The 230,686-nt window shown below is 39.1% G+C and carries 215 protein-coding genes, 6 tRNA genes, 2 other RNA genes and 1 pseudogene (2 of these 224 cut by a window edge); 122 read left to right on the top strand and 102 right to left on the bottom strand.

Going from position 1 to position 230,686, the window contains the following annotated elements; all coding sequences use genetic code 11:
* Window positions 1-56: the 5' portion of a zinc dependent phospholipase C family protein gene (locus AAHM81_RS02275; RefSeq protein WP_342265737.1), read on the bottom strand. The gene continues 919 nt to the left of window position 1, outside the view; the window shows 56 of its 975 coding nt (coding positions 1-56); it begins with the start codon at window positions 54-56; the stop codon falls past the left edge of the window.
* Between the two features lie 105 nt (window positions 57-161).
* Between AAHM81_RS02275 and AAHM81_RS02270 the strand changes: the two genes are divergently transcribed.
* The 4 genes from AAHM81_RS02270 to typA all read left to right on the top strand — a co-directional run bounded on the left by AAHM81_RS02270 (window position 162) and on the right by typA (window position 4,509).
* Complete coding sequence (locus tag AAHM81_RS02270) at window positions 162-1,424, top strand: hypothetical protein (RefSeq protein WP_342265736.1); 1,263 nt, start codon at window positions 162-164, stop codon at window positions 1,422-1,424.
* A 231-nt stretch (window positions 1,425-1,655) separates the two neighbouring features.
* Window positions 1,656-1,922, top strand: coding sequence for a 30S ribosomal protein S20 (gene rpsT / locus AAHM81_RS02265; protein ID WP_342265735.1), 267 nt, complete (start codon window positions 1,656-1,658; stop codon window positions 1,920-1,922).
* Between the two features lie 16 nt (window positions 1,923-1,938).
* Complete coding sequence (gene radC / locus AAHM81_RS02260) at window positions 1,939-2,646, top strand: RadC family protein (protein ID WP_342265734.1); 708 nt, start codon at window positions 1,939-1,941, stop codon at window positions 2,644-2,646.
* 45 nt (window positions 2,647-2,691) lie between these two features.
* Window positions 2,692-4,509, top strand: coding sequence for a translational GTPase TypA (typA, locus tag AAHM81_RS02255; protein ID WP_342265733.1), 1,818 nt, complete (start codon window positions 2,692-2,694; stop codon window positions 4,507-4,509).
* Window positions 4,510-4,511: 2 nt separating this feature from the next.
* On the opposite strand, the gene AAHM81_RS02250 is transcribed toward typA, so the two are convergent.
* From AAHM81_RS02250 to lipB, 11 genes are all read right to left on the bottom strand, one after another.
* Window positions 4,512-5,108, bottom strand: coding sequence for a CvpA family protein (locus tag AAHM81_RS02250; protein WP_342265732.1), 597 nt, complete (start codon window positions 5,106-5,108; stop codon window positions 4,512-4,514).
* Window positions 5,109-5,289: 181 nt separating this feature from the next.
* Window positions 5,290-5,982: an SIMPL domain-containing protein gene (locus AAHM81_RS02245; RefSeq protein ID WP_342265731.1), complete on the bottom strand. Its 693-nt coding sequence runs from the start codon at window positions 5,980-5,982 to the stop codon at window positions 5,290-5,292.
* Between the two features lie 163 nt (window positions 5,983-6,145).
* Window positions 6,146-7,420 (bottom strand): hypothetical protein, encoded by a 1,275-nt coding sequence (locus AAHM81_RS02240; RefSeq protein WP_342265730.1) that lies wholly within the window; start codon window positions 7,418-7,420, stop codon window positions 6,146-6,148.
* 189 nt (window positions 7,421-7,609) lie between these two features.
* A complete protein-coding gene (locus AAHM81_RS02235) occupies window positions 7,610-9,142 on the bottom strand; it encodes a hypothetical protein (RefSeq protein ID WP_342265729.1) in 1,533 nt (510 codons plus the stop codon).
* A 439-nt stretch (window positions 9,143-9,581) separates the two neighbouring features.
* Window positions 9,582-11,135, bottom strand: a complete 1,554-nt coding sequence (locus AAHM81_RS02230; protein ID WP_342265728.1) for an Rne/Rng family ribonuclease — start codon at window positions 11,133-11,135, stop codon at window positions 9,582-9,584.
* Window positions 11,136-11,715: 580 nt separating this feature from the next.
* Entirely contained in the window at window positions 11,716-12,351 is a 636-nt protein-coding gene (locus AAHM81_RS02225) for a nicotinamide mononucleotide transporter family protein (RefSeq protein ID WP_342265727.1), read from the bottom strand.
* 39 nt (window positions 12,352-12,390) lie between these two features.
* Window positions 12,391-12,594 (bottom strand): hypothetical protein, encoded by a 204-nt coding sequence (locus AAHM81_RS02220; protein ID WP_342265726.1) that lies wholly within the window; start codon window positions 12,592-12,594, stop codon window positions 12,391-12,393.
* A 167-nt stretch (window positions 12,595-12,761) separates the two neighbouring features.
* Window positions 12,762-14,261 (bottom strand): sodium:solute symporter family protein, encoded by a 1,500-nt coding sequence (locus tag AAHM81_RS02215; protein WP_342265725.1) that lies wholly within the window; start codon window positions 14,259-14,261, stop codon window positions 12,762-12,764.
* A 239-nt stretch (window positions 14,262-14,500) separates the two neighbouring features.
* The gene (gene rsmA / locus AAHM81_RS02210) at window positions 14,501-15,289 is read right to left on the bottom strand and encodes a 16S rRNA (adenine(1518)-N(6)/adenine(1519)-N(6))-dimethyltransferase RsmA (RefSeq protein WP_342265724.1); all 789 of its coding nucleotides are present in this window, start codon (window positions 15,287-15,289) and stop codon (window positions 14,501-14,503) included.
* A 13-nt stretch (window positions 15,290-15,302) separates the two neighbouring features.
* Complete coding sequence (locus AAHM81_RS02205) at window positions 15,303-15,680, bottom strand: helix-turn-helix domain-containing protein (protein WP_342265723.1); 378 nt, start codon at window positions 15,678-15,680, stop codon at window positions 15,303-15,305.
* Window positions 15,681-15,993: 313 nt separating this feature from the next.
* Window positions 15,994-16,701 carry a lipoyl(octanoyl) transferase LipB gene (gene lipB, locus AAHM81_RS02200; protein ID WP_342265722.1) on the bottom strand — a complete coding sequence of 236 codons (708 nt, stop codon included), beginning with the start codon at window positions 16,699-16,701 and terminating at the stop codon, window positions 15,994-15,996.
* Window positions 16,702-17,329: 628 nt separating this feature from the next.
* Here lipB and ndk point away from each other — a divergent pair.
* The 7 genes from ndk (at window position 17,330) to ffs (ending at window position 25,446) form a co-directional block, all read left to right on the top strand.
* Window positions 17,330-17,785 carry a nucleoside-diphosphate kinase gene (ndk, locus tag AAHM81_RS02195; RefSeq protein WP_342265721.1) on the top strand — a complete coding sequence of 152 codons (456 nt, stop codon included), beginning with the start codon at window positions 17,330-17,332 and terminating at the stop codon, window positions 17,783-17,785.
* Between the two features lie 393 nt (window positions 17,786-18,178).
* Window positions 18,179-20,041 carry a tRNA uridine-5-carboxymethylaminomethyl(34) synthesis enzyme MnmG gene (gene mnmG / locus AAHM81_RS02190; protein ID WP_342265720.1) on the top strand — a complete coding sequence of 621 codons (1,863 nt, stop codon included), beginning with the start codon at window positions 18,179-18,181 and terminating at the stop codon, window positions 20,039-20,041.
* A gap of 531 nt (window positions 20,042-20,572) precedes the next feature.
* A complete protein-coding gene (locus tag AAHM81_RS02185; protein ID WP_342265719.1) occupies window positions 20,573-21,340 on the top strand; it encodes an AAA family ATPase in 768 nt (255 codons plus the stop codon).
* Between the two features lie 49 nt (window positions 21,341-21,389).
* Window positions 21,390-22,286, top strand: a complete 897-nt coding sequence (locus AAHM81_RS02180; protein ID WP_342265718.1) for a ParB/RepB/Spo0J family partition protein — start codon at window positions 21,390-21,392, stop codon at window positions 22,284-22,286.
* 3 nt (window positions 22,287-22,289) lie between these two features.
* Complete coding sequence (locus tag AAHM81_RS02175) at window positions 22,290-22,886, top strand: DUF5683 domain-containing protein (RefSeq protein ID WP_342265717.1); 597 nt, start codon at window positions 22,290-22,292, stop codon at window positions 22,884-22,886.
* Window positions 22,887-23,476: 590 nt separating this feature from the next.
* Complete coding sequence (gene htpG, locus AAHM81_RS02170; protein ID WP_342265716.1) at window positions 23,477-25,288, top strand: molecular chaperone HtpG; 1,812 nt, start codon at window positions 23,477-23,479, stop codon at window positions 25,286-25,288.
* A 62-nt stretch (window positions 25,289-25,350) separates the two neighbouring features.
* An RNA gene (gene ffs / locus AAHM81_RS02165) (signal recognition particle sRNA small type) lies at window positions 25,351-25,446 on the top strand.
* An 8-nt stretch (window positions 25,447-25,454) separates the two neighbouring features.
* Here ffs and AAHM81_RS02160 read toward each other — a convergent pair.
* Together AAHM81_RS02160 and AAHM81_RS02155 are read right to left on the bottom strand one after the other, a co-directional pair.
* Window positions 25,455-25,916, bottom strand: coding sequence for a type I restriction enzyme HsdR N-terminal domain-containing protein (locus AAHM81_RS02160; RefSeq protein WP_342265715.1), 462 nt, complete (start codon window positions 25,914-25,916; stop codon window positions 25,455-25,457).
* Window positions 25,917-25,931: 15 nt separating this feature from the next.
* The gene (locus AAHM81_RS02155) at window positions 25,932-26,798 is read right to left on the bottom strand and encodes a metal ABC transporter permease (protein ID WP_342265714.1); all 867 of its coding nucleotides are present in this window, start codon (window positions 26,796-26,798) and stop codon (window positions 25,932-25,934) included.
* 166 nt (window positions 26,799-26,964) lie between these two features.
* On the opposite strand from AAHM81_RS02155, the gene tmk reads away from it, so the two are divergent.
* The 3 genes from tmk to AAHM81_RS02140 all read left to right on the top strand — a co-directional run bounded on the left by tmk (window position 26,965) and on the right by AAHM81_RS02140 (window position 29,114).
* The gene (gene tmk, locus AAHM81_RS02150) at window positions 26,965-27,621 is read left to right on the top strand and encodes a dTMP kinase (RefSeq protein ID WP_342265713.1); all 657 of its coding nucleotides are present in this window, start codon (window positions 26,965-26,967) and stop codon (window positions 27,619-27,621) included.
* Window positions 27,622-27,804: 183 nt separating this feature from the next.
* On the top strand, window positions 27,805-28,740 hold the full coding sequence (uppS, locus tag AAHM81_RS02145) for a polyprenyl diphosphate synthase (protein WP_342265712.1): 936 nt from the start codon (window positions 27,805-27,807) through the stop codon (window positions 28,738-28,740).
* Between the two features lie 131 nt (window positions 28,741-28,871).
* Complete coding sequence (locus AAHM81_RS02140) at window positions 28,872-29,114, top strand: hypothetical protein (protein WP_342265711.1); 243 nt, start codon at window positions 28,872-28,874, stop codon at window positions 29,112-29,114.
* Window positions 29,115-29,424: 310 nt separating this feature from the next.
* Here AAHM81_RS02140 and trmD read toward each other — a convergent pair whose 3' ends face one another.
* Both trmD and AAHM81_RS02130 read right to left on the bottom strand, forming a co-directional pair.
* Complete coding sequence (trmD, locus tag AAHM81_RS02135) at window positions 29,425-30,102, bottom strand: tRNA (guanosine(37)-N1)-methyltransferase TrmD (protein WP_342265710.1); 678 nt, start codon at window positions 30,100-30,102, stop codon at window positions 29,425-29,427.
* A 40-nt stretch (window positions 30,103-30,142) separates the two neighbouring features.
* Window positions 30,143-30,217 (bottom strand) — tRNA-Met (locus AAHM81_RS02130).
* 86 nt (window positions 30,218-30,303) lie between these two features.
* On the opposite strand from AAHM81_RS02130, the gene AAHM81_RS02125 reads away from it, so the two are divergent.
* The 3 genes from AAHM81_RS02125 to AAHM81_RS02115 all read left to right on the top strand — a co-directional run bounded on the left by AAHM81_RS02125 (window position 30,304) and on the right by AAHM81_RS02115 (window position 33,024).
* Entirely contained in the window at window positions 30,304-31,875 is a 1,572-nt protein-coding gene (locus AAHM81_RS02125; RefSeq protein WP_342265709.1) for an LptF/LptG family permease, read from the top strand.
* A gap of 363 nt (window positions 31,876-32,238) precedes the next feature.
* The gene (locus AAHM81_RS02120; RefSeq protein WP_342265708.1) at window positions 32,239-32,514 is read left to right on the top strand and encodes a hypothetical protein; all 276 of its coding nucleotides are present in this window, start codon (window positions 32,239-32,241) and stop codon (window positions 32,512-32,514) included.
* Between the two features lie 45 nt (window positions 32,515-32,559).
* Window positions 32,560-33,024, top strand: a complete 465-nt coding sequence (locus AAHM81_RS02115) for a helix-turn-helix domain-containing protein (RefSeq protein WP_342265707.1) — start codon at window positions 32,560-32,562, stop codon at window positions 33,022-33,024.
* Between the two features lie 505 nt (window positions 33,025-33,529).
* Here the strand turns inward: AAHM81_RS02115 and AAHM81_RS02110 are convergent.
* Entirely contained in the window at window positions 33,530-36,283 is a 2,754-nt protein-coding gene (locus tag AAHM81_RS02110) for a putative LPS assembly protein LptD (RefSeq protein ID WP_342265706.1), read from the bottom strand.
* Window positions 36,284-36,561: 278 nt separating this feature from the next.
* Between AAHM81_RS02110 and AAHM81_RS02105 the strand changes: the two genes are divergently transcribed.
* Entirely contained in the window at window positions 36,562-37,827 is a 1,266-nt protein-coding gene (locus tag AAHM81_RS02105; RefSeq protein ID WP_342265705.1) for an ankyrin repeat domain-containing protein, read from the top strand.
* A 304-nt stretch (window positions 37,828-38,131) separates the two neighbouring features.
* Window positions 38,132-39,250: an ankyrin repeat domain-containing protein gene (locus AAHM81_RS02100; RefSeq protein ID WP_342265704.1), complete on the top strand. Its 1,119-nt coding sequence runs from the start codon at window positions 38,132-38,134 to the stop codon at window positions 39,248-39,250.
* A gap of 142 nt (window positions 39,251-39,392) precedes the next feature.
* Here the strand turns inward: AAHM81_RS02100 and AAHM81_RS02095 are convergent, their stop codons facing one another.
* The 8 genes from AAHM81_RS02095 to AAHM81_RS02060 all read right to left on the bottom strand — a co-directional run bounded on the left by AAHM81_RS02095 (window position 39,393) and on the right by AAHM81_RS02060 (window position 45,075).
* Window positions 39,393-39,560 (bottom strand): hypothetical protein, encoded by a 168-nt coding sequence (locus AAHM81_RS02095; protein WP_342265703.1) that lies wholly within the window; start codon window positions 39,558-39,560, stop codon window positions 39,393-39,395.
* A 162-nt stretch (window positions 39,561-39,722) separates the two neighbouring features.
* On the bottom strand, window positions 39,723-40,364 hold the full coding sequence (locus tag AAHM81_RS02090) for a DapH/DapD/GlmU-related protein (protein ID WP_342265702.1): 642 nt from the start codon (window positions 40,362-40,364) through the stop codon (window positions 39,723-39,725).
* Window positions 40,365-40,396: 32 nt separating this feature from the next.
* Window positions 40,397-40,618: a hypothetical protein gene (locus AAHM81_RS02085; protein ID WP_342265701.1), complete on the bottom strand. Its 222-nt coding sequence runs from the start codon at window positions 40,616-40,618 to the stop codon at window positions 40,397-40,399.
* 184 nt (window positions 40,619-40,802) lie between these two features.
* On the bottom strand, window positions 40,803-41,069 hold the full coding sequence (locus AAHM81_RS02080; protein WP_342265700.1) for a hypothetical protein: 267 nt from the start codon (window positions 41,067-41,069) through the stop codon (window positions 40,803-40,805).
* Window positions 41,070-41,179: 110 nt separating this feature from the next.
* Window positions 41,180-42,466 carry a DNA polymerase III subunit gamma/tau gene (gene dnaX, locus AAHM81_RS02075; RefSeq protein WP_342265699.1) on the bottom strand — a complete coding sequence of 429 codons (1,287 nt, stop codon included), beginning with the start codon at window positions 42,464-42,466 and terminating at the stop codon, window positions 41,180-41,182.
* A 24-nt stretch (window positions 42,467-42,490) separates the two neighbouring features.
* On the bottom strand, window positions 42,491-43,624 hold the full coding sequence (gene dnaJ, locus AAHM81_RS02070; protein WP_342265698.1) for a molecular chaperone DnaJ: 1,134 nt from the start codon (window positions 43,622-43,624) through the stop codon (window positions 42,491-42,493).
* Window positions 43,625-44,353, bottom strand: coding sequence for a nucleotide exchange factor GrpE (locus AAHM81_RS02065; RefSeq protein WP_342265697.1), 729 nt, complete (start codon window positions 44,351-44,353; stop codon window positions 43,625-43,627).
* A gap of 119 nt (window positions 44,354-44,472) precedes the next feature.
* A complete protein-coding gene (locus AAHM81_RS02060) occupies window positions 44,473-45,075 on the bottom strand; it encodes a 1-acyl-sn-glycerol-3-phosphate acyltransferase (protein ID WP_342265696.1) in 603 nt (200 codons plus the stop codon).
* Between the two features lie 492 nt (window positions 45,076-45,567).
* Here AAHM81_RS02060 and AAHM81_RS02055 point away from each other — a divergent pair.
* From AAHM81_RS02055 to AAHM81_RS02035, 5 genes are all read left to right on the top strand, one after another.
* Window positions 45,568-45,641 (top strand) — tRNA-Asn (locus AAHM81_RS02055).
* A gap of 44 nt (window positions 45,642-45,685) precedes the next feature.
* The gene (locus AAHM81_RS02050; protein ID WP_342265695.1) at window positions 45,686-46,609 is read left to right on the top strand and encodes a site-specific tyrosine recombinase; all 924 of its coding nucleotides are present in this window, start codon (window positions 45,686-45,688) and stop codon (window positions 46,607-46,609) included.
* A 61-nt stretch (window positions 46,610-46,670) separates the two neighbouring features.
* Window positions 46,671-46,744, top strand: a tRNA-Val gene (locus AAHM81_RS02045).
* A 189-nt stretch (window positions 46,745-46,933) separates the two neighbouring features.
* Entirely contained in the window at window positions 46,934-47,089 is a 156-nt protein-coding gene (locus AAHM81_RS02040) for a hypothetical protein (protein ID WP_342265694.1), read from the top strand.
* A 45-nt stretch (window positions 47,090-47,134) separates the two neighbouring features.
* Window positions 47,135-47,776 carry a 4'-phosphopantetheinyl transferase family protein gene (locus AAHM81_RS02035; RefSeq protein WP_342265693.1) on the top strand — a complete coding sequence of 214 codons (642 nt, stop codon included), beginning with the start codon at window positions 47,135-47,137 and terminating at the stop codon, window positions 47,774-47,776.
* Between the two features lie 336 nt (window positions 47,777-48,112).
* Here the strand turns inward: AAHM81_RS02035 and AAHM81_RS02030 are convergent, their stop codons facing one another.
* From AAHM81_RS02030 to AAHM81_RS02010, 5 genes are all read right to left on the bottom strand, one after another.
* Window positions 48,113-49,024, bottom strand: a complete 912-nt coding sequence (locus AAHM81_RS02030) for an ankyrin repeat domain-containing protein (protein WP_342265692.1) — start codon at window positions 49,022-49,024, stop codon at window positions 48,113-48,115.
* Between the two features lie 162 nt (window positions 49,025-49,186).
* On the bottom strand, window positions 49,187-49,630 hold the full coding sequence (gene rplI, locus AAHM81_RS02025) for a 50S ribosomal protein L9 (RefSeq protein ID WP_342265691.1): 444 nt from the start codon (window positions 49,628-49,630) through the stop codon (window positions 49,187-49,189).
* 7 nt (window positions 49,631-49,637) lie between these two features.
* Window positions 49,638-49,889, bottom strand: coding sequence for a 30S ribosomal protein S18 (gene rpsR / locus AAHM81_RS02020; protein WP_144086916.1), 252 nt, complete (start codon window positions 49,887-49,889; stop codon window positions 49,638-49,640).
* The gene (gene rpsF / locus AAHM81_RS02015) at window positions 49,886-50,239 is read right to left on the bottom strand and encodes a 30S ribosomal protein S6 (protein WP_342265690.1); all 354 of its coding nucleotides are present in this window, start codon (window positions 50,237-50,239) and stop codon (window positions 49,886-49,888) included. The genes rpsR and rpsF overlap by 4 nt, the downstream gene beginning before the upstream one ends.
* A 149-nt stretch (window positions 50,240-50,388) precedes the next feature.
* The gene (locus AAHM81_RS02010) at window positions 50,389-50,568 is read right to left on the bottom strand and encodes a hypothetical protein (protein WP_342265689.1); all 180 of its coding nucleotides are present in this window, start codon (window positions 50,566-50,568) and stop codon (window positions 50,389-50,391) included.
* A 157-nt stretch (window positions 50,569-50,725) separates the two neighbouring features.
* Between AAHM81_RS02010 and ung the strand changes: the two genes are divergently transcribed.
* On the top strand, window positions 50,726-51,388 hold the full coding sequence (ung, locus tag AAHM81_RS02005; protein ID WP_342265688.1) for a uracil-DNA glycosylase: 663 nt from the start codon (window positions 50,726-50,728) through the stop codon (window positions 51,386-51,388).
* 391 nt (window positions 51,389-51,779) lie between these two features.
* Here ung and argS read toward each other — a convergent pair whose 3' ends face one another.
* From argS to AAHM81_RS01970, 7 genes and pseudogenes are all read right to left on the bottom strand, one after another.
* Window positions 51,780-53,564, bottom strand: a complete 1,785-nt coding sequence (gene argS / locus AAHM81_RS02000; protein ID WP_342265687.1) for an arginine--tRNA ligase — start codon at window positions 53,562-53,564, stop codon at window positions 51,780-51,782.
* A gap of 185 nt (window positions 53,565-53,749) precedes the next feature.
* Window positions 53,750-54,115 carry an integrase core domain-containing protein gene (locus AAHM81_RS01995; RefSeq protein WP_342265686.1) on the bottom strand — a complete coding sequence of 122 codons (366 nt, stop codon included), beginning with the start codon at window positions 54,113-54,115 and terminating at the stop codon, window positions 53,750-53,752.
* 34 nt (window positions 54,116-54,149) lie between these two features.
* On the bottom strand, window positions 54,150-54,743 hold the full coding sequence (locus tag AAHM81_RS01990) for an IS3 family transposase (RefSeq protein WP_342265685.1): 594 nt from the start codon (window positions 54,741-54,743) through the stop codon (window positions 54,150-54,152).
* 156 nt (window positions 54,744-54,899) lie between these two features.
* Window positions 54,900-55,988: an IS481 family transposase gene (locus AAHM81_RS01985; protein ID WP_342265051.1), complete on the bottom strand. Its 1,089-nt coding sequence runs from the start codon at window positions 55,986-55,988 to the stop codon at window positions 54,900-54,902.
* Window positions 55,989-56,566: 578 nt separating this feature from the next.
* Window positions 56,567-57,835 (bottom strand): annotated as a pseudogene (locus AAHM81_RS01980) (IS5 family transposase); the annotation flags it as partial.
* Window positions 57,836-58,015: 180 nt separating this feature from the next.
* A complete protein-coding gene (locus AAHM81_RS01975; RefSeq protein WP_342265684.1) occupies window positions 58,016-58,723 on the bottom strand; it encodes an RING finger domain-containing protein in 708 nt (235 codons plus the stop codon).
* 537 nt (window positions 58,724-59,260) lie between these two features.
* Window positions 59,261-59,590 carry a hypothetical protein gene (locus AAHM81_RS01970; protein ID WP_342265683.1) on the bottom strand — a complete coding sequence of 110 codons (330 nt, stop codon included), beginning with the start codon at window positions 59,588-59,590 and terminating at the stop codon, window positions 59,261-59,263.
* Between the two features lie 198 nt (window positions 59,591-59,788).
* Here AAHM81_RS01970 and AAHM81_RS01965 point away from each other — a divergent pair, with 198 nt between their 5' ends.
* Window positions 59,789-60,817 (top strand): IS5 family transposase, encoded by a 1,029-nt coding sequence (locus AAHM81_RS01965; protein WP_342264943.1) that lies wholly within the window; start codon window positions 59,789-59,791, stop codon window positions 60,815-60,817.
* Between the two features lie 351 nt (window positions 60,818-61,168).
* Here the strand turns inward: AAHM81_RS01965 and AAHM81_RS01960 are convergent, their stop codons facing one another.
* From AAHM81_RS01960 to AAHM81_RS01950, 3 genes are all read right to left on the bottom strand, one after another.
* On the bottom strand, window positions 61,169-62,938 hold the full coding sequence (locus AAHM81_RS01960; protein WP_342265682.1) for an AAA family ATPase: 1,770 nt from the start codon (window positions 62,936-62,938) through the stop codon (window positions 61,169-61,171).
* 39 nt (window positions 62,939-62,977) lie between these two features.
* The gene (locus tag AAHM81_RS01955) at window positions 62,978-64,072 is read right to left on the bottom strand and encodes a hypothetical protein (protein ID WP_342265681.1); all 1,095 of its coding nucleotides are present in this window, start codon (window positions 64,070-64,072) and stop codon (window positions 62,978-62,980) included.
* Between the two features lie 341 nt (window positions 64,073-64,413).
* On the bottom strand, window positions 64,414-65,598 hold the full coding sequence (locus tag AAHM81_RS01950) for an IS3 family transposase (RefSeq protein WP_342265680.1): 1,185 nt from the start codon (window positions 65,596-65,598) through the stop codon (window positions 64,414-64,416).
* A gap of 60 nt (window positions 65,599-65,658) precedes the next feature.
* Here AAHM81_RS01950 and AAHM81_RS01945 point away from each other — a divergent pair, with 60 nt between their 5' ends.
* On the top strand, window positions 65,659-66,183 hold the full coding sequence (locus AAHM81_RS01945) for a PD-(D/E)XK nuclease domain-containing protein (protein ID WP_342265679.1): 525 nt from the start codon (window positions 65,659-65,661) through the stop codon (window positions 66,181-66,183).
* Between the two features lie 172 nt (window positions 66,184-66,355).
* On the opposite strand, the gene AAHM81_RS01940 is transcribed toward AAHM81_RS01945, so the two are convergent.
* From AAHM81_RS01940 to lptB, 3 genes are all read right to left on the bottom strand, one after another.
* Entirely contained in the window at window positions 66,356-68,110 is a 1,755-nt protein-coding gene (locus AAHM81_RS01940; RefSeq protein WP_342265678.1) for a hypothetical protein, read from the bottom strand.
* Window positions 68,111-68,635: 525 nt separating this feature from the next.
* Window positions 68,636-70,102 carry an Asp-tRNA(Asn)/Glu-tRNA(Gln) amidotransferase subunit GatB gene (gene gatB, locus AAHM81_RS01935; protein WP_342265677.1) on the bottom strand — a complete coding sequence of 489 codons (1,467 nt, stop codon included), beginning with the start codon at window positions 70,100-70,102 and terminating at the stop codon, window positions 68,636-68,638.
* Complete coding sequence (lptB, locus tag AAHM81_RS01930) at window positions 70,095-70,826, bottom strand: LPS export ABC transporter ATP-binding protein (protein ID WP_342265676.1); 732 nt, start codon at window positions 70,824-70,826, stop codon at window positions 70,095-70,097. Before lptB ends, gatB begins: the two co-directional genes overlap by 8 nt.
* A 447-nt stretch (window positions 70,827-71,273) precedes the next feature.
* On the opposite strand from lptB, the gene tgt reads away from it, so the two are divergent.
* The 3 genes from tgt (at window position 71,274) to AAHM81_RS01915 (ending at window position 74,194) form a co-directional block, all read left to right on the top strand.
* Window positions 71,274-72,398 carry a tRNA guanosine(34) transglycosylase Tgt gene (gene tgt / locus AAHM81_RS01925; protein WP_342265757.1) on the top strand — a complete coding sequence of 375 codons (1,125 nt, stop codon included), beginning with the start codon at window positions 71,274-71,276 and terminating at the stop codon, window positions 72,396-72,398.
* A 5-nt stretch (window positions 72,399-72,403) separates the two neighbouring features.
* Window positions 72,404-73,477 (top strand): LptF/LptG family permease, encoded by a 1,074-nt coding sequence (locus tag AAHM81_RS01920; protein ID WP_342265675.1) that lies wholly within the window; start codon window positions 72,404-72,406, stop codon window positions 73,475-73,477.
* A gap of 186 nt (window positions 73,478-73,663) precedes the next feature.
* Window positions 73,664-74,194: a hypothetical protein gene (locus AAHM81_RS01915; RefSeq protein WP_342265674.1), complete on the top strand. Its 531-nt coding sequence runs from the start codon at window positions 73,664-73,666 to the stop codon at window positions 74,192-74,194.
* 380 nt (window positions 74,195-74,574) lie between these two features.
* Here the strand turns inward: AAHM81_RS01915 and AAHM81_RS01910 are convergent, their stop codons facing one another.
* Together AAHM81_RS01910 and dprA are read right to left on the bottom strand one after the other, a co-directional pair.
* A complete protein-coding gene (locus tag AAHM81_RS01910) occupies window positions 74,575-75,381 on the bottom strand; it encodes a rhodanese-related sulfurtransferase (protein WP_342265673.1) in 807 nt (268 codons plus the stop codon).
* A gap of 131 nt (window positions 75,382-75,512) precedes the next feature.
* Window positions 75,513-76,625, bottom strand: coding sequence for a DNA-processing protein DprA (gene dprA, locus AAHM81_RS01905; protein WP_342265672.1), 1,113 nt, complete (start codon window positions 76,623-76,625; stop codon window positions 75,513-75,515).
* Between the two features lie 144 nt (window positions 76,626-76,769).
* Here dprA and AAHM81_RS01900 point away from each other — a divergent pair, with 144 nt between their 5' ends.
* Complete coding sequence (locus AAHM81_RS01900) at window positions 76,770-78,314, top strand: ankyrin repeat domain-containing protein (RefSeq protein ID WP_342265671.1); 1,545 nt, start codon at window positions 76,770-76,772, stop codon at window positions 78,312-78,314.
* A gap of 49 nt (window positions 78,315-78,363) precedes the next feature.
* Window positions 78,364-79,800, top strand: coding sequence for a sodium:solute symporter family protein (locus tag AAHM81_RS01895; protein WP_342265670.1), 1,437 nt, complete (start codon window positions 78,364-78,366; stop codon window positions 79,798-79,800).
* Here AAHM81_RS01895 and AAHM81_RS01890 read toward each other — a convergent pair.
* The 10 genes from AAHM81_RS01890 to AAHM81_RS01845 all read right to left on the bottom strand — a co-directional run bounded on the left by AAHM81_RS01890 (window position 79,743) and on the right by AAHM81_RS01845 (window position 87,658).
* Window positions 79,743-79,910: a hypothetical protein gene (locus AAHM81_RS01890; protein ID WP_342265669.1), complete on the bottom strand. Its 168-nt coding sequence runs from the start codon at window positions 79,908-79,910 to the stop codon at window positions 79,743-79,745. The two genes, AAHM81_RS01895 and AAHM81_RS01890, sit on opposite strands and share 58 nt — an antisense overlap.
* Window positions 79,911-80,095: 185 nt before the next feature.
* Window positions 80,096-81,541 (bottom strand): Fe-S cluster assembly protein SufB, encoded by a 1,446-nt coding sequence (gene sufB / locus AAHM81_RS01885; protein WP_425286266.1) that lies wholly within the window; start codon window positions 81,539-81,541, stop codon window positions 80,096-80,098.
* Window positions 81,542-81,617: 76 nt separating this feature from the next.
* Window positions 81,618-82,343, bottom strand: a complete 726-nt coding sequence (gene rnc, locus AAHM81_RS01880) for a ribonuclease III (protein ID WP_342265668.1) — start codon at window positions 82,341-82,343, stop codon at window positions 81,618-81,620.
* On the bottom strand, window positions 82,328-83,578 hold the full coding sequence (gene fabF, locus AAHM81_RS01875; protein WP_342265667.1) for a beta-ketoacyl-ACP synthase II: 1,251 nt from the start codon (window positions 83,576-83,578) through the stop codon (window positions 82,328-82,330). The genes rnc and fabF overlap by 16 nt, the downstream gene beginning before the upstream one ends.
* 10 nt (window positions 83,579-83,588) lie before the next feature.
* Complete coding sequence (acpP, locus tag AAHM81_RS01870; protein WP_342265666.1) at window positions 83,589-83,843, bottom strand: acyl carrier protein; 255 nt, start codon at window positions 83,841-83,843, stop codon at window positions 83,589-83,591.
* Between the two features lie 9 nt (window positions 83,844-83,852).
* A complete protein-coding gene (gene rpsP / locus AAHM81_RS01865; RefSeq protein ID WP_342265665.1) occupies window positions 83,853-84,203 on the bottom strand; it encodes a 30S ribosomal protein S16 in 351 nt (116 codons plus the stop codon).
* Window positions 84,204-84,267: 64 nt separating this feature from the next.
* On the bottom strand, window positions 84,268-84,522 hold the full coding sequence (gene rpmA / locus AAHM81_RS01860) for a 50S ribosomal protein L27 (RefSeq protein ID WP_342265664.1): 255 nt from the start codon (window positions 84,520-84,522) through the stop codon (window positions 84,268-84,270).
* Window positions 84,523-84,526: 4 nt separating this feature from the next.
* Window positions 84,527-84,841: a 50S ribosomal protein L21 gene (gene rplU, locus AAHM81_RS01855; protein ID WP_342265663.1), complete on the bottom strand. Its 315-nt coding sequence runs from the start codon at window positions 84,839-84,841 to the stop codon at window positions 84,527-84,529.
* A 101-nt stretch (window positions 84,842-84,942) separates the two neighbouring features.
* Window positions 84,943-86,427 carry a sodium:solute symporter family protein gene (locus tag AAHM81_RS01850; protein ID WP_342265662.1) on the bottom strand — a complete coding sequence of 495 codons (1,485 nt, stop codon included), beginning with the start codon at window positions 86,425-86,427 and terminating at the stop codon, window positions 84,943-84,945.
* A 58-nt stretch (window positions 86,428-86,485) separates the two neighbouring features.
* On the bottom strand, window positions 86,486-87,658 hold the full coding sequence (locus AAHM81_RS01845; RefSeq protein WP_342265661.1) for a hypothetical protein: 1,173 nt from the start codon (window positions 87,656-87,658) through the stop codon (window positions 86,486-86,488).
* An 896-nt stretch (window positions 87,659-88,554) separates the two neighbouring features.
* Here AAHM81_RS01845 and AAHM81_RS01840 point away from each other — a divergent pair.
* From AAHM81_RS01840 to AAHM81_RS01825, 4 genes are read left to right on the top strand one after another with little or no spacing between them, the layout of a single operon-like run.
* The gene (locus AAHM81_RS01840; protein ID WP_342265660.1) at window positions 88,555-94,038 is read left to right on the top strand and encodes an ankyrin repeat domain-containing protein; all 5,484 of its coding nucleotides are present in this window, start codon (window positions 88,555-88,557) and stop codon (window positions 94,036-94,038) included.
* Window positions 94,004-96,091 carry a type I secretion system permease/ATPase gene (locus tag AAHM81_RS01835; protein ID WP_342265659.1) on the top strand — a complete coding sequence of 696 codons (2,088 nt, stop codon included), beginning with the start codon at window positions 94,004-94,006 and terminating at the stop codon, window positions 96,089-96,091. The genes AAHM81_RS01840 and AAHM81_RS01835 overlap by 35 nt, the downstream gene beginning before the upstream one ends.
* Window positions 96,092-96,107: 16 nt before the next feature.
* Window positions 96,108-97,457, top strand: a complete 1,350-nt coding sequence (locus AAHM81_RS01830; protein WP_342265658.1) for an HlyD family type I secretion periplasmic adaptor subunit — start codon at window positions 96,108-96,110, stop codon at window positions 97,455-97,457.
* The gene (locus AAHM81_RS01825; protein ID WP_342265657.1) at window positions 97,454-99,556 is read left to right on the top strand and encodes a type I secretion system permease/ATPase; all 2,103 of its coding nucleotides are present in this window, start codon (window positions 97,454-97,456) and stop codon (window positions 99,554-99,556) included. The genes AAHM81_RS01830 and AAHM81_RS01825 overlap by 4 nt, the downstream gene beginning before the upstream one ends.
* On the opposite strand, the gene AAHM81_RS01820 is transcribed toward AAHM81_RS01825, so the two are convergent.
* Window positions 99,557-100,795 carry a TolC family protein gene (locus AAHM81_RS01820; RefSeq protein ID WP_342265656.1) on the bottom strand — a complete coding sequence of 413 codons (1,239 nt, stop codon included), beginning with the start codon at window positions 100,793-100,795 and terminating at the stop codon, window positions 99,557-99,559.
* Window positions 100,796-101,342: 547 nt separating this feature from the next.
* On the opposite strand from AAHM81_RS01820, the gene AAHM81_RS01815 reads away from it, so the two are divergent.
* Window positions 101,343-102,686 (top strand): IS110 family transposase, encoded by a 1,344-nt coding sequence (locus AAHM81_RS01815; protein WP_342265438.1) that lies wholly within the window; start codon window positions 101,343-101,345, stop codon window positions 102,684-102,686.
* Between the two features lie 591 nt (window positions 102,687-103,277).
* On the opposite strand, the gene accC is transcribed toward AAHM81_RS01815, so the two are convergent.
* The 6 genes from accC to AAHM81_RS01785 form a co-directional block, all read right to left on the bottom strand.
* Window positions 103,278-104,633: an acetyl-CoA carboxylase biotin carboxylase subunit gene (accC, locus tag AAHM81_RS01810; RefSeq protein WP_342265655.1), complete on the bottom strand. Its 1,356-nt coding sequence runs from the start codon at window positions 104,631-104,633 to the stop codon at window positions 103,278-103,280.
* Window positions 104,634-104,665: 32 nt separating this feature from the next.
* Window positions 104,666-105,109: an acetyl-CoA carboxylase biotin carboxyl carrier protein gene (gene accB, locus AAHM81_RS01805; protein ID WP_342265654.1), complete on the bottom strand. Its 444-nt coding sequence runs from the start codon at window positions 105,107-105,109 to the stop codon at window positions 104,666-104,668.
* A gap of 2 nt (window positions 105,110-105,111) precedes the next feature.
* Window positions 105,112-105,687 (bottom strand): elongation factor P, encoded by a 576-nt coding sequence (gene efp, locus AAHM81_RS01800; protein ID WP_342265653.1) that lies wholly within the window; start codon window positions 105,685-105,687, stop codon window positions 105,112-105,114.
* A gap of 56 nt (window positions 105,688-105,743) precedes the next feature.
* Window positions 105,744-106,748: a beta-ketoacyl-ACP synthase III gene (locus AAHM81_RS01795; RefSeq protein ID WP_342265652.1), complete on the bottom strand. Its 1,005-nt coding sequence runs from the start codon at window positions 106,746-106,748 to the stop codon at window positions 105,744-105,746.
* Complete coding sequence (gene rpmF, locus AAHM81_RS01790; protein WP_342265651.1) at window positions 106,749-106,943, bottom strand: 50S ribosomal protein L32; 195 nt, start codon at window positions 106,941-106,943, stop codon at window positions 106,749-106,751.
* A gap of 147 nt (window positions 106,944-107,090) precedes the next feature.
* The gene (locus AAHM81_RS01785; protein ID WP_342265650.1) at window positions 107,091-107,684 is read right to left on the bottom strand and encodes a hypothetical protein; all 594 of its coding nucleotides are present in this window, start codon (window positions 107,682-107,684) and stop codon (window positions 107,091-107,093) included.
* Between the two features lie 450 nt (window positions 107,685-108,134).
* On the opposite strand from AAHM81_RS01785, the gene lnt reads away from it, so the two are divergent.
* The 11 genes from lnt to AAHM81_RS01730 all read left to right on the top strand — a co-directional run bounded on the left by lnt (window position 108,135) and on the right by AAHM81_RS01730 (window position 118,426).
* The gene (gene lnt / locus AAHM81_RS01780; RefSeq protein WP_342265649.1) at window positions 108,135-109,832 is read left to right on the top strand and encodes an apolipoprotein N-acyltransferase; all 1,698 of its coding nucleotides are present in this window, start codon (window positions 108,135-108,137) and stop codon (window positions 109,830-109,832) included.
* 102 nt (window positions 109,833-109,934) lie between these two features.
* On the top strand, window positions 109,935-110,129 hold the full coding sequence (gene rpsU / locus AAHM81_RS01775; RefSeq protein ID WP_342265648.1) for a 30S ribosomal protein S21: 195 nt from the start codon (window positions 109,935-109,937) through the stop codon (window positions 110,127-110,129).
* A 55-nt stretch (window positions 110,130-110,184) separates the two neighbouring features.
* The gene (locus AAHM81_RS01770; RefSeq protein ID WP_342265647.1) at window positions 110,185-111,087 is read left to right on the top strand and encodes a tyrosine-type recombinase/integrase; all 903 of its coding nucleotides are present in this window, start codon (window positions 110,185-110,187) and stop codon (window positions 111,085-111,087) included.
* 93 nt (window positions 111,088-111,180) lie between these two features.
* Window positions 111,181-112,395 carry an ABC transporter permease gene (locus AAHM81_RS01765; protein ID WP_342265646.1) on the top strand — a complete coding sequence of 405 codons (1,215 nt, stop codon included), beginning with the start codon at window positions 111,181-111,183 and terminating at the stop codon, window positions 112,393-112,395.
* Between the two features lie 9 nt (window positions 112,396-112,404).
* Entirely contained in the window at window positions 112,405-113,604 is a 1,200-nt protein-coding gene (locus tag AAHM81_RS01760; protein WP_342265645.1) for an ABC transporter permease, read from the top strand.
* Between the two features lies 1 nt (window position 113,605).
* Window positions 113,606-114,727: an efflux RND transporter periplasmic adaptor subunit gene (locus AAHM81_RS01755; protein WP_342265644.1), complete on the top strand. Its 1,122-nt coding sequence runs from the start codon at window positions 113,606-113,608 to the stop codon at window positions 114,725-114,727.
* Window position 114,728: 1 nt separating this feature from the next.
* On the top strand, window positions 114,729-115,388 hold the full coding sequence (locus AAHM81_RS01750; protein WP_342265643.1) for an ABC transporter ATP-binding protein: 660 nt from the start codon (window positions 114,729-114,731) through the stop codon (window positions 115,386-115,388).
* A gap of 18 nt (window positions 115,389-115,406) precedes the next feature.
* Entirely contained in the window at window positions 115,407-116,756 is a 1,350-nt protein-coding gene (locus AAHM81_RS01745) for a TolC family protein (protein ID WP_342265642.1), read from the top strand.
* Window positions 116,757-116,774: 18 nt separating this feature from the next.
* Window positions 116,775-117,551 (top strand): RNA methyltransferase, encoded by a 777-nt coding sequence (locus tag AAHM81_RS01740; protein WP_342265641.1) that lies wholly within the window; start codon window positions 116,775-116,777, stop codon window positions 117,549-117,551.
* Window positions 117,552-117,794: 243 nt separating this feature from the next.
* Window positions 117,795-118,031: a hypothetical protein gene (locus AAHM81_RS01735; protein WP_342265640.1), complete on the top strand. Its 237-nt coding sequence runs from the start codon at window positions 117,795-117,797 to the stop codon at window positions 118,029-118,031.
* The gene (locus AAHM81_RS01730; protein WP_342265639.1) at window positions 118,022-118,426 is read left to right on the top strand and encodes a type II toxin-antitoxin system VapC family toxin; all 405 of its coding nucleotides are present in this window, start codon (window positions 118,022-118,024) and stop codon (window positions 118,424-118,426) included. Before AAHM81_RS01735 ends, AAHM81_RS01730 begins: the two co-directional genes overlap by 10 nt.
* Window positions 118,427-118,965: 539 nt before the next feature.
* Here the strand turns inward: AAHM81_RS01730 and AAHM81_RS01725 are convergent.
* The gene (locus AAHM81_RS01725; RefSeq protein WP_342265638.1) at window positions 118,966-119,412 is read right to left on the bottom strand and encodes an NUDIX hydrolase; all 447 of its coding nucleotides are present in this window, start codon (window positions 119,410-119,412) and stop codon (window positions 118,966-118,968) included.
* A 247-nt stretch (window positions 119,413-119,659) separates the two neighbouring features.
* Here AAHM81_RS01725 and AAHM81_RS01720 point away from each other — a divergent pair, with 247 nt between their 5' ends.
* The gene (locus AAHM81_RS01720) at window positions 119,660-123,085 is read left to right on the top strand and encodes an HD domain-containing protein (RefSeq protein ID WP_342265637.1); all 3,426 of its coding nucleotides are present in this window, start codon (window positions 119,660-119,662) and stop codon (window positions 123,083-123,085) included.
* 745 nt (window positions 123,086-123,830) lie between these two features.
* On the opposite strand, the gene AAHM81_RS01715 is transcribed toward AAHM81_RS01720, so the two are convergent.
* Window positions 123,831-125,036 (bottom strand): ubiquitin carboxyl-terminal hydrolase family protein, encoded by a 1,206-nt coding sequence (locus AAHM81_RS01715; RefSeq protein ID WP_342265636.1) that lies wholly within the window; start codon window positions 125,034-125,036, stop codon window positions 123,831-123,833.
* A gap of 486 nt (window positions 125,037-125,522) precedes the next feature.
* Between AAHM81_RS01715 and AAHM81_RS01710 the strand changes: the two genes are divergently transcribed.
* The 6 genes from AAHM81_RS01710 (at window position 125,523) to AAHM81_RS01685 (ending at window position 131,185) form a co-directional block, all read left to right on the top strand.
* The gene (locus AAHM81_RS01710) at window positions 125,523-126,308 is read left to right on the top strand and encodes a DNA integrity scanning protein DisA nucleotide-binding domain protein (protein ID WP_342265635.1); all 786 of its coding nucleotides are present in this window, start codon (window positions 125,523-125,525) and stop codon (window positions 126,306-126,308) included.
* Between the two features lie 54 nt (window positions 126,309-126,362).
* Window positions 126,363-127,343 (top strand): pyruvate dehydrogenase complex E1 component subunit beta, encoded by a 981-nt coding sequence (locus AAHM81_RS01705; protein WP_342265634.1) that lies wholly within the window; start codon window positions 126,363-126,365, stop codon window positions 127,341-127,343.
* Window positions 127,344-127,354: 11 nt separating this feature from the next.
* Window positions 127,355-128,128 (top strand): triose-phosphate isomerase, encoded by a 774-nt coding sequence (gene tpiA, locus AAHM81_RS01700; protein ID WP_342265633.1) that lies wholly within the window; start codon window positions 127,355-127,357, stop codon window positions 128,126-128,128.
* Window positions 128,129-128,153: 25 nt separating this feature from the next.
* Complete coding sequence (locus AAHM81_RS01695; protein ID WP_342265632.1) at window positions 128,154-128,558, top strand: ribosome-binding factor A; 405 nt, start codon at window positions 128,154-128,156, stop codon at window positions 128,556-128,558.
* A 65-nt stretch (window positions 128,559-128,623) separates the two neighbouring features.
* Window positions 128,624-130,408, top strand: coding sequence for an excinuclease ABC subunit UvrC (gene uvrC / locus AAHM81_RS01690; RefSeq protein WP_342265631.1), 1,785 nt, complete (start codon window positions 128,624-128,626; stop codon window positions 130,406-130,408).
* Window positions 130,409-130,417: 9 nt separating this feature from the next.
* Window positions 130,418-131,185, top strand: coding sequence for a polyprenol monophosphomannose synthase (locus AAHM81_RS01685; RefSeq protein ID WP_342265630.1), 768 nt, complete (start codon window positions 130,418-130,420; stop codon window positions 131,183-131,185).
* Here AAHM81_RS01685 and AAHM81_RS01680 read toward each other — a convergent pair.
* The 14 genes from AAHM81_RS01680 to AAHM81_RS01615 all read right to left on the bottom strand — a co-directional run bounded on the left by AAHM81_RS01680 (window position 131,160) and on the right by AAHM81_RS01615 (window position 143,276).
* Window positions 131,160-132,218 carry a hypothetical protein gene (locus AAHM81_RS01680; RefSeq protein ID WP_342265629.1) on the bottom strand — a complete coding sequence of 353 codons (1,059 nt, stop codon included), beginning with the start codon at window positions 132,216-132,218 and terminating at the stop codon, window positions 131,160-131,162. The two genes, AAHM81_RS01685 and AAHM81_RS01680, sit on opposite strands and share 26 nt — an antisense overlap.
* 260 nt (window positions 132,219-132,478) lie before the next feature.
* The gene (locus tag AAHM81_RS01675; RefSeq protein ID WP_342264990.1) at window positions 132,479-132,751 is read right to left on the bottom strand and encodes a hypothetical protein; all 273 of its coding nucleotides are present in this window, start codon (window positions 132,749-132,751) and stop codon (window positions 132,479-132,481) included.
* 345 nt (window positions 132,752-133,096) lie between these two features.
* Window positions 133,097-134,269: a hypothetical protein gene (locus AAHM81_RS01670; RefSeq protein ID WP_342265628.1), complete on the bottom strand. Its 1,173-nt coding sequence runs from the start codon at window positions 134,267-134,269 to the stop codon at window positions 133,097-133,099.
* Between the two features lie 187 nt (window positions 134,270-134,456).
* Window positions 134,457-134,846 carry a hypothetical protein gene (locus tag AAHM81_RS01665; RefSeq protein ID WP_342265627.1) on the bottom strand — a complete coding sequence of 130 codons (390 nt, stop codon included), beginning with the start codon at window positions 134,844-134,846 and terminating at the stop codon, window positions 134,457-134,459.
* Window positions 134,847-135,005: 159 nt separating this feature from the next.
* Window positions 135,006-136,034: an IS5 family transposase gene (locus AAHM81_RS01660; protein ID WP_342264943.1), complete on the bottom strand. Its 1,029-nt coding sequence runs from the start codon at window positions 136,032-136,034 to the stop codon at window positions 135,006-135,008.
* A gap of 116 nt (window positions 136,035-136,150) precedes the next feature.
* Window positions 136,151-136,393 carry a palindromic element RPE1 domain-containing protein gene (locus AAHM81_RS01655; RefSeq protein ID WP_342265626.1) on the bottom strand — a complete coding sequence of 81 codons (243 nt, stop codon included), beginning with the start codon at window positions 136,391-136,393 and terminating at the stop codon, window positions 136,151-136,153.
* Between the two features lie 106 nt (window positions 136,394-136,499).
* Window positions 136,500-137,282 carry a gliding motility protein GldN gene (gldN, locus tag AAHM81_RS01650; protein WP_342265625.1) on the bottom strand — a complete coding sequence of 261 codons (783 nt, stop codon included), beginning with the start codon at window positions 137,280-137,282 and terminating at the stop codon, window positions 136,500-136,502.
* A gap of 14 nt (window positions 137,283-137,296) precedes the next feature.
* A complete protein-coding gene (gene gldM / locus AAHM81_RS01645; RefSeq protein WP_342265624.1) occupies window positions 137,297-138,877 on the bottom strand; it encodes a gliding motility protein GldM in 1,581 nt (526 codons plus the stop codon).
* Window positions 138,878-138,928: 51 nt separating this feature from the next.
* A complete protein-coding gene (gene gldL, locus AAHM81_RS01640) occupies window positions 138,929-139,645 on the bottom strand; it encodes a gliding motility protein GldL (protein WP_342265623.1) in 717 nt (238 codons plus the stop codon).
* A gap of 47 nt (window positions 139,646-139,692) precedes the next feature.
* Window positions 139,693-140,727, bottom strand: coding sequence for a formylglycine-generating enzyme family protein (locus AAHM81_RS01635; RefSeq protein ID WP_342265622.1), 1,035 nt, complete (start codon window positions 140,725-140,727; stop codon window positions 139,693-139,695).
* 95 nt (window positions 140,728-140,822) lie between these two features.
* The gene (locus AAHM81_RS01630) at window positions 140,823-141,503 is read right to left on the bottom strand and encodes a hypothetical protein (RefSeq protein WP_342265621.1); all 681 of its coding nucleotides are present in this window, start codon (window positions 141,501-141,503) and stop codon (window positions 140,823-140,825) included.
* A complete protein-coding gene (locus AAHM81_RS01625; RefSeq protein ID WP_342265620.1) occupies window positions 141,500-141,898 on the bottom strand; it encodes an ExbD/TolR family protein in 399 nt (132 codons plus the stop codon). The genes AAHM81_RS01630 and AAHM81_RS01625 overlap by 4 nt, the downstream gene beginning before the upstream one ends.
* Before the next feature lie 33 nt (window positions 141,899-141,931).
* Window positions 141,932-142,543 (bottom strand): MotA/TolQ/ExbB proton channel family protein, encoded by a 612-nt coding sequence (locus AAHM81_RS01620; protein ID WP_342265619.1) that lies wholly within the window; start codon window positions 142,541-142,543, stop codon window positions 141,932-141,934.
* Window positions 142,544-142,592: 49 nt separating this feature from the next.
* Window positions 142,593-143,276: an SPOR domain-containing protein gene (locus AAHM81_RS01615; protein WP_342265618.1), complete on the bottom strand. Its 684-nt coding sequence runs from the start codon at window positions 143,274-143,276 to the stop codon at window positions 142,593-142,595.
* A gap of 215 nt (window positions 143,277-143,491) precedes the next feature.
* On the opposite strand from AAHM81_RS01615, the gene AAHM81_RS01610 reads away from it, so the two are divergent.
* Together AAHM81_RS01610 and fabD are read left to right on the top strand one after the other, a co-directional pair.
* On the top strand, window positions 143,492-143,965 hold the full coding sequence (locus tag AAHM81_RS01610) for a hypothetical protein (protein WP_342265617.1): 474 nt from the start codon (window positions 143,492-143,494) through the stop codon (window positions 143,963-143,965).
* Between the two features lie 18 nt (window positions 143,966-143,983).
* Window positions 143,984-144,859: an ACP S-malonyltransferase gene (gene fabD, locus AAHM81_RS01605; RefSeq protein WP_342265616.1), complete on the top strand. Its 876-nt coding sequence runs from the start codon at window positions 143,984-143,986 to the stop codon at window positions 144,857-144,859.
* Here the strand turns inward: fabD and fabG are convergent.
* The 4 genes from fabG to rpmH form a co-directional block, all read right to left on the bottom strand.
* Entirely contained in the window at window positions 144,852-145,598 is a 747-nt protein-coding gene (fabG, locus tag AAHM81_RS01600) for a 3-oxoacyl-[acyl-carrier-protein] reductase (protein WP_342265615.1), read from the bottom strand. The genes fabD and fabG overlap by 8 nt on opposite strands.
* Before the next feature lie 448 nt (window positions 145,599-146,046).
* Window positions 146,047-149,430, bottom strand: coding sequence for an HD domain-containing protein (locus AAHM81_RS01595; protein WP_342265614.1), 3,384 nt, complete (start codon window positions 149,428-149,430; stop codon window positions 146,047-146,049).
* Window positions 149,431-149,535: 105 nt separating this feature from the next.
* The gene (locus AAHM81_RS01590; RefSeq protein WP_342265613.1) at window positions 149,536-149,940 is read right to left on the bottom strand and encodes a ribonuclease P protein component; all 405 of its coding nucleotides are present in this window, start codon (window positions 149,938-149,940) and stop codon (window positions 149,536-149,538) included.
* Between the two features lie 63 nt (window positions 149,941-150,003).
* Window positions 150,004-150,162 carry a 50S ribosomal protein L34 gene (gene rpmH / locus AAHM81_RS01585; RefSeq protein ID WP_342265612.1) on the bottom strand — a complete coding sequence of 53 codons (159 nt, stop codon included), beginning with the start codon at window positions 150,160-150,162 and terminating at the stop codon, window positions 150,004-150,006.
* Window positions 150,163-150,460: 298 nt separating this feature from the next.
* Here rpmH and ssrA point away from each other — a divergent pair.
* The 34 genes from ssrA to AAHM81_RS01415 all read left to right on the top strand — a co-directional run bounded on the left by ssrA (window position 150,461) and on the right by AAHM81_RS01415 (window position 170,588).
* Window positions 150,461-150,920, top strand: a transfer-messenger RNA (tmRNA) gene (gene ssrA, locus AAHM81_RS01580).
* Between the two features lie 729 nt (window positions 150,921-151,649).
* On the top strand, window positions 151,650-152,780 hold the full coding sequence (locus tag AAHM81_RS01575; protein WP_342265611.1) for a protein phosphatase 2C domain-containing protein: 1,131 nt from the start codon (window positions 151,650-151,652) through the stop codon (window positions 152,778-152,780).
* 233 nt (window positions 152,781-153,013) lie between these two features.
* Window positions 153,014-153,571, top strand: a complete 558-nt coding sequence (locus AAHM81_RS01570; protein WP_342265610.1) for a hypothetical protein — start codon at window positions 153,014-153,016, stop codon at window positions 153,569-153,571.
* Window positions 153,572-154,340: 769 nt separating this feature from the next.
* Complete coding sequence (locus AAHM81_RS01565) at window positions 154,341-154,793, top strand: hypothetical protein (RefSeq protein ID WP_342265609.1); 453 nt, start codon at window positions 154,341-154,343, stop codon at window positions 154,791-154,793.
* Between the two features lie 297 nt (window positions 154,794-155,090).
* Window positions 155,091-155,723 carry a 50S ribosomal protein L3 gene (rplC, locus tag AAHM81_RS01560; protein ID WP_342265608.1) on the top strand — a complete coding sequence of 211 codons (633 nt, stop codon included), beginning with the start codon at window positions 155,091-155,093 and terminating at the stop codon, window positions 155,721-155,723.
* A gap of 1 nt (window position 155,724) precedes the next feature.
* Window positions 155,725-156,354 (top strand): 50S ribosomal protein L4, encoded by a 630-nt coding sequence (rplD, locus tag AAHM81_RS01555; RefSeq protein ID WP_342265607.1) that lies wholly within the window; start codon window positions 155,725-155,727, stop codon window positions 156,352-156,354.
* A gap of 3 nt (window positions 156,355-156,357) precedes the next feature.
* Window positions 156,358-156,645, top strand: coding sequence for a 50S ribosomal protein L23 (rplW, locus tag AAHM81_RS01550; RefSeq protein ID WP_342265606.1), 288 nt, complete (start codon window positions 156,358-156,360; stop codon window positions 156,643-156,645).
* 184 nt (window positions 156,646-156,829) lie between these two features.
* Window positions 156,830-157,657 carry a 50S ribosomal protein L2 gene (gene rplB, locus AAHM81_RS01545; RefSeq protein ID WP_342265605.1) on the top strand — a complete coding sequence of 276 codons (828 nt, stop codon included), beginning with the start codon at window positions 156,830-156,832 and terminating at the stop codon, window positions 157,655-157,657.
* Window positions 157,657-157,923 (top strand): 30S ribosomal protein S19, encoded by a 267-nt coding sequence (gene rpsS, locus AAHM81_RS01540; protein WP_342265604.1) that lies wholly within the window; start codon window positions 157,657-157,659, stop codon window positions 157,921-157,923. Before rplB ends, rpsS begins: the two co-directional genes overlap by 1 nt.
* 9 nt (window positions 157,924-157,932) lie before the next feature.
* The gene (gene rplV, locus AAHM81_RS01535) at window positions 157,933-158,319 is read left to right on the top strand and encodes a 50S ribosomal protein L22 (RefSeq protein ID WP_342265603.1); all 387 of its coding nucleotides are present in this window, start codon (window positions 157,933-157,935) and stop codon (window positions 158,317-158,319) included.
* A gap of 27 nt (window positions 158,320-158,346) precedes the next feature.
* Window positions 158,347-159,051, top strand: coding sequence for a 30S ribosomal protein S3 (gene rpsC, locus AAHM81_RS01530; RefSeq protein ID WP_342265602.1), 705 nt, complete (start codon window positions 158,347-158,349; stop codon window positions 159,049-159,051).
* 39 nt (window positions 159,052-159,090) lie between these two features.
* Window positions 159,091-159,516: a 50S ribosomal protein L16 gene (rplP, locus tag AAHM81_RS01525; protein WP_342265601.1), complete on the top strand. Its 426-nt coding sequence runs from the start codon at window positions 159,091-159,093 to the stop codon at window positions 159,514-159,516.
* Window positions 159,517-159,533: 17 nt separating this feature from the next.
* Window positions 159,534-159,737 carry a 50S ribosomal protein L29 gene (rpmC, locus tag AAHM81_RS01520; protein ID WP_342265600.1) on the top strand — a complete coding sequence of 68 codons (204 nt, stop codon included), beginning with the start codon at window positions 159,534-159,536 and terminating at the stop codon, window positions 159,735-159,737.
* 5 nt (window positions 159,738-159,742) lie between these two features.
* Complete coding sequence (gene rpsQ, locus AAHM81_RS01515) at window positions 159,743-159,997, top strand: 30S ribosomal protein S17 (RefSeq protein ID WP_342265599.1); 255 nt, start codon at window positions 159,743-159,745, stop codon at window positions 159,995-159,997.
* A gap of 2 nt (window positions 159,998-159,999) precedes the next feature.
* Window positions 160,000-160,368 (top strand): 50S ribosomal protein L14, encoded by a 369-nt coding sequence (gene rplN, locus AAHM81_RS01510; protein WP_342265598.1) that lies wholly within the window; start codon window positions 160,000-160,002, stop codon window positions 160,366-160,368.
* 3 nt (window positions 160,369-160,371) lie between these two features.
* Window positions 160,372-160,719, top strand: coding sequence for a 50S ribosomal protein L24 (rplX, locus tag AAHM81_RS01505; RefSeq protein ID WP_342265597.1), 348 nt, complete (start codon window positions 160,372-160,374; stop codon window positions 160,717-160,719).
* Complete coding sequence (gene rplE, locus AAHM81_RS01500; protein WP_342265596.1) at window positions 160,712-161,266, top strand: 50S ribosomal protein L5; 555 nt, start codon at window positions 160,712-160,714, stop codon at window positions 161,264-161,266. The genes rplX and rplE overlap by 8 nt, the downstream gene beginning before the upstream one ends.
* Before the next feature lie 11 nt (window positions 161,267-161,277).
* A complete protein-coding gene (gene rpsN, locus AAHM81_RS01495) occupies window positions 161,278-161,547 on the top strand; it encodes a 30S ribosomal protein S14 (RefSeq protein ID WP_342265595.1) in 270 nt (89 codons plus the stop codon).
* A 196-nt stretch (window positions 161,548-161,743) separates the two neighbouring features.
* Window positions 161,744-162,148 carry a 30S ribosomal protein S8 gene (gene rpsH, locus AAHM81_RS01490; protein WP_342265594.1) on the top strand — a complete coding sequence of 135 codons (405 nt, stop codon included), beginning with the start codon at window positions 161,744-161,746 and terminating at the stop codon, window positions 162,146-162,148.
* Window positions 162,149-162,159: 11 nt separating this feature from the next.
* Entirely contained in the window at window positions 162,160-162,711 is a 552-nt protein-coding gene (gene rplF, locus AAHM81_RS01485) for a 50S ribosomal protein L6 (RefSeq protein ID WP_342265593.1), read from the top strand.
* 54 nt (window positions 162,712-162,765) lie between these two features.
* A complete protein-coding gene (gene rplR, locus AAHM81_RS01480; protein ID WP_342265592.1) occupies window positions 162,766-163,119 on the top strand; it encodes a 50S ribosomal protein L18 in 354 nt (117 codons plus the stop codon).
* A gap of 5 nt (window positions 163,120-163,124) precedes the next feature.
* Window positions 163,125-163,640 (top strand): 30S ribosomal protein S5, encoded by a 516-nt coding sequence (gene rpsE, locus AAHM81_RS01475; protein WP_342265591.1) that lies wholly within the window; start codon window positions 163,125-163,127, stop codon window positions 163,638-163,640.
* A 7-nt stretch (window positions 163,641-163,647) separates the two neighbouring features.
* A complete protein-coding gene (gene rpmD / locus AAHM81_RS01470) occupies window positions 163,648-163,827 on the top strand; it encodes a 50S ribosomal protein L30 (RefSeq protein WP_342265590.1) in 180 nt (59 codons plus the stop codon).
* Window positions 163,828-163,833: 6 nt separating this feature from the next.
* Entirely contained in the window at window positions 163,834-164,292 is a 459-nt protein-coding gene (rplO, locus tag AAHM81_RS01465) for a 50S ribosomal protein L15 (RefSeq protein ID WP_342265589.1), read from the top strand.
* Window positions 164,285-165,577: a preprotein translocase subunit SecY gene (secY, locus tag AAHM81_RS01460; protein ID WP_342265588.1), complete on the top strand. Its 1,293-nt coding sequence runs from the start codon at window positions 164,285-164,287 to the stop codon at window positions 165,575-165,577. Before rplO ends, secY begins: the two co-directional genes overlap by 8 nt.
* A gap of 157 nt (window positions 165,578-165,734) precedes the next feature.
* Window positions 165,735-165,962: a translation initiation factor IF-1 gene (infA, locus tag AAHM81_RS01455; protein ID WP_114910315.1), complete on the top strand. Its 228-nt coding sequence runs from the start codon at window positions 165,735-165,737 to the stop codon at window positions 165,960-165,962.
* 11 nt (window positions 165,963-165,973) lie between these two features.
* A complete protein-coding gene (gene rpmJ / locus AAHM81_RS01450; protein WP_342265587.1) occupies window positions 165,974-166,090 on the top strand; it encodes a 50S ribosomal protein L36 in 117 nt (38 codons plus the stop codon).
* A 3-nt stretch (window positions 166,091-166,093) separates the two neighbouring features.
* Window positions 166,094-166,471, top strand: coding sequence for a 30S ribosomal protein S13 (gene rpsM / locus AAHM81_RS01445; protein WP_342265586.1), 378 nt, complete (start codon window positions 166,094-166,096; stop codon window positions 166,469-166,471).
* A 74-nt stretch (window positions 166,472-166,545) separates the two neighbouring features.
* On the top strand, window positions 166,546-166,938 hold the full coding sequence (gene rpsK / locus AAHM81_RS01440) for a 30S ribosomal protein S11 (protein ID WP_342265585.1): 393 nt from the start codon (window positions 166,546-166,548) through the stop codon (window positions 166,936-166,938).
* Between the two features lie 32 nt (window positions 166,939-166,970).
* Window positions 166,971-167,579 carry a 30S ribosomal protein S4 gene (rpsD, locus tag AAHM81_RS01435; RefSeq protein WP_342265584.1) on the top strand — a complete coding sequence of 203 codons (609 nt, stop codon included), beginning with the start codon at window positions 166,971-166,973 and terminating at the stop codon, window positions 167,577-167,579.
* Between the two features lie 48 nt (window positions 167,580-167,627).
* Complete coding sequence (locus tag AAHM81_RS01430) at window positions 167,628-168,611, top strand: DNA-directed RNA polymerase subunit alpha (RefSeq protein WP_342265583.1); 984 nt, start codon at window positions 167,628-167,630, stop codon at window positions 168,609-168,611.
* 246 nt (window positions 168,612-168,857) lie between these two features.
* Window positions 168,858-169,286 carry a 50S ribosomal protein L17 gene (gene rplQ, locus AAHM81_RS01425; RefSeq protein WP_342265582.1) on the top strand — a complete coding sequence of 143 codons (429 nt, stop codon included), beginning with the start codon at window positions 168,858-168,860 and terminating at the stop codon, window positions 169,284-169,286.
* Between the two features lie 276 nt (window positions 169,287-169,562).
* A complete protein-coding gene (locus tag AAHM81_RS01420; RefSeq protein WP_342265581.1) occupies window positions 169,563-170,240 on the top strand; it encodes a hypothetical protein in 678 nt (225 codons plus the stop codon).
* Window positions 170,241-170,300: 60 nt separating this feature from the next.
* Window positions 170,301-170,588 (top strand): septum formation initiator family protein, encoded by a 288-nt coding sequence (locus AAHM81_RS01415; RefSeq protein ID WP_342265580.1) that lies wholly within the window; start codon window positions 170,301-170,303, stop codon window positions 170,586-170,588.
* Window positions 170,589-170,606: 18 nt separating this feature from the next.
* Here AAHM81_RS01415 and AAHM81_RS01410 read toward each other — a convergent pair whose 3' ends face one another.
* Complete coding sequence (locus tag AAHM81_RS01410) at window positions 170,607-171,635, bottom strand: gliding motility lipoprotein GldB (protein ID WP_342265579.1); 1,029 nt, start codon at window positions 171,633-171,635, stop codon at window positions 170,607-170,609.
* A 395-nt stretch (window positions 171,636-172,030) separates the two neighbouring features.
* Here AAHM81_RS01410 and AAHM81_RS01405 point away from each other — a divergent pair, with 395 nt between their 5' ends.
* The 7 genes from AAHM81_RS01405 to AAHM81_RS01375 all read left to right on the top strand — a co-directional run bounded on the left by AAHM81_RS01405 (window position 172,031) and on the right by AAHM81_RS01375 (window position 179,200).
* Window positions 172,031-172,897, top strand: a complete 867-nt coding sequence (locus AAHM81_RS01405) for an NAD(+)/NADH kinase (protein WP_342265578.1) — start codon at window positions 172,031-172,033, stop codon at window positions 172,895-172,897.
* Window positions 172,898-173,071: 174 nt separating this feature from the next.
* On the top strand, window positions 173,072-173,230 hold the full coding sequence (locus tag AAHM81_RS01400; protein WP_342265577.1) for a hypothetical protein: 159 nt from the start codon (window positions 173,072-173,074) through the stop codon (window positions 173,228-173,230).
* Between the two features lie 98 nt (window positions 173,231-173,328).
* Window positions 173,329-174,936 (top strand): hypothetical protein, encoded by a 1,608-nt coding sequence (locus tag AAHM81_RS01395; RefSeq protein WP_342265576.1) that lies wholly within the window; start codon window positions 173,329-173,331, stop codon window positions 174,934-174,936.
* Between the two features lie 414 nt (window positions 174,937-175,350).
* The gene (locus AAHM81_RS01390) at window positions 175,351-175,524 is read left to right on the top strand and encodes a hypothetical protein (protein WP_342265575.1); all 174 of its coding nucleotides are present in this window, start codon (window positions 175,351-175,353) and stop codon (window positions 175,522-175,524) included.
* A 227-nt stretch (window positions 175,525-175,751) separates the two neighbouring features.
* Window positions 175,752-176,996 (top strand): ankyrin repeat domain-containing protein, encoded by a 1,245-nt coding sequence (locus tag AAHM81_RS01385; protein ID WP_342265574.1) that lies wholly within the window; start codon window positions 175,752-175,754, stop codon window positions 176,994-176,996.
* 507 nt (window positions 176,997-177,503) lie between these two features.
* Entirely contained in the window at window positions 177,504-178,532 is a 1,029-nt protein-coding gene (locus AAHM81_RS01380; RefSeq protein ID WP_342264943.1) for an IS5 family transposase, read from the top strand.
* Window positions 178,533-178,711: 179 nt separating this feature from the next.
* Window positions 178,712-179,200, top strand: a complete 489-nt coding sequence (locus AAHM81_RS01375; RefSeq protein ID WP_342265573.1) for a hypothetical protein — start codon at window positions 178,712-178,714, stop codon at window positions 179,198-179,200.
* Window positions 179,201-179,376: 176 nt separating this feature from the next.
* On the opposite strand, the gene AAHM81_RS01370 is transcribed toward AAHM81_RS01375, so the two are convergent.
* The 4 genes from AAHM81_RS01370 to mutL form a co-directional block, all read right to left on the bottom strand.
* Complete coding sequence (locus AAHM81_RS01370) at window positions 179,377-179,649, bottom strand: hypothetical protein (protein ID WP_342265572.1); 273 nt, start codon at window positions 179,647-179,649, stop codon at window positions 179,377-179,379.
* A gap of 138 nt (window positions 179,650-179,787) precedes the next feature.
* Window positions 179,788-181,074 carry an aminopeptidase P family protein gene (locus AAHM81_RS01365; RefSeq protein WP_342265571.1) on the bottom strand — a complete coding sequence of 429 codons (1,287 nt, stop codon included), beginning with the start codon at window positions 181,072-181,074 and terminating at the stop codon, window positions 179,788-179,790.
* A gap of 58 nt (window positions 181,075-181,132) precedes the next feature.
* Entirely contained in the window at window positions 181,133-181,672 is a 540-nt protein-coding gene (locus AAHM81_RS01360) for a hypothetical protein (protein ID WP_342265570.1), read from the bottom strand.
* Window positions 181,673-181,781: 109 nt separating this feature from the next.
* Window positions 181,782-183,566, bottom strand: coding sequence for a DNA mismatch repair endonuclease MutL (gene mutL / locus AAHM81_RS01355; RefSeq protein ID WP_342265569.1), 1,785 nt, complete (start codon window positions 183,564-183,566; stop codon window positions 181,782-181,784).
* 478 nt (window positions 183,567-184,044) lie between these two features.
* Here mutL and AAHM81_RS01350 point away from each other — a divergent pair, with 478 nt between their 5' ends.
* The 3 genes from AAHM81_RS01350 (at window position 184,045) to AAHM81_RS01340 (ending at window position 192,724) form a co-directional block, all read left to right on the top strand.
* Window positions 184,045-185,493 carry a hypothetical protein gene (locus AAHM81_RS01350; protein WP_342265568.1) on the top strand — a complete coding sequence of 483 codons (1,449 nt, stop codon included), beginning with the start codon at window positions 184,045-184,047 and terminating at the stop codon, window positions 185,491-185,493.
* Between the two features lie 400 nt (window positions 185,494-185,893).
* A complete protein-coding gene (locus AAHM81_RS01345) occupies window positions 185,894-188,899 on the top strand; it encodes a hypothetical protein (RefSeq protein ID WP_342265567.1) in 3,006 nt (1,001 codons plus the stop codon).
* 273 nt (window positions 188,900-189,172) lie between these two features.
* Entirely contained in the window at window positions 189,173-192,724 is a 3,552-nt protein-coding gene (locus AAHM81_RS01340; RefSeq protein WP_342265566.1) for a sodium:solute symporter family transporter, read from the top strand.
* Window positions 192,725-192,739: 15 nt separating this feature from the next.
* Here AAHM81_RS01340 and mltG read toward each other — a convergent pair whose 3' ends face one another.
* The gene (mltG, locus tag AAHM81_RS01335; RefSeq protein WP_342265565.1) at window positions 192,740-193,792 is read right to left on the bottom strand and encodes an endolytic transglycosylase MltG; all 1,053 of its coding nucleotides are present in this window, start codon (window positions 193,790-193,792) and stop codon (window positions 192,740-192,742) included.
* A 3-nt stretch (window positions 193,793-193,795) separates the two neighbouring features.
* Window positions 193,796-194,911, bottom strand: a complete 1,116-nt coding sequence (locus AAHM81_RS01330) for a bifunctional (p)ppGpp synthetase/guanosine-3',5'-bis(diphosphate) 3'-pyrophosphohydrolase (protein WP_342265564.1) — start codon at window positions 194,909-194,911, stop codon at window positions 193,796-193,798.
* A gap of 254 nt (window positions 194,912-195,165) precedes the next feature.
* Here AAHM81_RS01330 and rsmH point away from each other — a divergent pair, with 254 nt between their 5' ends.
* The 6 genes from rsmH (at window position 195,166) to AAHM81_RS01300 (ending at window position 202,286) form a co-directional block, all read left to right on the top strand.
* Window positions 195,166-196,089: a 16S rRNA (cytosine(1402)-N(4))-methyltransferase RsmH gene (rsmH, locus tag AAHM81_RS01325; protein ID WP_342265563.1), complete on the top strand. Its 924-nt coding sequence runs from the start codon at window positions 195,166-195,168 to the stop codon at window positions 196,087-196,089.
* A 60-nt stretch (window positions 196,090-196,149) separates the two neighbouring features.
* Window positions 196,150-196,878: a ZIP family metal transporter gene (locus tag AAHM81_RS01320; protein ID WP_342265562.1), complete on the top strand. Its 729-nt coding sequence runs from the start codon at window positions 196,150-196,152 to the stop codon at window positions 196,876-196,878.
* Between the two features lie 53 nt (window positions 196,879-196,931).
* On the top strand, window positions 196,932-198,932 hold the full coding sequence (gene ligA / locus AAHM81_RS01315) for an NAD-dependent DNA ligase LigA (RefSeq protein ID WP_342265561.1): 2,001 nt from the start codon (window positions 196,932-196,934) through the stop codon (window positions 198,930-198,932).
* Complete coding sequence (locus AAHM81_RS01310; RefSeq protein WP_342265560.1) at window positions 198,929-199,483, top strand: DUF6913 domain-containing protein; 555 nt, start codon at window positions 198,929-198,931, stop codon at window positions 199,481-199,483. Before ligA ends, AAHM81_RS01310 begins: the two co-directional genes overlap by 4 nt.
* A 137-nt stretch (window positions 199,484-199,620) precedes the next feature.
* Complete coding sequence (locus AAHM81_RS01305) at window positions 199,621-200,928, top strand: ankyrin repeat domain-containing protein (RefSeq protein WP_342265559.1); 1,308 nt, start codon at window positions 199,621-199,623, stop codon at window positions 200,926-200,928.
* 233 nt (window positions 200,929-201,161) lie between these two features.
* On the top strand, window positions 201,162-202,286 hold the full coding sequence (locus AAHM81_RS01300) for a cysteine desulfurase family protein (protein ID WP_342265558.1): 1,125 nt from the start codon (window positions 201,162-201,164) through the stop codon (window positions 202,284-202,286).
* A 457-nt stretch (window positions 202,287-202,743) separates the two neighbouring features.
* Here the strand turns inward: AAHM81_RS01300 and AAHM81_RS01295 are convergent, their stop codons facing one another.
* Both AAHM81_RS01295 and AAHM81_RS01290 read right to left on the bottom strand, forming a co-directional pair.
* Window positions 202,744-203,772: an IS5 family transposase gene (locus AAHM81_RS01295; protein WP_342264943.1), complete on the bottom strand. Its 1,029-nt coding sequence runs from the start codon at window positions 203,770-203,772 to the stop codon at window positions 202,744-202,746.
* Between the two features lie 570 nt (window positions 203,773-204,342).
* Window positions 204,343-204,819, bottom strand: coding sequence for a dCMP deaminase family protein (locus AAHM81_RS01290; RefSeq protein ID WP_342265557.1), 477 nt, complete (start codon window positions 204,817-204,819; stop codon window positions 204,343-204,345).
* A 226-nt stretch (window positions 204,820-205,045) separates the two neighbouring features.
* Here AAHM81_RS01290 and atpD point away from each other — a divergent pair, with 226 nt between their 5' ends.
* The 4 genes from atpD to AAHM81_RS01270 all read left to right on the top strand — a co-directional run bounded on the left by atpD (window position 205,046) and on the right by AAHM81_RS01270 (window position 209,797).
* The gene (atpD, locus tag AAHM81_RS01285) at window positions 205,046-206,548 is read left to right on the top strand and encodes a F0F1 ATP synthase subunit beta (protein ID WP_342265556.1); all 1,503 of its coding nucleotides are present in this window, start codon (window positions 205,046-205,048) and stop codon (window positions 206,546-206,548) included.
* Window positions 206,549-206,807: 259 nt separating this feature from the next.
* Complete coding sequence (locus tag AAHM81_RS01280) at window positions 206,808-207,455, top strand: OmpH family outer membrane protein (RefSeq protein ID WP_342265555.1); 648 nt, start codon at window positions 206,808-206,810, stop codon at window positions 207,453-207,455.
* A gap of 109 nt (window positions 207,456-207,564) precedes the next feature.
* Window positions 207,565-208,455, top strand: coding sequence for a hypothetical protein (locus AAHM81_RS01275; RefSeq protein ID WP_342265554.1), 891 nt, complete (start codon window positions 207,565-207,567; stop codon window positions 208,453-208,455).
* Window positions 208,415-209,797, top strand: a complete 1,383-nt coding sequence (locus AAHM81_RS01270) for a peptidylprolyl isomerase (protein WP_342265553.1) — start codon at window positions 208,415-208,417, stop codon at window positions 209,795-209,797. The genes AAHM81_RS01275 and AAHM81_RS01270 overlap by 41 nt, the downstream gene beginning before the upstream one ends.
* A 70-nt stretch (window positions 209,798-209,867) precedes the next feature.
* Here AAHM81_RS01270 and AAHM81_RS01265 read toward each other — a convergent pair whose 3' ends face one another.
* Both AAHM81_RS01265 and AAHM81_RS01260 read right to left on the bottom strand, forming a co-directional pair.
* The gene (locus AAHM81_RS01265; protein WP_342265552.1) at window positions 209,868-210,212 is read right to left on the bottom strand and encodes a hypothetical protein; all 345 of its coding nucleotides are present in this window, start codon (window positions 210,210-210,212) and stop codon (window positions 209,868-209,870) included.
* Entirely contained in the window at window positions 210,209-210,403 is a 195-nt protein-coding gene (locus tag AAHM81_RS01260) for a hypothetical protein (protein ID WP_342265551.1), read from the bottom strand. Before AAHM81_RS01260 ends, AAHM81_RS01265 begins: the two co-directional genes overlap by 4 nt.
* 500 nt (window positions 210,404-210,903) lie before the next feature.
* Here AAHM81_RS01260 and ftsA point away from each other — a divergent pair, with 500 nt between their 5' ends.
* The 5 genes from ftsA to AAHM81_RS01235 all read left to right on the top strand — a co-directional run bounded on the left by ftsA (window position 210,904) and on the right by AAHM81_RS01235 (window position 219,547).
* Window positions 210,904-212,208: a cell division protein FtsA gene (ftsA, locus tag AAHM81_RS01255; RefSeq protein ID WP_342265550.1), complete on the top strand. Its 1,305-nt coding sequence runs from the start codon at window positions 210,904-210,906 to the stop codon at window positions 212,206-212,208.
* A gap of 57 nt (window positions 212,209-212,265) precedes the next feature.
* Entirely contained in the window at window positions 212,266-213,687 is a 1,422-nt protein-coding gene (gene ftsZ, locus AAHM81_RS01250; RefSeq protein ID WP_342265549.1) for a cell division protein FtsZ, read from the top strand.
* A gap of 144 nt (window positions 213,688-213,831) precedes the next feature.
* Window positions 213,832-213,904, top strand: a tRNA-Phe gene (locus AAHM81_RS01245).
* Between the two features lie 55 nt (window positions 213,905-213,959).
* Window positions 213,960-217,079 (top strand): preprotein translocase subunit SecA, encoded by a 3,120-nt coding sequence (gene secA, locus AAHM81_RS01240; RefSeq protein WP_342265548.1) that lies wholly within the window; start codon window positions 213,960-213,962, stop codon window positions 217,077-217,079.
* A gap of 671 nt (window positions 217,080-217,750) precedes the next feature.
* Complete coding sequence (locus AAHM81_RS01235; RefSeq protein WP_342265547.1) at window positions 217,751-219,547, top strand: hypothetical protein; 1,797 nt, start codon at window positions 217,751-217,753, stop codon at window positions 219,545-219,547.
* Window positions 219,548-219,653: 106 nt separating this feature from the next.
* On the opposite strand, the gene ftsY is transcribed toward AAHM81_RS01235, so the two are convergent.
* The 5 genes from ftsY to AAHM81_RS01210 form a co-directional block, all read right to left on the bottom strand.
* Window positions 219,654-220,616 carry a signal recognition particle-docking protein FtsY gene (gene ftsY, locus AAHM81_RS01230; protein WP_342265546.1) on the bottom strand — a complete coding sequence of 321 codons (963 nt, stop codon included), beginning with the start codon at window positions 220,614-220,616 and terminating at the stop codon, window positions 219,654-219,656.
* A gap of 99 nt (window positions 220,617-220,715) precedes the next feature.
* Window positions 220,716-220,874 carry a DUF4295 domain-containing protein gene (locus AAHM81_RS01225; RefSeq protein ID WP_342265545.1) on the bottom strand — a complete coding sequence of 53 codons (159 nt, stop codon included), beginning with the start codon at window positions 220,872-220,874 and terminating at the stop codon, window positions 220,716-220,718.
* 9 nt (window positions 220,875-220,883) lie between these two features.
* A complete protein-coding gene (gene rpmG, locus AAHM81_RS01220) occupies window positions 220,884-221,069 on the bottom strand; it encodes a 50S ribosomal protein L33 (RefSeq protein ID WP_342265544.1) in 186 nt (61 codons plus the stop codon).
* Window positions 221,070-221,258: 189 nt separating this feature from the next.
* Window positions 221,259-221,516: a 50S ribosomal protein L28 gene (rpmB, locus tag AAHM81_RS01215; protein WP_342265543.1), complete on the bottom strand. Its 258-nt coding sequence runs from the start codon at window positions 221,514-221,516 to the stop codon at window positions 221,259-221,261.
* Window positions 221,517-221,563: 47 nt separating this feature from the next.
* Window positions 221,564-222,787: an ankyrin repeat domain-containing protein gene (locus AAHM81_RS01210; protein ID WP_342265542.1), complete on the bottom strand. Its 1,224-nt coding sequence runs from the start codon at window positions 222,785-222,787 to the stop codon at window positions 221,564-221,566.
* Between the two features lie 253 nt (window positions 222,788-223,040).
* Between AAHM81_RS01210 and AAHM81_RS01205 the strand changes: the two genes are divergently transcribed.
* Complete coding sequence (locus AAHM81_RS01205; RefSeq protein ID WP_342265541.1) at window positions 223,041-224,747, top strand: M3 family oligoendopeptidase; 1,707 nt, start codon at window positions 223,041-223,043, stop codon at window positions 224,745-224,747.
* On the opposite strand, the gene AAHM81_RS01200 is transcribed toward AAHM81_RS01205, so the two are convergent.
* From AAHM81_RS01200 to AAHM81_RS01190, 3 genes are all read right to left on the bottom strand, one after another.
* A complete protein-coding gene (locus tag AAHM81_RS01200) occupies window positions 224,686-225,927 on the bottom strand; it encodes an alpha/beta hydrolase (protein WP_342265540.1) in 1,242 nt (413 codons plus the stop codon). The genes AAHM81_RS01205 and AAHM81_RS01200 overlap by 62 nt on opposite strands.
* A gap of 141 nt (window positions 225,928-226,068) precedes the next feature.
* A complete protein-coding gene (gene murI / locus AAHM81_RS01195; protein WP_342265539.1) occupies window positions 226,069-226,908 on the bottom strand; it encodes a glutamate racemase in 840 nt (279 codons plus the stop codon).
* A gap of 45 nt (window positions 226,909-226,953) precedes the next feature.
* Window positions 226,954-227,027, bottom strand: a tRNA-Ile gene (locus tag AAHM81_RS01190).
* Between the two features lie 205 nt (window positions 227,028-227,232).
* On the opposite strand from AAHM81_RS01190, the gene AAHM81_RS01185 reads away from it, so the two are divergent.
* Together AAHM81_RS01185 and yidD are read left to right on the top strand one after the other, a co-directional pair.
* Entirely contained in the window at window positions 227,233-227,901 is a 669-nt protein-coding gene (locus tag AAHM81_RS01185; RefSeq protein WP_342265538.1) for a hypothetical protein, read from the top strand.
* A gap of 50 nt (window positions 227,902-227,951) precedes the next feature.
* A complete protein-coding gene (gene yidD, locus AAHM81_RS01180; RefSeq protein ID WP_342265537.1) occupies window positions 227,952-228,206 on the top strand; it encodes a membrane protein insertion efficiency factor YidD in 255 nt (84 codons plus the stop codon).
* A 63-nt stretch (window positions 228,207-228,269) separates the two neighbouring features.
* Here the strand turns inward: yidD and era are convergent, their stop codons facing one another.
* Window positions 228,270-229,175: a GTPase Era gene (era, locus tag AAHM81_RS01175; RefSeq protein ID WP_342265536.1), complete on the bottom strand. Its 906-nt coding sequence runs from the start codon at window positions 229,173-229,175 to the stop codon at window positions 228,270-228,272.
* 99 nt (window positions 229,176-229,274) lie between these two features.
* On the opposite strand from era, the gene AAHM81_RS01170 reads away from it, so the two are divergent.
* The 3 genes from AAHM81_RS01170 to AAHM81_RS01160 all read left to right on the top strand — a co-directional run.
* Window positions 229,275-229,347: transfer RNA gene (locus tag AAHM81_RS01170), tRNA-Met, on the top strand.
* Window positions 229,348-229,387: 40 nt separating this feature from the next.
* On the top strand, window positions 229,388-230,146 hold the full coding sequence (rlmB, locus tag AAHM81_RS01165) for a 23S rRNA (guanosine(2251)-2'-O)-methyltransferase RlmB (protein ID WP_342265535.1): 759 nt from the start codon (window positions 229,388-229,390) through the stop codon (window positions 230,144-230,146).
* 298 nt (window positions 230,147-230,444) lie between these two features.
* Window positions 230,445-230,686: the 5' portion of a sodium:solute symporter family transporter gene (locus AAHM81_RS01160; RefSeq protein ID WP_342265534.1), read on the top strand. It continues 3,340 nt past the right edge of the window; the window shows 242 of its 3,582 coding nt (coding positions 1-242); the start codon lies at window positions 230,445-230,447; its stop codon lies beyond the right edge, outside the window.

Here is a 230,686-nt window from a genome sequence, read left to right as displayed (position 1 = left end):
TAGCACAAGGTCAACCAATAAACTGTCTTAATATAGACCAAAAGATAATGTTTCATTTTTTGAACAAAAAAAATCTTCCTATATTGCTTTGATGTCAGGAGCATATCAGGAACATATTTTTTATAAGGCAGTTGCTCCATTCATTTTTAATGTATATTCCTTTGAACCCAACGAACCAATATATATTACGTTTTTTTTTGTTTATAACTTGGTTATTGCCTTTTGTAACAAAAGCTGCTGGGCAAGCTAACAGTCATATGGCCACATTGCCAACTGCTATGGACCCGACTTGGTATCCCTATCCACGCTCTATACAGTTACGTACTGGAGGGATGGTGCATAAGGATATGGATCGCCATACCACTGATACAATACAACCTGCTTCTAATGAAAAGCCATTAATAGTTATCCCCACTACCATTGATATAGATATTTTATATGTCAATGCCTTTTTTGCTACTCAACTTGAATCCTATCCAAGAATTGGCTTATCCTTTTTCATGCCCTATGGGTTTCACAAAGGAAAGCAGGTTAGATTTCCTAGCATATGGGGGATTTTGGCTTATATGGAGCTATATCAGACCCATCCCACTCTGTCTACATGGGGGAACAGGATCAGTATGGGTGCCATAAAGGGCAGTATATGTACACAAAAAAAGGATCAGCCCAACTATAGTTTTTTATCTATAGAAGAAGTTACCTATCATTGGGCATGTACCCCCTCTTGGCAACTTAACCTTTGTATGGGGCTGTTGATCAATGGCTGGCCTAACAAGGGACAACATAGGTCTAAGCAGCATCAAACCAATGAAACCGATCAGCTGCATGGCAATAGGCAACCTTTCAGGGAGTTAGACAATGCTTCCATTATATTCAAATTGGCACCTATAGTCACTATAGGTATACGATATGTGATCCATACACAACCTTTTTGGAAATTGGTTGATCGTCCGATCCATTATAGAAAACGGAAAAGCAGTAGAGTAGATTGTAGTATAGGTGGCAGCAGTAGGTATCTACCATCAACCAAAAAATACCATTTGATTTTTAGGGGATCTTCATTATTTAGTTTTGCTATTAACCATAATAATGCCCTATTATCCTCCATAGAGCTAGGCTACAGCTGGTATAAAAAAGCGTTGTTAACCAACATGCTAGCAGGAGGAGGTGTAGAAGCTACCGCCTTATTAGGCTATGAGATACGTTATGGATGTTGCTTGTTGCAGCTACAGCTAGGCTGTGCAATTACTGAGTCAAAAAAACCCGCCATACAAATCCCCAATAAGGGTGGACTATCCAATCTGTTGAAAAAAAGGGGGAGTTTTTCTATAAATCTACAGTATATGCTTACAGAGCGTTTCTTTGTAGGTATCAGCGCTCGCTCTCAAGAAATACCAGGACTTCGGTTGGGCCTATCATGGTAATCCAATGATTGAATAGTATATAAAAAAGTAGTATCTTGCATTAGGTCTCTTTTTAAACGCTGCTGCTGATGGCAATTTGTATACTGCCCTGGTGTTTAAAGCCTTGTGTATACCAATACGCTACGCTTTTGCCCGTTGTGCCTCCTACAAATTCCTGAGCATAAGCGCGCTTCAAAAGAAGCCTGTTCAATACAATTAAATTTTATATTTGCTTCATTCAATTATATTTACATGGCAAACCATCCATCCGCTGAAAAACGCATAAGATCGAACCGTACCAAGTACCTTCGCAATCGTTATCAGTTAAAAACATGTAGAACTTTTATGAAAAAGGTTAGTAAGTGTACAGATAAAGCCGCTGCAGAACAGTTACTACCTAAGGTTTTTTCTATGTTAGATAAGCTTGCAGCAAAAAACATAGTGCACAAAAATAAAAGTGCCAACAGTAAAGCTAAGCTTGCCAAGCATGTAAATCGGCTCACTATAGCTGTGGCCTAAAAATAGCATAAGTGATATGGCACGGGAGATATATGCAACCGCTCCGCTAAAAATCCAAGACTGGGCACCAGAGGACCGGCCAAGAGAAAAACTATTGCGCCAAGGAGCCTCTAATTTAACCGATGCAGAACTTTTAGCTGTGCTTATAGGATCTGGTACGCGCAACATGAGTGTTGTAGTATTGGCACAGCATATCTTAAAAGCCTATGGCAATAGTCTACAAGAACTGGCCAAACGTTCTGTCCAGGAATTGCAGCGATTTAGAGGGATAGGGGAAGCAAAAGCGATTGCTATTGTCTGTGCTATGGAGCTTACACGTAGGCGGGCCTATGAGCCTGTCCATAAAAAAGAATTGATTAACAGCTCTGCTAAAGCCTATAGGGTATTGCAGCCAGATCTAACCGATAAATCAGTAGAAGAGTTTTGGGTCTTATTGCTCAATAGAGCAAATTATTTAATCAAAAAATTAAAAATTAGTAGTGGGGGTACAAGTAGAACCATTGTAGATGCTAGATTTCTATTTAGACTGGTGCTGGACCATCAGGCTGTTTCCATTATATTAGCGCATAACCATCCTTCGGGCAATACTACTCCAAGCACTACTGATATTGAATTAACCAAAACACTTATAAGAGCTGGGGAGCTACTTGATGTAGCGGTGTTAGATCATATTATATTTACAGACAGAAAATACTTCAGTTTTTCCGATGCAGGAATGCTGTAATGCCATAAGTTCCAAAATAATAGCTTCGTTAAATTAACATATTTCATGCAACCATTACGTAATATTGCCATTATAGCACACGTAGACCACGGAAAAACAACCTTATTAGACAATTTATTAAAGCAAAGTGGAACCTTTAGAGCCCATCAAGAAGTAGCAGAACGGGTTATGGATTCCAATGATTTAGAGAGAGAACGTGGCATTACGATTCTAGCCAAGTGTACCTCTTTAATTTGGAAAGAGACCCGTATCAACATTGTTGATACACCTGGTCATGCTGACTTTGGTGGGGAGGTAGAGCGCATCCTAAGCATGGTAGATGGCGTGGTCTTATTAGTAGACGCAGCAGAAGGGACGATGCCCCAAACCAAATTTGTTTTAAGTAAAGCATTAAATTTGGGATTACGGCCTATTGTAGTAATCAATAAAATTGATCGTGCAGATGCGCGTGTAGCTGAAGTGGAAGATGAAGTCTTAGAGCTGTTTATGGCACTTGACGCTACAGAAGCACAATTTAACTTTCCTATTGTCTATGCTTCTGGACGGTCAGGTTGGGCTAGTAGAACATTAGACGGAGAACGGAAAGATCTATCTCCTTTATTTGATCTAATCCTAGAACATGTACCGGCTCCAACCGTTGACTTAGATAGTGATTTTTCAATGCTTATAACGGCAAGGGAATATGATTCTTATCTAGGTCGGATGTTGACAGGGCGAATCTTCACAGGGAGTGTAAAGGTCCAACAAGCTATCAAAGCGCTCAACAAGGACAATTCGGTAATCGAAAATGGCAAGGTGACAAAAATTATGGCTTTCCGTGGTATGGAACATGTACCCATTGACACGGCATATGCTGGTGATATTGTTGCTATTGCAGGCATGCAACGGGCTAACGTAGCAGACACCATTTGCGCGCCTACTGTGATGCAATCCCTACCTGCCCTTCCTATAGACCCACCTACATTGGCCATTAACTTTTCCGTTAATGATTCTCCACTAGCTGGAACAGAAGGTAGTAAAGTTACCTTTAATGCCATACGGGATAGGCTCATGCGTGAGTTGGAATCAAATGTATCTATTCAAGTAACCGAAAGTCCTAATAAGGATTCTTTTGAAGTAGCTGGACGGGGTGAATTACAGTTGGGTGTATTAATAGAAACAATGAGAAGAGAAGGGTTTGAGCTTTCCATTAGCAGGCCGCGTGTATTGATTAAGCTAGGGGATAATGGTGAAAAGCTAGAACCACTAGAAGAAATTCAGATAGAAGTAGATGATGCATTTTCAGGATCTGTCATTGAATCCATGAGTTTGCGTAAAGCAGAAATGAGGGACCTCCGTCCAATGGGAGGTGGCAAAACACGTATCATTTTTGTTGGTCCATCACGTGGTTTAATTGGTTATTATGGCGCTTTTCTTACTGAAACTAGGGGTACAGGTATTATGAACAGGAGCTTTCATAGTTACGGTACTTATCGTGGCACGATTGCTGGGCGGCGCAATGGGGTGCTGATTGCTATGGGAATGGGTGATGCAGTGGCATATGCACTATTTAATTTAGCCGACCGGGGTAAAATGTTTATCGGTGCAGGCGAAAAGGTTTATGGTGGAATGATTGTGGGAGAGCACAATAGAGATAATGACTTAGAAGTGAACTTGTTAAAAGGGAAACAGCTTACCAATATGCGTGCGTCAAGCTCAGACGAATCCATTCGGTTAAGCCCTCCTGTTGTGATGACATTAGAAGAAGCCATTACTTATATCAAGGATGATGAGCGGGTAGAAGTGACTCCACAATCGATTCGCTTACGCAAAGCGGTATTAGATCCCAATGCGCGTAAGAGGGCGGCTAAATCGCATTATTAACTTTATGGCTTGGATTTGGTCAGGCTATCACCCTTAAGCTGACACCACTGTTTGAATGGATAAAGGCTATGCATGGAGGTGCAGGATTGTAAAATTTTTGGAACAATAGGCTCTAGAAGCGGAAATAGAAGACTATGGTCTGTATAGATACTGGAAAAGGCACTCAGCCCTACACACCCCCAAAAATAAATCAATAAACTGATAAAAAATGCCACTTTGCATAGCCCAAATAGCCCTCCTAGCATGTTATCAAATATGCCTAGAAAGCTAATCACTACAACTTCTCTAATCAGTTTTGTTAAAAAATAAATCACCAAGCCCCCTATGAAAAGCATGAGCAGTGCCAAGGAAGTGGGCAGAATAGCAGCTAAGGCAGGTAGTTTGTGCTCTACAATAGGTAGTAGGGTGTAAAATAAGGTTACTCCTTTGATACAGCCCAATATCAATAGTAAAGATGAAATCAGCTCCACAACAAAGCCCTTTTTAAGGCCATTATAGCCCCCCCAAATAAGTGGTATCATCAGTAAAATGTCAAGTCCATTCATATGAATTTGATTAGCATCAATAAACCTCTTTTGAAACGTATCTGTTCGCGTCACTGGTTAATAATGGATTTTATCCTACTTTATTCTTGATAAGAAAGTGGACAAAACATCAAGCCTTCGGTAAAAATTTGGGGGAGCCTACCCCTTACAGATGGAAAAAAAGAAGTCGCCCGTTGTGCAGGCTGCAAAGGAATCTGTTTTTCCTAATCATTTGCAAGGGATGGGCTCTATACGCTTATTGAATAGCATACTCCATTTGAGTGACTACACGAACCTTTTTTCTAGTAGGTACATCGGTATCTTCTATGGAAAAAGAGCCTTGAGAGGCTTTACGCAACATGCCTAAACGTACAGCTGAGTCGCTAGCCAATTGTTGAGCAGCCTTTTTTGCATTTATAGTAGCCTCTTGAATCATAGATGGCTTAATAGTATTTAAATCTGTAAAGATAAATCGCAACCCACGATCCCATCTACTACCAACTAAGAAAACACCTTTTTGTATAATTTCTTGTGACTTTTGTACTGTTGCATATAGTAAAGAAACCTTTGGCGAATGGATGGTCACTTCCATTTCTGCTGAGTACTTTAGACGCTTGTCTGCGTCATTGTACTTCGAACGGTCATCCAAGTAAGCATGACCATATATGATTTCTTTATCTGTAAATCCCTGCTCGCTAAGAAAGTTAATTAAGGTAGTTGTTTGCTTTTTAATTTGTGCATTTACCTGATTTAAATCATTACCCGATGACTCAAACTTAACAGACCATATGCCTATAGTGGCATCCACCTCTCTTTCTGCAAGCCCTTTTACATTAATATATGTTGTCGCTCCTGAACGGGTATACCAAAAAGCTAAACTAAAAATAATACTACTGGCTATTAAGCCGAGACTCAAAACAATAGCTGCTTTTACTTTTTTTTCATGCATGTTCATCTAGTTATTTATTCAAATTCAACTTCTTCCCAATATAGGTAGAAGCTGTCTAAATTATTATACAATACCCCTACTGCAATGGTGTTTAACCATACATTGCAGCTAGGGGCAGTTGAATGTAAACAATATTTTGAAAAATATCTAGTCTAAGCAAATTTTATAAGCTAAATTTTATACCTCCAGAAAACTTATGCTCCATGCCTTTATTTTGTTGTTCCTCTACCTTCAACTCTTTTACCAGGCTATATCCACCAGAAAGGGTCAAATATTTATTGATTGCATAGGCAACTTTCGGAACTAAATTCCACTGACTATGAAAGGCTTGAGCTGGTTTGTGTAGATCATCTCCAGTTGTAAGGAAAGAGCCCCTGATGGATAGTGTCCATTTAGGCGTTGCGCAGTACTCTAACGTACCTCCAAATCCCCAAGCATCTATAGCATATAACCTATCTTTGTCCTGGTCTATATAGTAGACTGCACACATTTCTTTACGTGTTTCATCACTTTGAATGGCTGAAAGACCTGATAGGTAATCACCTAAACCATGTACATAAACACCCTGCCCTGTAGCTGTAAATTTTTTGGGAACCACTTGATACTGAACGCCAAAATGTCCGCCATAGGTAACATAATGAATATTTGGCAAGTTTTTCTCATTAGAATGACTGCTATGTGTATAATCGGTGCAACGCCCTAAAGCACTTAGGCCAATATTCAACTCATCCATCACCACACCTAGATTAATACCAAAGGCTGGAAAACTATTCTTGGCTTTAAAAGGACGGTCTTTATTTTTTAAATCATCCAATTGAATGGCACTGTTTGCACCTTCTTCTTTTGTATTGTATTGTTGTCCATTGACATTGTTTTTGTTAAACAATCCTGGGTGTAGTGGCATGGCTCTTTCAAGGGCATACCCAAAGCGGAACCAATCAAAAGTATACTCATACTTTATTTGTAACGTACTTGCTGTAGCAGATATAAGTAAAGAAGGATCTGCTTTTTCGTAACCAAAGATACTAGAAGTATAGCCCATTGTTACCCGCTCTCCAATCGCTACAGTAGCATTTTTAATGGTGAAACTTTTCTCATTCCAACCAGCACCTATATCGACTGCTGCATCTTTGTTACACAAAGCTTTTGGCACAGCTGCAGTGAATTTTAACTGTGCGCCCACACCATTCTTAGTCGTAAGTGCCTTATCTTGGTATACAATAGCAGGGCTCATTGTAATAGCAGCGCCTAATTTTATTAAATTTTCAGCTTTGGGGTTATCCTTTTCTGCTTCCTTTGCTGTTAGATCATCTTTCTCTACGCTTGATGATATGTCTAGGTCGTCTTCTTCTAATTCAAACGCATATGGGTCAGCATATGTAGGATGTATGATGCTATTGGCAAAAAATAAGCCAAGTAACGCGATTTTAATTTTCATAGCAAAATAGGTTAAAAATTATATAATTTAAAAGTTACAGCCTTGCCCAATCCCTCTTTACATAAAGAGACTAAAAAGCCAATTATTTGCCTAACCAGTAGGCTTACGGTTAGAAAAACTGAAATATCAGATAACTAGATCTAATTATAATAAATAATGTAATGATAAGCAATATATATGGAGGACAATTTAATCTGAACTTAGTAAATCTTGTAAGCCTTCTAGATTGCTTATGCTATCTAGTTCATGATTTTTACCGTGGCATTCTTTATTTTTCAAATGATTAGATGGGTTGTCCTTGGCAAATCGCATAGAGAGCCCTACTTGCAAATAAATAGCGGGCTGTTTATAATGGATATTATAGGATTGTTGATCAGGAAACTGTTTAAACTTCTGCTGCTCCATAGCAAGACGCACAGTACATGAAAGGTAATCTGTAAGCTGCTGCTCATACCCTAAACCGAAATTATAGGCTAATGTGTGATATAAATAGGGGCCAAGGGTTATCAACCAAGGAAATTTATTACCCGAGTGATGGACATAGCATAAACGTATGTCGGTAAAAAATCTATGTTTTGCATTATTAAAGGCATACCATCCACATTTAGCAAACCATCTTCCCTGAGTGGACCATTTTTTATCAATAAGGTATGTCTTATGTGTAATATGGCCGTCATTATGGACCAGTTGGTTGGTAGCGTTAACGACTATTTCTGCACCCAAGCCTATAAGCAATTGTTGCCAGAGCACGTATTGTAACCCTAATGTAATAGGCATCCCAAACCCTATGCCTCGAAATGATGCATTTTGGCTACTGCCATCCGCTATATGATCAAATTGATCAAAACCAATCACTTTGTCAAGCGTATGGTGGAACCAATTAGGCCTGTATACCTCATTCGTGTTGGTTATAAAAAAGTAATCGTGATTTTGCCTTTGGAGCAAACGCATCTGCTCCAACCGGTTTCTGTAAAAAACAGCACCAGATCCTATACTGAAATCCAATGAAAAATTGGACCAGATGCTTTGCTTTTGCTCAGGGTTATCGAGCTTCATCAATGTGTGAACACCCAGCAATTCTTCCAATAACGCATCTGCAGCTACATCATGCAACGGATTGTTTTGATTAGGCCGAACTGATTTGTTTATAACAATAGCAGGGGAATGGCTATTTATCTGGGTGTTGGTTTGTTGCAAATAAGGTGTAAGGCTAACTTTATGCCATGTTTGATTGGACAAATCGTATGCCCAAAAGTTCATATAAGTACTACTGTCAATGGCTGCATCTAATGGCTCATCACTATGCGTACCATTTACAATTTTAAAAGATTGGATTTGTACCCATGCTTGCCCAATAGGGTCATAAGCATAAAATGTTTTGATTGTTTCATATGCATCTAGCAGCATCTCGCTTTTTTTATCATCAGCGATAGGTGCTACAGGATGTGGCATAGCCTGACTGAACGGGGCATCACTCATTTTTATCTGCCCAAATTCATACCTTTCTTGACCATCTAAACCCTCATTTTTTTTACTTTTTTTATTGTATTTTTTTTTGCAAAAATCTTTTATCCTTTGTAGAATTGTAGAGGAGTTTTTGTCTGTTCCACTTTTTGCGTTTGCTGCACTAGCATTTGCAAATAGGCAAAGCAGCAGCGCTGCTGCGCCTATTAGAATAGAGGTTTTGCTATGTGTATGTTTAGGCAGCCTGGTAAGCTCCATAATCTTTATTATTTGGTTAAACTATATTCTCTATATTATTCAATAATTCCTCCTATGTTTCATGGTTCACGCAGCGGAACGGTCATGCTGCATGAGCCAAAAAATGAAGCAGATAGGTGCAATTTACCAACCATATTGAATGGGAAGGTAATCTTTTGCACTTCTTTAAGTAACTTGTCATTCTTTTCTCTTAGAATTAATCTAATCGTTCCCTTTGAATTATACAAGCGTAGCATGACGACCATTCCACCCTCTCGTTAAATGGTAACAACCAGGCAAAAGGGCATGCGATATAGTATGTTACTACATCTTCGTTCGAAACGTTATGTATGCGTTTCAGCTATTTGCCTATCGGGTCAAACTTTTTATCGAAGCAGATAAGGTGCTCAACCAAAGGCGTGAATAGATTCCTTTCGAAAAAATTTATTATAAAAAAGCACTAATGGAGTTCTATTTCTTCTTGGTTTTGATTAACGAGTTTATAATCTGTCACCGCCATGGAAGAATCTTCAACCAACGTAACCCATCTACCATACTTTAGAAACCATCTAAACCTTTTAGAGATCAAATTTTTAGTAAAATAGGCATAAAGATAGGGATGGACCAAAAGCCTAATCCCCTTTTCGTTTTGATTCATCAAAACAAGCCGCAAGGTTTCTTCAATTCTTTCTGAAACCAATATAGAAGCATCGATCTTTCCTGTTCCATTACAAGATGGGCAAAGCTCTCTGGTCACTACATTCATTTCTGGGCGCACCCGTTGACGTGTGATTTGCATGATGCTAAACTTTGACAGTGGTAAAACAGAGGTTTTAGCGCGATCTTCTTTCATGAGCTCCTTCATCTTTTGATAAAGAAGCTTTCGATCTTCTATTCCTTTAATGTCTATAAAGTCCACTACTATAATCCCACCCATATCACGCAACCGCAACTGGCGTGCAATTTCTTGTGCAGCAGCCAAATTAACATTCAAGGCCATTTTTGCTTGCCCCTCTTCATCCACAGCTCTGTTACCGCTGTTCACATCAATGACATGCATGGCTTCAGTATGCTCAATCACTAAATAGCCTCCCCCTTCTATACCAACTGTTTGACCAAAAAGTGTTTTTAACTGCCGCTCTATACCCAATTGCTCAAAAAGCTTGATTTTACCTTGATGCAATTTAAGAATCTTCTCTTTATCAGGTGCAATGGTATGTATGTATTGCTTGATTTCAGTATAAAGAAGCTGATCATCTACAATAATACTATCAAAAGACTCATTGAGCATGTCTCGTAGAATGGTATAGGCCCTATTTACTTCTCCTATAACTTTTTCCCCAGGCAATGCAGTACTGAGTTGCTCTATCCCCCTCTTCCATTTGTCGATAAGAGCTCTTAGATCTCTATCTAATGTAGCCACATCTATTCCCTTGGCTACAGTACGCACAATTACGCCAAAATTTTTAGGCTTAATGGAAGCGATTAAACGGTGTAGCCGATCTCGCTCTTCAGCATTTGTAATTTTTTTAGAAATACTAATCGTATCTACAAAGGGTATTAGTATCATGTAACGACCAGGCAGCGTCAACTCAGAAGCTATACGAGGGCCCTTACTGGAAATAGGCTCTTTTACGATTTGAACCAATACCTCCTGCCCCTTTGTGAGTAAATCTGCCACTTTACCAAGTTTGTCTATGGGTGGCTCAACTACAAAGTCAGCTAGATTGGTAAGATTGCTCTGTCGATGCCTAACCAAGTGAATAGCCTTTTTCAAAGAATTGAATTGTGACCCAAGATCCAAATAATGCAAAAAAGCATCTTTTTTGTACCCTACGTCTACAAAACTTGCATTTAAACTGGGCACTACTTTTTTAATAATCCCCAAATAAATATCACCTACTTTGAATTTGTTGTCTTCTTTTTCTACCTGATACTCAAAAAGATTTCCGTCTTTTAGCAGTGCTATTCTACAATTATTATCCGTACTATTAATTATTAATTCGTTACCCACGCGCTCATTTTGTTTACGTTTTTTACAGAAACCCAGAAAGCAATTAGTAGCATATTTAATAAATAGTTAAACAAAGCAGATAATAACGCTTCTTGACACTTAAGTGCTATCTATTTTTCTTTTTATGTCTATTTAACCTAAGACGCTTTTTACGCTTATGTGTAGCTACCTTTTGTCTTTTTCTTTTCCTACCACAAGGCATTTTACTAAGATTTCGTAAGTTATATGTATTATACCACTCTGGAATAGCCCCTGCCTATATCTTAGCCAGATTAGAAGGTTCTATTCGCTTATGCTTAAATAGCCTACCCACTAAGGTCCTAAACCCTACTGGCCGCCCAGTACGGTTTAGACACTGGGCATTAATTTCTCCAATTTACTGTTTTTTTCTTTAATTGCACGCATATTGCTGATGATTCTAACTATGATATCCCTATAAGGATGGTTTTTACCTCCATTCACTTTCAAAACCCAATCGCATCTGGCCATTTTGAGACTTGTCTATGCGCTTCAACTACAGCTAAGCAGTTGCAGTGTGCCTAAAAAATTCCTCGCAAAAGTAGATTGCGAAAGAGGGCTATTATGGCAATTTCATTGCTTTATAAGCTAGGTACCATTTTATTTGACCATAAATGCCTATACATATCAAAACAAGGTAATGCATACTCAACATGATCGCTCCTGTTTGATAGCAGGCCAGTGCGAAGGCTATATAACGCAAAAGAGCGACTACCCATCTTTCTAGTTTTTTATGTGACATAAGCCACTTGTCCATAAAACCAAAAGAAAAGTAATAGGCATCTCCATACACAGATATAGGCGTCGATGATGTATTAAAGTATTTACCTATTATAAAGCTCCAGATTATTCCACCCAATATGCTCATTCCAGTAATAGATAAAAGTATCTTATGGGATGTTCTGCTCACCTTTACAGGTTGTCGATTTATGCTTCCTTTCCACCTTAAATAGGCATATAAATTAAAAAATATAAAAATGATGCTATAGACTACTTTCCCATAGAGTTTTCTAACGGAATAGACATAAATATTGGTAAACGCAATGGGGAAAGCCAAAATTTTGCTCCAAATATTTTGGCGTGCCTCTAAAAAATGGGAAAAAATGGAAGCTACTACTACACTAAATTCCAATAATCTTTGTTGATCATAGATTAGCCATTTTCCTGCACCCATAATGGCTCTCAGAAGTTGATCCATTATTATATAAAATGATGTAAATGAAATAAAAATATATGATTAGTCTTGATCATGTACATACGTTCCCTTAACTGGTTCGTTGGGTTGAAGTTGTGGGCCATTTGGCTTGAGTTGTGCATTAGATTGCGCATGAATTTTACCTATTAATTCATATACTTCTCGAAAAGGTCTTTCAGACAAGGCTTTAATAATTACATTCACCTCAGCGATATCTAACCGGAGTGCTATTGTATTTGGCTGCATATAATTATGACTTATTTAGTGTTTTATTTAAAAATAAGTGTGAACCGTTCAACCTGCTGGCTATGCTACTTACATATAAGCAAAAAGCAAGATACACATTCCTTATCATCAAGCAAAAAATAGTCTTAAAAAATCCTCTTACTATTCTTGTATCCGTTAAGCTGGTGCTACTCTAGATCTATATTTTTTTTATACTTTTTAAATGCTCGTATGAGCTGTTCCATTCTTTTTTGTTGATCGTCTCTGCCCACCCACCCCTTATCAGCTGGTTGTGGCAATAGGTAGTGGGCAGCCATCATAGCCAAGCCATTGGCTACCATGGCCAAAAAACCTACTCCTATGCCTATGTCAATTTGTGGCCACTTTTTCAAAATTAATGCAGTCAATGCACCTATAGCCATTCCGATCAAAGCGGTAGGCAGACTACCCCGAAACCCCAAAATAGCCAAGATAAAAGGAGCGGCTATTGTAGCTTCAAAACAAATAATCAGGGCATTAAAAACAAAATGGCTTAATTGAAATAGGTTGGGATAGTAGACGGTTACAATCATGGCTAACAAACCGGTAATGAGTGCTGTGTATTTGGCTAGCCGAAGCTGGTGGACGTAAGAAACTACTTGTATGCCCCGAATGCTTTCTACCATATCATGGCTAAACATAATGGCAGCAGTGTGTAAACTAGAATCAGCTGTGGCCATAGCCATTCCTAACAAACTAATGACCACACATCCTTTATACACAGGTGGCATATCGGCTAGAATATAGGGCCAAATTTCTGTTACCGGAAGTGTTAAATCGCCTACAAAAACAAGCAAGCCCATTAAGACAATACATGCTAGTATGATAACGCTAAAAAGGGTGACACGCAGGAATACTTTATGTGCTTGAATCGGACCAGAAGACATATAGACTCTTTGTACAGCTGACGGGTTGAACCAACATGCAAGGCCTAGACTCTCCACCACAAGCTTCAATAATTTTTTGTCCAAATGGAAGAGATTACGGAACTGAAATTTTTCTTGCTTTTGTAGAAGCAATATAATGTCTAAAAATGACTTGCCTGTTTTTACAAACACAAGCCTAATGAGCAAGGGAATAATAATAGTAAAGGTTGCAAATTGCAATATATCTGTAAGCGTTATCGCACGAATACCTCCAAACATAGCGTAGGCAATAAGGATTAAAGTAGCCAGAACAGTTATGATACGTGGGTCAATTGAATCTACACACATGCCGATAGCAGCGGAGATTACATTGATTTGAATAGCAACAATACCAATAGAAAAACAGATTCCTAATAGCGCAGCAATAGCTCTGAACCATTTACCATATAGGCTGCCTATCGTCTCTGCCATAGAAAGATGTTCCATAAATGGCCTCATACGCAGCACCAAACAACTTTTTATCCAAAAGCCGACTGCTATTGCAAAAAGCATGGCTATGAAATATATACCTATATTATGCACTTTCGGTACATTACGCATCAGGGTCCCTCCTCCAAAACTTGTCGCCAACACTGTAACCACTAAGGTAGTGGTATGAAACTGCTTATTACCGACAGCATATTCACGCAATGTAGTTGCTCTTTGGCTCGCGTAAAGGCCTACTCCTAGAGTCAATAACAAAAAAGCCAATACCATAAAAAGGGGCATGTTATATAGTATCATAAGACAGAATGCGGTTGGATAAGCGCTGCTTAGAAGATTAAACGTAGGATAAAGGGCTTTCCTATAAAAATGTAAGCTGAATCAGCTTTATTAAATCGATTATATTGACTTTGGTTAATAAAACAATATATAACTTGGGGATCAATAGAGATAAAAACGCACAGATAAATGGCAAACAACCAAAACCATATAATTTTAAGCAATTTTTATGATGGATACAAATAATAGGCTGTTATAGCCTAAGTCAACGTCTTGTTTTCCAATGCATTAGTTAGTGTTACAAAATCAGCTACACTGAGTTCTTCCGCGCGTTTATTCAGTAAATCAGCACAGCCTATATTGGATATACCCAAAGCGCGCAAAGCATTTTGTAACTTCTTTCTACGTTGTTGAAAACCACTTTTGACTATTTTAAAAAAAAGTGACTCATTACATGGCAATTTTTGTACGTTATTGCGATGCATGGTAATAACGGCAGAATCTACCTTAGGTGGCGGCAGAAAGAGGTGGGGGGGGACTGTAAACTGGTATTCTATAGCATAGAATGCTTGTAAAAATACACTCAGTATACCATATACCTTATTGCCTGGTTGGGCAACAATCCGTTGTGCTACTTCTTTTTGAACCATACCTACTACTTCATGGACCAGATGACGGTTATGCAAAATTTTAAAGAAAATCTGAGACGAAATATTGTAGGGGAAATTGCCAATAATCGTCAAATGTGCGTCTTGAAACTGTTCGGTTAGAGGCAGCGTTAAAAAATCTGCCTCTATAATGCGCTCCTTTAATGGGGCATATTTCTTTTTTAGATAGGGTATCAATTCGCGGTCTATCTCTACAAGGTATAAACCAGCAATAGGCTTAGCGATCAACATTTCTGTTAAGCTACCCCTACCAGGTCCCACTTCAACTACTGTACCTGCTAGACTTTTATCTGTTAATAGGTTAGCTATTTGACTAGAGACAGTACTATCTACTAAAAAATGCTGCCCCAATGATTTTTTAATCCTTATAGATGTTGTCATACTTTCGCTGAAGTTAAAAAGAAGAAGAGTTGATGAATTCTTTAATTTGCTTATAGAAGGCATGTTGATCGACCTCCTGCGATTTTTTTAGCAAAAATTTCAACAACCAATTGTATTTTTCCAATAGCTTTTTATACTTCTCCTCAAGTTGAAATAATTTTGAACGGAAATCATCTGACAGTGCTCTATCTGACTTCATCTCAGGAAAATGAATCACAAAATTATAGTGCAGCACCACCCCTAAGTTCAATATAAAGTCATAGCTCAAGTTTTTCTGCTTAAATCTATTGTAGAGCGTATTTCTACTTATACCCATTTTTTCAGCTAATGCTGAAAGAGAGAGACCGCTTCTTCTCACTACACTTTCAATAATTTCTCCTCTATGTTGCATCTGGCATTAGCAAATTTAATAAGTAGAAAACAAAACATGGTTATCAGTTCCTTTCTATTAGGTTTCTTTTGAAACACTAATGCTGCTGACCCTTTACAGGCTGAGCCCGTAAAGCTATTTGTAATGACCACTTGGGGGACTTGTCTATACCCCTCAAATACACCTAGTATGCTTCTGTGCTTAACTGCACTGCATCTAAGAACTATTCATTACAAAATGGTCATCAATAAGGCCTTGTGTATCCTAAAATGGAAGCCTTATACACAATATAAATATTTGATACTTTATTTTAAATAAAAGTTTAATACAAAATTTATACAGAATATAACTTATTTAGAATATTTTTCCCCAAAATGTCTGATACAGACATTAATGCAATGTGTCTGTTCAATTCTTGTTTCATAGATGTCACCTTCTTATGCAGGCCGCAAGGTATGATTTGCTCAAAAGGTGTCAGATCATTGGTTATATTTAGGGCCAGTCCATGCATGGTGACCCATCTGCTTACTCTAATGCCAATGGCACAAATCTTTCGATCGGGTTGTTTTGTAGTTTTATCTGCCGGTAGCCATACGCCAGTTAACCCAGCGCAACACATTGATAGAATTCCAAAATAGGCCAACGTCTCTACAACAGATGCTTCAAGCAGGCGCAGGTAACGATGTATGTCTGTACAAAAAAATTCCAGATCAATAATAGGATAGACTACCAACTGCCCTGGTCCATGATAGGTAATATCTCCCCCTCTATTTACATGATACAGGGCAATCGACTGTGTCTCTAAGGTGGTTGTATCGACCAATAAATGGTCGATAGATCCGCTTCTTCCCAGGGTATATACGGGGGGGTGTTCACAAAAAAGCAAGTAACCGGCAGGTGGGGCTTGGTTGGGTTGCTGAGCTGTAGCATGGCCACACTTGCGATCCACAATAGTTTTATAGCAAGCTTCCTGAATCGCCAATGCTTCTTGATAATCTATTAAGCCCAATTGTTTTACAGCTATTTCCCTATTTTGTACCATCTGTGCTAGATTCTAATTGAGGTTGCTTTGGGTCAGGTCAAGTAAAAGGTGGCTTGCAATATAATCTATTTTTTGTCACTGGGCTGATTGTTTTCAACATCTTTGGCCTAAGGCTTTCTGTAAAAGCTATTTGTGATCAGCAATTTTTAGGGGTAGCGCAGTCGAGCACCGCAGCATACTAGATGTATTTGAGGAGCATAGACAAGCTTCGACACCAAAATTTCCATTAGAAATAGGCTTTGCAGAAGCTCTCTAGTTAAATAGTATCGCTTATGCTGCTTAAAAAGGGATAGTCATGAGTCTGCCTTACTATAGTCTGGATGTAGTACTTTAGAGTAAAGAAAGGGTTGGGCAATTAGGGGTCAGGAACCACACCATCTACCTAATCCTTGACTAAGGCCTAAAAAATATTATATTTGTAGCGTACTCAGAAGTAGTAGTACCTGCACTAAAACCTTAACCTATTTCAGGATGAGATTTAGCTATATGCATGAGAATAGTAGCATGCTTTCCAGTTATAACTGCTAAGAAACTTCAATGCATACAATTGTTTGTTTAAGGTGTAGTCCCCATCGTGGGGCTAAAACAAGCACAATCCCTTACCAGTCACATTTATCCAGTTAGTAAAATGAAAGGAAGATATACGTTTTCAATGATTAAACCTGACGCAGTAGGTGCCAACCATATTGGTGCTATTCTTGCTATGATAGAAAAAGAAGGCTTTGCTATACATGCAATGTCTATGCTTCAGTTGACACAAACTGCTGCGGAGCATTTTTATGCAGTCCATGCAGACCGTCCTTTTTATAAAGACTTGTGTAAATTCATAGCTTCTGGACCTGTAGTAGCTATGGTATTAGAAAAAGAAGAAGCAGTAGCAGGTCTACGCAAACTAATGGGTGCTACCAATCCAGCAGAAGCTGCCGAAGGTACCATTAGAAAGGCATTTGCTACTTCTATCGATTATAATGCTATTCATGGCTCAGATTCAGATGAAACAGCTGCTGAAGAAATTGCATTTTTCTTTCCTGGTCGCGATCTACTTATAAAAGAAATCCCCTGTTCTATAGAGTTGCTAGTATAGTCCCTCCTCCCTAAAGAAGGGATGGGTCAGTCAATTGCTATGCAACAAGGCATGCAGCCTATTTAGGGTTGCATGCTTTACTAGGGCTTTTAGGAAACCTATTTGTGATGCACAATTTTTAGAGACAACGTAATCGAGCATTGCAACATATTCAGCTATGGTTGAGCAACATGGGCAAGTCTCAAAATCGCCATTAGAAACGGGTTGTTAAAGAGTTCTGTGGGGTTAGTAGTTATATATACCATTTGATCATTAAATTATACAATCAATCTCATTGATCCACAGTAGGAAGTGAGTTTAAGGGCTTGCTGCCAAATAAGCTACTCTTAAAGGATAATCCTTCTCTTTATCCAATTATTAATTGGATGTTTCACGTGAAACATTTTTAAATCTATGTTGCTTAAATATGACATTATTGTAGTTGGTGGTGGGCACGCAGGGTGTGAAGCGGCTACAGCTGCCTCTAAATTGGGTGCTAAGGTTTTGCTAATTACGATGAATTTGCAAACCATTGGTCAAATGTCTTGCAATCCAGCTATGGGGGGTATTGCAAAAGGGCAGCTTATTCGGGAAATAGATGCTTTAGGGGGATTTTCTGGTATTGTAGCAGATCAGTCAGCCATTCAGTTTAGAATGTTGAATACCTCAAAGGGGCCAGCAATGTGGAGTCCTCGTACCCAAAATGATCGAAGGTTATTCTCAGAATGTTGGAAAAGGGCGCTCGAATCATTGCCCAATCTGGATTTCTGGCAAGATATGGTTGTCTCCTTGTTGATACAAGATGGAAGGGTTCGGGGGGTACAAACTGCGCTAGGTATTACGATAGAGAGTCGAGCGGTTATTTTAACCAATGGGACCTTTTTAAATGGAATGATTCATATTGGTACAAAAAAAATAGCCGGTGGTCGTTCTGCAGAAAGGGCTGCTACGGGTATGACTGAGCAACTGCAGAAACTAGGGTTTGAAACAGGAAGGATGAAAACAGGCACCTCTCCTCGTGTAGATGGCAGAACATTAGATTACGATAAGATGGAGATTCAGCCAGGTGATGCCTTTCCGGGTAGTTTTTCTTTTTTAAGCCAAGAGCCTCTTGCAAAACAAAAAAGTTGTTATATTACCTATACCAATCCAGCTGTACACAATCTCATTAAGGATAATGTGGCAGACATCCCCATCTATAATGGGCAAATTCAAAGCGCTGGTCCTCGTTACTGTCCTTCTATAGAGGATAAGGTCTATAGATTTGCAGATAAAGAGCGTCATCAAATTTTTGTAGAACCAGAAGGCTGGCATACCATTCAAGTCTATGTAAATGGATTGTCTACCTCGTTGTCAGAAGCCATTCAATTCAAAATGCTCAGGGCTATAGTTGGTTTTGAAAACGCAAAAATGCTTTGCCCTGGTTATGCAATCGAATATGATTATTTTCCCCCTACACAATTGCACTATACGCTAGAAACTCAATTGGTTCAAAATCTTTACTTTGCAGGCCAAATCAATGGCACCACTGGTTATGAAGAAGCTGCTTGTCAAGGCCTAATGGCAGGAATTAATGCCTATAGAAAGATTCATGAGCTCAGTCCAGTGGTATTCAAAAGATCTGAGGCCTATATTGGGGTTTTAATAGATGATTTAGTAAGCAAGGGAACAGAAGAGCCTTACCGTATGTTTACTTCACGGGCTGAATTTCGCATCTTACTAAGGCAAGATAATGCAGACTTGCGTTTAACAGAACGGGGACATGCAATAGGCTTAGCTGATGACAATCGACTGCAGAAAGTATATAAAAAGAAAGAGGAAATGGCTGATATCTTTCATTTTTTAAAAAAATGGAAGGTGCATCCAGACAGCATTAATGCAACGTTAGTAGCAAAAAATGCAAGCTTAATAGATGAAGCACAGTCTGCTGAAGCATTATTAAAAAGGCCAGAGATGGACCTTAATGACCTGCTTGTACTAGATAAGCAGCAAGGAAATACGCTATCTGCTTATGATAAAGAGGTGCTTCAACAAGTGAGCATTCAACTGAAATATGAAAGTTATTTTCTAAAAGAAAGGGAACTTGTAGAGAAAATGGAACGCTTAGAGCATTATACCATTCCCTCTAATTTTGATTACACCAAGTTAAAAGCACTCTCGGCAGAAGCATTAGAAAAACTTCAAAAGAAAAGACCTGCTACATTAGGGCAAGCTTCGCGTATTAGTGGCGTACGCCCAGCTGATGTTTCCATTTTAATGGTTTATTTAGGGAGATAGCTACCACTCTTGCATGGACTAAATCGCCCAAAACCTGGTAGTAATGACAGATTAGTCATATTTCCATATATAAAAAGTACATTTTGTAAAGGTGCAAAAAGTAAGATGGGAAATCCTTATCAGGAATACCTTTTGATATATTTTGATTTTTTCATAGATTGGAGTGATTAACACCACATATAATGTGGTGCTCATTAAAGTAATGAAGCGTTATTTGTAGTTTAATATTCATTATTTTTCAATGTTTATATATACTGCTTTCGAAATGTTACTTTTGCGGTTCGCTTGTAGGCTGATCCGCTGCTTAAATATCGTAACCTACACCTAGTAGGCTACGGTTTTTTGTTTTGTTGCTCTTGCCAATCGGCATAAGCGAACCTTCGAAAGCAGGCTGCATATATTATGTGTTATTTTTTACTTGATTTCTGTTTTTTACATTACTGAATTCCCTTGTAAGTTGAGAAATAGAAAGCGAGGATTTGGCAACAATCTGATTATTAGTAAAATTTATGCGAGCAAATCGCAGTGTTTATGGGAAAAATCGTAGCGATTGTAAATCAGAAGGGTGGAGTTGGCAAAACCACTACTGCTATAAACCTAGCAGCAAGTCTTGCTATCTTAGAAAAGAAAACCCTTCTTATTGATATTGATCCACAGGCAAATGCAACTTCTGGAGTAGGCATTAAACCAGAAGAAGTGGAACACAGCATCTACGAATGCATTGTGGAGGCTGTAGATCCTAAACTATTGATTCAATCAACCAGTATACCTAATCTGGACCTGTTGCCTTCCCATATCAACCTAGTTGGTGCAGAAGTAGAAATGGTTAACTTTAAGAACCGAGAAGGCAGGATTAGAGAAGCCCTTAAGCCGATAGTGCCCACTTATGATTACATCATAGTGGACTGTGCCCCCTCCTTAGGCTTAATCACCATCAATGCACTCACTGCTGCAGACTCTTTAATTATACCGGTACAGTGTGAATATTTTGCATTAGAAGGGCTAGGAAAGCTATTAAATACAACTAAAATTATTCAATCTCGGCTGAACCCCAACCTGGAAATCGAGGGGATATTGATGACGATGTATGATGCAAGGCTCCGTCTGGCCAACCAAATTGTAGCAGAGGTCAAGAAACATTTTCAAAGCATGGTCTTTGAAGCGATTATTCCAAGAAATATTAAATTAAGTGAAGCGCCAAGCTTTGGTATGCCGGCCATTATTTATGATTCGGATAGTAAGGGAGCGATTAGTTATCTTAGCCTTGCTGAAGAAATTGCTAGTAGCGCTAAGAAATAATAGACTGCTTTTGAAAACTTGAAAGAGGTTTAATGTAAAATTTTTAATTATGGAGCCTACAAAAGGAAAGCGCGTCCTAGGCAGGGGGTTAAGTGCACTGTTACAGGGAGCGCATACAGAAGCTGCTGCTGATGCTACTGAGTGTTTTTTTAAAATGATTCAGATCGCATCCATTGCCATCAATCCTTGCCAACCCCGACAAGACTTTAACCAAGAAACGCTAAATGAGTTAAGCGAATCCATAAAAATACATGGTATTATACAACCACTTACTGTACGTAAAGTAGACGATCAGGTATATCAGTTAGTAGCTGGAGAACGGCGGTTGCGTGCTGCTAAATTAGCGGGCTTGGAAGAGGTACCAGCCTACATACGTACCACTGAAGATTTACACATGCTAGAGGTGGCACTCATCGAAAATATTCAACGGGAGTCATTAAATGCGATTGAAATTGCGTTAAGTTATCAGCGTTTATTAACAGACTGTAAACTAACGCAGGAAGCATTAGCGGAACGAGTCGGAAAAGATAGAACCACAGTGAACAATTACCTTCGGTTGCTTAAATTGCCCCCTGATATTCAAATTGCGCTTCGAGATCAAAAAATTTCTATGGGTCATGCAAGAGCGCTGATTAACCTTCAGACACCAGAAACACAGTTAAGTTTATTAAAAAAGATCCTAGAAGGTACGCTTTCTGTACGAGAAGTGGAAAAACTAGTGCAAGATTTATCTGCTGCCAGCCACCTAAAAAAGGCAACCGCTAAAACACAGCTTAATCCTTCTTTTAAAGCAAAACTAAAAAATACAACCACACAGTTAACCCAACAATTTAATACAAAGGTGATTATAAAAGCGGACGCACAAAAACAGGGGGAAATAAAGATTTTATTTGATTCTGAGGAAGAATTAGGAAGAATTGTTGCTATGATATCAAATATACAGTAAGCTATGAGGGTATGTTATAAGTTTTTTTTAATGGTGGCAGGATGGCTATACTTCCCTTACCTGAGTCAAGCTAGTATACTACCACATAACTTTATTGTATCTGATTTTAGCAGCAAATCACCTAGCATCCTACATGCGACAAAAAATCAATCTAACCATCAAGCTGCTAATCAGGCAGATGAAGCAGCATTATTGTATAAGACCATGCGTATACAGGCTAAGGTACAACGCTCCTGGCTTAGCTCTATGGTAGTTCCTGGCTTAGGGCAGGTATATAACAAAGATTATTGGAAAGTGCCTTGCCTGTATTTGGGGTTTTCCTTTCTTGGCCATAGAATTTATTCAGAACACCGGGAGATGCACAAACATAAGCGAACTTTACTTATGACAGGTGCAGATAAACCAAATCCTACATTCACCGAAAAACGTATTAAGGAATGTGAACGCACACGTGATCTATTTATTATCATTGCAAGTGCCTGGTACCTATTGAATATATTGGACGCTTATGCAGGTGGTCATGACAAGACGGTTAATTTTAAAGACGATATTGGAACAAAAGAGCATGTTGCGGTAATCACCAAACCTGCTTTGCCGTAATAAGGGGCAATCAGATGCATAGAAAAAGGTAATTGTACACCCAATGGCGCGGGCTTAAGGCATTTATCTTATTTTTACCTGATTATAAGTATCTATTTACGCCTATGGCTGGGTCCCTTATCTCCTTCGATAAAAAGTCTGGCCCGATAGTAAATAGCTGAATCGATATCTTTTTCAGCGGAAAAATCGTGAACTCAGCCCGCAAGCGCGCTTCAAACAGACGATTTTCTAATCCGCTGAAAAAGATATCGCTCAGGTGTTAGCGCTTTACTAGAGCGCCATTTTTTTATCGAAGGAGACGCGGGGCTGAGCCTTTACTGCGCGCCAAATCTTTTATCGGTGGCCATAAGTGCTGTGTATACCAATACTCCATGTAAAAAATGCTGTTCTATTTAATAGTCAATAATATTTATCTCTTAAGCCCGCGCCATTGATTGTACATCTATTTGAATAGATGCATTGGCATGATTTTTGTGGATCAATGGCTAGTAACAAAGTTAAAAACTTAGCTACTATTAGAGATATTTAGCCAGGCCTGGCTGTGCAATACAGCCTACATAGATAGATTTAACCCTAATTAAATATTAGCCATGAACGAAAAAGGAACCATATCGGTACATACTGAAAATATATTTCCGATTATTAAAAAATTTCTTTACTCCGACCAGGATATCTTCTTAAGAGAGTTAGTCGCCAATGGGGTTGACGCAGTTCAAAAGCTTAAAAAGCTAGCTGCTATGGGCCTCTACGAGGGCGCTACGGATACATTACAGGTGGAGGTATTGCTTGATCCATCTGCTAAAACACTAACCATTAAAGATGGTGGATTAGGCATGACGGCTGATGAAATCAAGCAATATATTAACCAAATTGCCTTTTCTGGCGCCGCTGCATTTGTAGAAAAATATAAAGAACAAGTAGACCAACATCAACTCATTGGCTTTTTTGGATTGGGCTTTTACTCAGCCTTTATGGTAGCTAAAAAAGTTGAAATTATTACGAAATCCTATCAAGCAGGCAGCCAAGCAACCCACTGGAGTTGTGATGGCAGCACGAATTTCGAAATACATCCTACTGAAAAAAGTGAAGTGGGTACAGAGGTTATTTTGCATCTTGCGGAAGATGCCGAAGAATTTTTGGAACCAGCACGTATTCACGCTATTTTGAATAAACACTGCCGCTTTTTACCAATAGAAATCCTATTTGATAAAAAAGTAATCAATGATACCATGCCCCTATGGATCAAGCGACCGGCAGACTTACAATCTGAAGACTACCTTAAATTTTATAAAGAACTCTACCCTTTTGCAGAAGATCCGCTTTTTTGGATTCACTTAAGCATTGATTATCCATTTACATTAACAGGTATACTTTATTTCCCTAAAGCAGCCAACTATTTTGAACAAAAAGAAACGATTCAGCTCTATGCAAGACAGGTATTTATTACCAATGATGTAAAAGAAGTGATTCCAGACTTTTTACGTTTGCTACATGGTATTATTGACTCACCTGATATACCACTCAATGTATCTAGGAGTGCTTTACAGGCAGATAGTAATGTTAAAAAAATTAACACATACATTGCTAAAAAGGTAGCAGAAAAATTAGAAACCCTCTTTGCGCAAGATCGCCAAGCTTACCAGGCCAAATGGAATGATATTTCGCTTTTCATCAAGTATGGTATGATCACAGATCCTAAGTTTGATGAGCGGATCAGAGACATTGTACTATTACAAAACACAACTGGTCAATACTATACCATTGGTGAGTACAAAGATAGAATAGCTAAAAATCAAACTGATAAACATGGCAACTTGGTAGTACTCTATACAACAGATCCTCAAAAACAGGCTACTTACCTACAAACCGCACAACAAAAAGGGTATGATACATTGGTCCTAAATAGCCCAATTGATACGAACTTTATCAATTTTGCAGAACATAAATTGGATAAGGTTACATTCAAAGGTATTGACACCGACACCATCGGCAATCTCATTGAAAAAGAAGAGGCCATCACGCATACCCTCACAGAAGCAGAGAGAGAAAAGTTGAAATCTATTTACGAAACCACTATTGGTGCTGAGCAAACTACTTGGAATGTAGCTGCTATGTTGCCAGAGGAGCTACCTGTTGCCTTTATAACTTCTGAGCATCTCAAGCGTATGGCACAGTTTACACAAGGCAATGAGGCCAAACAAAAGACGTTCCGATCAATGCATGTAGCCATTAACGGGAACCATCCCTTGGCAAAAAAAATCCTAACCATTAGCGATGAAATGGTCCAAAAAACATTGGTGGAGCAGAGCTATCACTTGGCTTTATTGGCGCAAGGTCTTTTAGAAGGAACCTCGTTGGCAGCATTTATAAAAGGCTATATAGATAGTTTACTAGATGCCTAGTCATCTAGTCACTTTTTCCTTAAGAACTTTTTAATTTCAGAAAAAAGTCTTAAGTTTGACATGGCAAGCCGGTACGGCTAGCTCCTACTCAATCCCCCCAGGTCTGGAAGGAAGCAAGGGTAAAGTGGTTGTAGCAGCGCGATACTCGGCTTGCTTTTTATGCAAGCTAACTAGCCGCCATGCAGGTTTGGTAGCTTGGAATGTAGCTTATTGCCTGAAATTGTCTTAAGGTTTCTCTCCACTGCCAACAAAAGTGGTTTATACCGTTGGTGACCAGCAGATAATCGACAGTAAGCTGTCGGTTGTATTGCATCGTTTGCCCTAAGGTTTGGTTGGTCAATGCGATGTAAGGAGCTTTACATTCTACCACCATTTTAGCCACACCAAATTTATCGCACAGTATAATATCAGGTCTGTAGTACCTTGTACCACTATATATTCTTTTTTCCAAACAACACAATCCCTTAGGATAAGAGAGGTGGTGCATTAAGTAATGCAACATATGCTGGCGTACCCATTCTTCTGGTGTAAGCAATACATATTTTTTACGCACCAGATCTAAAATATAGATTTTATCTAATACTCTTTTGGTCTTATAATCAAAGGAAGGCAAGGTAAGTGACATCATTACACAACAACATATTTACCTGTTTTTTTTGGCCATTCGACAATACCAAGCAATAAGAAAAGAACAATAAGCTATCAGTGACATAATGAGTACAATCCAAGGTCCGGTAGGCATAGAGGGGATTACATAAGAAATAAAGGTTCCTGCTAAAGAAGCAAAAAATGCAATCAAGGCAGCAAACAGCATGATATAAGTCATCTTAGCCGTCCAGAATCGTGCAGTAGTAGCTGGCGTAATGAGCATGGCGCTCATTAACACCACACCTACCGCCCTGATGCCAATTACAATGTCCAGAACCATTAAACTGGTAAATAAAAAATCCATTTTTTTTACAGGCAGGCCTATTGATTTGGCAAAAAGGCGATCGAAAGCAATGACCATAAACTCTTTAAAAAACAAAAATAAAATTAAAATGATGCTGCAACTCAACCACAGCAATACCACCACATCCTCCCGTAGTAGGGTAGCTGCACTACCCAGTAAAAATGATTTTAACCCCCCTTGGCTTGCTTGGCCACTATGTTGCAGCATAGATAGCAAAAAACTACCCAATCCAAAAGTGACAGAAGCCACAATAGCAATGGCTGCATCATGTTTTATTTTTGAGTGAGCTGTGATTTGATCGATCGCTATAGAAGCCAGCCAGCCTGTAACAAAAGCACTTATAACAAGCCAAATAGAGCTTTTTTCTCCCGTTAGAAAAAAAGCCAAACAGACACCAGGCAGTACTCCATGTGCAATGGCATCACTAATTAAGGTCTTTCGTTTTAAGAGGGCAAATGTGCCAATCATCGCGCTACTAGTACTCAGCAAGATGGTTCCCAAGAGCACGTTGCGCACATTAGGATCAGAGAAGGAAAAAAAATCTTGAATAGCGCTCATGATTTATAAAATTATTTCCGCACTACTTTTATCACTAGAGGGTCTACTGAATGGCCAGACCACAATATACCCAATTTTAAGGAAAATTTGATTTTTGAATGGGTCGTGGATTTATTTATATTTTTAGATGTATAATTGATTTTTTAGCCTTAATCGTAAAATAGCTATGGGACATTTCATAAACTCTAAGCAGCGTGGCCCCTTTATTCTCGCCATTGAAGGAGTAGACTGCTCTGGAAAAACAACTTTGGCGCATCAAATCCAATCCATCTTACGTGACCAATCTTATCGCGTAAAGTTGCTACATGATCCTAAAGGAAGTAACAATACGGAAATGATTTGGAACACCATCCTAACACTGAAAAACAAAGATGTCCATCCTATCACAGAGTTTTTCCTATTTTTAGCGGCACGCAATGAATTGATCCATAAAGAAGCACTAGCAGATGATATAGATGTGGTTATCTTTGATCGATTTATTTTTTCTACTATAGCCTATCAACTAACAGATAAATCCAGGTACTGGGAGCCTTTTTTAACGACACATCGTACTTTTTCTGGCTTAATGCCAGATTTATGCATATACTGCGACATCGACTTTGATAGGTTTAAATTGCGTAATCAGACTAGAAACAAACAGGACCTATTTGATCAAATGCCCCAAAAACGCTTTGAAGCGATTAAAAAGGCTTACCAGCAAGCATTCCAGCTAGATCTATGTCCCTACCTTCAGCTCAATCAACAGGATGGTGATGCTACTAAATTAATTAATAATATTGTAGGCCATATTGCATGCCAGCGATCACACTTAGGGTCAAGTTAAAACATACTTTTGATGCGCTGCTATGTAGCGTTATAGAAAGGGAACATATAAAATGGATTTTTGACTGCATGGTATTTTTACTTAAATTGCGCCTATTTCCTCACCATTAGTGAGGTCCTTTCTCTATGCTTTTTTGCTAACTGTGTTGGATTGGTATTCATTTAAGATAAAAAAGAGCCCCAGATGCGTAACCTGTTTTCTGTAATAGCAGATAAAAAAAAATCATTCCCTTTTACTTCAGCCAAGCTATTGAGAAAAGTATGTATAATTTGCATACTACCATTTACACTATTGCCTGGCTATACTTCTTCTTCGAATCAGTATGATGGCAATACATCACTCAGCTTGCAAAAAAAGCCAAAACACATTGCCATTATTATGGATGGTAATGGCAGATGGGGGAAAAAACAAGCAGGCGATCGATCTTACGGACATAAAAACGCAAAACAAGCTGTAAAAGAAGTAATAACTGGATGCTTAGAGCAAGACATTTCTTATTTAACCCTCTATGCTTTTTCTACGGAAAATTGGAGCCGGCCAGCGCAAGAAGTAAATACCATTTTTAAAGTGATTGCTGAAGGCATTGATGAAAACATCAACCTTTTCGCTGAACACAACATTAAATTTCGTGTAGTGGGGGATACAAAAGGGATTCCCAGTTTTTGCTGGAATACATTGAAAAAAGCGATAGCACTTACCAAGCATAATACTCAGTTACACTTAACAGTTGCCATTAACTATGGAGGGAAAGCAGAAATAGTAGCTGCTTCTGAAGCACTAGTAAATGATTTTTTAATTAAAATAATGGATGAGTTTCAGAACAAAGGATTTAATCGTAATGCGCGTTTTGAAGACTTTATAAAATTTGCACATAACTATCGTGTTAAGATTACGCCAGACGTATATAAGCAATACTTAAATACAAGCGAGTTGCCTGATATTGACTTACTGATACGTACAGGTGGCCAAAAGCGGATCAGCAATTTTTTACCATGGCAGTCTGCTTACTCGGAGATACGTTTTATGGATGTAAAGTGGCCGGATTTCAAAAAAGAACATCTGATGGAAGCCTTAGTCTTTTTCCAAAAACAGCAACGGAACTTCGGAAGCGTTTTGTAAAACGTCAGCAAAACAATCGTATCTATTCACGTCACTGGTTAATAATGAATTTTATTCCACTTTTTTCTTGATAAAAAAGTGGACAAAAAATCAAGCCCTCGGTAAAAAGTTGGGGACCTCACCCCTTACAGATGGAAAAACAGAAGTCGCCCGCTGCGCGGGCTTCAAAGGAATCTGTTTTTCCTAATCATCTGCAAGGGATGAGGCCTATTTCCCCACTTTTTACAGGGGCATTTTTCTACTATGGACATAGCGTTAAACGCATACGCTACGTTTGGCTGAAAAAGCAAGTGGCTAGTCCATTACCAGCCGCCGCGTCTCCTTCGATAAAAAAATGGCGCTCTAGTAGACCTCTTGCAAAACCTACTTTGTGATGAGCAATTTTTAGGAGAAGTGTAGTCGAGCACCGCAGAATACTTAATGTATTTGAGGAGCATAGACAAGCTTCGACACCAAAATTGCCATTAGAAATAGGTTTTGCAAGAGGTCTAGTAAAACACTAACACCTGAGCGATATATTTTTTCAGCGGATTAGAAAATCGTCTGTTTGAAGCCCGCTTGCGGGCTGAGTTCACGATTTTCCCGCTGAAAAAATATATCGATTCAGCTATTTACTATCGGGCCAGACTTTTTATCGAAGGAGATAAGGCGGCCAGCCAGAGGCGTGAATCATACAAACAATGGCTACTGTTTCAGTAGGTGCGGCCTTCTTTTTTCAGTTCTGGCCACTGTTTCTTGTTGCATCCATTCCTGGATAGCTTTATGATTCCCAGAGCATAGTACATCTGGGACCTTTTTACCCTCAAAATTGTAAGGCCTTGTATAAGCAGGTGGTGCTACCAATCCATCTTGAAAAGAGTCAGTCAGTGCAGAAGCAGCATCTGATATAACACCTGGTATAACCCGAACCATAGCATCCGCTAAGATAAGCGCAGGCAGCTCCCCGCCAGAGAGCACATAGTCTCCAATACTGATTTCTAGTGTAATAAAATGCTCACGTATCCGTTCATCTATGCCTTTATAATGGCCACATAATAAGATCAAATGCTTCTTGAGTGAACATTTATTCACAAGATCTTGATGCAGTGGCTCACCATCTGGGGCCATGTATATCACCTCATCATAGTCTCTTTCTTTTTGCAACGTTCTAATGCAATTGGCAATGGGTTCTACCATTAACAACATCCCAGCAACTCCCCCATAGGGTTGATCATCAATTTTACCATGTTTATATGGTGTATAATCTCTTAAATTATGTATGTAGACTGCAAGAAGCTGCTGTTTTATAGCCCTTTGAAAGATAAAGTGTTGCAACGGGCTTTCAAACAACTGGGGACAGCAGGTTATAATATCAAGCCTCATCCAAGTATAAAAAACACTTTGTTAAGCATAACCAGCTATGTAGCGAGGAGGGGAGTTGAACCCCTGACCTTCGGGTTATGAATCCGACGCTCTAAACCGCCTGAGCTACCTCGCCATGGATTACGTTTAGTAGGTTACTAGTAGGCGCAATACTTAAATTGTTCCTATATTTAGGGTAAAGTTAGCTACAAATTTACAAAAATGAGCAATATTGCTATCAAAAAAATTGACAAACTGCTATTACGTACCTTTATAACCACCTTTATCCTATTGCTTGGGCTGGTATTGTTTGTAATGGTTATACAAAGTTTTTTCGTGCTATTTAGCGCTATTGCAGGTAAGGGGTTGGGGAGCAGTATTTATGCGAAGTTGTTTTTTTATTTGTCTATCAATCAACTTCCTAGTGTTTTCCCTATTGCCATTCTCATGACCTCTCTTATTGTTTTTGGTAATCTTTCTGAAAGTTTTGAGTTAACAGCTATGCGTTCTGTAGGTCTTTCTCTGCAACGCACCTTACGGTTGCCTTTTCTTTTTATCCTTTTTTTAAGCGGTGTTCTCTTTTATTTTCAGGATCACGTTTATCCCAATAGCAAGCATAAAATATTTGCTTTAGTAGGCGATATCTGCAAAAAAAAATCTGCTTTATTTATTCAAGAAGGCGTGTTTTGCAATAACATACCAGGGTATAGCATTCGAGTAGCTAAAAAGCTAAGTGACAATGAGCATATGGAAGGGATTATGGTCTACGATTATACTAAAAAGTATGGATCAGTTTCCATAACCACTGCAGCAAAGGGGAGGCTTTACACTACACCAGATGAAGGCTATTTGGTTATGGAACTTACCAATGGCCATAACTATGTAGAGCCTTTGCCTGCTAAGTCTACCCATGGCAAACCAGATCAAAAATCCTCTTTTTATAGAAGTAATTTTTCCAGCCAAAAGATAAGGATTAGTTTAGACGCCCTTAAACTTGGCAGCACAAATGCTAAATTTGCACATGATCCAAGGACAAGAACCCGTCCATACCTAAAAAAAATGATTGAAGAGAGATCGCAAGAAGTGTTAAGCCAGGAGCAAAACAGTAAAAAGGTTCTTGCTGGGCAAGCCAGTCGTTACCATTGCATAGAACAGCCTACCATTCAGTCGGGCAGCCATGAGTTGAGCGCATCTACATCGTCTGTTCAAGAAACAGCTAAAAATGCAGATTTTATATTGTTTAGAGACCAGCTTGTAGGGAAAAAAAACGATTCCAATACTGCATCTGTTACCTGGCCTCATGACGATGTCTTACCACAACGCGTTATTCAAGAATCCTTACGGTCTGTAAGAAAAATCAAAAACGCCTTAATAACCCAAAAAGATTATATGAATCTCTTTAATGAAACCCTAAACGATGCTTTATATGAAAAGGAACATCGCTTTGCAGTAGCCATGCGGTGTGTCATTGTGTTTTTACTAGCAGCTCCTTTAGGCTGCATTATTAGGCGAGGTGGATTTGGCATATCTGTATGCATTAGTTTCTTTTTTATACTCCTGGAGTATATTCTTTCTATATTAGGCAGAGATTGGGCTGTAGCAGGCACTATTTCCCCTTTTGTAGGTGTTTGGTTGCCTAATTTTGTTTTATTCCCCTTTTGCTGCTTCTTTTTGGCAAAGGCCCATCAAGGTAGAGGGTTATGTTCAACCGATTGGTATGCTTTTTATCTAAAGATAAAACAGTTCATTAAGCGAAGCATGCACACTAAACCGCTTTCAAACCTGGATGGCTAACCACAATTTTGAAACGCATCTATCCCCCTTAAATACAGCTAGGTATCGTGCAATACGTTATGCTACTTTTTCTAAAAATTGTACACCAACAATAGGTTTCAAAAGAGGACTGCTGTAACAAGGCGTGTAAGATTTTGTACATCCCTATAGCCGAGTTAGGCTGCGCATGGTTCCAAAATTTAACAGTTATAGTTTGTTTTTGACAAAAAACAACCCTAACTTTCATTAAAATACGATTTTTTCCTAGAAATACGTTTAACAATATTTATACAATATATGCGCATGTTATTAACAATTTTATTGACATACTTGAGCAAGTATCGTACTTTTTTGTCTGCCTCCTAGCTGCTTCTTGATTATCCCATGGAGCAGCTCACAAAAAAGCATACAGGAAAAATAATTGAGCAAGCTATTAAAGAAACTGGTTATCTGATGAGAACAGTAGCAAAAGAGCTTCCATATTATAACAACACATATAAACATCCATACTTTTTACAACTACAGCTATTACGGGGCAAATATGTAAGGCTTATGGAGGACTACCATAAGCTTTTGAAAATATTGGTGGTAGCAGCCAATAGCAACCAGCTAACAGCCATTCAAAAAAAGATTATGGAATTCCTGAAAAGGAAAGATTAAAGTATAACACTTTTTGTTTTATTCGCATCCATTTATATTGCAGTCATGGAACAACATAAAGGAAAAATAGTAGAGAATGCCATTAAGAAAAGTGGCTTTCGTATGAAAGCATTGGCTGGGAAGCTTGGCATTGCCCGCAATACACTTTATACTAGGCTAAAGGAAGCAGATTTAAAAGAATCCTTTATTATAGAGATTGGCAGGGTGATACATTATGATTTTTCAAGCGACTTTCCAGGCATATATGAAAGAAATGCACAAAAAGACGATGCTAAGGTCCCTCGTTATAAACTTAAAGAAGATAATCATCAATATACCGATGAGTTCAGTGTTCTGCTCAAGGATACCCATTTTAATCAATTACAGGAATTGAATAAAAAATATTTAAAGCTCATGGAAGAGTATAATAAACTTTTAAAAGCCTTAATTATCATGGCTAATGATGCCGAGTTAGCCGGCATCAAGCAGGAGATTATGGCATTTGTAAAAGAGCAGGAGCAAGAAAACTAAAACTGGTTAATAATGAATTGTATTCCACTTTATTCTTGATAAGAAAGTGGACAAAAAATCAGTATCCATTCATCACTGAGGCTATGTTTTTCTAAAAAAGCAATTAGGCTAATCCATTACCAGCCGCTGCGTCTCCTTCGATAAAAAAATGGCGCTCTAGTAAAAGACTAACCCCTGGGCGGTATATTTTTCAGCGGATTAGAAAATCGTCTGTTTGAAGCCCGCTTGCGGGCTGAGTTCACGATTTTCCCGCTGAAAAATATATCGATTCAGCTATTTACTATCGGGCCAGACTTTTTATCGAAGGAGATAAGGGGCCCAGACAGAGGCGTGAATAGATACTAAAAACCATTGTGGTGAATAGATATAAAATGGCGCTCTAGTAAAAGACTAACCCCTGAGCGATATCTTTTTCAGCTATTTACTATCGGGCCAGACTTTTTACCGAAGGAGATAAGGGGACCTAGCCAGAGGCGTGAATAGATACGATACAACTTGTGTAGGGCTAGTTTAGTTTATTGTAGCTTCTTTTTCTAGGTAGTTTCAGCACTTTTAAAACATTTGCCTTGACGCCTAAGGAAAAATCATACTTAGCCGAATCTCCTAGTGGATACCATTGATAGCTCAATTGCCAGCAATGCAAATCCCGTTGAATGGAAATTTCTGTAGTAGAAGGATCAAATTTACTTTCAGTAAAATTATATGTACTACGTAGACTAATTTTCCATTTTTTGACCAAAGTTATACTCCCATTAAAGGTTATATATTGCTCTATATTATAGTCTTTTTTACCCTTACTATATTCATATAGTTTTTTGTAGACAAAGTTAAATTCTGATCCAAAAGCCCAGGGTGTTTCAAAATCAATCTTATTGTCTTCTGTTTTATTGGTTAAGCGATCATGGTCATCCAATAGCCCTTTTTCTTGCTTTTGCTTTTTAGCCGAATGGTGGGTAAGATCTACATTGATCTTGAACTTTGCTTCCTTAACTTTTCCTAGATATTTACCATGGTTCCATGCAAACTCATTGATAGGTTCTTGTTTGACCTTGCCACCATCTAGCTCTATTAGTTTGTATAGATAAGGGTCAAAATTTGTGGTTAGGTCAAAGCCAATCTTTCCCATTTGGCCCATTCTTGCCTCGCTAGCAATGTGCATATCAATGCCATTGGTTAAATGACACTGTTTTGCTTTAAAATCATATTTTGTTCCAAAATCTAAGTTTTTTAACAGAAATATTTTGCGACTGGTCCGTTTTTTTTCTTTTCCTTTTTTTGCTGAATCTGGTTCTTTTTTTACCTTTAACTCAACCGTATTGTGTAGCTTACAGCTTAAAATAGATGTGGCACGATTGGTTAAATAGATGGCTGGCCGTAGACCCTTAAATGCATATTTTTCTTTTGCTCTTCCCTGTTCATCTACTACTTTTTGGAAGTATTTTTTGGAGAAATCAGGCGTGTAGGTAAAGTCAATAGTCGGTTCCACTTTAATGCGAAAGCCTTGCACCGATGTGGCTTCTTCAAAATAATGGGTATGGTAGAGCGTAGTCCCTAGCTCTGCACCGAAATCCCAAGCATACACCCTATTAAATCCTGGTACCCGTATAGGTCCCTTTGTCTCTTTTTTAAGCCAATACCATCCTTCATTATAGCTGAAATGGGGTTTGAAGTTAAAATATTCAAATAGCTTAGACTGTACGCTAAATGGTATGGTATGCTTTATACCACTTTCTGTATACTGATTCCATGGAGCAGTTGGCAGAATAGGCTCATGCTTATTGCTTAAGTATAATGCGTTAGGATCTTTTTTTGCATTTTGAAAATGGTTTTCAAAATCTATAGTATGTTTTAACTGAATATTATGAAACCAGTGGTTGGTACCTTTGGTTCGAACACCCCTAAACGGATGCCAAGAAGAACTGGTTAGGGTACCTTGTGGAAAAGTCCAGTGTTTAAAATTGGAAAGCAGGTTGTGGTTAAATGCTGTGCGTAAGGTTAATCCATAGGGGAATCCTATCAGTTGGTCCTGGTAGGACAAGCTAATAGAAGATAGATGCTCCATGCTTTTTGTATTTTTTTTATCCTCATAGTCCAGTGTTTTATAAGATTTGTTATGGAGGTCCATAGTGGCGTTGAAACTTCTAGGGCCATGCCTTAGCGTTTTATGTGCACATTTTAAAGACCACCCTTGCTCTTTTTTTGCTATATTCTTTGCAAAGTAGATATTTCCACTGCACAGATATCTTTTTTTGTAACGCAGCTCATTTTTAAGCTCCGCCATACCGCTAGAATATATACTCCCTAAAATAGAAATATCTGCGTAATCATTGAAATTTATATAGTACCCCCCATTACGCAGATAAAACCCATGGTCGCCTTCTCCTAGCTCTGGTGGAATAATGCCATGTACACGTTTTCCTTCCAGGAATAATGTTCCAAACAGACAGCCTAATGGCGTAGGTACATTATCAAAGTAAAAGCGAAAAGGTCCTGTTGTGATCTGTTTATCTTGAACGATTTTAGCCCGCTTAGTACGTATGTAAAAATGAGGATGCGCTAGCCCGCAAGTTGTATATAATACATCTTCAGCGTAAAATGTTTCTTCGTCTTCCTTTTTTACCTGTTTGCTTTTTAGAATAGATTCTTCTTGTTTGGTAAGTAGGCCATGCACTAAAGCCCGTTTGGTGTTGATGTTATACCAAATCTTATCCATAAAAAAGATCCGAGTTTGTGTAGAGCCATCTTTGCCATATTTGTTTTTTGTTATATCCTGATAGGTAAAAATAGGGTTCCCTATGGATTGATTATGTAAATCCTTACTTCCTTGCGCATGGATCATATGGGCATTTAAATGCAAAGCGACTATATCCGCCTCTAGTTTCATGCTACCATAAGTAAGCCCGCTTGTGCCATGTAAAGTAAGTATATTCTTTTTAGCATCAAAAATAATTGAGTTTTCCGATTGGTAATGTGCAATATCTAATGGTTGCTCTCCTTCTTTTTTAGTACGAGGTAGTAAGGCAAGCCACTCATAGCCTTTATTGGCAAAAAGTGGGTTTCTCAAGTTTTGATAAGTGGCATAGGGCTTTTTTGAGTGAAAGCAGTTATTTGGCACCATCCAGTTTTTATACTCAGTGTTATAGCCATTGCTAAAATAGAGGCTGTCACTAAAATATCCAGTTGCTTTTGATAAAGTAGATACACCACTCAGTATAAATGGCATTAAAACAATAATACGTAGGAAATAAGATTTAGCCACACAAACAAATTTTATTTTTACCTTTTGGTACAAGGATAGACAAGTTCAAATATAAAAGTATGTATTTGTTTTTCATATAGTAGGCTCTTAACTATTCTATTTTATTGCTTATAAGCCTCATAAATATTTTATAGATTTTGTTTTTTAGATATTTGTTTGTATTATGGAAATAATTTTTAGGTTTATCCATTGGAAGGTGATGCATGGAGTGCTAGACTTTTCTTTAGGTGGCTTATGTATGCTTAGGAATTTGAATGATTATAACACAATAAAAATCCATGAAACAGATTAATTTAAAATCGCGCCTCTTTTTTAGACCGCTTGTAGCTTTGTTTTCAGTATTTGTTTTGCAAGCTTTTTATATTGATAACTGTAGTAAGGCGAGAAAGGAGAAAGGGTATAAAAAACCAAATGATTTCCAAGCACTCCTTCCAAAATCGATACGTCCAAGTTTACAATCCTTTCACAATGCTGCAGATAGGGGTGAGTTGGGAAAAGTGCAATTCATCTTACGTGAGCTAGATGGTTTGGATGAAAAAAGTAGGGAAATGTTTTTAAACTCGCTATCAGGAGGAACAACAGCACTTGGCAAAGCTATAGCGCAGCGCAACCAACCAGGCTATAAGTTAATTATTCAGCTTTTATGTCAGCAAAAAAATATTAATCTTCATAATAAAGGACAGGATCTATTTGCGCTTTTATGTATAGCCTCAGAAGAGGGTTGGTTAGATGTAGTCAAAAAATTGCTAAGCAGTCCAGGGGATATAAGTGCTAAAAGCCTAGATATAAATGCAAGGGATAATGCTAGCACGTATCAGTGGACTCCATTAATGTATGCAGCAGCAGGTAAACATAGTGACGTTGTTGCACTCTTAATAGATCAGGGGGCGGATCCGAATAAACAAGATACGGACGGGGATACCGCTTTGCATCTAGTAGCTCGCAGGGGTTATGGCGAGGTTATAAAGCAGCTTCTAGTGCTTAAAGATAAGATTAACGTAAATGCGAAAAATAATTATAAGAAAACCCCCTTGTATGAAGCAGCATATAAGGGTCATGAGGATGCAGTTAGGTACTTATTACAAGTACCAGGTATTGATTTAAGTGCCAAGGGTTATGTTGATATTCTGCAGTGGGCAGCTCTTAATGGCTATGGAGGTATCGTAAGGATCATCCTAGATTCAAAAGTCAACGTTAATGTACATGTACGTGATGGAGATGGGAATACACTCTTGCATTTGGCAGCAGAGAAAGGATATGCAGGTGTTGTAGCATCCTTCCTAGAAGCACCTAAAACCAGTATTGATGTAAATGCGAAAAATGGTATTGGTGATACCCCTTTACATGTGGCAGCACGTGAAGGTCATATAGAAGTAATAACGGAGCTATTAAAGAGCGTAAATACTGATGTAACACAAAAAAATGATCAACACCAACTCCCAATGGATCTTCTTAAGCAGAATGAAAGCGTAGACGAGGAGGTGGTAAAAAGTGTGTTATCGCAGTTTTTGAATCATATACAGACATCGAAGAAAAGAGAATAACATCGATGTGTAGGTGTATGATAAACAATACACTTGATGATCTCAAAATTTCTCCCCTATCTTCTTATAAGTGCTGCATTTTTTTATCTATTTTATTTGGAATGCTATATATTTTTTTGTAGTCTACTATTAAGTTTAATTAGGCAAATGGTTAAGAGGAAACCCTAGGTGCCTATTGTGGCTCATGGATTTTTTTTGCCTTGTTACAGTTAAGCAGATCGTGCAATAGGTATGTCAAATGGGATATGCCTTGCAAGCATACTGCTTGATCGTGGTTATTTATATGTAATTAAATTTAAATGCTATGAAAACATATATGCACTATAGAGTAGGCCTATTTATCGGCCTGTTGATGTTTAATACCTTGGCTTCGTGTGTCAACAATGCAAGGCAAGGGATAACTTCATTTCATAATGTGAGGTATGAAATGCGCCAGGCATACGATAATGTGGCAAGAAGTTATACTTTTAATCCGAAAACAACTGTTTGCTTGGTGATGACGGGAATGGTTGTAGTCGCTAGCCTCGTTGGAGGGGCAGTGTGCGGCATTTATCATCTTGCTAATCCATCCAATAAACTAGATCCAGATATACATAATGGTACTAATGTAACCACTTCTTCACCCTTCACCTCAACCGAGTTGAGTACAAGTAGTATTACTATATTGCCTACAAATATGACTCCTGAACTAGCAGAAAACACTACTAAGGCAATAGAAGGGGGCGAAAAAAAATGGGGTACGGATGAGACGGTTTCTCAGGAGCCGACAACCATGCTAACTACGTTAAGCACTATAAGTACTATAAGTACTACAAGTACTACAAGTACTACAAGTACTACAAGTGCGGCAACTACTACGCAGCTAACCGATGATGGTGTTACAGTAGCGAATCCCATGGTCTTAGATGACCAGGTGATGAGGGACCTTAAAGCCCATGGTTTTTCGGAAGAAAGAATAGAATATTGGCTTGCTAAAGGTCTAAATATAAATGCCAGGGATGATAAAGAATTCAATTGGACACTATTGATGCATGTAATAGCTGATAAAAATGAAGCAGCACGTACGGGTCATAAGGATGTGGTTAAGTACTTATTGCAACAAAAAGATATTGATTTAAGTGCCAAAGGGTATGTTAATCTTATGCAGTGGGCAGTTGACCAGGGTGCTTCAGTCGCGGTAGAATTAATCCTAGAAACTCATCCTGAAATTGATCTAGATACCTATAAAAACAATAATAACCTCCTGCATCTGGCAGCACGAGGTGGTTTCGTGGACGTATTAGCTCAGTTAAAGGGCCACATAGCTAATTATCATCTGACGGAGAAAAATAATGATGACAAAACGCCACTTGATGTAGCTAAGGACAACGACCATCAGCCGTTTGTAGATGCGTTGCAAAAATTGATTGATAATATGGAGTGAAGCACTCGGGGTAAAAAAAGTGATAATTTGTTTCTGTATATTTTAGTTTAATCATGTTACCATAGCGTTATCAAAATGGGGAGAAAAGTATCCATTCATCACTATGGCTACGTTTTTTGAAAAAGCAAATAGCTAACAAGTACTAGTCCCGCGTCTTCTTCGATAAAAAAATGGGTATCTGTTCAATACTATGGCCATAGTGATAAAATGCCCCTGTAAAAAGTTTCGAAATAGAACCCATCCCTTGCAGATGATTAGGAAAAACAGATTCCTTTGAAGCCCGCGCAGCGGGCGACTTCTGTTTTTCCATCTGTAAGGGGTGGGTTCCGGAACTTTTTGCCGAGGGCTTGATTTTCTGTCCACTTTTTTATCAAGAAAAAAGTGGAATACAATTCATTATTAACCAGTGACGTGAATAGATACATCAGGGGACGCTTAGCGGCCTCTGATTTTCTATCCTTCAGGGTAGCCTTTAAGCTTGTTGAATCGATTTAGCTGGATTACCCAATAGTACATCGCCACTTTTTACGTTTCCTAAAACAACCGACCCAGCCCCAATGCTTGCCCCCTTTTGAATGGTAACACCCGGAATAATCCGAGCGCCCATTCCAATAAACACATCTTCCTCTAAGGTTACCTGTTCACCAATAATACTACCTGCCCCTATTTCTACCCAATCATGAATATTGGCTTCTGCTTCAATGACCACTCCATTGTGCAGTATACAGTGGTTGCCTATGGTTACCTCTGGCGCCAAACAAACTTGCGCGCCTATGTAATTGCCTTGACCAAGTTGAATCGCTTCAGCCATAATAGCAGATGGATGAACCGCAGTAATCGGGTGGGGTTTTTGTTGCGCAATTAAAAAATTTAAACAGTTTTTTCTTTTTTGGATATGCCGGTAAGCCATAAAAGAAGCACATTCCTCACTGAGCAACTCAAGGAAAGTTGGATCATCAGTAGCCCCTAAAACAGGAATGTTGTGGATGGTGGTATGGTGCCACTTGGTTTCATCTTCTAGAATCCCATAGACCATTAAATTGTTTTTTTGAAAAATATCTAAAGCTCCCTTTGTCAGATGGCATACGCCAAAAATAATTATGCCCTTTTGCATGTAATTGTATATGGTTTAAGATGATTACCTGTTCACAGGCTTAGTATAATATATTTTAAATTAATAACCATTAGAAAATAAAAAACGCAATAGCGTGCTATTGTAGCAATCATTTTTAGTATCTGTTCAACACTATGGCCATAGTGATAAAATGCCCCTGTAAAAAGTTTCGAAATAGAACCCACCCCTTGCAGATGATTAGGAAAAACAGATTCCTTTGAAGCCCGCGCAGCGGGCGACTTCTGTTTTTCCATCTGTAAGGGGTGGGTTCCGGAACTTTTTGCCGAGGGCTTGATTTTTTGTCCACTTTTTTATCAAGAAAAAAGTGGAATACAATTCATTATTAACTAGTGACGTGAATAGATACCATTTTTACCATATAAAGGTAACAATAATGAGCAATTAATAGAAAAGTTTCTGCTCAAGCAGGCTTATGTCTTAATAAGCTACTTCCAACATAAACCGTTCTTGTAGCAGCGCTATAGCAGCGTTTTTTTTACTTAAGTAGCTTAATTTTTCTTGATCTGTATAGGGCTTTTGATCGCATTGCTGCTCGATCAAAATGCTTTGAATAGTGATACCAGGATCATGCAATTTTAGTTTAGGCAATAGCTCCTCTTTGAGGCTTTGCAATAGGTTTTCTTGAACAGGATTGATTAATGAGATGGTAATGACGCCCTCTTGAAGCTTTATGGGCTGGTTCATAAGGTGATAAGCAGCTATATGGCCATTCTTTTTAAGGTGTGCTCTATAGTCAGCAAGACAAGATTGTACCACTGCTTCTGTAATGGGCTCTTTGATCTCATATCGGCTATCTACTTTTTTTTTTTAACATCTGCGTCATTCGATGTTTCCTTTGTGGCCAATGTAGATTTTAAGCTTGCTAGGGTAGGAATCGTTATGGTTTCTGGTCCCTTAGGTATTGGCTTGGTGAGCGAGTGGTCTTTTTGACCATCCGATTTGGATAATGGTTCAGCTGGTACGGGTCTGTTTTCTGGAACAGGCAAGTGGTTCGTGGCTAGCTCAATCAGTGCCAGTTCTACATGCAATCTTTGATGTTGGCTTGCCTTATAGCCCATATCGCATTGGTTTAGCCGTGTTAATGCCTTTACTAAAAAAGGAACGGTGCATTTGGCTGCATATTCAGCATAACGTGGCCGCATGTTGTCCGTGACTTCTAAAAGAGGCAACGTCGCACTGTCTTTACAGACCAATAAGTTGCGTAAATGTTCTCCAAGTCCTGCTACAAAATGGTGGCCATGAAAGCCCGCACGTAAGACAGCATCATAGAGTGAGAGGGCAGCAGGAATATCTCCTTGTAAAAAGGCTGCTGTACATTTAAAATAATAGTCATCATCCAAAATTTGGAGATGGTCGCGTGCATGAGCGTAGGTAATGGTGCCTCCTGCTCCTACAGCAGTAACCATCAGGTCAAACATAGAGAGTGCATCCCGCATGGCGCCTTCTGCTTTTTGCGCAATCAGCTGTAATGCAGATGCTTCATAAGGAATAGCCTCTTGTGTAGCAATTGTTTGGAGCTGTGTGACAATGTCTTCTATTTTAATTCTATTAAAGTTAAATATCTGACAACGAGATAAAATAGTGGGTAATATCTTGTGTCGTTCTGTGGTAGCCAATATAAATAGGGCATAGCTAGGAGGCTCCTCAAGCGTTTTTAGAAAAGCATTAAAGGCAGCATTAGACAACATATGCACCTCGTCTATGATGTATATCTTATATTTACCCAGTTGGGGAGCATAGCGAACCTGGCCAACCAGATCTCGAATATCTTCTACAGAGTTATTAGAGGCTGCATCTAACTCATAGACATTCATAGAGCTGTTATTGCTTAGGCTGATGCAATTGGTGCATTGGTTACAGGGCTCCACTGCTTCTGTCACTTGTAAGCAGTTGATTGCTTTGGCCAATATACGGGCACAGGTGGTCTTCCCCACACCACGCGGACCACAAAAAAGAAAAGCATGGGCAAGCTGCCCAGATGCAATAGCATTCTTTAATGTGGTGGTAATATGGGGCTGACTAATAACATCTTTAAAGGTAGTAGGACGGTATTTTCTTGCAGAAACTACAAACTGACTCATGGTAACATGTTAAACGATGGCACACTATCCTTGAAAAAAAGATTTAATCCGCTCAAAAAAGCTCTCTTCTTTCTTATTGGGCCTCGGTATAAAGTTAGGCGAATCACGCAGTGAAAGCAAAATATCCTTTTCTTCTTTTGTAAGCTCCTGTGGTGTCCAAATCTGAACAAAAACCAATTGATCTCCCTTTTTACTATAACTGTTTACATCCGGAACACCCTTTCCTTTTAATTTAAGCACCTCGCCGCATGATGTTCCAGGTGGAATTTTAAGTCGCACTTTGCCATATATCGTAGGCACTTCCATTTCGCAGCCTAGTGTGGCATCAATAAAGCTAATGTGCAAAGTATAGCAAATATTATTGCCCTCACGTTTTAGCCGATCGTCCTCTTCTTCTTCGATTTGGACCATTAAGCTGCCTGGCATACCACCACGAGGTGGTACATTGCCCTTGCCACGTATGGTAAGCTCCATATTCTTTTTTACCCCCTTAGGTACGTGAAAGGTAATCAGATCGTCTATTAGCTTTCTACCCTCTCCATGGCAATCCTTGCAAGCTGTTTTAATACGGCTACCTGTTCCAGCACAGTGGTTACAAACTGACTCTGTGAGCATGTTTCCCAACATGGTTTGGGTCGTTTTACGCACCACACCATGCCCTTTACATGGCCCACATTTTTCTACAGCCAGTCCATTTTCTGCTCCATTACCGCCACATGCATCACAGCTTGTATAGCGTTTTACCTTTACTTTTTTCTCAGCACCTAGGGCAATCTCTTTAAGGTTTAGCTTGATTCTTATGCGTAAATCGTCTCCATAGTTAGATGCCCTTCGGGTTCTTCTGCCGCCACCAAAAAAACTGCTAAAGGGAGAGTCCTGAAACAGGTCGCTCAAATCACCTTCGAAAAAATCGTCTCCATAGGAGCCTCCCCCTCCTTGATACCCACTTGTACCAAACTGGTCATACTGATTCCTTTTCTCTGGGCTGCTTAAAACATCATATGCTTCTGTAGCAGCTTTAAACTTTTCCTCTGCTGCTTTGTTGCCTGGATTTTTGTCAGGATGGTATTGCATAGCTATCTTGCGATAGGCTTTTTTAATCTCCTCTGCAGTGGCACTACGCTCTACACCCAGAACGCTGTAATAATCTTTTTCCATTTATACTCCAATTATAACTTTAGCAAACCGCAACACATACTCATGGATCACGTATCCTTTTTCTACTACTGCTACAATTTTTCCTTGCATCTCTAGATTATCTACCGGCTGCTGCATAATGGCTTCATGTAAATCAGCATTGAATGCACTCCCTTCCGTGATGGCTATTTCCTCTACCCCATACCTTTTTAACACCCCACATAATTTATCATAAATCAGTTTTATGCCTTCAATATGTTGTAGTGCCTCTTGACTCCCTTGCAGGGCCGCTATACATCGCTCAAAATCATCTATAATGGGCAAAAGCTCCTTCAATGTTTGTTCGTTGGCTTTGTCGGTAAAAGCGATACGCTCTTTAGCTGCACGTTTTTTAAAATTATCAAACTCAGCATAAAGACGAACATATTTGTCATTTGCCTCCATGAGTAGCTTTTGCAGTTGTTCTGATGAGCTGATCTCAGGGTTAAATGGCTGCTGATGGCCATCATCTAACTTATCAGCTGATCTACAGCAACCCGTATCTGCTTCTATCTCTTGGTGGCTACAGCAACCCGATTGCGTCACTTCTTCTTGTGCACCACAGCAGCATGGTTGAGGTGTTGTTTCCTCACCGCTACAGCAACACGACGGACGGGTTGTAGTGGACTCATTGCAGCAACTGCTTTGACTTGTATGCACTGGCTCCTTGCAGCAACCGGTTCTGTTTGTATCTGTATCTTGTAACTTCATGCTTTATCGTATAAAATGATGATGAAATCCATCTATTATGAAAATATAAAAGTAATGGTTAACATTATAGCATATGCAATTTTTTTGCCAAATGGTGGCAATAATGTCAAATTGTCATATCAAACAACACCCTGTTCTGGATATTTACCCGGTATGGATCGGTAAAAATCTTGAATATTGATCATATCTTTTTCCATATCACCTGTAAGATGAAAGGTTGGCCCTAAACCTATTTCTTTTTTTGCATAATTGATGTACCCCAAAATAACCGGCACGTTTGCTGTTTCAGCTAATCTATAAAATCCTGTTTTCCAGCGTTTTACATGGCTTCTTGTTCCTTCTGGCGCAATTGCGAGCAATAGTTTATTTGCTTGATGGAGCATTGTTGCCATGGCAGATACCATATTGGCACCTTTGGTTGCTTTGTTTCTATCTATTGGAATGGCACCCAGTTTTTTCATGAAGTAGGAAAGAGGAAAAAACATTACTTCTTTTTTTATGGCGAATCGAATGGGCACCTCTGGATGGCTTAGCTTAAATAACATGCCATAAAAAAAATCCCAGTTACTGGTATGTGGTGCCAATACCAGCACTGCTTTTTTCCAAAGGGTTGGATGGGTGGTGTTTTGAATGGTCCAACCTAAAAATTTGATGAGCGCCATGGCACACCTTTGCGTCCAACTAGCCATTTGCTTTGTTGCGCTATCTGCAGAATCCATCATTTTGTATGCTTTATTCAGATCAGCTGTTATACTATTGCGCCAAATTTAATATAAAAAAGTCAATCTTGGGATGGCTATACAGGCAATGGCGCGGGCTTAAGAGATAAATATTATTGACTATTAAATAGAACAGCATTTTTTACATGGAGTATTGGTATACGCAGCACTTATGGCCACCGATAAAAGATTTGGCGCGCAGTAAAGGTAATGAAACAATCTATTGTTCAGCTATTTACTATCGGGCCAGACTTTTTATCGAAGGAGATAAGGGGCCCAGACACAGGCGTGTAATGACGTTCCTTAAAAAACTAGAAAAAATGCGTTTTCAACCACAGTGCTGAGTAAAAAAATAAGATAAATTCCTTAAGCCCGCGCCATTGGCTATACAGTTACAGGGTGATTTTGAGTAGGCTGATTGAAAAAGGTCTATTGCTTATGAAAGAAAAAAATGGTAAAATTGTACTAGAATTCTTTCAAGACTTATTTGTATACTCCTCCTTAGCTCAGTTGGTTAGAGCATTTGACTGTTAATCAAAGGGTCGCTGGTTCGAGTCCAGCAGGGGGAGCTGCAGCTGGTCTTTTATTATAGACTGTGTTGCCAGTGGCTACAATGGAACAAGAGTGGAAGTGTTTTTTGTCTCATTTTGAAGTTTATCTTCGCTTAGAGCGTTTGCTTTCTGACCATTCTATTGCAGCATACCTTGCTGATGTAGCCAAGTTTTCCCGGTTTATGTTGGGTAAAGCGGTCTCCCCACTTACAGTTGATACAGCGCATATTCAAGAATTTTTAGCCACACTGCATGATGTGGGCATGATGGCTACTAGTCAATCAAGAATTCTTTCTGGTTTGCGTGTTTTCTACAAATTTTTATGGTTGGGGCGTCATATCACTAAGGATCCCACTAAGCTGATTGAAAGTCCTCAGTTAGGTAAGTATTTGCCATCTGTTTTGTCTGTATTCCAGGTTGAGGCGATGGTTCATGCGATAGACCATTCTACGCCAATTGGCATGCGCAATCGGGCCATTGTAGAAACGCTCTATGGTACAGGTGTACGTGTTTCTGAGCTCATCTCTTTGAAGTTAAGCCATATCTATTTCGAAGAAAATTTTGTACGTGTAATTGGCAAAGGTAATAAAGAGCGTTTGATACCCATTGGTGCGGTAGCTTTGAAGTACATTAAACACTATGTGCAGGAGGTGCGTAGCCATATGGCCATTCAATCAGATTACTTAGATACTCTTTTTTTAAACCGGCGTGGTAGGGGCTTAACCAGAGTGATGATTTTTTTAATGGTACAAGCACTTGCTAGAAAGGCTAAGGTACAGGTAGAGGTAGGGCCTCATATTTTTAGACATTCTTTTGCTACCCATTTAATAGAAGGAGGAGCCGATTTACGTGCCATACAAGAAATGTTGGGCCATAGTTCTATCACTACTACGGAAATCTATACCCATCTAGATAAAAGCTATCTCAAACAAGTTATGCAAACCTACCATCCCAGAAGTCACCTGAATGGTAGCAAAATACTTTGAGCGTGGCATAAGTGGTTTTTTTGAAAAAAATGGAAAAATAATTATATTTGTTCTTCTAATGGGGTTCTTAGCTCAGCTGGTTAGAGCATCTGTTTTACACACAGAAGGCCGCAGGTTCGAATCCTGCAGGGCCCACACTTGCTATGGATTGCCTTTTATTTAGATTTTTTTGAAACGCGCTTATGTTGAGGAGTTTGTAGGGGAGGCGGCGTGCAAAGTCGGCGTGTACTAGATGTATGTGAGGATTTGAGCACCGAGTTGTCGTGCAAATGACCAGCAGCAGTAGCGCTTCAAAAGGTCTATTGAACTTAAAATTTAAATATCATGCCCGTTAGACTACAGCGTAAAGCAAGAAGAAATAAAACCAAAGCAGCACAACGTAAAGCTTCCATTAAGCGTCTTATGTTTATGCCGGTTATTAAATGTTTAGACGCAGAAGCTATACGTAAAAGCTTTGCGGAATCTAAGTCCACCGCTTAAATTCGATGGGGCGCATGGGCCTATTGCAGTTTAATAGCGGCCAACATGCCTGTTTATAGCTTTTCAACCCATGCTGCTACTCGGTTTTGCCTAGTTTGGAAGATTGAAGAAAGTTTGGCAACGCTGCGCCTTCAATTACCTCCTCAATTTTTAGCTGACTTTCACAGTCTAGGCCTATCCTCTCAGGATAGAATGGGGCAGTCATTAGCTGTTAGAGTAGCCCTTTATACCTTACTGAAAAAATTAGGCTTTCCCATTTTACCACTTTCTAAAAATAAACAGGGCAGACCTATTTTCGTGCATAGCAGCTTCCATATTAGCTTTACCCATACCCGTTATGCAGCCGCTGTAGCATTATCTACTGCGTTTCCTATAGGCATTGACCTGGAGATGGTTAAGCCCAGCTTGCATCTGGTCCAGGAAAAGTTTTTAACAAAGGAGGAAATAGAGGCTGCCAACCATTGTCTTGAAAAGCTGGCCATCTATTGGGGAGCTAAAGAAGCGCTTTATAAGCGTTTAGATGGGCAGCAATGCGTTAGCTGGAAGCATATCGTTATAGAACCATTTCATTTGCATCCTAAGGGAGCGCTTACTGCTCATTTGCATGGAGCAAGGTATATAATGAGCTATGAACAAATGATAGATGGGGAGCTGCCGCCGCATGTTTTGGTATACACTGAAAATTAGTGAAGCGTCAATAGATCTTTTGTATCCACTCATCATTATTTCTACGTTCTTCTGAAAAAGCAAATATCTAACCTATTATCAGCTCCGCGTCTCCTTCGATAAAAAAATGGCGCTCTAGTAAAACACTAACACCTGAGCGATATGTTTTTTAGCGGATTAGAAAATCGTCTGTTTGAAGCCCGCTTGTGGGGTGAGTTCACGATTTTCCCGCTGGAAAACATATCGATTCAGCTATTTTACTATCGGGCCAGACTTTTTATCGAAGGAGATAAGGGGCCCAGCCACAGACGTGAATAGATACGAAAATTCATTATTAACCAGTGACGTGAATAGATACTATCCTCCTATAGCGGGAGGGCGCTGAGCTTTCTCTATAAGATCGACGTATAGTGGCATATTACTTTTCTTAGCCAAGTCAAATGGAGTGTCTCCAGTGTCATTTTTTATATCCAAGCGAATTCCAGGTTTTTCTAGCAATGCTTTTATGGTTGGTAGATTGCTGTATATGATTGCTATATGGAGCGGAGTATTGCCCCTCCTATTTGTTCGATTCACGTCAATATGTGGGTGTGCTAGTAACATGGTAATTACTCCTTGCTGACCTTCTTGTATTGCTAAATGAATCGGATATATATAGAGTCCCGCATCCCCTATCTTATTAACGTTGATGTCATCCCGTTTTAGGAAGATGTTAACTACTTCTTCATGGCCTGCTTCTGCTGCCAAACAGAGAGGGGTGTGGCCACTTTTGTTTGTGATATTAACATTGATGTCATTCTGTGTTAGAAATACTTGAACTGTTTTTGCATGACCTGCTTCTGCTGCCTCATGAAGAGGGGCATTGCCATAGTAGGAGTCTTTTGCATCACACTGTGCTCCATTCTGTAGCAATACTTTAGCTACTTCTGCATGACCGTTTCTTGCTGCGTAATGAAGGGGGGTCAAACCACGGAAGCATTTTGCACCAACTTTTGCTCCACGCTTTAGCAATAGTTCAACTATTTCTAGATGACCTTCTCTTGCTGCGACATGAAGGGGGGTATCCCTGTAATTATCTTTTTGATTAACATCCTTACCTGCATTCAACAATGCGATAACTTTTTCTGTATGACCCTCACGTATTGCAGAATGCAGTGGATATTGATATTCATAAGAAGGTATATCACCTGTGCAGCTGGCATTGAGGATCATCACCCATCCACATAGGGATATTATTAAATTGAGCAATTTAATACGTAATCTATACAAGCTGCATGTAACCATTTAAGTATTTAAGGAATAAGTGGGGAAGGGGCCCCTATAGCTTTTATCAAAAAAAACAAAAAACAAAAAAATGATACTGTAAAAGAGTTCCTAGCAACAAACCTCCCTTTCACACGCTATATGAAGCCCCAAGATTACCGTATTTCCTTAAGCAGGAACTACATCAAAAGTTAATGTATAGGAAACTCCTTCGTGTAAGGCTAACACAGCTTGATAGTTTCCTATTTGCTTAATAGGCAGGTCAATAGCAATTTTGGTATAGTCCACTATGATACCCTGCTCTTTAAGCACTTTAGCAATTTGCAAAGGGGTAATAGAGCCAAATATTTTACCACCTTCACCCACCTTTGCACGCACTACTACTTTAGCAGCTGCTAAAAGTGGCAACAGTGCTTCTGCATCGGCTTTTAATTTTAACATTTTATGGGCTGCTTGTTTTGCATTTTCTTGCGCAACCTTTCTATGCATCTCATTGGCTACAACAGCAAGCCCTTCCGGAATCAGATAATTCCTAGCATAACCAGCTTTGACCGAAACGATGTCTCCTTTGTTTCCTAATGTTTTATGCACACGCTTTAATATTACTTCCATCTTTGGTTTATTTTAAATTATCCGCTACATAAGGAAGCAAAGCAAGCTGCCTAGCACGCTTTACTGCACAAGCCACTTTTTTTTGATATTTTAAACTATTTCCGCTAATGCGTCTAGGTAGTATTTTTCCTTGCTCATTGAGAAATTTCATTAAAAACTCAACACATTTATAGTCCACATACTTAATCCCATACCGCTTAAAGCGACAAAATTTCTTGGTAATGGTTTTTTTTTGTATCGATTCGTTTACTAAAGTCATAGCGCTACTGCTTTCTTAGATTCTTTTTGCTCCAATCTCCTTTCCATGTTATGCGCCAGTGCATGCTTGTCTAAGGCAAATGTTAAAGACCGCAATACCTCCTCATCCCTTGCATAGGTAACTTCCAGCTCCTTAATCAAACTGGGATCGCTGGTAAATTCTATCAAATGATAGACTCCGCTTTTTTTATGCTTTATAGGGTAGGCCAATGGCTTTAAACCCATCTCCTCTTCATGTACTATTGTTGCATTACGCTCCACTAAAAAAGATCTATATTTTTCTATAGATGCTTTTAGTTGTTCGCTAGAAAGTACTGGTGATAGTATAAATACCGTTTCGTAATGTCTCATGTTACAGTTAAATAATGGCTGGCCCTACACCACGCCTAGCCCTAATAATGCTTAGGCTTAGAATGTGGGCAACAAAAGCGAAGTTATAAAAAGAAATTGATCGAGTCAAGTTTTTTTTATAATTTATGTCAGGCGTTGTATGTTATCCATTAAAAATCGAGCCTTTGAAAGGGGCGGTCTATATAAAAAATCTGTATCTGTTCAATACTATGGCCATAGTGATAAAATGCCCCTGTAAAAAGTTTCGAAATAGAACCCACCCCTTGCAGATGATTAGGAAAAACAGATTCCTTTGAAGCCCGCGCAGCGGGCGACTTCTGTTTTTCCATCTGTAAGGGGTGGGTTCCGGAACTTTTTGCCGAGGGCTTGATTTTTTGTCCACTTTTTTATCAAGAAAAAAGTGGAATAAAATTCATTATTAACCAGTGACGTGAATAGATACAAAAATCTTTACAAACTGATGGCTATGATCGAGCGTTTGCAAGCATGAATGTACGAATAGAACCATCCTGGAAGTATGCGCTTGCCATGGAATTTGAGCAGCCTTATTTCAAAAAGCTAACCGATTATGTGAGGGTGGCTTACCAAAGGGGCGTGGTCTATCCAGCAGCTAAAAATATATTTAGAGCCTTTTCGCTTTCACCCTTTACCGATACGAAAGTGGTTATCTTAGGGCAAGATCCCTATCATGGTCCAGGGCAAGCGGATGGGCTGGCTTTCTCTGTCCCTTTGGGCGTTGCTTTTCCACCCTCATTGCGGAATATTTTTGTGGAGCTCCAAACAGATGTTGGTATCGAGAAGCCTATATCTGGTTCATTAGATGGTTGGGCCAAGCAGGGCATATTGTTATTAAATGCCACTTTAACGGTGGAAGCGCATAAAGCAGGATCACATCAAAATCAAGGCTGGGAACTTTTTACCGATGCAGTGATACAAGCGATTTCAAAAGGCAAGCAACATGTAGTATTTATGTTATGGGGCAGCTATGCTGGAAAAAAGGAGGGATTGATTGATGGTTCGCGCCACCTTATACTCAAATCGGCACATCCTTCTCCACTATCTGCCCATAGGGGATTTTTTCAAAATAGACATTTTAGCAAAGCCAATAGTTACCTATTGGCTACTGGCCAAACACCTATTGTCTGGTAGACTGGTTTTTATCAAGAAAGAAAGTATCTATTCACCACTGTGGCTAAAATTTACTTTTCTGCCATATCCATGCATCACTATGGCTACCTTTTTCTGAAAAAGCAAATGGCTAACCATTGCCAGCCTCGCGTCTCCTTCGATAAAAAATGGCGCTCTAGTAAAACACTAACAGGTGAGCGATATCTTTTTCAGCGGATTAGAAAATCGTCTGTTTGAAGCCCGCCTGCGGGCTGAGTTCACGATTTTCCCGCTGAAAAAGATATCGATTCAGCTATTTACTATCGGGCCAGACTTTTTATCGAAGGAGATAAGGGGCCCAGACACAGGCGTGAATAGATGCGAAATAAAGTGGAATAAAAATCATTATGAACCAGTGGGGTGAATAGATACGTTACATTTTCTCTGGCAGTTCAATGGTAAGTAGCGCCATGCTTTTTTTAAGCACTTTAGCTACACAAATGGAAAGCAGCAGCCTAACCGCTTTCATAGCAGGATTAGCCTCCCGTAGTATAGGATAACTTGCATAAAATTTATTATAGGTTTTGGCTAATTCTAAGGCGTAATTGGCGATCACAGAGGGCATATAGGTAGCTGCTGCTTCCTTTATTGCTTCTGGTAACCTATAGAGTTGAAAGATCAGCGCCTGTTCCAGCTGACTAAGTGGCGTGGTTAGAGGGGCTGGTGGCATCGTTAAGGTTGCTTGAGCCTTGCGCATTAGTGAGCAAATTCTAGCATAGGTATATTGAATAAATGTTCCTGTATCTCCTTGAAAATCGATGGATTCGTTAGGATTAAACAGCATTCTTTTTGATGGGGCTACCCGTAGCAAGAAGAATTTCAAGGCACCCATTGCTAAGGTATGGTGCAATTGTTGCAGTGCTTCTTGGGTTAAGTCTTCAGTCTTATGGGTGTGGTGCATATAGCGGCTAACCGTATCGATCATCTCTTCTATAAGGTTATCGGCATCTACTACATTTCCTTCTCTAGATTTCATTTTACCATCTGGGAGATCCACCATGCCATAGGGGAAATGGTGCATAGCAGCAGCATATGACCTGCCCAATTGGGCCATAATGGCAAATAAAACCTTAAAATGGTAGGCTTGCTCATTACCCACTACATAGATCATTTGATCAAAATGGTAATCTGCATACCGCAAATCGGCTATACCCAAGTCTTGTGTAATATACACAGCTGTTCCATCGCTGCGCAACAATACTTTTTCTCCCAACCCTTCTTTGGATAAATCTACTGCAATGGCACCATCTGCTCTTTTATAGAATATTTTTTTATTTAGTCCTTCTGCTACAATCGTTTTACCTAGCAAATAAGCCTCAGATTCATAATAGGTCTTATCAAAGGTAATGCCCAATTGGTTATAGGTGACGTTGAAGCCATCATAGACCCATCCATTCATTTTTTTCCACAAGGCGATTACAGCAGGCGCTCCTTGTTCCCATTCGACCAACATCTTTTGTGCTTGCTGCAGAATGGGTGGGACTGGGCCATCCTCCCCATTTTTTTGCATCTGTTCCAGTTCTGCTTTATATACTTGGTCAAATTTTACATAATATTTCCCCACCAGATGATCGCCTTTTATGCCGCTGCTTTCTGGCGTTTCGCCTTCCCCAAACTGTTGGTAGGCCACCATAGACTTACAAATATGAATGCCTCGATCATTGATTAGGTTTACTTTATGTACTGTGTATCCAGCGGCGTCTAATATGGTGGCCAAGGAGCTGCCTAAAAAGTTATTGCGTAGGTGACCTAAGTGTTGGGGCTTATTAGTATTGGGGCATGAAAATTCTACCACTATCTGTTGCTTTTGGCTAGGCAAACGACCATAAGTGGGATCTTCTGCAATAGAGGCTAAAGTAGCCATCCAAATGGCATCATCGATCACAAGGTTTAAAAAACCGCTGATTACATTATAACTGGCTATTAGCTTGGTATGGGTTTGCAGCCACTGGCCTATTGTTTCTGCCAATGTGGTTGGTTGTGCATTACATCTTTTACAAAAAGGGAATACAGGGAGTGAAAAGGTGCCTTCGAATTCTTTTCTGGTCACTTGTAAACTGCATGCCTCCTCTGATAAGGGTAGGTTATAGCGTTCTAAAAATGCTTGTTGTATGGCTAAGCGCAGTGTGGGTTCTAGTGATATGGCGTTTGTGGGCATAGCGGTTAAGGTTTTATTACAATTATCCTTGAAATTATAAATTTATAAGCATAATCTGTAGTAAAGGGAATTTGTAGGAAATGTTCACTGAACCGGTACGCTGACACAGTTTAGTGCACACTTATAATGGACTGATTTTTTCGGACATTTTTTTCTTACTTTTCTTTCCTATTTTTTCCCATTTGCTAAGCTACCAATTTTAAATGGTTAAGATAAACGTTCATAGGTTTTTGATAGTTAATACTAGAATGAAACCTTTGGTAATTATATTTAGTAATGTAACTATTAATTCCCTTTTTTAGGGATTTAATATTTTTAAACTCATTGATAAAGAGGTAATTATATTTTAGTGTTCTAAAAAATCTTTCCACTACAATATTATCAATACTTCTACCTCTTCCATTCATGGAGATTTGAATATTATGTTTTTTTAATAGATCTGTATGCTTATGACTAGTATACTGACTACCTTGATCACTATTAAAGTACTCTGGTGGAGGATATTTGCTAAGTGCTTCTTGCAATGTGTCTGTTACAAGCGTTGTATCCATGGTATTGGATAATTTATAACTTAGTATGGCTTTACTATGCCAATCCTATAATAGCCGAAAGATACATGTAACCAGTATTGGTTCGAATATAAGTAATATCCCCACTCCAAACCTGATTCGATTTAGGTACATGAACGTGCTTTGTTTTACCAGAGTTGAACCAATATTTATCCAACAAGTAACTATATACCTTATGTTGAGCATTTTTACAAGAAGTGGCTGGCTTCTTGCGAGGGTAAATAGCCGATATACCCAGTACACCCATATATTTAAGCACACGATCTCTACCTACATTAAACCCATCTTCTTGTAGTTGATTGTATATATAACGATAACCATATTCTGGATGTTCCCTGTAAATCAAATCTATTTTCTTTAAAATAGTTGAATTACAGTCGTTTAATTTCTTAGATTTGTAATATATCAAAGAGCGATTTATCGATAATAACGCACATTGTCTTGCCTTGGATAAGTGGGGAAGCTTGGATCTGACAAGACTTTTCTTACTTAGTAAATCCAAGCTCTTTAACTTTCCCACTGCCCAATCTCGCTCAACGGTGGCCTTGCCTAAGGCCTTGGCAAGTTCATCATTTTGATCCTTAAGTGCGTTAATTTCCTCTTTATACACACTAACAACCTTGGATGGATCAAAGGCTGTAGAGGCATTCTCTAAAAACTGACGTTGCCAATTTTGAAGAGTTTTGCTAGTAACGCCATATTTGGACGACAGCTCAACTAGCGTTAAATTGTAGTAGTTGATATTTAATCTGACAGGCAGTAAAAATTAGACTGTATAGATGTCAGTTAAGTTTAGTTTGTCAGGTATGCTCTTAAGATACGCGATTTGATTATTTTTTTCAAAGGCTAGTTTTTTACTATCTTCCCAAGTTTGTATAGGCGTTTTACCGTAACAGTACTTTCCAGAATGTGGTCGCTCATGATTATAATAATGTAACCAGCTATCTAAATCTTGTTTCAAGACATCCAGGTCTGTATAGATCTTCTTACGCATAGCTGTATCAAAGAATTCCTGTTTCATCGTTTTATTAAACCGCTCACAGAACCCGTTGGTTTGCGGTGAATAGGCTTTAGTAACAGTATGTTCTATGCCTTCTATGCTTAAAAACAACTCAAAGGCATGATGCTCTATTTTACCTTTATACTCAGTACCACGATCTGTTAGAATGCGCAAGAGGGGTATGCTTTGTTCTTGATACCAAGGCAATACTCTATCATTTAACATATCAGCAGCTGTCAAGGCTGTCTTATCAGTATAGAGTTTTGCATGAGCTACCCGAGAATAACTATCTATAAATACTTGCGTATAAACCTTACCTATCCCTTTAAAGTTACCAACGTAATAAGTATCTTGACAGCCTAAATAACCAGGGTGTTCTGTATCTATTTCTCCACATGCTTCTTGTTCATGCTTACGTTTTTCTAATGCGGATAGCTGAGATTCCGTTAAAACAAGGCCATCTTGAGCCATTTTAGCTTCTAAGGCTTTAAGACGTTTTTTTATATTATTTAAGTCATTACGTAACCAGATAGACCTGACACCGCCAGGAGAGACCAGGATACCTTGTTGCTTTAGTTCATTAGATACTCTAAGCTGGCCATAGGCTGGATAATCTATCGCCATATCTACTACTGCTTTTTCTATACTAGGATCTACTCTATTAGCCATAATCGGCTTCCTACGGCTTATCTCTTGTAAAGCCTCTTGACCGCCTGTTTCATACAAGGCTTTGAAGCGATAATAGCTATCTCTACTATAACCCATAGTTTTACACGCCGATGAAATGTTCCCCAACGTTTTTGCTAGCTCCAATAAGCCTACTTTCGGCTTGATGATTTTTTGATGTAAATTCATAATAGTAGTCGGTATTTATATCAACACAAATTAATAAATGTCAGATTAAATATCAACTACTACAACGAAAAAGCTTTAGAGTTAGTCCTATGGGCTATTTTCAAGAAGTAGGATAGTACGGAATGAAAGAAGATAGACTTCTTGATCTTGGGTACTGACCCTTACATAACCGACTAGTACCCTACTATAGGGTAAAATTTAGATGTATGAATTTGTAGATCGGTATATCGTATTGATAGAAGAACTAATGAAGGATAGGAAGGTATGGGGTCTAGTTGATGAACACCCAATGCCGTCAACCTAAGAAAAGTTTTAAACTGGCTCATATTATTTATATAACTGAAAATCAATTATATAATTTTTAGGTTGACAGCATTGAGTGAACGATAGTTGAGAAATATGTAATTAGTCGGCCCTGAAGTATTCATACTTCAAGTTATTTATTAAAAAAATAATCACCTGCCCCATTTCAATTTTTTCATGTTCTGTATCTATTCTAATCCTGGTATCTGTATACGTTAGTTCAGGATAAAGCATCTTAGTGCTATAGGTTTTATTTTACCTGATTAGGTGGGTATTAGGAATGTTTTTCTTGTAATAAGGCGTAGATTATGGCTAATAGCACATAGAATAGCATTGAGTTTGTCTCCCAATATTCCTTTCAAGTAGTTAACCGCTAATTTACCATCAGATTTCATATGACCAATATGTGGTTCAATAGCAGATCTTCTTTTTAGTGCTTTTTTGAGACTAGGCGTTATACCTCTTTTAGAGCCGCTTATAAATATATTACATTGACTATTAGGTATATTATGACCTCTGTAACCCCTGTCTACGAAGACGTGTTTTACCTGAGTACCAGATAGTTTTTCTGCTTGTAATAAACTTCTATGCAAGGTATGTCCATCATATTCATTAGGATGTAAAGCTTCCGTTGATACAATCAAGCCTTGTTTATGGGTGAGCGTAAATTGCACCTTACAACCATACTCATAGGGATTTAAAGCCTTACCTTTACTTACGCAGTAAACAGCAGGTTCATGGATACTATAGACTTTATTTTTACTTTTTTTTGATTGGTTAATAATCCTTTTACTTATAGAAAGCAGATGTCTAAACTGGGTGCGTATTGCTTCATCACACGATTGTATAGAGCGTTCTACATCTCTTACCACCCGACCAAGATAGTTTTTTAATGTTTTAACGCCTTTGGCTAAACGTTTAAACTGTTTAGCATGTGCATAGCCATCTACTTTACGTTTGATAGCTGGCCCTAGACGTTGGTAGGTTTGACGGAGTTTAACGCCTGTTTTCTTAGCTATAGCCACTAATTTTTGTCTAGCCTTATTAAGCAACGAAGAATCAGTTGGATAGCGAATATTTTTCTCCATTACAGTAGTGTCGGATATCACTTTTTCAAGTTCTTTTGGGCAGACTACTTTTTTTTTAATGGCTAATTGTATAGTCATCGATAAGATCTTATTAAGACCTTCTGCTCCCAATCTTTGACGCCAACGAGTTAATGAACTAGGGTGACAAGCTGCCTTAATCTGAAAATAATCATAGCCACAAAGGTATTGCCAATAAGGATTTTCTACCCATCTAGAAACTACTTGTTCATCAGAAACTTGGTACATATGACTGATAATGAGTAGGCCTACAATCAAACGAATAGGTAAAGGAGGTTGACCGGGGCCATAGCTAAAGCTGCGGGCTAAATCTGATTCTAAGGATTGCCAAGGAATGGAATCAGCTAACTGAAATAAGGCGTGTTGGGGATTAAGAATCCCAGATAAGCGTTGCTCAAAAAGCCTACCACAAGAATGATTTATCTTCTTAGATTTCATCCCTATTTTGCAAGGTTTTATACAAAAAAACTCTAAAAATGGTTATTATATATAATATAATATACGGGTTTTTATATTCATAAACAAATAAATATATAATATTTCAGGGCCGACTAGTTACATGCTTAATTGGAAAGAGTAGAGACCTAATTTTTTACTGTTTATCATGTTAAATGTCAACTACTGTAAAAAATTCGAGAAAAACAAACGTTCATACTCTAATTTAACTTTACAAAAAGGACAGGATGAAGAAACCTTTATCCACTCTCTAATGCATTCTTTATGATAATAATACTTACATGTACACTTGAGTGGGAATAGCTTATTGTTCTTTTCACTATCTGCGTGACATATAGCACATATTTCTTGTGTATCTGATGGTAGTGGTTTAATATTATCTCTATAGATGAAGCATACACGCTCTTCTATGTAAGCTATCATCTTTGGATTATTTTTTGTTTTTAAATAATTGTATGCCTCTTCAATACTACATGCATTCCTTTCATTACCTATCGCTATATCAAGTAAGTACTGAAACAACTCTACGTGTTCATGATCTATAGCACATTTGATCCCATTCAACCATCCTTCACTGATACAATTCTTAGGATATTCTTTTAATGCCTTTATGAGGTACTCTAATGCTGCTGATTTTTGTAATAATTCTGCATTTTTTGGTAGATCTGGGAACGATACGTTTCTATCATCAGATGATAATAGAAACTTTATTGTACCAGAGAGGAGGTTGTCAGGACATCTAGCCAAACCACGATAATCTGATGACCGGAGTTCATTAAGACTTAGCAATAAAGCCCTGTTAACTGTTTCAGTTTTTAACCTTTCTCTATCTGCTTTATCTCTATCCGGATGATTATACATTAATGACATAGTTAGAATATTGAGGCTAGGATTTTCCTGATACATAAACATTTTATCTCCACAAAACCTAGAAGAATAATAACGAATATTCAGAACGATTGTATCAATTACATTGATAGAATGATATATTCCTGCACATACCAATATTGATAATTCCGGTTTTCCTCCAAAGTCTGAATTACTATATCTTGTTTTGTTTAAATAACATACTGTATCGTCATCCAATATTTTATCCTTTCTACACTTATAACGATTAAGAATAAATTTTACCAACGATGAATTGTCAGTGTATATTGCACAATATAGTATCTTATTCATAAGGTTCATAAGATTTATAATCCTATATTCATAAATCATAAGATCTGCAAACAGTTTATTTTCTGGTTTCATTATGAACTCTATTACGCGATTTATAAAATTTTCATCACAATATTTAGATTCATTATTAATATTTTCTAATAAGTATAAGCTTTCAGATTGTATGAAGTCTTTGTAATTTTCTACTATATATTTTTGAACAAGTGGCTGCTCAATTAGTGCGGCGTGTCATAAATTTATAGGTATACCATCTCGACTAGCTTTATCTTCCACTATAAGTTGCAAAATTCCTTCTAATAACGTAGAAACATCCACTTTAGTATCCGATTTTTTTTCTCGTATAGAACGAAAGTATTTATCTACATGTTTCTTACACAGATCTACTATTTTGTCCTGTGTAGTCTTATGAACAGAAACAGAACCATTGGTATGACTTTTAGGATTATGATTAGCTGAATATGACCTATCCATATTAGCCTGATTTTTTATCATATTATTAGACTGGCTTAACCCATTACAGGATGCGATAAGAAGCAAAAAAACAAAATACTTTTTCATGAAGAGTAGTATTTTTGAATAAAAAGATGAAAATACGAGCAGCTGTATAACGTATAAAAACGAATTGAGGCCGTTGCAATAGACCTTTACGATTTGCCATAAAAAGTATCTTTTTATTTTTTAGAAGAAGGTAAAAAAAGGTTAAATTCTATTGATTTTTTTAGGTATTGATGCTTAAAACTTTTAATAATATTGTGTATGTCGCTCAAGCAAACTAAGCAATTAAGTTTTTCAGATATTTCCGCCAATAAGCGTAAGTGCAAACACACTTTCTTTGATCAAATCAACAAGCTAGTTAATTGGTCAGTAGTAGAAAAAGCACTCCGATTACATTATCCTAAAGGTTTACGTTTATCAGGCAAACCGGCCTATAGTCCTCTGCTTCTATTCAAAATGCTATTGCTACAGACGTGGTATGGCTTGAGCGACTATGCAGTCGAAGAAGAAGTGAATGATCGTATCACTTTTAGCAGATTTTGTGGTATTTCGATGGATAGTTCTGTTCCAGATCATAGTGTACTAAGTAGATTTAGAACTACCCTTACAGAGAAGAATGCTTTAGAAAAGTTATTGCATATCATTAATAATCAGCTATCTGATCATGGTGTATTGGTTCAAAACGGTTCAGCAGCTGTAGATGCTTCTATTACCCCTACCCCTAGACGCCCTAAAGGTAAAAAAAGCTACGATCTGCATGAAGATGGAACCATAACCACAGCTGAAAGTTATCAAAAAGGAGTAGATCCAGAAGCAAGTTGGATAAAAAAAGGCCATCATCTCTACTATGGCTATAAGCGGCATGTTCTTGTGGAAAGCAAAGAGGGGTTGGTGCTAGCCGTAGGTACCACAAAAGCATCTAGTCATGATAGTGGGCATTTACAGGTATTATTGGATAAAGTAAGGCTAAAATCAGGCAGCAGACTCTATGCAGATAAAGGCTATAGCGGGTCGCCCAACGAAAATTTACTAAAGAAAAAGAAGTTAAAATCAGCTATTCAGAAAAAAGGGGCTAGAAACAATCCTTTATCACCCACTGCTAAACGGTTTAATAAATTAGTATCTAAAACGCGCTATAAAGTAGAACGGGTATTTGGAAGTATTAAAAGTTGGTTCCGTAGCTCAGGAGCCAGATATATAGGCCTTGCTAAAACCCATACGCAACATGTTATGGAGGCAATAGCCTATAACTTATATAGGTCCCCAAACATCATATTAAGAGGTATCTAGGGGAATGGTGTGTCCAAAATAGATTGAAAATGACTAAAAAATCAGTAAATAAATAGTTTTATACCACTATAACATCAAATATGGCAAGGAAATAACCCTGGAAGATTAATCAAAATTATACCTTCAACCTATCACAACGGCCTCGAATTGCAATTTTCAAAAAATATTTCGAAAAAAGCAAGTAATTATACCATAATTTTATTGTATGCTATACATAGCTACTCTATATCCGCTAATTTTTATCTAAAATTCATGCATTTCCATTTACTTGAAAGAATAGTTTCAATACAATCTATAAATTGCACATAATTTCCCCAAAAACCACGCATCATAGGCTATCTATTAGTCACCCTATTCCTCCCACTCCTCCTGGCTATATCTACTCGTTAAGTTAACTGAACCAGCTTTTTTAACAACTAAATCATAAGTAGAATAGGCAGCCAATACAGACTTTCCAGAAAAAGCAATACCCACTTCTACTACTTCCTTTACATGAGGATGTTGTAATAGTTCAGTATGATACGATTGGTCTTTTATTTGTTGTAATGCAAGCTTGCCTGAATTTTCTAATTCTGCCTCTTTGCGAACCTGCTTAAACTCCAATAAAATCGCCTTTGTATCTTCTTTGGGAATTAATAGCACATCATAACGGCCTAAGCCACTTTCTCGATTCGAGCGTATATAATGGGTTATACCCAAACTGGCTAGCATGCCTAACACAAACCCATGGTAAAAACCTTCGGATGTTTTACTTTGTTTTGTATCAAAATAACTAACACTACGGCGTAAAAAATAGCTAAGCTGTTCTACAAAAGTTGGTACATCACCAACTACTAAATGTTTCAAAAAAGAATCATATTGACGCTTTCGTTCAAACTGACGAATGAACCATTCTTGAAAAAATGTGCTATAGAGTCGCCATATTTCATAATTAGGAACTTTTATCCTACAATCATATACATTCGTATAAGCGCTTAACTGGCTTGTTTCAAAGGTCAAATAGCCAGCAAACAATAAAAGGCTCCAAAAAGATGTATCATCTTTATCTAGGATATCAAAAGCAAGATGTTTGTTGATAGATATATCTAAGGATTCTCCTCGCATCAACTGCTCGAATTGTTCTTTGATATCCGAATGAGCAACAAGTATTTTTTGTTCGATTAAGTTATTATTACCCGTATTGACCCAATAGACATCAAATCGACCTTCCTCACTCAAACAATAAATAATAGACCAAGGATTATACATCACTAAATCTCCTACTCTATAACCATTATACCAACTTTTTACTTGATCCATACAAATAGGAAGGTCTTGTTTGCTAAACAAATCTTGAACTTCTACTTCGCTCAAACCAAAATGGCTGCTATAACCTTGATCTAAAATGGTATAAGTTTTCAGGTTATTCAATCCAGATAGCATGCTATCCTTTGAAACACGCAATATGCCTGTTAAGACTCCTCTTTCCAAGTAATCATTATCTTTTAAGGCAGCACTAAAAATATTGCGCATAAATGCAACCATAGCGTCTAAGTAATCTGAATTACCGTAAGCTTTATTAAGAGGCGTATCATATTCATCTATTAGAATATAAACCTTCTGGCCATGGTGTTGGTAAAGGCATTGACTGAGTAACTCTAAAGAAACTTCCAACTCTTGCTGATTGGCTTCCTTGTTGAGGATAGTATGTAATTGACCTAATTGTATTTCATTGATTTTATCGCTTTTTAGCAAATAAGCATATGAACTATAAACTCTCAAGATCAAACTATATACCGCATTATAAGCCCCTTGAAAACTATCCGCATTAACATCCTTAAAACTTAGCATAATAACTGGGTACTTACCTTGATGTTGATCAATGTATCTACCACCTTCTAACTTGCTAATCGCTAGATTATCAAATAGACCTTTTGTACTTACACCACTAACCTCTGAAGAAAAAAAATGTTGCAGCATAGACATATTCAGCGTCTTGCCCCAACGACGAGGACGGGCTATTAGCGTAACCTTATCTCCTTTGCTTAAAAAATCAAAAATCATAGCTGTTTTATCACAAAACAGATAATTTCCTTTTACTAACTCCTGAAAGTTACTAACTCCAATCGGTAATTTTTTCATGATGAGAAGATTTAAGACTTATATAGCAAAAAACATAATTTATTCTACCTCTTCTTTAATTTTTTTCAATTCATCTGGCATATTATTCTGCCAGATATGTTCTTTGAAATAGCTTTTTAAAGCTATTTTTCTTTGTATATCCTTAGCAAAAGGTGCTTGCTTAACATGATCAGGGATTATTTCGTTTTTTGCTGCTTCTGTTAAACCGGATGACCATAATTCAAAGGCACTAGAAAAAAATTCTTCCTCTAATTTATTTAACCTTTCCAGTCTATCTTTTTTTTGTTTAGCTAACTTTTTAAGCGCTATTTCATTAGGGGACATATAGTCATTCTCAACCCAAGAGCCACCTTTTTGTAAAACAGACATAAACGTTCCCAACTTGTTTTTATATTTATTCAATGTACCAGATTTATGCTGAAGGGCAAAAGAAAAGTGATCAATAGAGGTTTGAATGGTATCTGCTGTATTAGTACCCTTATTATAAATTTGACGAATTTGAGGAAGACCAAATCCTATTTCTTCAAGATCTCTACAATCTATATCCTCCCATTCTTTTGGTAAAGCATGGCTTTCATCTAATGACGTTTTTATAGCTTCATTTTTTTGAACTAAGGATAAAGTGTTCTTGAAAGATTGACTACTTGCTAAATCTAACTGCAACTTAAAAGCATCAACGAAAGCCTTGTCGAACCTAAAAACAGAAAAACCAGCTTTCCCAGTTTTGCCACCAACCCTTTCCATAAGACCTTTGTCAATTATCCTTTGTACAACCTTTTTCAAGGTTTTTTTCGTCGTGTTGATGACACTAGATAGGGTTGCAATCATTACTGGACCTGTAATAGGCTCTCCTCTAACCATACAACAACCAATAAAATATTCAACGATGCGTTTTTGAATGCCACAAAGCTTAGAGACTGCTTCATGATAATTGCATTTCGTATCAATTCTATTATGACTGCATGATATACCTTTACTGGCCAGTTTATTTTCGGTGATTTGACTAATTACTCTTTTGATAGACAAATCCTCTCCTTTTTTATTAGACCTTCTATCATCTAATGCTTGAGAGGGATCTTCTACTAAACCAATGGGCTTACTTATATTTTGATTGATAACTTCATTCTGAAGCAAATAAGGAGCCCTTCTTTTAGGTACAAACTTTTGCTTGGTTCCATCTGGTGCAGAAACTGGAGCAGTCATAATTTATCTGTTAATATCCTTCCATCATTTTTGAATTAGCCAAATGGGAAGCAGTATAGTTACTTTTTAAGTTATGCATTCCTAACAGTTCACGGGTGAACGTATCAATATCTTCTCTACCTGCTGTGCTTGCAGTACTCTCAAATACCGTTGATTTGCGTCTTCTGTATTTTTCAATTTCTTTGCACTTCCTGATATACCCAGAAAACTATAATGGACTGATTTTTTCGGACATTTTTTTCTTACTTTTCTTTCCTATTTTTTCCCATTTGCTAAGCTACCATTTTTAAATGGTTAAGGTAAACGTTCATAGGTTTTTGATAGTTAATACTAGAATGAAACCTTTGGTAATTATATTTAGTAATGTAACTATTAATTCCCTTTTTTAGGGATTTAATATTTTTAAACTCATTGATAAAGAGGTAATTATATTTTAGTGTTCTAAAAAATCTTTCCACTACAATATTATCAATACTTCTACCTCTTCCATTCATGGAGATTTGAATATTATGTTTTTTTAATAGATCTGTATGCTTATGACTAGTATACTGACTACCTTGATCACTATTAAAGTACTCTGGTGGAGGATATTTGCTAAGTGCTTCTTGCAATGTGTCTGTTACAAGCGTTGTATCCATAGTATTGGATAATTTATAACTTAGTATGGCTTTACTATGCCAATCTATAATAGCCGAAAGATACATGTAACCAGTATTGGTTCGAATATAAGTAATATCCCCACTCCAAACCTGATTCGATTTAGGTACATGAACGTGCTTTGTTTTACCAGAGTTGAACCAATATTTATCCAACAAGTAACTATATACCTTATGTTGAGCATTTTTACAAGAAGTGGCTGGCTTCTGACGAGGGTAAATAGCCGATATACCCAGTACACCCATATATTTAAGCACACGATCTCTACCTACATTAAACCCATCTTCTTGTAGTTGATTGTATATATAACGATAACCATATTCTGGATGTTCCCTGTAAATCAAATCTATTTTCTTTAAAAAAGTTGAATTACAGTCGTTTAATTCCTTAGATTTGTAATATATCAAAGAGCGATTTATCGATAATAACGCACATTGTCTTGACTTGGATAAGTGGGGAAGCTTGGATCTGACAAGACTTTTCTTACTTAGTAAATCCAAGCTCTTTAACTTTCCCACTGCCCAATCTCGCTCAACGGTGGCCTTGCCTAAGGCCTTGGCAAGTTCATCATTTTGATCCTTAAGTACGTTAATTTCCTCTTTATACACACTAACAACCTTGGATGGATCAAAGGCTGTGGAGGCATTCTCTAAAAACTGACGTTGCCAATTTTGAAGAGTTTTGCTAGTAACGCCATATTTGGACGACAGCTCAACTAACGTTAAATCTTCTTTTAGCAAAGCTAATACTATTTTAGTCTTTTCTTCCGAACTAAAATGCCTAATCTTTTTCCTTCCCATCTGATTAATTTATTTTATGACTTTAAAACTAAACTATACGGAAAATAAAGTAAAAGATTTTTGTCCTGTTTTTTCAGTCCATTATATTTAAGAACGGACAACTGGTTGGCCTTCTTTAACTGCCTTAGAAGTGGTTGCTTGGCCAAAGCAGGCTACCACTTTCTCGATAAATCTGAAAGGAGTTTTCAGGGTGCTTTATACTCCTTTCTCAACGGTGCTTTTCATACCAGCGATGGTATTTGGGCTAGTGCTGAAAGGGATAGTGGTATAGGCCGTACAGATATCATTATGGAAGACCAAGATAATGAGCATAGAACTATCTATATTTTTGAGCTAGAAGTAGATAAACCAGCCTTAGAAGCTTTGGAGCAAGTACGTCATAAAGATTATAGCCTTCAATATGATTTATGCCATAAGAAGGTGCTTATAGGTTTAAAATGTGATGCTGCAAAACTCAATATTACAGAGGCAGTTATTGAAATCCATCAACGCGATGCGTGGCATGCTTTTCAGGTAATATCGCGTAAAAATTTTAACGTTAATGCTGTTGGTTACTTTCAAGAGGTAGAAGCGCAAAGTATTTGAAGAATAGATTTAGAGTATCTATTCACGCCTCTGGCTTGGCCCTTTGTCTCCTTCGATAAAAAGTCTGGCCCGATAGCACATAGCTGAATCGATCAGGTGTTCGTGTTTTACTAGAGCGCCATTTTTTATCGAAGGAGACGCTGGGCTGGTAATTGGTCAGCTATTTGCTTTTTCAGAAAAACGTAGCCATTTCCAAGCAAGAGCTATGGGGCGTAGATGTCTCTTCAAGACATACGGGGCATATGTGTTTCTGCTCTTTTAATTTTAATAATGCATTCATATACTCGAAGTACTCATCCCGGCAAGAGCTATGGGGCGTAGATGTCTCTTCAAGACATACGGGGCATATGTGTTTCTGCTCTTTTAATTTTAATAATGCATTCATATACTCGAAGTACTCATCCCGGCAAGAGCTATGGGGCGTAGATGTCTCTTCAAGACATACGGGGCATATGTGTTTCTGCTCTTTTAATTTTAATAATGCATTCATACACTTGAGGTATTCATCCCGCTTAGGGCCATTATATATATCTTTGATATTGTCAAGGATAGTGAGTCCTTTTTCGTCCTTGTAATTAAGAAATAAATCTATATACTTGGTTTTAATTCCCTCCTTTTGTAGAGCGGTTATGAGTAATTTCAAAATTTCCGGTTTCTCTAGAAAAAGCGGAAGATAGTTGTTCCACATTTTTGAGTCCTCTAGAAAGAGCTGGAGAAAGTGATGTACATTTTCTATAGAAAAACGAGTGTACGGCAATAAGATGTCAACCATTCTTTTATTGCGTAGCTTAATGGCTCGATAAAGTGCTTGCTTCCTAACATCCGGTCCATTGAGGAGGTCTGGGAAAAGGCTGATTAGTTCTTTAATCAATTCCTCAAGACATCCTTTTTGACTATCAGCTGTGCTATTATACTGGTGCAAAAGTATTATAGAATATGCTGTATGATGCGGACTATTATCAAGATTAGATAGGTCATAAGGAAAAATTTTCAATAATTCAGGGATGATTTTACGTAGTAAAATATCTAAGGCTGTAGTAGGGTTACAATTTTCTGGATAAAAAATTTGTATCATACGACGCAGAATGTTGGGGTTATGCACCCCTTCTGGGTTTAGAAATGGCGTTAGCAGTTTCGAAATTGCCTGTTCTATTAAGTTTGGATTGCTATTGATAGTCTCAGCTAGTGACTTTATAACTTCAGGATTATCCATATCGATTAGCGTTAAATTAACCTTCGAATGTGCTAGAAGCTTACGTTTTATTAACTTATCACCACGTAAGTATGCATAGGTCACCTCGTTCTTATTAAGCTCAGTATCCGGATCATCCAATAACATTTCAATTATCTTTATGGCGTCTTTATATGCTTGACTTAGAAGTGAATTTGGATTTAATAGGTTAGAAATTATTGCTTTTCTTGTGTTTGGATTGCTATTGATAGTCTTAGCTAGTGACTTTATAACTTTAGGATTATCCATATCGATTAGCGTTACATTAACCTTCGGATGTGTTAGAAACCTACATTTTAATGACTGATCACCATGTAAGCATGCATAGGTCACCTCTTGCTTATTAAGTTGAGTATCTGAATCATCTAATAACATTTTAATTATCTTCATGGCACCTTTATACCTTTTAGACGCTTCCCCCCCCTTGTTTTTTTGGGGAAAATTCTCAATAGCGCAGCAAGTTGCTAACTGTAATGGGGAAGATGAAGGGGCTTGGTTACTTTGACTAAGGCTAACACGCTGATTTGTATTTTTTGTAGTTTTCTTGTAGTCGCCAAACAGGCGAGCAGCCTGCTCGTACTCGCCACGCCCGCAATGAAGATGGAATTTTATAGCTGTTAACAGAGGTGTTACTGTAATGTTGTGCTTATTTTCGTTGTAGGAACTGTTTGTGGCATCCGCTGCCCCATACTTCATTTGCGTATTACATGAAACATACAGGAAATAAGAAAATAGATTCCATGCCAGCGGCTTGCGGTAACGACAAGTATGCGAGACTGCCCGTCGTATTAAATGCAGTAATACCATATCCTTCTAGTTAAGTTAAGTATAACTATAATGCTATGGCATAACATACTAATTTTGTATACGAAAGTCAACTCTATAAACTGATGATTAAAGGTAACATAGCAGTGGGCTATATAACGTTACTACTGTGGCTAGTAACCGAAACGTAAGGCTATCTATTTTAGAGCTTGTTTTAATAATGTATTTGCCAGGGGTATATGGGTATTGTGGCCGCCGATAAAGGAATGCGGCGCTTCAGTAAAGCGGAAGTCTTTAAACAATCTATTGTTCAGCGGATTAGAAAAACAGCCTGTTTGCAGCCCACGAAGTGGGCAAGTTCTGTTTTTCCCGCTGAACAATAGATTGTTTCATTGCCTTTACTGTGCGCCAAATCTTTTATCGGCGGTCATAAGCGCGGGGGGGCATTACAGCAGCTTACCTCAAAGCTTCTTCTAATAACTTACTAGCCAATGATGCATTGGCTTTCCCCTGGCTTTTTTTCATGATTTCGCCCATAAACATGGCCAGCAGCCCCGACTTGCCATTTTTATAAGCTATGACCTTGTCTGGATAGGCTGCTAATACCTCTTCAACCAGCGCTTTTAGATTGGCTTCGTCACTATCCTGTATCAGGTCTAACTGCTCTGCAAGGGCTATAGGGGTGGCATCTAATTGTTCCAATAACAGGGGAAAGATTTGACTGGCCGCAACAGAAAAACTCACCATGCCGCTTTCTACCAAGGTGATCAATGCAACAAAACGGTCTACCGTTAAGGGAAAATCCTCTAAAGAAAGCGATAGCTCGTTCAAATACCCTTTAACAGGCCCCAACAACCAATTGGCGGCAGCAGTATAGTGGGTAGTATGCTGACATAGCTCATCAAACAATATTGCAAAAGCTTTGTTTTCAGTAAGTACCGAAGCGGTATAATCTGAAAGGCCATATACCCCTACAAATTTTTTGAAATAGGCGCTTGGCAACAAAGGCATCGTCCTTCGAATGCGCGCTATCCATTCCTGTGAAACCCATATAGGCGGAATGTCTGGTTCTGGAAAATAACGGTACTCACTAGCGCTCTCTTTGGCACGTAGGCTAACCGTTTCACCCGAAGCCGCTTGAAAGTTCCTGGTTTCTGCAATCACCGGTTCGCCTGCTTCTAACCGTGCGATTTGTCGATCGATCTCATAAGCAATGGCCAGCTGAACATTGCGCATGGAATTCATGTTTTTAACCTCTACTCTCGTACCTAAGCGATTGGATTCCTTGGGGGCTACTGAGATATTGGCATCACAACGCAAAGAAGCCTCTTCCATATTGCCATCACAAATCTCTAAATACCGAACCAATTTGCGGATTTCAGCTAAAAACTGATAGGCTTCTTCCCCTGTGGTGAGCGCTGGCGCGGTAACCAATTCTAATAAAGGCGTTCCTGCACGGTTATAATCCAATAAGGTAATGTCCTCCACTATGCCATGTAATGACTTGCCAGTGTCTTCTTCTAGATGCATGCGGATCAGTGGGATTTTTTTTTTCACCCCCTCATTTGAATAAATGTTTACAAAGCCCCCTCGGCAAATAGGGGTGGTATCTTGCGTGATTTGAAAGCCTTTCGGTAAGTCTGGATAGAAATAACTCTTTCTTGCAAAAAGGTTTACATCTGTGATGGTGGAGCCACAAGCCAACCCTAACTTGATCGCATAGTCAAATGCTTTCTTATTGACTCTAGGCAATGTGCCAGGGCAGGCCAATGTAACAGGACTCAGGTTCGTATTGGGAAGCGCACCATATTCAGCCCTATCTGAGGAAAACATTTTACTCTCAGTGAGCAGTTGAATATGGATCTCTAACCCAATAACTACTTGATATTGCGCCTTTATAGCCTCATCATTCAGGTTATTCATAACGTTTTAATTCAAATTTTTCTCCAAGATAAAGCCTACGTACCTGTTCATCTTCTGCTAATTCTTCTGCAGTGCCTGCTTTAAGCAATGTACCGGCAAACATCAAATAAGCTCTATTCGTAATGGAAAGGGTTTCATCTACATTGTGATCGGTAATCAGCACACCAATGTTATTGTGCTTGAGTTTGGCGATAAGCAGTTGGATCTCTTCTACAGCAATAGGATCTACACCTGCAAAGGGTTCGTCTAGCAATACAAATTTAGGGTCGGTAGCCAACGCTCTAGCTATTTCTGTACGGCGACGTTCCCCTCCAGAAAGTACATTCCCCTTACTTTTCCGTATATGGGTAATGCTAAACTCTTCTAATAAACCATCTAGTTTTTCTTTGCGTTCCTGTTTCGAAAGACCACGCATTTCCAGTACTGCCATAATGTTTTCCTCTACTGTTAATTGTCTAAAAACAGAGGCCTCCTGGGGTAGATAGCTAATCCCCTTTTGGGCACGTTTGTATAGGGGCAATGGTGTGATGCAGGTTTCGTCTAAATAAATATTGCCACTATTTGGCTTGATCAGCCCAACTGTCATATAGAAGGTAGTGGTTTTGCCTGCCCCATTAGGGCCTAGTAACCCTACAATTTCCCCAGAAGAAACGGTCAGTGAGATGCCTTTTACTACCTTACGACCTTTGTATTCCTTGATTAATGAATCAGCACGAAGTTGCATAGAAATCTTTTGTATTAAATGGAATGGCCGCTTAACGGAATTGGTAATAAGCGGTATACATCACCAGCTGCAATAGACTGCTTTCGAAATATGCTTGCGCTCAGGAGTTTGTAGAAGACACAGCGCGCAAAACCAAAGCGTACTAGATGTACGTGAGGAGTTAAGCACTGAATCGACTTGCAAATTACCAGCAGAAGTAGCGTTTCGAAAGAAGTCTAAATGATGGCATAAAGGTGCATGATATGTATATCTGCTCATTTTACTAATTTAAGGTAAATTATGGACTTTATTGCTATTTTCCAGTTTGTGCTGGCGGCCTCGCATGCAGGATAAAGGTAAAAAGCCATATATTTGACCTGACATCCACAAGGGATTTCAGATAGGTAGGTTTTTTTGCCTACTATAATGCATAGGTTACTGAATAAAAATATAATCATCTATACTTCATTGCAGTTTTTAGTAGAACACGAAGATCCCCATTCTAAGGCTAGAGCAGGGCTGATCACTACTAGTAGAGGCACCATCCGTACGCCTATTTTTATGCCAGTAGGCACAATTGGGTCGGTAAAAGCTATTCCACAGCAAGTACTACAGGACCAGCTCGATGCTGATATTATCTTAGGCAATACCTACCACCTTTATCTGCGTCCAGGTACTAAAATCTTAGATGGAGCAGGAGGCCTGCACGCTTTTATGGGATGGCATCGTCCCATATTAACCGATAGCGGGGGCTATCAGGTCTACTCTTTAGCAGGCAATCGCAAGCTTACAGAGGCAGGGGTCACCTTTCGTTCCCATATAGATGGGTCCAGCCATCTCTTTACACCAGAAAGTGTAGTAGACATTCAACGCAGTATTGGCTCTGATATCATGATGGTATTGGATGAGTGTACGCCTTATCCTTGCAGCTACCACTATGCAAAGGATTCTATGGAGCGTACCCATCGCTGGCTCAAAAGGGGGATAGACTATTTCGATGCTACCTTAACGGAACAGTATGCCCATCAGACGCTTTTCCCGATTGTCCAAGGCAGCATTTATAAAGATTTGCGGGTACAATCTGCAGAAACCATTGCTGCAGCAGATAGGCCTGGCAATGCCATAGGAGGGGTATGCCATCCTACTGGCCAACTCTATGAGATTACAGAATTGGTTTGTTCCATTTTACCCAGAGATAAACCACGTTATTTAATGGGCGTGGGCACTCCGCTGGATCTTTTAGAGTGCATTGCATTAGGTGTAGATATGTTTGACTGCGTTATGCCCACTCGAAATGGACGCAATGGTACGTTGTTCACTACACAAGGCATCGTAAACATTAAAAATAGAAAATGGGCGCATGACTTTAGCCCTATAGATGCCGCACTGGGCGGCCCTGTCAGTGGCTATTATTCAAAAGCCTATCTGCGCCACTTGATTACCACTAAAGAACTATTAGGAGCGCAATTGGCCAGTGTGCATAACCTAACTTTTTATCTGTGGCTGGTGCGTCAAGCTAGCGTGCAAATTCAACAAGGTAACTTTGCCGCATGGAAGAACCATATGGTTAAAACCATCATGGAAAAAATCTAATCAACATGAAGCTACTAGATCGATATATTTTTAAGAAGTTTTTTTCCACTTTTTTTGTTGTACTGACCATTGTTACGCTAGTGATTGTTGTCATTCATGTAGCGGAAAATGTCAGCAGCTTTACAAAGCACCACCTTTCATTTTTGCAGGTATTTAGCTATTATTGCGTACTGGTTCCCTACATAGTGAATCTTTTAGTCCCTATTATTGTCTTTTGGACTACGATCTGGGTGACCACTAGATTGGCAAAGCGGTCAGAGATTATTGCCCTATTAAGTAGTGGCATTAGTTTGCATCGCATCATCACACCCTATATCATTATTGCACTGTTCCTTACTGGAGGTAATTTTTACCTAACGGGTTGGTTGCTAGCTAGTTCGAATAAGCAACGTGTTCAGTTTGAAACAGAATATCTTGGCATGGGTTTTTTTGTTCAATCAGACTATGTACAACTTAAAGTAGGTGCTGATCAATATCTCTATATTGCTAAGTACCATGGCTATAATGATACGGGATATGATGTCAGCTTAGATACTTTTCAAGACCATGCATTGGTTGAGCGACTGCATGCTGAAAAGATACAATGGTCTACAAGGGAGCAGACTTGGATGGTGCGGTCTTGGAAAAAACGTCTCTTTTTTCCAAAGCATGAGGAGGTTACAGAAGGAGATCGCTTGACCATTTCTTTAGAGGTGCACCCAGAAGATTTTTCCATTAACCCCAACCTAAAAGATGGGTTGACCCTTCCCGAGCTGACCTCACATATTCAAAAACTGATCTATAAGGGTAACGAAAGCGTCCGTTTTTTCATAGCAGAGTTACACATTCGATATATGACACCTTTTGCCATTATCATTCTGATTGTATTGGGTTTTTTGGTTGCAGTACATAAGCCTAGAGGTAGTGTAGGCAGGCGCATTACCTTAGGTAGTATCTTAGCCTGTTTGTATATCGTCCTCTTTTTATCTGCTAAAATTGTAGTGGAGACCCAAAGCGAACACCCACTGTTGGACATATGGCTGCCTAATATTATCTTTTCTATTATCTGTATAACTTTCTATCGACTCGTACCTAAATAATAGGCCCAATGGTGCTTGGATCATTGGCTACTAGGATAGTTATGCCCAAACAAAGCGCTGAATAACTAAATATATTACGTTATTTGTACAAATAATTGCTATATTCGTGCAAAACTTATTGCTTCCAGGCTATTTTTAGTGGTCTATAATGTATGTCTATAAAAGTTTAAATGTTAATCCCCCACCATGAAAACCAAGGTGCTTATTCTCACTACAACTGAGCCTGGTAATCCTTTTCCGGAAAATTTTAGTTGTTGGTGTGCGGGTGCATTAGAAGCCAAGGGGTACGATACAAAATTAGAAACAATCAGCTTAGACAAGTTCATAGAATCTTCCCAGCCTTTAGAGATTCAGCAAGAGCAGTTAACTGCTTTACAAGATACCCTATCCATGATAGAAAAGTTGGTTCTGATTCTTCCCGAACACAATAATATGATACCAGCTGGTTTAGATAACTTTATAGCGTTGGCTGCTACGATGAAAGACAAATATACGTTATGCAAATTAATAGCCATTGTAATGGATCCTGTTGCTGATAAGGGTGAGGAGCCGCCTGTGTTGTTTCGTTATCCACTGCATAAATTAGATCTGTTTTTTGGTCCAACCTTGAGTGCCAACCGCATACGTATTAGAAATAGCCCAACGGGTAATATGTGTCCGCTCTTTGCGGAATCTTATAACGACCTTTGTCGGTTGGTTGAACAAATTGTGGCGTAAAGGTAAAAAAACAGATTAGCCCTCACCCACACTGTTGGGTATAACCCGCGGTGTGGGTGAGGGCTGAAAAACATATCGCTCAGGTGTTAGTGTTTTACTAGACCTCTTGCAAAACCTATTTCTAATGGCAATTTTGGTGTCGAAGCTTGTCTATGCTCCTCAAATACATTAAGTATTCTGCGGTGCTCGACTACACTTCTCCTAAAAATTGCTCATCACAAAGTAGGTTTTGCAAGAGATCTACTAGAGCGCCATTTTTTATCGAAGGAGACGCTGCGGCTGGTAATAGATTAGCCACTTGCTTTTTCAGCCAAAGGTAGCGTATGCGTTCAACGCTATGGCCATAGTAGAAAAATGCCCCTGTAGATACGGAAAAAAGGCTATTTGTCTTTTAGACAAAATTTGCAACGAATACCAGGCTGGTAATTGTCATCTAAATCCGCTGTTGTTAAAGGCATGCGACAGCCATAGCAAAGTAGGCTGTTTCCTTTTTTTAATCCATGGCCTAGAGAGATGCGTTCATCAAAAACAAAACATTCTCCTTTCCACCTGGAAGCTTCTTCGCGCGTGTGGGCTAAATATTGCAGAATGCCACCACTAAGTTGATAAACCTCTTTGAAACCATTGGCCAACATGTAAGCAGATGCCTTTTCACACCTGATCCCTCCCGTACAAAACATAGCAATAGGCTGTTCCTTATAGGGCGTTAAATGGTTTTCAACAAAGTCAGGAAATTGGCTAAAATAGGTTGTTTTAGGATTCAATGCCCCTTCAAAGCTTCCCAACCGATGTTCGTAATCATTGCGTACGTCAACCAGAACAGCTGCCTTATCCAGGGTACGATGCCAGTCTGCAGCCAAGACGTGGTGGCCACGTAGTTTCATCGATGAAACCGCTGGCTTGTGCATGGTTATGATTTCTTTTTTTACTCTAACCTTTAAGTGGCGAAATGGTTTATGCCTCGCTTGAGAATATTGATACCACAAGTCACTAAATGGTGGCATGGTTGTTATCTGGGCTATGGCATCATCCAACAGATCAGGCGATCCAGCAATGGTACCATTAATGCCCTCTGGAGCAATCAGTAGGGTGCCTGTTAGGGCGCTGCATATAGATTGAAGATGCTGTTGAAGTGCTTCTAGACCATCTAGGGGCACAAATTTGTATAAGGTAGCTACTTTAAACATATATATGTTATAGTATTTAGATTTTAGTTGTTTCAAATTTAGCTAAATTCTTGTCATAAATTCTACTTTATCCTTTGGTAATGCTATTAGACCTTGTTCAAAACCTATCTTTAGTAGGCTTTGCAAGCAGTCTATTGTTTATAGATAGGGGCTAATGTAAAACGTTTGCCCGGCAGTGCGCGCAACAGCCCTTGTAATTCTAGTGACAATAATGCTGCTTGTAAGGCACCAGGGGATAGAGTGGTCATATAGGTTAGCCCATCAATCGTGATGGGTTGCGTTGCTTGTTGCAACTGTTTTAAGACCAATTGTTCTGATTCCGTAAGTGGATAATTGGCATACGTATCGGCTTGAGGTGGATGGTGCACTGTCCAGTTCATGATATAAGCTAAGTCATCTATATGGGCCAGGAGATGTGCCTGATGCCGTTTAATCAATCGATGGCATCCTGCAGAAGTAGCTGCGTAAATACTACCCGGTAAGGCAAAAACCTCCCGGTGGTAGCTGTTGGCATAGTAGGCAGTTATCAAGGCACCACTTTTTTCTTTGGCTTCAATCACTATGGTTACATCTGCTAGGCCAGCTAAAATTCTGTTGCGTGCCACAAAGGTATGGGCGCCTAGTCCACTGCCTATAGGGTATTCTGTCAGTAACCCCCCTTTGCCCCCACACATTTCTAGTGCTATTTTTTTGTGCGCAGTGGGATAGATTTGATGCAAACATGTTGGCAATACCGCTATTGTAGGTAACCCCATCTCTAATGCTTGTTTATGGGTCCATATATCTGCCCCATAGGCTAAGCCACTGACCACAACTGGCTGATAGGGAAGGAGTTGCTCTAAGAATTTGGTAATTGATGCTTGTCCATAAGTGGTTAATTGCCTGGTGCCTACAATGGTAACTATGCGTTGCTCATTCAATAGTGGTTTCCCCTTGTAGTAGAGCAGGGAAGGCCCATCTGGTAGTTCGAGCAACCGTTTGGGATAGGATGCCTCCTCTGTTGTCAACAGTTGAATGCCCTCTGCTTCATGGAGCTGGACAATCTTTTCTGCCTCGTTCAAGCTACCGCTTGAAGTGATCGATTGGGCTATTTTATAGGGAAGCAAACTGTTCCCTTTATGTGCAGCTGCAAATATTGCTTGGCCACTTCCAAAATAAGCTAATAATTTTTTTAATCGGGCAGAGCCTATACCTGGCACCAATGAAAGTGCCAATCGGTAGTGTTTTTCAGTTAGGGGAGCCATATGGCTAATTTACAGTATTTCTGATCTAAAACCGCTTATGCCTGCACTAAATCATTTGTATGCATAGTAGAAATTACTTAACATTAAAAGGATGCTTTTTAAAAATTAAAGGTAGATGATAGGCTTTATAGCCTAAAAACATATATGCTCGTATTTACTCATTTAATAGCAATTATTTATATAGGAGTGGGATTGTTGATTACTGCTTGTAATAGATATAGGCTTGGAGGTGTTCCTAGTGTGGAAGGTAAAGATGTTGGTACAACTAAAATAGAGCAAGGCGAGAAACCCCTAGATAGGTCTAAGCTTTTTGAAGTGGACGAGCATGGTAAGACCCTATTTTGTAAGGCAATAGAGGCAGGTAATTATAAGAAGCTGAGGCTTTTACTGAGTACGCTCTTAAGAGAGATAGAACATCTGAAGACGATCTCTTATGATGTAGTATGTTTAATAACTGGTTATAAGTTGAATAAGCAAGATAATAAACAATATCCTAAAAGGGCTTTGTTAGATCAAGTGTTAACTTCATATAATGGTGAGGTATTGGGATATACATGTACAGAAGAGTTGTTGGATATATTATTTCAGATACTTTATAAGTATGGCTTTGACTTGGAGCAAGCTTTTTTACAAAAGTATGGAGTAGATCAGAACACGATTATGCACTTAGCAGTTAATACTGCTAATTTGTCCATAATAATATCCTTAAAGTGGTGGTACCTTACCGCCCCTAACACTGGATTTGATAGCCTAATGCAGGTCTGTAGTATGCCAAATAAGCGTGGTATAAGCCCATTGTTCATCGTAACAAAAATGATCTATCACCCTCTATTGGCATGTGCTAAACAACATGCATATGATCTCGAATGTGAGAGATGTGACCATCAAATCGAGATGCGAATAAGGGGGGAAGAGATTGTCTTATATCTCCTAAAATTGGGTGTTCCAATAGAAGAGCTCCTTCATTATGTTGCTGAGTATGGCGATGGATATTTTATGATAGAAATCATGGAAACCATACAAAAAAGAGAAATCAATAACTATACGCCACAAGATCTGGCGTCTCTAAAAGATCAGCAAGAAGATTCTTTGCTTTTCTATGCAGTGCTGTGTCGTGATTATAAATTGGTAGACTACCTACTTGCCTTAGGTGCTTGTCCTATGTATTTTAATAAAAAAGGTCTTTGTCCGCTCTTCTTGGCTGTTGCGTTCCGTGATGTAGACATGGTAAAGAAGTTGTTACAAGTACCATGCATATTAGAGCGCAGGTGTAATGTACATCAGCAAAGCAGCAATGGCCTCAAGGCGCTGGATGTAGCAATGTCATCTGATGGCTGTGGAATGCGGCCAGTTTTAGAAAATTACTCCAATAATTTTAAAAGGGAATATAACAAACAGATTGTGCCTAATGGATGGAACTGGTCGGTTAACCCTGATATAGTACAACAAATATCCGATCGTTGTAATTATTTTGAAGCCAATGCAGTACAAAAAGCACCACACTCAAAGCTGTTTTTTCACGATAAATTATATAACAAGCTTGAGCTTAGAAAAAGAAAGTTTGCTGATTTTGAGATAGTATATAGTTTGAATACTTCTATTGGAACAAGTAAACCACCAAAGGCTCCTATGCTATCTTATTCGCTTGCTTCGTGGCTTTCCTCAAGTGATCCGAATGGGGGAGGATGAAGCAGTATGGCTAAAAAATATTCTTTAATAAATAGTTTATAATCCAATTATGTCGTTTGATATTCCGTTATTTACCATAATAAGTTTTTTGTTGTGTACCGCAGTGATCGTTTGTTGCTCTATTAAGAGATTTACCAATTTTCGAATATATGCTGTAGGGGATCGACAATTTTCTACAGTCAGCTTAGTAACTACTACCTTAGCTACTTATTATGGTGGCGCCACATTGATCGAACATCTAACAAAATTTTCTCTTGGGCCATTTTGGTTCAGTTGGAGATTGGGTGGTATTCTTCTCCCTTGTCTAGTTCTTAGTGGGTTAAGCATGAGGATGTCCAAGTTTATCTATCACATCTCCATGACAGAGACAATGGGCCGTGTATATGGTAGGTATCCAAGGATTATTACCGCTTTATTGGGTTGTTGTCATTCTATTACATTTGTTGCTACGCAAGTTTACATTATATCACAAGTTATAAGTGGATGCATAAGCTCAGTACATCCATTGATTATTACTATACTGGCTACTGTAATGCTGATTGCCTATACTATTTTCGGTGGTGCGCGTGCGGTTGTCTTGACGGACATATGGCAATTCTCCATTTTTGTTGTGCTTCTTTGCCTCTTCGCCTGGTTTATCTGTATAAAAACAGGCCGTCCTCTTAGTGAAACCCTTCTTTTAAAAAAAGATATGTGGAATAATTCATTGGTTGGTCAATCGAAATTAGGAATTATGTTTCGCTATTTAGCTGTTATATTTGCCTTTATAGAACCTGGTTACATGCAGCATATGTATATGTCTTCTACACCTTCTCAAGCAAAAAAAGTGTTTTTATATGCGGGTATTATTGGTTTTTGCATCATGTTGTGCTGTATAGTGGCTGGTGCATTTGTTGCTGCATGGGTACCATCCAGTGTACCAATAAACGGGATTTTCAAGTATATAATGGGTCATGCTTCTCCATTACTCAAGGGAGTCCTTTGTGTGTGTTTGTTAGCGCTTACTATGTCTACGGCTGATTCTAGGTTGCATATCTGTGCGGTTATGATCAGTTATGATATATTACCTGTGTTATTACGTGCTCGTTTTAGACGTCATCTTTCTTGTAGACACTATTATAGGGTAGCCTATATATCTATACTTGTGATTGCTACGTTAACTATTATTTTGTGCGTCAATAGTGCCTACCTTTCTACTTTACGTCGTATGACGAATGTACTCCACCGTTTTTATATGCCCATAGTGGCTGCTCCATTTATTTTAGCTGTTTTGGGCTTTCATAGCAGCTCACTTGCTGCGTTAATAGGTATGGTTGCAGGTGTACTGTCCGTTGTCTCTTGGCGCAAATGGGTTGCTCCGCTGTTGTTTACCGATAGTAGTACCTTTCCTTGCGTATTGGTCAATGGTCTAACCATGCTGGCTGTACACTATTTATGGCCACGGTCAAAGCGTGCAAAAAGTATCTGTTCAACACTATGGCCATAGTGATAAAATGCCCCTGTAAAAAGTTTCGAAATAGAAGCCACCCCTTGCAGATGATTGGGAAAAACAGATTCCTTTGAAGCCCGCGTAGCGGGCGACTTCTGTTTTTCCATCTGTAAGGGGTGGGTTCCGGAACTTTTTGCCGAGGGCTTGATTTTTTGTCCACTTTTTTATCAAGAAAAAAGTGGAATACAATTCATTATTAACCAGTGACGTGAATAGATACTGCAAAAAAGCTAGATAGTGAATAGATGTACAACAAATGAAGCAAAAACGAAAAGTGCTCTATGGGTGTTCCTTATCCCACGCTGCCCTCTAGGGTAAGTGCCAGCAGCTTTTGGGCTTCTACAGCAAATTCCATAGGCAATTGATTGAGTACTTCTTTGCAGTAGCCATTGACAATAAGCGCAATGGCATTTTCATGATCAATACCCCGTTGGTTGCAGTAAAAAAGTTGCTCTTCACTAATTTTAGAGGTGGTGGCTTCATGTGCAACCTTTCCGGTTGGGTTTTTTACCTCTATATAAGGAAAAGTATGGGCGCCACAGCTGTTGCCCATCAGTAAAGAATCGCATTGAGAAAAATTAGTGGCATGGGCCGCTCCAGCTGCGAGCTTGACCAATCCTCTATAACTATTGTTAGACTGGCCAGCTGCAATGCCCTTGGCTACAATGCGACTCTTAGTATGTTTCCCTAAGTGAATCATTTTTGTACCTGTATCTGCTTGCTGTTTGTTTTTGGTTACCGCTACAGAATAAAATTCACCAACTGAATGGTCTCCCATTAAAATGCAGCTAGGATACTTCCAAGTAATGGCTGAACCAGTTTCTACTTGTGTCCAGGAGATTTTAGCATGCGCGCCGGCACAAAGGCCTCGTTTGGTTACAAAATTATAGACCCCGCCTACGCCGTCTGCATTGCCTGGATACCAGTTTTGCACTGTAGCATATTTTACATGGGCTCCTTTTTCAGCATAAATCTCTACTACTGCAGCATGTAATTGGTGCTCATCCCGCATAGGGGCTGTACATCCTTCTAAATAGCTAACATAAGCATCTTCTTCTGCTACAATTAAAGTCCGCTCAAATTGACCTGTATTGCTGGCATTGATTCGAAAATAGGTCGAGAGCTCCATAGGACAGTGGACCCCTTTAGGAATGTAACAAAAAGAGCCATCACTAAATACAGCGGTGTTGAGGGTAGCAAAGTAATTATCAGTCATCGGGACCACCTTACCTAAATATTTTTGCACCAAATCAGGATGCTTTTGCACCGCTTCACTAAAAGAACAAAAAATAATCCCCAGCCGGTTTAATGTGTCTTTAAAAGTAGTGGCAACGGAAACACTATCTAATACCACATCCATAGCTACTCCCGCTAGCCTTTTTTGTTCCTCTAATGAAATCCCTAACCGCTTAAAGGTGGCCAGTAATGCTGGATCAGCCTCTTCTAAACTATTTAATTGTACCTTTTGTTTAGGTGCTGCGTAATAAATAATGTTTTGGTAATCTATAGGCGGATAGGTAACCTTTGCCCAGATAGGTTCTTTTAATTTAGAGAGATGATGAAAGGCTTGTAAACGCCGCTCTAGTAACCAATCTGGTTCATTTTTTTTCTCAGCAATGAGGCGAATGGTCGCTTCGGTTAAACCTTTTGGAATCGCATCTACGGGAATATTACTCTCAAAACCATATTGATAGTCAGATGAAGTAACAACATCTAGTATATCTTGTGCTTCCATAATTTGTCTAGATAAATGGTTGGTCACTTATAGAATGGGTCTTCAGAAAAGTTAAAGATAAGCGTTAGATGTTTTATCTTTATTGTTCTGTATATTGTAAGGCTTGCTGGGCAGCCATTTGTTCGGCACATTTTTTAGTTCTTCCCGTCCCTTCTCCCATAACCTTTTCATCCACAACCACCTGAGCGGTAAATTCTTTATAGTATTCATATTGTTTTTCTTCAAGAATCCTAAAAGTTACTTGACGGTGGTGTTTGTGTGCCCATTGAATAATTCTGCTCTTAAAGTTGGTGTCGTGCTCTATAAGCTCTTTCAAACTTATATAATTGACTATAAGACGCTCAATAACAAACTTTTGGCAGCGTTCATAACCATGATCTAAGTAAACGGCACCAATAAGGGCTTCTAAGGCATTGCCATAAATAAACTTATGGCCACTTCGTTTTACAAGATTTGTGTCATAATGCAATAGCTTATCTAAATGAATTTTACGTGCCAATCCATTTAAGGAATCCCTGTTGACCAACCTGGATCGTATGTCTGTTAAAAAACCCTCTTCTTTTAAGGGATATTTCTTGAAGAGATAGTCTGCTACAATGGCAGATAATATAGCATCCCCTAGAAACTCTAGCCGTTCATTGGAAGTATGTCCCTCTTCTATAGAGCTATGTTGAAGGGCTACTTTATATAAAGCTAGGTTTAAAGGCATCATGCCAGTAACCGCTCTTACAAAAGAGACCAACTGTTGCGTACCGGGATTTCGCTTTGTAAAAAAATACTGGAGTAAATTTAGGAATCTTCCCATCTTTTGAAGATTATAGAAACGTTGTGTCCACCAAAGCCAAAGGCATTGTTTTGTGCAAATAAAATAGATCTTGTTACTGCCTTGTTTAATGTCAAATTGATCCGTGAATCAATGGCTTCATCTAATACCTTATGGTTAATGGTTGGGGGTACTACCTGATGTAACAATGCTAAAACGGTGGCAATAGATTCTATAGCGCCTGCTGCACCTAGTAGGTGACCAGTCATCGACTTCGTCGAGCTAATATTCAGCTTATAGGCATGGCTACCAAATACATGTTCAATGGCCTGTATTTCATTGATGTCGCCCAATGGGGTGCTGGTGCCATGGGCATTGATGTAATCTATACAATCTGGTGAAAGGCCAGCATTGGCTAATGCGCGTTGCAATGCTAAAACTACCCCCTCCATATCTGGAGCGGTAATGTGGTAAGCATCTGCAGACATCCCTACACCTACTACTTCAGCGTAAATTTTAGCCTTTCTCTGCTGTGCGTGGGCATAAGACTCAAGGACTAAAGCGCCTGCGCCTTCGCCCATCACAAACCCATCTCTTGTCTTGTCAAAGGGGCGCGAAGCGGTTCGGTAGTCTTCATTACGTGTAGAGAGCGCCTTTAATGCATTAAAGCCAGCCATCCCTATTTGAATGATAGGTGCTTCAGAACCACCTGCTACTACTACATCTGCATCTCCTAACTTAATCAACTGAAAAGCAGCTACTATAGCATTTAATGCAGAGGCGCATGCAGCTACTGTAGCAAAATTGGGTCCCTTAAACCCATATTTAATAGATAGGTGGCCAGAAGGGATATCGGGTATAATCTTGGGAATAAAAAAAGGATTGATTTTTGGATCCATACTATTGGCAGCAAGCTCCAAGACAGTTGCTTCTGTAGTACCTAAACCGCCTATACCAGAGCCCCATACCACCCCTACACGTGTCTTATCTACTAAAGAGTTGGTTAAGGCGGCATCTTGTATGGCCTCATCCCCAGCTACCATAGCATACTGGGTAAATGGATCCATTCTCCTAATATCTTTTACATCAAGGTAGTTATGGGGATCATACGCTTTTAAGGTGCAGGCAAATTTGGTCTTATGGCGAGTTGTATCAAACTTAGTGATGGGTTCCGCGCCACTTTGACCAGCAAGCAGCCCTCTCCAGTATGCTTCAACAGTATTGCCAATGGGGGTAAGGGCACCTAATCCTGTAATAACTACTCTTGTTGGTAACATAAAAAGGTGGCTAAGCTTTGCGTTGCGTCAAAACCTCTTCTAAATAACTTACTACACTGCCTACAGTTTGTAGGTTGGTAGCTTCATCATCCTTAATATATACATTAAACTTTTTTTCAAGTTCCATAATCAATTCGACTTGGTCGAGAGAATCAGCACCTAAGTTATTTGCAAAATGTGCTGTAGGCAAAACCTCTTGAGTAGGAACATGCAACTTCTCTACAACAACGGCCACTACTTGGGCCATAATATCTTCTCTATTCATTAAAATCAACTATTTTATATATTTTTTTGCTTGGTCTTCCTTCCAATTCGTAAATCTTTCGTCCGCTTCTGCTTGGGTAATAGCTCCTTTTGTGACCCCGACTTGCAGATGCTTTCTGAGCAATACACCTTGTTTAGACAAAAGGTTTTTAACGGTATCGGTAGGTTGTGCACCTTGAAAAAGCCATTTCAACGCACTGGTTTCATTAAGCTTAACCGTTGCAGGAGCCGTGTTGGGATTATAATTCCCAATTTTTTCTATAAAACGACCATCTCGTGGCGACCTTGCATCAGCTACGACGATGTCATACTCTGCTAGATGTCTTCTGCCACATCTAGCTAACCTTATTTTTACAGCCATAGTATTATCTTAAAAGTCTATTATTTTTTGCCTATTCTAGCCACATATGTCAAATCACCATGGGCTAGATATTATCTACCGATACAATAGACCGCATATCTTTCTTTTTTTTAAAGACAACTACCCCATTGGTTAAAGCAAATAAAGTGTGATCCCTTCCTAAGCCAACATTTTTTCCAGGATAATAGCGGGTGCCTCTTTGCCTAACAATGATATGGCCAGCTATTACTGCTTCTCCACCATATTTTTTTATGCCGAGCCGCTTACTTTCTGAATCTCTTCCGTTACGGGAGCTACCAGCTCCCTTCTTATGTGCCATGTTATTATTTTATAATATCTTCAATAACAATTCGCGTGTGATCTTGACGATGCCCTCGCTTTACTTTATATCCATTTCGTCTTTTTTTCTTAAAAACGATAATTTTATCTGCTTTGGTATGTCCCAATACCTTGGCCTGAACCGTTACGCCATTCAGCGTAGGTGCACCAACAGCTACCGTACCCGCTTCATCATCTAAAAGCAAAACTTTATCAAAAGTGAGCAAAGCACCCACTTCACTTTGCAATTTAGGGGTGTAGAGCCATTGTTCCTTGGAAACTTTAAACTGTTTCCCAGCTATTTCTACAACTGCGTACATATTTTATAAGCTAAATAATAAACCTTTCTAAAATGTAGAAAGGATAAACCTTAACAAACTTAAGCTTTTTTCTATAAAATAAAAAAAATGGCTAGCCGATATTAATTTTGTCTATTGGTTTTTACAGCATGTGGCTGCGATTTAGGCTTAAGTGGGTCAAGGATTTTTTTCGTTGCTGGTCCTTTTGGCATTGTGGCTCGTAAATAGTGCGTGGTGAGCATGGCCAAACCATTCATCAACATACAGGGGACGTGGCCACTATTTGTCCCGACTATAGGGGCAAGCCACTTTTGCCAAACAAAGACAGCAAGTAAGCCGGTTGTCATTCCTATTGCAGCTGCTGAGGAAGTAGTACGGAAGCCTAAGACCGCTAAAATAAATGGGGCTAGAATCGTTGGTACATAGAGGCGTCCATACCATATAAGTCCTTGGAGAAGTGTGCGGAGTGAGCAGTTAAAAGCCAATACCATAGTCAGGAGGGCTAGCGCCAACAGTATTATGCGGGCCATCCGGAACTGGTAGGCGTGCAAACGTTTTTTTAGCAAACGAATGCTTTTGGGTATATCATAGGCAAGCATAATACTAGCTACATGCAATCTAGAATCCACTGTGGACATGGCAAAAGATAATATAATGATGCATACCATTCCTTTTACCAAAGGGGAAGCATGTGCAAGGAATTGGGGCCAAATATTATGAGATGGTAGATGTGGCAACCATGCGAAAACAAATAGCCCAACTAGGATGATACATCCTATGAGTATGCTAGAAAAGATACTAGCATATAAGAATGCTTTTCTTGCTTGAGCAGGGCTGTGGCATACATATACATTTTGCACGAGATAGGGGCTTAGCGCAATAAAAAGTGTAGACAGGTATCGAAGTGTATTTGGCACCTTTTGATGAGAAGGCATAATATGATGTAGTTGAAATTGGTTTTGGGTTTGTAAAAAATGAATGATTTCAAGAGGGGATTTACCTGTCTTTTTGAGAATCACCCCAGCTAGTATAATAATAAGGGTAGAAAAAATAATACATTGCCATACATCTGTAAAGGTAATGGCACGCACTCCACCAAACATGGCATAGACAATCAAAACTATGGTAATGAGTATGGTAATGGCCAGTGGGCTAACTGAAGTTATAAATAGGCTGGTTGCCTCAGATATCATACGAATTTGCAAAGAGACAATAATGATGGCATTACACACCTCAAATAAAGCGGTCACAAACCTTGCATAACTGCCATATACATTGCCCATGGTCTCTGGCATGGATAGGTTATAGATAAACTTAGACATACGTCCTGCTAACCAACTTAATATCAATAGGGGAAAAAGCGCAATAATGATTCTATGCGCTATAGGCCAGCCACCTGTAGGAGCCTCTGTTATACTAGCCCTGAGTAGCCCCCCTGGGCAGTAAACGGCTATTATGGTGGCTACTACAGCAGCTGTGCTAAATTGCCTATGCCCAACGGCATGCTCCCGAAAGTTGGTAACCTTTTTCTTCAAGGAACAAAAAAACATTATTAAGGTAAATAGTAAAAAAATTACAAGTAACAGTAGTGAAATATCAAGTGCCATAATTACAACAATTTGTTTATGTAAACTTCATTTAAGTGGCCTGGTGTTATCTATCTGGTCAGTGGTGCGCAAGACTCCAGAACTGTCCTGGTGGCGTTTCTAATTCTAAGATTCTTAGACTTGCTTCTAAAGTAAGTAAAGCAGATGCACACTTGTGGTCTTTTGCAAGCTGCCAAAGGCTTAACAAATTTTCTCTTAGATTCTCATTTGCATCATTAGATAGCAGGGCTTTCAGTTGTTGTTTGAGTCGGTCTGAAATGCCGAGCGAGTTAACATTTTTTAATGTAAATGATAAACGTTCTGTGAGGAACTTTACAGTATCTATGTCTTTTGGTTCTAGTAGATTCTTATCCAATGCTGTATGGATGAGTGTGTAGTTAGATGGGCCACAAGGACACTTCTTTATAAGAACCTCTAAAAGAGCAAAGGGGCCTAAAACGGTATCTATTGTATCAAGTAATGTTCCTACTAGCTCTAATCTGTTATGATGTACTGCCTTAAACAGCCGTTCGAGTTTCTTTTTATTGCTTATAAGCGCTTGTATTACTGCCTCAGACTGGCATTTGGACATACCCGAAAAATGCATGCAGGTAGAGGTGGCAGAACGGTCGCTGCAGTTGTGTACCTCCTTTATTAAATAAGTCAGTTTATGAGGATCTTTTTGCTCTAGTGCTATATCCAATAAATCGTTTCCTGCACTATCTCTGTGGGCAGTATGATTCAGCCCCACATAATGATGTGTAACTTTGAGCAAAAGCTGCACTATCTCTATACTGCCTCGTTGCATTGCGACCCCTAGAGGTGTTTCTTCGTAGGCATTCTTCCAAAGAAGTGCACTATTCTTATAGGGACCCTTTTCTAGATATTCCTTCATCTTATTTTTGTCCCAAAAAAAACTACTTTGTACTAAGTGTATTATTTTATATTGCTCGTAAAGAAGATTATCACTACCGTTCTTGTCTAATAGTAATGGCTTCATCTTGTCTAATAAGAGGTCCATAATAGCTAGTGCATTGGTTCCACGTTTTCCTGCTGCTTCATGCAGAAAGCTTGACATGTTTTCTGGACGCATCTCAAAGAGGTATTCTATATCATCGTTGTCTAAATCCGTTAATAATGTTCTTACTGTACTTTCGTCGTTATGATCTATTGCCCTAAAAAGTTTTTTTGACCAAGGGCTTAGCACGGGATTATCATCCATTTCACTGCTATTTTTACACCATGTATCCATTCCTATATCGAGGCTATCAACCTTATGCTTGCCACTTAGCTTACTACACGCACAAAGCAACAAACAAACTATGAAAATGGGCAATGTAAAGCTGAAATGCTTAGTATAATATTTAATCTTCATTGGATACAATGAAAAAATTATTATTTAATAAAAATTTAACTAAGCTTAGAATTTAAGGTTATTGCTGCTTTTTATTGCAATTTTATTGAGCGTATTTTACTCAACCAAAACCTTATTCAAAGGTTATTAACTTGAATCGTTTGGCCTACTCATTATGTTCAATATGGGATGGTTTTTAAACTACTGTGTATGGGCTAAATGCATCATAATGTAGTGGATTTATTATTGAATAACAGATATAAATTTAATAAATAAATTCAACCATATGTTTAGGTCTTAACCATTCTTAATAATTCTTTTAATAGATATTTTGTTTTTGTTGAATTTTTCAATATTATTACACAAAAAGCAAGTAATCAAATTTTTTTTAGTCTAAAATTAAGGTAATATAACAATTAATGTCGATCATTAAAGAGTATTTAATCGGTTTTGATCGATCTCTTAGCCAAGAGGTTAAGCAAGATCATCTTAACTTAAGTGGTGATCAGGTAGCTTGCTTAAAAAATTACTCATAAATTATTTTAATTAGATTAGCGAGAAATGTTTGACTGTGATCTTGTTCGAGCGTCATACATCTTAACTTCAAAAAGTATTCAGGATCTGTTTTGCTTGTATGTTGTTTGGGGTCTGATCCTGTTCTAAAATGACTGTTTAGTTTCTTTTTTAGACTGCCTTAAAAGCGAGGCGAGATATAAGGTAAGTTGAATGCGTATAGATAATATTCACACTGCTTATACCATATATAGCTGTATAAGCTTTAATCCTGCATTAAAATGAACAGGCAGTATCCAATCACAGCAACTAGTACTAACCGAGAAGCAGACAATATCTTTCCACCCTTTTCAGGAGAACTAGCGGTAGATCCAAATCTACAATATACGCCTAGGCATACACTTAATGAGTTAAAAGAATACATACAAACCGAGTTGCCTAATAGCAGCAAGTCAAAAATCGATTCGTTGAATGGTGTAGTAGCGCATCCTTTCCCTTATCATTTTGCTACGTTTGCTTCAAAAGCATATGAAAAATATGAAGCGTCCAAAACATATGAACAAAACTTACCCAGTGGATGGCAATTATTAACTACTGCCAGTAATCCTATTAGGGCGAATGGTTATTTTGGTGCAGCTTATTGGCATCCCGAGAGCGAACAAGTTGTTATTGCCCACCGGGGAACTGATCCTAAGAATCTTGGAGCAGATTGGGCTGATTTAAAGGGCGTTGTTTTTGGTGGATATGTTGCTCAGATGCATTCTGCTAGTACATTTGCGCATCATATGCTCACTGTTTTGAAAGAGGTTAACCAAACATGTCATACAAACTTCCAATTGTTCTTTACGGGCCATTCGCTAGGTGGATGGCTAGCGCAAATTACCACTTTTACAGTAAAATATCTTACTGTAAATGATAACAATGGCTGTTTTGTCAACGCAAATCAAGAAGGTTATCACGCCCATACGGTAGTTTTTGATAGTCCTGGTTGTAAAACAATGTTAGCTCAGATGCAGGATAGTTTCGCTGTCAGATATGACAGTAGTCATACGCTTCCGATAGCTACCTTAGATATTAATAGTTATTTATCTGCTCCAAATCGAATTAATACTTGTAATCTCCATGTGGGGAAGGTATATCGGATTTTTATTGACCTCTCAAATATGACGTTTGCGCAAGAAAAGACGCCGCTCTATAACTTAGCAACCCATAGCATGTCTGCAATCTTAGGCGCATTTGACGCTAAAACAGGTCAGGTTAAGCAAGATGGGATAGGTAAACTCAAAATACAAGAAGTAGTAGATTGGCCAGTTAGTAGTGGTTTGTCTGGAGGTCCGGAATATAGTGGGTTTTTTGAGTGGGCAAAAAAGCTTAATGCGTATCATCCAGATTGGGAATTAAATCGCGAATCGGTTGATTTTCAGGTAGAGTTATATAAAAAAGGAGGTTATATTATTAGGTATCAAACAAAACCGTTTGATGAGCAAGTATGTAATGTTAGTGTTTTTAGCCAATCGGAGCAAGTTTTCTTAAAGCAATATGGATTGTTGCGAACATTTCCTGAATTTTTTCAGCCTAGTACTTTATTTAGTGTCATAAGTGATGAACGGGAGCAAGCACATGCTCAAACTATATTGGGTAAGTTTACTATAAAAAACGAGGCTATCCATAGTGATTCTGCTGCAGACCTCCATATACTAATTCCTTATGTTAAAAGATTGTTGTCGCTTTTTCCTAATATAGCCACTGCTGTCAGCAGCCAATGTTCTCATGCAGGTATTAAAGACAAGCTATATAAAATTTATTCTGATCAGTATCTTGAAGATATTGATCACAGTATGCGCCTACTGAATTTTGAGGATAATCAGAATAGCATTGATACAGGATCAAAGCTAAGGGGGTTTTTAAGTAATACACAGCAACAAGTTTGGCAGATAGATGTTCAAGAAGATACCCGTGTAGGCTTCATTAGAATATATAAGATCTTGCAACAAATAAGAGAAATGCAGCCAGCATACCAAGGCAGTCATACGGTATTAGAACTAGAGAAACTCCTGCTAGCCAATGAAGTCATTAGCATACAAAGTTTGCTCGAATCAAAACCAGTTGCGCATTTGTTAATCGTCGATTGCAATCCAAAAAAGGTCAATGAATCTCAAGTAAAGACGGTATTTAGTAATTTGTTTCAAAAGGTCAAAAATAGTTCTTTGAAGGGGGGCATTAAGATTATTTTACTTACTAAACAAGATAATAATGATAAGAGCTTGACAAAAGTTTTTAAGGAGCTTGGAAATCAAAATTTAGGTAATAAAAAATATCTTGTAACGCGAGATAAAGGTTTCACTTGGAGTGATTTAATACCTGAATCACAGAAAGCGCTTTTAGAAAGAAAGATAATCTTCCAAGGAGAACAGACAAGTTTAAGTGAATTGGTTCAAGAGAATGCAATCAATCAACTATTTGATTTTAGTACATTGGTTAAGCTGATCAATAATGATAAAATTAAAATAGGGGGTAAGCCATTAGGGATTAGTGACTTAGAAGGAGCATATGCTGAATTGCTTGAAGAAATTAACCAAGATACGCTGAAAATACATTTAGATAATGATTTGTCAGAAGCAATATATATCATTAGTGGGATAAATAGGGCAGATGAGGGTCATATGCTCAAAGGATGCATATCCAATCTAGGGGTTGAAATAGACAATATCAATGATCAGATGGATATCCTTACCTACCCCTATTCACTAAAATCTAGTGATAAAACAATACAGCTAGTTGATAGTGGATTTAAAGAAGCTAATTTTAAGCAGCTATGTCATCATCACTCAGACAAGAAGATCTATTGGATTAATTGGGATGCATCAAAATTTATATTACAAAAGCTTTATAATCCTGACTTTTACATTGAGCGGAATTTTAACAGGATAGATAAGGTAGTGATAAAAAAAAATATAAAAGCATCGCTCACCAAGAAAGCAATAGAAGATAAATTTATATTTAGTGGAAAAAAAGATAAAGAACTTAAAAAATTTCTTGGTTTAAATGATCGTCAATTAGATAACAATCGAATTTCTGTTATAGAAAATCCAGAAGTAGCAAGGGTAAAATTTAATGAGCTTAATGGTACTGTTCACTGGTTGGAGGTAGAGACCAATGAGGGTTCCGAGCAAATTATTTGGCGTAATTCTAAAGGTTCATTAAGAAATCTGCGCGAATATATTGATGAAAGTCAAAATAAAATAATTTTAGAGAAACAAGATAGCTTACTTGAAGCTATTAAAGCTGAGCAAGCAGTAATTATTGCTGATGATCCAGGAATGGGCAAATCAACTACTTTAATAAAATTATATGGCTCAAAAGATGGATCGAATGGAATGCTTGCTCCAGATTGGGTTATCCATGTAAATTTTAGAGATCATTTAAAAGCAATCAAGGAAGGTATTGATGCTGATCATATCGATGTTAATAACATAGCAAAATGCTTATCCTATATTGACTCAAGTTTGGATAATAGCTTTGCCCAAAATTTGCTAATATCCGCTTTGGATGAGAAAGAAGGCTGCCGCAAGCCTCTATTCATAACATTTGATGGTTTTGATGAAATACCAGATCAAAGAGATAGGGAGCAGGTTGTTGCGTTATTAAAATTTTTAAAAAATAAAACCAATGCCAAGGTTTGGGTTACCACTCGTTTGCACCATCGTGAAATGCTAGAAGATGCTTTATCGACATTTGCTATAACTTTTCAGCCCATGGATGATGCAACAAAAAGAATCTTTATAAGTAACTACCTAAAAGGTTGCCTATCGTTGCTTTTAAATGAAGAAGTGTTTGTAGACATTTTTAGTGATGGCGGTGTAGTGCAGGAGGGTACAAAAATGTGGAAGTATACTGAAGTATTGATAGAAAAAATGCAATCCGTATTTAAAGGTGATGGATCTAGGTTTATAGGTGTGCCGCTACAGTTTTGCTTGTTCTTAGGGCAAAATGGCTCTATAAAAGCATTCAAGAATTGGGCAATTCATCCTAATGATGTCCCCAATTTTGATTATTTAGGCAATAATATATGGGAAGTCTACAAAGGATTTATTAATCAAAAGTGTGAGATTTATTTGAAGAAACTAGGTATTACACAAGCAACAATCCAAGAGGTTATTAAGCAACATCTTAATGATTGTGGTAAAAGTTTGGCCAAATCATCAATTCTTTCATTAGGTCCCCAATCTACTTTAGAAAAAGAAAAATCTCAAGAGATAGCTCTATCATCTGGAATATTCAAGTCTGAGGGTAACGATTTAAAATCTATTCATCAAACCTTTGAAGAATATTTTGCCTCCCAGGTATGTACAGATTGGATAAAAAATGGTTCAAAAGAGTTGCCAAACTTAAAAAAGCAAGCATCTCTATTAAAAGAGATTTTCTTAAAACGTGATTATCAATTTGTTCGGTCTTTTATAGATGTTTGGCTAGAAAAGAACCCACTACCAGCAGCAGTCTTGAAACAATATGGAGCAACCATTAGCAAGTTATGGCAAACTAACCCTAATCTGCTTAAGAACCAAGCAGGATACACTGCATTGCATATTGCAGCAGCAGAAGGGAATCCAAATATTACAAGTTTTGTGTTAGATGCCTTTAAAAGTGTAGCCCCAGGCATGCTTAAGCCATTTATTGCTACTAAAGCGAAACGCAATGGATGCACCGCTTTGGAGCTAGCAGCTTTAAATGGTTGTGATACTGTTGTAAAGCAATTACTAGCACTTTTTAGCGAAGATCAGAAAAGCTTAAAGAAGCTTATAACAGCTAAAGACGAGGATGGAAGCACGCTTTTGCATCGAGTAGTTGTAAATGGTCATACTCTTGTTGTAGAGCAATTACTGGCGCCTTTTAGTGATGATCGGAAAAGCTTAAAGGGGTTAATCAAAACCCAGGATGGAGATGGATACACCGCTTTGCATATAGCAGTTGGAAATGGTTATGCTGCTGTTGTAGAGCAATTACTAGCACCTTTTAGTGATGATCCAGCAACCTTCGAGGAGCTCCTAAGGGTTAAGAATCATGATGGGCACAATGTTGTCCATCTAACAGCTTTAAGGGGTTGTCATCCTACCGTTCTGGCTCAAGTATTAGCATCTTTGGATCAAGAAACTTTGCATGAGGTCATACAAGATGCAGACAAGGCTGGCAACACTACTTTGCATTTAGCAGCTCATGGCGCCGATGCTACCATTGTAGCTCAATTACTGCAACGTTTGGACGAGGCAACCTTGAAGAAAGTCATGATAGCTAAGAACAAAGCTGGCAACACTGCTTTGCATCTAGCAGCTCAAACGGGCGAAGGTAAAGTTTTTGAACAACTACTCATCTATGCTAAGAATATTGGTGATAGTTGGGAAACCTTCAGCAAGCTAATTGCAACGACTAATAAAGCTGGAGACACTGCTTTTCAAATTTTGAAAAATATCGATTCCGCAAATAAGATTATAGAAGCGCTTATTAGCCAAGCTAATAGAGACCGTATTCCAGCTGAAATAATAACGTTATTGTCAACCATTCAAAATGGTCTTCCATCCAAAGTGGTTACAGTAATCCAGGATCTGCCTAATCTTAATCTTTTACAACAAGAAATGTGTAGCATGTCACAGAGCGGCCAAGTTGCTGGCAATACTTCACCCATGGGCACTGCCGATAATAGGGAATATACATTTGTCCCAAATAGTATAGAAGATGTCAATCGATATAAAGAGCGCGCTAATTGCTAGCCGATTGTTACTAGAATTGGCTGGTATCAAGGTATTAGAAGATAGCACATGGTCCCCACATCAGGATATTGCTACTGGCTTAAAGGCCCTAAATAAGGCCTATGGTGTTAGGTTAAAACAAAAAAAACTAAAATATGCTAATCTTGTAGCAAATAATCTACCTATAGCCTTTCTGGGGGTTGATGGCCTCTATCGCATATTAGCCAATATAGATGAAACAAATGCCTTAATACAACACCCGACCCAATCACATAGTGAACTGTGGTCTAGAGATCAGCTGAGCAATAATTGGAGTGGTAAGGTGATTATATTATCTGACTCATCATTAAAGTTCAATTGGTCTTGGTTTGTCCCCACATTTTGGCAATATCGCCGTATACTCTCTGAAGTACTATATTTCTCTTTGATCCTACAACTACTCGCTTTAGTCCTTCCTTTATTTTTTCAAGCAGCCATCGATAAAGTGTTGGCCTATAGAAGCTATAACACTTTAGATGTACTCATATTTGGTTTGCTGGTTACTAGTATTTTTGAACTAGTGCTTAAAGGATTACGCGAATACCAATATGTCCATACAACCAATCGCATAGATATTTTACTGGGTATTAAACTAGTAAAACATCTGTTAGGCTTACCCTTGCTCTATTTTAAAACCCGTCAAGTTGGCTCCTTAGTAGCACGTGTATTTCAACTTGGTAGCATTCGATCCTTTTTAAGTGGTGCTTTATTTACTTTGCTAGTGGATATTAGCTTTATGAGCCTATTTCTTCTAGTAATGTGGGTGTTGTCACCTGTATTAACAAAAATAGTTGTTGGCTCTATCCCTTTGTATATCCTAATTGCTTGGCGTATTACTAAGCCTCTACAGGCTAGATTAGAAACTCAATTCCAATACAATGCAGCTAACAGAGCATTCTTAACAGAAAGTATAGCTGGAGCTGAAACTGTTAAAAGTTTAGCGGTAGCACCACGGCTGGCTAGTCGTTGGGAAATCCAAACAAGGGATTTAGTAGGGGCTGGTTACCGTACCCAGCTATTATCTTCCCTATCTCATCATATGGTTGAAGCCATTGGTAAGCTAACCAGCCTATTCATTTTATGGTATGGTGCTAAATTGGTTATTGACCTTAAGCTCACCACTGGTGGGTTGATCGCATTTAATATGCTCTACCAGAACTTTTCATTTCCACTGGCCAAACTAGTTGAATTATGGGGTCAGTTTGTTCAGGCCGGGGTAGCAGTGCATAAGCTGGGTGATATACTTAGTTTACCTGTTGAACAAGCAGCAGTAGGGAAACAACAAAAGTTAAAAGGTGCCATTACCTTAGACCAAATAACCTTTCGTTACCAACCAGACGCCCCCCTTGCCTTACAAAACATCTCATTACATATTGAGGCAGGTGAACATATTGGTATAGTAGGTGCATCAGGTTCTGGAAAAAGCACGCTTGCCAGATTGCTGTTAAGACTCTATATACCAGAACAAGGACAATTATTGTTTGATGGCATACGGCTTGATGCCCTAGAGCTACGCAGCTTTCGCCAGCAAGTAGCCGTAGTGCTGCAAGAGAACCTCTTATTCAACAGAACAGTACGTGATAATATTGCTTTATCCTTTCCTCAAGCTTCTTTAGCATCTGTCATAGATGCTGCAGAACTAGCAGGTGCCCATCCATTTATTGTACGGCTCCCTATGGGGTATGATACCGTATTAGCGGAAGGAGGCAGCTCTCTATCGGGCGGACAAAGGCAACGCATTGCGATTGCCAGGGCTTTGTTAACCGATCCCAGTATACTGATCTTTGATGAAGCTACTAGTTCCTTAGATGGAGAATCTCAGGGCTTGATTCAGGCTAATATGGCTAAAATAGCCCATCAGCGTACCATCATTACCATTGCCCATCGTTTGTCTACTGTGCAGCATTGTGATAGAATTATAGTACTGGAAAAAGGAGAAGCAATAGAGCAAGGAAGCCATGAAGCCTTATTAAGCTTAGGTGGTATCTATGCCCGTTTATGGAAGCTACAAGAAGATTTACAACCAGAAGTTTAACCGATATCAATAAGCCATGGAACGACTATATCCTACTGGCTGTTCTGGTAGGCAAGACCGGTATGACCTCTATGAATTTCTACCCGCTTACATTGAATCCATAGAACGTCCCCCTTCACCAAGTGCTAGAGTAACCGCTATGGTGATCAGCATATTGGTCTCTTTGACATTCATTTGGGCTTTCTGGGGTGAGTTAGACATTCATGCCACTGCTCATGGTCAGCTTATCGTACCCAGCCGTTCAGGGCTTATTCAGCCTTATGAATTAAGTAAGGTAGTGAAAATCTTAGTAAAAGATGGTGCGCATGTTAAAGCTGGAGACAAGTTACTGGTTCTGAACATAGTAGGATCTGCGCAAGAGATTCGTCGCTGTAAAGAACAAAAATCTTTTCAACAATTAGAAGTGGCACGCTACAGTGCATTGCTACACCCCTTAAAGAATCTATGCATACCCAAGGAAAAATCCATAGTAGCAAGGGCTAAGGCACATTTTTCTAGTAGTTGGAGGGAACATCAAGCCATGTTAAACAAGTTTGATACAGAACTAACGATTAACCGATCTGAACAAATAGCACATCAAACCAGCATAAAATACTTACAAAAACTACTCCATAATATAGAACAACGTCTATCTTCCAGTCGTAAGCTGGCCAAATCCAATATTATGCCTAAAATGGAACTCTTGTCTAAAGAAAGGGAAGCATTAGAGATCAAATTATCCATTGCTACCAAGCAAAAAGAACTAAAAATACTACAGGCACGGGCTACTACATTGAAAAAGCATAAAGCCAGTTATATCGCACAAAAACATAGTTCTTGGCATGATTCCTTAAATAAGGCAGCATCTGCACTATTCATAGCAGAGCAGGAGCTGGCCAAAGCGCAAGATCGGGGCCGTTTACAGATCTTAACAGCCCCATTAGATGGCATAGTACAGGAGGTTGCGGTGCATACCATTGGAGGTGTCGTACAAGCGGGTCAAACCTTAATGATTATCGCGCCACATAATGCCCCTGAACAAGCAGCAATTGATATTGATAATAAACATATAGGATTTGTCAGGCCAGGACAATTGGTTACGGTAAAAGTTGAAGCCTTTCCTTACCATCGTTATGGTACCATCAATGGTAAGGTGCTCAGCCTATCGCATGATTCTGTTCAACGTAGTAGGCACCATATGACTGAACTCGTTTTTCCAGCTCAAATTGAACTAGAACAAAATTATATTATGATCGATGGAAAGCCGGTAAGCTTAACTCCTGGTATGACCATTACTGCTGAAATTAAAATTGGCAAACGGCGGGTAATAGATTATCTCCTTAGCCCCATTAGCGCCTATACCTCACAATCTTGCCGAGAACCATGATTACAGGGAAATATGGTATACCAGCCTTAGTTAAAGCCCTTCAACGCTTTGAAGTAATCGCAACAGAAGAAAGTCTTTGTCATAGCCTTGGTACAGATGGCACTGAATGCACTGCTTTGGATCTATGTAGAGCGGCTAGGATAGTTGGCTTACGTGCCAAATGGTATGAAAAAGTTAATGGGAATCTTCTAGCTTTACCTTTTCCCATACTCATTTGTTTGAATGGAGCGTGGAGCGTTATTGAAAAAATTGAAGCAGATGGCTCCTGTTTGCGGTATGATATAGCGAGCGATCAGTCTTTCAAAGAACCATTTCCTAAGATCACATCTGATAGCCCAATCGTCTTACTGGCTGAAAAAGAAATGCAAGTCTCAGATATTACGTTTGGTATGCGTTGGTTTTTTCCTGTTATATTACGTCATATGGGCCAGTTTCGTGATGTATTGATTTTGTCTTTGGCGCTACAGTTGATTGGCTTGGTAAGCCCCTTGCTCTTTCAAAATGTTATAGACCAAGTACTCGTTAGTAGAAGCCTCTCTAGTTTACATGTACTGGCTATTGCGATGCTGGTCCTTACCATAGCAGCGCCTATCTGTGGTTACTTGAGAAATAAAATATTTACCAACTTATCTAGTAAAATTAATGCCGAACTTTCATCTAAACTCTATCGTCATTTACTAGACTTGCCATTAAATTATTTTTTACAGAGACAAACTGGGCAGATTGTAGCACGGGTAGGCGAAATGGACCATATTCGTCAGTTTTTAACTGGTTCCGCCTTAATGTTGGTACTCGATATTGTTTTTATCTTATTATTTATAGCAGTAATGTTTATTTATGCTACCAGATTAGCCTGGTTGGTAGTCGTATCTTTAGTACTATATACCCTATTTTGGCTAACCATTGGTCCAATGATCCGTTATCGTGTCACCAAAGCATATGATGCCAATGTATTGACTACTGCCTATTTAACCGAAATCATAACCGGTATAGAAGTGGTAAAGACCACTGCCACTGAACCAGATTTCCTTAAACGTTGGCAGCAAGTATTAGCTTGTGCGTTACGTGCAGCATTTTCAGCTAAAAAAGTGGCCATTACAGCTGGACAGGGTATTGCCCTGATACAAAAACTTACTACTGCATTGCTATTATGGTTGGGGGTAAAGACCGTGTTACAGGGGGAACTAACTGTTGGTGGATTGATTGCTTTTAATATGTTCGCTAGCCATGTCACCCAGCCTATTTTACGTTTGGTACAAATTTGGCAGGACTTTCAACATACCATAGTTACCCTACGCCGTATTGGAGATATCTTAGGGACCGAATCAGAAACAACCCACAAAGGAGTTGCATCTCTGGTAAAAGGAAAAGTAGCCTTCCAATATGTAAGTTTTCGTTACCAGGAGGATACACCCGAAGTGCTAAGCAATCTCTCTTTTACTATAGAAGCTGGTACATGCATAGGTATTACGGGGCCATCTGGATCTGGTAAAAGTACGCTTACTAGATTGTTACAACGCTTATATAGGCTACAGAAAGGAAGTATTCTTGTAGATGATATGGATATAGCTATTATGGATCCCTATGCATTACGTCGGAGTATGGGGGTAGTATTGCAAGACAATATGTTGTTTGCTGGGTCAATATGGGATAATATTACTTTATGTGTGCCGCAAGTGGCCCAAGAACAGGTTATAGAAGCGGCAAAACTAGCTGGTGCAGATGGCTTTATTCATGCTTTACCACAAGGCTACCAAACCCATATAGGAGAAAGGGGGAATGGCTTATCTGGTGGACAGCGGCAGCGCATCGCACTAGCTAGAGCTTTGATAGGGAATCCAAAAATTCTGATTCTAGATGAGGCTACTGCTGCGCTTGACTATGCATCTGAAGCCGCCATTATGGCTAATATGCCTCATATTGCTCGCAATAGAACGGTTATCACGATTGCCCATCGACTGGGTACTATTAAACATGCTGACGCTATTTTCGTATTGGATCAAGGTAGAATGGTTGAACAAGGGACCCATGACACCTTATTGGAACAAAAAGGGCTCTACGCTAAGCTATGGGCTATACAAACCACTGGTAAAGCATAACTATTTATCAAACCTACCCACCAGGCGATAAAGGGCACACTCTGCTTGTTTGACCTTAAAAGCATAAGTTATTGTATCAATTTCTGATTTTTGAAGTACTTCTTCTGCTTCCTGTAACTCAAGTAGTTTTACTTGATTCAGTTGATAGGCTTTTTGAACAAAAGCTAATTTTTGTTTACTTACCTTCAAGCGTTCTGCTGCTATTCTATGCAGCCCTAAGGCATGATGGTAGACCCACTGCTTATCCTCTAAGTTGCCCTCGGCAGCTAGCTTTTCTTTACGTAGTTTGAATGTTTCATTGTGTAAGGCGATCCTTGCTTTTGTAATCTCTGTAGGCATCAGTAGCAAAGTTCCTACATCAATAGTGATCCAAATCTTGACCAACTTACTAGATGGGTTATTACTCCATCTCTTATCTTGTAGATTATAGCTATAGCCATTGGAGCAAAATCCACTGGATAGGCTTAAACAGGAAAGTGGATAAGCCTTCGCTTGCTTAAGTTCCAATGCCGCTATGGCTACTTTTTTTTCTTGTATGGCTGTTTCTAGATCAACTACTTTGTCTTTCGTAACCGCATGCATATCCCATATAGGGGCAATAGGAATATGTGATTGTACTAGAATCGCTTCATTGAGTGGCCTGCCCAGCATTAAATTTAGATTGCGGCGTTTCTCTTTAAGGGTTTCTTCTTCCTCCAATAAAGCTAAATGAGCCTCTTTTAGAGCCAAATCAGCATTTAAGAAATTTATCTTAGGTACAAAGCCCAGCTTAAATTTCTGCTCTTCTATCTTTAACCTAGATGCCGCAATCCGGATAAAAGTGCTAGACAACTCCCATTTCTTTTGGGCCAATGCAAGTTCATAATAGCAAGTAACTACTTTTTGTAATGCATCTGATATCGACTTTCTAGCGATTAGGGTGTTGACAGCATGATGCTGATTATTGATTTTAGTCTGGAAAATTTTGTCAAAAATTGATTTGAGCTCCCATGTTAATGTAAAAAATGGATCTGAACGAAAATCAAAGCTTTTAGTGCCTTTCTGCCATTTATGTTCCTGAGCAGCCATAAAGGTAGCTTTAGGGAGCCATATATGGAGATGAGCAAGTCTAGTAGATAACAACGACCCTTTTCTAATGCCTTGCGCAATCAGAATGTCAAAATTCTTTTGTAAGGCAATAGCTATCGCTTCCTCAAAACCAATAGGCTTAACTTTAGCGTGAGATACGTTAAGTACCATGCTATAGATTAAGCATAAATATATGTTTCTGATTGAAAACATCTTGTAGTGAAATGTATAATGGGGAAATGCTCATCACTGTATGAACGCTCAATGGTGTCAACTTAAGGAATTTGTCTTATTTTTTTACTCAGCACTGTGGTTGAAAACGCATTTTTTCTAGTTTTTTAAGGAACTTCATTACACGCCTGTGTCTGGCCCCTTATCTCCTTCGATAAAAAGTCTGGCCCGATAGTAAATAGCTGCATTGATATCTTTTTCAGCCCCCACCCACGGCTGTGGGTTATACCTAAGCAAGAAACTTATTTATGGCGTTATGATATTTCTAAAAGTTTTGTACTATATTTTTCATTCAGGAGTGCTTTTGCAGTTATGATCGATTGTTTCCCTGGTGCTTAAAGTGCCCGTTTTTCAGCATGGTTTTGGATAGGAGCGGTTGAACCAATGGTGGTACTATAACCCCGATTAGAAGAATGTATTTATTTAGCTGTTCCAAGCTGAAGCACTTCTGTTTGTTATAATAAAATTATATAAATAGCATACTGTCATGCAAAAAGGAAAAAAAAGAGAATCATTGCACATTATTCATCCTAACGCAGCAGGTATTGATATAGGTTCGGAAATACATTATGTATGTGTACCTGAAGGCAGGTGTGAACAAAGAGTTCAAAAATTTAAGTGCTTTACAGAAGATCTCCATAATTTAGCAAAATGGTTGCAAGCCTGTGAAGTGACCACAGTAGCTATGGAATCAACCGGAGTTTACTGGATTCCGTTATTCCAAATATTAGATTCTTATGGTTTTAGTGTTCTATTAGTGAATGCAAAACATGTAAAAAATGTTCCTGGTAGGAAGTCAGATGTACAAGATTGTCAGTGGTTACAACAATTACATAGCTATGGTCTACTCCAAGGCTCTTTTAGGCCAGATGATGAGATCTGTGTCTTACGTAGCTACATTAGACAAAGAGAAAGTCTGGTCAAAACAGCAGCTATTCATATTAATCGTATGCAAAAAGCACTGTCTCAAATGAATCTTCAATTACACAAAGTAATAAGAGATATTACGGGTGTGACAGGTATTCGGATTATCGAATCGATACTGTCAGGCGAGCGCAACGCTGCTAAATTGGCTTCATTAAAAGACTGTAGAATTAAAAGCGATGAGGCTACGATTGCAAAAGCCCTGACAGGAGACTATAGAGCAGAGCATCTATTTTCTCTAAGGCAGGAGCATAGGCTATACCTTATATATCAGGAAGCAATAGCAGAATGTGATAAAGCTATTGCAGATTATTATAAACAATTTGAGACAAAATCTGATTCAGGCCCACCTTGTATTAAAAGCAAAGCTACTTCTACAAAAAACAAGCCGCAGTTTGGTCTGCATGAAGAATTATATCGCGTAACAGGCGTTGATTTTACGACAATTCCTGGCCTTAGCACTTTAACAGTACAAACTATTGTTTCAGAAGTTGGCATGAACCCGCATAAATGGCCAACAGACAAACATTTTTCTTCATGGCTAGGTTTAAGTCCTTCCAATAGAATAACAGGAGAAAAAGTAATAAGTACAAGAACACGTAAAGTAATTAATCGTGCTGCAAATGCCTTTAGAATGGCAGCACAAGCAGCATTAAATAGTAAAAGTGCCCTTGGGGCATATGGTAGAAGAATGAAAACCCGATTAGGAGCCCCTAAAGCGATTACTGCTACGGCAAGAAAAATAGCGAGTACTTTTTATAACATGCTAAAATTTGGGAAAGGCTATGTCGATAAAGGAATAGAACATTATGAAAAAAAATACAAAGAAAGGACCCTAAAATATTTAATCACAAAAGCAAAAGAATTGGGCTATGTAATGGTAAGCCAAACGGAAACATGTACTTGAAGTTTCTTAGAAGCGGGAAAATCGTGAACTCAGCCCGCAAGCGGGCTTCAAACAAACGATTTTCTAATCCGCTGAAAATATATCGCTCAGGTGTTCGTGTTTTACTAGACCTCTTGCAAAACCTATTTCTAATGGCAATTTTGGTGTCGAAGCTTGTCTATGCTCCTCAAATACATTAAGTATTCTGCGGTGCTCAACTACACTTCTCCTAAAAATTGCTCATCACAAAGTAGGTTTTGCAAGAGGTCTACTAGAGCGCCATTTTTTATCGAAGGAGACGTGGGGCTGATAATGATAAGAAAAGCTATTGTGGCCGCCGATAAAGGAATGCAGCGCTTCAGTAAAGCGGAAGTCTTTAAACAATCTATTGTTCAGCGGATTAGAAAAACAGCTTGTTTGCAGCCCACGCAGTGGGCAAGTTCTGTTTTTCCCGCTGAACAATAGATTGTTTCATTGCCTTTACTGCGCGCTAAATCTTTTATCGGTGGCCATAAGTGCTGCGTATACCAATACGCCATGTAAAAAATACTGTTCTATTTAATAGTCAATAATATTTATGTCTTAAGTTTGACGTCATTGAGTGTTCAGCTTTTAGTCTACTTGTTTCAGCAGCGCAAAGTCAAAAGTATTTAAGTATTGGGTGGTGAAGTGGCCTGCTCGAAAGGCTGCATCTTCTACCAAAGCACGGTGGAAGGGTATATTGGTTTGAATACCCTCTATGACTAGCTCTTCTAATGCCCGTTTCATTTTGGCAATGGCATCCACTCTAGTATCTGCATGCACAACAAGCTTGGCAATCATAGAATCATAGTGCGCAGGCACTACATAACCTGCATAAATATGGCTGGCCATGGTGATGCCCAATCCACCAGGGAAATGCATATGGTTAATTTTTCCAGGAGAGGGGCGAAAGCCATTAAAGGGATCTTCTGCATTAATACGAACCTCTATGGCGTGGCCTTGCGGATACAAATTGGATGGACCTAGTGGCTTTCCAGCTGCTATTTCAATTTGCGTTTTGAGCAGGTTAAAGCCAGTAACTGCCTCTGTAACCAGATATTCTACTTGAATGCGGGTATTCATTTCCATAAAGTAGCAGTTTTGGTATTTATCCACTAGAAACTCCATGGTGCCAACTCCTTCATACCCTATAGCAGATACGCCTTGTATAGCTGCTGCTGTTATTTTTTCTCGTAAGGTTTCTGTCACAAAGGGAGAGGGCGATTCTTCTACCAATTTTTGATGCCTGCGTTGGATGGAGCAGTCTCGTTCAGATAGATGGATCACTTTTCCATATTGATCTGCCACGATTTGTACTTCAATATGGCGGGGTTCTTCTATATATTTTTCCAAATATAGCCCATCTTTACCAAAAGAGGAGATGGCTTCTTGCCTGGCCTCTACCCATTTTTGCGGGAAAGCCTCAGCTGTATCGACCAACTTGATCCCTTTGCCTCCGCCACCTGCCGTTGCTTTGAGTAATACAGGAAAGCCTATTTCATGAGCCAAGCGGATGCCTTCGTCAACAGATGTAAGTAGCCCATTGGAACCAGGCACGGTGGGCACGCCAGCAGCCTCCATTGTGGCTTTTGCAGTAGCCTTGTCACCCATTTTACTAATGGCTGCCGCGGAAGGACCAATAAACTTAATACCATATTCTGCACAAATACTTGCAAAACTAGCATTTTCAGATAAAAAGCCATAGCCTGGATGAATCGCATGGGCATTGGTTACTTCGGCAGCAGCAATAATGGAGGGAATAGAAAGATAAGACAAATGGCTGGCAGCTGGTCCAATACAAACAGCTTCATCGGCAAAACGGACATGAAGGCTATCTCTATCTGCTGTAGAATGAACGGCAACGGTTTTAATACCCATTTCTTTGCACACCCGAATGATGCTTAAGGCAATTTCTCCGCGGTTGGCAATCAATATTTTCTGAAACATAGTAGATCAAACTGGAAAGATGGATGCGATGGTTACCCGGCAACTGGGTCTACTACAAAAAGCGGTTGGTCATATTCCACAGGAGAGACATCATCAACCAAGATCTGAACGATTTTTCCAGCCACTTCTGATTCTATTTCATTATAAAGCTTCATAGCTTCTATAATACAGAGTTTGCTCCCTTTTGCAACCAGATCGCCTTCTTTGACAAATGGCGCTTCTTCAGGGCTGGGTGATCGGTAAAAAGTACCAATCATTGGGGATTTAATTGTTACATAGTTGGCACTATGTTCTGGAGGAGTTACTGGAGTCGGCAACGGTAGTGGCAGCGTATTGGGCGCAAGTGACGCCACATGGGCCGGGATGGGAATACTCCTTTTAACATGGATTTTAATGGCTTCCGTTTCAATGTTTACCTCTTCTAACCCTGACTTGGTAATAAAGTCAATCAACTCTTGAATTTCTGTAGTTTTCATACTTACTTTTTCTGCTCGTTTACACGCTCCATATAGAGACCGGTACGGGTATCTATTTTTATAAGGTCTTCATTATTAATAAATAGCGGCACTCTAACCTCTACGCCTGTTTCTAGAGTGGCTGGTTTTAATGTTTTCGTAGCAGTATCTCCTTTCAGCCCCGGTTCTGTATAGGTAATCCGCAATAGCACAGATGGAGGCAGTTCACATTTTAAGACGGTACCAGCATCATCGTGGTAAACGATTTCCACATGTTGCCCTTCTTTTAAGAATTGAGGGGTATTAATAAGAGATGGTTCAATGGTCAGTTGTTCAAAGGTTTCTGTATGCATAAAAGTGTATCCTGTACCATCTTTATAAAGAAACTGGTAAGGTCTGCGTTCGATACGTGCGATATGGATTTTCGAGCCTGCATTAAAGGTATGGTCAATTTGTCGCTCTTTGGTTAAACTTTTTAGTTTGGTGCGCACAAAGGCTGCCCCCTTACCTGGCTTAACATGTTGAAATTCCACTACACTATAGATATCATTATTCAATAGAATACAAAGACCATTTTTAATATCACTTGTATTTGCCATAATATTTTGAACTTATTGCTACTATTTAAAATTCCCCACCTATTGTTTAATGGCTATTACCCATCATATCCCCAGACCATATACATGGCGCCCCAGGTAAATCCACCTCCAAAAACAGTTAATATCAATTTATCACCTTTTTTTAGTTTTTGTTCATAATCCCACAGGCAAAGTGGAATGGTGGCAGCTGTTGTATTGCCATACTTATGAATGTTGAGCATCACCTTTTCCATAGGAATGGCTACCCGATCTGCCACAAGCTTTAAGATGCGTTTATTGGCTTGATGGGGAACTAGATAGGTAATATCTGTTGCAGTAAGGTGATGGCGTGCCATCATGTCTAGCACCACATCTGACATAGCGGTAACTGCTGCTTTAAATACATTTTGACCATCTTGGTGGATGTAATGTGCCTTTGCATCCACGGTTTCATGTGAAGCAGGCAGCCTACTGCCTCCCGCTTTTTGGTAGAGCAGGTCTTGGCCGCTGCCATCTGTTTTGCATATGGTATCTATGATACCATACCTACTATCTCCATCATCTGCTGTGACCAATACGGCACCTGCGCCATCTCCAAAAAGGATACAAGTAGCCCGGTCTGTATAATTGGTGATAGAAGACATCTTATCTGCACCTACTACGACCACCCGTTTGGCCCTACCTGCAGCAATAAACTGAGCGGCTGTATCTAGTCCATAAAGAAAACCGGAGCAAGCAGCTTGCAAGTCGTAGCTAAAAGCATGCGTAGCACCTACTGCATGGGCAATTATATTGGCCGTAGCAGGCGTGATCCTATCTGGTGTAATGGTTGCACATATCAACAGGTCGATTGTAGTAGGATCGGTAGCTGTTTTTTGCAACAAATCCTTTACTGCTTGTATCGCCATGAATGAGGTACCAAGAGCTTCTCCTTTTAGGATTCTTCTCTCTTGAATGCCGGTTCTCGTGGTGATCCATCCATCACTGGTATCTACCATTTGCTCCAATTCGCTATTGGTCAATACATAATCTGGTACATATCCAGCTACACCTGCAATCGAGGCACGTTTGATGCACTGCATCTATGCCGCAGATGTATTATTATCCAGCACTACCCTTCCCTTGTAATACATTTTTCCTTCATGCCAAAATGCACGGTGGGGCGTATGTACTACACCCGTAACAGGACAAACGACAAGAGCGGGCATCGACAGCTTAACATGTGTTCTTCTTTTATCTCTTCTGGAAGCAGAAGATCTTTTCTTTGGATGTGCCATGTTTGTATAATTTATTTAAAACTACTAGAAATAATATTCCTTATGGATCTATCTCTTTTGGTAGGTAACAAATGTTCGAATTTACAAATAATTTTGCCAGTTAGGAAATTATGGGGTCTTTTTTAAAGGTCTAGCTCAGGGGCTACCCTATGGGTCCATTTCTTTGGCTAAAATTTGCTGGTATTGTTGATACTCGCTTGTTTTTAACGTAATTTTTTTTTGTATTTCTGTGTCCCACCCTTTTCGTGTAAGAAATCTTATGAACCAATATTTGTAATAGAGATCTAGTTGTTTTTTAAGTTTTTTTATTTCCTTATCAAGGATTTTTATTTTATTACTCGATTCTGTTATTCTGGATGCCTTGAGTTGTTTGGCGTTTGTATCAAACGATTTATTTGTTGAGTGATGTAATGCAGGAGTTCGATTGTGGGTAGCACAAGGTTTGGTATCTGAACTGTTGCTTTGCTCGTTTTTTACTTTGTTTTTAGCTTTATCATTGCTATTGGGATCATTTTGCTTAGTATCAATAACTACTGGGGCATTCTTTTTTTCTTCTAATGGAGTTTCTTTTGGATTATCAGTAGGATTGGAAGTAGAGATTGTTCTGGCTTGAATAGCCTGTTGCTTGGAACCAGAAATTAATTTTATATTCTTTTGCTGACTGGTGCAGTTCCTGTTTCCATTTAACCCAAATATTAAAAGTATAAAACTAAACTTTCGAATAATTACTTGCAGGTTCATTTTATATTTTATAAGATATATATACTTTTTGTGGCAATTTTTGGTGCATTTTGCATGCTAATAGGACTAGGCGCAGCCTATAAGGCTGTCAGTAATGCGGTCCGTTGATAGGCTTAACCTTACATTAAATGGTTTTGATCTTTGTTGCTAAGTAGTGTGCGTCTGAAATGACCTTTTTAACTGAAAACCTCATTCCTACAATGGTACAGAAAAAATAAGAATATTGCAATATTTCTCTATATTATTGCTTTTTTTGTAGGTTCCTTGTTATATATTTCTGCTGCAGAACCGATTCAGGCAGTCGATTTCGTGCAGTTTTGCTTCATTAGGTTTATTTCTAATTTTTGTAAATTAGCGCAGTGCTATATTTGTAGTGTGGAAGGAATTTGTGCTTGATAAGAAGTAGGTATACTAATCATTCATTTGCAAAAAAATAATTAATAAAAGTTTATGCCGCATCATCTGACTTCTGTTCCATATCCTTTATGCATGCACCCTATTGCTACAAGACTTGCTTCCAAACAATTTTCCAAACGCTATCTATTGCTTTTAATCGCCTTGAGTAGTAGTTTCTTTGCCCTGTCCTGGTGCTCTTTTTGGTTTGGGTGGCTGCTATGTCTAGCCATTGTGCCTATCCTAGCAATCTTTAAATTGCTTGCTATAGCACCCAAAAAAAAACTTTTTTGTTTAGCCTCTATTGCCTTAACCCTGTTGCTTTGGAATACGCTAACCATTTGGTGGATTTATAAAGCTGCTTTTGAAGGTTTGCTTTTTGCAGTATGTTATAATACGATTTGTCTCTCTTTGCCTTGGTTTTGCTATTATTACATGCGAAAATGGGGCGGTTTGTATGTGGGCTATCTGGGGCTCGTAACCAGCTGGCTCACCTTGGAACATGCACACCTTTCCTGGGAACATTGGGAGCTTACTTTTCCTTGGCTAAACTTAGGCAATGGATTGGCTGCATTGCCCCAATGGATTCAATGGTATGCATATACCGGTATACTTGGTGGATCCCTCTGGATTTTGACCCTAAATATACTGCTCTACCACTTGCTTTTTGAAAAAAAATCTACCCCTCTATTCAAGGGGCTTTTGGCCTGGTTGCTACTGCCTATAGCCATAAGCTTAATGATTTATTACACCTATAGCGAAAAGGGAAGGCGTGTAGAGGCAGTGGTAGTCCAACCTAATTTTGATAGCTATACAGAAAAATCCCCCACCTCTCCATACTTTGTTCCCTATAGATACCAAATAAATCGGTTGTTGGCCCTTTCTAAAGAGCAGCTTACACCAACCACCGCTTTAGTAGTGTGGCCCGAATCGGCCATTGATTGTTATTTAGAAGAGATACAGCTGCGTAACTATCTATTGATGCAGCCTGTATTTCAGTTTCTCGAAACCTATCCCGCTTTACACCTTATAACCGGCGCCAGTTCCTTTTGCACTTATGGCCTAATAAAGGCTACCCAAACCGCTCAAAAAATACGAGGAAACTATACTGACCGCTTTAATAGTGTTTTTTATTTAAACAATCGAGAAAAAATAGATATATACCATAAGGTAAAACTACTACCAGGTGGAGAATACCTCCCCTATTTCCATCTTATACCAGAAAAAATACTCTCCTGGATTAAACAAACAATTGACCATATTGGTGGAGGACTTGATCCTTGTTTGGGCAAGGGAAACGAAGCTAAGATTTTTGCAATAGATGGCCATATACAGGTTGCACCAATTATTTGTTATGAATTGCTCTATGGCGCTTTTATAGGTAGTAGTGTCCGAAAAGGGGCCAACCTTTTGGCAGTGGTAACCAATGATGGTTGGTGGGGAAACACCCCTATATATCACCAATTCTTTCAATATAGTCGTTTGCCAGCCATAGCACATCGAAGGAGCGTGGTGCGCGCAGCCAATACCGGTATTTCTGGATTTATCAACCAACGTGGAGAGGTAATCACCACAACCAACCGTTTAGAAGCCGCTGCTACCCGTGCAGTAGTATATGCCAATAATCAAATGACTTTTTATAGCTTACATGGGGATTATATCGGTCATATTGCTGCATGGGCTTGCTTACTGTTATGGTGCATGGTATGCATCGCTACATTGCGCAGAAGAAAAGCAGCTTTTCTGTTAAAATAAAATATTTTACTAGGGTAGCCTTGTGGTTGCTCTGTTTTTAGAGTAGATTTGTGGGTAGGTAATTATAGCGTAACCATTTTTAATTACAAACGAAAGAAGTGTATGATTGTTGTAGAAGTAAAAGACAACGAAGGCGTAGATAGAGCGCTTAAAAGATTTAAAAAGAAAGTAGAGCGCGTAGGTATACTAAAAGAGGCCAGGAAACGTATGGCCTATACCAAACCAACGGTGCGTAGAAAAGCTGAAAAATTGAAAGGGAGGTATAAGCATCAGATACTATATGGCAACAACGGGTAGGGGAGGTGCATAGGATACTTTTTCATCAAGCAAAAAGCTAGCTAAAAATTCCTTTATGGATAGCCAGCACTTTCTTTCTCTTTTTGAAGCCTATTTAACAATAGAAAGGCGTTCCAGTCTCCATACTGTGCTCGCCTATAAGGCCGACTTATATCAATTTGTAGACTATCTATCCGGGCTAACACCTGCAAAAGCAGTCACGGAAGTGACGGCTCAGGAGCTGCGTGGCTGGATAATGGCATTGGCTAAAGCAGGGCTTGTCCATCGTTCTATTAATAGAAAAATGGCTGCCTTGCGTATCTTTTATGCTTTTCTACAAAGAAGGGGCTTTATGCTGGATCCTCCTACCGATGTGCTTAAAAGTCTAAAAGGGAAAAAAAGACTGCCTATCTTTTTTCAAGAAAAAGAACTTTTATCTTTTTTAGATCAGCATCTATTTTCTAACACCTTTTCTGGGCTGCGTGATCGGTTAATTTTAGAGCTTTTATATGGGACAGGCATCCGTTTGGCTGAGCTTATAGCCCTTTGCCAGGCAGACATCAACCTGAAAGATGAAGCCATTCAGGTAATAGGCAAGCGGGATAAAGCGCGTATCATTCCTTTTCCAAAGCCATTGGGCCCATTAATAACTGCTTATTTGTTGGAAAAAAAAAAATTGGGTTATCACCTTACTCCTCAGCTCATCCTCACTGAGGCTGGAAGGCCCTGTTATCCCATGTTTATCTATCGAATTGTTAAGAAATATTTGGCCCCCGCTACACGTGCCAGTCAGCATAGTCCTCATATATTGCGCCATACCTTTGCGACCCATTTGTTAGATAAAGGTGCCGACTTACAGGCTATTAAAGAATTATTGGGTCATGCAAGTTTGGCTGCTACTCAAGTCTATACCCATAACTCTTTAACTCGGTTAAAAGAAATTTTCAAAAAAGCCCATCCTAGGGCAGAGGAAAAATGATACAACATAGAAATTAATTTATTTGCCAGTTTTATATTAAATTCAATCAACTGTTTTAATTAGACCGCTTTTGAAACCTAATTGTAAAGGCTTATGTCTATTTTAGATCCTTTCAGGGAGGCGTGCCAGAGCCTTAAAATCCATACCGCTCGAACCTTTTCTATGGGTTTTGGTGTATTGTGGGCTATTTTTATGCTGGTGTTGCTAGTAGCATTTGGCAATGGCGTGCACAATGGTGTTGCTCAGGCATTTGCAAAGTATGGCACAAAAACCATGATCCTTTGGCAAGGCAGAAGCGGCGGTAGCCACCATCCCATTCCACTAGCCATGGCGACAAACTTATCTGAGCCATTTCATGCGATTCAATATGTTAGCCCTATATTGTGGCATAGCAGCCACGTCAGCTATGCAACAAAAAAAATCAATGCATCCATTTTGGGATGCGATCCTTGTTATCTGCTATTGGCTAATCTATCCCTACAGGAAGGGCGTTTCTTTACACCGCGCGATGCTGTGGCCGCAGATGACCTTTGTGTTATCGGCATAGCTGTCAAAGAAAGGTTATTTGGCGCAGCCTCTGCTATTGGGAAGTATATTTTTTTGGAAGGCATTGGCCTGAAAGTAGTAGGCGTATTAGATCCGTTAGATGCTAGTCTCTACCATGAATCTGATGCAATATTGCTTACCAATAGTTTGTTTAAAAAGATATTTCCTCAGCGTAGTAATTATGTAAGCGCTATTCGGTTGACCCTACTGCCTGATGCCTGTCCAGCAGTGGCTGAAACACAATTTCGCGCTTATTTTGCACGTCATTTGAACTTTGATGCCAAAAACCCACAAGCGCTTAGTCTATTTAGTATTGCCAAACATGCCGCTAAATTTGATGCCTTTTTTAGAAATATTTTTATTTTTAATGCTATACTAGGGGTATGTCTGCTGATAACAGGTATTGTAGCTATGAGTAATATGATGCTGGTAACCATTCAAGAAAGAAAACAAGAGATGGCGATTCGTAGGGTATTGGGAAGCCGTTCCATAGAAATTGTTGCGATGATTTTAGCTGAAGTGGTTATGGTCACCCTTGTGGCGGGTATGGTTGGTTTTGTAGCAGGCTTTGGACTGATCCAGTTGTTAAATAAATGGTTAGTCCCATTATGCAAAGACTATTACCTAGCTACTTTGACCTGCCCTCCTTCGTTTATCTTGACGGGGTTGGGATTGATTGCTTTGGCAAGCTGTTTGGCTGGTATCTTACCCGCTATACGTGCGGTAAATATAAAACCTGTAGAGGCATTGGGTAGCAAATAAAAATAATTTATGTTTGGATATCAGTTGTTTTTAGAGGCTCTTGATAGTTTAAAAGCCCATAAAATGCGGACTGTTTTTACCGGGTTTGGTGTGATGTGGGCAATGTTGATCTTGGTGCTTTTACAAGGGGCAGGCACTGGACTTTATAATGGTATGGTTACAAGATTTCAGCGCTATAGTGACCGTTTGTTGTACATTTATGCAGGTTACAGGCTAACAGATCAAATGCATTTGACAGAAGCATTAACAGATGACCTTGCCAGTAATTTGAATGTTTTTGAGCACATCATGCCTGTCTTTCGCACTAATAGTTCTGTTGCTTACGGGCAAAACCTATATAAAAGCCCTATATTAGGTGTACGTATTGGGTATGAAAAGATGAAATACTTGGAGCTTGTGGCGGGGCGTTTTTTCTCCGAACGTGATGTAGTCCAAAGGCTACCAGTTTGTATCCTAGGCTTGAAAATGAAAACTGACCTATTTGATAGACAGGAAGCGGTTGGGCAGTTCATTACCATAGATGGCACTGTTCTTGCGGTGATTGGTGTATTAGAGGCAACAGCTGGAATAGATGATGATAAAGTCATTATTCCAAGCAGTTTATTTAAAGCATTGTTCCCCAACCATGCAGAGCAGGTTGATTCTGTCATTGCTACCTTAGCGCCCAAACAAAATCCGCTACAGGTAGAAAAAAAAGTGCGCGCCTATTTGGCCAGGCGGCTCCATTTTGATGCGGAAGATAGGCAGGCAGTGTATATACATAGTTTATCTAAACGGGCTCGATCTTTTCAACTATTGTTTATCATGATGCAGGCATTTATTTGGCTGGTTAGCTTCTGTTTTTTGGTTAGTGGCGTAGTGGGGGTAGGCAACATGATGTTAGTGGTCGTGAAAGAACGTACACAAGAACTGGCTATTCGTAAGGTAGTTGGAGCTAAGTCCAGCCATATTATCGGTTTAATTTTATTCGAATCGGTTGCCATTAACTTGATTTCTGGTATCTTAGGTTTGGGAGCGGGCATCACCATCCTTCGATGGGTAAATAACTATCTGTTGCCTATTATTGAAAAATATGGTATTGCTCGTTTTGAATTTCAATTTCCTGGATATGCCTTAGTCGTTTTGGTGTGTTCTGGTTGTTTAGCTGGTATGATCCCTGTAAAAAGAGCATTGTCCATTAGGCCAGTAGATGCTTTAAATAATGAATAAAATGCGTATAATAACCAAATTGATTTTAACCACTGGTATCCTCACTGGAGGGGTTTTTGCTTATGCCAAACTATATAAAGACCAATGGAACAAGTTAGATCAACTAGCCTTTTGGAGGAGCGTAGATCAGGTAGTTGTTCCAACCACACAGCCTACTTGTAGAACCATTGTTCGAAAAAAAGTGTTTTCTGGTAGCCTTATACCCCATAAAGAAATTAAGCTAGAGGCGCATGTTACCGGTATTATAGACAAACTATTTGTACGGGTAGGGGATTATATACAGCAAGGTGCAGCTGTTGCCCGTATTAAAATACAACCTAAGCCACAACAAGTTCAGGTTGCAGCAAGCAAGTTGCGTTTGGCTACTATTGATCGGAATCAAGCCAGAGCCAAATACTTAAGAAACAAGCAACTTTTTAGTAAAAAGATGTTGGCTAAAGAAGCCTATGAAGCCTCTTTAGCAGAGTGGGAGCAAAGCAAAGAAAAAGTTGTTGCAGCTCAGAAGGAGTTAGAAATCAGTCAGCGTGGCTATACTACCACAAAAGGAGCAGCTGCCAATGTTGTGAAAGCTACTACGAAAGGGACCATCTTAGACCTGCCAGTTAAAGAGGGCAGTATGGTGCAGGCAGTGAGCGAAAGGGCTTCTGGAGCCACAGTAGCCGTGATTGGAGATATGGATCAGTTTTTATTTTCCGCGAAGGTAAGTGAATTAGATGTAGTCCATCTCACCAAAGGTATGACCTTTACAGCCTCCTTAAATGCTTTAAATGAGGAAAAACTCCAAGTTACTTTAACCAAAATTTCACCAAAAGCCAGTGAAGAAGCATTAAAAAAAGGAGAAACCAAATTTGAAATAGAAGGGGTTATACGAAAACCTAAAAAGTCAAAGGTTACTTTACGCGCAGGCTATATAGCCCTTGCAGAGGTAATTTTAGAGCAAGCAAACGATGTGTTGGCTATTCCAGAGCGCATGGTTCACATGGAAGGCGCTACCTATTTCGTAAAATGTTTGCATGAAGGTAAAGTAGTTAAAAAAAATGTGGTGTTGGGGTTATCAGATGGCATTTATGTAGAAGTAAAGGAAGGGCTTACGGAAGCCGACCACTTAATTGTAGAAACGTAGCATGATTCAGATTCAGGACTTATATAAATCCTATCAAAACGGCACGGTTACTAGAGAAGTACTTAGGGGGATCAATTTTCATCTTGAAAAAGGAGATCTTGTTGCCTTAATGGGGCAATCTGGTGCTGGTAAGTCTACGTTGTTGAATATTATTGGTATACTAGATGATTATGACCGTGGGAACTATTACCTGAATGGGGTCCATGTAAAAAATCTTTCTAACCAAAAAGCCAGTAAATATAGAAGTCAGTTAATAGGGTTTATCTTTCAGCGGTTTCATTTAATTCCCTTTAAAACGGCTTTAGAAAATGTGGCCTTGCCCCTCTATTACCAAGGAATAGACAGAGACGAGTGTTGCAAACGTGCCTTGGCCATGCTTGATAAAGTTGGATTGTCTGCATATGTTCGTCACAGACCGAGCTCCCTTTCAGGTGGGCAGCAGCAAAGAGTGGCTATTGCACGCGCATTGGTAACAGCGCCTCCTTTAATTTTAGCAGATGAGCCAACCGGCTCCTTAGATAGTAGTACGGCCCATGAAATCATGGCCCTACTTAAGGAAATGAATAGAGAGGGGAATACCATTCTTATCGTAACACACTCTGTTCAGGTAGCACGGCAATGCAATAATATTCAAGAAATTGTAGATGGAAAAATTGTCTAAATAAAAATTTTACTAAAAATGTTAATGATTAAAAACTTGGTGTTACGTTTGAGCCTGATGGCTAGTATAACACTTTTTGCTTACAATAAAATCCAAGCCAAAGAAACGCCCATTAGTTTACAAGAAGCCATACAGATGGCACTAAAAGATAATGTACCTATTCAGATTGCTGCAAAGACTAAAAAGCAAGCAATCCTATCTAATAGAATAGACACTTTTCGCATATGGGCTCCTCGAGCTACCTTTATGGTTTCTAGTGAAAATATTTGGCAATCAGGTATTAAAGGATCTTCTCAAGAAGGTAACGCGGAAGGACCGACCCTACAACTGTACATTCACTCTATGCCTTTTTTTACATTAAAATGGGAGTTCTCATCACTATGTGATAAAATTTTTCAGACGAAAATTCATTGTCAAAGTAATTGTATACATCAGCTCGTTGCAAAAAAATCGGTAGAAAAGGAGTTGCAGCAAGTCATTACTGCTTATTATGAACTAGCATTGGCGCAAAAAAAATGGGAATTATCCAATAATTTACTCAAGCTTGCCACAGCCAGGTTAAAGGTAGAGGAGGAGAAGTTAAAGATAGGCCGCATTTCCAAAATAGATTGTTTAGATGCGCAGCTGGCCTTAAAGCAGGTAAAGTTAAGTTTATTGGAGCGTCAGGAAGCCTTGAAAGGCAAACGTCGCAATTTAAACTTAATACTTGGTAAACCCATTCATACAGAAACATTGGTTCAATCCACTATTTCTGTACAGCCTATATGGGATATGAAAGCGGTTACAAAGGATAAAGTGGTTGATTTGGACGAATCCATACACAAAAAGCGGGTAGACATAGCCAAAACCGAGGTAAGTAGGGCTAAGGCCTATCCACTTTCTTGTATCAGCCTATCAGGTGGGTTTCGTTCCAATGGTTATCGATATGATTTAGGTGAGGGAGCATTGCATCTGTATGATAAGTCTATGCAGTGGCGAGGGAGCATTGGCATGAGTATAGATATCCTTACCTTCCTGCTAATGCCTGCAAAGGTTCAAAAGGCTAGGATTGCATTAGATCATGCAACCTTTGCATTGCAGCAACAACAATCAGCAGTAGAGGGTCGTTTAGAAGATAAAACATGGCAATACCGCCATGCCTTAGATGCGCATAAGGTGGCAGAAGAGCAACTGAAAATAAATAAACAAAAACTGGCTTTTATAAGAGAAAAGTACCGTCTCAAGCAAGTAAAGCTACTGGAACTACATGAAGCAGAAGAAGCTACTCAAAAAGCAGAAATCGGTGTAGTAGAACATGCTTTTAAGGTAAAGCAAGCAGAATTTGAACTCTATCGACTAGCTGGCATGTTTCACGAAAAGCTATTGTAGTAAGGTAGGCCTGTAACCATGTATCCTACGTTAAGCAAAAAAAAGGCCACATGCATTCGTCAGTTGGCACTTAAAAAATACCGCTTAGAGCAGGCTGCTTTTGTTTTAGAGGGAAAAAAAAGTATCCAAGCATTGCTCAGTGCCCGTTATGCTATAAAATGCATCGTAGGCACTTCTTCTTTTTTTGTAGCAAATCAGGATATTGTTGCTTCTATTCGTAAAGAAACGGAGGTATTTGAAACTAAAAAAGAGGTTCTTTCTGGTTTAGGTTCCTTTGTACACAACCATGAAGTGCTAGCAGTAGCGGCTATACCCAGCGCCACTGAGCCATCTATATCACCTGTTGACATCACTCTAGCATTAGATGGCATTCAGGATCCTGGTAATTTAGGTACTATTATTCGTATAGCAGATTGGTATGGCATAGCCACCATACTCTGTTCTCAAACCACTGTAGAGTTATATAATCCAAAGGTGCTACAAGCGAGTATGGGTTCTTTTGCAAAGGTCAACTTGCATTATGTAGACTTGCCACGTTATTTAGAGGGGCTGAAACTACCTATTTTAGGTGCTACATTAGATGGTCAGCCTGTGCATGATTTTGCCTTTCCAGGCCATGGTGTATTGGTTATTGGGAATGAATCCCATGGAATTCAGCCAGCTGTAAAGGCAATCCTTACTGAGGCTATTGCGATTCCTAGATATGGCCAGGCCAATTCCTTAAATGCAGCCACGGCTACCGCCATTTTATGTGACAATTGGAAACGGTTTTGCTGCCCCGCTTCTGGCCGCTGATAGAGGAATTGGGCACATAAAAATAGACCTAATAAAGTAAACCAGCTAAACTAATAGTCCTTTTTATATATATTTAACCACCTCTATAAGGCTCCTTATTTCAAGCACCGAATAAATCATTAAGCTAAGGCACTTATGCTATAGTAGTAAACTACTATGTTTTGCTCACTTTTAGCTACTTTAGAAGTACAAAAAAGCCTTTAAATCCATTGGTTTTTATTATATATTTATAACCTTTAATTCATGTATATAAATTTTACTGTTATGCGAAAAGTAACTGTACATATCATTAATCATAAAGCATTAGGGCTTCTAAGAGAGTTGGAATCATTGCAACTTATACAACTGGATAAAAGCACTAAAGAGCATAAAAAAATAATATCTAAGAACTGGATTGCACCCTTTGAAGGGCTTATGCATAAGCAACCATTAGAAGCATTAGATCAACAGCTTCAAGAACTTAGAAATGGATGGGAGTAAAATATTTATGGGACACTAATACGGTCATTTATTACTTACAAAAACAATTTCCAGAGATTGTACGGAATTATATACATGGATTGCTAAAATCAGGTTTCCCGACAATATCAGTGGTTACAGAGCTAGAGTTATTGTGTTGGAAAACAGATAGTTCGGATGGAACAAAGGTATTGAATAAATTTCTTAATAAGGCTCCAATTATTGAGCTAGAACAGCCCATAAAGCTTAAAACAGTTGAAATCAGGAAAGAAATAAAGATTAAACTTCCTGATGCTATTATAGCAGCTACAGCTATGGTACATAAGTTAACCTTGATTACACGTAATGCTAAGGATTTTGATAGTATGCATGAGTTAAAGATCATTAATCCTTGGGATATAGATAACTATAAGTAGCTTGCCTTATTTCTGGCCGCTGATAGAGGAATTGGGCATCCGATCCGCTCTGTTTCTGGCTGTCGATAAAAGCCTCCCTTGTTGCTGACCGCCGATAGAGGAATTGGACACGCAGTAAAGTAATGAAAATAGTATCTATTCACGCCTGTGGTTGGGTCCCCTTATCTCCTTCGATAAAAAGTCTGGCCCGATAGTAAATAGATGAATCGATATGTTTTTTAACGGGAAAATCGTAAACTCAGCCCGCTACGCGGGCTTCAAACAGACGATTTTCTAATCCGCTAAAAAACATATCGCTCAGCTGTTAGTGTTTTACTAGAGCGCCATTTTTTTATCGAAGGAGATGCGGGGCTGGTACTCGGTTAGTTATTTGCTTTTTCAGAAAAACGTAGTCATAGTGATGAATGGATACTGAAAATATCTGTTTACGTCACTGGTTAATAATGAATTTTATTCCACTTTTTTCTTGATAAAAAAGCAGACCCTTCGGTTAGCTCCTACTTATGCGTATTTCAGGCTCATTGGTGGGATACGAAAATTTAAACTACTAGAGAGCCACGCTCTGATCTTTGATAAACATCAAGATCAGAATTTAACCATTTCCCTGTTTTTAAAAAGGCTGGTATAACATGCATATCTTTTAAGGCTTCAACATCAAAAAATTGAGCAGTTTTAACCGGGCCATCTTGGTCTAACCAATCTTTAGGAAGCTCATTTACACATGTTTTGGCAGCAAAATAGACCTCTACCTTATGTATATTATACTTTTTATCAAAAAAATCTGCAACATAGACAATTTGAATTGGTTGAACATCAAGGCCAGTTTCTTCCTTTACTTCTCTTACCATGCAATCTGGAAGCATTTCACTTGGTTCTAAGTGTCCACCAGGTGTATGCCAAATTTTATAATCATTGCTAACAAGCAACAACTGACTATTTTTTACTATTAGCGCCCTAGCTGTTACTCGTAAAGTATAATCTTTCATATTATTATGTTTATGTGTATAACCTTACTAGGCACCTAATTAAATTATTACCTGATAAATCATGATGATTACATGCGTAATGTATCTTATTTCAATGCCTCATGGAAAAACGTTCTTAACGTAAATGTACGCTATATCTTTCAATATAAAAGAATGATTATTGAACCGTGCATAAACTAGCGATGGAGGTATTTAATAAATTTTATTATAGTATTTTACATAAATACGTAAAAAATATAGATAAGCTATGGGTATAGACTGCTTAATCATAATAGTATTCTTAGTAATTACACTGGCACTAGGTTTATACTGTAGCAAGTCAGTTGCTACATTCAAACACTATGCAGTTGGTAATAAACAAATGCCGACAGTTGTGTTAACCGCTTCCTTAATAGCCACTGTTTATGGCGGTGGTTTTTTAACAACCAGACTAAATGCTTACTACTATAATGGTTTGTATACGTTAGTTAGGGATTTAGTCCTTCCCATAGGTTTTTACTTAATCTCTCGATTTCTTATTGTAAGAATGAGGCCCTTTATAGGACACCTTTCGGTAGCTGAGTCTATGGGAATACTATACGGCCAAACCATTCGAATCATAACCGCTTTCTTTGGAATCCTAATGGCCATTGCTATAGTTTCTATTCAGTTTAAAGTTGGCCTTAGTATATCCCATATTATATTTCCTGACGTAGAAAATATACCCATCCTATGGGCAATCATTTTATCTTTAATTGTTATTACCTATTCCTCTTTTGGAGGTGCTAAACCTGTAGCGTTTACAGATGTATGTCAATTTTTATTATTTTTTGTTTGTTTTCCAGTCGTCATTCTTATACTTCTACATTACACCTATCATCCATGGGATAATTGTAAGGCATTGATGCAAATACCGAAATTTAATCCGATAGAGGTTTGTACATGGAATAATGTTTTGCACACAATTACTGCTTACGCTGCTTTGATGCTATTTCCTATGAATCCAGCTCTTATTCAGCGCATCTATATGTCTTCTTCCCTACAACAAGCAGCTAGAGTATTTCGTAATACTGCTGTTATACGTATTATTTTTTCCTTACTTGCTTTTTCTGTTGCAATAATGCTGCATATAGGTGGGCATACCCCCATACAAGGCCAACATGTACTGGACTATGTTATACATCTTGACTATTTTCCTGGTATTAAAGGGTTATTGGTATCAAGCATTATTGCTTTATTGATGTCCACTGCTGATTCTGACTTACATGTTGCATCTGTGTTATGTACTAATGATCTATTTCCATTTCTATTGAAAAAATTTTCTATATTTCGTACACCCTCTCTTAAAATAGCACGTATAAGTGCTGTAACTATAGGTATAGTTAGCATATTTATTGCATTTTATGCGACGAGCATTCTACAATTGTTGAATAAATCTGCTCTATTTTATACCACTGTTATTACCGTTCCGTTTATTCTACCCTGTTTTGGTTTTAAGCCTTGTACTGTGAATGTTTTATGTAGTATGGCCATTAGTACCACACTAATAGCTTATATCATATTTGTAAAGGAGCAAGTTATAGAACAAAGCGATATATTGAAATTCGTTGTAATGAGTACTTGTATCTCATTTGCTCTACATTATCTTCTACCTAAAAAACCTAATACAGGATGGATAGGTATTCCAGATTATAGTCCTGTAATACTACAAAATCAAGAGACGAAACGTTGGTGGTTAAGAAAAATACAGTATATACAATCTGTTTTTACAATATCTTATTGGTCTGATATTTTCCCTAAACAAACTTCTATTTTTATTTCATTTGGTATTTATCTTACTATATATAGCTCTATATCCCTATTATGTATACAAAAAATCTATCTCGATTCCTACATCTACTGGTACATAACTGTTATGGCTATAGGAACAATTATAGCCTTATATCCTGCTATGCACATTTATCAGAAAGAAGGTAATAGTCTACTGTATGGATTGTGGCCTATACTATTATATGTAGCCCTTTTTATTTCTGGTATCGTATATATGAAATTAAGTTGTTTTACACCTATTTCCTGCGCATTGTTTATAGTAAACGTAGGCCTAAGTAGCTTATTATTGCCATATACTATAATAATAGCGATGATATCTGTCACATTATTGATATATAAATGGATGCCTCCTCATGTAGCCCTTATGAACTATAAAGGACTGGTAACTACAGAAATAATGGTAGGGTTAACTATCCTACTCAGTTGCTTAGTGTATCGATATATAAGGATCAAGTTTAATAAACAATTACAAATTATAGCGTTAGATAGACACTATGAACAAAAGTACGCGCTAGCCTCTCTACATAATCAAGCCAATTGGAATCGATTAGATCCTACTTATAACGGGAAAATAGTACAAGATATAGCCGATACGTTGGATACTAGTGTAGATAAGCTACAGATAGAAAAACATAGGGAAAAGCTATATACCTTGTCTAGATTCCTACTACAAAGAGCTAAGGAAGAGCGTACCTTTACCTTAGATCCAAAAGCTATTCAACAAGTTAAAATAGACTCCCTGATCCTACAATCTTATGAATCTATCAAAGGACTAGGTAAACCCATACAACTGCTTTTAAAAAATAAAACCATAGAAAAATATTTATTAACAGAACCAGCTATTTTGGAAAGACTATTTACTATAAACTTTTGGAATATTTGCAGAAGCAAGAAGGCAACAGAAGATATCATTACCCTAACAATTACAAATACATTGGTGTCTTACCCATACTATACTCGCAATGATCATGAAAAACAATTAATACCTCCTATATTGCCTGCACTCGCCTTCTCTATATCTACCGAAACAGACAGCCCAGAAATATTACCTACCTATGAAATTACCGATAAAATTCCTTTAGGTTACTTACCTAAAACCATTAATAATTTATATCAAGAAGAAAGTAGACAAATTGTACAAGCCCATGGAGGATATATGCAAACCATAGAAACAGCAACTAGTTTAACCTGCCTTTACATATTACCTGTTGATGGTAAAAAAGTTATGCAGTTTAAGCGATATCATACAAATGATTTATCTAATAAGGTAGCAGAAACTGATGAAAGTTTGGCACAAGAAAAAGCGCTCATTAGTCTATTGATAAGCAAAACAACCTTAACTGAGCAAAAGATACAAGAGACCATTAGCTTTATTAAGAAAGCTCATGGCACTACTATACGTAAGTCAGGTGACCCTTACTATACCCATCCTATGGAAGTAGCTAAGATCGTATTAGAGGCTACAAAGAATGCCAATACTATTTTGGCTGCTCTATTGCATGATGTAGTAGAGGATACAATGGTCACATTAGAGCAAATAGAACTACAATATGGTCCAGATATAGCTTATGTAGTAGATATGGTTACACATTATAATACCCATGGTTACCGATGGAAATTAGATAATTCAGACAATCAAGTTATATTGAATAAATGTAAGGATATTCGTGTCGTTCAGATTAAACTAGCTGATAGGCTGCATAATCTAAGAACCATAAATGTACGTAAGCCAGAAGAACAAAAAAGAATTGCTAAAGATACTATGGAATTTTATATTCCATGGGCTAGAAAAAATAATGTTTTAACCTGGTTAACAGAAATGGAAGATATATGTGAGCAGATTTTAAATGTTAATACTATGTAATGTTATGCTCTTTTACCGAAGTCGTAAAACTTGTCATAGTAATATGATATGGCCATACATTTTTATCTACTATTCTTTAAATACATATATAATGTATCCAAAACATATCAACCGTATCTATTCACGTCTGTGGTTGGGTCCCCTTATCTCCTTCGATAAAAAATCTGGCCCGATAGTAAATAGCTGAATCGATATGTTTTTTAGCGGGAAAATCGTAAACTCAGCCCGCTATGCGGGGCTTCAAACAGACGATTTTCTAATCCGCTAAAAAACATATCGCTCAGGTGTTAGTGTTTTACTAGAGCGCCATTTTTTATCGAAGGAGGCGCGGGGCTGGTACTTGGTTAGCTATTTGCTTTTTCAGAAAAACGTGTATCTATTCACGCCTGTGGTTGGGTCCCCTTATCTCCTTCGATAAAAAGTCTGTCCCGATAGTAAATAGATGAATCGATAAGTTTTTCAGCGGGAAAATCGTAAACTCAGCCCGCTACGCGGGGCTTCAAACAGATGATTTTCTAATCCGCTAAAAAACATATCGCTCAGGTGTTAGTGTTTTACTAGAGCGCCATTTTTTTATCGAAGGAGATAAGGGGCTGGTACTCGGTTAGTTATTTGCTTTTTCAGAAAAATGTAACCATAGTGATGAATGGACACGTTGATAAATAGATATTATAAAGACTATAATTTACTGAAGCACCGGATTCGTTTATCGGCGGCCAGAATGCTGCTAATAAAGATTTATATCCTACTGCTTTTTTCTATAAAACAATAGGTAAGCTTCTTTAGATGCGTCTATAACGTCTGTCTGCTCAGTAGTTTTTATGGATGAATCATTCGCTTCATACCACTTTCCGTTCCGCTTTACATAGGCAATATAGTGGCCACCCGTCGTGGTACCCTTATGTAGAATAAATCCCTCTAAAGCAAACCGCACAGTATCCTCCTTATTAGGATCTGGTTTAATGGTAATTTCCATTGTTCCATGGACAAGATCTTCTATTTTTGTGTTATGGTTTGTATATCGCTTTAATTGTATGTATAATTTATCAGGAAGTTTATTGATCACTTGTTGTTTGATATACTGTTTTAAACGATTTCCTTCTTGAGGGGTTAGCTGACTTTCTTTTTCTTTTAGAAAAGAAGATTTAGTGCCCGTGTAGGGCTTGTAACTATCCCATGAATCGATTGATATACCTTCATCATCCACTAGTTCTTCTCTACCGGATGCAATCATGTCACTCAGGCTAAGTTTCGTGATAGATTCCCTGTTAAGACTTACTTGCAATCCGTATTCGGGTTGCTTAGGGCTCTCTTTTTTATAAAGAACTTGTTCATCGCCTCTTTTTCTTTTACAAAGGAAGCTTTCAGTATAACAAATATGATGTAAAAGTTCTGCTCCACCAAGCGCCATGATAAACTCATCAGGATCGTATTGTTGACCTGATGTGGCGATGTTTTTCGCTTTTTCTGGGAAAGAAGATATAAAGCCCTGTACTTTATCAGGATTTAATGGATAATGACCATTATTAATTGCATTGTTGGAATTTTCTAAATAATTAATATTTTGTTCTTGCACTTCATCTGGATACAAAGCTGCAATAATTTGCAATACTGCATTCATATAACATGTGTTGCCCATATTCGGTAGTCCTGCAAAATCGGTTGGGGTAGGAGGAGGAGAGGGGGGCGGGGGAGGAGAAGTTGACCCTCCTGAGGAATAATACCCACTAGAGGTTCCTGATGAACTACTCCTATTAGAATAACCTGAAGCGGAACTGCCAGTAGAGATCCCTGAGGAGTCACTAATGTCTGAATGTAGACTGCCTGTATCGCCCTCTAGCTGGTTTGGCTGAATGGGAGCTTTTTGGCTTGATTTATGAGTATTCTCTATTCGGGTAGCAGGAGGAAGGGTAAGAGGAAGAGAACGAGTAGATCTACAATTTCCTCCCATTATATGGACTGAAGCTATTAATATGAACCATAGCTTTTCGTAGAATATGAGCTTTTTAAGCATATTAAGCATAATAATGTTGTTAAATATATTCCTCTTTAAGCTCCTCCTATTCCTTGAAATTCCAGCAGCTACTTGGCAATTTTACTAAAAATTTACCTATAATAAAAATATTTAACATGCTTACCCCTTTCTTGGCCTCTATTTTTTGTGGCGCAGTAGGCATCAAGGTTTTTTAGAAAATCTTTTTTTTGATTATAAAATTTGATTATCAATATTAAAAATAATAAGGCCTTCTATATAGCTTCATTGTTTACAATTCGTAACTTTTTAGTTATTTTTACACTTGCTTTGTTGGCAACAAAATCGTTTTTTTTAACACAAGCTTAGTCTAAAAGCAGCTTGCTGGGCATATTGACTGATAGATTTTTATACACCTGATTTATGTAAACTGTTTTGATTGTCAATCTAAAAATTATTTAATTCATGCCATTGAACCTATTATATCTTGAGAGCTGGGACATTCGTTTTAGGCTTGTCGTTGATATGGCGCTATTTGGTTGCTTGGTCTATTGGGCATATAAGTTACTCAAGGGGAGCATAGCTGTAAAGAGCATTTTGGGTTTTTTGGTTGTCTGTTTTTTTTACTGGATTGTTCGGGCTTTACATCTGACGGTGCTGACATCTATTTTGAGCCTATTTACTAGCCCTATCGTTCCCATTATTCTTTTTCAAAGGGAGATCCGTCATTTCTTGTTTAGCATGGGTACAGCCCTTATGGGCAGTAAGGCGACAATTGTGCAAATGATTCCTTGGTTGGCGCATAAAAAAAGTGAAGTGGATGTAACACCAGTGGTAAAGGCTGTTCAAACACTAGGGGGAAGCAATACAGGTGCACTGATCGTTTTTACAAAGGATGCAGACCTGCGCTACTACGAAGAATCTGGTGATTTGATTAATGCAGTAGTTTCTGCTCGGTTATTGATTGCTATATTTAATAAATATAGCCCATTGCATGATGGTGCTGTGATTATTCATAGCAATAGGATTGTGGCAGCAAGGTGTATCTTGCCTGTGACGGAGCATCCCAATATGGCGGCTCGGTTTGGATTGCGTCATAAAGCAGCTGTTGGGCTTACCGAGATAACAGATGCGTTGGTTCTGATTGTTTCAGAAGAGTCTGGCCAGATATCCATAGCTAGAAAGGGTGCCATGGAAAACAACCTATCTGCTCAAGAAATTAGAAGTGCTTTAAAGGACTATCTTAAGTAATGATTACCCCCCTTGCTTTGATAGAGGGTATTTGATTTTATAAAATGGTAAGAAATGCGGACCATACAATTTAGAGAAGCATTGCGAGAGGCAATGGTAGAGGAAATGCAAAGAGATGAAATGATCTTTTTGATGGGTGAGGAGGTAGCTGCATACAATGGTGCTTATAAGGTAAGCCAAGGTATGTTGGAACGTTTTGGGGCTAACAGGGTAATAGATACACCTATTAGTGAGGCGGGTTTTGCTGGCCTAGGGGTGGGGGCTGCTATGAATGGTTTACGTCCTATTATAGAGTTTATGACCTTTAATTTTTCTTTAGTAGCCATAGATCAGATTGTAAATGGAGCTGCGAAAATGTATGCCATGTCGGGTGGACAATACCATGTACCTATTGTATTCAGAGGTCCAACGGGCAATGCAGGTATGTTGGGTGCGCAACATTCTCAAAACTTTGAAAATTGGTATGCCAACTGCCCAGGACTTAAAGTAGTCGTTCCTTCGACTCCCTATGATGCCAAGGGGCTGCTTAAAAGTGCCATTAGAGATGATGATCCTGTAATCTTTATGGAATCCGAATTAATGTATGGCGACTTAGGAGCCGTCCCTGCAGAAACCTATCTAGTGCCAATAGGTAAAGCCAATCTCATACAAGAGGGCAAAGATGTAACCCTAGTTTCTTTTGGCAAAATGATGAAAGTGGCACATGAAGCAGCACAAGCGATGCAAACGCAAGGTATTGCAGTAGAATTAATTGATTTGCGTACCGTTCGCCCGTTGGATCTCTCTACCATCATTCAGTCGGTAAAAAAAACCAACCGTTTGGTGATTGTAGAAGAAGCTTGGCCGCTGGCTTCCATTGCTTCTGAAATAGCCTATCAGGTCCAAAAGCATGCTTTTGACTATTTAGATGCCCCTATTCAAAAAGTTAATAGCTTGGATGTACCGCTTCCCTATGCACCTACTTTAATAGAGGCTATTTTGCCTAATGTAGCCAAAACAGTGGCTGCGCTTAAAGCAGTTTTGTATCTAACATAATAAAAGCAGTGATGAAAAAAAAATACCTTATAGGCAATTGGAAAATGTACAAAACGGTCCAAGAAGCCGTTGTCTTTATGCAACAATTGTTGCCTCAGTTGGAAGCGATTAGGCCTCTAGCTATTTGTGATACAGCATTGGCCTTATATATTGCTCCTTCTTTTCTGCATTTGCCAGCTATAGCAGCCTTACTAGGCGACCAGAAGTCGATTCAACTGCTTGCCCAAAACTGTCACCATGAGGCAGAAGGCGCTTTTACTGGAGAGGTATCTGCTGCGATGTTGGCCTCTATAGGTGTAAGTGGGGTGTTGATCGGGCATAGTGAACGGAGGAATTACCAAAAAGAGGATCACCCCCTTTTAGCTAAAAAAATCAAAAGGGTATTAGAGGCGGGTATGCAACCTTTTTTTTGCTGTGGAGAAAGTTTAGCAGCACGCAGAAGCGGTAACCATAAAGCGATGGTTCAGCAACAATTACAAGAAAGTTTAGTGGACCTTACTCCAAAGGAAATAGAAACCTTAGTCATTGCTTACGAGCCTGTTTGGGCGATTGGTACCGGACAAGTAGCTACGATGGAAGAGATTACAGAAATGCATACCTTTATAAGGGGAATTTTATCGAATCACTATGGAGTCGGTAATGTCCCCATTTTATATGGTGGAAGCTGTAATCCCCAAAATGCAGCAGCTATATTTGGTTGTGCTGATGTAGCGGGTGGGCTTATCGGAGGAGCTTCGTTGGAGGCAGATCAATTTGTGAAAATGATTATGGCATTACTTGCATAAAAAGATGACACAAGCTACTAATAATGTGAGAACACAGCAAATCGCTAAAATGATTCAAAAAGAGTTAGGCATGTTGTTTCTGGCAGAAAGCCCTAGGTTATTGGACAATGCGTTTGCCTCGGTTACAACAGTTGTGTTAAGTAGTGATTTGAGTCTGGCAAAAATTTACCTGAGTTTTGCGCTAAATAGCCCTCTTTCGACACCAAAATTGCCATTAGCAATCGGGTTTCAAAAGGGGGGGCATAACGATCAGGAAGCATTATTGCAAAAGATTAATGGCCATAAAAATACCATTAGAAGGCTATTGGGCAAAAGGGTGGCAGGTAAAATGCATAAAGTACCCAATTTAAAATTTCTGATTGACCGTTCGGTTGTCCAAGGCGAACGTGTTACCGCTTTGATTGACCAGTTGGATTTGATGGAGCGATAGGTATATCATCCCCCCATCTTTGGCTTAACCAATGCAAATAGCTATGGATTTTGTAGCTTTAGGGTATGGAAACGCCACGCTATACTCCTAGTGATATACAACATCTGCCTACCTTACCAGGTATTTATCTGTTCTATAACCATAAAGAAGAGGTTATTTATGTAGGTAAGGCGAAAAATATAAAAAAAAGGGTAAGTGATTATTTTACTGCTGGTAAAGTACATAATCTAAAAACAGCGCGTATGGTTACACACGTTGTTTCTATTGCCTATACCGCTGTACATTCCGAATATGAAGCCCTTCTTTTAGAAAACAACCTGATCAAAGCATTGCAGCCACGGTATAATATCTTACTAAAAGATGGCAAAACCTATCCCTATTTATGTATTACAAATGATCGATTTCCTAAAGTGATCATCACCCGTAAAACTGTCCCCCCCTTGGGGAAATATTATGGCCCCTTTACCAGCTCTTACGCTATTAAACAAACCTTAGAGGTGGTTAAAAAGTTATTCACCTTCCGTACCTGCAACTATAACCTTTCCGTAGAAAATATTACCAAAAAGAAGTTTAAAGTTTGTTTGGACTACCATTTGGGCCATTGTAAAGGGCCTTGCCAGGCTTTTCAAGATGCAATAGACTATCAACGAGAGATAGAACAGATAGAGGACTTGCTTAAAAATAATTTTGCTTCTGTAAAAAAGGCATTCAAAGAGCAAATGTTAGCAGCTTCTAAACAACTGGATTATAAACAAGCGCAACGCTTTAAGGAAAAACTCATCCTATTGGATCAATACCAAGCCAAGTCTTTAGTGATCAATCCACTCGTTGGCGACCTAGATGTAGTAGCTATTATTTCAGATCAAAACCATCTCTTTGTAGGCTATTTGCATATTAAGCAGGGGGCTGTTTCTTTTACCCAACACCGTGTGGTAACCAAGAAATTGGAAGAAGAAGCAGCTGATTTAGTCCCTTTGGTAGTTTGTGCACTCCGTTTTTGCAGTGGTAGTAGTGCGCCAGAGGTTCTGGTTAACTTGCCATTGAACCTAGCAATAGGTCCATTTTCCATAACCATGCCTAAGATTGGTGATAAGCGGAAATTGGTAGCATTGGCGCTACAAAATGCTTTATTATGCAAAAAAGATTTTTTACATCAAAAATCTAATTTTCAAGCAAAACCTAACTTAACCCTTGTAACCTTACAGCATGATTTGAAGTTAAAAGCCCCACCTGATTGGATAGAATGTTTTGATAACTCCAATATTCAAGGAGACCATCCTGTAGCAGCTATGGTTTGCTTTAAAGATGGCAAACCTTCTAAAAAAGACTACCGCCACTATCATATTAAAACCGTAGTAGGCTCTAATGACTGCGCCTCTATGCATGAAGTCATCAAGCGGCGGTATAGCCAACAAGCAACACTACCTGATTTAATTGTAATAGATGGTGGGAAAGGACAACTCAATGCTGCCATACAGGCATTACAGGAATTGGGTATCTATGGAAAAGTAGCCATTATCAGTATTGCCAAACGATTAGAAGAACTTTATTTTCCCCATGATCCTTTTCCTTTGTATTTGAATAAACAATCTTCCTCCCTTAGGCTACTCCAACAGTTGCGCAACGAAGCCCATCGTTTTGCCATTACCTTTCATAGAAACCAACGTAGCAAAAGTACATTCCAATCGCTGGCTATTCCCGGTATTGGCGCTAAAACGTTAGATAAATTATTACAGCAGCTTGGTAGTTATAAGACGATCCAGTCTAGTTCTTTAGCAACATTAACTACAGTAATTGGGCCATCCAAAGCCAAGCTATTGCATGATTATTTTTTGACTCAAATTAAATAGATCAAATCAATGTCAGCCTTTTCTCGTGCAATTGTGGTGATACCTACTTATAATGAGCGGGACAATATTGAGCCTTTATTGACCGCTATTTTTGCATTAAAAATAGGCGTAGCTGTTTTAGTAGTAGATGATCACTCTCCTGATGGTACAGCTGATGTAGTCATTAGGCTACAGCAATCTTATCCCCAGCAACTACATCTTTTAAGCAGGCCTCAAAAAGAGGGGTTGGGTCGAGCCTATTTAGCAGGTTTTGGTTGGGCATTGGCTTATGGTTACGATTATATTTGCAGCATGGATGCTGATTTTTCCCATGCACCTACTGATTTGCCTCGACTTTTGGCCATGTGCGCTACACCTACAGTTGATATAGTCATTGGCTCCCGTTACATTCCAGGTGGGCGTGTGGTCAATTGGCCCCTTTCTAGAATCTTATTATCCTCCCTAGCCAATTGGCTTGCACGGTTTATTACAGCTATGCCTATTAAAGATGTTACGGCTGGTTTTGTTTGTTATCGGCGGGCCATACTAGAAGATATATTACATAGACCTCTTTCGACACCAAAATTGCCATTAGCAATTGCATCTCAAAAGAGGTCTATAGCTGCTGTAGGCTACAGTTTTCAGGTAGAAATAAAATTCTTAGCACATCAGTATGGTGCCAAGCTGGTGGAATTACCAATTACCTTTGTAAATAGGGCACGGGGCAAGTCTAAAATGGGCTTACGCATGGCAGCGGAAAGCTTTTTGTGGCTTATGCAGATGAGGTGGAAGAGTTGAAGGAGGCGATCCTAGAAAGATGAACATCAAGGGTAGTTTTAGCAAGCTCAAAATCAAGTGTAGCCGTATCACGATTAGTGTAAGCGCGCGCAATAGCATTACGAAGTGCATTAGTAGCAGCAGTGTTAGCATTAACGGCAGCAAGTTGAGCAGTGGCAGCGAGTTGATTAGCATCGGCATGAATGGCAGTGCGTTGAGCAGCATGGGCATGAGTGGCAGAAGCCCTAGCACGTGCAGCAGCAGCGTCAATAGCCAAAATAATAGCATCAGTAAAACCAACAGCAGAAGTACCACCAATCGCAATATTATAGTCAGTAGCAAACTGAGCAGCTTTAACCGCTCTCTGAGCAGCACGAGTAGCCTTATCAGCTTCTAATTCTGCCTTAGAAGTCTCATCAGCAGCGTTAGTAGGATTAGTAGTAGCAAGCGTAGCATGTAGCATAGCACAGTGTTCAGCAGCTAAAGCATGAGTAAGATGAGCAGTAAAAGCAAGCATCGCAACAGAACGAGTAGCCTTGGCAGCAGCATTATGCACACGTGGTATAGTAGCATTGTTAAAAGTCTTAGCAGAGTTGCAAGCTGAACTAGCAACAAGGTAAGCGATATGAACCGCATAATTGGAATAGGTAGTAACACACTCAAGAAGTGCCTCAGGTGTATAAGGGCGATCAGATCTAGCAAAAATGCTGGAATAGGAAGCACGAAACTCAGGAGTCAGCGTAACACCAATCCGCTTAAGTATACCATCACCATCACTTAAATGACTATTACTGTTAGTATCCAAACCAGCAACACAAGGAAGCATAGCCCTGAGCAGTTCATTACTTAAAATAGCTGTACCATCCAGATCCTCAACTATATGTGTAACCTTATTTGTGCTAGAATGATGGCTACTACTAGTAAAATCAAAGTCAGAAAGAGGCTTATAAGACGTAGGAAGTGCATTAGCAAGATCCTCAACAAGCGAAATCAAAGCATCAAGATCATGATCTTGATTATCAGCCACTGCTGGGCTATTAGGTCGTGAAAACATGTTATTTTGCGCTAGATGGCTACATCCAGCCAACATGAGCAAATGGCATAAAAGGAATTGCTGACTTCGCATAACTGTATCTGTTTAATAATATTATTAGCATGCACATAAGCATTCATTAGGAACTAATTATTAGGTATCCATTCACGCCTCTTGCTGGCCGCCTTATCTCCTTCGATAAAAAGTCTGGCCCGATAGTAAATAGCTGAATCGATACATTTTTCAGCGGGAAAATCGTGAACTCAGCCCGCAAGCGGGCTTCAAACAGACGATTTTCTAATCCGCTGAAAAAGATATCGCTCAGGTGTTAGTGTTTTACTAGAGCGCCATTTTTTTATCGAAGGAGACGCGGGGGCTGGTAATGGACTAGCCACTTGCTTTTTCAGCCAAACGTAGCGTATGCGTTTAACGCTATGTCCATAGTAGAAAAATGCCCCTGTAAAAAGTGGGGAAATAGGCCTCATCCCTTGCAGATGATTAGGAAAAACAGATTCCTTTGAAGCCCGCGCAGCGGGCGACTTCTGTTTTTCCATCTGTAAGGGATGAGGTCCCCAACTTTTTACCGAGGGCTTGATTTTTTGTCCACTTTTTTATCAAGAAAAAAGTGGAATACAATTCATTATTAACCAGTGACGTGAATAGATACATTATTAGCAGCACTAGATTAGCAATCTTTTTAGGTAGCGCTTAACCCATAATTCCTATCCTATGCAAGGCATTTTACTTGGCTTTAAGTGCCACATTGAATAATATGAATTATGATTTAACAATGCAACAGCATGTTTGTATCTATTCACTGTTCTAGCTGCCCCCCCTTATCTCCTTTGCTAAAAAATAACGCTCTAGTAAAAGGCGAACATATCGATTCAGCTGCTTTTTCATAAAAACGTAGCCATGGTGGTGAATGGATACTTCGGAGAAGTAAATTTTAACGATAGTGGTGAATAGATACTCCTAGCAAGATGAGCAGTGCGAACAGTTTCAAAAAGCTGATAATCAGCTATATCCTTATGGTGATCAGCGCGAATCTTAGTATACGCAAGCGCATTAGTAGCAGTCGCATTGGTATTGTTGGAAGTAGTGTTAGCATAAGCAATAGCAATAGCAGCATAGTCAGCACAGGCAATTTTAATATTATAATCAGCTTGAGAACCATGATGTAAAGCAATAACATAAGCAATATAGTTAGCCTTAGCAGCAGCAGCCTTAGCGCGGTCAGCAGCAGCCTTAGCAGCATGAGCAATGGCAGGGGTAAGCGTAGCACCAGCCTGAATAGCAAGGTCAGAAGCGGTACGAGTAGCCTCAGCAACCTTAGTCGCATCTTCAGCAGCAGCTTTAGCAGCAGCAGCATCAGCACGAGCATCGGCAAGCACATGCTCAGCCCTACCATCGGATAAATAAGTGGGGTCAGCAGTTATATCAACAGCATTACGATTAAAACGATCCGCATTACGCGTAGCATACAATAGCGCACGACGCTCAATAGCAAAAGCAATGATAAGGCAAGCAGTCACAACAGTAATACGAGCCGCAAGGATAGCCTTTGCAGCATGAATACGAACACTGGAACTAGTGCCATGGCGAGAAGCAAGCTGAGCAGTAGCATTGCGAGCAGTATCAACATAATTAGCAGCGCGACCAGCCATACGCAAAGCAACATGATGATAAATATTACTAGCAGCAACTAAACTATTGACATTAAGATGAACCATATCATCAAGGGTTTTAACAAGGCTGTACATATTACGCATAGCCTTACCAGCTGCATCCTGAGCAGTACGAACAAGTTGCTCAGGAGTATCAGTGGAATGCATGCCTAAACTAGGTACAGAATAAGGGCTATTAAGCGCATTGAGCGAACAAGAAACATCAGTAAAATCAGTAGAAAGACCTAAAAGATTAGAACCAGTGGCTACTGCTGGGCTATTACGAGACCCTATATTACTCTGCACCAGATGACTACATCCAACCAACATAAGCAAATGGCATAAAAACACTTTACCCATAATTCTTATCCTATGCAAGGCATTATACTTGACTTCAAGTTCCATATTGGATAATATGAATTATAATTTAAAAATGCAATAGAGTTCTTTCATCGTAAGCCTTCAACCAATGGCGTCAACACACGCCTGTGGCTGAGCCTCTTATCTCCTTCGATAAAAAGTCTGTCCCGATAGTAAATGGCTGAATAGTGATGAATGGAGTCTGCAGTTGTCTGCTATTATCTGCGTTACTTTATGGTAGGAGAGATTTTTTATAAGGAAGTAGAAAGGACAAGCCAAAACCGCCTGCAACGCCTCCTAAATGGGCAATGGTAGTGATTGCTGGTTCCTTATAGGCGTAATAGCCTAGTGCAGCGCTACTCAGCAGCATAGCTACAACCAAATGCCATTTAATTTGTTTTTGTATGCATAACCTATGACAGAGCATCCCTGTTAGGCCAGACCATACCAAAGAGACACCGTAAGATTGGCAAACAGCATAGGTAGAAGTTTGTAAACCGACCAATATAGCCGTTGCTAAAAAGAGATGTTGAGCAGGCAGCTCGCTACTTAGGGCAAAAAAATTGATCAGATTCAATGTATGATTCCATAGGGCTGCTCGGTAATCCCCCTTATAAAGCAATCTATTATATACACTGAGGCCGTTGTGATAGGTTGAAGGTATAATTTTGATTAATCTTCCAGGGTTATTTCCTTGCCATATTTGATGTTATAGTGGTATAAAACTATTTATTTACTGATTTTTTAGTCATTTTCAATCTATTTTGGACACACCATTCCCCTAGATACCTCTTAATATGATGTTTGGGGACCTATATAAGTTATAGGCTATTGCCTCCATAACATGTTGCGTATGGGTTTTAGCAAGGCCTATATATCTGGCTCCTGAGCTACGGAACCAACTTTTAATACTTCCAAATACCCGTTCTACTTTATAGCGCGTTTTAGATACTAATTTATTAAACCGTTTAGCAGTGGGTGATAAAGGATTGTTTCTAGCCCCTTTTTTCTGAATAGCTGATTTTAACTTCTTTTTCTTTAGTAAATTTTCGTTGGGCGACCCGCTATAGCCTTTATCTGCATAGAGTCTGCTGCCTGATTTTAGCCTTACTTTATCCAATAATACCTGTAAATGCCCACTATCATGACTAGATGCTTTTGTGGTACCTACGGCTAGCACCAACCCCTCTTTGCTTTCCACAAGAACATGCCGCTTATAGCCATAGTAGAGATGATGGCCTTTTTTTATCCAACTTGCTTCTGGATCTACTCCTTTTTGATAACTTTCAGCTGTGGTTATGGTTCCATCTTCATGCAGATCGTAGCTTTTTTTACCTTTAGGGCGTCTAGGGGTAGGGGTAATAGAAGCATCTACAGCTGCTGAACCGTTTTGAACCAATACACCATGATCAGATAGCTGATTATTAATGATATGCAATAACTTTTCTAAAGCATTCTTCTCTGTAAGGGTAGTTCTAAATCTACTTAGTACACTATGATCTGGAACAGAACTATCCATCGAAATACCACAAAATCTGCTAAAAGTGATACGATCATTCACTTCTTCTTCGACTGCATAGTCGCTCAAGCCATACCACGTCTGTAGCAATAGCATTTTGAATAGAAGCAGAGGACTATAGGCCGGTTTGCCTGATAAACGTAAACCTTTAGGATAATGTAATCGGAGTGCTTTTTCTACTACTGACCAATTAACTAGCTTGTTGATTTGATCAAAGAAAGTGTGTTTGCACTTACGCTTATTGGCGGAAATATCTGAAAAACTTAATTGCTTAGTTTGCTTGAGCGACATACACAATATTATTAAAAGTTTTAAGCATCAATACCTAAAAAAATCAATAGAATTTAACCTTTTTTTACCTTCTTCTAAAAAATAAAAAGATACTTTTTATGGCAAATCGTAAAGGTCTATTGCAACGGCCTCACACTTTCATTTTTGTTGCACAATACGTGTACGGGATAAGGCAGGTTGAGCGCTATGGCTGCTATCGCAAGTGGTTTGTTGTAAGACTTTATAGGAGTAGCCGCTTGGGTAGACCTCTTTCGAAACACTATTTCTAATGGCAATTTTGGTGTCGAAGCTGGTCTATGCTCCTCAAATACACCTGAGTATGCTGCAGTGGTCGCCTCCGCTTCTCCTAAAAATTGCACACTACAAATAGGTCTCGCAAGAGGTCTAATATAGGGCGAAAACGCACAGATACAAATAATATATCCGCTTAAAAGTAAAAAAGATCGCTTGCAATGCCAAATCACCTTAATACTCAGATAAAAAACCTTCCATATCCACATCAAGTTCTTCCGCTAATTTTTGTGAAGCAATCAGTCCCTTACCGTCTCCAGGTTTTTCTTCATATAGCTCATCTATAGTGGCATCCTCTGTATTGCCAACTTTGACAATTCTACTGCCAAAGAGTCTAAGGGTAAATGCGTCTATCCAGGTTAAATTTTCTGCAGGGTTAGCGGCGTTGTACCAACAAATTGATTCAAAAGGCAGTTTGTTAAAATAATCTATTACATCTTTATATTTGAAAGTAGCTATGGTGTGATCTAAGTGGGTAGGTGGATTGTTTCTACCTGGTACAATTAATTGAATCGCTTCAATATCATACTCTTGCCTAGCCGTAATCTTATTAAAGATGATATGTTCTACCAACCTTAACGTGGCAATTTCTCTTGGAAAGAATTCATGTGGAGTGGTTTGCCCCTCTTCTCCTGAAAGTTGTAAACTTTTCAAGAATTGTGCTTGAGGCATAACTGCTTCTAGGGTGTCATCTGTATAGGGTACCAGTACTCCATTTTTTACGCCATCTATAATTATTTTGGAAATTTCTTTTCCGCGCATGAAACAAGGGCTATTTTGTTTTTCATTTAAATAGATTTCTCTCCATACTTTTCTGGCATATAAAATATAGGCCCTAGCCAGGGGGCGCGTGGCATGTGGACTATAACTTTGTGATAAATGATCTGTGCGTCCATAGCATGGAGGGGTAGCAGTTAAGCCAATATATAGCAACAATAAATATTTTTGTAATGACATAGTGAATGGTATAATTAATTCAGTAAGATATTGAAACATGAACCATCATTAATGGTTTCAACTTCATCTTTAAAGTTTTTTCTTGCTATTTTTTTGATTTCAATCACCAATCGATCGCCTGATTTGGCTTGAGCAGCGATATTGTGCAAATCTGCAACGCTCTGCTTTGCCGTTAACGCATGAATGGGACGGCTACCCCGTGCCAAGGTAATCACCCATTCTACCACTTGGTACCTAGCATCTTTGGGTAGAAAATCTTGGAAATACTTATTAGGAATTACTTTGGCTTCCAGTACCCTGGGACCAGGTGCAGGTATGCCTAATTTCATGTCAATAGGCTTGTTTTTAGTAGTGATGGCAATTTGGGGAATGGGAATGTCTTGTACCATAAAAGCTTCTGTGCCTATTAAGTTGTCTCCATTATATACCTTTAACTTAACCTCTTTATCTTTAGGAATCACGGTAACTACTCCTTTTTTAGATCCTGGTATGGTGGTCCCACCCTCCACTTTAAACCGCGGGTTGTAGCTGGCACCAAGAGAAGGAACTTGAATGTCTAACTCGTTTCCACAATTTCGATAAAGTGACTGTACCGTAGCAGCCTTTACTTGAATCACAGGCTTTGCAACCAGATAGGGGATATCTTCTGTAATAATCGATTCTTTGCCCCCAGGTAGCTTCAATTTTACAGCAGCTTTAAAGTTTTTTTTGGCAAATCCATGGGTGTCATAGCTTCCAGGGGAAGTTGTAAAGGTTATTTTTCCTACGCCATCTTCTACCACAATCGGTTGGCCATCAATAAACATTTCTGGAGCAACTGCCGAAGAAGAAGCGGCTAAAATTAAATCTGCTTCATATTTGCTTCCGGCAGCGACAATATAGGACTTGGTGTTGGCCAATAACTTCAGTGTGTCAAATTTAACATCAGAGGCACCAATGATGTTACCCAAGGTATGGATAGCATCTGCTTCTGTAGTGACTACCTCAGAGGCAAACTGGCTCAATGTAGCCAATGCAGCGCCAAGTGGCGTGTGGTCAAAATTTAATGTAACAAAATCTTTTTTAGCTTGATTGGGATCACGACTAAAAAAGTCATGCTCTTTTGCATCAAAAGCAATGGGTGTATAAGGTTTATTGGTGAGCCTAGAAAGCTGTGTTATATATCCATTTAATTTGGTTTTCAATATATTCCCCTCCCCTTTGTTGATCATAAAACGGGCTACTGCTGCATTGCTTTTGAGCCCTTTGGGTAATTTGGTGAGGCGGTCAATGCCCCCCTCTGCATCAATCAACTGTTTTTTTAATCGATCTATATAATGTACCAGCCCTACTGTATCCTGATGCATGGCCAACACTTTTTTCAATATTTTTATATCTGTTGGCCGGTTGCCCATATCTTTAACCGCACTTTGTAATGCTTGAATGGCACGTTCATTATGGTTAAATTGTAGACTTCTGCTTTTATCAATACTGCCACTGAGTACCATGAATTTATCTAATACACTAGAGCTGACCTGAAGGGCTAACATAGCAGTGAGCACCAGATACATTACCCCTATCATTTTTTGTCTAGGACTTAATTTTCCTTTGGCCATACTATTTTAAACATTTATACGCAACTTTTTTGGTGAGTGATACCAAATCATTTAGCCTTTAAAAGCGGTTAGTGTCTTGGCATATATTTCGTTTAGAGCGGTTACTTTTTCATTGAGTAAAGCAAGCTCTTTTTTAAAGTGTATTGCTTCATTACCTGCTACTTCCATTGCTTTTACGGTAGTTTCTAAATGGCTATGCAGCGTATGGGTATGGGTAGTCTGATCTTCCATATGGGCTAAAGCTTTTTTGTAAAGCCCATTCATAGAGGTTAATGTATGCGCCATATCTCCAATTATTTGTGTGGCTTGCCCTATATGGCGCACATAGTCTTCTGTGACTGCACCAACCTGGGTAAAAGAAGGCACACTGGCTATATTGTCTGAAAAACGACGCATAGTAGCAGCTAAGTTTTCTAACAAAGCAGTATCTATGGAAGCTTTTTCCAAGCATTGGTCAAACTTTTGCGTAATCGTAGGGGTAGCTTGCACAGAACGGCTTGTTAAGTTTTTACCGTTATAATCAGGCGCTAGCTCAGGATACACACGTGACCAATCTATTTCTTGTTCTTTAGGTTCAAAAGCACTTAAAATGAAAATAACAGCTTCTGCAGAAAGGCCAATGCCCAACATAATACTGCCTCCAGGTAGGTTTAATAGCTTAAACATAGCCCCAAAAATTACAATAGCTGCACCAATGTTGTAAATCAAGGGCATAATAGTATTATAAAACTTATGTGTAAAAGAATTACTTATCAAATTATGTTTCATTGTATTTTACAAATTTAAATGGCCAATAAATGGATGATCAATAAAAGTTACATGGCAGACATCACGCATCTAAAGCCAATATAGCAACGTGGTATATCTTTATGTTCACAATCAGAAACTCCAGTTTGTAGTGCATAGGCGTAGTCTTTCCAAGAGCCTCCTTTAATAACCTTAAATAGGCCTTGTTCATCTTTATAAAAAGGACTGATCACCTCATTTTTATGTATTGGTAAGGGGCTGTATACATCTGCACACCATTCTGCTACATTGCCTGCCATATCATAAAGTCCATAAGCGTTGGGTGGAAAAGCTTTTATGGGAGAGGTATATGCATAACCAGACGCTGCATAGTCCCCTTTTGTAGCCTGAAAATTAGCCAAGAGCTTGCCTGTCTTTGGATCTCTTACAGAAGGTCCTCCCCATGGATATTGCGCATCTGGTTGACCGCCTTTAGCAGCATATTCATATTCAGCAGCGGTAGGCAATCTAAAGTCAGGACCGGGCTTTCGCCCTTTAGATACTAAATAGTTATTCCTATAAATAGAACGAACGCGTGCATATTGTTCTGCTGCTTCCCAAGTGATGCCCACTACAGGGTAGTCATCAAAACGGGGATCTTGCCAATAGCTTTGACCATATGAGTCATCTATAAACATAGCTGGAAAAACTTTTTGCCAAACTGTTACGTCAGGCATTAGCTTTTCATTGATATAGGATTCGTTTAATCCATACGATTCCAGATCGGCCCTGACAATATCTAGGAATGCGCGGTATTGAGCATTGGTAACGGGTGCTTCATCCATGTAGAATGAGGGTACGGTTGTCGTCTGTATGATACGGGTTTGGCCAATCCCACCTTCGTTAACTCCTCCATGCATCAAAAATGTACCAGATGGAATCAATTTCATGTTTAACGGGATATCGTTTTTCCAACTTTCTTTAGTATGGTGGCCGATAAATTCCCCTTCATCATCGGGAATGGTACCACAACTACCCATTGTCATATAGATCAATACGTATAGTGTGGTTAGGGTGCGCTTAACAAGTTTAGATGAAAAGCATTTGTAAGAAGCTAAAAGCATATCTAAGAGTATATTTTATAAAAAAATGCTTTTGTGTAAGTAACAAACTCAACAAAGCTATTAACTTTTTTGTTTTTTACAAAGTTTCCATAGCGTTACTTTGCTATCAGTACAAAGGTAACCTTACCTGTGGCGATACCAGCTGGTGCGTCAGCTGTTTTGCTAAAGGTAAGCGCACGCAATGCATCTGCGTAGATCTTTTCTACCATGGGGGTAACTGTTTTTTCAATAGTTAGAATAGAAATGATTTCACCTTCTTTATCTACTTTAATTTCAAAAACGATTTTGCCCCACTCTTCTGTGGTATCATTTGGCCGGGGTACAGCATCCCATTCCCATCCCCTTAATTCAAGGGTAGCATCTGTTTGCTTGGCATGATTTTTTCCTTTGTTGTATAACCCCCGCTCATCTATTTTAGCTACTTTACGGGGTTGTTTAAGTTTTTGGGGGCGTCTCAAACCACCTGGTTGTTTTTGATGCTGCTGTTTTGGGCGTGTATATTGATGCTTCCGTTGATGGTTAGCTGGCTGCTCAGGCTGTGTAGTGGCCAGATGAGCGGCTTGCAGGGATGGCCCAGTGGTATGGTTAGGCAGGTGATGTTCTGCTATAGTGTGTGTAATGGCCGGCTCTAAGGCAATTCTATAGGATTGGGCACTAGAAGCAGCTGGTGCTGGAGTGCGCTTGATGCAATAGGTTAACCCTAAAGCAAATAGATGTAAAGCAATCGATAGGGCCATTCCTTTTCCATTTGGAGAAAATAACCAGCTATTTTTCATCGTTTCTTTTCAAATTCAGTAGCTAGGGAAACAGCAGCCCCTAATTTATTGGCTATATCTGCTACCTTGACCATATGGGCTATAGATAGCCCTTTATCCATATGCAATAAAACAACTTTACTCGATGTTTTGGATAATGCATCCTCCAAGACATTTTGTAGCCTGTTAAAAGGAACCCGCTTTCCTTCTACATAATAGGCTAGCTGTGCGGTAACCGTTACATGAACTTGTACAGATTCCGTTCTTTCATTGGTGCTTAATGGTAAGTCAACAGGAAGTGCTTTGGGGCTATAATTGGCTGTAATCAATAAAAAAATCAATAGTAAAAATATAATATCAGTCATAGAGGCCATGCTAAAAGAAGCATCTATCTTATTTTTTGTACTGATTTTCATTTTCTTACTTATTTTTTTAGTAGGGCATTATGCCTACTTCACCTTGGCTAAAAAAAGGTTGACCAGATAATTCAACCTTGCTGTAGTCTTACTGACTTGCGCGGTGCAGTAATTATAACCCAGATAAGCTATAATTCCAACGATTAGTCCTCCTACGGTTGTAACCATTGCTTCATAGATACCACTTGAAAAAAGTTGAGAAGAAAGCTGGTTTTTTTCTTGGGAAATCGCTATAAATGTTTGAATCATACCAGTTACAGTACCTAAGAAACCAATCATAGGTGCCGATCCAGAGATCGTTGCTAGGAAAGCAAGCTTTTCTTCCAAAAAGGCTACCATCCTACCAGATTCACTTTCTAAAATCAATGCAATATTTGCAACTTGCCGTTGCTCGATGCCTTTGTTGATTACTTTTTCTATAATATTATCTTGTTCACTACAGATCTGTTTCACTGTTGATAAGTCTCCACTATTTAATGCTACTTCTAATTCTTCTAAGAAACTACTGGATAGGCTCAAATATTTTCGGTAGGTCAATAGACGCTCTACTATTATGTAGATGCTTATAAGCGATAGCGCTGCAAGGGGTAACATCAGCCAACCGCCTTTTAACAGCAGACCCAGTAATGTCGTATGTGTGGTCATAAAATTATAAATAGTTAGTGCGCCTAGGGCGCAATCTATATAAGGGAGATTAGTACTCTAAAATAAAAATATTTTTGTATTTTGACTCAAACTGCTTTAGTTTTTTTTCTGCTTCATCTTGCGTTTTACTATGTCCTATGGTAACACGATAGTATTTTTCTGACCTTTGGGTTCTAGGTAAAATCAGACAGACACCTAAGTTTTTTTTCATGAGCTCCTGTACTACTTTCATGGCAGCCGACTTGTCTAGATAGCTACCCACCACTAGGTGGTATATGCCTTGTGGCTCCTTGAATGCTTGATAAGTCCCTGGCTTGATCAACGGCTTAGCCCGCTTAGCTGCTAGCTGTTTTTGGGTAGCACTGATGCTTTTGGTTACTTTTTTGTTTTGTTTGTGTTCAAATATTTCGGCCTCATCAAGAGACGAATCAGCTGTTTTATTGCCATCTTTACGGGCTCTTGTTTTAGCTGTTGTGGTAGCAGGTGCTGATTTTTCCGAAGCGTTGGTTTGTTCGGAATCGGGCCTGTTATTTGCTGCTTTAGTAGCCGACTCAACAGCTGATGTAGGATGCTTGTGCATGTTCATATAGAGATTATACCCCATTTTAGCTGCAATAAGCAGGACAATCATGCCTAAAATAACCAGTAGGGGCCATATCGCTTTTTTTTTAGGCAATGCTTGAAAGTCTGGTTTGGGTAACCCAAATTTATTATCCATGGGGTTGGTAGCCATACACAAAAAGTTTTTGCAAGAGATCTAACTAGAACTAAGTTAAAAAAAATTACTAAATAGGTCACAGCTGTACTAGCCACAGCAATATAATAATTTTCTAGAAAATGGATGCAGTAGCTGTCATGATAATGGCCATTATTTGACTTTTTGGTGTAAATTGTAAGGAATCACTGTCCACTTAAAGTGATGCTACTTTCTGGAAAAGCGATTTATTAATGAATATCTTTTACTTAGATAGCGATGTAAAAAAATGCGCTCAGTATCATTGTGACCGTCACGTTGTAAAAATGATATTGGAATCGACGCAAATACTTTGTACGGTGCTCCATCAATCGGGCATCTCTGCACCTTATCGACCTACGCATAAACGGCATCCTTGTGTTGTTTGGGCAGGTCAATCATTGGATAATTGGCGTTGGTTAAGGCTTTTAACCGCTGCGTTAAATGAAGAGTATCAGTTTCGATTTAATCGGGCAATACCTCATCAATCGTTTCTTGTTGCAGCGTCACTGTCACCACCACCCCTTCCCTTGGTGGGTTGTACAACGCGACCTTTAACCATGCCTGATGCATACAAAATTATAGAGGATCCTGTTGCAAGCTACAGGCGTTTTTATGCGTTAGGCAAAAAGCATTTGTTGACCTATACAAAAAGGGTTCCACCTTATTGGTTACAAGATATAAGTTAATTAAATATTGTTGTGTATATGAAAGGTTATTTATTTCCTGGTCAAGGGAGTCAATATGTAGGGATGGGCAAAGTGCTCTATCACCATAGCAGGCAAGCACGTCAAATGTTTGAAACAGCTGACCATATTTTAGATATGGATTTGACTTACCTGATGCTAGAAGGCTCCCAGGAGGCTTTAAAAGCAACTACGGTTGCGCAACCTGCTATTTTTTTACATTCAGTTGTTACAGCCTTGGTGAGTGATTCGTTTCATCCAGCGGCTGTAGCAGGCCATTCTTTAGGCGAAATATCAGCTTTAGTAGCCAGTGGCGTGATGCCATTTGAAGAGGGGCTGCATCTGGTAGCTGTCCGTTCTAAAGCGATGGAGCAAGCTTGTCAGCTTTGTCCTGGGACCATGGCTGCTGTACTTGGTCTTAGGGATGAGGTGGTGGAAGAAATTTGTGCAACCATTACGCAAGAAGTAGTGGTACCAGCTAATTACAATTGTCCAGGGCAGTTGGTTATTTCTGGAAGTCAGGCGGGGGTAGCGTTGGCCATGGCAGCTTTAACCCAAGCAGGTGCGCGCAAGGTAATACCACTCCAAGTAGAAGGAGGGTTTCATGCTCCGCTGATGGTGCATGCTCAGGAAAGTCTTGCAGCGGTACTCTCATCGATCTCCTTTTCTAAAGGCATCTGTCCCATTTATCAAAATGTTACTGGACAGGCTGTTACCGATCCGCAAACCATCAAGGAAAACCTAATCCAACAGCTTGTGGCACCTATTTATTGGACCAAAACCATTAACCATATGATAGCGGATGGGATTACAGCATTTGTTGAATGCGGGCCAGGAGCTGTTTTACAAGGGTTAACCCGAAAAATAGCCCCTGCGTTAGCTATAGAAGCTATGTAAGCAGCCCCCCATCTACCTGAATAACCTGTCCTGTGATGTAGCTGGATGCATCGCAAGCCAAAAAGAGCGCACACTCCGCTACATCTTCTGGAAGGCCCACGCGCTTAAGTGGAATCTTTTGAACCCATTCCTGTTGGAGTGAGGCCTCAAGTTGATCTGTCATGGCAGTTGCTATAAAGCCGGGTGCAATAACATTGGCACGTATGTTTCTGCTGCCTAACTCTAAAGCAATGGATTTGGTAAAACCAATGATACCCGCCTTGGAGGCAGCATAATTGGCTTGTCCGGCATGGCCGCTAATGCCTACAATAGATGCTATGTTGATAATAGAACCACTACGTTGCTTGAGGAAGGTTTTTATCGATGCCTTCACGGTATTAAAAACAGATTTTAAATTTACATTTAATACTGTATCCCAATCGGCTTCTCCCATGCGTAACAGTAAGTTATCTCTAGTGATGCCTGCATTGTTTATCAATACATCTAATCCACCAAATGTCTCTACCACATCTTCTACGACTTTATGGGTAGCTTTAAAATCAGAGGCATCTGCATGGATGGACTTTACCGCTACCCCAAAGCTACGTAATGCTGTTTCTGTAGCTTGTACAGATTGCAAATCAGATCCAAAATAGGTGAAAGCAATATCTCCCCCTGCTGCTGCTAGTTTAAGTGCAATCGCCTTGCCAATGCCTCGTGAAGCACCTGTAATAAATATTTTTTTTCCTTTTAAATGCATTATAAAAAATGTTACTAACTGACCAATCATCCAATGGTGGTTTCTGCTTATAGCTGCCGATATAAAATTTAGCGTATAGTAAAAACGCCTCATTCCTTTACCGGAATGCCACAATACCCCTAATATCTTAATTTGTATGCATTATACAAGAAAAATGCTAGATATAAAGCGGTTATATCTAAGCTGGTAATGCCATTATATGACTAGAAAATGGACTATAGCAATTGCTAATTAGAGCGAGGCTTCGGCATATTTTCAAAAATCTCCTGTTGCGGAATATAAGCGGCAGCATCCACACAGATCAACGATTTACTTCCATGTCATGCGCTTCTATTTCTTGAAAGTAGTCAACAGCATTAATGGTAAAATTTTTACGTGGCATCACCTTTCTCCACGGCACTTTATCAAGAAAAAAATAGCATACAAGTTTCTTGCTTAAAAGAAATCACTAATCCTTTACCATAGCCAGGTGTAATACCTTTTCACTATGTAATGCCAGCTCGTGGGCTATATTGACTAGTTGTAATTGCGTGGCTAATGGTAGATAAAATGTTTGAATGAGTTTTGATTTTTCTATCTGTTTTTCAATAGTATGTCCAGAAATGGTTCTTGCGTTATGTAGCACGTCTGCCAGCCTAACCAGCAGGGCATTATGATTTTTACTACGCATAATCTGTTTGATATAGGTGGCATAATCTTCTTTTTGGTGGGGTAATAATTTTTCTAAGCAGGCTGCAGTCAATACAATTTGTGTAATAGAAGCGCCAAATAGGGTTGTTAAGCCTGCTTCTGTAAAGGGTGTGTTTTGTATGATGTCATGGACTAATCCAGCAATAATCACACTAGAATCGTCCGTTATAGTCAGTAAAATAGAGGCTACTGCCATCGGGTGTAAATAAAATAATTCTCCTGTTTTTCTCCTTTGTGTGGTATAATACACTTTAATGAGTTGTAATGCATCCATCACTGCATCAAGATGGATGCCTTTTTTCTTTTTAACCCGCTCTAGAAAAGCTGTTTCTTCTTTCATATTGACTGGGTCTAATACCATCTTTTGTGTATAGACAACAGGCGAAAGCGTAGCAAATGCTTTAGTGATCTCTTTCACATTTACAGGTATTACATATAAATGAGTGATTTCTGCCTCAGAACAAAGCCGCTCATAGTAACCATAATGTGCATGTACAATATGTTGGTTCTCAGAATCTATTTTTTCTTTATTTTCATCTAAGATTTGAATGTCTGCCATTTCTGCTACTTTGTAGATCGGACGTATGGCAGGTGGCTGTATGGCAGTGGTGATGACAAAGCTGATTGCATTGATTTTTTGTAATTTTCCTTGTAAAAGTGTAAGGCGATAGCCTAATTGTGTATCATCTATATACATATAGATATCCTTTCTTTGGGTACTATGTAAAGATTCATGTGTGCTGCAGGAGTATAAACTGCTGATAATTAGATTTTTGATATTTTCTATAGCACACTGTATGTAGAGGTGTTTGGTATGGATCATTACATATGGTGTATCATATATATTGCTAATTTTTATGGAATCGAAACATTGAGCTAATAGTTGATCAATACTAATCCAATTGGTCACTAAATGAAGATTGTGTTTTAGGTGTTGAAAAATGCTGTTAAAATATTTTTTTAGCCTAATGGCTTGATCTGCATAAGCAAAGAATGCTTCTTTCGACTGTTCTAATCGAATCAACTGATGATTCAGTTGAGATATGATATAGCTACTTTCGTAAGCCAGTGCTTCTACTTGTTGTTTATTAAAAAATTGCCTTCCATTTTGCTCTTCTTGTTCGTTGGTTAACGCTTGTATGATAGCTAAACGTTTGTTTAAGGCTCGATTGTAGTATAGCAGGCCACCAACGAAAACGAATAACATCAATATTGCATAGATGATATTTAGGTTTAGATCTAAGAAGCAGGTTATCAATGTGTTATTGCAATCCATATAGTGGAGGATGACCCAGACTACTCCTGCGCTCAATACACATCCCAGTAATAGCACGATCAATGGGCTAATAAATATAGATAAGCAGAGGTTGAATATCAAAATGATGTCATGTAAATGAGCAAATTTGCTCAGCATAGCCATACCAGTACCTATCAAAAAAAGAAAATAAATATGGCTTAAAGGCCATATTATTGCAGCAACTTTACGAACATATGGTGGGGGTGAAATAGAAGTGTAGGTTAAGAAAAATGTGGCAACAAAGAGGCTGGGGAAAAGGATAAGTGCCTCTAATCTAGTATCCCATATCAGGTTGCTGGAAAAGGTATACAAAGCACCATAACCTGTTAGGAGTATATAAAAGCTAAAAAGTATGTAAGGTAAACTGTCCTTAGGTAATTGTAGATAGTTCCAAAGATTAAAGTGCTTTATGCAAATATATCTACACCACCGCCTCCATAATGATGGTGGCGTAACCATTGGTTCTTCTGTTAATCCATTGGTTATGTCGGGTGGATTTGTTTTTTGCTTGCTTTGCAAAAGTTGCATACCCATCATAGTCAGTAGGTTCATCATAATGGCTGGGAGTAAACTATGCACACCTTCATGAGGTACAAAATAGAATCGAGCCATACCAGTTATGCCACCTGCTAGCATACCCATTAAAACGGCGTATGGATGCAAGGAAATACCAATTAAAGCAAGTAGTAATGGTAGACTTACAACGGATTTAAATAAAACAATGGCCTTCCACATCATTTGTCCTTGAGTGTATTGTACAAGAAGTAATGCCATTATCCCTACTATAATCTGACAGATAATGGGCTTTTTAGTCCCTTTAAACAGGTTTGGCAGATCATTGGTCATTAAACCCGTGGCGGCATGCAAGTTTGCGCCTGCTGTAGAGATGGTTAAAGCAGCAACACCTACCATAAAGAGCCCTTTTAACCCTGTGTAACCACCAGCAAGAGCAATGGCCGATAGCATCCATTTATCAGAATGGTGTTGTGCCAACAACGCAACCCATAGCAAAAGTAAGTTGATGCTTAATGAGAAAAAACCAGCTCCATTCAAGGAGCGTTTTATTTGGGTGGCATTTTGGGCCATTAAAATAGGTGTTACCTGAGCAGGGTAGAAAGCAGGTATGGCAAAAGCGACAAAATAAGCCATACAGCCCAGTGGCGTACCATGGCTATGGATCAAGTTATGCCAGGAGCGCTTAACGGCTAGTGCAAGGTTGATTGGATCAGCATTATATTGCGCTACCATACCTTTCCATAAAGCCCAAGCGATGGTGGGCAACAATAGACCAAAAGCAGCACAACGCACCACACTGGCCAGTGCTAACGATTGGATAGTATTAGATCCAATACTACAAACTATCAAGCACATGGATATAAGCAGACTATAGTCTGCTGGCATAGCAAAGCACCAGCATAGCGCCATTCCCAACAGTTTGCACTGTATGGCAGCTATGGCAACACTATAACATATACCACATATGGCTACAATTTTTTGAATAGAGTTGCCATAGAGTTGCCCCATTATTTCTGCGACTGAACGATTATTTAAAAAAAGATGCAAGCGATGTGCCAGCAGCGTACCTATTATAAAATAGCTCATCGCACTGCCTGTCAAGCTTAGTAAGCCACCTATATGGAACGGATAACACAACACTTCTCCACCATAGGTTATGGCTAAGATGGCCGTTATAATATGAGCGGTAGCAAAGCGAGTAGTTTGGATAGTAGCATGCATAGTGGAACGGATGCCAACAAGCAGGCTAATCAATAAGAAAAGAATAAAAATAAGACTGTCCATATGCATTGCCGGTCCTGTCAATATTGCTGAAAAATGTGTTTGCATAAGGATTTACCCCACAGTCACCCGTCCAATTTTCCATATAAGAAACAGCAGGACTTCAATTATTAGAACCATGCGAAACAGCAATAGGTGCTATGCAAAAAACCACTAAACTAGTTCTTTATTTAGCAAAGCGCTAAAATGTTGCAACGATTTAATAACAGTCTTATTTAAAATAGGATAGTGGATTTCTTCCTTTTTTCCAGTATACACATATCCTATTAAAAAGACAAATTTAGAATGGGTGGTAGCTAAAGTATCTTCTAGTATATTTTTATTGGTACGGTAGGTTTCTCTCAGCAAGCGCTTCACTTTATTACGCTGTACAGCAGAACGGAGGTGCCGTTTAGAGGCAGTAAAAAGAACTTGATTGCATAAAAACAGTTCTTTGCTTTTTTGTAGGTAAAAGACAGTGCAGGGGTATAACTTAACAACGCTGCCCTCCTGAAAAAGCATTTTTATATACTTCCGGTTGGTTAGTCTATGACACTTGGGCAGGTTGTTTTGTCCCATATCCAGTCGCAAAAGACAATATTAGGTTTTTTGAAAAGCATGGGTGCGCTTCAAAAAAGCCTATTAGCGCTTGTGCCTAGGTTCATCAGAAACGGTTAATTTGACCCTTCCTTTGGCACGCCTTCTGGCCAATACTGCACGGCCATTAGCAGTGGACATACGTTCTCTGAAACCATGTTTATTGCTTCTTTTTCTAAGTGATGGTTGAAATGTTCTTTTCATAGTATGAATAATCTTAATAGATAAACAAAACTTTTGCTTTTATATTTCTTTCTGCTAGGGGCTCTGTTGCACTAGCCCCCTGGAGCACACTCCAATACGGAGTAATCTCTTACAGATTTGCTTTGGCAAGGTATGTAAATCTATGGTAGAATCCAAATGATGCCACGTATCGTTTTAGAAAAGAACGCTTATAGTTGTAAACTTCTTTACAAGAAAGCATTGTTTAGTATTTTGTGGTGCGAATAAATAGTATTAAATTGGCATGTACCTATATTGTTTAGGGATTTAACAACACATTGGGGTTGACTGGAATTGACGGGAAGGTTAAATCCAATGTAAGCATGCGAGGTGTTGTAAGTATTACCTCTCATATAAAACTTACATAGTAGATAAACGGCAACTTAGCTGTAATCAACAATTCCCGCTGGAGCGTTACCTTTGCTTCTCAAACTCGAAGAAAAAATGAAAACGAGGATGAAGAAGGAGAAGAAGGTGCAATGCTTCTAGCTGCTTAATCGATAGATTAAGGGGAATTTGTCCCGCTGGTTTTTGTTCTATGGGGTCAGCATAAGGGGCATCGATGCATAGGGCTAGTGCCATCAGGGGCGTGATGGTGGCATAAATTATAAGCGCGCATAAGCGTAACATCAGGTGTGTTGCTGACCTTGGTTGTGCCGACAATAAACAGTGACTAAGCATGTAGAAAGCGTTGTGGTTTTCTTGTTCGGACGAGGGTTCGATTCCCTCCAGCTCCACATTTGTGACAAAAGGGCGTTGCCTGTAAAAAGGTATCTGTTCAGGCAATGGTGTGGGTTTAAGGAATTTGTCTTATTTTTTTTGCTCAGCACTGTGGTTGAAAACGCATTTTTTCTAGTTTTTTAAGAAACTTCATTACACGCCTGTGTCTGGGCCCCATATCTCCTTCGATAAAAAGTCTGGCCCGATAGTAAATAGCTGAATCGATATCTTTTTCAGCGGGAAAATCGTGAACTCAGCCCGCAAGCGGGCTTCACACAGACGATTTTCTAATCCGCTGAAAAAGATATCGCTCAGGTGTTCGTGTTTTACTAGAGCGCCATTTTTTATCGAAGGAGACGCAGGGCTGACAATAATAAGAAAGGCTATTGTGGCTGCATTCCTTTATCGGTGGCCATAAGTACTGCGTATACCAATACTCCGTGTAAAAAATACTGTTCTATTTAATAGTCAATAATATTTATCTCTTAAGTCCGCGCCATTGTCTGTTCAGGCAATGGTGTGAGTATGCTGAATAATTAGTTAAATTACCAACTGGTCTATTTGCTTTTTTTTAAAAAATTTCGTAGTTAATTTTCTGGCATTTATCTAATTTAAAGTTTAACTTAAAGATGTCTTTTTGAAAATAGGCATGCTAACAAAGTTGCTGTAATCTTACTTATTTGTATTTAACCTAATTAAACTCCTAATTAAACTCCTAATTAAACTCCTAATTAAACTAATTACTCAATATGGTGTCTCTATCATCCTTTAATATTAAAAAAGTTTCCATGTACCTTGCAGGGCTAATGCTTCTTTGCTTTTTGCATTTCAGCTGTCAGGTTTTATCTGCATCTGGTTTGTATCCAGATGGAAATAAAGATGCTCAGGGTGCATGTTCTTCAGGTGTCGATATCAGACCAACTACTACTGGTTGTGTAAGGGTTGGAGCTATAGCAATAGCTGGAGTCGATGAATCCGGACAGGATAGTGACATAAAGGTTATGGCAGAAAATAAATCCGTGTGTCAATTTGGACAAGATGCTGCTGCTTTTAATGTACAAGAGAGTAAAGCCATACTCGCTGTCGCAGATGGTGTTGGAGGGGCTTGGGGAGACTCAGCCACTTTATCTCGCGAACTAATCGGGCAGATTATCGAACCATCTAATCCTGAATCCACAGAAGAAGAGATTGATAGTGCTTGTAAGGAGATATGTCCAGATTGGTTAAAAAAATGCCTCGAAGCGGAGAAAGAAAGAAATGAGAAAGAACTCAAGGAAGGAAAGTTGACAGAAGACGAATATAAGCTAAGTCAAGAAAATAACAATGGTGAGCCATATGCATTGAATTGGGCTGCGACCACGTTTAATTTGGTAAAGATAGATTACCATGCAGGTAAGTGCGTAGTTGTCAATATAGGGGACTCTTCCATGATGCTCTTGCGCAAGGATAAAGATGGTTATGAGGATCCTTATAAATCTGAAGAAACAATGCATGGTGAGAATTGGCCTTGTGCAATATCAATGCGTGTTAATAAAAAAGAATATGAAGAATATAAAAAACGTAAAGCAGTAATGGGTAGTGGTCAAGCAGAATATCCTTGTGCCGAATATACAAAAGATCGTTGTGCTTCTCTGTCATTCGAAATACAACAAGAGGATATTGTTATTATGGGTACAGATGGTCTGTCTGATAACGTCAGTTCCAAAAAAATTCGTACAACTGTCTCTGACACCGTCGTCGGATGTGATCCTTCTAAAAAGTCTATACAAGAAATCGCAAGGGATATCGCGCGTGCTCTAACAGTAAAAGCATACGAAAATTCGAAAACCCCTAGAGGTAAGCCAGACGACATAACTGTGCTTGTTGCTATATTAAAGTGATTGATATTCCATTCAGTCAATGCTGTCAACTTAAGGAGCATGTTTTATTGATTATTAAATAGAGCGTATCTATTCACCATTGTGGCTAAAATTTACTTTTCGGCCTGTTTTAGGATAGTTATTTTACCGTAAACGCCTAATTTTGGTTAAAATTTTCGTGAAAAGCTAGAAAAAACGCATTTTCTGCCACAATGGTGAGTGGATATGAAAAAAGCAGGAAACAAATTTCTTTTATGTCCTTATATCCCATAGAACTTTTTTACCAATCTATTCAAAATGAGCAATATTTCAAAATTGGTTCATTTAAAAAACCAACTGGAACAGAGGGCGGTCTAGTAGCTTCATTTGTATACCCACTAGACCATACTGAGCTCATGAAGCTACCCGCACTTTTTGTAGAAATAGATCACGTAAAGGTACCCTATTGCATTGAGCATAGTATAACTACGGAAGCCAAAACGATTATACGATTAGCACTTATTCGATCCAAAACGGAGGCTTATGCCCTCCGTAACCTACCCCTATTTCTTCCCCTAGCCCTTAAGCCTAAATGGACAAAAGCTGCACTGCCTTATAGCCTGGTAGATGGTTTGGTTCAAGAGGTTGTGGTGGGTCCGCTTGGTATCATACAAGCTATATATTGCGTACGAGATCAGTATATGATGGCGGTAAACCATCATGGAAAAGAGTTATTGATTCCTTATGGTAAGCCATTCCTGGTAAACATAGATGAAGTAACACAGCAGGTTACCGTACAACTCCCAGAAGGCTATTTAGAGGCTATGTTGTAGTGCGCATGCGCTCACCAGGGGCGTTTTCTTGTTTTGGGATCGTATTGTTAAAAGGCTAAATGGATAGAATAATAAACTATTATATTGTGACCGCCGATAAGGGAATTTAGCGCTTCAGTCACCTGTAGTATTTGAAAAATCTGTTTTTCAGTGAATCAGAAAACCAGCTGCTCGCTTGAAGCCCGCGTAGCGGGCTGAGGTCTATAATTTCCCCGCTGGTAAGTAGGTTGTTTCATTAATGTTACTGCGCGCCAAATTTTTTATCGGTGGCCATAAGTGCTGCGTATACCAATACTCCATGTAAAAAATGCTGTTCCATTTAATAGTCAATAATATTTATCTCTTAAGCCCGCGCCATTGATCGAACGCATAAGCGGAGGGCACATGAACGATCTATAAACACAGCTGCCATAATAAAATAATATATTGCCCTTAAGTTAGCCTTATTTGTGGAACAGATACCAAATAGGAACCCTATTCATGAAACAAATCTATCCCGAATACAGCCTTCTATAGATGTTGTGTTTTTGAGTTGCAGATGTTTGGAGTTGTATGTATTTTTTTGTTCCTTTATGTAATAACATTAGCTTCATTTTCAATAAAATTCCTCTTATCCATTAGGCCTATAGGACTCATTAAGTTTTTCTCCTTATTAAGAGGCCAAGCAAAATAGACCAATATGGATAGACTGTGGGATATGTATTGAAACTAATGCTGATTAGTAGTGGTAATTAAACATAATAACGTATAAATTAAAACGGTAAATTCTATGAAAACGCATATACATAAGATAGGCCTATGTATCGGTCTATTAAGCTTTAATATCTTCTCTTCTTGCGTCAATACGAATCAAGAACTAGGTGGACATAGTATGAGGGAGAAAATGGGCTGGACCGGGGGTAACTGGAACAGATTTGAGCACCGACACCCGTACATCGCTAAGGGGGTAAAAGGGGTTGTAGGCCTTGGATTGGCTGGTATCACTATAGGGGGCATATATGGCATATATACGGTATTGCGAGGAAATGAACTTAATCCGGGTATGAATAATGATGGTAATATAACTACCATTGCACCGCTCATGTCAACCAGTGGGAATGAAAGTACTATACCATCAAACATAAATACCACTACAAATCCTCAATACCTAGACCAGCTCGAGTCTAATGTTACTAATGCGATAGACGAGGGCAATAGGAAATGGGGCAATAGTACTAGGTAGTACTACAGAAGCACCATAATGGGAACAGCAGCACCCATTATGGTGCTTTATATTTAATGGTATTGACATCAATACCATTAAATATAAACTGGCGCAGCCAGCTCTGTGCTGATGTTTTTCTTTGTTCATTATTTTTTATATCTTTGGATCACGCGCATCCTGGATGGGGTGGGGTTTTAAAGTCGATCTCTTGATTCGGCTTGTATTTTTATTTAAATTTGCCCTCTCGCTGTATATCCTTCCTGGTTTTTTTTGCTAGTTTTGGAGCGATTGAGTGGGTACCATTAATGTTAAGCCATGATTGGAATCATAGGAAAAAAAATTGGGATGACCAGTATTTATGATAGTAAAGGTCAAAAGAAAGCATGTACCGTTATTCAAGGAGGTCCTTGTGTGGTGACGCAGCTTAAAACAAGGTCTACAGATGGGTATCAGGCTATTCAGTTGTCTTATGACGATAAAAAAGAAAAAAATACGACCAAATCCCTTATAGGCCACTTTGCCAAGGCTGCTACCACGCCCAAGCACAAGCAAGCTGAGTTTAGATGCGAAGATGAAGCGCTCTTGCAACAGATAACATTGGGTCAGGTGATTCGTATAGAAGATGTTTTTGCAGAAGGTGAGTTTATAGATGTGGTGGGCACATCCAAGGGTAAAGGCTTTCAAGGTGTGGTAAAGCGACATGGTTTTAGTGGGGTGGGTGGACGTTCTCATGGTCAACACAATCGAGAAAGAGCGCCTGGTTCTGTTGGTGCGGCTTCTTTTCCATCTCGCGTATTCAAGGGAATGCGTATGGCGGGAAGAACAGGTGGTGATAGGGTTAAGGTGGCAAACCTGCAGGTAATCAAAGTGTTGCCAGAAAAAGATTTGATCGTACTCCATGGAGCAGTCCCTGGCGCGAATAATGGTTATGTAATTTTGGAGAAGTAAAATGAACCTATCAGTATTAAAATATACAGGGGAGGAGGCAGGCCGTTCTGTCGTATTGCCAGAGGAGGTTTTTGGTATTGAGCCAAACGACCATGCCATTTATCTGGATGTAAGGTCTATTCTGGCAGGTAAACGGCAAGGGACCCATCAGTCAAAGGAGCGTGGCGCAGTAAGCGGTTCCAGAAGAAAAATTAAAAGACAAAAAGGTACAGGTACCGCTAGAGCGGGTGATACCAAATCCCCTTTATTCAGAGGAGGTGGTCGTATTTTTGGTCCAAGACCAAGGGATTATAGTTTTAAATTGAATCGTAAGGTAAAAAGGTTGGCTAGAAAATCTGCATTTACCTATAAAGCTAAGACCAGTCATATCTCCATTTTAGAGTCCTTTTCTTTTGAGACGCCTAAAACAAAAAACTACTTAGGTATGTTGCAAAATTTGTCTTTTCTTGATAAGAAGACATTGTTGATCTTGCCTAGCGTAGATAAAAACATTCTGCTATCCAGTAGGAATATAAAGCAAACAAAAGTACTTTGTGTAGATCATGTCAATACCTATGACCTGTTGCAGGCAAAACAGTTGTTGATCATGGAGAGTGCTATAGGGTCTATAGTAGAAAAATTGACACAATAACAGATGAGTATCTTAAAAAAACCCTTAGTAACCGAAAAAGTATCGGCACTGAATAAGCATGGTGTATATGGTCTAATTGTAGATGACCGTGCAGGTAAGCACCAGATACGAAAAGAAATTGAACGTTTTTATGGCGTTACAGTGGATAAAATTAATACCATGCGTTATGCTGGTAAATCCATAACGCGGCATACCAAATCCTGCGTTATGAAAGGAAAAAGAGCTTCTTACAAGAAAGTACTTGTAACCCTTAAGAAGGGAGATGTTATAGAGTTTTATAATAGTTTCTAACCTTTTGCATGAGACTGCTCTCGAAACCGGCTTATGTTGAGGAATTTATAGGAGACACGGAGCGCAAAACCGGAGCGTACTAGATGTACGTGAGGATTTGAGCACCGGGGCGACGTGTAAATTACCAGCAGAAGCCGGTTTCGAAAAAATATATTGAATTTTGTAGCTGTTAGTTGATCTAGTTATGCCATTAAAGAAACTTAATCCAACCACTCCTGGTCAGCGTTTTAGAATAGCGCCAGATTTTTCTACCGTTATTACGGCGCGTAAACCGGAGAAGTCACTCTTAGTGAAGACCAAACGTACGGGAGGTCGCAATAATCGGGGTAGAATTACCGTTCCCCATAGAGGAGGGGGGCATAAGCGGCGGGCTCGTCTTATTGATTTCAAGAGAAGGAAATTGGACATCCCTGCATTTGTACACTCGATTGAGTATGATCCCATGCGTACAGCATATATTGCCCTATTGCATTATGTAGATGGGGAAAAAAGTTATATTATAGCGCCAGAGGGGCTTAAGGTTGGGGCTAAGGTGGTAGCAGGCTCAAATGCCTCAATAGATCCAGGTAACGCTATGGAAATGAAGGATATCCCATTGGGAACCATTATTCATAATATTGAATTGGCGCCTGGACGTGGGGCTGCGTTGGCCAGAAGTGCTGGGTCATATGCGCAATTGCTTTCTAAAAGTGGCGGGTATGTGACCATTAAGTTGCCTTCTGGAGAAAGGAGGTTGGTATTGGCCCATTGTATGGCTACTATTGGATCTGTTTCCAATAGCGACCATGATAATGTTACCATTGCTAAGGCAGGCAGAAGCCGTTGGTTGGGTAAAAGGCCACGTGTTCGGGCTGTTGTAATGAACCCTGTTGATCACCCAATGGGTGGTGGAGAAGGAAAAGCCTCTGGAGGCCATCCTAGATCTGCCAAAGGGTTGTATACAAAAGGTAAAAAGACCCGAAACCGCAATAAATATTCTGCTAGACTGATCATTAGTAAAAAGAAAAAGTAATGGGTAGATCTATAAAAAAGGGACCCTATGTGGCCCACCATCTACAACATAAGATAGATATGCTCAATGAATCTGGTAAAAAAACGGTAATCAAAACCTGGTCGAGACGGTCAACCATTACGCCAGATTTTGTCGGCCATACTCTTGCCGTGCACAATGGTCATAAATTTATTCCCGTTTTTATTACAGAATCAATGGTAAGCCATAAGGTCGGTGAGTTTGCCTTATCAAAAAATTTTAAAGGCCATACGTCTAAAAAAAGATAAATTTGAACCATGGAGGCAACCGCAAAGTTAAGAAAACTACCTATATCTGCCCGTAAGGTTGGGCTATTGGCAGCCCTTATTAGGGGTAAAAGTGTAGTGAAGGCATTGGCGATTTTACAGAGCAAACCGCAGCAGGCTGCTGTGCAACTCAGAAAGCTCTTGCTTTCTGCTATTTCAAATTGGCAAAATAATTATGGGGCTGATTTGGAAGAGGCTCCAATTTTTATAAAAAGCATTACCGTGGATAGGGCAGGTATGCTCAAAAGAATTATGCCCGCACCAAGGGGTGTAGCACATAGGATTAGAAAAAGATCTAGCCATGTTGTGATTGTGGTAGATAGTGGAGCATATTTTGCTGATGTGCCCCACCAGGTCGCTACAGATACCATAACCTAACCATACTATAGACGAAATAATACTACAATGGGTCAAAAAGTTAATCCCGTCGGTTTTAGAGTTGGCTTTATTCGAAAGCCAGATTCTAGTTGGTTTGCATCAAAAACTTCCTATGCAGAAAAGTTAATGGAAGATGAAAAAATACGTACCTATCTAGATGCTCGAATGGCTAAAGCTAGCGTTGCTAGAATTCTTATAGAACGTGCGGGTAAAAAAATTACTGTTACCATTCGAACTGCCCGTCCAGGTATTGTGATTGGAAAGTCAGGTGCGGAAGTCGATAAGGTAAAAGAAGAGCTTAAAAAGCTTACTAAAAAAGAGGTTGAGCTCAATGTTGTCGAGGTTAAAAGGCCAGACTTGGAAGCCAAACTGGTTGCTTTGCAAATTGCCCAACAGATTAGAGGTCGCATGCCTTATAAGCGGGTGGTGAAGCAGTGTATAGCTGCAGTGATTCGTTCAGGTGCGCAAGGCGTTAAGATTAAAGTTTCCGGCAGGTTAGATGGTGCAGAAATGGCCAGGTCAGATGAATTCAAAGAGGGCTCTGTTCCGCTGCATACGCTTCGTAATGATATAGATTATACAGCTGTAGAAGCCCACACCATTTATGGTAGAATAGGTATTAAAGTCTGGATTTCTAGAGGTGATGTAGCCATCAATCAGCCGAACCGTTCAGCAGGTAAACCAAGTAGGGCAGGCGAGAAAGCCATTCTCTCTTCCAGAGAGCGGAAATAGTTAGATGTCCATTTTTGTATCAGTATTAACATCACTAAAATGTTACAACCAAAAAGAGTACGTTACAGAAAAACGCAGAAAGGGAGAATAAAGGGCTTATCCATGAAGGGAAATTCATTAGAATTTGGTACCTTTGGGCTGAAGGCCTTAGAACCTTCCTATATTACGGCGCGGCAAATTGAAGCCATGCGTATTGCCATTACAAGAGAAATGAAACGGCAAGGGCAAGTTTGGAATAGAATTTTTCCAGATAAATCCTTAACCAAGAAACCGGCTGAAGTAAGGATGGGTAAGGGTAAAGGGGCTCCAGATTGTTTTGTAGCGGTTGTAAAGCCTGGTAGAATTCTCTTTGAGCTAGATGGTGTTCCTAGGGAGGTAGCCGAGCGCGCCATGCGTTTGGCCATCCATAAGTTGCCCATTAAGGCCAATTTCGTAGTGCGCAGAGACTATCACCCAACTGCATAATAAGTTTTTAAAACGAAATGAAGTATAAAGACATTCAGTTACTTTCTTCTAAAGAGTGCAACGATAAGTTAAAGGAAGAGTTGGATTATTTAGTAAAGCTAAGGTTTGCCCATTCGGTTTCTCCCATTGAGAATCCTATGAAAATTAGGCAAACCAGGAAATGCATTGCAAGACTAAAAACAGCTCAGAATAATTGCCCTGCGCAACCATTAGAATTGTAATCACCATGCTGAGAAATAGAAGAAAAGAAAAGGTAGGAAGGGTCACCAGTAACAAAGCCCATAAGACCATAACCGTTGTAATAGATACCAAGGCCATACACCCTGTATATGGTAAGTTTGTCAAAACGGTCACCAAGTTTATGGCACATGACGAAGAAAATAGTTGTAGCATTGGTGATCTGGTTAAGATTATGGAAACACGTCCTTTAAGTAAAAAGAAGCGCTGGAGGCTGGTTGAAATCGTAGAAAGAGCTAAATAAAGATGATACAACAGGAATCAATACTAAAAGTAGCCGATAATAGTGGTGCAAAAACAGCCCTCTGTATTCGCGTGTTGGGTGGAACGCGTAGGCGATATGCCCATGTAGGTGATAAAATTGTAGTAACGGTAAAGACAGCCAATCCTTCTAGTGCCCTTAAAAAAGGAACTATATCTAAAGCTGTGGTTGTTCGTACTCGAAAAGAAGTAAGGCGCAAAGATGGTTCTTACATTCGCTTTGAAGACAATGCTATTGTCTTAATCGAAAATAACAATGAGCCTAAAGGAACCGGTGTTTTTGGGCCCGTTGCCAGGGAGGTTCGAGATAAGAAGTTTATGAAAATAGCCTCTTTAGCTGATGAAGTACTATAGACCATGAAGAAGACAATAAAAAAGCATCTCAAGATCCACATTCGAACAGGGGATCGCGTAAAAATTTTAGCAGGAAAGCATAGAAATGAAGAGGGAACTATTTTAAAGGTGTTTCCCAAAACGTATCGTGCGGTTGTCGAGGGTATGAACATAGTAGCCAGGCATATAAAGCCCTCTGCGCAACATCCTAAGGGAGCCATCCATAAAGAACCAGCTCCCATCCATATCAGCAATCTCATGTTAATTGATCCAGTCAGTGGGGCACCTACTCGTGTGGGCAGAAAACACAACGAAGTTGGTACACTCCAGCGGTATGCTAAAAAAACAGGAAATTTTATACAAAATGTTTAAGCCTAGATTACAAGAAAAGTATTTTGCAGAAGTTATTCCCGCTCTTAAAAATTTATTTGGGTATACCTCTCCTATGCAAGTCCCTAAATTGGAAAAAATCTGTATCAATCAAGGATTAGGTGATGGGGTATCCAATAAAAAGCTCATTCAGCTTGGAATAGAAGAATTGACGGCTATTACTGGTCAGTGTGCTGTGCCTACCCGTGCCAAAAAATCAGTTTCTAACTTTAAACTTAGAGTAGGTATGCCTATTGGTGTAAAAGTTACCTTGCGCGGAAGGCTTATGTATGAGTTCTTGGATCGGTTTATCTCTATTGCATTGCCCAGGATTAGAAATTTCTGGGGGTTGCGTACCACTGGATTTGATGGAAAAGGCAACTACAATGTTGGGATTCAAGAACAAATCATATTCCCAGAAATTAGCATTGATAAAGTGATCAAGATCAATGGTATGAATATAACTTTTGTAACAACTGCTGGGAACAATGAGGCTGCATTTCAACTCTTGAAAGCTTTAGGAATGCCCTTTAATGTGGAGCAAGATTAATTTAAAAGGTTATGGCAAAAGAATCAGTCAAAGCAAGAGATAGGAAAAGAAGGTGTTTAGTGGCAAAATATGCTGCTAAAAGGGCTGCATTAAAGGAGCAAGGTAACTATATGGCGCTTGATAAGCTGCCTAAAAATGCCTCTCCTGTTAGATTGCGCAACAGATGCAATATAACAGGTAGAGCACGTGGATATATCAGAAAATTTGGTGTCTCCAGGCTGGTCTTTAGAAAATGGGCTTTAGAGGGGAAGTTGCCAGGTATAGAGAAAGCAAGTTGGTAGCCACTTAACTTAAAATAGACTTCTGTTGAAACGCGCTTATGCTGAGAAATTTGTAGGAGATACGGAGCGCAAAACCGCAGCGTACTAGATGTACGTGAGGATTTAAGCACCGGATCGACGAGCAAATTACCAGCAGAAGTTAGCATTTCAAAAGAAGTATACCTGTTTTTATGATTTCGTTAATATTATAATTACTATGACTACAGATCCAATCGCTGATTATCTTACTAGGATCAGAAATGCTATTCATGCCAAGCATAGCGTTGTAGAAATTCCTGCTTCAAAAACCAAGACGAAGCTTACAGAGGTATTGCAAGAAAAAGGATATATTCGAGGATATAAAGTGGTCTCTAGGCCCAGTAGCGTTCAGCCCATTATTAAAATTGCACTCAAGTATGATGCTTTTACCAAGCAATCTGCTATTGTAAAGCTGAAGCGTGTTAGCAAGCCAGGCTTGCGTAAGTATTCCACTGTTGCTGCTATGCCTAGTGTTATCAATGGATTGGGTATAGCCATACTATCTACCTCCAAGGGGATTATGACGGATAAAGAAGCCCGAAAAGCCCATGTTGGTGGCGAAGTACTTTGCTATGTTTACTAAAATCAGGAAAAATGTCAAGAATAGGAAAGCAGCCCATTAATGTGCCACCGGGCGTTGTTGTATCGGCCATAGATGGAGGGATTATACAAGTTAAAGGCGCTAAGGGTGTGTTGCAGCAGCGCGTTGACCCAACTATTATGGTAGAAATTTCCCAAGGATTGGTGCAGGTAGTACCAGTTGATCCTAAGAAATCCAAGGCCTTTTATGGCCTTTATAGGGCTTTGATTCATAATATGGTCGTAGGCGTTAGTACTGGATTTAAGTGCACGTTAGAGTTGGTTGGCGTTGGTTACAAAGCCAATGTGCAAGGCAAATTACTAGAATTAAGTTTAGGGTATTCTCATGATATTGTTCTGGTTTTGCCAGAAGAAGTTACGGTTACCACTGAGCTACCTAAAGGAAAGAGTCCATTGGTTCATTTGGAGTCTATGGATAAGCAGTTGTTGGGTCAAGTAGCTGCTAAGATTCGTTCTTTGAGAAAAGTTGAACCTTACAAGGGTAAGGGTGTTAGATTCTTGGGTGAGCAGATTCGACGTAAAGTTGGTAAGTCTACTAAGAAGTAACGTTTCAAAAGAAGTCTAAATATAAATTGAACTATTTAGTATCCAGTAGAAAAGATGAAAGTAAAGGATAAAAAGGTAGAAAGGAGGCTCAAGGTTAGAAAAAGAATTAGAAAGCGCTTGCATGGAACGCTCGAACAGCCACGTCTCTCTCTTTTTAAGAGCAATACCTCCATGTATGCACAGCTTATTAATGATGATAAAGGCGAAACACTGCTTTCTTCCTCTTTATATAAGTTAAAGATTGGTAAAAATAATGTTGCTGGAGCAATGGAGTTGGGAAAATCCATTGCAGAGCAGGCACTAGCTAAGGGCATTACAACCATTGTATTTGACCGTTCTGGGTATATTTACCATGGAAAGGTCAAAGCATTGGCGGAAGGTGCTCGGGCAAAAGGTCTTAAATTTTAGTCAAAATGATAATAGGTGGTAAAAAACTCAAGGCCAGTGAATATAATCTTGAAGAAAGGGTAGTGGCCATTAAACGTGTTACCAAGGTAGTGGAAGGTGGCCGCAGGTTTAGTTCTTCTGCGGTGGTAGTAGTAGGCAATGGTGATGGTGTAGTAGGTTATGGACTGGGTAAGGCAAAAGAGTTAACAGATGCCATTGCCAAGGGAGTGGAAGAAGCCAAGCGCAATCTTATTAAAGTTCCTATTTTACGTGGTACCATTCCGCACGGTGCTGTTGGAAAATATGGTGGAGGCAATGTTTTGATTCAGCCGGCAGCCTCTGGTACTGGTGTGATTGCTGGTGGTGGTGTACGTATTGTATTAGAAAGTGTAGGCATTAAAAACGTTTTGTCTAAATCTCAGGGTTCCTCTAATCCACACAATGTGGTCAAGGCTACTTTCAACGCATTACTGCAACTGCGTGATCCTTTGACCATTGCTAAGCAGCGTGGCATCTCTTTAGATAAAGTCTTTAATGGATAAGGTTGTTATGGAAAGAATTCAAGTTACTCAGGTGCGTAGTTTAATCAAACGTCCTAAATCCCAAAAAGCTACCATTAAAGCGCTTGGATTGGGGCGCATCAATAAGCGTGTGGTGGTTGAAGCAACTCCTCAAGTATTGGGTATGGTGGCAAAAGTCAACCATTTAGTGGTTACAGAAAAGATATAATTTTTTATGGAGTTACATACACTTAAACCAGCAATTGGTGCTTTAAAGCATAAAAAACGGGTCGGTAGAGGGCAAGGTTCTGGTAAAGGCGGCACAGCTACCCGTGGCCATAATGGTGCACAGTCTAGATCTGGCTATAAAAGAAAAATTGGCTTTGAAGGAGGGCAGCAGCCACTACAAAGGCGTATTCCTATGTATGGATTTAAATGTCCTAGTCGCATTGAGTTTACTCCTTTGAATCTTTCTACTTTGCAAGCATTAGCCCAGAAGTATAAGGTTTCTTGTATTGATCACTTGTTCTTGAGGAAATATAACGTTATCGGCAAGTATGAAAAATATAAAATATTGGGAGATGGCAGATTAACCCTTAAGCTTTCTGTAGCTGCCCATCGTTGTTCAGCTACTGCTTTACAAGCCATTCAAGATCTTGGAGGAGCAGTTACTATATTGCCTATATATGAATAAGCTATTTAAGGTTATTAAGGATATTTTTTTGATAAAAGAGCTTCGGGTTCGTATAAGGAATACGCTGCTCTTTTTGACATTTTTCCGTATAGGTAGTATTATTGTCTTGCCGGGCATAGATGTCTCGCAAATTTCTGGTAATGCAAAGCGTGTATTTGGTTTACTTGATAGTTTCTTGGGCGGTTCGTTGAGTCAAGTCTCTGTTTTTTCAGTGGGCGTTACCCCTTACATTTCTGCCTCTATCATCATGCAGCTTTTGTCCATTGCTTGGCCAAAAATTCAAAAAATACAACGCGAAGGTGAAATGGGTAAGCGTAAAATTGCACAAATTTCTCGCGTGCTTACTATTTTTATTGCTATTTTTCAGTCCTTTCAGTATTTATTCATTGCTACAGGCAGCGGGAACGTTTCCATAAGCCGCACTTTTTTTATTTTTATTTCCATTGTAATTCTGACCGCAGGCGCTCTATTTTGTATGTGGTTGGGGGAAAAAATTACAGATAAAGGCATTGGTAATGGCGTGACCATGTTAATGATGGTGGGTATTGTATCCTCTTTTCCTGCCGCGCTATATCAGGAGGCTGTTCATCGTGGCAGCAGGTCTCTGTTTTTATTTGTGTTAGAGTTATTTGTATTGTTTTTAATTGTGCTTACCCTAGTTGCTTTTACCCAAGCCACGCGTAGGGTACCTATTCAGTATGCAAAGCAACTCAGTACCAGTACCATATATGGAGGGCAGCGTCAATATATACCTTTTAAACTCAATAGTGCAGGTGTAATGCCCATTATATTTGCCAACCTTTTGATTGTGGCTATTTCGTTTTTGTTAGGCCTTTGGAAGGATAAGTTTGTCTGGCTGGCCCATATCAGCGGCATGTTACAAGATATTACCAGTTGGCTATTTAACCTTTTGTTTGCCTTTTTGATTATTGTATTTACATTTTTTTATACTGCCATTACAGTAAATCCTGTTCAAATAGCAGAAGATATGAAGCGTGCGGGCAGTTTTATTCCTGGTGTTACCTCTGGCAATGCAACCGCTCGTTTTTTAGATGGCGTTTTGGATAGGATCACCCTTCCAGGTGCGATTTTCTTGGCTATTATTGCTATTTTGCCTGCTTTTTCCGCTATGGCTGGTTTAAGTTTACCTTTTTCTAGATTCTACGGAGGCACTTCTTTGTTAATTATGGTCAGCTCCATGTTAGAAACCCTTCAACAAATTGAAAGTTATTTGCTGATGCGTCGATATGAAGTAATTATTAACAAAGGAGCTAGCATGAAGTGATTTTTTGAGTGAAGTTGTAAATGCTACTGGAATAAATTTAGTATATTAGCCCCGGGCGGGCCGTTGCTTGTGGTACGGGGTGGTTGTGGTCGTTACAGCAGGATGCAAGTAGCATGATCATCAAAATAAGATAAAGTAGAGATTAGAATAAGATAATATGGCTAAGATACCTCCTATTGAGCAAGGTGGAATAGTACAAGAGGCATTACCAAATGCGGTATTCAAGGTTGCGCTTAAAAATGGCCACATTGTTAGGGCCCATATTTCTGGGAAGATGCGTAAAAACTATATTAGGATTCTTCCTGGTGATTCCGTTAGAATGGAATTGACTCCTTATGATTTAACGCAAGCCAGGATAGTGCACAGATACAAAACAACCGAATAGTTACGCTAATTATGAAAGTTAAAACATCTGTTAAAAAAAGAAGCGCTGATTGCAAGATTGTACGTCGCAAAGGTGTATTGTATGTGATCAACAAGAAGCAGCCGAAATTTAAACAAAGACAAGGGTAGAATATGGCTAGGGTATTAGGTGTAGACATTCCAGATAACAAGCGCGGAGAAATTGCGCTTACCTATATATATGGAATTGGCAGAAGTTCTGCAAACAAAATTCTTGAAACGGTTCAAATAGATAAAGATCGGCGGGTATCTACCTGGACCGATGATGAATTAAAAGCCATTAGAACAGCCATTCGCGGGGTATATAAAATAGAGGGGGATTTAAAATCAGAAATTCGATTGAATATTAAGCGATTGGTTGAAATTAAATGTTATAGAGGGTATAGGCATCAAATGGGCTTGCCTGTTCGTGGTCAGCGCACCAAAACCAATGCTAGAACACGTAAGGGCAAACCTAAAACCATTGCTAATAAAAAGAAAGCTACCAAATAGATAGGCCATTTCGGCTAGCTAGTATGCTTTTTTGCTTTCTTTTCTATTTTAAAGAAAGTCTATAGAAAATTACTATGAAAAATACAGGAAAAAATAAAGTTAAAAAAAGGGTTGTAAAGGTTGGTAAAGAGGGGCAGGCGCATATTCAAGCTACTTTTAATAACCTGATTATTTCGATTACAAACGAAGCGGGTCAAGTGATTGCTTGGTCATCTTCCGGTAAGATGGGCTTTAAGGGATCTAAGAAAAACACGCCATATGCTGCTCAAATGGCATCAGCTGATTGTGCAAAAGCTGCCCATGAGTTGGGTTTGCGGCGGGTGAATGTGTTTGTAAAGGGGCCAGGAATTGGGCGAGAATCAGCCATTCGTACCCTTCAAGAGCATTCTTTAGAAGTAATGTCTATTAGAGATGTTACCCCATTGCCGCACAATGGTTGTAGGCCACCTAAGCGTAGGCGCCCATAAATTTACTTATTTATATTAGAAGAAAATAGCGTATGGCAAGATATCGTGGTCCAAAAGCAAAGGTTGCAAGAAGATACAATAGTTCGATATTTGGTTCGTCTGTTAATAAAGTGTTGCAAAGAAAAAACTATCCGCCGGGGCAGCATGGTAAAAGGCGTAAAAGACGTTCTCAGTTTGGGCTTCAATTGGTAGAGCAGCAAAAAGCAAAATATACCTATGGTTTATTACAGCGTCAGTTTAAGAACCTTTGTGAAAAAGCTGCTAAAAGCAAAGGCATTACAGGTGAAGTAATCCTTCAGCGGTTAGAGGCCCGTTTAGACAACACAGTTTACAGGTTGGGTATTGCTACTACCCGTGGGGAGGCAAGGCAGATGGTATCCCATGGTCATATTACAGTTAATGCTGGAATAGTTGATATTCCTTCCTATACTTTAAAGCCTGGAGAAACAATAGGTATTGCAAAGAAAGCAGAAAAAATGGCTTTGATTGTTCAAAATGTAGCCAATAATCCATCCAATAAGTATAGTTGGTTGGAGTGGGATGCAACATTGATGGTAGGCAAGTTTCTTGCTTTTCCACAGCGTTCTGAAATACCAGAAGAAATTAACGAGCGAAGTATTGTGGAGCTCCATTCTAAATAGTGCTTCTAATAGTTTTCTTTTTAAATAAAATCAAATCAAAGGTTCTATATGTCATCATTAGCATTTCAAATGCCCGAGAAGATATTTGTGGAGAAGGTTGATCCCCAACATGGCATTTTTAGTTTTCGTCCCCTTGAAAAGGGGTATGGTACCACGATTGGCAATACACTTAGGCGGGTATTGTTATCGTCTTTAGAAGGCCACGCTATTGTTGCCATTAAAATTCCTGGGGTCCGCCATGCGTTTTCTACTATTGAAGGTGTACAGGAGGATTTGGTAGAGATTATTTTAAATCTCAAACAGGTTCGTTTAAAGAAAATTGCAGAAGGCGGTGAATCGATCATTTCGGTTCACGTGAATAAACCTGAATTCCGTGCAGGTGATATTGCGCAAGCTACGCCTTTTTTCGAAGTGTTAAATCCAGATCTACTCATTTGTAGGCTCGATGCATCTGCCAGTTTTGATATAGAATTCCATATAATGAAGCATAGGGGGTATCTCTCAGCTGAGGAGAATAAGCCTAAAGGATCATCCTTAGATTTTATTGCTATTGATGCCATCTTTTCCCCTATTGTAAGTGTACAATACCGTGTGGAGAACATGCGTGTTGGGCAGCGTACAGATTATGAGCAATTGACCTTTGAAGTAAAAACCGATGGTTCCATTACGCCAGAGGAGAGCATTCGGCAAGCTGCTAAGTTAATGATTCAACACCTTAACCTATTATCGGGCCAGGAAATTGCGCTTCAATCACCAGAGGATGAGGTCGTTCAGATGCTAGATGAAGAAACGGTAGCCATGCAAAGGAGTCTCAAGACCCACATTAGTGAATTAAAGTGTTCTTCGCGTGTATTGAATTGTCTGAAATCAGCAGGCATCGAGACTTTAGAAGACCTTGTAACGGTGAAAGACTTTGATAACATGAAGTTTAGAAACTTTGGTCGTAAGTCACGTGATGAGATCGATCAACTTTTAGAAGAAAAGAATTTGAAAATTGGTATGGATCTTTCTAAATATAGGTTAGATGGGTAGATTTTGTTAGCAAATTAGCCCCCATTGAGATCCAAACAAGTTGATTGTATGATCACCTTTAAGGGTAAACTTTCTGATCGCAACTTTTTACAAGGCGCGTTTTTTTTCGTAATGTGGCTATACCGTTCAACAGTATAGCCACACAGTAGATTTTAAGTAAAAGTCGTATTTAGTACAAACGAAATGAGGCATAGAAATAAAATTAATCGGCTAGGTAGGCCTGCAGCTCATAGGAAAGCATTGCTTATGAATTTATCTAAGTCGCTCATTATGCATAAGCGTATCGTTACCACTTTAGCTAAAGGAAAAGCGTTGCGTTCATTTGTTGAGCCTATTCTTACCAGAGCCAAACAAGATACTACCCATTCTAGAAGAATGGTGTTTGCGCATTTTCAAGATAAAGAGCCTGTAAAAGAATTATTCAATCATATTGTTGAAAAAATTGAGCAACGTCCAGGCGGCTATACACGTATCATTAAATTAGCCAATCGTGCTGGAGACAATGCTGCTATGTGTATGATTGAGTTAGTGGATTACAACGATATCTATGTAAAAGAAGCTAAGGTCGTTAAAGCAACCCGACGAAGAAGAAAGAAAAGCAGTGCTGTTATTGTTCCAGATGAGGGAGCGCAAACAGCTGCTGATAGTGCAGAAACACCTGTTGATACAGCATAAGCAGATTAACCAATTTCTATATTGGCTTTATGCAGCATAATGTTAAAACATAGCACAATACATTTATCTACGCTGCTTGTATGTGTTCAACGCTATGGCCATATTAGTAAAATGCTCCTGTAAAAAATTGCGCACTAGCCTCCATCTTCTGTTTTTTCCATCTGTAATGGGTGGGGGCGCAACATTTTACCGATGGCTTGATTTTTTATCCGTTTTCTTATGAAGAAAAAGTGATATACATCATAATTTGTGCCATCCATCAAACTCAATCAAATTATGCGTAGATCCATTACGATTACCGTCCTTTTTTTATTGTGTTGTATCCTCCAAAATGGATGTTGGACTAAATGTAGTTCTGCGACTGGCAATTATCATAACCCTCTATCTGGAGGACCAGATATAGGTAAGTTTAGTGATATAGGGGCATATGAACAAACGTTGGCGCCTCAGTTAAAAAACAGCATTTTCTCTATGCTAAAGGGACATTTGATCTACCCACGTTTCTTAAAAAGAATAGGCGCTGATTCTCAGCTACTACCTATGCAACTTTCTTTAGAACAGCAGAAAGCGTGGCATAAAATTTATTTGCTATATATTGATTTATATCGTATTTTTTATATTGTTTACCAATACTTTAAGCCATTTATCGTAGCACACAGCGGGGAGGCTAAATCGGAAGCAGGATTTATGGACTTAAGTGATGAGAGTCTAGACCTTATGGCATTTATCTTAGGAAGCAGCAATAACGATGAGATTTTAGCAGATTCAGGGCATAACCATTGTACTGTAAGCTACATGAAATTAAAAGATACGATTGACCGGCATTACATCCTGTCTTTCAATAGTTATATAGCTGGAGGTGATTTGGAAACCTTTGAAAACTCGGTTCATGTAGGGAGAAGTGCAACTGCTCAAGCGATTAAAGAGTTTATCGAAATCATAGCAACAGCTTAACCTAAAAAGCATGTAGCATGGTTTTTAATATTTTGGTCTATTATTCAGCATAAAAACACTATGCGGTCTATTAAAAAAGTATTGTTAGATCCCTATTGTATGGCAACCATTTTGTTCGCTGCATGGATGCTCTTTTTCGATGATCAAAACGTATTTGAACAATATAGATTATACAAACGTTGCCAAAAGTTGCAAACAGATGTCGTCGATTATAACCTTCAGATTCAACAGGTTAAGGAAGCAAAAAAAGAGCTAATGCATAACATTGATTTCCTAGAGCAGTTTGCGCGTGAAAAATATTATATGAAGCGTGAGCAGGAAGATTTGTATGTTATTGTACGGGAGTAATATATTGTTTTTTGCTTGTTATCGCTCATCTTTTGGCTGATAGCAAGCATGGCGTAATAGGGTTGGGTTATCTATAGCTTCCATTAAGTCATTGACCTTTTTAGATTTATTCTTTTGCATATAGCTTTTTATAATTTCCCATCCCAGCCATTTTCCGATGCTTCCAGGACAGCTTGGTCCTATTTCACTTGTAGATGGGCGAGGCAATATATAATTGTTTTTTACAAAATCATTTGTGTTGTATAACAGCTCATTTTCAATAAAATGGTCCCATATAATCGTTTTATATTTATTGACTTCCCTTAATTGTTCTTCGGTGTAACCAAGTAGCAGATGGTCTGGTATATCGGGTAGGAGCATTTTGACTAGAAAAAATGACTTCCCATAATAGAGCATTTCTGCTAGTAAGCTTTTATCAGAGGGGTCTGTTGCATTGAATTGCTGTGTGTAGAGCAGCATGATTTTAGATGCAATCGAAGCAGGGTCATAGGTGTCTGCAATGTATTTGGGTAAATGATGCATGCTAAATGAAGGATTCTGTCCTAAAAAGCAGTCTAATCCAATTACAATTAATCTGTTGCTTACATAGAGATCATGGCTCATGCCTGTAATCATTGTATATACCTTTGGCAGCCTTATAGTTGGGTAGTATTTTTTTAAACGGTAAAAGGCTTTTTGGAGGGGGTGTATAATGGTTGTGTCCTCTGGAAACTGTCGGCTGCTTTCTTCATATAGCGCCCTTATAGTCGGATCTTGCCCCATTTCAAATAATGATGCAGCTGTTTGTTGGTAGCCCTGTTCGCTTGTTGCTTCTTTTACATTTAGAAATTCCTTACTGAATAATTGATGTTTGAGCAGTAGTTGGGTGATGGCTTGCTGCTCTTTGGCATTAAAAAGTGCCTGTTCTAGCCGTTCAATAGGTAGATGGCAATCTTTATTGTTTTGCTTAGATAGGTTGGTATATGGATAGCGATAGCCTATCCATAAGATGGCTCCAATAAGCAAGATGCTTAGGCTTATTTGTATATTTTTATGGTGTCTGTTCACGTTACTGGTTAATAATGAATTTTATTCCACTTTTTTCGTATCTATTCACGCCTGTTGCTGAGCCCCCGCGTCTCCTTCGATAAAAAGTCTGGCCCGGTAGTAAATAGCAGAATCGATAGGTTTTTTAGCGGGAAAATCGTGAACTCATCCCGCTACGCGTGCTTCACACAGACGATTTTCTAGTCCGCTAAAAAACCTATCGCTCAGGTGTTAGTGTTTTACTAGAGCGCCATTTTTTTATCGAAGGAGACGCGGGGGTGGGTTATGCATCGATTACAAGGTATGTGGGTCATGCTATATCGCCCCCTCTATTTTAATTAAAAATTAGCTCTATTCAAATTATTCAGGTAAATTTGGGGTCTATTATAGACCTCTTTTGCAACCTTAACAGCCATATGTCGATTGCCCTACATAGCAGAAAAGTTTGTCCAGTTGGTTTAGCATTTCTAGAGCAGCTTTGCTCTTTAGCAGCAGGCTATCAAAAGCGTGTAATGGTTTCTACTGTTTTCGGAACGTTACTCGATAGCGCTACTGGTGCTCTGGGTCACCTACCCGTTTTCGATCTAGAGCAGTTGCATCTACAATCAGATATAGACTTAATCATCAGTTTGGGTGGGGATGGAACCTTTCTAGAAACCATCCATTACCTTAAAGACCACGCGATTCCTCTATTGGGTATCCATACAGGTAATTTGGGCTTTCTAACTAGGGTAACCCAGAGAGAAGCCATTGATGGTTTGGTGGGTTTTTTTGAGGGTGATTATACCCTGGAAACGCGCAGCCTTTTGGCTTTATATGGTTCAGATGGTCCTGTTTCTTTTGCACTGAATGAAGTAGCGCTGCTCAAGCGCGATAGGGCTAATTTACTTACCATTGATGCCTATATAGATGAACAATTCATTACGACTTACAGAGCGGATGGGTTGATTGTTGCCACACCTACAGGTTCTACTGCTTATTCGTTGAGTTGCTCAGGTCCTATTGTGTTGGCCAGCTCCAATAGCTTTGTCATTACCCCTATTAGCCCGCATAACTTAGCGTTACGTCCACTGGTTGTTCCCGACACCGCGCTGTTACGTTTTGTGGTGAGAAGCCAGGAGATACTGGTTTCTACAGATGGAAGAGCGATGCCCATGGCTACACACCAACCCCTTGTAGTGAAAAAAGCCCCTTTTACATTGAAGCTGGTCCAATTTGGCCATGCTACTATTTTTGATGTCTTACGTGAAAAGTTGTATTGGGGATTGGATGCAAGAAGGTAATGTATATGATCCCCTTTGCTTGATCAAAAAGTATGTAAAAAACCAAGCCCTGTGCAAAAAGGTATCTGTTCACGTTGCTGATTAATAATGAATTGTATTCCACTTTTTTCTTGATAAAAAAGTGGATAAAAAATCAAGCCCTCGGCAAAAAGTTGCGGAACCCACCCCTTACAGATGGAAAAACAGAAGTCGCCCGCTCCGCGGGCTTCAAAGGAATCTGTTTTTCCTAATCATCTGCAAGGGGTGGGTTCTATTTCGAAACTTTTTACAGGGGCATTTTACTATTACGGCCATAGCGTTGAACGTATACTACGTTATGATTATTGCCTATAATAGGCTATATTTGCGTTGTCTTTGAGAGAAATTATAGATGGTGGAGTAGGTGCTGGCTTGTATGCCTAATCCAGGTTAGCATTTATTAAAAAATAGTAATGGATAGAAAGTTAAAACAAATTAGTCATGTTAGGTTGCACAGCTGCTGGTTAAAAAGGGTTGTGGTTTTGTTCTTGGTAGTTTTGCAACAGGGTTGTTGGGGTTGGGATTGGCTAAAACAAAAACCAAGTGTTCCCGTGGAGAATTCTAAAAAGACCATTTCTTCAGAACAAAAATCATCTAATCTCGGAAAGCGAAATAGTAAGACAACTAAAACCAATGATGCTTCACAAAAGGAGGCTGAATCAGAGGAGCAAAAGGAACAGTTGGCTAAATCAAAGGAAGGCTGTAGTAAAGTCAAGCGTATATCAAAGAAGTGCTCAGATAGATTTAGGGCGTTTTTGAGTAACCTAAAGGTGTTGTCTAAATCAGAGCAAAAAAAACAGATTCGTGAATTGAGTTCATCAGAGGCAGAAGAAAAGCTTATATCGGCTACAGTAGAAAAAAATGTACAATTGGTTGAGATTTTATTGGAAAATCGCTTTTTTACGTTGAAGCAAGTGAAAGGGGCTTTGGATCAGATAGTATCACTTAATACTCTTTCTAAAACTAAAAAAGAGTTGAGAATGTTTAATCTTTTACTCAGACACTCTATCTTTTTTTTGGATGATCTCTTATCTAAGAAAGATAGCGAAGGGATTCCGTATTCTCGTCGTGCTGTTGTATACAGTGATAGTAGTACCTGGGAAATTGTATTCAAGATACTTTCTTCTAATCCTAATAAGTTATTAGAAGCCTTGTGTGTACAAGATAATAGTAAGCGTACAGCACTGCATGATCTTTTTATCTTGGGTCGTAGTACCCATGTTTGGGAAACTCTATCAGGGAAGTTTTCTCTCGCTGAGTTATTAAAAGTTTTATGTGTGAGAGATAACAATGGGAAGACACCGCTGCATTATCTTGCCCAGTATGGTGATAGGGATATCTGGCTAAAGGTATTAGGCAGGTTTCCTGATAGGGTAATGCTAAGTCCGGAAAATGAGTTATTATGTTTGGCAGATGAGTTATTATATGTACAAGATAATACTGGTGGGACACTGCTGCATGACCTTGCTAGATATGGCGATGCGGACATCTGGCCAATCATATTACCGAAGGTTTCTATAGATCATTTATGTGTGTGTAATAACGATAAGAAGACGCTATTCCATTATCTTGCTTTGTTGAAGCGAAAAGAACCTTTTGCATTAGCAATTAATCGAATAATAGATAAAGTCTGTGATATTCGCGTAATTACGGAGTTGTTCAAGGAAGATAAATACGCGTGTGCTCCAATTGATTATTGTTGTATGCTTGAAGGTAGTGATCCAGGAACTGTAGGGAATAATACTGGGCGCCAACCCTTTAGATTTTTTAGCAAAGGAACCGCAATGCTTAAAGGAACCGAAATGCTTAAGTGTATTTTCGATGTTCTATCGCGTCTAGACGCAAACATACTTGCTAGAATCCTGTGTCGAATTGAATATCAAGAAGAAATGGGTGTAATCCATAAGGATTATGCTGGTAAATTATATTCTATAGTAAATGACTATATCAAGAAAGAATATGGCCCTGATGCAGACGAGATTATCCGGAAGATACAATGTAAGAAACATTCTTCTGAATAAAATTTTATTAATTATCAAGCCTATCTAAAAAATCGTCGTAAAAGTCAGGCTATTCAGGAGACAATCCATGAAAAAAAACATAAACAAACACTTTCTTTTGATAACGAAGACATTCCTTATATCGATGCCTAGGATGAGGAATAGTCGATAACGCTCTAAAAATCGACGAAAGCAGCCCAGGCTGAATGGCCTATGCATACAATCCACCCTCTTGTAAAAATTTGTCATAAAAAAGTGTGGCTTACAGCTTCTATCAAACTAAGCTATTAGTGTGGTATTATAGCTGCCGATAAAGGAATAAGGCGTTTCAGCAAAGCTATATCTTTAATTGATCTGATTTTCAGTGAATTAGAAAATCGTCTATTTGAAGCCCGATTTCGGGCTGAGCTAACTATTTTTCTTCTGAAAATCAGATTGATTCAGTTGTTTGCTATCGAGCTATACTTTTTGTTGAAGGAGACGTGGTGCCCAGCCACAGGCATGAATAGATACAAAAATAGACCTCTTTCAAACCCCATTTGTCGTGCGCAATTTTTAGAAAAAGCGCAGTCGCCCACATACTCAACTGTATTTGAGGAGCATAGATAAGCCCCAAAATCGCCATTTAGCAATCGAGTTTAGCAAGGCGTCTATTGGATAGTCCTTACATTTTTATTATTACACAAATTATTGTTATATTGCACTGTATTTAAGTGAAATTTATATGGCGAAAATGGCATTGGCCTATATATTGCAGCGGATCTGTTAATCGTTAAACAGGTATAATAATTAATATCATTATTTATAATTTTTATAAAAAAACAAAAAACAAAACAATGGATAAAGATTTAAAACAAACCAATCATACCAAGCTGTACAGCCGATCGTCAAAAAAGATGGTGGCTTTGTCATTTGTAGCTGCTGTACAAATTTCGGGTTGTGTAAGTGGTAGGGGGCAGGGATTTATTGATCTTAATGAGTCGGTTTGTAATGACTATTTGCTATCAGATGAGTTTAAGCAATCTGATGATTTCAAAATACTGCAGGAAAAGACAGCTAAGACTGTTTCAGAACATTTTGCTAAACCAAATGCGGAATTGGCTCAAAAAAATGCGCAATTGGCTAAATTATATGCGCAAAATGTGCTTCGCAAGGCTATAGAAAAATGTGCTTTAAAAGAAGTTCAATTTATATTGAAGGATCCATTTTACAGCTCATTCATTACGTCCAAGGAGCTTCTTGAGGGCTTAAGGTTGGCGCTGCAGTATCAGGATACACTGTCATTTAGGTATAAGCATGAGAAAATAGTTCATTGCTTGTTAGCAGACCCTATACTTTCTCTAGAGGATTTATGTGCGCAAGATGGAACGGGAAGCACGCTGCTGCATCTAGTTATTAAGCGTGGTGATGTCAATGCCGTGGAATACTTAGTAGAGAAGCTTCCTTTAGAGCATTTATTGTTGAAGGATAACAAGGGGAGGACCCCAATGCATTTGGCTGCTCGTTACAAGAGCAAAAAAATATTTAGCGTATTATTTAATAGACTAAATGACTTGAAATTAGCTCAAGTAATTGAGGAGTTATTAAAAGCGGATAACAATGAGTATTCTGTAATTGAGAGTAGTTATTTGCCTAAAAATAGGAGCTTCTCAGCCTTGTTGCATAATAGTCATGTCCAACTCTCAACCTTCCATAGGAAAGGAAGTGAAATGTTTAAGCATATTTTGAAAATTTTACCTTATCGTTTAAACCATGATCAACTTGTTACTATTGCGATAGGACTTGAAGAGCTATTAGAGCGTGAAACCATCGATAAAGGATATGCTGCTGCGTTGCGTTCTATACTAAAGCGTTATATTGAGACCCGGTATGGTTGCAATGCAGACAAGATTATTCGGTTTGTAGCCTATAAGAGATACCTCTCCTATATCGAAAAAAAATATGGTAGCAATGCAAAAGAGGTTAGGGAGTACATAGACCAGCACAAAAAACTTGACGAAAATATCAAGAAGCGATATCCTGGCGAAGTAGACGAAGGGTATGGGTCCGGGACAGATAGCCTCTCCAATATAGAGGAATAATATAGTAGCATTGGAAAAAAGACCAGATTTTTCGGATAGATAGCTCAAGAAAAAAATCGCCCATTAGACCTCTTTCGAAACCAAAATTGCTATTTTAGCAATCGAGGTTTGAAGGAGGTCTTTTTTGCATGCTTTTTAATCACATAAAAAGGAATACACAACTTTCTTTGATTGATCCAGTAAAAATAATAAAGTATTGATTTTTTCAATAAACATGCAAATCAATCAATACATAATTTTACTATTTTTTTATATAATAGCACTAACTGGATGTAATCCAATAGGGAATTTTAATGGCATGTACCATGTTCAAATTGATCAAAACAATAGCTCACAAGGCGGCAATGTGAAACGCCCTGCAGAGTCCTATGATTCGAGGCCGTTGCAATAGACCTTTACGATTTGCCATAAAAAGTATCTTTTTATTTTTTAGAAGAAGGTAAAAAAAGGTTAAATTCTATTGATTTTTTTAGGTATTGATGCTTAAAACTTTTAATAATATTGTGTATGTCGCTCAAGCAAACTAAGCAATTAAGTTTTTCAGATATTTCCGCCAATAAGCGTAAGTGCAAACACACTTTCTTTGATCAAATCAACAAGCTAGTTAATTGGTCAGTAGTAGAAAAAGCACTCCGATTACATTATCCTAAAGGTTTACGTTTATCAGGCAAACCGGCCTATAGTCCTCTGCTTCTATTCAAAATGCTATTGCTACAGACGTGGTATGGCTTGAGCGACTATGCAGTCGAAGAAGAAGTGAATGATCGTATCACTTTTAGCAGATTTTGTGGTATTTCGATGGATAGTTCTGTTCCAGATCATAGTGTACTAAGTAGATTTAGAACTACCCTTACAGAGAAGAATGCTTTAGAAAAGTTATTGCATATCATTAATAATCAGCTATCTGATCATGGTGTATTGGTTCAAAACGGTTCAGCAGCTGTAGATGCTTCTATTACCCCTACCCCTAGACGCCCTAAAGGTAAAAAAAGCTACGATCTGCATGAAGATGGAACCATAACCACAGCTGAAAGTTATCAAAAAGGAGTAGATCCAGAAGCAAGTTGGATAAAAAAAGGCCATCATCTCTACTATGGCTATAAGCGGCATGTTCTTGTGGAAAGCAAAGAGGGGTTGGTGCTAGCCGTAGGTACCACAAAAGCATCTAGTCATGATAGTGGGCATTTACAGGTATTATTGGATAAAGTAAGGCTAAAATCAGGCAGCAGACTCTATGCAGATAAAGGCTATAGCGGGTCGCCCAACGAAAATTTACTAAAGAAAAAGAAGTTAAAATCAGCTATTCAGAAAAAAGGGGCTAGAAACAATCCTTTATCACCCACTGCTAAACGGTTTAATAAATTAGTATCTAAAACGCGCTATAAAGTAGAACGGGTATTTGGAAGTATTAAAAGTTGGTTCCGTAGCTCAGGAGCCAGATATATAGGCCTTGCTAAAACCCATACGCAACATGTTATGGAGGCAATAGCCTATAACTTATATAGGTCCCCAAACATCATATTAAGAGGTATCTAGGGGAATGGTGTGTCCAAAATAGATTGAAAATGACTAAAAAATCAGTAAATAAATAGTTTTATACCACTATAACATCAAATATGGCAAGGAAATAACCCTGGAAGATTAATCAAAATTATACCTTCAACCTATCACAACGGCCTCAAATTGATCAAAACAATAGCTCACAAGGCGGCAATGTGAAACGCCCTGCAGAGTCCTATGATTCACACATTCAAGATACTAAACGGTTTAAATCTATAACTAGCCTCAAGACCGAGAATGGTCTTAACCAACCTAGTGCACCAATTTATATTGGGGAGGGATGTATGTATTTATCTGAATGCCATAACTCAAACAATGCACATAAACCCTATCAAAAATATGAACCAAATCACCAGCCATCAGATCAGCTGTTTCGTCCTGTATCTCCTACACGGAAGGCATTGCCAGAAAGTTGTTATAAGCCTGAAAAGGTATGCAAACCGTTAGCCACTTCTCCTAATTCCAAGCATGTAACTCAAATAGATCGAGCTGAAGATAAAGATCTTTTATGTATTGAAAATCAGCCTAATACAGCACAAGACAATATAGATGCAATCAATCGAGCTAATGTAGCGGCAGCGCTTCTACAATTGAGTAGAGGCGCATTAGATGTATCTGTTCAACACTATGGCCATAGTGGATAAAATGCCCCTGTAAGGGGTGGGTTCCGGAACTTTTTGCCGAGGGCTTGATTTTGTATCCATTCACGCCTCTGGCTGGCCGCCTTATCTCCTTCGATAAAAAGTCTGGCCCGATAGTAAATAGCTGAATCGATACATTTTTCAGCGGGAAAATCGTGAACTCAGCCCGCAAGCGGGCTTCAAACAGACGATTTTCTAATCCGCTGAAAAATGTATTGCTCAGGTGTTAGTGTTTTACTAGAGCGCCATTTTTTTATCGAAGGAGACGCGGGGGCTGGTAATGGACTAGCCACTTGCTTTTTCAGCCAAACGTAGCGTATGCGTTTAACGCTATGGCCATAGTAGAAAAATGCCCCTGTAAAAAGTGGGGGAATAGGCCTCATCCCTTGCAGATGATTAGGAAAAACAGATTCCTTTGAAGCCCGCGCAGCGGGCGACTTCTGTTTTTCCATCTGTAAGGGGTGAGGTCCCCAACTTTTTACCGAGGGCTTGATTTTTTGTCCACTTTTTTATCAAGAAAAAAGTGGAATACAATTCATTATTAACCAGTGACGTGAATAGATACCTATAATCGATTTAAGGCTAAGCCCTTAAATCATCAACCTCTCTATCTCCTCTACCTCTATAGGAATATTTGCTGTTAAATTTTGCACTCCATCTGCTCTGATCACAACATTATTTTCCAGTCGTATGCCTATCTTTTCCTCTCTAATATAGATACCCGGTTCTATGGTAAGCACCATATTGGGTAAAATGATACCATGGGTATCGCCTAGGTCATGGGTACTCAGCCCCAAATGATGCGAAATCCCATGCATAAAATATTTTCTATAAGCTGGTGCTGCGTTAGACTGGTTTTTGAGATCTGTGGCATCTATCAGGTTGAGTGCTACCAGTTCACCCTCTACCCATTCACCCACCGCTTTATGATACTCTGCAAAAGATAAACCTGGACGTAATATTTCCTGAGCAGCTTTTAATATCCGTAGTACCGCATTATATACCTTCCGTTGTCTAGATGTAAACTTCCCATCAATAGGTATAACACGCGTTATATCAGCTGAATAATGCGCATATTCTGCACCTACATCTATCAGTAGCAATTCGCCTGCTGGGCAAGGTTGATCATTGTGAATATAATGCAAGGTGCAACTATTTGCACCGCTGGCCACAATAGGAGCATAGGCGAATCCTTTTGAACCCCTTCGGAGAAATTCATAGGAAAGCACTGCTTCTATTTCATACTCCATTAGGCCAGGACGTACCATTGGTAAAACAGATCGAAATCCAGCCTCTGTAATGTTACATGCTTCTTGTATAAACGTGATTTCTGTTTCCTCCTTAATGCCGCGTAGTTGTTGCATAATGGGTGCAATGCGTCCATATTCATGCAGGGGATAGTGATCCTTACACCAGCTGATAAATCGTCTGTCTTTGGTGGCTATAGAACAATGGGCCCTTGGATGTTCATTGCTGTTTAGGTATACCCGATCGGCTAAACCCATTAGGGTATGAAAAACTTGCTTAAACTGGCTGGTCCAGTGTACCGTAGCTATGCCACTAATGGCAGTGGCTGTTGTTTTAGTATATGTATTGCCTTCCCAAATAGCTAGCTGAGCGTCTGTTTCTTTTATAAATAAAATTTCTTTCCATTCCTCTTTTGGCGCATCTGGGTAGAGCAATACAATCGTTTCTTCTTGATCTATACCAGAAAGGTAAAAAAGGTCGCTGTTTTGCACAAATGGCATCGTTCCATCTGTATTTTTTGGCATTAAGTCATTGGCATGGAACACCACTAAGCTATTCGTATTCAGGTGCGCTACCAGTTTTTTTCTGTTTTCTATAAATAGATTGGGATCAATGGCTCTATAACGCATGGGATTTGATTTCAAAAGTTTCGATGTTGTAAAAACAATGCCCCCAAAATGGTGAGTTTCACAAGCGGCCTAATCTCGTTTCTAGTTCTTTAATCATCTGCTTAAGACGTCCATATTTTATAGCGTTATCGCGTTTCCTTTTATTGTTTAGTTTCTTGGCTTGTAAAAAACCCCTTATTGTATTATCGGATATAGCTTTACCTGATTCATGGTAGAGCTCATTTGATATCCTAACGTCTGCCAAGCTTGAGTCTTCCTGTATCTTTATTAATATTTTTAATGCTATGTTATCATCTATTTTAGAGTTTTTCGCGTTCTTAGTACCAGTTGATCGGTCTGCTGGAGTTTTGCCTTTTGTTTTAGAGTTTTTACCCGTTTTAGTACTAATTGGCTTGGTTGCTGGAGTTTGGACTTTTATTTCCTCAGATGATTGGTTGATTATCGGATCTACTAACTTATCTAGCTTATTGAAACATGCAATAATATCATCACGGCATTTGTCATCATCCCGCACACAGTTACGTTTTCCTATTTGATTACATCCAGTGAGCCCTATTATATAAAAATATAGCAGAGCTATCAATTGATTTGTTATCATATTAATGTGTTGTGTTTTACGTTAAAAAAATAAATAATTGAACCTGTATTCGGAACTAGTTCAGTTTTGTGAGCTGATAATCATTTTATAACATAAGTATAAAATTATTTTATTGCAACAAAGTTGCCAAGCTATCTTTTGATAACACAACACATATTTTTCTTCCATCTGGCGCATACATCGTATTGCTAGATGAAAATAGCTGTGCCAATAATGCATCTATTTCGATTCCATTTAGTTTGGTACCATGTGATATGCTTGCTTTTTTGGCCAACGCTCTGATAAAACATTCTGATGTTTCCAGTTTATGCTTGCTGTTGTTCCATTTGAACTGCTCTATTAACCCTTCCAATAATTGCTTGGGTGCATGGTGGCTGAGTTCAGCTGGATAACCATGAATAATAATAGTAGATTCGCCAAATGGGTCAATGATAAAACCTAATGAACGTAAAATAGCTTCATTGTCTAGTAAAACCATATAATCAACGGGGTTTACTATTAGGTGTTCTGGTATAAGCAATTGTTGCGATGCACCACTTTTGTTTTGAAAATGGTCTATAAACTTTTCGTATAATACCCGTTCATGGGCTGCTTGTTGATCAATGAGTAGCGCACCAGACTGCACCTGCACAATGATATAGCTGGCATACAATTGTACAGCTGTTCCTGCTCCATGTTGATGCTGCAATGGCTCATCCATTTGGTCTGATGTGGGCGTTGTGTTGCTGCTTGTAGTATCGCCAAATAAACTTTGCCAATCTTTAGGTGGTGACAAAGATGGCGTAGCATGCGTTATTTTAAACTGGCTATAATTGCGTTCTTTTTCTGTGTTGTTGATTTGGATAGGATTTGTAAAGCGCAACAGCGAAAAATTAGTATCCTGTTCAAAGTCTAAAGAATCAACTACATGATGGGTCGCTAAACTTTTTTTAATGGCCGCTTGCAAAATCGCATAGAGTGCTTTCTCATCTTGAAACTTAATCTCTGTTTTGGTAGGGTGTACGTTTATATCAATCCATTGAGGGTCAATGGTTAAGTAAAGGGCATAAAAAGGAAAACTGTCCGCTGGTAAAAGCCTTTCATAGGCATTTTTAATCGCATGGTTTAGAAATGGGCTTTTTATAAAACGCTGGTTTACAAACAAAAATTGTTCTCCCCTGGTTTTTTTTGCTTGTTCTGGTTTGCCTATGTAACCTTCTATTGTTACTATATTGGTTGTTTCTTTACAGGGGAGTAGTTGTTTTTTATAACTTTCTCCAAATAGATGCACAATTCTGTGGCTTAACTTTTCTGGTGATAGGTTATATATTTCCGTATCGTTGTGGTAAAGCTTCCAGCCAATCTCTGTTCTAGCCAGTGCAGCATGTTGCACTTCTTCTAGTATGTGCTTGAATTCTACAGGGTTAGATTTTAAGAAGCTTCTTCGGGCTGGTACGTTATAAAATAGATTTTTAACACTCACCTTAGTGCCTGGTGCAGTAGCGATTGCTTCCTGTTTTCTGATCTTAGAGCCTTCTATAGCAATAAAGATGCCGATAGGCGCTTTATGCAGACGGGTTTCCATTTCTACCTGTGCCACCGCTGCTATAGAGGCCATTGCTTCTCCTCGAAACCCCATGGTTTGAATGTTAAATAAATCATTCGTATTGGCAATCTTAGAAGTAGCATGCTTTTCAAAACAGGTGCGTGCGTCGACTTCATCCATGCCTATACCATCATCAATAACTTGAATAAGCTGCTTTCCAGAATCTTTTATAACAATTTTTATGTTTTTACTTGCCGCATCTATCGCGTTATCGAGTAGTTCTTTGACAACGGAAGCAGGGCGTTGTACTACTTCCCCAGCTGCTATTTGATTAATCAGTAAATCAGAGAGAAGACGAATTGTACTCATTGTATAAAAATTTTTTCTTGGTATGATAGGTTTGGGGAAAACTCGCCAACTTTTTATTAAAAAAGGCTCACATAAATTTGTAGATTTTAATTTTTTGTGGTACCATAGCTAAATAGCCTCTAGCAAGGAAAGAGCACTTTTGTTGTGAAGATGTGCTATTATCGTCATAACTCTGTTTCTTTTCAGGGTTATATAAAGGGGGCTCATACAACCTCTTTGAACCAGTTTGCAAGACCTGGCAGAGTGCAAGTCATAGTCCTAGCCATATATGACTATATGCATACACACCATGTTACTTATGAGCTGCTGACCAGTTTATTTTATTTTATTTCAGTTACCATAGACAACCTGAGCAGGGTAGGGAAGGAGCATTGACCCAATAGCATTATATGATCAGGGCAATGGCTATCCGACAACACACATCCTGTAGTGTAGGGTTGCTATTTAAAAACTTTATACATTTAGTAAAAAAACAAATATGTCCGGAAATATAGATAAAACTCAATTAATATCCAAAGGATATATGGGTACAAAAGTAGTTTTAGGAGCGGTTAGTGCATTTTTACTTAATGCGCACAGCTGTAACAATTTTTTGGGTCTCGTGGGTAACCATGAATCATTTATTCCAGCTAAAAAAGTACCAAAGCTCAAATCATTGCCTGATACTAAACCTACTGCTACCAACGCTGTTGTTTTGAAAAATGACCGTAGCCCTATTTTAAGGGTGGTAGGTTGCTTAAATAGCGATCGTGGTCTAGGCCTTATACAAATTGATCCCGTGAGTTGCGTAACTGGATCTAAAAAAATGGGCTTGCTTTTTTATGCTTCTAAAGATTTGCGTACTTGCTTAAAGCTCCATCTTTCTAATCAAAAGGTGGAGCTATCTTATCTTGATGGTAGTACTGAGGTGTTGAGTAGCTTGATAGAAGTTCAGAGCGAATGGATGGATGGGTTATTCAAGGCAAAGGCGGTGGAGCCATTGTTTGGTAAAGTTGGCTCTGGTAAGTTAGAAGCAACTTATAGCAATGATTTTACTGTTTTGAGTGATTTAAATTATGGCGTAAAATTACTTCATGATGCCAATAGCATAGGGTTGGTTGAGCGTAGTCAAGATAAAACAAGATATGAAGATATAAATTATGCAGGGTTTATGGTTCCAGAACGTCGTCCTGCATCTACTAGTGAATTGGTGCAAATGGTTAGACATCTTTCCCAGAATACCATGCCATCTACAAACCTGTTTTGCGCTGCTTCGGTTTGTGGTAATGCATTACAACCTACTGCCGGTGCATTAGGCGATGCGGCTTATTTTTATATTAAAAATGATAACCGTTACCGTCTGATACCCCTCAGTAATAGCAGCTCTTTTGTTCAAGGATACCAGGATAGCGGAGCTATCAATAGGGGTGTAGTGTCACAGTTAGCTGGTTCAACTCTAAAGACAAGGCTTACAGAAGAAAGAGCAGCAGTTACTGATGGTTCGAAACAACTCAAAAAAACTTGTGAGGTGAGTATCCAAACAGAAGATATATTAGGAGAAGAGTATCATGGTGATGATGAAAATAATCAATTCCATGAGGATGGTTGGGAGTATAGCTGCAGTGGTAGCTCGGGTATTAGCCTGGATATTGACGGATATGAAGATAATAATAGTAATACTTCATATGATGTGGAATGGGAGACATCTAGTATAGCGAGTGGTATTCTTGATGAGAGTTTCTATGAAGGTACTAGTGATGAAGGCTCATATAGTAATGACTTAAAAAGAGATAATAATGGTGATGGTCAAGGAGAAAATGGGGATTATAATATTGATCTAGTAAATAGGTGTTCTCAACCTCTAAATAGAGATTATTATACTATAAACGTTATCTCTTTTGAAGATCAACAAGATGGGGAGGAAAATAATCTACGAACGGTTAAGTAACGCTCCATTCAGTCCCCTGTTCCTACTAAATTAAAGCTGCGCCTTGTAAAAAGTTGCGAATGGAAGAAAAGATATCCTTAAAACGGATTTTCCCGCTTTAGGGGTAGCTTTTTAGCAACTTTTTGCACAGCGCTTGATTTTTTGTCCACTTTCTTATCAAGAAAAAGTGGTATGTATCATACTTATAATCAGGTAAAAAAATAAGATAAAAGTATCTATTCACGCCTGTGGCTGGGCCCCTTATCTCCTTATCAGCCATTTGCTTTTTCAGAAAAAGGTAGTACCCTTCCTCCCCCTATTTTCTATTTTAGTCTGCAAGAATCCTATTGTATAATTCAAAAACCTTGTATATATTAATTTTTTAACACTACAACAACACATTTCGTCATTTTACATACCCATGGCCTTAATCGTCCTATTTTGGATATTATATAAATTTGCCTTAGTTTTTATTTTTTCTTGCACTGGAAATCAAACAAAAAAGACTTTACACATATTCCGAACAAGTTATATATTGGATCAGCAAATAAGCAATAAAGCAGCATCAAATCTCCCTGCTGGCAAACGAGCTAGAGTAGCGCTACAAAATTTTTCTTCGGGCGAAGAGGGATCAAGCCAAAATAAAAAAAGGAAACCATCTGAGCGTCCACTACCGCCTGATCTAATCCTCAATAAAGAAAGCGCAACTGTTCAAATATCATCAAGCATACGCAATAATCATGTTACCGCTACTGGTACGGAGGTGGTTGCTCCAGCTAATTTGAATAAAAGTCAAAATATATCTGCTCAAGACAGTACAATAAAAAACAGACTAAAACATACAATCAACAATGATACTAGTCTCCATAGTACTCCAGACAAGGATACAAAAGAGTGGTTAGACAGTTTGCCCAATACAAATTTTTTTAAATGGTTAAAACGGGAAATAAGTAATGCGCCAAATAGCCAATTATGTAAAAAAATAGTAGCCCAACTTATTGCTTTGCGCAAATTGAAGGTGCCCTCTACGTTCACGAGTAGTATATGTGCACAATGCACGAATCTAGACCGCTATGGTGATTTCCTGAATAAAGTTTTGGTAAAATGTGAGCCGTCTGGGTATGCACTAACACCTAAACTACAGAAGATATTTCAACATGGTATTAAGCTGAGCAATCTATCCAGTATGTTAGGTGGCGCTGGTCATAAATCCGCTGAAGCATTTGAAGCGTTAATCAATACGCTAACCAATCAGAAAAATCGGAAAAAGCTTAAAAAGTTAAAAGCATTAGGCTTTGAGGCAAGCAATCTATCCAGTATGGTAAATGGCGCTGGTCATAAATGCGCTGAAACATTTGAAGCGTTAATCAATACGCTAACCAATCCGGAAAATTGGGAAAAGCTTAAAAAGTTAAAAGCATTAGGGTTTGAAGTAAGCAATCTATCCAGTATGGTACATAGGGCTGGTACCAAATCCCCTGAAGCATTTGAGCAGTTAATCAATAAGCTAACCAATCCGGAAAATCGGGAAAAGCTTAAAAAGTTAAAAGCATTAGGGTTTGAAGTAAGCAATCTATCCAGTATGGTAAATGGCGCTGGTAACAAATCTGCTGAAGCGTTTGAAGCGTTAATTCATAAGCTAAGCGATGAGAATATACTGGACAATCTTAAAAAATTAAAAGACTTAGGGTTTGAAGTAAGCAATCTATCCAGTATGTTAAATAGCGCTAGTAACAAATCCGCTGAAGCGTTTGAAGCGTTAATCCATAAGCTAAGCGATCAGAATATACTGGACAATCTTAAAAAATTAAAAGACTTAGGCTTTGAAGTAAGCAATCTATCCAGTATGGTAAATGGCGCTGGTCATAAATCCCCTGAAGCATTTGAGCAGTTAATCAATAAGCTAGGCGATGAGAATATACGGGACAATCTTAAAAAATTAAAAGACTTAGGCTTTGAAGTAAGCAATCTATCCAGTATGGTAAGTGGCGCTGGTCATAAATCCGCTGAAGCGTTTGAAGCGTTAATTCATAAGCTAAGCGATGAGAATATACGGGACAATCTTAAAAAATTAAAAGACTTAGGCTTTGAAGTAAGCAATCTATCCAGTATGGTAAATGGCGCTGGTCATAAATCCCCTGAAGCATTTGAGCAGTTAATCAATAAGCTAACCAATAAAGAGAGCTTCTCTAAGCTTGAAACATTACAAGCACAAGGTATTCAGTGTGGTCATTTATCTGCCCTGGTAAGAGGATCAGGTATGAAAGCATTTGATGCATTAAACGATGTAATCAACATACTAACCAACGACAAATATCTTGACACCATAAAAAAGGTTTCTGCTGCTATCTATACCACCCCAGATGTAATCAATAAAAATGATGAAATTTTGGTAAGTAGCAAGGCAAGTAAGCTGCTAAAAGCTATAGGAGATTTGAGAAAACAACCATCTATTAATGACCCAAGCGAACATAGACAATTCAAGAAGTTTTTAACAGATTGCTATGCTAAAGGTAACCATGTAGAGGATAGTCTTTTGGAAGTACAAAGAGTCTCTAATGATGACCCTAGGAAAAGTTTGCATGGACAAGATAAAGTAGTAGCTAAAAAAAAGATAATCAAGGGTACTATACTAGGTATTTATACCGGTATATTGCTATGTGAGGAAGACCCTATCGATCATGCAGTTGAGTTTGCTTATTTAGCTACAAAAGGCATTTATGGGGTAAATAAACTAAATAGTTATAGTTTTGGTATCGACCTTGATACATCTGTCCCACTCTATCTGAGTGCATGCGGAAGAGGGAATATTTTAGCCAAGATTAATGCCAATCAGACTTATGATGCTCAATCTAATGACCATCAAGCCAATAAACCCAATATATTAGCCTTATGGAGTAGTTGTGATGGAGTGACACCATTTATATTGTTTTCTGCAACGCAGGATATTCCGGCTAACACAGAGCTGTTATTGGATTATGGTCAACTATACTGGTCTGATCATAATGGTAATGATGATGTGTCTAATCCAGATGCCAATGCCTATAGGTCTTGCTTAGCGCAAAAAAAACATTACGTAGGGCAAAGCAACAGTATAATGGTACTGAAATTGTTTAACAAACACAACCCTGACTTATATCAAAAATTATTAGAATATATAGAGACCCCTTGCTTTAATGCATTAGAAGGTAAAGATAGAATGGTAGAATGCAGAAAAATTGATGATGCCAACACAATAGATTATCGTATATACAAACTGCCAGGCGAAGCAGCTATAGGGAAACCATCTCAAGATTATTACTCAATTGACTGGAATCCATCTGTTGGATTGGATGCATTGAACAAATATACTTATCTATTCACGCCTGTGGCTGCCCCCCTTATCTCCTTCGATAAAAAGTCTGGCCCGATAGTAAATAGTTTCTAAGAAACTTCATTCTATATTCTATGAAGTTTCTTTTTTGGGTATAACCCGCGGTGTGGGTGGGGGCTGAACAATAGATTGTTTTATTGCCTTTACTGCGCACCAAATCTTTTATCGGTGGCCATAAGTGCTGCGCATACCAATACTCCATGTAAAAAATAAGGAGCCAATAATTTGTAGAAATACCACAAACTTTGTTTTTTAAACTAAAAATCCTTATTATAAATTTTAACATGCATTAGCCATATAATGATTGTTTTTTTAACCATTCCCTTTATGATCTGCTTGAATATGCCGCTATATATAGTGGCGACTTTTTTGGTATTAACCTTGGTGGTAGGTATCTACTTTAGTAGAAAAAAAACCAATTTTCGAGAATATGCAGTGGGAAATAAGCAATTTGCTACCGCTACTTTGGTGGCTACGGTATTGGCTACTTTGTATGGAGGAGGCGGGCTAATACGTAATATAGAGTCTACGCATCAGCTTGGGTTATGGTGGGTGCTCCTTGTTATTTTAGATTCCTCCGGTTTCTGGGTTATTAGTAAGTTAGCATTGCGTATGGGTCCATTTATGGGCCATTTTTCTATGGCAGAGACGATTGGTAGTATCTATGGCAAGTATCCAAGGGTTATGGCTGCTCTGGTTGGTATTTGTGGTAGTATCGTTTCGATTACCATTCAAATTAATGTAATATCTAAGGCGATTATTATGTGTTTGGGTGCGATTGACCCCCGTATACCCACGATATTTGCTACTTTACTGCTTATTTTTTATGCCAGTTTCGGGGGTGTTCGTGCCGTTACCTTTACAGATGTATTGCAGTTTCTAACCTTTTCTATTATTATTCCTCTTTTGGCTTGGTTTGTCTTTGTAAAAGTAGGTAAACCAGTTTCAGAAATTGTGCCTATACTGCAGAACGAATCTAAGTTTCAATTTAGTACTGTATTCCATTCTAGTGCCAAGTTAGTGAGTATGTTGCTACTACTTCTATCTTTGATAATATGGTATATAAACCCTGCACTTATGCAACGTGTATATATGTCTTCTGGCCCTATACAGGCTCGAAAAGTTTTTTCTCATGCAATTCTTTTTAATATTATTATAATTTCTTTTATCATTCTAATTGGCCTATTTGTCTTTGCAGGAGCACCAGATTTACCTAAAGAAGGGGTTTGGGGCTATGTAGTAGCCCATATCCCTTCTACCTTTAAAGGATTTGTTGCGATTAGTTTACTGGCTATGGCTATGTCTTCAGCTGATTCTGATTTAAACGCTTGTTCTGTTATGGTGAGCCATGATATAGTGAAAAGCATACAAAAGGAAAAAGAAATAGCTGATGTGCATCAGCTTAAAATAGCTCGATGGACTACGCTAGTGGTGGGCCTATTGGCTATGTTGCTAGCTTTTCGTTGTCAAGACCTATTAACATTAATGTATTGGAGCCTTGATTTTTTTGTGCCTATAAGCGTTGCTCCTTTTATCTTAGCTATTTTTGGCTTTCGTGGTACTGCCCGTACTGCTTTGATTGGTATGGCTACAGGCGTGCTTACTATTTTAGCCTGGAACAAATGGATTGTGCCCTTAACAGAGATGGATGGCTCCTTTATTGCTATGCTGGCCAATGGATTGGCTATGCTGGTTGCACACTATTTACTCAAGCAGCCAGAAAGTTCAGGTTGGGTTGGTCCGGATCACCAATTTAAACAAATACAACAGGCACATGCGCGTAAGCGGGCGGAACGAAAAGAGGCTTTTAAAAATGGTTGGGCCAATAGAAAAGTTACATTGGCCAGCCTGCTGCCTAGTGATGCTGCCGTACGTTTAACGGGCCTCTATATGGTTACTACTGCTGTTTTGGATTATTGGTTTATTAAACCAGATCATATCTATTGGGCTGTATGCCAAGGCCTTTTAGGTGCGCTTTTTACCTCTTCTAAAACTTTCTTTAGCAAGTCGGTACCTGATTGGTTTGTTGGCCTGGTTTGGCTGATAGGGTTATCGGTTTACCTTCCTGTCCATCTGCTTTGGCAATGGTGGCATCTGATAGACCCAATCTTTACTGCATCTTTATCTTTGACCCATTATGCGATCATCTTATGGGTACTCCCCGTCTACTTGGGTATAGGAATTGTAGCCACTACTTTATCCTTAGCTATTTATCCCATTGCTACTGGATTGTCTTTTCCACTATTATTTTCCCTATTTCCTCTATTTATAGCGAATCTACTAGTGTTTGTTATCATCATTGGATTGAAGGTCAAAATGGGTAGCTATACTACGCAAATTCTTTACTTAAAGCATCAAGAAAAGATTAGAGCAGCCCAAAAGCTAAAAGCCTCCCTCTATGACTCAGCTATAGTGCCGGATGCTATGGTGCGTAAGGCCAAAGGATATGGCACTATTTTAACGCAAGTAATAGGCAAAATTGAGGAATCTATCTCTTTTTTAGATAGTAATGTTCCTCTTTATAAGCAAGACTTCCAGAGTATTATCAATAAACTTTATGATTGGGTAGCCTACTTCAATAGGAGGGCCAAGGCTAAAAAGCATGCCCTGTTGCAACCTACTAAAATTGCCTTAGACAAGCTGCTTCGCAAAGTGGAGTTGGCCTTGTCGCAAGAGGTAGCGGACCCACCTAGGTTATTGGTAGAACAAGCAAGTGATCTGTATGAGCCGTCTTCTGGCCATATTGTATGTGATATCAACCAAGTAGTCTATTTATTGGTTCAGGCTGTTTTGCGTATTGGTAAGCTAGAAGAAGCTTGTGGACCAGTTGTGCGCATACAGCTCCATCCGACTGCTTTGCGGTTTAAGCAAGCTGATCCTGTTGATGGGAACCATCCTGCTTATATGCTTTTTCAAGCTACAGCTTTGTTAATAAGCCAGGCTACTGTGGCTCCTGAGCTGCAAGTAAAGGAGTGCTATGATGATGTGGTAGAGGCTAGCCATCATCAAGCATGCGAAGAAACGTCACTATCCGTAGATCTTCAGCAGGAAACTATTTCAAGTATTGTTGGCGCCCATTATGGCTATTTGGAAATACTGGATACTAGCAATCAACCCGCCATGTTACTGATACTTCCTAATGACGTCACAGATATCTTGAGTAAGATGACTGCTAAACTACCACTAGATTGTTTAAGCTCAGCATCTCCTGTCACCCCTAAGGAACAGGCAGATTCGATGATGACATTGATGCAGTTCTATGACTATGTCTCCAAATCTTCTTATCAATCAGATCCTATTGATGCAGGTACAGTTTCTCATCTGCTTTTATTATTGCGAGAACATTTTGGCTTTAAGCGGCATGCTTCGGGTCAATTGTTTTATGTACGTGCGGTAGGCATTGCTGAATTGGTGGTAGATTGGGTTTTTCACTCTCCTAAAGTGATTTATGCCTCTTTGCTCTATGAATTGGTACGCCATACCTGTTTGCCGCTCTCTTATGTGAAGGAGCATTATAACTTAGGCGTCTATGCCTTTGTATTGAATGTAGTAGGGATAGATAAGCGGCAAGCGCTGGATCACCCTTCATTGCTGTATGTGCAGAATCGCTTGAAGGAAGCACTTAAGGAAGATCATATACAGCTTTCTGTTCTATTTATCAAACTAGCCGAACGACTCTATGACCTACGACATGCTGCAGGTTATATTCATCTAACAGAGGTTCACCATATGGCACAGGAAACCCTTGCCATAGATGTTAAGCTAGCCAATACATACTTGGCTCCAGAGATAGGTGCAGCATTGGAAAATGCAGCTAAAAAGGCACTGGAGCTTTGTAAGGATATCAGCAAAGGTGAAGAAAAAGAGCAAGGCAGTTAGTTGGTCTATCTGCTTTCAGCGCATAATGTTTAGCTTGTTGAGTGCTTTCCTATATTTATGGGCATTTTTTACATGCTCTGTATAATCATGCGTAAAGTAATGTAATCCTGAAAAGTCTTCCTTAGCTGAAAAAAATAGGTAGTCATGGGGTATATAATTAAGTACCGCATCAATCATGGCTATGCTAGGTAAACCAATAGGCCCAGGTGGCAATCCCTTTTTACGATAAGAATTATAAGGGGAGTTGATGTAAGTATCCTTTTGCAACACTCTATTAACAACTGATTGTTTTTTTCTTAGCGCATAAACAAGCATTGGACAGGATTGAAGACGCATGTTGCGTTTGAGTCTATTGAGATAGACACCGGCAATCAAAGCGGCCTCTTTTAGGTCGTTTGTTTCTGCTTGCACAATCGAAGCCAAAATGGAAACTTGAGTGGGACTTAATTGTATCTGCTTTGCTTTGTGCATCCGTGTGCTATTCCAGAAATGTTGATAGGCCAAATGCATTTTTGATAATAATTGTTCGGGCGTAATGTTCCAGTATACTTCATAGCTGTTTGGAATAAACATGGTTAATACATTTTCTGGCGTAAATCCATAGGAAGATAGCTTTTTAGGATCATCTAGTAAAGCAGCTAGTGCTTCCTTGTTTATGCCTATACGACGCACCAGTTGATCTACTAAAGAAGCTTTATTAGCCGCAGTAGAAAAGGTAAGCTTAACGGGGTGTTGCCTACCACCACGTAACATGCTAACTACTTGCCAATTATTCATATTGCCAAGTAGTTGATATTGGCCAGGTGTGCAACGGGGATGATACCTCAGTAAATAGGCCGCCCATAAAAAAGTAACGCCATATTTTATATATCCCTCTTTTTGTAGCTGCTCTTTGAGCTGGTGGCGTGTGCACCCTCTTGGAATAATCAACAAACGATTGGGAGGGTAAATATTGGGATGGCCCAGTATGGCATACAGGGTAATGGAAAGCAAAAATCCTAGCCCAACCATCCATTGTATGCTTTTTTTTAAATAAGCAATAGTGTAAGGGGAAGTCAGGCCTAGCATAGATTATATCGTATACTTATACTTCCAATGGGCTGCCTCACCATGCTCTGCTATATAATCCATTCGTTCTGTACGGATTTGTACCTCTAATTGCCCATATTTATAGGTTTCAAAGGTAAGATGCAGCGATTCATAACTACTGTCTCTTGGTGTACTGATCCAGTCCCGCATAATACTGCACATTGGCTTGTACAGACTACTAATAATACCAAGCATTCTCCAACAGGCTACTTTTTCCTCTTGCAACGTTTTACCATCCATATTGGTTAGAATGATTCTGATCGCAGTAAGGTCATGTATTTGGTCGAAATTAATCTTCAATTTTTGAATTTTATGCCAAATAGAGTAAACAGACTTAATCCGTTTTTTGATGATAAAATTAATGCCACGTGCTTGGAGGGCGGCCTGAACTTCCTCTGCAATAAGGTTTAACTTTTGTTGCCTTTTCATTTTGGTCATGCCCAGCTTGGCTGTAATGGCATAGTAACCCAGTGTATCTGTATGCTTTAACCAAAAATCTGCTAGTTTGGTTTGGATATCATACATCCGCATCCTATGGGAAAGTGGAATATAAAAATACTTTAACTCAAGTAGCAGTTGTGTACTAGAATGGATTAACGCCAACTCTAGATTTTCAAAAGTTACACCGCTACAATGGACACGAATGATGTCACAAATTTGTAGTAAAATGGCTAAGATATGGTGGCAATGTATGTCAGGATGGCTTGGATAGTTTCGAATGGTGTCATTGCGTAATCTATAGCCCTTGAGTGCTTCTAGCTCCCTTAGTATGGAGGCTACTTTTGTGTCGAATTGTTTTTCAACGGCTGCTGCTTCAATCAATCCTACTAGAAAAGCTGGCGTTAAGAGTGCAGCTATAGCAGTGGAGAGATCTAAAGACATCTCTGTAGCTGCAATGATTGCTACTTGTAACGACTCTTTTGCGCAACGTTTTAACGTTGTTAGTTCTACTTGCTTTTCAAACTGCTCTGCACATGTATAGGCCTCCTGGAGGGTGCACCAGGCTTGTTGCATATCAGTTGGGTTTTGGCTTACCGCTCTTGCAAGTTGATGGAGGTTCCAAGTATGTACATCAGGGACGTCATTTCTTTTCATCATTCTGTACAGTCAAAAAAAAAATCACACTAGCCAGTTCCATAAGTTTTATACCGTTGGCTGATCACTTGCTATTAAAGTAAGCATTCTCCCCCTAAAGTTACAAACGTATCATGCCAGCAACAAAAATAAGTAGCTGTCTTATAAAAATACTAAATTCCTAAAAAAACTTTTGACTTACTTGTACTGCTTGTTTGTATTGTCAAAGGGTCTCATTATCTTTACAGGAAATTTATAAAATTTACAATTTTTAATCCATGGTTACAACTATTTCAGGGAGCTACCATATACCGGTCATGGCCGATGAGGTGATGCAAGGTTTGGCCGTAGTACCAACAGGCCACTATGCAGATCTTACTTTTGGGGGTGGGGGGCATGCGACAAGGATAGTTGAATCGCTTTCTAGTGGCCATTTGTTTGCCTTTGATAAGGACCCAGAGGCTGCTAAAATGGCTGGATTGTTTACAGGGAAACCTTTTACCTTTATCAGAGCCCCATTTCGGTTTGTAAAGGAGTTTATAAGCTTTTATGGCATCGCACAACTAGATGGCTTATTGGCAGATTTAGGAACCTCCTCTTACCAAATAGATACCCCGGAACGGGGTTTTTCTACTCGATTTGATGGCACGTTGGATATGAGGATGGATCCCAATGACCCACATTCGGCCCAACAGGTGGTCAATACCTATACAGTAGAACAGCTGGCGAATTTATTGCATTTTTATGGCGAGGTGGCCCCCGCAACCGCTATTGCCAAGGCAATTGTAAAGGCACGTGGCGTTGCGCCTATTGCAACGACCTATCAATTGAAAGCTATTATTGAACCTTTTGCACCTAAGCTAAAGGTAAATCAGTATCTTGCAAAGGTCTTTCAAGCATTTCGTATTGAAGTGAATAATGAACTGGCTGCATTAGAGGGGTTGTTACAGCGTAGTGTTGAATTGGTTAAACCTAAAGGACGCTTGGCGATTATTGCGTATCACTCTTTAGAGGATCGATTGGTTAAAAACTTTTTTAATACAGGGAATGTATTAGGGCAAGTGCAACAAGATGCTTATGGGAACCTCATACGGCCTTTTGTTCCATTACAAAAAAAGCCTTTTATACCTTCTCAAGAAGAGCTTAGTAAAAACAATCGTGCCCGAAGTGCACGATTACGGATAGCGGTACGTGTTGCCTAACCCTATTTGGCTAGACAATAGTATACAGTCTATCAATTTTTTAACCATCATGAATGAATAATGATTATACCGTTTGTTGCACTTTTTCTTTCAGCATTGATAGGTGGTTTAGTGGTTATTGGGAAATGTTCCATGAACTTGCTGCCCCGCTTGCTAACTTTTTCCGGTGGTTACCTATTGGCCAATACCTTGCTGCATCTTATGCCTGAGCTTTTTATTGCTAAGGTTATGCCGATGCATGTGGGCGGGTATATCATGATTGGCTTTTTTTTACAGCGTTTTATTGAAACTTTTAGTGCAGGTGTAGAACATGGTCATGCTATTGCGCCCACTTCAGGCCATTGTTGTGTAAAAAACTATAAAATGCTTTCTTTTTTAGCTTCTATAGCATTACACGCCCTCTTAGATGGCACGCTGTTGGCACATGGTCATGTCGATTATGCTCCTCAAGAGGGGCTTTTACTCGGCATGATGCTCCATAAATTTCTAGAGGCGGTTGCTTTAATGAGTGTATTGGGCAGCTTTACCTTATCCTTAAGACAAAAGTTGCGCTACTTGGTGTTGTTTGCTTTGGCCTCTCCAGTAGGGTTGTGGCTTAGTAGCTATGCGAATTATTATATTTCTGATTATGGTAGCATCATAGTATTATCTATTGTAACGGGTAATTTTTTGTACATTTCCGCCACCATGCTTTTTGAAGCAAGTCCCAATCATCACTCAAACCGGCTTACTTTGTGGACCAGTTTATTTGGGGCTGGATTGGCGGCGTTGGTTGAATTTTTATTTTGAAGCCTAACAAATGGGTTTCGCAAGAAGTCTAATTTAATTTGCGCTAACCAATTATGGACCCATCTGATATCAGTAAGGAGATCAAACGTTTGGTGAATTTAATTCGCTATTATAATGAGTGCTATTTTCAAAAGGGGATTTCTCAAATTTCTGATTATGCCTATGACCAATTGTTGGAACAGCTGGCTCGGTTGGAGGAGGCTTATCCCCATTTAAAGCATCCGGATTCCCCTACTCAGGTGGTTGGAGAACAGCCTTCTAAAGCGTTTGCAGTGGTCTATCACCAAACGCCCATGCTTTCTTTGGCGAAAACCTATTCAGAGGAAGCGTTAGAGCAATTTGTTACAAGGGTGAAAAGAATGGTTCCCAATGCGATTGTAGACTTTATATGTGAACCTAAAATAGATGGTGTGGCATTGAGCCTACTCTATGAAAAAGGCAATTTGGTGCGTGTGGTGACCCGAGGTGATGGCCAAAAAGGTGATGATATAACCGGTCATGCTATCCAATGTTTGCACTTGCCCCAAAAAATTCAAGGCGCTCCATCTGCCTCTTTTGAGGTGCGTGGCGAAGCCTTTATGCCCAAGGCTGTTTTTCAAGCATTAAATAATAAACGTAAAGCAGAAGGCGCACCCTTATGGGCAAATCCCCGTAATATTACAGCAGGTACATTAAAGGCATTAGATATAGACTTGGTAAAAGATCGTCAATTGGCATTTTATGGCTATAGTTTTTATGCTACATCCTATCATTGTCCTACGCAAGAAGCAGCTCTAGTGCTATTGGATAGCTTAGGCTTTGCGACTCCGCCTACCTATAAAGTGTGTCATAATGTTATGGATATTATGGCCTATATCCATTATTGGGCGCAACATAAAAAAGATTTGCCTGTTGAGATGGATGGCATCGTGATAAAAGTAAACAACCTCCATCAGCAACACATTATTGGTATGACTGCAAAATCACCCCGTTGGGCCATTGCCTATAAATATCAACCAGAGATGGCACATTCTATATTGGAAAAGGTGACCTTTCAGGTGGGAAGAACGGGCGCGGTTACGCCAGTGGCCCATTTTACCCCTATTCCACTGGCCGGAACTATGGTGCGTCGTGCATCTTTGCATAATGCAGATGAAATCGCTAGGCGAGATCTCTATTTGGGCGATACCATTTTTATTGAGAAAGGCGGTGATATTATTCCTAAGGTAGTGGGTGTAGATAGGGCGCGCCGTAACAAAACCAGTAAGCCCATTGTTTTTATCCATAGTTGCCCTGTTTGTGGTACACCGCTCCATCGAACAACAGGGTCTGTGGCCTACTATTGCCCCAATAAACAGCAATGTTTGCCTCAGTTAAAAGGCGCTTTATTGCATTTTGCCCATCGAAAAGCTATGGATATTGATACCTTGGGGCCTAAAACGATTGATGCATTATTTGAAGCTAAGTTGGTGCAAAATATAGCAGATCTTTATACGTTGCGTTACGAGGCAGTCAACCGGTTAGAAGGATTTCAATCCATATCTACACAAAAATTATTATTTAACATTGAGGCATCCAAAAAAAAACCTTTTGATAGACTATTGTTTGCCTTGGGTATTAAACATATAGGGGAGACGGTAGCCAAGAAACTGGCGTTACACTTTAGATCTATGGACCGTTTGAAACAGGCTACTGCAACCCAACTATTGGCGCTACCAGATATTGGAGAAAAAATTGTGCGGAGCATACTGGATTACTTACAGGATCCTTACCAGCAAGTCATTTTGCATCGGCTTGAAGCTGCCGGATTGCAGTTTGCGTTACCCCAAACCGTTGATACCGTTTTGCCATTGTCCTCAAAAAATTTTGTTATTTCGGGTACCTTTCAAAAATTTACCAGGGAGGAATTGACACGATCCATTGAACAAGCAGGAGGAAGGGTTTTGACTTCCATGTCTGCTAAGGTGGATTATTTGGTTTCAGGAACTAAAGCTGGCCCATCCAAGTTGGCCAAGGCAATGGAGTGGGCGATTCCAATTCTAGAAGAAAATGATTTTATAAAGATGATACAATGATGCGTCTATACTTAGGTTTTAAGTTTTTTGTTTTAGGAATCGTTGCGCGGTATGCCTCAAAACAACATAAGGCCCTTGCGCGCAGCAATGTAGGGTTGAATAAAGCAACTACCATAGGCGTATTGTATAGCTATGAAAGTCCTGCGAAGCATGAGGTAGTACAACGTTTGATTCGGGATTTAAAAAATTTGGATAAGCAGGTTAGTGTGCTCTGTTATATTACAGGTAAAGATCGGATGCATGCCAGTAGTAATTTGCGTTATGCTTTTGGCCATAAGGCCATTACCATTTTAGGGAAGGTAAAAAGTGATCGTATAAAAAAGTTTATAGAGACCCCTTTTGATTACATGTTTCATGTAGACTTGACCACGAATCCACTATTGGATTATATCGTAGCCAAACATCCTGCTAAATGTCGTGTGGGTCATTTTGATCCTATGCGTAAAAATTTATTTGAAGTAATGGTAAAGGTAAGCCGAACCGCTCCAGTTGAAGATATGAAAAGGTTGGCCGGACAGATGTTACACTATACAGGATGTATGGAGGGGTAGCAAACTATCGCAGCTGAGTAAGATAGGCTTGCTTAAAAAAGTATACTAGTATATGAAATCAATTTTTTTAGTCCAGTATAGTCTATTAAATTTACGTCTAAAATTTCCATCTTAATTTTATTTATTGTCGATATCCTATGCATTACAAAAATATGACACAAAACAGTAGGCTTGTTTGTTTATCTATCTTTCTTTGGGCTACCATTTTAGCAGCTACTTTTGGCCATGCTCCTATAGAAGGAAAGAAGAAGCCAGATAAAACTCAGAGACTGAAGCGTAATCTAGGTGACATCGATATACATCTACGCGATGGTCAAGGCAATACGCGTTTGCATGTAGCAGTAAGCGAGAATGATCGATGGATGGTACTGGCATTATTAGAAAACGGCATCGACAGAAATTTACAAAATGATCAAGGAAATACTCCTTTACATGTGGCAGTGAGCGGAAATAAGCGGAAAATAGTCCCAATATTATTGAATAATGGAGCCGATATAAATCGGCGCGATGGTCAAGGCCATACGCCTTTGTATTTAGCAGTAAGGGAAAGCAATTTGGAAATCGTCCAAGCATTACTGAACAAGGGAGCTGATATAAGTCTTCGAAAAGATAAAGGGCATCCCTATTATACTACAGGGTATACGCCTTTGCATCTAGCCGCAAGTGGAAATAGCCGAAAAATAGTCCAAGCGTTATTGGAAAGTGGTGCTGACATAAATCTAAAAACCGATTGCGGACATACGCCTCTCCATTTAGCAATTGCGCAGTGGAATCTAAAAATAATCAAGACATTATTGGAAAAGGGCGCGCGAGTAGATATAGAAGGTAGGCAGGGATATAGGCCTTTGCATTTAGCGCTGATTCAATTATCAATCAGGAATTCAGGACTATTTATGAGTAACGAAGAGCGTAAGCATAATCTTGAAACATTTCAAGAAATATTTCAAGAGCTATTGAAGTTTAATGTTGATGTAAATTTAGGGGCTAATGGAAATTTCCCTTTGCTTGAAGCAGTAGCCGAATCTAATCTAAAAATAGTGCAAGCACTATTGGAAAATGGCGCTGATATAAATGTACGAGATGCTCATGGGGGTACTGTTTTGCATGTCGCAGTCTATAATAACCTTGATGCAACAATATTGCAAGAATTATTTAAATATGATCTTGATGTAAACGTACAAGATCATGAAGGAAACACTCCGTTGCATAAAGCGCTAGAGTGTAGTCAAAGATTGAACCTAGAAATATTGCAAGAATTATTGAAAGACAAACACAAGGTTGACATAAATGTACAAAACCGTCAAGGCAATACGCCTTTACATATAGCAGCCTATCTCCGCAATCTAAAAATCTTTCGACTATTATTGAAGCATGGTGCTAATAAAAATGTAAAGAATAATGAAGGCCATACTCCTTTAGATTTAAAAAAACGGTTTAGGAAGTAAGCATAAGGCTAATCAATTACTGGCACTGCGTTTCCTGCGATTATTCATCAATCTGGTCACGTCACAAAAAAATTCCGCCAGAAAAAAGTATTTAGAATGAGCGATAGCTGGGAGCATGAAACCGTCAAATAAAGAAGGGCTCAGTAAACAGACAAATAAATCGTAAAAGCGGTGGAAAATAACTTTGAGAAAAATAAGTTTCCTGCTAGGAATCTAGGCAACTGTTTCTTATCATGGATATCTATTTAGATAATGCAGCTACTACCCAATTAGATCCAGAAGTATTGGCATCTATGATGCCTTATATGGCTAATTTATGTGGGAATCCCTCTTCTGTGCATCGTTATGGCTGCCGTGCAAAAGCAGCTCTTGAAAAATCCAGAAAAAAAATAGCCGCTTTATTGGATGTTGCACCTGCTGAAATAGTTTTTACCTCTGGTGGTACAGAAGGGAACAATATGTTATTGAAAGGTATTATAGATGCCATGCACATTGCGCATGTGTTAACCTCTCCATTAGAGCACCTTGCAGTGCGGATGCCGTTAGAAGCACTGGCCAAACAGGGCAAAATTACATTATCCTATCTGCGGGTTAGCCAGGCTGGGGACTTTACATTGGATGAAGTAGAAGCCTGGCTAAAAAGACACCCACATGCTTTGGTCAGTTTGATGCAGGTCAATCATGAAATTGGCAATATAACAGATATAGCAGCTGTTGGACAGATTTGTCGAAGATATGGCGCATTTTTGCATTCAGATATGATTCAAGCCATCTATGGTTGTTTTCCTGATTTCCTATCTTGTCACCTTGCTGTTGGTTCCGCCCATAAAATACATGGACCTAAAGGAGTTGGATTTGTGTATATTGATGCAAAAACCTCTGTTGCGCCCCTTATCGCCGGAGGAAGCCAAGAGTTAAACATGCGCGGCGGAACTGAAAATGTTCCTTACATTGTTGGAATGGCTAAAGCGCTAGCCATCGCTTTTCGGGACAGGGAAAAAATTGTCACCCATTTGTTAGCCATTAAGCAACATATGATTGCCTTATTGAAAAAGCATATCCCTGATATAATTTTTAATGGTCATAGCGAAAGCTTAACCCAGAGTAGTCCCCATCTCTTAAATATTTCATTGCCCGACTCGCAAGCACACGATATGCTCATCTACAATTTAGATATTCATGGTATAGCGGCTTCTACAGGCAGTGCTTGTACCAGTGGCAGTGCGTTAGGTTCGTCTGTTATAGCTGCTTTACAGAAAAAAAACAGCCATGCCATACGTTTTTCTTTTAGCAAGTATACTACCCATATAGAGGTTGAACAAACTGTTGCTATGCTGGCGAAACTGTATGCAAAGTAAAGACCTTCTGCAAAATCTATTTCTAATGGCAATTTTGGTGTCGAAGCTTGTCTATGCTCCTCAAATACATCTAGTATTCTGCGGTGCTCGACTGCGCTTCTCCTAAAAATTGCTGATCACAAATAGCTTTTGCAGAAGGTCTTAATCTGCACAACCTATTTCTAATGGCAATTTGTATCTATTCACGCCTGTGTCTGGGCCCCTTATCTCCTTCGATAAAAAGTCTGGCCCGATAGTAAATAGCTGAATCGATATCTTTTTCAGCGGGAAAATCGTGAACTCAGCCCGCAAGCGGGCTTCAGACAGACGATTTGAGGCCGTTGTGATAGGTTGAAGGTATAATTTTGATTAATCTTCCAGGGTTATTTCCTTGCCATATTTGATGTTATAGTGGTATAAAACTATTTATTTACTGATTTTTTAGTCATTTTCAATCTATTTTGGACACACCATTCCCCTAGATACCTCTTAATATGATGTTTGGGGACCTATATAAGTTATAGGCTATTGCCTCCATAACATGTTGCGTATGGGTTTTAGCAAGGCCTATATATCTGGCTCCTGAGCTACGGAACCAACTTTTAATACTTCCAAATACCCGTTCTACTTTATAGCGCGTTTTAGATACTAATTTATTAAACCGTTTAGCAGTGGGTGATAAAGGATTGTTTCTAGCCCCTTTTTTCTGAATAGCTGATTTTAACTTCTTTTTCTTTAGTAAATTTTCGTTGGGCGACCCGCTATAGCCTTTATCTGCATAGAGTCTGCTGCCTGATTTTAGCCTTACTTTATCCAATAATACCTGTAAATGCCCACTATCATGACTAGATGCTTTTGTGGTACCTACGGCTAGCACCAACCCCTCTTTGCTTTCCACAAGAACATGCCGCTTATAGCCATAGTAGAGATGATGGCCTTTTTTTATCCAACTTGCTTCTGGATCTACTCCTTTTTGATAACTTTCAGCTGTGGTTATGGTTCCATCTTCATGCAGATCGTAGCTTTTTTTACCTTTAGGGCGTCTAGGGGTAGGGGTAATAGAAGCATCTACAGCTGCTGAACCGTTTTGAACCAATACACCATGATCAGATAGCTGATTATTAATGATATGCAATAACTTTTCTAAAGCATTCTTCTCTGTAAGGGTAGTTCTAAATCTACTTAGTACACTATGATCTGGAACAGAACTATCCATCGAAATACCACAAAATCTGCTAAAAGTGATACGATCATTCACTTCTTCTTCGACTGCATAGTCGCTCAAGCCATACCACGTCTGTAGCAATAGCATTTTGAATAGAAGCAGAGGACTATAGGCCGGTTTGCCTGATAAACGTAAACCTTTAGGATAATGTAATCGGAGTGCTTTTTCTACTACTGACCAATTAACTAGCTTGTTGATTTGATCAAAGAAAGTGTGTTTGCACTTACGCTTATTGGCGGAAATATCTGAAAAACTTAATTGCTTAGTTTGCTTGAGCGACATACACAATATTATTAAAAGTTTTAAGCATCAATACCTAAAAAAATCAATAGAATTTAACCTTTTTTTACCTTCTTCTAAAAAATAAAAAGATACTTTTTATGGCAAATCGTAAAGGTCTATTGCAACGGCCTCGATTTTCTAATCCGCTGAAAATATATCGCTCAGGGGTTAGTGTTTTACTAGACCTCTTGCAAAACCTATTTCTAATGGCAATTTTGGTGTCGAAGCTTGTCTATGCTCCTCAAATACATTAAGTATTCTGCGGTGCTCGACTACACTTCTCCTAAAAATTGCTCATCACAAAGTAGGTTTTGCAAGAGGTCTAGTAGAGCGCCATTTTTTTATCGAAGGAGACTCGGGGCTGATAATGATAAGAAAAGCTATCGGTGGTCATAAGTGCTGTGTATACCAGTACCAATACTCCATGTAAAAAATGCTGTTCTATTTAATAGTCAATAATATTTATGTCTTAAGCCTGCGCCATTGCATGAACGGATACGGTAATTTTGGTGTTGCTTTTGCAGAAGGCCTTAAGCTGTTTAGTCAAGTAATAAGTAACTTTTGGTAACTTTAAAGTTCTATATCCCTATATGGGTCGTATTGTATGATCTGTACACCAAACTCATGTAGAAAATTTAACCCCTCCTCGTAATCTAAGTTTTTATAAGCTGCATACGAATCCTTGTATACAACTTTTTTAATACCCACACTAAATAAGATACGGGCACAAGGCAGACAGGGCGAAAGGGTAGTATAGAGCACCCCATCTTTGACATTAACGTGATTGGTTAATGCATACAGTACAGCATTTTGCTCTGCATGAATGGCTAAGCCACAACTTCCTTTTATATTTCTGGCGCAGCCTGTTTTAGGCCATACCTCATCGCAATTATAGGTGCCAGGTGGCGGCCCATTGTATCCTATGGAAATAATTCGAGTCTCTTTGGTTAATACAGCACCTACCTTCTTTTTAATACAGTGTGATCGTTGGGCCAATTGTATGGCCAATGACATAAAAATATGATCAAATGTAGGTTTTTGCCCCATTAATTTTACTGCTATATATGGACTGTTTTCAAAACAGGCTTATGCCCACGGATTTGTAGGAGACACGATGTGGAAGCTGCTTCCTATAAATGTAACCAATATAAGGAAAAAGTTAACTCTATTTTTCCCTCTATGCTTAAAGTCAACTTATTACAGCAGCAAATCCAATCCTTTTTTATAAATTTATGCAGCGATATAATTAATTTTTTGATTTCATAAAAAAATAATGTCCCATACTGGAAAAATTATTCAAATTATAGGTCCTGTAGTTGATGTCCGTTTTAATGAAGAAGCTAGCTTACCTAGCATATTGAACGCATTGCATATTAAAGCTTCTACTGGTAAATTGATTACCTTAGAGTGCCAACAACACCTGGGTGAGCATTGTGTGCGCGCCATTGCTATGGAGGGTACAGAAGGATTAACGCGTGGGCTAGAGGTAATAGATACAGGTGCCCCAATTCGAGTGCCTGTAGGCGATGCGGTACGTGGTCGTCTTTTTAATGTTACAGGGACAGCTATAGATGGCATGGCCCAACCAGCAACCGATCAGCAGCTACCTATTCATAGAGCGGTGCCACCTTTTGACCAACTCTCTTCTACAACAGAAATCCTCTATACCGGTATCAAGGTAATTGATCTACTTGCCCCTTATGTGAAGGGGGGTAAAATTGGATTGTTTGGTGGTGCAGGTGTAGGTAAAACGGTTTTGATTATGGAACTGATTGATAACATTGCTAAATCTTATAATGGTCTTTCTGTATTTGCTGGTGTAGGAGAACGGACCCGTGAGGGCAATGACCTTTTACGAGAAATGATTGAGGCCGGTGTAATCAATTATGGAGAAGCATTTGCCCAAGCTATGGAGCGCGGTGATTGGGACCTTAGTAAGGTAGATCATGAAGCATTGAAAACCTCTCAAGCTACGCTTGTCTTTGGTCAAATGAATGAATCCCCTGGTGCAAGGGCGCGTGTCGCACTGACTGGACTCTCTATTGCAGAATATTTTCGTGACCATGGTGAAGGTGAAAAAGGGAAAGATATCCTCTTTTTTATTGACAATATTTTTCGTTTTACCCAAGCTGGTGCAGAAATTTCTGCTTTATTGGGGCGTATACCCTCTGCCGTAGGTTATCAGCCAACCTTGGCCACAGAGATGGGTGCCATGCAAGAACGCATTACCTCTGTGAAACATGGCTCTATTACCTCTGTGCAAGCGGTTTATGTCCCGGCAGATGATTTAACAGATCCTGCTCCTGCTACTACTTTTACCCATTTAGATACGACTACTGTTCTTTCCAGAAGGATAGCAGCGCTTGGCATTTATCCGGCGGTAGATCCCTTAGCCTCTTCTTCCAGAGCATTAAATCCTGAAGTCCTAGGCGATCTCCACTATGAGACCGCCCAGAAAGTAAAAAGAACCCTCCAACGTTATAAAGAATTACAAGATATTATAGCCATTTTGGGTATGGATGAGCTTTCAGAGGAAGATATACAGACGGTTTACCGTGCTAGAAAGGTCGAGCGGTTTTTATCGCAGCCATTTAATGTGGCAGAAAGATTTACAGGGATTAAAGGTGCGCGGGTACCTATAGAGGAGACCATTAAGGGATTTAATATGATCATTGATGGAGCGGTAGATCACTTGCCTGAAATGGCTTTTAATTTAGTTGGGACTATTGAACAGGCGATTGCCAAAGGGGAAAAATTGCTAGCCAATCAGCATTAAGCAAACCACTAATACTGCTTTGGAGCAATCACTGGCGTGCCTTTATAGATCGCTTAAACGCATGCTGTAGCCCGTAGCCCATTTAAAAAAATGGGGTTCTTTATTTTATAGGCTTGCTAATTTGATCTTTATCCTATTTATTTGTAAGATAGGGAGGGAGTGTGAGTAGGAATGAGTGGAAGATAATAAGTGGGAACGGATAAGGGATATTGGATATCCCTGTTGTATGAACATAATTGAATATTAAAATTTTACTGTAATGAATTATAGATTGTTATCTACATTGGCATTTGTTGCCTCTATGTATACTGTTGCGCAAGCGAATCATCCGTCTAAGGTTATAGAGCAGCCTCAAGTAGCACCATCTAGATTAGCGGTTGCATATGTAGATGTAGCATATGTTTTAGAAAATCTACCAGAAGCTAAAAAAAATAGAACTGAAATTCAGAGCTTTGAAGTGCAATTAACCAATCAGATTCAAACAAAATTCAAAGAGTATCAAGAAAAGGTTGAGGTGTATCGGGAGCAAGTAAATACCCTTTCGGAAGTTCAAAGAAAACAGAAAGAAATAGAATTACAGAACTTGGGACGTGCTATTCAAGAGCTTGAGGAGCAAAGGCCTGCTAAGATGACAGAAAAGTATAAGACGGTTATGCAGCCCCTCCATGACAAAATGCAAGAGGTTATTAATAAGATTAAAGCGGAGCAAAAGTATAATTTAATTTTGAATAAAAGTACTGATGTGGGGCCGGTAGTACTTGCGGCTGATGAGTCGTTTAACATTTCTGATCTTGTATTGGCACAACTTAAAGCAATGGAGCCTAAAGCGCCACAACAGCCTGTAATAGGTCCGAAAGATCAGCCTAAAGCTAAAACAGTTCCAGCCAAGCCTGGCAAGAAAAAGTAAATCATTCATTCTTCCGTGCGCTTACATAAGCATAGAGGGGGGTATATTGGCTGCTAAAGGAAATAGTGGCCAATAGCTCACTTTTTATATCAATTTTTATAAATTTGTTTTGAGGGTATCTCGTTTGAGTAGGCTTTTTGCTTGTAGCTTCTTGCTATTGCTCTTTATCTATTGGGTGTTCCACCGCTGTGGTGGTGAAACAAGGAGACAAGATGTACAAAAGGAGGCTTTTATTGCGCGTGTAGGTAAGCAATATTTATATCCATCTGACCTTTCTTCTATGGATCTTTTCCAGGGTGATACGGCAGAGGCCGATTTTTTCATTAAAAAGTATGTGGAAGAATGGGCATGTAAACAGCTCCTTATTGCCCAAGCAAACCATCAATCTATTCAGCCTTCTATGGAAGGTAAGTTAAGCGATTATAAAAATGATCTACTAGCATATCATTTTTTAGAAACCCTTGTTCAAGCTGAGTTTAATGCCAATGTATCATCGGAAGAAATAGCAGACTATTACCAAAAGCATAAGCAACGTGACTTTATATTGCATCATGATATTGTAAAGGGTATCTTTTTGGCGATTCCCAAAAAGGCGGGTTGTATTAATTCTGTAAAGTCGCTCATGTTATCAAACAAAGCTGCAGACCTAAAAAAATTACAAGTATGCTGTAAGCCTTATACCCATACTGCTATATTAGAAGCCGATCAATGGTTTGCTTGGGAAGCTGTTTTGGCTAAAGTTGGTTACCGACCACTTGGGGATGCAACTAGATTGTTAAAAACCAATAAATTCATTCATGCAGCAGGCCGGAAACATATCTATTTTTTAAAAATAAATCAGTATCAATTGGCACAAGAAATTGCTCCACTGGCAGTAGTGGCAGATCGTATTAAGGCCATTATACTACATAAAAGGAGATTGGATCTGGTTAACAAAATAAAATGTAAACTCTTAGAAGATGCTAAAAAAAACCATACCTGTATTATTCAAATACATTAAAAGCCTTGCACCTGCTCTTGTTGTGTTTATTTGCGCTTCGTGGCCTGTAGCTAGGGCGAATAATACACTATTGTTGGATAAGGTAATTGCTACTGTCAATCAAGAGCTGATTTTGCATTCTGATTTAGAAGAAGCATGTAGGCAATTGGCTTTAGAAGGTAAGGTAATCAATGCATCTGTAAAGATGCACTTGTTGCGGGAGTTGGTTTTAAACAAGATTTTCTTGTCAAAGGCTATGTTGCACGATGTTAAAATTCCCAAAGCCCATATTCAACGGGCCTGTGATGGTAGAATAGCTGCTTTGATACGGCAGTTAGGTTCTGAAGAAAAGCTTGCTCAGGTTGCCCATCAATCTATCTACGATATTAAGAAAGGGTTAAAGCAGCGGTTCAAGGCAGAATATTTGGCCTCATGGGTTTACCAATACCTTACACAAGATGTAGTGGTGCGGCCAGCAGAGGTAAAAGCTTATTTTAATGGCTTGCCGCCAAATGATCGTCCTTACTATCCTGCTGCTGTTCAGGTACATCAGCTGGTGATCTATCCTAAGGTAGCTTCAGCAAGGCAAGAGGCAGTCAAAAGTAAACTCTTGCATCTAAAGCAGTTATTGCTAGATGGGGAGGGGACCTTTGCTGAATTGGCCAAGCAACATTCCGAGGATCCCCATTCTGCTGCTAAGGGCGGTGAAATTGGGTGGGTATCTTTAGGTATATTGACACCGACTTATGAGTCTACTGCGCTTTCGCTCAAACTTGGTGAGGTAAGTGATCCTATTGCCTCTGAATATGGCTTCCATCTTATAGAGCTTATAGGGCGCAATAAGGACCAGTATAATACCCGTCATATCCTGCAGACTGTCAAACCCACAGAAGAAGAGATTCGATTAACAGAAGTGGAATTGAATGCTATTAAGGCAAAAATAATTGCTGGTACATTGACCTTTGAAGCAGCTGTGCAGCAATACTCAGAAGACAAGGAAACGGTTGCTCAAGGGGGATTGATTGCAAATAATCAGCAAGGGGGCGATCTTTTACCTGGCCGGTGCATGCCTGTTGAAGCCTTGGATCCAGAAGTCTATTTTGCCATTGATGGGCTGGAGGAAGGAGCAGTCAGTAAGCCTCAGTATATGCGCACACCTTATGGACCAGCTTGGCGGTTGCTTTATCTTAAACAAAAAATAGAGGCTCATCCAATGAATCTTGTGCAGGATTATGAAAAGCTCTATCATGACTTGTTGCAACAGAAAAAAAAAGAGGCAGTTGATAAGTGGATTCAAACTGCTAAATCGCAATGTGTCATTAGTTTTGCTCCAGAATATCGCGCAGTGGAACAGTTGCTTTGATCGCTCGTTGTTAGTGAGTAAATGCCCCCAACTTTTTGCCGAGGGCTTGAGTTTTATCCGACGCCTTTCCTTATTCGCACCCAGAATCCCCTGCTTGCAAAATTTCTTTTGGTATGTCTTGCTTTTTTTGAACTTTAGGGGGTAGCGGAGGGACGGTTGTTTGTACCTCTTCTGTTTGTTCTATTATTTGAACTGCTTGCTGCGCATCTACTTGCTGTGTTGACATTACATCAATAGAGCATGTAACATCTGTTTGCTCAGCTTCTTGCTGCTTTGGGCCTACTACTGGCTCAGGATCCATACCATGGCTGCTATTGTTGCAAGCAGTCATAAAAGATGACCCTGTTATGGTAGCTATTATATACCATGCTATAACATGGCTAATATGTTTTGGTAGTCTGTGTGTCTTGTTCATGATATGATTCGTTTTAGATTTACGTTATCTCTACTTAGGAAATAGCCCATTAGACCATGTTTATAGTCTATTGTACTTTTCCCCATTTGATCTAATCCATGCACGATATTGTGCATGCGTGAAGCAATTGTTAGATGCTTATCAGCCCAACTCAAAAAAGAAAGCAACAACTCCATGCTCAAAAGCAACAACTCATGCTCATAATTTATACTACATAATTTTTTGCATTTGTACAATACGAAAAGGAATGGCTGTTATAAACCGTTCCAAAACTAGACCTTCTGCAAAACCTATTGCTAATGGCAATTTGGGTCTCGAAGTTTGTCTATGCTCCTCAAATACATCTAGTATGCTGCGGTGCTCGACTGCACTGCTCCTAAAAATTGCTGATCATAAATAGCTTTTGCAGAAGGTCTGCTGTTTGCATCAGCTTTTGATTTAGTTTGTATAACTAGCTGATTATTAGTAAATATATACTCATATTTTAGTGGTTTTATCGCTTTTATAATCTAGCGTAGATCCTGTCGTTTTAGTTTATTTTAGATAAAATTAATAAATTGTTGTGCTTAACATTAGCCATTAGCAATCAAGTTTTGAAAGGGGGCTAGTATAGGGTTGGTTGAGGCATTAAAGTTCGATTGTATGCGCCTGCTCTTTTAGCGTAGTGTTATCATCATATATCCTTTTAAGCATGTCAGAAATTATCGCTAGTCTTGACATAGGTACCAGTAAAATTTGTGTAGTTATAGGGGCACAGAGTCAGTATGATGCCAACAAACTTGAGGTTTTAGGTATCGGCAGCGCTGCTGCAGACGGGGTAGTACGTGGTATGATTGTTAACATTGATAAAGCAGCTATTGCTATCAAGCAAGCCCTACAAGCTGCTGAGGAAGATTCCGGTATCAATATCAATATTGTCAATGTAAATGTTGCAGGAAAGCATGTAACAGGTTCTTGCCACCATGGTAGCATTACTAGGGATACGGTCGAGGAAGAGATTACGGTGGAAGATATCAAAAAGCTTACCCGGGATATGTATCGCATTGTAACTCCTTTGGGTACAGAAATTGTGCATGCCATGCCACAGGAATATACCATAGATTATGAGATCGTAACCCAAGATCCAGTAGGTATGTCAGGGGTGAAACTAGATGCAAACTTTCATATCATTACTGCTAAAACACATGCCATTCAAAATATACATAAATGTATTAAAAAAGCTGGTGTAGAGGCAGAAATGGTTATGGCTTCTGCCTTAGCAGCCAGTTTGGCCATATTGAGTGATGAGGAAAAGGAGGCAGGTGTTTGTTTGATAGACTTTGGTAGCAGTATGATTAACTTAGTGGTATTTTGTGATGCCATTATTCGCTATACTGCTACCATTCCACTTGGAGGGCATATGATTACCTCAGATATACAACAAAGTTGTATGGTTATGGAACGGCAAGCAGAGCTATTAAAAGTAAAATTTGGCAGTATCGAGCCTAGTGCCTTGGCTACTCAAGCGGTAGTCACGATTCCAGGGTTGCGCAATCGTATGCCTAAAGAGGTGGTTACCAGTAACTTAGCTAAAATTATACAGGCACGTGTGGAAGAAATAGTAACCTTTATACATGAAGAAATTTTACGTTCTGGTTTTTATGAGAAACTAGTTGCTGGCATTGTGCTAACAGGTGGAAGTGCTAATTTACCAGGCATGGCTTCTATGCTTGAGCAGGTTACTGGTTTGGACACCCGTTTAGGTTTTCCAGATGAATATCTAGAAGAGGGTAGTCGTAAACAGCTTTGTAATCCTGGCTATGCAACGGCTGTTGGGCTAACTTTAGCTGGATTTAAAACATTAGATTATCGAGAAGCATACTATAGAGCAGCGCAATCTGCTGATTTAAATTTTGCGAAGAAAAATATTAAAAAAACAAAAAAAGGTAGTTTTTCTTTTGCACGTATGATTACCAAAACGAAAGCCTTTTTAGTAGATGATTATGATGATCATTAATGGCTAAGCGATGCTATTGGTTCAGCCATTTTTTTCATCAGCGCTATTCTGTAAGTTATGAAGGATATTACCTATAAATTTGATCTACCCCTTCACCATAAATCTATTATCAGAGTAATAGGGGTAGGCGGTGGTGGCAGCAATGCAGTAAATAACATGTATAAGCGTGGCATTAAAGATGTTTCCTTTATTGTTTGCAATACAGACGTTCAAGCATTACAAAGTAGCCCTATACCTATTAAGCTACAAATTGGCGAGGCCCTTACAAGTGGGCTAGGCGCTGGTGCCAATCCGGAGGTGGGGCGTAATGCTGCATTAGAAAGCAAAGAGAGCATTCGAGAATTGTTGGATGATGATACAAAAATGCTTTTTGTTACCGCTGGTATGGGTGGTGGAACCGGTACAGGCGCTGCTCCTGTAATTGCTAGTATTGCCCGTAAGCAAGGTATCCTGACGGTTGGCATTGTCACCCTCCCCTTTTCTTTTGAAGGTAAAAAAAAGCATTTGCAAGCTCAAGAAGGTATTAATGAATTGCGGAAACATTGTGATACCGTTCTGATTATTTTAAATGATAAAATCCAGACCATATTAGGTGGGCTTTCTATCAGTGAAGCTTTTCGAGAAGCAGATAATGTGTTGACCACTGCTGCTAAAAGCATTGCCGAGATTATTACGGTACCTGGTTATGTAAATGTGGATTTTGAAGATGTCAAAACGGTAATGAAAAACGCAGGTGCAGCGGTTATGGGTTCTGGTGAAGCAGAGGGTGAAGGTAGGGCCTTACAGGCTGCTGAAACAGCACTTGCTTCTCCTTTATTGGACTATACAGATATCCGTGGTGCAAAGAAAATACTCTTATCTATTGTTTCCGGCCAAGCAGCTGAATTACAAATGGATGAGTTAACCATTATTACTAATTATATACAGGAGCAAACTGGCAATGATGCTGAGGTGATTTTTGGCCATGGCTCTGATCCAGAAATGTCAGAACGCATTCGGGTTACGGTTATTGCTACTGGATTTAATAGGGAGGAAGAGGCAGATAATCATGGTATTTTTGACTATTCAAAACAGCATGTTATGCACCTTGGTACGCAAATACCCTATCATCCGGAAGTCAATCAGCAGCTCTCGCAGGCGTCAACGGAAAAGCCAGTAATGGAGGTAGCTTTACAGTCACCTAAAAAAAGAGCCAAAGAAGTTAGTGAAGCGGAAGAAGCTCCCGTACAGTTGCCTTTGCCTTTTGGTGCGTCTCAGGAAATAGCACTGGAAAAAAGTTATCCATATGGTCATGCAGCTACTATCCATTCCAAACAAGGTAGTCCATCCAGAAGCTGGGATGACCGCTATGTAAAAGAACAATTAGAAATACCTGCTTATCTACGCAAAAAGGTGTCACTTGATGCTGTAGATACAGAAACACAAAAAAAATGGGTACGCTATCGGTTAGATGATGCTCCTTTACAAAAGGATGATTGAGGTGGTAAAACGGTACGATTCCAGCAGCTGTTTGCATCAGGGCTTCATTTTTGGCTTACTTTTCGATCAAGGAAAAAGTAAGATACAATACCCATTTGTATAAGTTTTTTAAAATGCTTAAATTGCCTATCCCTTAATTATGTTGGTGATGTAGCTCAGTCGGTAGAGCATCGGACTGAAAATCCGTGGGCCGGAGGTTCGAGTCCTCTCATCACCACCTTATACCTTACGCTAGACTTTTTTTCAAAACTCGCTTTTTCACCCATATAAAGATGCTTGATCGACTTTTTTCTAAACTTTTTACTTCAAAGAAAGAGCAACAACGCCGTTTTTACAATCAAAAAGTATCTGAAATCAACCAAATTTATCAGCTGTTGGCCCCTCTTTCACATGATCAGTTGCGTGCAGAGGTCACGGCTGTTCGCCAAGAGATCGCTGCACATTTACAGCCTATTGCATCTGAAATCGAAGGCCTCACTAGATCAGCGGATGAACAGCCAGCTGGTCTAGTGGCTACAAACGCCAGATTAGACGGATATAAGCGGCTAGAACAATTAAAAAAACAACACAAAGCAGCGCTGGCAACCATTTTAGATCGCGTATTGACTCGTGTTTTTGCCATTGTTAAGGAAACCGCTCGCCGTTTTAGGGATCATAGCCAGTTAAGCGTTGCTGTCAATGACCATGATCGAGCCATTGCTGCACGTAAGTCTTATGTGACCATAGCTGGAGATCAAGCCATTTGGCAAAATCAATGGCAAGTCAGTGAGCATATGGTGGTTTGGGAAATGGTGCATTATGATGTGCAACTGATAGGGGGGATGGTCCTACATCAAGGTAAAATAGCTGAAATGGCCACTGGAGAGGGTAAAACCCTGATTACCACCCTAGCTGCTTTTTTAAATGCATTAAGCAATGAAGGTGTCCATGTGGTAACTGTAAACGACTATTTGGCTAAGAGAGACGCAGAATGGATGGCACCTATCTTTGAATTTCACGGTTTCACGGTGGACTGTATAGATAGCTATGCTGCCTATTCCATTGAGCGCCAACGTGCCTATGAAGCAGATATTATATTTGGGACCAATAATGAGTTTGGGTTTGATTATCTTAGGGATAATATGGTAACAGATGCCAGTGATTTGGTGCAGCGTAAGCACTATTTTGCTATTGTAGATGAAGTGGATTCTGTGCTTATTGATGATGCTAGAACACCACTTATTATCTCAGGTCCCGTAGAAGAGAGTGATGAGCATATCTATAAAGAGTTGGCCCCTAAGATTGCACACCTTTATGCTCTACAAAAGGAACTGGTGATTAAGCTGTTACAGGAAGCAAAGCAAAAAATAAAGGAAGGCAATATAGAAGAAGGAGGGTTAGCGCTGTTTCGTGCTTATAGAGGATTGCCTAAATACAAGCCTTTGATTAAATTCCTTAGTGAAAAAGGGATGCGTCAGATCTTAGATAATGTAGAATCTTATTACATTCAGGAGAATGCTAAGATGATGCCGGAAGCAGACCAGCCCCTTTTCTTTTCCATTGATGAACGGCACAACAATGTTGAGATCACTGAAAAAGGACTTACCTATTTAACAGAGCAGGAGAAGGATCCTTCTTTCTTTGTATTACCAGATGTCGCAGCCCATATTGCAGCTATTGAGAATGATACTACGTTGACCCATGAAGAAAGCCTTGCGAAGCGTTCTTATTTTCAGCAAACCTATAAGGTAAAAGCACAACGTATCCATGCCCTACATCAGCTGTTAAAAGCATATGCACTATTTGAAAAAGATGTAGCCTATATTGTCTCCAAGGGTAAGGTAAAAATTGTAGATGAGCAAACCGGTCGGGTATTAGATGGGCGTAGATATTCAGATGGACTCCATCAGGCCTTGGAGGCAAAGGAGGGTGTTAAAATTGAAAAACCTTCTCAGACCTATGCCTCTATTACCCTTCAAAGCTATTTCCATATGTATGATAAGCTGGCCGGTATGACTGGTACAGCGGAAACCGATGCAGAAGAATTTTGGGATATTTATGGGCTTGCAGTAGTACCTGTTCCAACCCATAGGCCCTTGTTGCGGGAGGATAGAGAAGACAAAATCTACAAAACAGTACGAGAAAAGTTTAATGCCATCATTGAAGAAATTATCACCTTATCGGGTCAAGGAAGGCCAGTTTTAGTGGGTACTACTTCTGTGGAGATATCTGAATTGGTTAGCAAAATGCTTGCTTTTCGTAAAATTCCCCATCAAATTTTAAATGCCAAGCATCATCAAAAAGAGGCAGAAATCGTAGCACAAGCTGGTGTGGCTGGTACGGTTACCATTGCCACCAATATGGCAGGTCGTGGCACAGATATTAAATTGAGCCAAGATTCAAAAGCAGCGGGTGGGCTGGCCATTATTGGTACAGAACGGCATGAATCCAGGCGTGTTGATAGGCAGTTGCGTGGCCGTTCTGGGCGACAAGGTGATCCAGGTTCTTCTCAATTTTTTCTTTCATTAGAAGATAGTTTAATGCGTCTTTTTGGGTCAGATAGGATTGCGGCTGTAATGGATAGAATTGGTTTAGAAGAGGGAGAGGTTATTCAGCATAGCATGGTGAGTAGGTCTATTGAAAGGGCACAAAAGAAAGTAGAACAGAATAACTTTGCTATGCGCAAGCGTTTGTTGGAGTATGACCGTGAAATGGGTACCCATCGCAGTGCGGTTTATAAGCGTAGAAACCATGCTTTATTGGGCCAAGGTGTTGAAGTGGATATTATGAATATGCTTTACGATACTGTAACCAACATTATAGAGCATGAAGACAACAAACTAGAAGCAAGTTGCCTCAATCCCATTTTTTTTGCTGTATTTGGCATTTCAGATGGCTTTTCGGAATCATTTTTTGCAGGCAAGAAAAAAGAAGTGCTTATAGAGGATATCTATCAGCGACTGGCAAAACTATATTACGAGCGTGTTACAACATTGCAGGAGCTATTATTTTCCTATTTCAAGGAATCTGTTGTAGGCAGTAATGACAGCGTAGAGGCTCCCTTTTTTGATGGTAAAATGTATATTAGGGCTACTGCTTACCCTGCTGCTTTTATCGATTCTGGTGGAAGGGCACTGGTTAAGAATTTAGAATGTATGGTTGTGCTGCATGTGATTGATCAACATTGGAAAAGCCATTTGCGGGCTATGGATGATTTAAAACAATCGGTCCAGAATGCCGTTTATGAAAGGCAAGACCCTATTATCACTTTTAAGTTTGAAGCTTACTACCTGTTTAGAAAATTTATGGCTACTGTAAGTCAAGAAATTATTTCTTTCTTGTTCCATGCACCGCTTTATGTACAATTGCCATTAAAGTCCTATACGAAAGAGGAGTCAGGTAAAGAAGGGTAGGCGCTCTAGTAAAAGACTAACACCTGGGTGCTATGTTTTTTAGCGAATTATAAGTATCTATTCACGCCTCTGGCTGGTCCCCTTATCTCCTTCGATAAAAAATGGCGCTCTAGTAGACCTCTTGCAAAACCTATTTCTAATGGCAATTTTGGTGTCGAAGCTTGTCTATGCTCCTCAAATACATTAAGTATTCTGCGGTGCTCGACTACACTTCTCCTAAAAATTGCTCATCACAAAGTAGGTTTTGCAAGAGGTCTACTAGAGCGCCATTTTTTATCGAAGGAGATAAGGGGCTGGAAATGGGTTAGCCATTTGCTTTTTCAGAAAAATGTAGCCATAATGATGAATGGATATTTGCTTTTTGTAGCGTTTCTGTTGAAACTTCACAGCTTAGCTATCTCCATGTTTCTTTTCTCCTCTCCTATTTGGATGTCTATTTTTTCACCCTGTTTTTGACCTAATTCCCTCCTTTGGTTTTTAGCTAATTTAATTGCTTCTTTAAATGTTTTCTGTGTCAGATCAAGTTTTTTGTCAATGAAAGCATAGTAAAACCACCCTTCCTCCCCCTATTTTCTATTTTAGTCTGCAAGAATCCTATTGTATAATTCAAAAACCTTGTATATATTAATTTTTTAACAATACAACAACACATTTCGTCATTTTACATACCCATGACCTTAATCGTACTATTTTGGATATTATATAAATTTTCCTTAGTTTTTATTTTTTCTTGCACTGGAAATCAAACAAAAAAGACTTTACACATATTCCGAACAAGTTATATATTGGATCAGCAAATAAGCAATAAGGCAGCATCAAATCTCCCTGCTGGCAAACGAGCTAGAGTAGCGCTACAAGATTTTTCTCCGGACGAAGAGGGATCAAGCCAAAATAAAAAAAGGAAAACATCTGAGCATCCACTATCGCCTAATCTAATCCTCAATAAAAAAAATGCAACTGTTCAAATATCATCAAGCATACGCAATAGTCACGTTACCGCTACTGGTACGGAGGTGGTTGCTCCAGCTAATTTGAATAAAAATAACAATATATCTACTCAAAACAGTACAATAAAAAACAAATCAAAACATACAATCAACAATGATACTAGCCTCCATAGTACTCCAGACAAGGATACAAAAGAGTGGTTAGACAGTTTGCCCAATACAAAATTTTTTAAATGGTTAAAACTAAAAATAAATAATGCGCCAAATAGCCAATTATGTAAAAAAATAATAGCCCAACTTGTTGCTTTGCGTAAATTGAAGGTGCCCTCTACGTTCACCAGTAGTATATGGCCAAGATGCACGGATCTAGAACGCTATGGCGATTTACTGAATAAAGTTTTGGTAAAATGTGAGCCGTCCGGGTATGCACTAACACCTAAACTACAGAAGATATTGCAACATGATATTAAGCTGAGCAATCTATCCAGTATGGTAAGTAGCTCTGGTCATAAATCTCCTGAAGTATTTGAAGCGTTCATCAATAAGCTAACCGATCAGAATCTGCTGGGCAATCTTAAAAAATTAAAAGAACTAGGGTTTGAAGTAAGCAATCTATCCAGTATGGTAAGTGGCTCTCGTCATAAATCCCCTGAAGTATTTGAAGCGTTACTCAATAAGTTAACCAATCCGAAAAATCGGGAAAAGCTTAAAAAGTTAAAAGAATTAGGCTTTAAAGCGAGTAATCTATCCAGTATGGTAAGTGGATCTGGTCATAAATCCGCTGAAGCATTTGAAGCGTTAATCAATACGCTAACCAATCCGGAAAATTGGGAAAAGCTTAAAAAGTTAAAAGCATTAGGCTTTGAACCAAGCAATCTATCCAGTATGCTAAGTGGCGCTGGTCATAAATCCGCTGAAGCATTTGAAGCGTTAATCAATACGCTAACCGATCAGAATATGCTGACCAAGCTTGAAATGTTAAAAGAATTAGGCTTTGAGGCAAGCAATCTATCCAGTATGGTAAGTGGATCTGGTCATAAATCCGCTGAAGCATTTGAAGCGTTAATCAATAAGCTAACCAATCCGGAAAACCTGGACAAGCTTGAAAAATTAAAAGCATTAGGCTTTGAAGTAAGCAATCTATCCAGTATGGTACATAGATCTAGTTATAAATGTGCTGAAGCGTTTGAAGCGTTAATCAATAAGCTAACCAATCCGGAAAACCTGGACAAGCTTGAAAAATTAAAAGCATTAGGCTTTGAAGTAAGCAATCTATCCAGTATGGTACATGTCGCTGGTAGCAAATCCGCTGAAGCGTTTGAAGCGTTAATCAATAAGCTAACCAATCCGGAAACTCTGACCAATCTTAAAAAGTTAAAAGCATTAGGCTTTGAACCAAGCAATCTATCCAGTATGGTAAGTAGCTCTGGTAACAAATCCGTAGAAGCATTTGCACAGTTAATCAATAAGCTAACCAATAAAGAGAGCTTATCTAAACTTGAAATATTATGTAGTAGTTGATATTTAATCTGACATTTGTTAATTTGTGTTGATATAAATAACGACTACTACAGAAAAACACATCGGTTCAGCTATTTACTATCGGTCCGGACTTTTTATCGAACCCTTACCACTTCTGAAATAAAGAAGCAATAAAGGCATGGGGATCAAAAGGCTTTAAGTCTTCCACTTTTTCGCCTACACCAATATACTTAATGGGAATGGAAAACTGATCTGCTATGCCCAGCACCATACCGCCTTTAGAGGTCCCATCTAGCTTGGTGACAACGATTCCAGTTACCGCTACAGCAGCTGTGAAAGCTTCTGCTTGAAGAAAGGCATTTTGTCCATTTGTACCATCCAACACCAATAATACTTCTTGGGGGGCACCAGGAAGACATTTTTGAATGGTTCGTTTAATTTTAGCTAGTTCATTGATCAGGTGTACTTTGGTATGCAAGCGGCCAGCTGTGTCTATGATGACTACATCTGTATTGTTGCGCAAACTTTGTTGTACTGCTTCATGTGCAACGGAGGAAGGGTCTGATTGCATTGCTCGTGCTACTACCGATGCCCCTATACGGTTTCCCCAAATGGTAAGCTGTTCTACCGCCGCTGCACGAAAAGTATCTGCAGCACCCAATATAACTGTTTTGCCTTGACCAATAAATTGTGCCGCCAGTTTGCCAATAGTAGTTGTTTTACCCACACCATTTACACCTACTACCAGTATGACATGGGGACGAGTGGGTGGTGCGACTCCCTGCGTATCTTTAGTTGGTGTAGGGGCAATATGCAAGAGTTGCTCCGTTTCAGACTGTAAAATTTGGTCTAGTTCACCCGTGGTAAGGTATTTATCTCGCGCCACACGTTGCTCTATAGCCCCTATAATCTTAAGCGCTGTAGATACGCCAACATCTGAACCAATCAATAATTCTTCCAGCCTATCTAGCACATCACTATCAACAGTAGATTTTCCGGCGACAATTTTAGAGAGCTTTCCCCAAAAAGACTGACGCGTTTTAGAAAGTTCTTCTGCTAAATGCGTTTTAGGTTTGGTTGGCTTAGAAAAAAAATCAAAAATACCCATAGCAAGTCACTTGTTTTGCTACCTATGTAGCGCTATAGATGGTTGGCCCGCTTATGCATCATAAGAGCTATTAAAGTTAAAAAAGGCGATAGGAAACCACTATACTTTACTAGATAACACCTCTTTTATTACTTCGGACGGAACGATTCTACTGCGAAAGGTATACGCTCCTGTTTTAGGTGATTTCTTTGCTTGAATCAACTTAGTTAACCTAACCGCATCCCCTTTGGCAAGGGTTGCTACTACTTTCTTTGCCATGATGAGTAATTATTTAATTTCTTTATGAACGGTGTGACGTTTGAGTATAGGATTATACTTTTTTAATTCCATTCTTGCAGTAGTAGTTGTTCTATTCTTTTCTGTACAATACCTAGATGTGCCAGCTATTCCGCTGCTTTTATGCTCTGTACACTCTAAGATCACTTGAACCCTACCCCCTTTTTTCTTTGCCATTTTGCTGTACTACTTTTTGTGAAGTTTCAAGTAACCTTCTTTTGAAACGGCGCTTATACTGAGGAATTTGTAGGAGAAACGGAGCGCAAAACCGCAACGTACTAAATGTATGTTAGGCTTTAAGCACCCGCTCGACCTGTAAATTTCCAGTAGCCGTTAGTATTTCGAAAGAAGGCTAGTGATTACCATTTAGACCAACCATTGATATTTCTTGGACAATGTTCCTTTTTGTTTGGCCTCTTTTAACACCGAATGAATCCCTTTCTTATTGATCGTTCGAATAATAGAAGTACAAACCTTCAATGGAATCCAAATATCCTCTTCTGGAATATAAAAACGTTTCTTTTGCAAATTTGGATAAAACCATCTTTTGGTTTTGTTATTTGCATGGGATACATTGTTCCCTACAATGGGCTTTTTGCCCGTTATATCACAAATTCTTGCCATTCTTCTATACGGTTTAAAATACTTACAAATATAGGGTAACGAAAGGATTATTCAAATTGTTCTAGATGTAACCTTTTCTTAAAAGGACGTTCTTTTTCTGAACTAGGTCTTTTATTACTTTGCTCCCCTTTCTTTGATGATGCTAAACTTGATAACTGATTGAGTATACTATCATCCCTCTTAGTAAGATGCTCTATGAGACGCCATTTTTTTTGGTTATAGGCTGCAGCTATTGCTTGCGTCAGTGTCTTCGAAATTGTATACCCTTTGTTATCCTTTAAACTGAGATCAGCGTTATGTTTAATGAGTACCTGCAATATATCATCACGACCTTGCACAACTGCCCAGTGTGCCATGGTATACCCCTGGTGATCTTGGTAGTTAATGCCGTATGCATCATGTATTGGCACTGTATGCAGTAGTAAATTGAATATTTTTAAACTCGTTGTACGAAAAACTTGTATATCTTCTTCTTCTTCTTCTTCTTCATATCCTGTACTTATGGCCCAATATATGGCAGGGCAACTTCCTTCCTTGGGTTGTTGGTTGATAAAAGTTTTTTTTTGTACAAACTCCTTATAATCTTCATATGGCATTGTTGCTTTAGCATGCTTCAATATTGCTTTTACAGCCTCTAGATTATTATTGGCTACTGCCCAATGCAGAATAGTCATGCCGTTATTGTCTTGTGTGTCGATATGTACACCACTATACTCCAATAGTGTCTGCAATATTTTAAGATCTGTTTCAGTATAGTTCCCTTTTTCATCCCTATCCACTGCATAATGCAGCGCTGTAAAACTATCGTTATCTTTTTGTTGGAGAAAGTATAGGAATTTTTTTCTATAATTTTTAAAATATTTTAATATTATACTTGCAGCTTTTAGGTGCCTACTCCATACTGCCCAATGCAGGACAGTCTTACCATCTCTACATGCTTGGTTGCTATTAGGATACTGTAACAGTAATTTCAATATGCTTATATTATCCTTGACTTTTTTGTCAGTTGTGGATGAGAAATTTTTGCTCACCGCCCAATGAATGGGCAGATAACCGTGTTTATCTCGTCGGTTAACTTGCATGTCAGGGTCATCTTTTTTGCCTTCATGCGCCAGGTTGTCTTGTGCTAGTATTGCCAAAACCCACTTCACTGCAGTTTTACATACTGCTGTATGTAATGAATATGTTTCTCCTATAGGTTTTGCGAACCTTCTTATAGAATTAATTTGTTTTTGTGTAGATTTAGAGGTGGTTTCCATCTTAGGAAGCATACGATATACGAAACTTGGCTGGTTACATGAAAAGATAAAAGTTAGCAGTATGCTATACAGCATATGACAGCATTTATTATTGTTAGTTAGGTAGGAGACTGTGTCCATGAATTATATGTAACTATATGGGTTCGTGTAATTACTTTTACTATTTTAGTATAACCTACCTATAAAATAGTATGGTATTAAATAATAAGCAAGTCAAATGGGGTGTTTATTATCCTAAAATATTCTAGATGCAAAATATATTAACATGATTCAAAAATATATGCGTACTTTTTTGCCAGTAGATTATACTGTAACAGACTGGGCTTCCATTCAACCTTTTTATAGCAATCTACTGGATAGAGATCTTGCCTCATTGGAGGATTTAATACGGTTTTTAGCCGACTGGAGTGAACTAGAGGGGGTATTAGAAGAAGATGCTGGATGGCGTTATATTCACACTTCTTGTGATACTGTTGATGTAGCGGCTAAAAATCGTTATGAGTACTATATTACCGACATAGCGCCTCATGTAGCAGCAGTTACAGATCAATTGCATCAAAAAGTTTTAGCCGCAAAAGAGGTCCATACCTTGCGTAAGGAAGCGCAATATGATATCTTTTTTCGCAAGATTGAAAATCAATTGCGTTGTTACAGGACAGAAAATATACCTATTCAAACTGAAATTCAGTTGAATACGAGTAAATTTGGTGTAATTTCAGCTGCAATGGTGGTAGAGATAGGTGGAAAAGAATGTACCTTGCAACAAGCTGCAGCCCATTTAGAATCTACCGATAGGGTTTTTCGCAAAGAGGTGTATGATAAGGTACAGCAACGCAGGTTGCAAGATAAAGATGCACTAAATGGACTCTACTCCAGCCTGATTCAGCAACGTCATCAATTGGCATTGAATGCTGGCTTTAAGAATTTTAGAGACTATGCTTTTGTCTCTATGAATCGGTTTGATTATACTCCGGCGGATTGTTTTACCTTTCATACAGCCATTCGAGAAGAAATTGTACCGCTCCTCAATGAGTTGGCAGCAGATCGTAAAAAGCAACTGGGATTGGTTAGATTGCAACCATTTGATCACGCAGTAGATCTACAGGGCAGAAAGCCATTGCGACCCTTTAGAGATCCAACAGAGTTGATTGCTAAAACCATTAAGGTATTTGATCGGTTGGATCCTTTTTTGGCAGATTGTTTGCGTACCATGGAACAGATGGGCCATTTGGATTTGGCCTCCCGTAAGGGAAAAGCACCTGGTGGGTATAATTATCCTTTGGATGAGACAGGGGTTCCTTTCATTTTTATGAATGCCGCTGCTACGTTAGGTGATCTACTGACCATGCTGCATGAAGGAGGCCATGCCGTTCATTCTTTTTTAGTGCATGGCTTGCGCCTAAATGCTTTTAAACATTGTCCATCAGAGATTGCAGAACTGGCTTCTATGTCTATGGAGTTGCTTACGATGCCCCATTGGGATCTTTTCTTTGCCAATCAAGAGGAGCTCAATCGTGCCAAAAAAGATCATTTGATTCATGTGATCAGTTGTTTGCCATGGATGGCTACTATTGATGCCTTTCAGCATTGGGTTTATGAAAATCCTGATCATACCTTAGAAGAGCGGGCAGCAAACTGGAACCGTATCTTTAGCAGTTTTTCAGACAGCATAACCGATTGGACTGATTATGAATTGGTTAAAAACCATTTATGGCAAAAACAACTCCATCTTTTTGAAGTGCCTTTCTACTATATCGAATATGCTATTGCGCAGCTTGGCGCCATTGGCGTGTGGAAAAATGCGTTGGAAAATCCTAAACAAGCATTGCAGGACTACTTAAATGCATTAAAGCTAGGGCATACAGCTTCTATGCGTAAGGTTTACCAAACTGCTGGTGTTGCTTTTGATTTTAGTAGAGCACATATTCGCTCTCTGGTACAATGCGTACGCCAGGCTTGGGCTGCACTATAGGGATATAGCTGGTTGGTTCCCAATCAGGGTGCATAATCATGCACCCTGCGCTATCTTTTTGTTTTAGTGGCTTGTCACCTATCTCTTCCGCTCTTTTTCGTTTATTCGTTGCTTGGTTAGACGTTCCGTATAATACTTGGTTAGAGAATGCTATAACCTCTTGGATCATAACCGGATGCACGAGTATATTTTTAGACTGTGATATAGGGGGTAATGGTAAAATTTCATCATGGAGCGCATCTGGAATAGAAACTTCTGTGAAGTTGCTATTCCTGTCAAGAGGGATATTCCATGCCAGTTGACTACTAAGGCGAACGACCATATCATGTTTTTTTTCTTTTTTGTTGCTATGATGCGTTTTTCCCGTTATCAACTCAGTCCATGCTTTACGTAATGCTTTAAAATTATCTTTGCTTTTTTGAGGTAGAAAAATTCTAAAATCACTTTGTTCTCCTCCTATAGCTAGTATGGGAATTTTTGCATTAGGAAGGGTATTTTTAACCCAGCCTAAAAAATCACTCCCTGGGGTTAAATCTTTACATCCATCACTGAACGCCGCAACTTGGTATTTCTCCAGGGTAGATTCAAAATATTTTTCAGCCCAATCAGAATCCTGACCAAGGCTAGTCGAAAATTTGCGCATATCATCTAAAACAGGTGCTTCGAAAAATGGTGGAGCTAATTCTTGAACTTTGTTAAGAACATCTGCTCCTTCCCATGGCGTAGCTATTGTAACAATCCCTATTGGGTTTGGTAATGTATCTCCATATTCCTCTTTATATCTCTCAAACATTTTATAAGCACGCAGGCCACCTTGGCTATGGCCGATTAGTATAATCGGCCTGCTCTCTAGATCAGATACGCTTGTTATAAGTTCCTTCCAGCTCTCGTTGGCCTGCTCTGTTATGCTGAGCAGGGCAGTCTGCTCTCTTTCTACACTTTTCAAAGCAACTACAGAAGCATCAGGGAAAGCTTGCTTAAGTTGTGCTGCCAGGTGCTTAAAACAGGAGGCTTCTGACCCTAGCCCATGGAATAAGACAAATACGGCTGGTTCCATGCTAGCTTGCTTGGCAACTGAAGCATGCTTAGGGGCTTCGCTGAGCCTTTGACAACCACGCTTACAACCAATAATAGAGAAAAAAAAAATAGTTATGTAGAGTGTAATATTAGATTGAAACATTTGATTGTATTATAAAATTGTTACAGCTGGTTATACTGCTGGATTGTGCTGCGCTTAGATTCCACCAACACATCCAAATACTATTTATATCTTTACCACTTCGGTAAAATAAACACAAAATATTTTCCAATTATAAGGAAATTATATGCTTAATGACAGATCTACTCCATTTAGGTTAATGGCTATAGGCGTTTTCCCAAATAATTGTTTACAGGCATTGATAAAAGATGGTGTTAATGCAGTTGCCATAAAACAATCGCGTGGCTTGCTTGCTTTCTGGTTTAAAAGATTGTGTGTGGTGAGCCATTGTTTGACCGCTAGTGCGGTGAGTTTTGCTGCGTCTATCACCTTAATCTCTTTTGCATAGCGTTTCTTTAAAAAATTTTTTAACGCTATTTTTAAAAATAGATAATGTGTGCAAGCTGGGATGAGTGCATCTAAATGGGGGACAGCGATTTGATTTAAATAATGGTCTAGTAAAGAACGATTTATTTTGCTGCCATTGAAACAAGCTTCTACCATAGGAACCAGCAGAGGAGTGGCTAGTGTCGTAAGTGTGATGCCTGTTGTGCGCAATCGTTCTGTATAGATGCCAGAGGCTACTGTATAGTTTGTGCCGATCAAGGCGATCTGCTTATAACAGTTGGCTGCATGGATATGTGCGATTACTGGATCAATCACATTGATGATCCCAATTTCTGTGCCCATGGCCTTAAGATAGGATGGTAAAAAATGAGCTGCAGCAGCAGTGGCAGTGTTACAGGCGATCACCAGTAGTTTATACCCTTTACTTAAGCAAAAATTTGCTACTTTGGTCACATAACCAGATAATTCCATTTCGTTTTTTTCACCATAAGGCAAATGTTTGGTATCTCCAATATAGTGAACTGTCTCTTCTGGTAAAAGTGCTTTAATGACCTTAGTAATGGCCAAGCCACCTATACCACTGTCATAAATGGCAATCGGAGCATGTTTGTACATATGGGGACCAAAAAAAGAGAAGATGGCTATTAAGATAAACTGATGTGGGCCCACCAGGACTTGAACCTGGGACCTGCTGATTATGAGTCAGATGCTCTAACCGACTGAGCTATGGGCCCTTTTTAGGAAACCTACCGCTACAAGACAATTCTAACGATAAGGTGAATGGTACTCCACAATACTACGTCTTTTTTTCTAAAAAACCAGGGGCTTTTGTTTTATTTTTGGACTTAAATGATTGTGACCAATCATTTTTCTATTCGACTTATTTTTTTTAGATTAGCACTGCATTTTTTTTTACCGTTATCTATTGCAATTTTGTTTATGCGCTATTCTACATCCTTATTATCATCCTTGGTGAAGGCTTTAATGGCTGTTTTTCCATTGTGCTTGTTGGGGGGATCTTGCCCTTCTGAATCTGCAAAAGAACAACCCAGTACTTTTCATCCAGGCTGGCATGTGCTTAATGATTCGGAGGAGAACTTGGATAAAGATAAGTGTCTCATTACAAAATGTGGTTTAGGGGTTTTACGTTTTCATGTTACAGATCAGCAAAAATGTTTTAATCCAGATGATTTTGATTTAAAAGGTGAAAAAAATAATATTGTACAGATGAAGCCAGGGGTAGCTTACCTGGTATTAACACCTAATTTTTATGGCAGCGTGACAGAGGAAGTGTTTCCGAAAACCATGAGGGATGGCATGAAATATAGGAATTTTGATGATAAAAAAGGGGGCATACCCTTATCTTTTTTAGAAGAGTGGTTGGCGGTAGATCCTATCGATTGTAAAGATGCAATCTTGATTATTGCTACAGGAATAGAGGGTAACCTAGGTGTTAGTGAATCTCTTAAAAAAGCTTTAAGGGATAAAAAAGAAAAGGGGGCAGTTCAAGATTATACAATCCTCAGATCTGGAGAAGCTGTAAGGGCGCATAACAGCTATGTTAAAGAGGGGAAAAAGGTCTTTACCTTTATTCATACTGCTGGATAATTAGACCTCTTTCGCAACCTATTGCTTGGCCTACATCTGAATCTGTCGTTATGCAACAACTTTTCAACAAATGGTTGGTACTATTTCCCCAGTTGCTTAGACAACTGTGTTGCTTTTTTATTGGGGTTTATCAGCATTGCGTAGCGCCTTTATTGGTTCCTATGTGCCGTTTTCAACCCAGCTGTTCTTGCTATGCAAAAGCTGCTTTTGCCAAATATGGCATTTGCAAAGGTAGCTTGCGTACCTTACGCAGGCTGCTCCGTTGCCATCCATGGGGCGGGAGTGGGTATGATCCATTGATTTGAGTAGCCTATCTTACAGGTCTGTGGTTGGTCCCCATATCTCCATTAACCAGTGACGTGAACATACTAATGCTGCTTTTTAGGCATGGCTGGATAGCCAAATCTTGTTAGTAATAAGCCATTTTTACGCCAGTTTGGGGTGACTTTGACATGTTGTGCAAGAAAGATTTTTTTTCGAAAAAACTTTTCTAATGCTTCCCTGGCATCTATTCCTAGTTTTTTTAGCGCATCGCCTCTTTGGCCGATTATAATCCCTTTTTGCGTTGCGCGTTCTACATGTATAATGGACCCAATTTTAATCAGATGTTCCGTTTCCTTAAAGTAGTCTATGACTACTTCTACACTATAGGGTATTTCTTGATGGTATTGGCCTAAGATTTTTTCACGTATGATTTCCTGCACAAAAAAACGTTCTGATTTGTCTGTTAGGGTTGCTTCTGGGTAGTAAGCAGGATGTTTGGGCAGCTGTTGAATAATTTGTTGTATGAGTTGATCGATGTTTTCATTTTTTAGAGCTGAGATTGGTAGAACGGTTGCATCGGGGTGATGATGTAGCCAATAGGCCACTACTTCATTAAGCTGGTTAGCTGTGATTAAATCAACTTTATTCAATACCAGTATGGTTGGCTTTTTACTGAGGTTTGCATAAGACGATGGAAGCTGCTCTAAGTCTTTTACATCTATGAGCCAGATGATGAGGTCGGCATCTGCATGCGCAACTTTTACAGCTTCCATCATAGCGCTTTGTAAGGGATAAGCAGGTGTAATAATGCCCGGTGTATCTATATAAATGATTTGAAAGTTTTTTCCAGATACAATGCCATGGAGTTTATGGCGTGTTGTTTGCGCTTTTGAATGGGTAATAGCCAGCTGTTCACCTACCAATAGGTTCATTAAAGTAGATTTTCCAGCATTGGGTTTGCCAATAATGGCTACAAAACCAGACCTATAATCGTTTTGAGGTTCATGCATAAGTGTTAAGATATTTGCAATGTTACAAAAAAACATATAAATTTGTAATAATTCAAGTGGTCATATAAAGAATGGGCCATTTGATGGTTAAGGCTTTACCGCGGGGTGGAGCAGTTGGTAGCTCGTCGGGCTCATAACCCGAAGGTCATAGGTTCGAGTCCTATCCCCGCAACTTTCCCTTCTTTACTTTTCTACATAAAGTTATTGTCCGCATGGCTTCCTCTGCTCAAAAAGTATCTACTGTTTCGTTAAGCTATATCTTTGGGTATAGGGCAGTTGTAGAGACCATACGCGCCGGCCGAACGGTGGAAAAGGTTTTTTTTCAAAAAACAGTTAAAATAGTTGGCGGATTGTATGATCTTGTACGCAAACATCAAATTCCTTTTAGTTATGTGCCAGCTGCAAAGCTGGATCGCATGGTGCGTGGTAGTCACCAAGGTGTCGTAGCGGTCTTATCACCTATTGTTTTTACACCTTTAGATCTTGTTGTGCAAGCTGCCTTTGAAAAAGGGAAAGCTCCTTTAATAGTGGTACTGGATGGCGTAACAGATGTGCATAATATAGGGGCCATTGCCCGGACTGCCCTTTGTATGGGGGTAGATGCATTGGTACTGCCTACACAAGGCAGTGCTGCATTAGCTGGTGCAGCTATGAAAACTTCAGCAGGTGCATTAGCTACATTGCCCATTTGCCGCGTAGCTGATTTAAGTAAGGCGTTGCGCTATTTACAAGAAAGTGGGTTGACTGTATTGGCTTGCCATGTACAAGCTGAACAATTGCTATACCAGGTAGACCTAAAGCTTCCTATTGCACTTGTTTTGGGTGGAGAAGGGGCTGGTATAGCTGCAAAGCATCTAAGGTTAGCGACCCATCATATTTGCATTCCTATGCAAGGTCCTATTGCTTCTTTTAATGTTTCTGTGGCGGCTGGTATCATGCTCTACGAAGTATTTCGACAACGTTTTGTATAGCCATCGCTTGTTGGTTGAGGCCACCTGTCCATGTTCAAAAAACGCCCATTGTAAAAAATTGTAATTGTCTGAGCGCTTGATTTTTTATTCACTTTTTTGTCGAGATATAAGTGGATAAAATTCATTATTAACCAGTGACGTGAACAGCAGATAGTGATTTTTTTTGCCTACTTCTTGGTCCAGAAAAAAGTAAAACACAAATACCTTCCTTTATTTTTTTTTATAGAAAAAATTCTTATCATGAAAGTTACCGCTAGTAGAATAAAATATTTCTTCAACTTTTTTAACGGCTTGCTTTATGATCTGCTTGAATATACCACTATTTATAGTGGCTGCTTTTTTGGTATTAACCTTATGGGTAGGTATTTATTTTAGTAGCAAGCAAACTACATTTCGAGAATATGCAGTGGGGAATAAACAGTTTTCTACTGCCACTCTGGTTTTTACCGTTTTGGCTACGGCATATGGAGGGGGGGGGCTAGTGCGTAGCATAGAGTGTATTCATAGCATGGGCCTATGGTGGGTCGTGATGATGTTGTT

This window comes from Cardinium endosymbiont of Philonthus spinipes (assembly GCF_964030745.1).
Classification (GTDB): Bacteria; Bacteroidota; Bacteroidia; order Cytophagales; family Amoebophilaceae; genus Cardinium.
This window is presented reverse-complemented; position numbering and strand designations above follow the sequence as displayed.

Bases quoted from the DNA above. Each gene is read 5' to 3' on its own strand.
- dnaX (WP_342265699.1), bottom strand. From the start codon at position 42,466: ATGAGTCAGTTTGTAGTTTCTGCAAGAAAATACCGTCCTACTACCTTT.
- AAHM81_RS02155 (WP_342265714.1), bottom strand. From the start codon at position 26,798: ATGAGCGCTATTCAAGATTTTTTTTCCTTCTCTGATCCTAATGTGCGC.
- secA (WP_342265548.1), top strand. From the start codon at position 213,960: ATGCTTGATCGACTTTTTTCTAAACTTTTTACTTCAAAGAAAGAGCAA.
- tpiA (WP_342265633.1), top strand. From the start codon at position 127,355: ATGAAAAAAAAATACCTTATAGGCAATTGGAAAATGTACAAAACGGTC.
- AAHM81_RS01590 (WP_342265613.1), bottom strand. From the start codon at position 149,940: ATGGGACAAAACAACCTGCCCAAGTGTCATAGACTAACCAACCGGAAG.
- AAHM81_RS01270 (WP_342265553.1), top strand. From the start codon at position 208,415: ATGCTAAAAAAAACCATACCTGTATTATTCAAATACATTAAAAGCCTT.
- AAHM81_RS01920 (WP_342265675.1), top strand. From the start codon at position 72,404: ATGAAGCTACTAGATCGATATATTTTTAAGAAGTTTTTTTCCACTTTT.
- rplP (WP_342265601.1), top strand. From the start codon at position 159,091: ATGTTACAACCAAAAAGAGTACGTTACAGAAAAACGCAGAAAGGGAGA.
- AAHM81_RS01320 (WP_342265562.1), top strand. From the start codon at position 196,150: ATGATTATACCGTTTGTTGCACTTTTTCTTTCAGCATTGATAGGTGGT.
- AAHM81_RS01265 (WP_342265552.1), bottom strand. From the start codon at position 210,212: ATGAACAAGACACACAGACTACCAAAACATATTAGCCATGTTATAGCA.
- uvrC (WP_342265631.1), top strand. From the start codon at position 128,624: ATGGAAACGCCACGCTATACTCCTAGTGATATACAACATCTGCCTACC.
- yidD (WP_342265537.1), top strand. From the start codon at position 227,952: ATGCAACAACTTTTCAACAAATGGTTGGTACTATTTCCCCAGTTGCTT.
- AAHM81_RS01395 (WP_342265576.1), top strand. From the start codon at position 173,329: ATGGATAGAAAGTTAAAACAAATTAGTCATGTTAGGTTGCACAGCTGC.
- AAHM81_RS01370 (WP_342265572.1), bottom strand. From the start codon at position 179,649: ATGGAAAAACAGAAGTCGCCCGCTGCGCGGGCTTCAAAGGAATCTGTT.
- AAHM81_RS01385 (WP_342265574.1), top strand. From the start codon at position 175,752: ATGGATAAAGATTTAAAACAAACCAATCATACCAAGCTGTACAGCCGA.
- AAHM81_RS02125 (WP_342265709.1), top strand. From the start codon at position 30,304: ATGAGCAATATTGCTATCAAAAAAATTGACAAACTGCTATTACGTACC.
- rpmF (WP_342265651.1), bottom strand. From the start codon at position 106,943: ATGGCACATCCAAAGAAAAGATCTTCTGCTTCCAGAAGAGATAAAAGA.
- AAHM81_RS02245 (WP_342265731.1), bottom strand. From the start codon at position 5,982: ATGCATGAAAAAAAAGTAAAAGCAGCTATTGTTTTGAGTCTCGGCTTA.
- era (WP_342265536.1), bottom strand. From the start codon at position 229,175: ATGCATGAACCTCAAAACGATTATAGGTCTGGTTTTGTAGCCATTATT.
- AAHM81_RS01975 (WP_342265684.1), bottom strand. From the start codon at position 58,723: ATGTCATTAATGTATAATCATCCGGATAGAGATAAAGCAGATAGAGAA.
- dprA (WP_342265672.1), bottom strand. From the start codon at position 76,625: ATGGCTCCCCTAACTGAAAAACACTACCGATTGGCACTTTCATTGGTG.
- AAHM81_RS01815 (WP_342265438.1), top strand. From the start codon at position 101,343: ATGCAAAAAGGAAAAAAAAGAGAATCATTGCACATTATTCATCCTAAC.
- AAHM81_RS01985 (WP_342265051.1), bottom strand. From the start codon at position 55,988: ATGAATTTACATCAAAAAATCATCAAGCCGAAAGTAGGCTTATTGGAG.
- AAHM81_RS01290 (WP_342265557.1), bottom strand. From the start codon at position 204,819: ATGGGGCAAAAACCTACATTTGATCATATTTTTATGTCATTGGCCATA.
- lnt (WP_342265649.1), top strand. From the start codon at position 108,135: ATGCCGCATCATCTGACTTCTGTTCCATATCCTTTATGCATGCACCCT.
- tmk (WP_342265713.1), top strand. From the start codon at position 26,965: ATGGGACATTTCATAAACTCTAAGCAGCGTGGCCCCTTTATTCTCGCC.
- AAHM81_RS01235 (WP_342265547.1), top strand. From the start codon at position 217,751: ATGACCTTAATCGTACTATTTTGGATATTATATAAATTTTCCTTAGTT.
- AAHM81_RS02120 (WP_342265708.1), top strand. From the start codon at position 32,239: ATGGAGCAGCTCACAAAAAAGCATACAGGAAAAATAATTGAGCAAGCT.
- ndk (WP_342265721.1), top strand. From the start codon at position 17,330: ATGAAAGGAAGATATACGTTTTCAATGATTAAACCTGACGCAGTAGGT.
- AAHM81_RS02220 (WP_342265726.1), bottom strand. From the start codon at position 12,594: ATGCAGCCAAATACAATAGCACTCCGGTTAGATATCGCTGAGGTGAAT.
- AAHM81_RS01915 (WP_342265674.1), top strand. From the start codon at position 73,664: ATGAAAACCAAGGTGCTTATTCTCACTACAACTGAGCCTGGTAATCCT.
- rpsD (WP_342265584.1), top strand. From the start codon at position 166,971: ATGGCAAGATATCGTGGTCCAAAAGCAAAGGTTGCAAGAAGATACAAT.
- rpsC (WP_342265602.1), top strand. From the start codon at position 158,347: ATGGGTCAAAAAGTTAATCCCGTCGGTTTTAGAGTTGGCTTTATTCGA.
- AAHM81_RS01415 (WP_342265580.1), top strand. From the start codon at position 170,301: ATGCGGTCTATTAAAAAAGTATTGTTAGATCCCTATTGTATGGCAACC.
- rplV (WP_342265603.1), top strand. From the start codon at position 157,933: ATGGAGGCAACCGCAAAGTTAAGAAAACTACCTATATCTGCCCGTAAG.
- AAHM81_RS01705 (WP_342265634.1), top strand. From the start codon at position 126,363: ATGCGGACCATACAATTTAGAGAAGCATTGCGAGAGGCAATGGTAGAG.
- rpsM (WP_342265586.1), top strand. From the start codon at position 166,094: ATGGCTAGGGTATTAGGTGTAGACATTCCAGATAACAAGCGCGGAGAA.
- rplN (WP_342265598.1), top strand. From the start codon at position 160,000: ATGATACAACAGGAATCAATACTAAAAGTAGCCGATAATAGTGGTGCA.
- rplR (WP_342265592.1), top strand. From the start codon at position 162,766: ATGAAAGTAAAGGATAAAAAGGTAGAAAGGAGGCTCAAGGTTAGAAAA.
- AAHM81_RS02060 (WP_342265696.1), bottom strand. From the start codon at position 45,075: ATGATGGATTCTGCAGATAGCGCAACAAAGCAAATGGCTAGTTGGACG.
- AAHM81_RS01360 (WP_342265570.1), bottom strand. From the start codon at position 181,672: ATGATAACAAATCAATTGATAGCTCTGCTATATTTTTATATAATAGGG.
- dnaJ (WP_342265698.1), bottom strand. From the start codon at position 43,624: ATGGAAAAAGATTATTACAGCGTTCTGGGTGTAGAGCGTAGTGCCACT.
- AAHM81_RS01745 (WP_342265642.1), top strand. From the start codon at position 115,407: ATGTTAATGATTAAAAACTTGGTGTTACGTTTGAGCCTGATGGCTAGT.
- ftsY (WP_342265546.1), bottom strand. From the start codon at position 220,616: ATGGGTATTTTTGATTTTTTTTCTAAGCCAACCAAACCTAAAACGCAT.
- rnc (WP_342265668.1), bottom strand. From the start codon at position 82,343: ATGGGAAGATTCCTAAATTTACTCCAGTATTTTTTTACAAAGCGAAAT.
- rpsP (WP_342265665.1), bottom strand. From the start codon at position 84,203: ATGGCTGTAAAAATAAGGTTAGCTAGATGTGGCAGAAGACATCTAGCA.
- AAHM81_RS01185 (WP_342265538.1), top strand. From the start codon at position 227,233: ATGCGCTATTCTACATCCTTATTATCATCCTTGGTGAAGGCTTTAATG.
- AAHM81_RS02080 (WP_342265700.1), bottom strand. From the start codon at position 41,069: ATGAACCAGCCCATAAAGCTTCAAGAGGGCGTCATTACCATCTCATTA.
- rsmA (WP_342265724.1), bottom strand. From the start codon at position 15,289: ATGACAACATCTATAAGGATTAAAAAATCATTGGGGCAGCATTTTTTA.
- rpsE (WP_342265591.1), top strand. From the start codon at position 163,125: ATGATAATAGGTGGTAAAAAACTCAAGGCCAGTGAATATAATCTTGAA.
- AAHM81_RS02105 (WP_342265705.1), top strand. From the start codon at position 36,562: ATGAAACAGATTAATTTAAAATCGCGCCTCTTTTTTAGACCGCTTGTA.
- AAHM81_RS01610 (WP_342265617.1), top strand. From the start codon at position 143,492: ATGAATATCTTTTACTTAGATAGCGATGTAAAAAAATGCGCTCAGTAT.
- gatB (WP_342265677.1), bottom strand. From the start codon at position 70,102: ATGAATAACCTGAATGATGAGGCTATAAAGGCGCAATATCAAGTAGTT.
- AAHM81_RS01910 (WP_342265673.1), bottom strand. From the start codon at position 75,381: ATGTTTAAAGTAGCTACCTTATACAAATTTGTGCCCCTAGATGGTCTA.
- lptB (WP_342265676.1), bottom strand. From the start codon at position 70,826: ATGCAACTTCGTGCTGATTCATTAATCAAGGAATACAAAGGTCGTAAG.
- AAHM81_RS01740 (WP_342265641.1), top strand. From the start codon at position 116,775: ATGTATCCTACGTTAAGCAAAAAAAAGGCCACATGCATTCGTCAGTTG.
- rlmB (WP_342265535.1), top strand. From the start codon at position 229,388: ATGGCTTCCTCTGCTCAAAAAGTATCTACTGTTTCGTTAAGCTATATC.
- AAHM81_RS01420 (WP_342265581.1), top strand. From the start codon at position 169,563: ATGCGTAGATCCATTACGATTACCGTCCTTTTTTTATTGTGTTGTATC.
- efp (WP_342265653.1), bottom strand. From the start codon at position 105,687: ATGGCAAATACAAGTGATATTAAAAATGGTCTTTGTATTCTATTGAAT.
- rpsN (WP_342265595.1), top strand. From the start codon at position 161,278: ATGGCAAAAGAATCAGTCAAAGCAAGAGATAGGAAAAGAAGGTGTTTA.
- rplQ (WP_342265582.1), top strand. From the start codon at position 168,858: ATGAATTTATCTAAGTCGCTCATTATGCATAAGCGTATCGTTACCACT.
- AAHM81_RS01685 (WP_342265630.1), top strand. From the start codon at position 130,418: ATGTCAGCCTTTTCTCGTGCAATTGTGGTGATACCTACTTATAATGAG.
- AAHM81_RS01310 (WP_342265560.1), top strand. From the start codon at position 198,929: ATGATGCGTCTATACTTAGGTTTTAAGTTTTTTGTTTTAGGAATCGTT.
- lipB (WP_342265722.1), bottom strand. From the start codon at position 16,701: ATGGTACAAAATAGGGAAATAGCTGTAAAACAATTGGGCTTAATAGAT.
- rpsR (WP_144086916.1), bottom strand. From the start codon at position 49,889: ATGACTTTAGTAAACGAATCGATACAAAAAAAAACCATTACCAAGAAA.
- AAHM81_RS01890 (WP_342265669.1), bottom strand. From the start codon at position 79,910: ATGGAAAAACAGAAGTCGCCCGCTACGCGGGCTTCAAAGGAATCTGTT.
- gldM (WP_342265624.1), bottom strand. From the start codon at position 138,877: ATGGCCAAAGGAAAATTAAGTCCTAGACAAAAAATGATAGGGGTAATG.
- mutL (WP_342265569.1), bottom strand. From the start codon at position 183,566: ATGAGTACAATTCGTCTTCTCTCTGATTTACTGATTAATCAAATAGCA.
- AAHM81_RS01400 (WP_342265577.1), top strand. From the start codon at position 173,072: ATGGAAAAACAGAAGTCGCCCGCTCCGCGGGCTTCAAAGGAATCTGTT.
- AAHM81_RS02160 (WP_342265715.1), bottom strand. From the start codon at position 25,916: ATGATGTCACTTACCTTGCCTTCCTTTGATTATAAGACCAAAAGAGTA.
- AAHM81_RS01570 (WP_342265610.1), top strand. From the start codon at position 153,014: ATGTCCTTATATCCCATAGAACTTTTTTACCAATCTATTCAAAATGAG.
- AAHM81_RS02115 (WP_342265707.1), top strand. From the start codon at position 32,560: ATGGAACAACATAAAGGAAAAATAGTAGAGAATGCCATTAAGAAAAGT.
- AAHM81_RS01205 (WP_342265541.1), top strand. From the start codon at position 223,041: ATGATTCAAAAATATATGCGTACTTTTTTGCCAGTAGATTATACTGTA.
- accC (WP_342265655.1), bottom strand. From the start codon at position 104,633: ATGTTTCAGAAAATATTGATTGCCAACCGCGGAGAAATTGCCTTAAGC.
- gldN (WP_342265625.1), bottom strand. From the start codon at position 137,282: ATGTCATTACAAAAATATTTATTGTTGCTATATATTGGCTTAACTGCT.
- accB (WP_342265654.1), bottom strand. From the start codon at position 105,109: ATGAAAACTACAGAAATTCAAGAGTTGATTGACTTTATTACCAAGTCA.
- rpmC (WP_342265600.1), top strand. From the start codon at position 159,534: ATGAAGTATAAAGACATTCAGTTACTTTCTTCTAAAGAGTGCAACGAT.
- AAHM81_RS01940 (WP_342265678.1), bottom strand. From the start codon at position 68,110: ATGAAGTATGGGGCAGCGGATGCCACAAACAGTTCCTACAACGAAAAT.
- AAHM81_RS02100 (WP_342265704.1), top strand. From the start codon at position 38,132: ATGAAAACATATATGCACTATAGAGTAGGCCTATTTATCGGCCTGTTG.
- AAHM81_RS01200 (WP_342265540.1), bottom strand. From the start codon at position 225,927: ATGTTTCAATCTAATATTACACTCTACATAACTATTTTTTTTTTCTCT.
- AAHM81_RS01710 (WP_342265635.1), top strand. From the start codon at position 125,523: ATGCCATTGAACCTATTATATCTTGAGAGCTGGGACATTCGTTTTAGG.
- uppS (WP_342265712.1), top strand. From the start codon at position 27,805: ATGCGTAACCTGTTTTCTGTAATAGCAGATAAAAAAAAATCATTCCCT.
- AAHM81_RS01755 (WP_342265644.1), top strand. From the start codon at position 113,606: ATGCGTATAATAACCAAATTGATTTTAACCACTGGTATCCTCACTGGA.
- rpmA (WP_342265664.1), bottom strand. From the start codon at position 84,522: ATGGCACATAAGAAGGGAGCTGGTAGCTCCCGTAACGGAAGAGATTCA.
- AAHM81_RS01895 (WP_342265670.1), top strand. From the start codon at position 78,364: ATGTCGTTTGATATTCCGTTATTTACCATAATAAGTTTTTTGTTGTGT.
- AAHM81_RS01660 (WP_342264943.1), bottom strand. From the start codon at position 136,034: ATGTCGCTCAAGCAAACTAAGCAATTAAGTTTTTCAGATATTTCCGCC.
- rpsU (WP_342265648.1), top strand. From the start codon at position 109,935: ATGATTGTTGTAGAAGTAAAAGACAACGAAGGCGTAGATAGAGCGCTT.
- rplU (WP_342265663.1), bottom strand. From the start codon at position 84,841: ATGTACGCAGTTGTAGAAATAGCTGGGAAACAGTTTAAAGTTTCCAAG.
- AAHM81_RS02225 (WP_342265727.1), bottom strand. From the start codon at position 12,351: ATGGATCAACTTCTGAGAGCCATTATGGGTGCAGGAAAATGGCTAATC.
- AAHM81_RS01735 (WP_342265640.1), top strand. From the start codon at position 117,795: ATGTATATAAATTTTACTGTTATGCGAAAAGTAACTGTACATATCATT.
- AAHM81_RS01345 (WP_342265567.1), top strand. From the start codon at position 185,894: ATGGCCTTAATCGTCCTATTTTGGATATTATATAAATTTGCCTTAGTT.
- AAHM81_RS02140 (WP_342265711.1), top strand. From the start codon at position 28,872: ATGGAAAAACAGAAGTCGCCCGCTGCGCGGGCTTCAAAGGAATCTGTT.
- AAHM81_RS01765 (WP_342265646.1), top strand. From the start codon at position 111,181: ATGTCTATTTTAGATCCTTTCAGGGAGGCGTGCCAGAGCCTTAAAATC.
- AAHM81_RS02035 (WP_342265693.1), top strand. From the start codon at position 47,135: ATGCCTGTTTATAGCTTTTCAACCCATGCTGCTACTCGGTTTTGCCTA.
- AAHM81_RS01845 (WP_342265661.1), bottom strand. From the start codon at position 87,658: ATGGATACATGGTGTAAAAATAGCAGTGAAATGGATGATAATCCCGTG.
- AAHM81_RS01430 (WP_342265583.1), top strand. From the start codon at position 167,628: ATGTCATCATTAGCATTTCAAATGCCCGAGAAGATATTTGTGGAGAAG.
- trmD (WP_342265710.1), bottom strand. From the start codon at position 30,102: ATGAGGCTTGATATTATAACCTGCTGTCCCCAGTTGTTTGAAAGCCCG.
- AAHM81_RS01850 (WP_342265662.1), bottom strand. From the start codon at position 86,427: ATGGCACTTGATATTTCACTACTGTTACTTGTAATTTTTTTACTATTT.
- rpsK (WP_342265585.1), top strand. From the start codon at position 166,546: ATGAAAAATACAGGAAAAAATAAAGTTAAAAAAAGGGTTGTAAAGGTT.
- rpmG (WP_342265544.1), bottom strand. From the start codon at position 221,069: ATGGCAAAGAAAAAAGGGGGTAGGGTTCAAGTGATCTTAGAGTGTACA.
- rpmJ (WP_342265587.1), top strand. From the start codon at position 165,974: ATGAAAGTTAAAACATCTGTTAAAAAAAGAAGCGCTGATTGCAAGATT.
- AAHM81_RS01350 (WP_342265568.1), top strand. From the start codon at position 184,045: ATGTCCGGAAATATAGATAAAACTCAATTAATATCCAAAGGATATATG.
- AAHM81_RS01950 (WP_342265680.1), bottom strand. From the start codon at position 65,598: ATGGGAAGGAAAAAGATTAGGCATTTTAGTTCGGAAGAAAAGACTAAA.
- ftsZ (WP_342265549.1), top strand. From the start codon at position 212,266: ATGAAGGATATTACCTATAAATTTGATCTACCCCTTCACCATAAATCT.
- AAHM81_RS01750 (WP_342265643.1), top strand. From the start codon at position 114,729: ATGATTCAGATTCAGGACTTATATAAATCCTATCAAAACGGCACGGTT.
- AAHM81_RS01730 (WP_342265639.1), top strand. From the start codon at position 118,022: ATGGGAGTAAAATATTTATGGGACACTAATACGGTCATTTATTACTTA.
- AAHM81_RS01825 (WP_342265657.1), top strand. From the start codon at position 97,454: ATGATTACAGGGAAATATGGTATACCAGCCTTAGTTAAAGCCCTTCAA.
- rpsT (WP_342265735.1), top strand. From the start codon at position 1,656: ATGGCAAACCATCCATCCGCTGAAAAACGCATAAGATCGAACCGTACC.
- ligA (WP_342265561.1), top strand. From the start codon at position 196,932: ATGGACCCATCTGATATCAGTAAGGAGATCAAACGTTTGGTGAATTTA.
- AAHM81_RS01565 (WP_342265609.1), top strand. From the start codon at position 154,341: ATGAAAACGCATATACATAAGATAGGCCTATGTATCGGTCTATTAAGC.
- AAHM81_RS01670 (WP_342265628.1), bottom strand. From the start codon at position 134,269: ATGGAACTTGAAGTCAAGTATAATGCCTTGCATAGGATAAGAATTATG.
- AAHM81_RS01305 (WP_342265559.1), top strand. From the start codon at position 199,621: ATGCATTACAAAAATATGACACAAAACAGTAGGCTTGTTTGTTTATCT.
- AAHM81_RS02085 (WP_342265701.1), bottom strand. From the start codon at position 40,618: ATGGAAAAACAGAAGTCGCCCGCTGCGCGGGCTTCAAAGGAATCTGTT.
- secY (WP_342265588.1), top strand. From the start codon at position 164,285: ATGAATAAGCTATTTAAGGTTATTAAGGATATTTTTTTGATAAAAGAG.
- AAHM81_RS01830 (WP_342265658.1), top strand. From the start codon at position 96,108: ATGGAACGACTATATCCTACTGGCTGTTCTGGTAGGCAAGACCGGTAT.
- rplD (WP_342265607.1), top strand. From the start codon at position 155,725: ATGAACCTATCAGTATTAAAATATACAGGGGAGGAGGCAGGCCGTTCT.
- rpmH (WP_342265612.1), bottom strand. From the start codon at position 150,162: ATGAAAAGAACATTTCAACCATCACTTAGAAAAAGAAGCAATAAACAT.
- argS (WP_342265687.1), bottom strand. From the start codon at position 53,564: ATGCCCACAAACGCCATATCACTAGAACCCACACTGCGCTTAGCCATA.
- AAHM81_RS01295 (WP_342264943.1), bottom strand. From the start codon at position 203,772: ATGTCGCTCAAGCAAACTAAGCAATTAAGTTTTTCAGATATTTCCGCC.
- htpG (WP_342265716.1), top strand. From the start codon at position 23,477: ATGAACGAAAAAGGAACCATATCGGTACATACTGAAAATATATTTCCG.
- AAHM81_RS01840 (WP_342265660.1), top strand. From the start codon at position 88,555: ATGAACAGGCAGTATCCAATCACAGCAACTAGTACTAACCGAGAAGCA.
- AAHM81_RS01720 (WP_342265637.1), top strand. From the start codon at position 119,660: ATGGGTATAGACTGCTTAATCATAATAGTATTCTTAGTAATTACACTG.
- AAHM81_RS01725 (WP_342265638.1), bottom strand. From the start codon at position 119,412: ATGAAAGATTATACTTTACGAGTAACAGCTAGGGCGCTAATAGTAAAA.
- AAHM81_RS01340 (WP_342265566.1), top strand. From the start codon at position 189,173: ATGATCTGCTTGAATATGCCGCTATATATAGTGGCGACTTTTTTGGTA.
- typA (WP_342265733.1), top strand. From the start codon at position 2,692: ATGCAACCATTACGTAATATTGCCATTATAGCACACGTAGACCACGGA.
- AAHM81_RS01300 (WP_342265558.1), top strand. From the start codon at position 201,162: ATGGATATCTATTTAGATAATGCAGCTACTACCCAATTAGATCCAGAA.
- AAHM81_RS01770 (WP_342265647.1), top strand. From the start codon at position 110,185: ATGGATAGCCAGCACTTTCTTTCTCTTTTTGAAGCCTATTTAACAATA.
- rplE (WP_342265596.1), top strand. From the start codon at position 160,712: ATGTTTAAGCCTAGATTACAAGAAAAGTATTTTGCAGAAGTTATTCCC.
- AAHM81_RS01960 (WP_342265682.1), bottom strand. From the start codon at position 62,938: ATGAAAAAATTACCGATTGGAGTTAGTAACTTTCAGGAGTTAGTAAAA.
- AAHM81_RS01820 (WP_342265656.1), bottom strand. From the start codon at position 100,795: ATGGTACTTAACGTATCTCACGCTAAAGTTAAGCCTATTGGTTTTGAG.
- AAHM81_RS01575 (WP_342265611.1), top strand. From the start codon at position 151,650: ATGGTGTCTCTATCATCCTTTAATATTAAAAAAGTTTCCATGTACCTT.
- fabD (WP_342265616.1), top strand. From the start codon at position 143,984: ATGAAAGGTTATTTATTTCCTGGTCAAGGGAGTCAATATGTAGGGATG.
- AAHM81_RS02010 (WP_342265689.1), bottom strand. From the start codon at position 50,568: ATGGAAAAACAGAAGTCGCCCGCTGCGCGGGCTTCAAAGGAATCTGTT.
- AAHM81_RS02050 (WP_342265695.1), top strand. From the start codon at position 45,686: ATGGAACAAGAGTGGAAGTGTTTTTTGTCTCATTTTGAAGTTTATCTT.
- rpmB (WP_342265543.1), bottom strand. From the start codon at position 221,516: ATGGCAAGAATTTGTGATATAACGGGCAAAAAGCCCATTGTAGGGAAC.
- rpsH (WP_342265594.1), top strand. From the start codon at position 161,744: ATGACTACAGATCCAATCGCTGATTATCTTACTAGGATCAGAAATGCT.
- AAHM81_RS02065 (WP_342265697.1), bottom strand. From the start codon at position 44,353: ATGAAGTTACAAGATACAGATACAAACAGAACCGGTTGCTGCAAGGAG.
- murI (WP_342265539.1), bottom strand. From the start codon at position 226,908: ATGTACAAACATGCTCCGATTGCCATTTATGACAGTGGTATAGGTGGC.
- ung (WP_342265688.1), top strand. From the start codon at position 50,726: ATGAATGTACGAATAGAACCATCCTGGAAGTATGCGCTTGCCATGGAA.
- AAHM81_RS01620 (WP_342265619.1), bottom strand. From the start codon at position 142,543: ATGACCACACATACGACATTACTGGGTCTGCTGTTAAAAGGCGGTTGG.
- rplO (WP_342265589.1), top strand. From the start codon at position 163,834: ATGGAGTTACATACACTTAAACCAGCAATTGGTGCTTTAAAGCATAAA.
- AAHM81_RS02040 (WP_342265694.1), top strand. From the start codon at position 46,934: ATGCCCGTTAGACTACAGCGTAAAGCAAGAAGAAATAAAACCAAAGCA.
- AAHM81_RS01280 (WP_342265555.1), top strand. From the start codon at position 206,808: ATGAATTATAGATTGTTATCTACATTGGCATTTGTTGCCTCTATGTAT.
- ftsA (WP_342265550.1), top strand. From the start codon at position 210,904: ATGTCAGAAATTATCGCTAGTCTTGACATAGGTACCAGTAAAATTTGT.
- AAHM81_RS02235 (WP_342265729.1), bottom strand. From the start codon at position 9,142: ATGGAGCTTACCAGGCTGCCTAAACATACACATAGCAAAACCTCTATT.
- AAHM81_RS02240 (WP_342265730.1), bottom strand. From the start codon at position 7,420: ATGAAAATTAAAATCGCGTTACTTGGCTTATTTTTTGCCAATAGCATC.
- AAHM81_RS02215 (WP_342265725.1), bottom strand. From the start codon at position 14,261: ATGATACTATATAACATGCCCCTTTTTATGGTATTGGCTTTTTTGTTA.
- gldL (WP_342265623.1), bottom strand. From the start codon at position 139,645: ATGAAACATAATTTGATAAGTAATTCTTTTACACATAAGTTTTATAAT.
- AAHM81_RS01225 (WP_342265545.1), bottom strand. From the start codon at position 220,874: ATGGCAAAGAAAGTAGTAGCAACCCTTGCCAAAGGGGATGCGGTTAGG.
- AAHM81_RS01380 (WP_342264943.1), top strand. From the start codon at position 177,504: ATGTCGCTCAAGCAAACTAAGCAATTAAGTTTTTCAGATATTTCCGCC.
- rplC (WP_342265608.1), top strand. From the start codon at position 155,091: ATGATTGGAATCATAGGAAAAAAAATTGGGATGACCAGTATTTATGAT.
- rplB (WP_342265605.1), top strand. From the start codon at position 156,830: ATGCCATTAAAGAAACTTAATCCAACCACTCCTGGTCAGCGTTTTAGA.
- rpsQ (WP_342265599.1), top strand. From the start codon at position 159,743: ATGCTGAGAAATAGAAGAAAAGAAAAGGTAGGAAGGGTCACCAGTAAC.
- AAHM81_RS02095 (WP_342265703.1), bottom strand. From the start codon at position 39,560: ATGGAAAAACAGAAGTCGCCCGCTGCGCGGGCTTCAAAGGAATCTGTT.
- rpsS (WP_342265604.1), top strand. From the start codon at position 157,657: ATGGGTAGATCTATAAAAAAGGGACCCTATGTGGCCCACCATCTACAA.
- infA (WP_114910315.1), top strand. From the start codon at position 165,735: ATGGCTAAGATACCTCCTATTGAGCAAGGTGGAATAGTACAAGAGGCA.
- AAHM81_RS01635 (WP_342265622.1), bottom strand. From the start codon at position 140,727: ATGCTTTTAGCTTCTTACAAATGCTTTTCATCTAAACTTGTTAAGCGC.
- AAHM81_RS01330 (WP_342265564.1), bottom strand. From the start codon at position 194,911: ATGATGAAAAGAAATGACGTCCCTGATGTACATACTTGGAACCTCCAT.
- rsmH (WP_342265563.1), top strand. From the start codon at position 195,166: ATGGTTACAACTATTTCAGGGAGCTACCATATACCGGTCATGGCCGAT.
- AAHM81_RS01595 (WP_342265614.1), bottom strand. From the start codon at position 149,430: ATGCAAACACATTTTTCAGCAATATTGACAGGACCGGCAATGCATATG.
- AAHM81_RS01210 (WP_342265542.1), bottom strand. From the start codon at position 222,787: ATGCTTCCTAAGATGGAAACCACCTCTAAATCTACACAAAAACAAATT.
- AAHM81_RS01785 (WP_342265650.1), bottom strand. From the start codon at position 107,684: ATGAACCTGCAAGTAATTATTCGAAAGTTTAGTTTTATACTTTTAATA.
- mnmG (WP_342265720.1), top strand. From the start codon at position 18,179: ATGTTGCTTAAATATGACATTATTGTAGTTGGTGGTGGGCACGCAGGG.
- AAHM81_RS01615 (WP_342265618.1), bottom strand. From the start codon at position 143,276: ATGGCTACCAACCCCATGGATAATAAATTTGGGTTACCCAAACCAGAC.
- mltG (WP_342265565.1), bottom strand. From the start codon at position 193,792: ATGCTAGGCCTGACTTCCCCTTACACTATTGCTTATTTAAAAAAAAGC.
- AAHM81_RS02205 (WP_342265723.1), bottom strand. From the start codon at position 15,680: ATGCAACATAGAGGAGAAATTATTGAAAGTGTAGTGAGAAGAAGCGGT.
- AAHM81_RS01625 (WP_342265620.1), bottom strand. From the start codon at position 141,898: ATGAAAATCAGTACAAAAAATAAGATAGATGCTTCTTTTAGCATGGCC.
- AAHM81_RS01900 (WP_342265671.1), top strand. From the start codon at position 76,770: ATGCTCGTATTTACTCATTTAATAGCAATTATTTATATAGGAGTGGGA.
- rpsF (WP_342265690.1), bottom strand. From the start codon at position 50,239: ATGAGACATTACGAAACGGTATTTATACTATCACCAGTACTTTCTAGC.
- AAHM81_RS01795 (WP_342265652.1), bottom strand. From the start codon at position 106,748: ATGCAGTGCATCAAACGTGCCTCGATTGCAGGTGTAGCTGGATATGTA.
- AAHM81_RS02090 (WP_342265702.1), bottom strand. From the start codon at position 40,364: ATGCAAAAGGGCATAATTATTTTTGGCGTATGCCATCTGACAAAGGGA.
- rplW (WP_342265606.1), top strand. From the start codon at position 156,358: ATGAGTATCTTAAAAAAACCCTTAGTAACCGAAAAAGTATCGGCACTG.
- AAHM81_RS01965 (WP_342264943.1), top strand. From the start codon at position 59,789: ATGTCGCTCAAGCAAACTAAGCAATTAAGTTTTTCAGATATTTCCGCC.
- AAHM81_RS01995 (WP_342265686.1), bottom strand. From the start codon at position 54,115: ATGGATACAACGCTTGTAACAGACACATTGCAAGAAGCACTTAGCAAA.
- AAHM81_RS01970 (WP_342265683.1), bottom strand. From the start codon at position 59,590: ATGAAAAAGTATTTTGTTTTTTTGCTTCTTATCGCATCCTGTAATGGG.
- AAHM81_RS01630 (WP_342265621.1), bottom strand. From the start codon at position 141,503: ATGAAAAATAGCTGGTTATTTTCTCCAAATGGAAAAGGAATGGCCCTA.
- rplX (WP_342265597.1), top strand. From the start codon at position 160,372: ATGAAGAAGACAATAAAAAAGCATCTCAAGATCCACATTCGAACAGGG.
- rplF (WP_342265593.1), top strand. From the start codon at position 162,160: ATGTCAAGAATAGGAAAGCAGCCCATTAATGTGCCACCGGGCGTTGTT.
- AAHM81_RS01835 (WP_342265659.1), top strand. From the start codon at position 94,004: ATGTCAATCGATATAAAGAGCGCGCTAATTGCTAGCCGATTGTTACTA.
- AAHM81_RS01365 (WP_342265571.1), bottom strand. From the start codon at position 181,074: ATGCGTTATAGAGCCATTGATCCCAATCTATTTATAGAAAACAGAAAA.
- rplI (WP_342265691.1), bottom strand. From the start codon at position 49,630: ATGGAAGTAATATTAAAGCGTGTGCATAAAACATTAGGAAACAAAGGA.
- AAHM81_RS02180 (WP_342265718.1), top strand. From the start codon at position 21,390: ATGGAGCCTACAAAAGGAAAGCGCGTCCTAGGCAGGGGGTTAAGTGCA.
- AAHM81_RS01675 (WP_342264990.1), bottom strand. From the start codon at position 132,751: ATGGAAAAACAGAAGTCGCCCGCTGCGCGGGCTTCAAAGGAATCTGTT.
- AAHM81_RS01680 (WP_342265629.1), bottom strand. From the start codon at position 132,218: ATGTTTTCACGACCTAATAGCCCAGCAGTGGCTGATAATCAAGATCAT.
- atpD (WP_342265556.1), top strand. From the start codon at position 205,046: ATGTCCCATACTGGAAAAATTATTCAAATTATAGGTCCTGTAGTTGAT.
- fabG (WP_342265615.1), bottom strand. From the start codon at position 145,598: ATGCATTTAAAAGGAAAAAAAATATTTATTACAGGTGCTTCACGAGGC.
- rpmD (WP_342265590.1), top strand. From the start codon at position 163,648: ATGGAAAGAATTCAAGTTACTCAGGTGCGTAGTTTAATCAAACGTCCT.
- AAHM81_RS02175 (WP_342265717.1), top strand. From the start codon at position 22,290: ATGAGGGTATGTTATAAGTTTTTTTTAATGGTGGCAGGATGGCTATAC.
- AAHM81_RS01760 (WP_342265645.1), top strand. From the start codon at position 112,405: ATGTTTGGATATCAGTTGTTTTTAGAGGCTCTTGATAGTTTAAAAGCC.
- AAHM81_RS01405 (WP_342265578.1), top strand. From the start codon at position 172,031: ATGTCGATTGCCCTACATAGCAGAAAAGTTTGTCCAGTTGGTTTAGCA.
- AAHM81_RS01715 (WP_342265636.1), bottom strand. From the start codon at position 125,036: ATGGGAGGAAATTGTAGATCTACTCGTTCTCTTCCTCTTACCCTTCCT.
- AAHM81_RS02185 (WP_342265719.1), top strand. From the start codon at position 20,573: ATGGGAAAAATCGTAGCGATTGTAAATCAGAAGGGTGGAGTTGGCAAA.
- acpP (WP_342265666.1), bottom strand. From the start codon at position 83,843: ATGAATAGAGAAGATATTATGGCCCAAGTAGTGGCCGTTGTTGTAGAG.
- fabF (WP_342265667.1), bottom strand. From the start codon at position 83,578: ATGTTACCAACAAGAGTAGTTATTACAGGATTAGGTGCCCTTACCCCC.
- radC (WP_342265734.1), top strand. From the start codon at position 1,939: ATGGCACGGGAGATATATGCAACCGCTCCGCTAAAAATCCAAGACTGG.